This window comes from Nonomuraea purpurea, from assembly GCF_042650645.1.
In the GTDB taxonomy this organism is placed as follows: Bacteria; Actinomycetota; Actinomycetes; order Streptosporangiales; family Streptosporangiaceae; genus Nonomuraea; species Nonomuraea purpurea.
This window is the reverse complement of sequence record NZ_JBHSBI010000006.1, coordinates 224306-404608: the sequence shown is the minus strand read 5'-3', so window position 1 is coordinate 404608 and position 180303 is coordinate 224306. Positions and strand designations below refer to the sequence as shown.

176 protein-coding genes and 3 pseudogenes (1 of these 179 running past the window's edge) are annotated in these 180303 nt (G+C 68.5%); 94 read left to right on the top strand and 85 right to left on the bottom strand.

Going from position 1 to position 180303, the window contains the following annotated elements; genetic code table 11:
• Positions 1–193: 193 nt before the first annotated feature.
• The 3 genes from ACFOY2_RS15420 to ACFOY2_RS15410 all read right to left on the bottom strand — a co-directional run bounded on the left by ACFOY2_RS15420 (position 194) and on the right by ACFOY2_RS15410 (position 2573).
• Positions 194–754, bottom strand: a complete 561-nt coding sequence (locus ACFOY2_RS15420; protein WP_379528677.1) for a hypothetical protein — start codon at positions 752–754, stop codon at positions 194–196.
• Positions 754–1323, bottom strand: a complete 570-nt coding sequence (locus ACFOY2_RS15415) for an RNA polymerase sigma factor (RefSeq protein WP_379528676.1) — start codon at positions 1321–1323, stop codon at positions 754–756. The genes ACFOY2_RS15420 and ACFOY2_RS15415 overlap by 1 nt, the downstream gene beginning before the upstream one ends.
• 512 nt (positions 1324–1835) lie before the next feature.
• Positions 1836–2573: an SDR family NAD(P)-dependent oxidoreductase gene (locus ACFOY2_RS15410; RefSeq protein WP_379528675.1), complete on the bottom strand. Its 738-nt coding sequence runs from the start codon at positions 2571–2573 to the stop codon at positions 1836–1838.
• 139 nt (positions 2574–2712) lie between these two features.
• Here ACFOY2_RS15410 and ACFOY2_RS15405 point away from each other — a divergent pair, with 139 nt between their 5' ends.
• Positions 2713–3351 carry a TetR/AcrR family transcriptional regulator gene (locus ACFOY2_RS15405; protein ID WP_379528674.1) on the top strand — a complete coding sequence of 213 codons (639 nt, stop codon included), beginning with the start codon at positions 2713–2715 and terminating at the stop codon, positions 3349–3351.
• A 93-nt stretch (positions 3352–3444) separates the two neighbouring features.
• On the opposite strand, the pseudogene ACFOY2_RS15400 reads toward ACFOY2_RS15405, so the two are convergent.
• Positions 3445–3888 (bottom strand): annotated as a pseudogene (locus tag ACFOY2_RS15400) (recombinase family protein); the annotation flags it as partial.
• A gap of 15 nt (positions 3889–3903) precedes the next feature.
• Between ACFOY2_RS15400 and ACFOY2_RS15395 the strand changes: the two are divergent.
• Positions 3904–5211, top strand: coding sequence for an aspartyl protease family protein (locus ACFOY2_RS15395; RefSeq protein WP_379528673.1), 1308 nt, complete (start codon positions 3904–3906; stop codon positions 5209–5211).
• A gap of 81 nt (positions 5212–5292) precedes the next feature.
• Positions 5293–5832 carry an NUDIX hydrolase gene (locus ACFOY2_RS15390; protein ID WP_379528672.1) on the top strand — a complete coding sequence of 180 codons (540 nt, stop codon included), beginning with the start codon at positions 5293–5295 and terminating at the stop codon, positions 5830–5832.
• 52 nt (positions 5833–5884) lie between these two features.
• Here ACFOY2_RS15390 and ACFOY2_RS15385 read toward each other — a convergent pair whose 3' ends face one another.
• From ACFOY2_RS15385 to ACFOY2_RS15375, 3 genes are all read right to left on the bottom strand, one after another.
• Entirely contained in the window at positions 5885–6355 is a 471-nt protein-coding gene (locus tag ACFOY2_RS15385; protein ID WP_379528671.1) for an NUDIX hydrolase, read from the bottom strand.
• 224 nt (positions 6356–6579) lie between these two features.
• The gene (locus ACFOY2_RS15380; RefSeq protein WP_379528670.1) at positions 6580–7086 is read right to left on the bottom strand and encodes a hypothetical protein; all 507 of its coding nucleotides are present in this window, start codon (positions 7084–7086) and stop codon (positions 6580–6582) included.
• 301 nt (positions 7087–7387) lie between these two features.
• On the bottom strand, positions 7388–7750 hold the full coding sequence (locus ACFOY2_RS15375) for a hypothetical protein (RefSeq protein WP_379528669.1): 363 nt from the start codon (positions 7748–7750) through the stop codon (positions 7388–7390).
• Positions 7751–8221: 471 nt separating this feature from the next.
• Here ACFOY2_RS15375 and ACFOY2_RS15370 point away from each other — a divergent pair, with 471 nt between their 5' ends.
• Positions 8222–8542 (top strand): PadR family transcriptional regulator, encoded by a 321-nt coding sequence (locus ACFOY2_RS15370; protein WP_379528668.1) that lies wholly within the window; start codon positions 8222–8224, stop codon positions 8540–8542.
• Entirely contained in the window at positions 8539–9432 is an 894-nt protein-coding gene (locus ACFOY2_RS15365; protein WP_379528667.1) for a hypothetical protein, read from the top strand. Before ACFOY2_RS15370 ends, ACFOY2_RS15365 begins: the two co-directional genes overlap by 4 nt.
• Before the next feature lie 212 nt (positions 9433–9644).
• Here ACFOY2_RS15365 and ACFOY2_RS15360 read toward each other — a convergent pair whose 3' ends face one another.
• A complete protein-coding gene (locus tag ACFOY2_RS15360) occupies positions 9645–10676 on the bottom strand; it encodes a hypothetical protein (protein WP_379528666.1) in 1032 nt (343 codons plus the stop codon).
• On the bottom strand, positions 10664–11440 hold the full coding sequence (locus tag ACFOY2_RS15355; RefSeq protein WP_379528665.1) for a hypothetical protein: 777 nt from the start codon (positions 11438–11440) through the stop codon (positions 10664–10666). Before ACFOY2_RS15355 ends, ACFOY2_RS15360 begins: the two co-directional genes overlap by 13 nt.
• A 258-nt stretch (positions 11441–11698) precedes the next feature.
• On the opposite strand from ACFOY2_RS15355, the gene ACFOY2_RS15350 reads away from it, so the two are divergent.
• Complete coding sequence (locus ACFOY2_RS15350) at positions 11699–11941, top strand: hypothetical protein (RefSeq protein WP_379528664.1); 243 nt, start codon at positions 11699–11701, stop codon at positions 11939–11941.
• A gap of 276 nt (positions 11942–12217) precedes the next feature.
• On the opposite strand, the gene ACFOY2_RS15345 is transcribed toward ACFOY2_RS15350, so the two are convergent.
• On the bottom strand, positions 12218–12508 hold the full coding sequence (locus ACFOY2_RS15345; RefSeq protein WP_379528663.1) for a hypothetical protein: 291 nt from the start codon (positions 12506–12508) through the stop codon (positions 12218–12220).
• Positions 12505–12648: a hypothetical protein gene (locus ACFOY2_RS15340; protein ID WP_379528662.1), complete on the bottom strand. Its 144-nt coding sequence runs from the start codon at positions 12646–12648 to the stop codon at positions 12505–12507. Before ACFOY2_RS15340 ends, ACFOY2_RS15345 begins: the two co-directional genes overlap by 4 nt.
• Before the next feature lie 267 nt (positions 12649–12915).
• Here ACFOY2_RS15340 and ACFOY2_RS15335 point away from each other — a divergent pair, with 267 nt between their 5' ends.
• The gene (locus ACFOY2_RS15335; protein WP_379528661.1) at positions 12916–13170 is read left to right on the top strand and encodes a GntR family transcriptional regulator; all 255 of its coding nucleotides are present in this window, start codon (positions 12916–12918) and stop codon (positions 13168–13170) included.
• Between the two features lie 28 nt (positions 13171–13198).
• Here the strand turns inward: ACFOY2_RS15335 and ACFOY2_RS15330 are convergent, their stop codons facing one another.
• A complete protein-coding gene (locus ACFOY2_RS15330; RefSeq protein ID WP_379528660.1) occupies positions 13199–14482 on the bottom strand; it encodes a hypothetical protein in 1284 nt (427 codons plus the stop codon).
• Positions 14483–14966: 484 nt separating this feature from the next.
• Between ACFOY2_RS15330 and ACFOY2_RS15325 the strand changes: the two genes are divergently transcribed.
• Positions 14967–18047 (top strand): DEAD/DEAH box helicase, encoded by a 3081-nt coding sequence (locus ACFOY2_RS15325; RefSeq protein ID WP_379528659.1) that lies wholly within the window; start codon positions 14967–14969, stop codon positions 18045–18047.
• A 72-nt stretch (positions 18048–18119) separates the two neighbouring features.
• On the opposite strand, the gene ACFOY2_RS15320 is transcribed toward ACFOY2_RS15325, so the two are convergent.
• The 4 genes from ACFOY2_RS15320 to ACFOY2_RS15305 form a co-directional block, all read right to left on the bottom strand.
• On the bottom strand, positions 18120–18419 hold the full coding sequence (locus ACFOY2_RS15320; RefSeq protein WP_379528658.1) for a hypothetical protein: 300 nt from the start codon (positions 18417–18419) through the stop codon (positions 18120–18122).
• 80 nt (positions 18420–18499) lie between these two features.
• A complete protein-coding gene (locus ACFOY2_RS15315; protein WP_379528657.1) occupies positions 18500–20701 on the bottom strand; it encodes a hypothetical protein in 2202 nt (733 codons plus the stop codon).
• Positions 20702–20818: 117 nt separating this feature from the next.
• A complete protein-coding gene (locus tag ACFOY2_RS15310) occupies positions 20819–21511 on the bottom strand; it encodes a DUF3800 domain-containing protein (RefSeq protein WP_379528656.1) in 693 nt (230 codons plus the stop codon).
• A 461-nt stretch (positions 21512–21972) separates the two neighbouring features.
• Positions 21973–22470: a hypothetical protein gene (locus tag ACFOY2_RS15305; protein ID WP_379528655.1), complete on the bottom strand. Its 498-nt coding sequence runs from the start codon at positions 22468–22470 to the stop codon at positions 21973–21975.
• A gap of 144 nt (positions 22471–22614) precedes the next feature.
• Between ACFOY2_RS15305 and ACFOY2_RS15300 the strand changes: the two genes are divergently transcribed.
• From ACFOY2_RS15300 to ACFOY2_RS15280, 5 genes are all read left to right on the top strand, one after another.
• Complete coding sequence (locus ACFOY2_RS15300) at positions 22615–22797, top strand: hypothetical protein (RefSeq protein ID WP_379528654.1); 183 nt, start codon at positions 22615–22617, stop codon at positions 22795–22797.
• Between the two features lie 1157 nt (positions 22798–23954).
• Positions 23955–24707 carry a class I SAM-dependent methyltransferase gene (locus tag ACFOY2_RS15295; RefSeq protein ID WP_379528653.1) on the top strand — a complete coding sequence of 251 codons (753 nt, stop codon included), beginning with the start codon at positions 23955–23957 and terminating at the stop codon, positions 24705–24707.
• A complete protein-coding gene (locus ACFOY2_RS15290) occupies positions 24704–27334 on the top strand; it encodes an SUMF1/EgtB/PvdO family nonheme iron enzyme (protein ID WP_379528652.1) in 2631 nt (876 codons plus the stop codon). Before ACFOY2_RS15295 ends, ACFOY2_RS15290 begins: the two co-directional genes overlap by 4 nt.
• The gene (locus ACFOY2_RS15285; RefSeq protein ID WP_379528651.1) at positions 27334–27597 is read left to right on the top strand and encodes a hypothetical protein; all 264 of its coding nucleotides are present in this window, start codon (positions 27334–27336) and stop codon (positions 27595–27597) included. Before ACFOY2_RS15290 ends, ACFOY2_RS15285 begins: the two co-directional genes overlap by 1 nt.
• Complete coding sequence (locus ACFOY2_RS15280) at positions 27594–28811, top strand: hypothetical protein (RefSeq protein ID WP_379528650.1); 1218 nt, start codon at positions 27594–27596, stop codon at positions 28809–28811. Before ACFOY2_RS15285 ends, ACFOY2_RS15280 begins: the two co-directional genes overlap by 4 nt.
• 194 nt (positions 28812–29005) lie before the next feature.
• On the opposite strand, the gene ACFOY2_RS15275 is transcribed toward ACFOY2_RS15280, so the two are convergent.
• Entirely contained in the window at positions 29006–29347 is a 342-nt protein-coding gene (locus tag ACFOY2_RS15275; RefSeq protein ID WP_379528649.1) for a hypothetical protein, read from the bottom strand.
• A 234-nt stretch (positions 29348–29581) separates the two neighbouring features.
• On the opposite strand from ACFOY2_RS15275, the gene ACFOY2_RS15270 reads away from it, so the two are divergent.
• Positions 29582–30298 carry a hypothetical protein gene (locus tag ACFOY2_RS15270; protein ID WP_379528648.1) on the top strand — a complete coding sequence of 239 codons (717 nt, stop codon included), beginning with the start codon at positions 29582–29584 and terminating at the stop codon, positions 30296–30298.
• A 61-nt stretch (positions 30299–30359) separates the two neighbouring features.
• Here ACFOY2_RS15270 and ACFOY2_RS15265 read toward each other — a convergent pair whose 3' ends face one another.
• The 4 genes from ACFOY2_RS15265 to ACFOY2_RS15250 form a co-directional block, all read right to left on the bottom strand.
• A complete protein-coding gene (locus ACFOY2_RS15265) occupies positions 30360–30998 on the bottom strand; it encodes a hypothetical protein (protein WP_379528647.1) in 639 nt (212 codons plus the stop codon).
• 15 nt (positions 30999–31013) lie between these two features.
• Positions 31014–31376, bottom strand: coding sequence for a ketosteroid isomerase family protein (locus ACFOY2_RS15260; protein WP_379528646.1), 363 nt, complete (start codon positions 31374–31376; stop codon positions 31014–31016).
• Between the two features lie 446 nt (positions 31377–31822).
• A complete protein-coding gene (locus tag ACFOY2_RS15255; RefSeq protein WP_379528645.1) occupies positions 31823–32212 on the bottom strand; it encodes a hypothetical protein in 390 nt (129 codons plus the stop codon).
• A 206-nt stretch (positions 32213–32418) separates the two neighbouring features.
• Positions 32419–32946 carry a Clp protease N-terminal domain-containing protein gene (locus ACFOY2_RS15250; RefSeq protein WP_379528644.1) on the bottom strand — a complete coding sequence of 176 codons (528 nt, stop codon included), beginning with the start codon at positions 32944–32946 and terminating at the stop codon, positions 32419–32421.
• A gap of 218 nt (positions 32947–33164) precedes the next feature.
• Here ACFOY2_RS15250 and ACFOY2_RS15245 point away from each other — a divergent pair, with 218 nt between their 5' ends.
• Positions 33165–34220, top strand: a complete 1056-nt coding sequence (locus ACFOY2_RS15245; RefSeq protein ID WP_379528643.1) for a DUF6461 domain-containing protein — start codon at positions 33165–33167, stop codon at positions 34218–34220.
• Here ACFOY2_RS15245 and ACFOY2_RS15240 read toward each other — a convergent pair.
• The 3 genes from ACFOY2_RS15240 to ACFOY2_RS15230 all read right to left on the bottom strand — a co-directional run bounded on the left by ACFOY2_RS15240 (position 34180) and on the right by ACFOY2_RS15230 (position 35774).
• Positions 34180–34401 carry an nSTAND1 domain-containing NTPase gene (locus ACFOY2_RS15240; protein WP_379528642.1) on the bottom strand — a complete coding sequence of 74 codons (222 nt, stop codon included), beginning with the start codon at positions 34399–34401 and terminating at the stop codon, positions 34180–34182. The genes ACFOY2_RS15245 and ACFOY2_RS15240 overlap by 41 nt on opposite strands.
• Positions 34402–34524: 123 nt before the next feature.
• Positions 34525–34893 carry a hypothetical protein gene (locus ACFOY2_RS15235; protein ID WP_379528641.1) on the bottom strand — a complete coding sequence of 123 codons (369 nt, stop codon included), beginning with the start codon at positions 34891–34893 and terminating at the stop codon, positions 34525–34527.
• Positions 34890–35774 carry a DUF4190 domain-containing protein gene (locus ACFOY2_RS15230; RefSeq protein WP_379528640.1) on the bottom strand — a complete coding sequence of 295 codons (885 nt, stop codon included), beginning with the start codon at positions 35772–35774 and terminating at the stop codon, positions 34890–34892. Before ACFOY2_RS15230 ends, ACFOY2_RS15235 begins: the two co-directional genes overlap by 4 nt.
• Positions 35775–36353: 579 nt before the next feature.
• Between ACFOY2_RS15230 and ACFOY2_RS15225 the strand changes: the two genes are divergently transcribed.
• Together ACFOY2_RS15225 and ACFOY2_RS15220 are read left to right on the top strand one after the other, a co-directional pair.
• Entirely contained in the window at positions 36354–36995 is a 642-nt protein-coding gene (locus tag ACFOY2_RS15225) for a hypothetical protein (protein ID WP_379528639.1), read from the top strand.
• Positions 36996–37080: 85 nt separating this feature from the next.
• Positions 37081–38019 carry a hypothetical protein gene (locus ACFOY2_RS15220; protein WP_379528638.1) on the top strand — a complete coding sequence of 313 codons (939 nt, stop codon included), beginning with the start codon at positions 37081–37083 and terminating at the stop codon, positions 38017–38019.
• Positions 38020–38214: 195 nt separating this feature from the next.
• On the opposite strand, the gene ACFOY2_RS15215 is transcribed toward ACFOY2_RS15220, so the two are convergent.
• Positions 38215–38655: a hypothetical protein gene (locus ACFOY2_RS15215; RefSeq protein WP_379528637.1), complete on the bottom strand. Its 441-nt coding sequence runs from the start codon at positions 38653–38655 to the stop codon at positions 38215–38217.
• 185 nt (positions 38656–38840) lie between these two features.
• On the opposite strand from ACFOY2_RS15215, the gene ACFOY2_RS15210 reads away from it, so the two are divergent.
• The 6 genes from ACFOY2_RS15210 (at position 38841) to ACFOY2_RS15185 (ending at position 44725) form a co-directional block, all read left to right on the top strand.
• Positions 38841–39191, top strand: a complete 351-nt coding sequence (locus ACFOY2_RS15210) for a VOC family protein (protein WP_379528636.1) — start codon at positions 38841–38843, stop codon at positions 39189–39191.
• An 86-nt stretch (positions 39192–39277) separates the two neighbouring features.
• The gene (locus tag ACFOY2_RS15205; RefSeq protein ID WP_379528635.1) at positions 39278–39604 is read left to right on the top strand and encodes an ArsR/SmtB family transcription factor; all 327 of its coding nucleotides are present in this window, start codon (positions 39278–39280) and stop codon (positions 39602–39604) included.
• Positions 39597–40019: an SRPBCC domain-containing protein gene (locus ACFOY2_RS15200; protein ID WP_379528634.1), complete on the top strand. Its 423-nt coding sequence runs from the start codon at positions 39597–39599 to the stop codon at positions 40017–40019. Before ACFOY2_RS15205 ends, ACFOY2_RS15200 begins: the two co-directional genes overlap by 8 nt.
• A 179-nt stretch (positions 40020–40198) precedes the next feature.
• Complete coding sequence (locus tag ACFOY2_RS15195; protein ID WP_379528633.1) at positions 40199–42025, top strand: ABC transporter ATP-binding protein; 1827 nt, start codon at positions 40199–40201, stop codon at positions 42023–42025.
• A complete protein-coding gene (locus ACFOY2_RS15190) occupies positions 42025–43848 on the top strand; it encodes an ABC transporter ATP-binding protein (RefSeq protein WP_379528632.1) in 1824 nt (607 codons plus the stop codon). Before ACFOY2_RS15195 ends, ACFOY2_RS15190 begins: the two co-directional genes overlap by 1 nt.
• 58 nt (positions 43849–43906) lie before the next feature.
• Entirely contained in the window at positions 43907–44725 is an 819-nt protein-coding gene (locus ACFOY2_RS15185) for a class I SAM-dependent methyltransferase (RefSeq protein WP_379528631.1), read from the top strand.
• Here the strand turns inward: ACFOY2_RS15185 and ACFOY2_RS15180 are convergent.
• Both ACFOY2_RS15180 and ACFOY2_RS15175 read right to left on the bottom strand, forming a co-directional pair.
• On the bottom strand, positions 44687–45610 hold the full coding sequence (locus ACFOY2_RS15180; RefSeq protein ID WP_379528630.1) for an aminoglycoside phosphotransferase family protein: 924 nt from the start codon (positions 45608–45610) through the stop codon (positions 44687–44689). The two genes, ACFOY2_RS15185 and ACFOY2_RS15180, sit on opposite strands and share 39 nt — an antisense overlap.
• Positions 45611–45728: 118 nt before the next feature.
• The gene (locus tag ACFOY2_RS15175) at positions 45729–46907 is read right to left on the bottom strand and encodes a hypothetical protein (protein ID WP_379528629.1); all 1179 of its coding nucleotides are present in this window, start codon (positions 46905–46907) and stop codon (positions 45729–45731) included.
• A gap of 420 nt (positions 46908–47327) precedes the next feature.
• Here ACFOY2_RS15175 and ACFOY2_RS15170 point away from each other — a divergent pair, with 420 nt between their 5' ends.
• The gene (locus ACFOY2_RS15170) at positions 47328–48014 is read left to right on the top strand and encodes a hypothetical protein (RefSeq protein ID WP_379528628.1); all 687 of its coding nucleotides are present in this window, start codon (positions 47328–47330) and stop codon (positions 48012–48014) included.
• A 296-nt stretch (positions 48015–48310) separates the two neighbouring features.
• Here the strand turns inward: ACFOY2_RS15170 and ACFOY2_RS15165 are convergent, their stop codons facing one another.
• The 4 genes and pseudogenes from ACFOY2_RS15165 to ACFOY2_RS15150 form a co-directional block, all read right to left on the bottom strand.
• Positions 48311–49681, bottom strand: coding sequence for a serine/threonine-protein kinase (locus tag ACFOY2_RS15165; protein WP_379528627.1), 1371 nt, complete (start codon positions 49679–49681; stop codon positions 48311–48313).
• A 67-nt stretch (positions 49682–49748) separates the two neighbouring features.
• Complete coding sequence (locus tag ACFOY2_RS15160; protein ID WP_379528626.1) at positions 49749–50243, bottom strand: hypothetical protein; 495 nt, start codon at positions 50241–50243, stop codon at positions 49749–49751.
• 547 nt (positions 50244–50790) lie between these two features.
• Positions 50791–51246, bottom strand: coding sequence for a TetR/AcrR family transcriptional regulator (locus tag ACFOY2_RS15155; protein ID WP_379528691.1), 456 nt, complete (start codon positions 51244–51246; stop codon positions 50791–50793).
• Positions 51220–51291, bottom strand: a pseudogene (locus tag ACFOY2_RS15150) (TetR/AcrR family transcriptional regulator); the annotation flags it as partial. The gene ACFOY2_RS15155 and the pseudogene ACFOY2_RS15150, both read right to left, overlap by 27 nt.
• 70 nt (positions 51292–51361) lie before the next feature.
• Between ACFOY2_RS15150 and ACFOY2_RS15145 the strand changes: the two are divergent.
• The 5 genes from ACFOY2_RS15145 (at position 51362) to ACFOY2_RS15125 (ending at position 57059) form a co-directional block, all read left to right on the top strand.
• The gene (locus tag ACFOY2_RS15145; RefSeq protein ID WP_379528625.1) at positions 51362–51658 is read left to right on the top strand and encodes a hypothetical protein; all 297 of its coding nucleotides are present in this window, start codon (positions 51362–51364) and stop codon (positions 51656–51658) included.
• A gap of 153 nt (positions 51659–51811) precedes the next feature.
• Positions 51812–53143, top strand: coding sequence for an ABC transporter substrate-binding protein (locus tag ACFOY2_RS15140; protein WP_379528624.1), 1332 nt, complete (start codon positions 51812–51814; stop codon positions 53141–53143).
• Complete coding sequence (locus ACFOY2_RS15135) at positions 53143–54042, top strand: carbohydrate ABC transporter permease (RefSeq protein ID WP_379528623.1); 900 nt, start codon at positions 53143–53145, stop codon at positions 54040–54042. Before ACFOY2_RS15140 ends, ACFOY2_RS15135 begins: the two co-directional genes overlap by 1 nt.
• Positions 54039–54869: a carbohydrate ABC transporter permease gene (locus ACFOY2_RS15130; protein ID WP_379528622.1), complete on the top strand. Its 831-nt coding sequence runs from the start codon at positions 54039–54041 to the stop codon at positions 54867–54869. The genes ACFOY2_RS15135 and ACFOY2_RS15130 overlap by 4 nt, the downstream gene beginning before the upstream one ends.
• 33 nt (positions 54870–54902) lie before the next feature.
• On the top strand, positions 54903–57059 hold the full coding sequence (locus ACFOY2_RS15125) for a family 43 glycosylhydrolase (protein ID WP_379528621.1): 2157 nt from the start codon (positions 54903–54905) through the stop codon (positions 57057–57059).
• Between the two features lie 150 nt (positions 57060–57209).
• Here ACFOY2_RS15125 and ACFOY2_RS15120 read toward each other — a convergent pair whose 3' ends face one another.
• The 6 genes from ACFOY2_RS15120 to ACFOY2_RS15095 all read right to left on the bottom strand — a co-directional run bounded on the left by ACFOY2_RS15120 (position 57210) and on the right by ACFOY2_RS15095 (position 62410).
• A complete protein-coding gene (locus ACFOY2_RS15120) occupies positions 57210–57734 on the bottom strand; it encodes a restriction endonuclease (RefSeq protein WP_379528620.1) in 525 nt (174 codons plus the stop codon).
• A gap of 262 nt (positions 57735–57996) precedes the next feature.
• On the bottom strand, positions 57997–58557 hold the full coding sequence (locus ACFOY2_RS15115; protein ID WP_379528619.1) for a hypothetical protein: 561 nt from the start codon (positions 58555–58557) through the stop codon (positions 57997–57999).
• Positions 58558–58760: 203 nt separating this feature from the next.
• Positions 58761–60182 carry a hypothetical protein gene (locus ACFOY2_RS15110; protein ID WP_379528618.1) on the bottom strand — a complete coding sequence of 474 codons (1422 nt, stop codon included), beginning with the start codon at positions 60180–60182 and terminating at the stop codon, positions 58761–58763.
• Between the two features lie 31 nt (positions 60183–60213).
• Positions 60214–61053: an ABC transporter ATP-binding protein gene (locus ACFOY2_RS15105; RefSeq protein WP_379528617.1), complete on the bottom strand. Its 840-nt coding sequence runs from the start codon at positions 61051–61053 to the stop codon at positions 60214–60216.
• Complete coding sequence (locus tag ACFOY2_RS15100) at positions 61050–61838, bottom strand: zf-HC2 domain-containing protein (RefSeq protein ID WP_379528616.1); 789 nt, start codon at positions 61836–61838, stop codon at positions 61050–61052. The genes ACFOY2_RS15105 and ACFOY2_RS15100 overlap by 4 nt, the downstream gene beginning before the upstream one ends.
• Positions 61835–62410 carry an RNA polymerase sigma factor gene (locus tag ACFOY2_RS15095; protein ID WP_379528615.1) on the bottom strand — a complete coding sequence of 192 codons (576 nt, stop codon included), beginning with the start codon at positions 62408–62410 and terminating at the stop codon, positions 61835–61837. The genes ACFOY2_RS15100 and ACFOY2_RS15095 overlap by 4 nt, the downstream gene beginning before the upstream one ends.
• A gap of 108 nt (positions 62411–62518) precedes the next feature.
• Here ACFOY2_RS15095 and ACFOY2_RS15090 point away from each other — a divergent pair, with 108 nt between their 5' ends.
• Positions 62519–63841: an MFS transporter gene (locus ACFOY2_RS15090; protein ID WP_379528614.1), complete on the top strand. Its 1323-nt coding sequence runs from the start codon at positions 62519–62521 to the stop codon at positions 63839–63841.
• A 2-nt stretch (positions 63842–63843) separates the two neighbouring features.
• Here the strand turns inward: ACFOY2_RS15090 and ACFOY2_RS15085 are convergent, their stop codons facing one another.
• Positions 63844–65436, bottom strand: a complete 1593-nt coding sequence (locus ACFOY2_RS15085) for an SLC13 family permease (protein ID WP_379528613.1) — start codon at positions 65434–65436, stop codon at positions 63844–63846.
• A gap of 103 nt (positions 65437–65539) precedes the next feature.
• Between ACFOY2_RS15085 and ACFOY2_RS15080 the strand changes: the two genes are divergently transcribed.
• Both ACFOY2_RS15080 and ACFOY2_RS15075 read left to right on the top strand, forming a co-directional pair.
• Complete coding sequence (locus ACFOY2_RS15080; protein ID WP_379528612.1) at positions 65540–66418, top strand: LysR family transcriptional regulator; 879 nt, start codon at positions 65540–65542, stop codon at positions 66416–66418.
• Positions 66419–66487: 69 nt separating this feature from the next.
• Entirely contained in the window at positions 66488–67528 is a 1041-nt protein-coding gene (locus ACFOY2_RS15075; protein ID WP_379528611.1) for a tartrate dehydrogenase, read from the top strand.
• 1 nt (position 67529) lies between these two features.
• On the opposite strand, the gene ACFOY2_RS15070 is transcribed toward ACFOY2_RS15075, so the two are convergent.
• The 3 genes from ACFOY2_RS15070 to ACFOY2_RS15060 form a co-directional block, all read right to left on the bottom strand.
• Positions 67530–68840 (bottom strand): hemolysin family protein, encoded by a 1311-nt coding sequence (locus tag ACFOY2_RS15070; protein WP_379528610.1) that lies wholly within the window; start codon positions 68838–68840, stop codon positions 67530–67532.
• A 205-nt stretch (positions 68841–69045) separates the two neighbouring features.
• Entirely contained in the window at positions 69046–70227 is a 1182-nt protein-coding gene (locus ACFOY2_RS15065) for a glycosyltransferase family 4 protein (protein WP_379528609.1), read from the bottom strand.
• Positions 70224–71090 carry a sulfotransferase family protein gene (locus ACFOY2_RS15060; protein ID WP_379528608.1) on the bottom strand — a complete coding sequence of 289 codons (867 nt, stop codon included), beginning with the start codon at positions 71088–71090 and terminating at the stop codon, positions 70224–70226. The genes ACFOY2_RS15065 and ACFOY2_RS15060 overlap by 4 nt, the downstream gene beginning before the upstream one ends.
• A gap of 161 nt (positions 71091–71251) precedes the next feature.
• On the opposite strand from ACFOY2_RS15060, the gene ACFOY2_RS15055 reads away from it, so the two are divergent.
• Entirely contained in the window at positions 71252–73030 is a 1779-nt protein-coding gene (locus ACFOY2_RS15055) for a PA14 domain-containing protein (protein WP_379528607.1), read from the top strand.
• Positions 73031–73468: 438 nt separating this feature from the next.
• Here the strand turns inward: ACFOY2_RS15055 and ACFOY2_RS15050 are convergent, their stop codons facing one another.
• Positions 73469–74167: a hypothetical protein gene (locus tag ACFOY2_RS15050; RefSeq protein ID WP_379528606.1), complete on the bottom strand. Its 699-nt coding sequence runs from the start codon at positions 74165–74167 to the stop codon at positions 73469–73471.
• 23 nt (positions 74168–74190) lie between these two features.
• On the opposite strand from ACFOY2_RS15050, the gene ACFOY2_RS15045 reads away from it, so the two are divergent.
• From ACFOY2_RS15045 to ACFOY2_RS15020, 6 genes are all read left to right on the top strand, one after another.
• Entirely contained in the window at positions 74191–78522 is a 4332-nt protein-coding gene (locus ACFOY2_RS15045; protein ID WP_379528605.1) for a cation-translocating P-type ATPase, read from the top strand.
• 101 nt (positions 78523–78623) lie between these two features.
• Positions 78624–78749 (top strand): hypothetical protein, encoded by a 126-nt coding sequence (locus ACFOY2_RS15040; RefSeq protein ID WP_379528604.1) that lies wholly within the window; start codon positions 78624–78626, stop codon positions 78747–78749.
• A 69-nt stretch (positions 78750–78818) separates the two neighbouring features.
• The gene (locus ACFOY2_RS15035) at positions 78819–79517 is read left to right on the top strand and encodes a ThuA domain-containing protein (protein WP_379528603.1); all 699 of its coding nucleotides are present in this window, start codon (positions 78819–78821) and stop codon (positions 79515–79517) included.
• Positions 79502–80587 (top strand): Gfo/Idh/MocA family protein, encoded by a 1086-nt coding sequence (locus tag ACFOY2_RS15030; protein ID WP_379528602.1) that lies wholly within the window; start codon positions 79502–79504, stop codon positions 80585–80587. The genes ACFOY2_RS15035 and ACFOY2_RS15030 overlap by 16 nt, the downstream gene beginning before the upstream one ends.
• Before the next feature lie 88 nt (positions 80588–80675).
• Positions 80676–81128, top strand: coding sequence for a hypothetical protein (locus ACFOY2_RS15025; protein WP_379528601.1), 453 nt, complete (start codon positions 80676–80678; stop codon positions 81126–81128).
• Positions 81129–81302: 174 nt separating this feature from the next.
• Entirely contained in the window at positions 81303–81836 is a 534-nt protein-coding gene (locus ACFOY2_RS15020) for a phospholipase (RefSeq protein ID WP_379528600.1), read from the top strand.
• A gap of 82 nt (positions 81837–81918) precedes the next feature.
• On the opposite strand, the gene ACFOY2_RS15015 is transcribed toward ACFOY2_RS15020, so the two are convergent.
• Both ACFOY2_RS15015 and ACFOY2_RS15010 read right to left on the bottom strand, forming a co-directional pair.
• Entirely contained in the window at positions 81919–82575 is a 657-nt protein-coding gene (locus ACFOY2_RS15015; protein ID WP_379528599.1) for a dienelactone hydrolase family protein, read from the bottom strand.
• A complete protein-coding gene (locus ACFOY2_RS15010; RefSeq protein WP_379528598.1) occupies positions 82572–83441 on the bottom strand; it encodes an alpha/beta fold hydrolase in 870 nt (289 codons plus the stop codon). Before ACFOY2_RS15010 ends, ACFOY2_RS15015 begins: the two co-directional genes overlap by 4 nt.
• A 297-nt stretch (positions 83442–83738) precedes the next feature.
• Here ACFOY2_RS15010 and ACFOY2_RS15005 point away from each other — a divergent pair, with 297 nt between their 5' ends.
• From ACFOY2_RS15005 to ACFOY2_RS14980, 6 genes are all read left to right on the top strand, one after another.
• Positions 83739–83894 (top strand): hypothetical protein, encoded by a 156-nt coding sequence (locus ACFOY2_RS15005; protein WP_357817021.1) that lies wholly within the window; start codon positions 83739–83741, stop codon positions 83892–83894.
• A 13-nt stretch (positions 83895–83907) separates the two neighbouring features.
• Positions 83908–84738: a pyrroloquinoline quinone biosynthesis protein PqqB gene (pqqB, locus tag ACFOY2_RS15000; protein WP_379528597.1), complete on the top strand. Its 831-nt coding sequence runs from the start codon at positions 83908–83910 to the stop codon at positions 84736–84738.
• Complete coding sequence (pqqC, locus tag ACFOY2_RS14995; RefSeq protein WP_379528596.1) at positions 84735–85406, top strand: pyrroloquinoline-quinone synthase PqqC; 672 nt, start codon at positions 84735–84737, stop codon at positions 85404–85406. Before pqqB ends, pqqC begins: the two co-directional genes overlap by 4 nt.
• Positions 85403–85642: a pyrroloquinoline quinone biosynthesis peptide chaperone PqqD gene (gene pqqD, locus ACFOY2_RS14990; RefSeq protein ID WP_379528595.1), complete on the top strand. Its 240-nt coding sequence runs from the start codon at positions 85403–85405 to the stop codon at positions 85640–85642. The genes pqqC and pqqD overlap by 4 nt, the downstream gene beginning before the upstream one ends.
• A complete protein-coding gene (pqqE, locus tag ACFOY2_RS14985) occupies positions 85639–86712 on the top strand; it encodes a pyrroloquinoline quinone biosynthesis protein PqqE (RefSeq protein ID WP_379528594.1) in 1074 nt (357 codons plus the stop codon). The genes pqqD and pqqE overlap by 4 nt, the downstream gene beginning before the upstream one ends.
• A gap of 250 nt (positions 86713–86962) precedes the next feature.
• Entirely contained in the window at positions 86963–87535 is a 573-nt protein-coding gene (locus ACFOY2_RS14980) for a helix-turn-helix transcriptional regulator (RefSeq protein WP_379528593.1), read from the top strand.
• A 20-nt stretch (positions 87536–87555) separates the two neighbouring features.
• Here ACFOY2_RS14980 and ACFOY2_RS14975 read toward each other — a convergent pair whose 3' ends face one another.
• A complete protein-coding gene (locus ACFOY2_RS14975) occupies positions 87556–88548 on the bottom strand; it encodes a LuxR C-terminal-related transcriptional regulator (RefSeq protein ID WP_379528592.1) in 993 nt (330 codons plus the stop codon).
• A 153-nt stretch (positions 88549–88701) separates the two neighbouring features.
• On the opposite strand from ACFOY2_RS14975, the gene ACFOY2_RS14970 reads away from it, so the two are divergent.
• Positions 88702–88872 carry a hypothetical protein gene (locus ACFOY2_RS14970; protein ID WP_379528591.1) on the top strand — a complete coding sequence of 57 codons (171 nt, stop codon included), beginning with the start codon at positions 88702–88704 and terminating at the stop codon, positions 88870–88872.
• A gap of 119 nt (positions 88873–88991) precedes the next feature.
• On the top strand, positions 88992–91487 hold the full coding sequence (locus ACFOY2_RS14965) for a polysaccharide lyase family 8 super-sandwich domain-containing protein (RefSeq protein ID WP_379528590.1): 2496 nt from the start codon (positions 88992–88994) through the stop codon (positions 91485–91487).
• Between the two features lie 21 nt (positions 91488–91508).
• Here the strand turns inward: ACFOY2_RS14965 and ACFOY2_RS14960 are convergent, their stop codons facing one another.
• Together ACFOY2_RS14960 and ACFOY2_RS14955 are read right to left on the bottom strand one after the other, a co-directional pair.
• Positions 91509–92879 (bottom strand): MFS transporter, encoded by a 1371-nt coding sequence (locus ACFOY2_RS14960; RefSeq protein WP_379528589.1) that lies wholly within the window; start codon positions 92877–92879, stop codon positions 91509–91511.
• Between the two features lie 182 nt (positions 92880–93061).
• Complete coding sequence (locus tag ACFOY2_RS14955) at positions 93062–93973, bottom strand: LysR family transcriptional regulator (RefSeq protein WP_379528588.1); 912 nt, start codon at positions 93971–93973, stop codon at positions 93062–93064.
• A gap of 153 nt (positions 93974–94126) precedes the next feature.
• On the opposite strand from ACFOY2_RS14955, the gene ACFOY2_RS14950 reads away from it, so the two are divergent.
• The 6 genes from ACFOY2_RS14950 (at position 94127) to ACFOY2_RS14925 (ending at position 100542) form a co-directional block, all read left to right on the top strand.
• Positions 94127–96535 (top strand): CaiB/BaiF CoA transferase family protein, encoded by a 2409-nt coding sequence (locus tag ACFOY2_RS14950; protein ID WP_379528587.1) that lies wholly within the window; start codon positions 94127–94129, stop codon positions 96533–96535.
• Entirely contained in the window at positions 96528–97298 is a 771-nt protein-coding gene (locus ACFOY2_RS14945) for a crotonase/enoyl-CoA hydratase family protein (RefSeq protein WP_379528586.1), read from the top strand. The genes ACFOY2_RS14950 and ACFOY2_RS14945 overlap by 8 nt, the downstream gene beginning before the upstream one ends.
• Positions 97295–98458 (top strand): thiolase family protein, encoded by a 1164-nt coding sequence (locus ACFOY2_RS14940; protein ID WP_379528585.1) that lies wholly within the window; start codon positions 97295–97297, stop codon positions 98456–98458. Before ACFOY2_RS14945 ends, ACFOY2_RS14940 begins: the two co-directional genes overlap by 4 nt.
• 10 nt (positions 98459–98468) lie before the next feature.
• Positions 98469–98837 (top strand): Zn-ribbon domain-containing OB-fold protein, encoded by a 369-nt coding sequence (locus tag ACFOY2_RS14935; RefSeq protein WP_379528584.1) that lies wholly within the window; start codon positions 98469–98471, stop codon positions 98835–98837.
• Between the two features lie 42 nt (positions 98838–98879).
• Positions 98880–99791: a LysR family transcriptional regulator gene (locus tag ACFOY2_RS14930; RefSeq protein WP_379528583.1), complete on the top strand. Its 912-nt coding sequence runs from the start codon at positions 98880–98882 to the stop codon at positions 99789–99791.
• Between the two features lie 61 nt (positions 99792–99852).
• Positions 99853–100542 (top strand): GntR family transcriptional regulator, encoded by a 690-nt coding sequence (locus tag ACFOY2_RS14925; RefSeq protein ID WP_379528582.1) that lies wholly within the window; start codon positions 99853–99855, stop codon positions 100540–100542.
• On the opposite strand, the gene ACFOY2_RS14920 is transcribed toward ACFOY2_RS14925, so the two are convergent.
• The 3 genes from ACFOY2_RS14920 to ACFOY2_RS14910 all read right to left on the bottom strand — a co-directional run bounded on the left by ACFOY2_RS14920 (position 100515) and on the right by ACFOY2_RS14910 (position 105574).
• Positions 100515–102101: a flavin-containing monooxygenase gene (locus ACFOY2_RS14920; RefSeq protein ID WP_379528581.1), complete on the bottom strand. Its 1587-nt coding sequence runs from the start codon at positions 102099–102101 to the stop codon at positions 100515–100517. The genes ACFOY2_RS14925 and ACFOY2_RS14920 overlap by 28 nt on opposite strands.
• Positions 102098–103012 carry an alpha/beta hydrolase gene (locus ACFOY2_RS14915; RefSeq protein ID WP_379528580.1) on the bottom strand — a complete coding sequence of 305 codons (915 nt, stop codon included), beginning with the start codon at positions 103010–103012 and terminating at the stop codon, positions 102098–102100. Before ACFOY2_RS14915 ends, ACFOY2_RS14920 begins: the two co-directional genes overlap by 4 nt.
• Positions 103013–103129: 117 nt before the next feature.
• Positions 103130–105574, bottom strand: coding sequence for an ATP-binding protein (locus tag ACFOY2_RS14910; protein ID WP_379528579.1), 2445 nt, complete (start codon positions 105572–105574; stop codon positions 103130–103132).
• Positions 105575–105796: 222 nt separating this feature from the next.
• Here ACFOY2_RS14910 and ACFOY2_RS14905 point away from each other — a divergent pair, with 222 nt between their 5' ends.
• From ACFOY2_RS14905 to ACFOY2_RS14895, 3 genes are all read left to right on the top strand, one after another.
• The gene (locus ACFOY2_RS14905) at positions 105797–108040 is read left to right on the top strand and encodes an Orn/Lys/Arg family decarboxylase (RefSeq protein ID WP_379528578.1); all 2244 of its coding nucleotides are present in this window, start codon (positions 105797–105799) and stop codon (positions 108038–108040) included.
• Between the two features lie 38 nt (positions 108041–108078).
• On the top strand, positions 108079–108207 hold the full coding sequence (locus ACFOY2_RS14900) for a hypothetical protein (RefSeq protein WP_379528577.1): 129 nt from the start codon (positions 108079–108081) through the stop codon (positions 108205–108207).
• A gap of 87 nt (positions 108208–108294) precedes the next feature.
• Positions 108295–109467: an alpha/beta hydrolase family protein gene (locus ACFOY2_RS14895; RefSeq protein ID WP_379528576.1), complete on the top strand. Its 1173-nt coding sequence runs from the start codon at positions 108295–108297 to the stop codon at positions 109465–109467.
• Between the two features lie 2 nt (positions 109468–109469).
• Here the strand turns inward: ACFOY2_RS14895 and ACFOY2_RS14890 are convergent, their stop codons facing one another.
• From ACFOY2_RS14890 to ACFOY2_RS14875, 4 genes are read right to left on the bottom strand one after another with little or no spacing between them, the layout of a single operon-like run.
• Positions 109470–110156 carry an IclR family transcriptional regulator gene (locus ACFOY2_RS14890; RefSeq protein ID WP_379528575.1) on the bottom strand — a complete coding sequence of 229 codons (687 nt, stop codon included), beginning with the start codon at positions 110154–110156 and terminating at the stop codon, positions 109470–109472.
• Positions 110153–111418, bottom strand: coding sequence for a cytochrome P450 (locus tag ACFOY2_RS14885; protein WP_379528690.1), 1266 nt, complete (start codon positions 111416–111418; stop codon positions 110153–110155). The genes ACFOY2_RS14890 and ACFOY2_RS14885 overlap by 4 nt, the downstream gene beginning before the upstream one ends.
• A gap of 34 nt (positions 111419–111452) precedes the next feature.
• Positions 111453–112217, bottom strand: coding sequence for an alpha/beta fold hydrolase (locus ACFOY2_RS14880; RefSeq protein ID WP_379528574.1), 765 nt, complete (start codon positions 112215–112217; stop codon positions 111453–111455).
• The gene (locus ACFOY2_RS14875) at positions 112163–112723 is read right to left on the bottom strand and encodes an ATP-binding protein (RefSeq protein WP_379528573.1); all 561 of its coding nucleotides are present in this window, start codon (positions 112721–112723) and stop codon (positions 112163–112165) included. Before ACFOY2_RS14875 ends, ACFOY2_RS14880 begins: the two co-directional genes overlap by 55 nt.
• 452 nt (positions 112724–113175) lie before the next feature.
• On the opposite strand from ACFOY2_RS14875, the gene ACFOY2_RS14870 reads away from it, so the two are divergent.
• Positions 113176–114321, top strand: a complete 1146-nt coding sequence (locus tag ACFOY2_RS14870; protein WP_379528572.1) for a serine hydrolase domain-containing protein — start codon at positions 113176–113178, stop codon at positions 114319–114321.
• Positions 114322–114324: 3 nt separating this feature from the next.
• Here ACFOY2_RS14870 and ACFOY2_RS14865 read toward each other — a convergent pair whose 3' ends face one another.
• Complete coding sequence (locus ACFOY2_RS14865; protein ID WP_379528571.1) at positions 114325–115077, bottom strand: hypothetical protein; 753 nt, start codon at positions 115075–115077, stop codon at positions 114325–114327.
• Positions 115078–115248: 171 nt separating this feature from the next.
• Between ACFOY2_RS14865 and ACFOY2_RS14860 the strand changes: the two genes are divergently transcribed.
• The 3 genes from ACFOY2_RS14860 to ACFOY2_RS14850 are packed head-to-tail and all read left to right on the top strand — an operon-like array spanning position 115249 to position 118515.
• On the top strand, positions 115249–116265 hold the full coding sequence (locus ACFOY2_RS14860) for an amidohydrolase family protein (protein WP_379528570.1): 1017 nt from the start codon (positions 115249–115251) through the stop codon (positions 116263–116265).
• 46 nt (positions 116266–116311) lie between these two features.
• The gene (locus ACFOY2_RS14855; RefSeq protein ID WP_379528569.1) at positions 116312–117445 is read left to right on the top strand and encodes a Gfo/Idh/MocA family protein; all 1134 of its coding nucleotides are present in this window, start codon (positions 116312–116314) and stop codon (positions 117443–117445) included.
• Positions 117442–118515, top strand: a complete 1074-nt coding sequence (locus tag ACFOY2_RS14850) for a Gfo/Idh/MocA family protein (RefSeq protein WP_379528568.1) — start codon at positions 117442–117444, stop codon at positions 118513–118515. The genes ACFOY2_RS14855 and ACFOY2_RS14850 overlap by 4 nt, the downstream gene beginning before the upstream one ends.
• Before the next feature lie 12 nt (positions 118516–118527).
• Here the strand turns inward: ACFOY2_RS14850 and ACFOY2_RS14845 are convergent, their stop codons facing one another.
• Together ACFOY2_RS14845 and ACFOY2_RS14840 are read right to left on the bottom strand one after the other, a co-directional pair.
• Positions 118528–119595, bottom strand: coding sequence for an amidohydrolase family protein (locus ACFOY2_RS14845; protein ID WP_379528567.1), 1068 nt, complete (start codon positions 119593–119595; stop codon positions 118528–118530).
• A 25-nt stretch (positions 119596–119620) separates the two neighbouring features.
• Complete coding sequence (locus ACFOY2_RS14840) at positions 119621–119743, bottom strand: hypothetical protein (RefSeq protein WP_379528566.1); 123 nt, start codon at positions 119741–119743, stop codon at positions 119621–119623.
• Between the two features lie 32 nt (positions 119744–119775).
• Between ACFOY2_RS14840 and ACFOY2_RS14835 the strand changes: the two genes are divergently transcribed.
• Positions 119776–121359, top strand: a complete 1584-nt coding sequence (locus ACFOY2_RS14835; protein WP_379528689.1) for an Ldh family oxidoreductase — start codon at positions 119776–119778, stop codon at positions 121357–121359.
• Here ACFOY2_RS14835 and ACFOY2_RS14830 read toward each other — a convergent pair whose 3' ends face one another.
• The 4 genes from ACFOY2_RS14830 to ACFOY2_RS14815 are packed head-to-tail and all read right to left on the bottom strand — an operon-like array spanning position 121360 to position 124931.
• Positions 121360–122103: an ABC transporter ATP-binding protein gene (locus ACFOY2_RS14830; RefSeq protein WP_379528565.1), complete on the bottom strand. Its 744-nt coding sequence runs from the start codon at positions 122101–122103 to the stop codon at positions 121360–121362.
• Positions 122096–123004: an ABC transporter permease gene (locus ACFOY2_RS14825; RefSeq protein WP_379528564.1), complete on the bottom strand. Its 909-nt coding sequence runs from the start codon at positions 123002–123004 to the stop codon at positions 122096–122098. The genes ACFOY2_RS14830 and ACFOY2_RS14825 overlap by 8 nt, the downstream gene beginning before the upstream one ends.
• A gap of 15 nt (positions 123005–123019) precedes the next feature.
• The gene (locus ACFOY2_RS14820) at positions 123020–123859 is read right to left on the bottom strand and encodes an ABC transporter permease (protein ID WP_379528563.1); all 840 of its coding nucleotides are present in this window, start codon (positions 123857–123859) and stop codon (positions 123020–123022) included.
• A 25-nt stretch (positions 123860–123884) separates the two neighbouring features.
• Positions 123885–124931: a hypothetical protein gene (locus ACFOY2_RS14815; RefSeq protein WP_379528562.1), complete on the bottom strand. Its 1047-nt coding sequence runs from the start codon at positions 124929–124931 to the stop codon at positions 123885–123887.
• A 365-nt stretch (positions 124932–125296) separates the two neighbouring features.
• Here ACFOY2_RS14815 and ACFOY2_RS14810 point away from each other — a divergent pair, with 365 nt between their 5' ends.
• The 3 genes from ACFOY2_RS14810 to ACFOY2_RS14800 are packed head-to-tail and all read left to right on the top strand — an operon-like array spanning position 125297 to position 127238.
• Positions 125297–126394, top strand: a complete 1098-nt coding sequence (locus tag ACFOY2_RS14810) for an LLM class flavin-dependent oxidoreductase (protein WP_379528561.1) — start codon at positions 125297–125299, stop codon at positions 126392–126394.
• Positions 126394–126525: a hypothetical protein gene (locus ACFOY2_RS14805; protein WP_379528560.1), complete on the top strand. Its 132-nt coding sequence runs from the start codon at positions 126394–126396 to the stop codon at positions 126523–126525. The genes ACFOY2_RS14810 and ACFOY2_RS14805 overlap by 1 nt, the downstream gene beginning before the upstream one ends.
• Positions 126522–127238, top strand: a complete 717-nt coding sequence (locus ACFOY2_RS14800) for an alpha/beta fold hydrolase (protein ID WP_379528559.1) — start codon at positions 126522–126524, stop codon at positions 127236–127238. Before ACFOY2_RS14805 ends, ACFOY2_RS14800 begins: the two co-directional genes overlap by 4 nt.
• 35 nt (positions 127239–127273) lie before the next feature.
• Here ACFOY2_RS14800 and ACFOY2_RS14795 read toward each other — a convergent pair whose 3' ends face one another.
• Both ACFOY2_RS14795 and ACFOY2_RS14790 read right to left on the bottom strand, forming a co-directional pair.
• Positions 127274–128572, bottom strand: a complete 1299-nt coding sequence (locus tag ACFOY2_RS14795) for a PucR family transcriptional regulator (RefSeq protein WP_379528558.1) — start codon at positions 128570–128572, stop codon at positions 127274–127276.
• A 42-nt stretch (positions 128573–128614) separates the two neighbouring features.
• Positions 128615–129607: a Gfo/Idh/MocA family protein gene (locus ACFOY2_RS14790; RefSeq protein ID WP_379528557.1), complete on the bottom strand. Its 993-nt coding sequence runs from the start codon at positions 129605–129607 to the stop codon at positions 128615–128617.
• Between the two features lie 239 nt (positions 129608–129846).
• On the opposite strand from ACFOY2_RS14790, the gene ACFOY2_RS14785 reads away from it, so the two are divergent.
• From ACFOY2_RS14785 to ACFOY2_RS14770, 4 genes are all read left to right on the top strand, one after another.
• Entirely contained in the window at positions 129847–130998 is a 1152-nt protein-coding gene (locus ACFOY2_RS14785) for a flavin reductase (RefSeq protein ID WP_379528556.1), read from the top strand.
• A 140-nt stretch (positions 130999–131138) separates the two neighbouring features.
• Entirely contained in the window at positions 131139–132761 is a 1623-nt protein-coding gene (locus ACFOY2_RS14780; RefSeq protein ID WP_379528555.1) for an FAD-dependent oxidoreductase, read from the top strand.
• A 68-nt stretch (positions 132762–132829) separates the two neighbouring features.
• Complete coding sequence (locus ACFOY2_RS14775) at positions 132830–134089, top strand: sensor histidine kinase (RefSeq protein WP_379528554.1); 1260 nt, start codon at positions 132830–132832, stop codon at positions 134087–134089.
• The gene (locus ACFOY2_RS14770) at positions 134086–134745 is read left to right on the top strand and encodes a response regulator (protein WP_379528553.1); all 660 of its coding nucleotides are present in this window, start codon (positions 134086–134088) and stop codon (positions 134743–134745) included. Before ACFOY2_RS14775 ends, ACFOY2_RS14770 begins: the two co-directional genes overlap by 4 nt.
• A 3-nt stretch (positions 134746–134748) precedes the next feature.
• Here ACFOY2_RS14770 and ACFOY2_RS14765 read toward each other — a convergent pair whose 3' ends face one another.
• Both ACFOY2_RS14765 and ACFOY2_RS14760 read right to left on the bottom strand, forming a co-directional pair.
• Positions 134749–135540: a MerR family transcriptional regulator gene (locus tag ACFOY2_RS14765; protein WP_379528552.1), complete on the bottom strand. Its 792-nt coding sequence runs from the start codon at positions 135538–135540 to the stop codon at positions 134749–134751.
• Positions 135541–135587: 47 nt separating this feature from the next.
• Positions 135588–136367 carry an SDR family NAD(P)-dependent oxidoreductase gene (locus ACFOY2_RS14760; RefSeq protein WP_379528551.1) on the bottom strand — a complete coding sequence of 260 codons (780 nt, stop codon included), beginning with the start codon at positions 136365–136367 and terminating at the stop codon, positions 135588–135590.
• Positions 136368–136473: 106 nt separating this feature from the next.
• On the opposite strand from ACFOY2_RS14760, the gene ACFOY2_RS14755 reads away from it, so the two are divergent.
• The 3 genes and pseudogenes from ACFOY2_RS14755 to ACFOY2_RS54740 form a co-directional block, all read left to right on the top strand.
• Positions 136474–136770: an ArsR/SmtB family transcription factor gene (locus tag ACFOY2_RS14755; protein WP_379528550.1), complete on the top strand. Its 297-nt coding sequence runs from the start codon at positions 136474–136476 to the stop codon at positions 136768–136770.
• A gap of 21 nt (positions 136771–136791) precedes the next feature.
• Positions 136792–137214: a hypothetical protein gene (locus ACFOY2_RS14750; protein ID WP_379528549.1), complete on the top strand. Its 423-nt coding sequence runs from the start codon at positions 136792–136794 to the stop codon at positions 137212–137214.
• A gap of 3 nt (positions 137215–137217) precedes the next feature.
• Positions 137218–137583, top strand: a pseudogene (locus ACFOY2_RS54740) (WXG100 family type VII secretion target); the annotation flags it as partial.
• 77 nt (positions 137584–137660) lie between these two features.
• Here ACFOY2_RS54740 and ACFOY2_RS14740 read toward each other — a convergent pair.
• Positions 137661–138230 carry a hypothetical protein gene (locus ACFOY2_RS14740; protein ID WP_379528547.1) on the bottom strand — a complete coding sequence of 190 codons (570 nt, stop codon included), beginning with the start codon at positions 138228–138230 and terminating at the stop codon, positions 137661–137663.
• An 823-nt stretch (positions 138231–139053) separates the two neighbouring features.
• On the opposite strand from ACFOY2_RS14740, the gene ACFOY2_RS14735 reads away from it, so the two are divergent.
• The 3 genes from ACFOY2_RS14735 to ACFOY2_RS14725 all read left to right on the top strand — a co-directional run bounded on the left by ACFOY2_RS14735 (position 139054) and on the right by ACFOY2_RS14725 (position 141987).
• Positions 139054–141204 carry a toxin glutamine deamidase domain-containing protein gene (locus tag ACFOY2_RS14735; RefSeq protein WP_379528546.1) on the top strand — a complete coding sequence of 717 codons (2151 nt, stop codon included), beginning with the start codon at positions 139054–139056 and terminating at the stop codon, positions 141202–141204.
• A gap of 44 nt (positions 141205–141248) precedes the next feature.
• Positions 141249–141497: a hypothetical protein gene (locus ACFOY2_RS14730; RefSeq protein WP_379528545.1), complete on the top strand. Its 249-nt coding sequence runs from the start codon at positions 141249–141251 to the stop codon at positions 141495–141497.
• A 64-nt stretch (positions 141498–141561) separates the two neighbouring features.
• A complete protein-coding gene (locus ACFOY2_RS14725) occupies positions 141562–141987 on the top strand; it encodes a hypothetical protein (protein ID WP_379528544.1) in 426 nt (141 codons plus the stop codon).
• Positions 141988–142040: 53 nt separating this feature from the next.
• On the opposite strand, the gene ACFOY2_RS14720 is transcribed toward ACFOY2_RS14725, so the two are convergent.
• From ACFOY2_RS14720 to ACFOY2_RS14705, 4 genes are all read right to left on the bottom strand, one after another.
• Positions 142041–144125, bottom strand: coding sequence for a DUF4132 domain-containing protein (locus ACFOY2_RS14720; RefSeq protein ID WP_379528543.1), 2085 nt, complete (start codon positions 144123–144125; stop codon positions 142041–142043).
• Positions 144126–144139: 14 nt separating this feature from the next.
• A complete protein-coding gene (locus ACFOY2_RS14715) occupies positions 144140–146524 on the bottom strand; it encodes a DUF4132 domain-containing protein (protein WP_379528542.1) in 2385 nt (794 codons plus the stop codon).
• Between the two features lies 1 nt (position 146525).
• On the bottom strand, positions 146526–146678 hold the full coding sequence (locus ACFOY2_RS14710; protein ID WP_379528541.1) for a hypothetical protein: 153 nt from the start codon (positions 146676–146678) through the stop codon (positions 146526–146528).
• A gap of 113 nt (positions 146679–146791) precedes the next feature.
• Complete coding sequence (locus tag ACFOY2_RS14705) at positions 146792–147205, bottom strand: RNA-binding S4 domain-containing protein (RefSeq protein ID WP_379528540.1); 414 nt, start codon at positions 147203–147205, stop codon at positions 146792–146794.
• A 248-nt stretch (positions 147206–147453) separates the two neighbouring features.
• On the opposite strand from ACFOY2_RS14705, the gene ACFOY2_RS14700 reads away from it, so the two are divergent.
• Positions 147454–148728, top strand: a complete 1275-nt coding sequence (locus tag ACFOY2_RS14700) for an ABC transporter substrate-binding protein (protein WP_379528539.1) — start codon at positions 147454–147456, stop codon at positions 148726–148728.
• 130 nt (positions 148729–148858) lie between these two features.
• The gene (locus tag ACFOY2_RS14695) at positions 148859–150235 is read left to right on the top strand and encodes a serine/threonine-protein kinase (protein WP_379528538.1); all 1377 of its coding nucleotides are present in this window, start codon (positions 148859–148861) and stop codon (positions 150233–150235) included.
• On the opposite strand, the gene ACFOY2_RS14690 is transcribed toward ACFOY2_RS14695, so the two are convergent.
• Positions 150216–150737, bottom strand: a complete 522-nt coding sequence (locus tag ACFOY2_RS14690; protein ID WP_379528537.1) for a hypothetical protein — start codon at positions 150735–150737, stop codon at positions 150216–150218. The genes ACFOY2_RS14695 and ACFOY2_RS14690 overlap by 20 nt on opposite strands.
• Complete coding sequence (locus tag ACFOY2_RS14685; protein WP_379528536.1) at positions 150734–151888, bottom strand: RNA ligase RtcB family protein; 1155 nt, start codon at positions 151886–151888, stop codon at positions 150734–150736. Before ACFOY2_RS14685 ends, ACFOY2_RS14690 begins: the two co-directional genes overlap by 4 nt.
• A gap of 394 nt (positions 151889–152282) precedes the next feature.
• Here ACFOY2_RS14685 and ACFOY2_RS14680 point away from each other — a divergent pair, with 394 nt between their 5' ends.
• From ACFOY2_RS14680 to ACFOY2_RS14660, 5 genes are all read left to right on the top strand, one after another.
• Positions 152283–153245 carry an ankyrin repeat domain-containing protein gene (locus ACFOY2_RS14680; RefSeq protein ID WP_379528535.1) on the top strand — a complete coding sequence of 321 codons (963 nt, stop codon included), beginning with the start codon at positions 152283–152285 and terminating at the stop codon, positions 153243–153245.
• A 267-nt stretch (positions 153246–153512) separates the two neighbouring features.
• A complete protein-coding gene (locus tag ACFOY2_RS14675) occupies positions 153513–153698 on the top strand; it encodes a hypothetical protein (RefSeq protein WP_379528534.1) in 186 nt (61 codons plus the stop codon).
• Complete coding sequence (locus ACFOY2_RS14670; protein ID WP_379528533.1) at positions 153698–154552, top strand: NAD(P)-dependent oxidoreductase; 855 nt, start codon at positions 153698–153700, stop codon at positions 154550–154552. Before ACFOY2_RS14675 ends, ACFOY2_RS14670 begins: the two co-directional genes overlap by 1 nt.
• Positions 154553–154797: 245 nt before the next feature.
• A complete protein-coding gene (locus ACFOY2_RS14665; RefSeq protein WP_379528532.1) occupies positions 154798–155574 on the top strand; it encodes an SDR family oxidoreductase in 777 nt (258 codons plus the stop codon).
• 52 nt (positions 155575–155626) lie between these two features.
• Positions 155627–156223 carry a hypothetical protein gene (locus tag ACFOY2_RS14660; RefSeq protein ID WP_379528531.1) on the top strand — a complete coding sequence of 199 codons (597 nt, stop codon included), beginning with the start codon at positions 155627–155629 and terminating at the stop codon, positions 156221–156223.
• Here ACFOY2_RS14660 and ACFOY2_RS14655 read toward each other — a convergent pair.
• Positions 156213–156617 (bottom strand): RidA family protein, encoded by a 405-nt coding sequence (locus tag ACFOY2_RS14655; protein ID WP_379528530.1) that lies wholly within the window; start codon positions 156615–156617, stop codon positions 156213–156215. The two genes, ACFOY2_RS14660 and ACFOY2_RS14655, sit on opposite strands and share 11 nt — an antisense overlap.
• Positions 156618–156744: 127 nt before the next feature.
• Here ACFOY2_RS14655 and ACFOY2_RS14650 point away from each other — a divergent pair, with 127 nt between their 5' ends.
• Positions 156745–157125, top strand: a complete 381-nt coding sequence (locus ACFOY2_RS14650) for a winged helix-turn-helix transcriptional regulator (RefSeq protein WP_379528529.1) — start codon at positions 156745–156747, stop codon at positions 157123–157125.
• A gap of 95 nt (positions 157126–157220) precedes the next feature.
• Here the strand turns inward: ACFOY2_RS14650 and ACFOY2_RS14645 are convergent, their stop codons facing one another.
• Positions 157221–158105, bottom strand: coding sequence for a CPBP family intramembrane glutamic endopeptidase (locus tag ACFOY2_RS14645; protein WP_379528528.1), 885 nt, complete (start codon positions 158103–158105; stop codon positions 157221–157223).
• Positions 158106–158466: 361 nt separating this feature from the next.
• On the bottom strand, positions 158467–158721 hold the full coding sequence (locus ACFOY2_RS14640; RefSeq protein WP_379528527.1) for a DUF4190 domain-containing protein: 255 nt from the start codon (positions 158719–158721) through the stop codon (positions 158467–158469).
• A gap of 377 nt (positions 158722–159098) precedes the next feature.
• Here ACFOY2_RS14640 and ACFOY2_RS14635 point away from each other — a divergent pair, with 377 nt between their 5' ends.
• The 3 genes from ACFOY2_RS14635 to ACFOY2_RS14625 all read left to right on the top strand — a co-directional run bounded on the left by ACFOY2_RS14635 (position 159099) and on the right by ACFOY2_RS14625 (position 161321).
• Positions 159099–160055, top strand: a complete 957-nt coding sequence (locus ACFOY2_RS14635; protein WP_379528526.1) for an AraC-like ligand-binding domain-containing protein — start codon at positions 159099–159101, stop codon at positions 160053–160055.
• A gap of 88 nt (positions 160056–160143) precedes the next feature.
• Entirely contained in the window at positions 160144–160530 is a 387-nt protein-coding gene (locus ACFOY2_RS14630; protein WP_379528525.1) for a VOC family protein, read from the top strand.
• Positions 160506–161321 (top strand): alpha/beta fold hydrolase, encoded by an 816-nt coding sequence (locus tag ACFOY2_RS14625; protein WP_379528524.1) that lies wholly within the window; start codon positions 160506–160508, stop codon positions 161319–161321. Before ACFOY2_RS14630 ends, ACFOY2_RS14625 begins: the two co-directional genes overlap by 25 nt.
• 182 nt (positions 161322–161503) lie before the next feature.
• Here the strand turns inward: ACFOY2_RS14625 and ACFOY2_RS14620 are convergent, their stop codons facing one another.
• Positions 161504–161932 carry a hypothetical protein gene (locus ACFOY2_RS14620; protein ID WP_379528523.1) on the bottom strand — a complete coding sequence of 143 codons (429 nt, stop codon included), beginning with the start codon at positions 161930–161932 and terminating at the stop codon, positions 161504–161506.
• Between the two features lie 274 nt (positions 161933–162206).
• Positions 162207–163031 (bottom strand): sulfite exporter TauE/SafE family protein, encoded by an 825-nt coding sequence (locus ACFOY2_RS14615; RefSeq protein WP_379528522.1) that lies wholly within the window; start codon positions 163029–163031, stop codon positions 162207–162209.
• A gap of 86 nt (positions 163032–163117) precedes the next feature.
• On the opposite strand from ACFOY2_RS14615, the gene ACFOY2_RS14610 reads away from it, so the two are divergent.
• Positions 163118–163879 (top strand): AraC family transcriptional regulator, encoded by a 762-nt coding sequence (locus tag ACFOY2_RS14610; protein ID WP_379528521.1) that lies wholly within the window; start codon positions 163118–163120, stop codon positions 163877–163879.
• A gap of 242 nt (positions 163880–164121) precedes the next feature.
• On the opposite strand, the gene ACFOY2_RS14605 is transcribed toward ACFOY2_RS14610, so the two are convergent.
• Together ACFOY2_RS14605 and ACFOY2_RS14600 are read right to left on the bottom strand one after the other, a co-directional pair.
• Complete coding sequence (locus tag ACFOY2_RS14605) at positions 164122–164562, bottom strand: GntR family transcriptional regulator (RefSeq protein WP_379528520.1); 441 nt, start codon at positions 164560–164562, stop codon at positions 164122–164124.
• A gap of 714 nt (positions 164563–165276) precedes the next feature.
• Complete coding sequence (locus ACFOY2_RS14600) at positions 165277–165819, bottom strand: helix-turn-helix domain-containing protein (protein ID WP_379528519.1); 543 nt, start codon at positions 165817–165819, stop codon at positions 165277–165279.
• A 109-nt stretch (positions 165820–165928) separates the two neighbouring features.
• Here ACFOY2_RS14600 and ACFOY2_RS14595 point away from each other — a divergent pair, with 109 nt between their 5' ends.
• Together ACFOY2_RS14595 and ACFOY2_RS14590 are read left to right on the top strand one after the other, a co-directional pair.
• Positions 165929–167167 carry a benzoate/H(+) symporter BenE family transporter gene (locus ACFOY2_RS14595; protein WP_379528518.1) on the top strand — a complete coding sequence of 413 codons (1239 nt, stop codon included), beginning with the start codon at positions 165929–165931 and terminating at the stop codon, positions 167165–167167.
• 481 nt (positions 167168–167648) lie between these two features.
• Complete coding sequence (locus tag ACFOY2_RS14590; RefSeq protein WP_379528517.1) at positions 167649–168206, top strand: hypothetical protein; 558 nt, start codon at positions 167649–167651, stop codon at positions 168204–168206.
• Here the strand turns inward: ACFOY2_RS14590 and ACFOY2_RS14585 are convergent.
• Positions 168173–170092 (bottom strand): nSTAND1 domain-containing NTPase, encoded by a 1920-nt coding sequence (locus ACFOY2_RS14585; RefSeq protein WP_379528516.1) that lies wholly within the window; start codon positions 170090–170092, stop codon positions 168173–168175. The two genes, ACFOY2_RS14590 and ACFOY2_RS14585, sit on opposite strands and share 34 nt — an antisense overlap.
• Before the next feature lie 380 nt (positions 170093–170472).
• Positions 170473–170640 (bottom strand): hypothetical protein, encoded by a 168-nt coding sequence (locus ACFOY2_RS14580; RefSeq protein ID WP_344890301.1) that lies wholly within the window; start codon positions 170638–170640, stop codon positions 170473–170475.
• Between the two features lie 347 nt (positions 170641–170987).
• On the opposite strand from ACFOY2_RS14580, the gene fxsT reads away from it, so the two are divergent.
• Positions 170988–173510, top strand: a complete 2523-nt coding sequence (fxsT, locus tag ACFOY2_RS14575) for an FxSxx-COOH system tetratricopeptide repeat protein (RefSeq protein ID WP_379528515.1) — start codon at positions 170988–170990, stop codon at positions 173508–173510.
• A gap of 9 nt (positions 173511–173519) precedes the next feature.
• Here the strand turns inward: fxsT and ACFOY2_RS14570 are convergent, their stop codons facing one another.
• Together ACFOY2_RS14570 and ACFOY2_RS14565 are read right to left on the bottom strand one after the other, a co-directional pair.
• Positions 173520–174827 carry an HEXXH motif domain-containing protein gene (locus ACFOY2_RS14570; RefSeq protein ID WP_379528514.1) on the bottom strand — a complete coding sequence of 436 codons (1308 nt, stop codon included), beginning with the start codon at positions 174825–174827 and terminating at the stop codon, positions 173520–173522.
• Positions 174824–176038 carry an FxsB family cyclophane-forming radical SAM/SPASM peptide maturase gene (locus ACFOY2_RS14565; protein ID WP_379528688.1) on the bottom strand — a complete coding sequence of 405 codons (1215 nt, stop codon included), beginning with the start codon at positions 176036–176038 and terminating at the stop codon, positions 174824–174826. The genes ACFOY2_RS14570 and ACFOY2_RS14565 overlap by 4 nt, the downstream gene beginning before the upstream one ends.
• Before the next feature lie 377 nt (positions 176039–176415).
• Here ACFOY2_RS14565 and ACFOY2_RS14560 point away from each other — a divergent pair, with 377 nt between their 5' ends.
• From ACFOY2_RS14560 to ACFOY2_RS14545, 4 genes are all read left to right on the top strand, one after another.
• Positions 176416–176565, top strand: a complete 150-nt coding sequence (locus ACFOY2_RS14560; RefSeq protein ID WP_379528513.1) for a hypothetical protein — start codon at positions 176416–176418, stop codon at positions 176563–176565.
• A 131-nt stretch (positions 176566–176696) separates the two neighbouring features.
• Positions 176697–177959 carry a helix-turn-helix domain-containing protein gene (locus ACFOY2_RS14555; RefSeq protein ID WP_379528687.1) on the top strand — a complete coding sequence of 421 codons (1263 nt, stop codon included), beginning with the start codon at positions 176697–176699 and terminating at the stop codon, positions 177957–177959.
• Positions 177960–178020: 61 nt separating this feature from the next.
• Positions 178021–178254, top strand: coding sequence for a hypothetical protein (locus tag ACFOY2_RS14550; protein WP_379528512.1), 234 nt, complete (start codon positions 178021–178023; stop codon positions 178252–178254).
• A gap of 146 nt (positions 178255–178400) precedes the next feature.
• Complete coding sequence (locus ACFOY2_RS14545; RefSeq protein WP_379528511.1) at positions 178401–178547, top strand: hypothetical protein; 147 nt, start codon at positions 178401–178403, stop codon at positions 178545–178547.
• Here the strand turns inward: ACFOY2_RS14545 and ACFOY2_RS14540 are convergent, their stop codons facing one another.
• Together ACFOY2_RS14540 and ACFOY2_RS14535 are read right to left on the bottom strand one after the other, a co-directional pair.
• Positions 178548–179102 carry a guanylate kinase gene (locus ACFOY2_RS14540; protein ID WP_379528510.1) on the bottom strand — a complete coding sequence of 185 codons (555 nt, stop codon included), beginning with the start codon at positions 179100–179102 and terminating at the stop codon, positions 178548–178550.
• Complete coding sequence (locus ACFOY2_RS14535) at positions 179099–179617, bottom strand: AAA family ATPase (RefSeq protein ID WP_379528509.1); 519 nt, start codon at positions 179615–179617, stop codon at positions 179099–179101. The genes ACFOY2_RS14540 and ACFOY2_RS14535 overlap by 4 nt, the downstream gene beginning before the upstream one ends.
• 200 nt (positions 179618–179817) lie before the next feature.
• On the opposite strand from ACFOY2_RS14535, the gene ACFOY2_RS14530 reads away from it, so the two are divergent.
• Positions 179818–180303, top strand: the 5' portion of a protein-coding gene (locus ACFOY2_RS14530; protein ID WP_379528508.1) for a hypothetical protein. 459 nt of this gene lie beyond the right edge of the window; the window shows 486 of its 945 coding nt (coding positions 1–486); its start codon is at positions 179818–179820; the stop codon falls past the right edge of the window.

The following is a 180303-nucleotide window of genomic DNA, read 5'->3' as shown; positions in this document are numbered from 1 at the left end:
CGCACGCTGTCTCACCAGCCAGGTCATACCGCGATGACGATCACCACAGCAACCTGGCGATCTTCAAACAACCGCACGTGCGGAAAACGGGGCTAGCGCGAACGAGCCGGACAACATACAACTATGGTCATGGCGCTGACCGTCCTCCCATAGCGGTGCACTGACCCGTGTTCGGGCACGTACCTGGGCTTGGTCACTCGCGTTCTGCTCCGCCGAACTCGGCCGGGACGAGTTCGCAGGGTGCGACCGGTCCGCGGATGACCCCGAGGATACCTCCGTTGCTCTTGGCCGGGTCGCCGTTGGCTGAGTGCATCTGGACGACGAGCGTCTCGTCCGGCGCGAAGTCTTTCGGGTCGATCCAGAAGTCCATCGAGTCCTCGGCTTGTCTCAGCGGCATCCGGTCCGGCTGGGGCACGGTCTCGCCCCGAGGCCAGCGGCAGGTCTGGCCGTAGGGGACGTAGTCGATCACCGCTCGCACCCCCTCGTCTCTCAGCCTCTTCTCCAGTTCCTTGGGCCTGACGAACTCGTTGATCCGCACGGTGACCGTACCGTCGGGATTCTTGACGACGGCGAACGCCGGCGCGTCCGACATCAGCGGTACCGCGACCGCCACCGCTGCGACCACCGCTGCGACCAGCCCCGCCGCGGTAACCAGATGACGTGCGGGCCGGCGCGTCGGCACGGGTTCCCACGAGACCGTGGCGGCCTCCGCGCGCAGTTCTTCGAGCAGCTTGTCCCTGAACGACACCGTCATCACAGTCCTTCCATCACGAGAGCCGCAGATACGCCGGGTACATTCCGCAGTGTCCGGCGGGCGCGATGCAGCCGGACTCTGGCCGTCCCGACTCTGATGCCCAGGGCCTGGGCCGCCTCGGCCACGGTCAGCTGGTCGACGACCACGAGTTCGACCAGCGCCCTTTCCCCCTCAGCCAGGTCTGCCATGGCTGACAGCGCTCGCCGGGCGGGTTCTTCGGCGTCGATGCGGTCGGTCAGGTCGGCCATGTCGTCGCCGTCCAACAGCCGGCGCGCGACGATGCGTTCGACGGCGCGGGCCTCGCGCTCGCTGCGGCGTCGTTCGGCCGACAGCACATTGCGCGCCACCCCGTACAGCCAGCCGGTCTCGCTGCCCCGTCCTGGCCGGTAGGTGTGCCGGGAGTGCAGTGCCGCGAGGAATATCTCCGCCGTCAGGTCGGCCACCGCGTGCGGGTCAGCCACCCGCCGCGCGACGAACCGCGTTATCGCCTCGAAATGCCGCAGGTAGAAGCTTTCGAAAGCCTGCGTCGGAGCTAACGGGTCCGCCGGTTCCTCTTGTTTGAGCCGCACGGGCGGGGACTCCCTTCGTCCTACAAGTGCCTACACCTTGTACTTGACCGAACCCCGGAATGCATTACGACGCCGGTACGGGCACGCTGCACAACGTCCTGAGGTCCGGCCCGGGGGAGCGGTGTTGGAGGGCAAGGCCGGCACGCATCAACGCGCGCACGATGCTGGTGCTCGCCCAGCAGCCGCCCCCACACTCGCCGACCCGTTCAGTTCGCTGCTCGCCGGTGGCCGGGTCCCAGATCCGCATCGTCCGGTCGGCGCCGCTCGGCTGGACGGTCAGGGAGCGTTCAGAGGCAATCGCGGAGTAGGCCGTTCTGGCAGCGCCGGCCAGAAAAGATGTCGGCGGGGGTGTAGCGCGGCGGGCTCGATCAGCCCTCGGGGACGGTCACCGACTCCATGCGCCCATTCACGAACGATGGCAGCCTGGCGCAGATCCGGATGCCAGTGGCGGGGTCGGCGGCATCCAGGGCTGTGGCTACCGTGCGGCGCCCTATCACGCTGCGGCCAGGGTGTCAGAGCTGGGTTTGGCCGCCGTCGACGACGAGGTCGGCTCCGGTGGTGAAGCGGTTGTCGTCGGCGGCGAGGAACAGCACGGCCGCGGCGACCTCCTCGGGCAGGCCCATGCGGCCCACGGGGACCATGGCGGCCATGGCGGTGCGCAGGGCCTCCGGGTCGTCAGCGGCGTCGAATGCGGGGGTGTCAATGGCTCCCGGGCTGATCGTGTTGACGCGGATCCCGCGGTCCTTGAGCTCGCTTGCCCAGGTGCGGGAGAAGGACCGCACGGCAGCTTTGGCGGCGTAGTAGGCGGTGTAGTCCGGTGTGCTGTCCATGTGCCCGCCCGAGGAGATCAGGATGACCGAGCCGTTGTCGTTGAGCAGCGGCAGCGCCTTTTGCACAGTGAAGAACGTGCCCCGGGCAGTGACGGAGAAGACCCTGTCGAAGTGCTCGGGGGTGGCTTGGGCCAGGGTGGCCTGCTCGCCATGGGCGGCGTTGGCGACGATGACGTCGACGGAGCCCTTCTCCTCCTTGACCTGCTGCCACAGGCGGTCGAGGTCCTCCATGCTTGATATGTCGCCCTGCACGCTCATGACGTTGCGGCCGATCTCGGCCTGGGCCTTGTCGAGTTCCTCCGCGCGGCGGCCTGTGATGTACACATACGCGCCTTCGGCGACGAACGTCTTGGCGGTCGCCAGGCCGATTCCGCTGCTTGCTCCGGTGATGACCGCGGTCTTGCCGTTCAGCTTGCCCATGAGGGGCACCCCTAACTTTTCGTGTAGCGATCGCTACAGTGGCGGGTTCTGTCTGCGGATCGAGGGGAAGCTCCCGGGCACAAGTTAGCCGACATGTGTCGGTAAAACAACTTGTGTCGGCTAATGTAAAATGACGGCTATGGCCACGACGCAAAACAGCACTCCGGCCGTCGACCGCCGCGTGCGCCGCACTCACGCGGCCCTGCAGAACGCGCTGATCCGACTCGCCGAGGAACGGGACCTGGAGCAGATCAGCGTCGCGGACGTGACCGAACAGGCCGGGGTGAACCGCACGACCTTCTACGACCACTACCGGAACGTGCATGAACTGGCCGAGGCGGCCTGCACCTCGACGATCGACAACCTCATCGAGTCCCTCCCCGCCCTCGACCCTGCCGAGGCCGACCCTGACGCGGACCCCGCCTGCTCCCTCGTCGCCTTCTTCGAGATCCTCGGCGAGCACGCCGGCCTCTACCGCAGCCTGCTGGGAAACCAGGGCAGCCCCCGCGTCATCGGCCACATCCGCAGCCGCCTCACCACCACCGTCCACGTCGCCGTACGCCTGAATGCCGGCGCCGCGCCGGACAGCGTCTCCTCGGCCGACATCCCGCACGACGTGCCCGCCGCGTTCACCGCCGGCGCGCTCCTCGGCGTGGCCACCGACTGGCTCGAGCGCGGCTGCCCGTGCGCCCCGGCCGAGATGGCCGCCCTGACCTGGCCGCTCCTTGTCACCGAACACATCCCGCCACCGCGCGGGGTGATCGAGCGCGACATCTGACCCGCGCCACGCCATGGACAATGCCGACAACCAGTCCGCTGATCGCTTAACGGGAATTTCCTGCCGTAATGACAGGACCCCGGCCATGCCCTCGCGGGTGCGCAGGTGCCCAAGGTTGGCCTCGAACTCGGCGACCATGGCGGGGGTCTGCAGGAACAGCCGCTCGGACGGGTCGCTCCAGTCGTAGACGGATGCGCCGAGGCCGAACAAGACGCCGTGTCCGGACGAGTCGGTCAGGATCTCGTTGGCCTCTGCCATGTTGCGGGCGAACCGGTCGAACGTGGTCACTGTGAAGTCGCTGCCGTCCCACACGGCGGCGAGTGCCTGGTCGAGGCCGCCGCAGTTGCGGCGGGTGGTGCCGGAGAAGCCACGGTCGATGCCACCGTGGTCGCGGCCGTGACACGACCATGACGCGGCGCAGACGAGGCGGGGACACGGCTGGCCGACAGTGGATGGGGTCGGCGGGCGAACTGCGGGTGAGCTACCGAGCGTGCGGCGAAGCCGGCGTTGGATGAAGGTTCCGGCGAAGGTGATCACGAAAGGGAGAAGGCGTTGGCAAATGACGGAGAGTGGGACCGGCGTTCGGTGTTGCGGGGCGCCGCCGTGCTGGCCGGTGCGGCCGCGACGGCGCCGCTGTTGAGCGGGGCGGCCACGGCCGTGGCCGGCAGCGGTGACGCGGACGCGCTGTTCAAGGCCGGAAAGTTCGAGCAAGCCGGCCGCGCCTACGAGGAGATCCTGAAAACAGACCCCGCGAATCTGCACGCGGCCCGACGGCGCGGCCATGTAGCGCTACTGGCCAACCAGTTCCCCGACGCCGAAAAGTACCTCAAGATGGCCCTCAACCTGGCGCCCGACGACAAGGACGCCAACTACTTCCTGGCCGACTGCTACATCCGGCAGGACAAACTCTCCCTGTCCGCACCACACTGGCAAGCGTCCGGCGACGAAGCCTACGCCAAGTGGTTCGCGGCGGTCAGCGGCGAGGCGTATCAGATCCACGGCGACATCGCGCGTGTGCCATTCCAGCAGATGGATCCGATTCCGCTGGTGGAGGCCTCGGTCAACGGCGGGCCGCCGAAGCGTTTCATGTTCTACACCGGCGCCCCGAATCTGGGCATGCGCGCGTCGGTAGCCAAGGAGGCCGGGCTGAGCCCCGTCGCCAGTCAGAAGATCGAGTACGAGAACAGCGTCGTATGGGCGCACTACGGGGTGCTGGACTCCTTCAAGCTGGGCGGCATCGAACTGCGCAACGTCCCCGTGGGCTGGTCGTCGACGGAGTCGGGCGCGGATGTCGACACTGACAGCGACGGCCTGATCGGCACGTGGGTCTTCTACCACTTGCTGACCACCTTCGACTACGCGGGCCGGCAGCTGATCCTGCGCCGCAGAACCCCCGAAACGGCCAGGCAGGCACGCGCCGCCGCCACACGGGCGGGCGCAGAGGCCCTGCCGCTGTGGCTGGTCCGTGAGCAATATCTGCACAGCAGGGGCAGCATCACCGGCGTCGCCGGCTCCGGCACGGGGGTGGTGGGCGTGAACTTCGGCGGAAGGGGCGAGATGGCCGCGGTCGTGTTCGGGGACACGGCCAAGCGGTTGGGGATCCGTAGCGACTACGACCGCCCGATCGGGACTTTTGCCCACAGCCACCCAGCCGTCACCTACCCCTGCTACCCGAAGGAGATCCGCCTCGGCAAGGCCGCCGCCAAGGAGATCTACTGCGAGACGCACCCGGAGGCCAAGCTCGCCCCCTTCGGGTTCGACGTGTCAGCCGCCTTCTTCCACTGCTTCTACAAGCCCTACAACGTCACTCTCGACTTCACCGACATGAACCTCTACATCGCCCGCGGCAAGGCCACCTGATCACCGCGACCGCATGGCCAGTGATGGTGCAAGTGGTTCGGCGAACCGGGGACGAGGGAACAGCTCTGGCGTGGTGCGCGCATGAACCAGGACGTCAGCGACGAGGTGCCGTTCTCCCGAACCAAGATCAGAGTCGGGTGCTTGGTCTTCTGTGAGGACGAGGTGGTCCTGATTCGACGAACACGGCCGAGCGGCGACCATTACTCGATCCCTGGAGGCAATGTCAGCTTCGGGGAAGACCTGATTGACGCCCTTCGCAGAGAGCTTGGGGAGGAGCTGAAACTGGACCTTGATCGTGCGACCTGGCCCCAGTTGTGCTGGGTGCAGGACCAGATGGTCAGCCGACCTGGCCCGACCGCACCCCCGCGCAAGCTTCACTTCGTCTTCCGCGTCCATGTCGACTCAGGGGTGCGGTCCGGGCTGGCGACGGTAGAACATGACGAGTTGCCGAACGGCGATGTGGAGGAGGGTGAGTTCATCTGGGTGGATTATCGATCCGTCAGCAGCCTGCAGCTGTATCCCGCGCTCGGAAGCGCACTAGCGGCCCTGTCAAGCCCGAACGCGCCGCCCAATAGCGTCCTGCTGCCAGCCTTGACCGACCAGACGTATCGCTGGGTGTGAGGAGTTCTCCGGTCACCGTTCGTGTACTTTTTGAGTAACTGTGTGCACCAGCTCAGGCGTCCTCGTGCGGGTCGGCGGGCCAGCCGTCGAGGCTGAAGGTGTGGCCCCGGCGGCAGGCGTCGATGCTGGTGCGGATATAGGTGACGATGTCGCCGGGCAGGTCGTCGAGAGGAAACCAGTCGATCTTGTCGCATTTGCCGGGCTCGGCGTTGACGGGTTCTCCCCGCCAGCGGACGGTGGTGAAGAAGACGCCGATGCGGGCCTGGCCGTCGGGATCGGCGTGGTGACACAGGTGCGCGAACGCCAAGTCGGCGGGGTCGATGACGATGCCGAGTTCTTCGCGGGCCTCGCGGGCCGCACCCTCGGGCAGGGTCTCCCCGGCGTCCAGGCAACCGCCGGGCACCGACCAGGAGCCGTCGGCGAAGCCGGTGTTCGCCCGCAGCAACAACAGCACCTTGCCGTCCTGGATGAGGATCAGGTGCACCCCGACGTGAGGGCGGAAGGTCTCGGCTGGTGCCGCCATGGCTGTGCTCCCGCGGTGACGACTCGCTCGATGCTGTAGGTCAGGTCACGCTATCGCAGCGCGTGGGGAGCATGAGGGTGCGCCGCAAGGCCGCCGCAGACCACCAGGGGGCCGTCAGGCGCGGGCACCTACTCGCGCCGCTGTCGCGGGCGTGGACTTCGGCCGGGGCGGTCCTGGCGCGCGACGACCAAGCCGGCCGTAGGAGGCGGTCCTGCGGCTCCGGCCTACTCAGGTGCGACGCCGTTGTGGTTATAGTCGGCGGCCTTGGCCTCCTTTTCCGTGCAGAAGAACGTATCGTCGAACGGCGACACCGCGTAGTCCCCGTCCCCGGGGAGGCTGTAGCTCATGGCGGCCGCGAAGCCGGTGGCGACGACGGGCAAGCCGCCGCACCTGATCACGTGGTACGGGTAATGGGTCAGCGTGCCGATAAACGGCGTGACCGACGCGATCGCGTACACCGCCACGGCCGCCACCAGCGCGCTCAGCCAGTCCGGCCGGAAGCGCAGCAGGGCGACCAGGATCAGGCCTGCGAGGTAGACCAGTAAAAACAGCACCAGGTACGGCATCGAGAACAGCACCCACGACCGCCCCCGCAACGCAACGATCACCGCGACCAAGGCCAGCGCGGGCAGGCCGATGACGAACACGGTCAGCCACGCGCTCGCTCGTAGAAATGACCACATGCGTGGTGTGATGATCAGGTTTGCGGGTTGGTTCTCAGCCAGGACCAACCGATTCCCAGACTTGCCGGGGCGGACCGGCGAGGCCGCACCAAATCGGCCCGCGACAGGAAACGACTCGTGCAGCAACCGAGGAAGGCGTGTCCCCTACGCCGGCGACCTGCGCGACGCCCCGCCGGCACTAACCTGAGAGGCTGCCAGCCGACCCGGTCGGCTGGCAGCCCACTGCCTGCTCGATGCGCAGCGCCGACGACGGAGGGCAAGGACTGCGGCGCGGGTGGCGCGGCGCTCGAACGATATCGACCCTCTCCGGCGTGTTCCTCGTCCTCGCCGGACGTACCGGTTTTTGTCCTCAGCCGAAACAGGTGTTCGTCACCGTAACCTTGGAGATCCAGTCATACCGGTCTTTGAATGCCTTCCGCCCGCTGGATTTCGGTTTGGCGACCATGCATCGCCGATGGGTTTCGCCTGCGGTGTTCTTGAAGGAGAGCCAGATGGCCTTGGGTTCGGAGCAGTTGCTCACGTAGGAGAGCCAGGTCCAGTTACGGCCTTTCGCGCGCTCCCAGGTGACCTTGATCTTCTTGTCTTGGGGTTTCTGGCACTTCCAGGTCTTGGTCTGGGCCGTCTCTGACGCATTCACGGCCGCAGTAGCCGTCCCGGTGAGACCGAAGGCCAGCGTGGCCGCAGCTCCCAGTACACATATCGCAGTTTTCATCCGCGCTTTCCGTCCTTTCACTCGGCCGTTGACAGCGCGCCTCTCTCGGCTTTGCGCGCTGCCAAAGGTAGCTGCACCGCATCACCCTGCGAATCAGTCAACTGACTGGCCCCTGGCGAGAAGCTGTCACCCAAGCGACGAAGCACTACGGCGTGACGGGACATCAGGAAATGTGATCCGCGTCTCCCTGGCCACGCCTCGTGGACCCCAGAGCGCCCGTATGCGTGGGAGCCGTGCGCGACCACACCGGCGCCTTCGTCCCCTTGGATCCCCACGTTCGTGCCCAGCGCGTACAAGACCAGCAGCAGGCGTTTGCGGATCACCTCGCGCGGGGTCACCATGCGTCCCGCCCAACCGAGAGGCCGTTCTTGAGACGGCTGGGTTCGCGCAGTACGTCAAGGACACTGTGCGGCCTGGGCTGCGTACGCACACCCTGCCCAATACTTCGACGGTCGATATATAGTCGGTGCCATGGCCGGAATGACGGAGGCGACGTACTTCATCCTCGTCGCCTTGATGGAAGAACCGCTTCACGGATACGGGATCATCAAACAGGCCCGAACCCAGTCGCTCGGTGAGGTCGACCTCGCCGTCGGCACCCTGTACAGCGCGCTCGACCGGCTCTCGGAGACCGGCTGGGTGCGGCTGGACCGCGAGGAGACCGTCAACGGGCGTCCGCGGCGCTACTACCGGATCACCGACGACGGCGTGCGCGCCGTCCGTGCTCAGGCGGCCCGGTTGCAGCGCGCCGCCGCACTCGTCCTGCGGCCGAGCGGGGTGGCGAGCGTATGAACCACGTTCTCGAACTGCGGTACCGCCGCCTCCTGCGCGCTTACCCCAAGGACTACCGCACCGAGCACGGAGAGGAACTGATCGGCACGCTGATGGAGGCGTCCCGGCCCGGGGCCCACCGGCCGTCGGTCCGCGAGACGCTGCATCTCCTCGCCGGCGGGTTCACCGCCCGCGTCCGGGCCACCCGCGCGTCCGGCGTGCCGCCGTGGACCGACGGCCTGCACCTCGGCGCGCTGATCGTGACGGTGCTCACCTTCGCGCAGCTTCCCGTCCTGCCGTACTTCATCTACCCGGTGTGGACGGCGCTCGGGATCGTCCTGATGGTGGCGCTCGTGCGGGGATGGATGCGTGTCGCGGCTCCTCTTGCGACGGTCGCCGCGGTGTGGACAAGCTGGCCCATGGTCCAGGGGTTCCACATCCCGGTGCTCGACATCGGTCCGATGTACGGCGACCTCGCGCCGGTCGCGCCCTACTGGGTGGTCGCGGCCGCGTCGGCGGTGCTGGCCGTTCGGCGGGCGGGGGAGGGCCGCACGTCCGGGAAGGCCCGGTGGTGGGGCGCGACGATGCCCGCTCGGTCGCCGTGGTGGCTGCTCGTCCCGCTGGCAGGCTGGGCGCTGCAGCTCACGCAGGTGCCGATGTGGGAACCCGTCTGGGTCGTCTCACGGGCCGGCATCGAGGTGGTGGCCCTGTTGCTGGTTCTGGCCGCCACGCTGGCCGTCAGGGACGGCCGCTGGGCGCTGGCGGCCGCCGTCTACCTGCTTCCCGGCCTGGTCTACCTGGCCGAGAACCTCCTTGTGACCGGTGCCCGCGGCTTCCTGTACTGGAGCGTGCTCACCGCTCTCGTCGCGGCCTCCTTGCTCGCCGCCCGTCGGGTGCACGCCAAGGCGTGATCATCGACGACAACTACACCTGGATCGTGTGACACGAGGCCATCAGGGCGAGTTCTAACCGTGGGTCGAGGCGGTGGTGGCGATGGGGTCGTTGCTATGTCATGATCGCGCGCTTCTGCAGCTTCGGGTTCTGCCGCCTGTAAGACCCCTCCAATGACGGATGATGAAGCCGGATGTGAGGCTACCGACGTCCTCAACCGCGAGGAATACGCTCAAGGGGTGAGCTTGAACCTGCCGAAGCTACTCAGGCTGTCGAGTGCCCAGAACCGCACAGTGCTCTTGTTGGTGTAGGGGGGTCCTTCGGGCCCCGGCACGTAGGAGCTCTTGGCGATGAGCGCATGTTTCCCGTCCTGGTCCAGCGAGACCCGCCAATGCCAGGCGCTTTCCATGCCCTCTGGGATGATCTTCCAGCCGGTCATCGGTCTCAGCTCGCTCTTGTCCCACGTACGCAGGTCCCAGTAGGTGATGAGGTCTTCGTACGTCGTCCAGCGGTGGAAACCGATCAGCGCATGATTGCCGTCACCGCTGAGCGCGACGGAGTTGGCGGCGTAATAGTCGACGTTGCGTAGCAACACGTACGCCTCCGGGTGCGTGGGGTCGGACAGATTCCAGAGGGTCACTTCACCCTCGTTGTATTTCAGGATGGGGCTGACCAAGGCGCGCCTGGCATCGCCGCTCAGCGCCACCGCGTAGGTGCTGTCATCGTATGTGCCGCGAGCCAGAAGCTGGCGCTTCCGTGGTCTGTCAGGGTCGGTGAGATCCCAGAAGTGAACGCCCGCGTCGCCACTGGACATGGCGTAACGACCATCATGGTTGAGTGCGAAGTCCCGCAATCCTTTGTCGGTGAGTGTTCGCGAGGAGGGCTTCGCGAGGTCGGTGAGATCCCAGAGGGTCAACTGCCCCCGGATAGTGAAGGTGGCGGCGTGCTTGCCGTCCCCGCTCAGAGCCACCTCGACGTCCGTGCCTCCCCGGTCGGGGATCAGCGGGGAGGAACGCGGACTCATCGGGTCACTCAGATCCCAGACTGCCACGGAACCGCGCGGCGGCCTGGCCTCTAGGTTCACGGAACTGATGACGGCGCGTTCGGCGCCCGCACTCAGCGCCACACCGTGGTAGACCTCGTCGTGCAGAAGTGTCACCCGGAAGTCCCGAGGAGGCGCGGCCGTGGATTTGGCGGCAGGCTTGTCCGCCGCGCACGAGGCGATCGTCGTGACAGCGAGCACCGCGGCGATCAGTCGGCGCATGACGAGGTGTCCATGCTTTTCCATCCCGGATCTCCAGGCGAGTATCGCTGCCCGTAGGCGGAACAGTCGAGTGTGCGGTCTTTCTCGATCAGCGCCGACACGCGGAAATCCTTGCCATTGTTGTTGATGAGCAGGGAGTCGGGTTTCCCGTCCGCGATGTATTTCAGGTCGAAGTGGTACTCGCAGTACTGGCCGCGGGTCACCGCGGAGAGCCGGAACGTCGCCTGCTCGGCCAGCTTGAGGATGTATTTCTGGTCGGCGAAGTAGTTGCCCGTGAGTTGCGGATACGGATCGGTCTCGTCCTTTTTCGGATATTGCCCGATCAAGGGCCTTCTGTCGAGGTCGTAGCCGATCTGAACGGTCTCGGCCTCTCCTTGCGGCGGCAAGTAGAAGAGCGCGCCGCGTAATGGCGTCTGGCATCGCGGGACGACGGCGATGTCAGTGATTCGTACGTCCTTGGCGCGGTTTCCCTCCACCTCCACCTCCACCGTGGACACACCGGTCTCGACGGCTCCGCTTGAACGCAGGATCTCGTCGTGATCCTTGAACGCCGCGTACTCGCCATTGATCTTGTCGAGCGCCTGCTCGCTCAGCGGATCGGGAAAGACCCAGGTCTGGTCGGTGTCCCGCGGCACCAGGGTGACCTTGGTGATTTTGATCGGCGGGCCGATGGGGGCGGGCGGTTTGTTCTCACCCAGCCCGAGGAATTTCTGGCCGGCAGAGGTGCCCAGACCTGTGGCCACACCGACGATGACGGCGGTCACCGCCGTTATCACCGCAGCCCAGAATCCCTTTCCCCGCACGGTTGCCCGGCCTTTCTGCGGCCTGCGAGGGGGAGACTTCTTACGTCGTGAATACCTCACGTCACCTCTTCTTGAGAGGGATGGCACCGCAACGGCAGCCTGGCCAGGATATCCCAGCACGCGCGTCGCCGACGGGTGCATAAGGAGGCAGCCTCGGGTCGCCGCCGAGGTGGCCGGAGCGAGGCGGCCTCACCAAGGATCTCCTCAACCGTCTCGCGCGTGACCACCAAACGAGGCCACCGTTCCTCCTCGACCTCCAGCCGCTCGGTCAACTCGCTGATCTGCTGCCGTAGCCCCTCGATCCGACGCCGAGCCGCAGCCTCCCGCCACGCCAACTCCTCCAGCAACGAGCCCATCGTCACCACCGCCCTGCCTCAGACGGGCGGACATGCTGCCGCACACAACCAGGGCCGCACCACGAACCCCCAGCTCGGCCGCTCCCTCAGAAGGAGCTGCACCTAATGTCGTTCCAGTGGTATGCGCAGTTCTCGGGCGGCACGCCTTCGAACGTGTGCAGGAGATCGACTTCCAGGTCGCACAAGTGCTGGTCTTGGGAGAGCGCATGGTAGGCGAGGGCTTTGTTCACGGCGCTTCGCAGGTCGGCTGCCTCCACGACCCAGGTGTAGGGCGCCTCTCCATCGAATCGTTCCGTCCCGGCGATGGTCACCGTAAAGGGTCTCGTTTCGGACGGCGCCTGCGGACGCCTGGGGACACGCAGACGTCCGCGGGCGCCGCTTTTCACTGGGCCTCACCCAGGAGAATCCGGTTGAAGGTGTCTCTGGCGTCGGCGGTCAGCGCCCAGGCGGTCTCGTGGACCGTTCCCTTCTCGCGGTCTGTGCGGCGGATGAAGCTCTGGCCGGCTGTGGCGCACAGTTCGTAGACGGTGTGGCGGCATTCGCAGGTGTGGAGGACCACGCGGATGCGCTGTGTCCGGTGTGCGGGTTCGTACCAGGAGAGCTTGATGTGGTCGGGCTTGCGTGGCTGGGGGTGCAGTCCGTGGAAGTCGGGGATCTCTCCGCGCTCGCTCACCGAGTCCTCCCCTCGAACGTCTCGACAAGGTTCCTGAGGACGACGTCGACGCGAGCCAGGACCAGCGTGTGGACGTGTCCACCGCCGGACGGCAGCCGGTAGCCGTGCTTTTCCAGGACGGCCTGGATGTCGGCTGCCACTAGGGGTGTGAATCGTCTGTCTGTGGTTGAGTTGCCCATGGGTCGGACCTCCGGTATCCGATCAAGGGCCCGCTTGGCGGTGTCGACGCCGTAGTGGGCCCGCCTCATATAGAGCGGTTGCGTTGCAAGCGACCTTGCTCTGGCCGCCGCTGGACGTGTTTGCAGCCAGCCTAAGAACTATTCGAAGACATGTCTACCCTTGTTGACCCTTGCCCACGGACAGAGGGGGACGTCAGCGCCCAATAGGGGATCTCTATAGTTCTGGGCATGACGGACGAGTGGCAGTTTGATCCCACAAGCCCCAAGTCGGCACAAATAGCGACTGAGCTGGAACGGCGTATCCGGTCTGGGGAGTATCCGCATAAGCATCCCATTTATGAAGTGCGGCTCGTGCAGGAGTTCGGAGTCGCACGGGAGACGGCGCGGAAAGCAACCGTGATCCTCAGAGGGCGAGGTCTTATATTCACCGTCCGGGGCATGGGTAGCTTTGTGGCGGATTCTATGGAGTGGTCAGCGGAATGATCAGCGCGACTTTGTGCTGTCAGTCGCCTTATTTTGCGAGCTGAGGCGTCTCGCGCCCTAAGCCGGGAACGCCGATAAACGTGCCATCGGCGCTATAGACCAGAGCTATACCTAGATCGTTTAGGAGTGCTTTGATGTCGTCATGCGGTTCCTCTGGGAGGAGAATTGCTAGGGCAGGGGCGGGCGGATTTACGTAGCGCCGGTAGTCCATGAGCTGGCCAATCGCCATGCGTACTGCGTTGCGCCCTATGTTGCCCTTGAGCTCGTACAGGACGTGGGCTGTGGTGTCGTATAAGTCGGTCAGCATTGGCGCCGCGAGGCCCCTCACCTTAAGTTCGAACCGCATTAGCTCGTGACCGTGGGCCTGCATGAACTTGCGGAACTCTGCATCTAGTTCGGCTTCACGGCGCTGGAACTCGAGTTCAGGAACAGCAGAACGGGATCCCTGCTTCTTCGTGTTTTTCTCCGGGTTGATAATCGAGCTCGTAGTAACGTCCGCAGGGACGAGTATGGCCTGAGTTTTTTCAGTCGGCGGGATGCAGTCTACGTCCAGGCGCTCGAATGGGCCAGTCGGCCGAAGCCGGAATACAATGACCTTGCGCATAACCTTGGCCTTATTGGCTCTCCACCGCACGTCGATTGGACTCTGCTCATCGAGCTTAAACCGGCCCACATAGCGATGGAGAACCGTGGCTGAATTGGGCACTTTCCCAACAGCCTTGAATATACGTAAGGCTCGCCCCTGGGTCACGTGATCTCGGATGGCCTTGTTTCCTCCGCCCGCGAACGTCTGATCATTGAGTCCATGCCCGGTGTACTCGAACAACAAGCCGTTTTCGTCATCAGGAACCCATCCGTCGACGTAACCGAGTTCCTCTCCAATCTTTGGATCGGAGTAGATCAGCACCGTGGGTGTGCCTATTGATGGCATGATTCCACCTCGCAATCCTCCCCCGAAGATCTTTGCTAGTTCTGGTCGCGTCTTGATCTCGCCAGGCTGCAGACTCTCATCCAACAGAGAGTGCACAATCTCGCCACCTGTGGGATCACGCACATCGACCACATCGAAGCCCAACCTGCGAAGCTGTGACGCCGCAGCTTCGGTCCCCGAGAAACCACGCGCCTTCTCTGCAGCGCTTGGGCGGGCAGCTTTCAAGATCGCCTTGGAGCCGAAGCAGGCACCCTCGTGAATGAGGAAGAGGTGCTGCGCTTTCCTGAGCTTGTATTTAGCGGGGAACTTCTGATGCCCGATGTTCCTGTATAGCTCGATCGCCTGGAGGAAATCTTCGCGGGTGACTTTAGCCGACGTCATAGGTTGGAGCATAGGGGAGCAGCGGAAAATTTAAGGGCAAAACGGAATGATCTGAGCAGGCCATGGCAATCGTTACCAGATCGTTTGTTCGCCGGGGCGCTCCAACTGATATGTAGCGGTGGCCCTGTCCGGCGTCCCCTGTGGATAAGGCGACGGCAGACGGGCTGGTACATCAGGAGAGGAGGCGCTCACTGGCGCTCGGCAGCTTTGACCAAGCTTCCAACGATGGTGAGTACGACAGCGGCACTGGATCGCGCGAGAGTCAGTGCTACCAGATGGTCGTTGAAAGCTGGAGCAGGGGGCGAACCGCGGCCAACCGAATCGGCTAATTTGGTCGACAATGCCGGCACAGCTACGTATATGGAATCGGTCGGCGGCTTCCAGGTCATGCCCGCCATTGCGGACGAGGACGCCTGGTGCCCCCTTGCCATCCTGGACGGCATCAGCTAGATATGTGATCTTCCTATGTCTCTGAGGGCATGACATGACCGAAGCTCCGATCCCGGGTCTCTACGACTCCGTGCTCACCGGCACGCTCGACGCGAAGATCAACGCCTGGCAGCAAGCCGGCCACCTGGTCGAGGTATCGAAGATCGACGGCGAAGAGGTTGCCCATCTGCTGGGCCGTTTCGTCGGCGAAACGGCAGCGCGGGCCTTCGCTGAGCTGAAGGGCCACCCTGACCAGCAGGTAGAACTGGCCAACCAGCTGCTGGCGCAGCTCACCGAACCGGAGACGATCGCGGAGGGCCCGAACCAGCTCCTGTCGATCGTGAAGGACGTCCTGGGAGCGGCCACTCCGCGTCGGCCGCTGACTTCGTTGTCGGAAGCGGCTCTGCTGACCAACGCCCGCGAGGACCCGAACCTGGCGCACGAACTGGCGGCCGAGCTGGCGAGCGCCGACCGAGTGGATCTGCTGTGCGCGTTCGTGAAGTGGTCGGGACTACGCATTCTGGAGAAGCCGCTGGCCGAGCTGCGGCGCCGGGATGTGCCGCTGCGGGTGATCACGACGACCTACATGGGCGCGACCGAACGGCGGGCGCTGGACCGGCTGGTCAACGATTTCGGCGCCGAGGTGAAGATCAGTTACGAGCGCAACTCCACCCGACTGCACGCCAAGGCATGGCTGTTGCGCCGCCACACCGGCTTCGACACCGCCTATATCGGCAGCTCCAACCTTTCCCGCGCGGCGCTGCTGGACGGGCTGGAGTGGAACGTTCGATTGTCGTCGGTGACCACCGCGCGGCTGCTGGACAAGTTCGAGGCGACATTCGACTCCTACTGGAACCGGTCCCAGTTCGAGCCATACGACCCGGCGACCGATGCCGATCGCCTAGATGAGGCGCTGGCCCGCTCGCAGGCGGGCAAGCAGTTGTTCGACATCCCCGAGCTGGTACCGCATCCCTTCGACCACCAGCGAGAGATGCTGGCCGACCTCGACCGGGAGCGCACCATCCACGACCGGCACCGCAACCTGCTGGTTGCCGCGACCGGCACGGGCAAGACCGTGGTAGCCGCATTCGACTACCGCAACCTGCAGCAGCGGCTGGGCCGGCAGCCGTCGTTGCTATTCGTAGCGCATCGGCGGGAGATCCTGGCTCAGGCCATGCGCACGTATCGGCAGGTGCTGGCCGTACCGGACTTCGGTGAGCTGCATGTGGGGGAGGAGAAGTCGCGGCACTGGCGACATGTGTTCGCCAGCGTGCAGTCGCTCACCCGCCGGATTCTGGAATTCGGTCCCGAGCACTTCGATGTCGTGGTGATCGACGAGTTCCACCACGCCGCCGCGCCGACCTATCGGCAGATCATCAACCATCTCAAGCCGAAAGAGCTGCTCGGCCTGACCGCGACGCCGGAGCGGTCCGATGGCACATGGGTGCAGGATGAGTTCTTCGACCGGCGTATCGCCTCCGAGCTGCGGCTGTGGGATGCGCTGGATGCCGATCTGCTATGCCCGTTCCACTACTTCGGGATCAACGACGGGACCGACCTGTCCGGGGTGAAGTGGTCGCGCGGCTCCTACGACGTCTCCGATCTCGACAACGTCTTCACCGGCGACGACGCCCGTGCCCGGCTGGTGTTCAACGCGGTGCGCGACAAGGTGAGCAACTTGGAGGCTATGCGCGGGCTGGGCTTCTGTGTTTCGGTGCGGCATGCGCACTACATGGCCGAGTTCTTCACTCAGCACGGACTGCCTTCGCGGGCGGTGGATGGATCGACGGAGGACGGCACTCGGAAGGCTGCACTTCGAGCGCTCGCGGATGGGGAGATCAGGTTCCTGTTCGCGGTGGACCTGTTCAATGAGGGCCTGGACGTGCCCGACGTCGACACCCTGCTCATGCTGCGGCCCACCGAGAGCGCCACGATCTTTCTGCAGCAGCTTGGGCGCGGGCTTCGCCGTACGCCGGAGAAGGACGTGCTGACTGTGCTCGACTTTGTCGGGCAGCACCGTAAGGAGTACCGGTTTGCCAACCGGTTCCAGGCACTGACCGGGTTCTCCAGAGGGCGACTAGACAAGCAGGCTAAGGACGACTTCCCGCTGCTGCCATCGGGGAGCCAGATCGTGCTGGATCGAGTGACCAAGGAGCGGCTGCTGGCCGATCTCAAGGTTCAGCTCGGGGCGACGGTAAACACGCTGTCGAAGGAAATCCGCTCTCTCGCGGAGCTGTCGCTCATCAGATATCTGGAGGACAGCGGGCGCGACATCAGCGACCTGTACCGCAATCGTCGCTATTGGACCTCGCTGCTGCGCCGAACCGAATTGTTGCCCAGGGAAGGCTCGGAACTGGAGGAGGAACTGGGGCGACGCGTCCGCGCGTTGCTGCACGTGGACGACCGGACCCGCGGCGAAGCCTACACTCGGCTGCTGCAGCCAGATGGCCCCCGCTACGCGTCGCTGTCCCCGGCTGATCAGGCATTCGCTCGGATGCTGTTCTTCTCGTTTTGGCGTGATGGGGGCGGGTTCGCCTCTTATGACGAGGCGCTGGACCGACTGCGCGGCGAGGCGGCGCTGTCCGATGAGATCAGGCAGGTGCTCGCCTATGGCATCGACCGGCCGCGGTATGTGGCCAAGCCCGTGGAGCTCGATGGCGTGCCGCTGGCGGTTAACGCCCGCTACTCCACCGACGAGGTGCTCGCCGCGATCGGCTGGGCCTCGCTGGGTGGCCAGGTGCCCTCCACCATGCGCGAAGGGGTTGCCTGGAGCCCCACGGCCCAGTGCGACGCGCTATTCGTCACCTTGCAGAAGAACGAGAAGGAATTCTCACCGCAGACGATGTACCGCGACTACGCGCTGACCTCGAGCCTGTTCCACTGGGAGTCTCAGAACCGGACCAGCGCTGCCTCGGTCACTGGTCGCCGCTACCAGAACCACGTGGCGGAGGGCAGCCACGTGCTGCTGTTCACCCGCGAGCGTAAGGAGAACGAGCTCGGCCACCCCGAGGCCTTCGTCTTCCACGGCATGGTCCGCTACGTAGAACACCGCGGCGAGCGGCCGATGGGCATCACCTGGCAGCTCGATGAGGATATGCCCGCAGATTTGTTCCGCCGCGCGGCTATTGCCGGATAAATGGCATTTGCACACGTCAGAGCCAGGTAACGGCCACGAAGGCCTCCTACACTGTCCCCCAAGGATGTGCTCCTAGTTATGTAGCTGTCGGCGTTCCTCCATGCGGCGGGCTAGGCGGTCAACCCAGGCCGCGACCACCGTCGCCACGCTCCCTTCCACCTGGCCGAGCGACGCTTGATCGCCCGAAAGATCGGTAAAGCCGACATGCCATCGATCGGCGAGGGGCCGGTACTTGCCAGTGGCCGGATCTTGTTCCCAGTGGGCGCCCCGGCGGATCTCATCGATCCCGATCGCCGGGGTCGGCCGAGGCTTGGCGGGCACCACCGCGGCCGCAAAGGAGCGCATCTCGCACATCGCCACCGGCCAGGACATCTGATGGTCACGGGCGGCCTTATCACGGCTCGCACTCCATCACCGTTCACCTGTTCGCAGGCCCGCTGTGGTCAGTGAAGTTAATCCTGCCCTTCCTCGTCATCCTCCGGCTCGCCAAACCGATTGCGTTGGATGAACTCGAGCACCTCGAAGGCGCTCTGCTGGAGATCCAGCCACTCCTCCGGCGAGCCGAGCAGCGGAGGGAACGACACCCTACCGCCCAGCTCTTCAAGAGTCTCCAACGAACGCCTCGCACCGCTCAACCATTCGAGCAGGCGCTTGCGCTCCGCCACGATTAGCTGCCCCGCAGACATCTCCATCTGGAGAGAACCCGGTGCCGCAGCGGCGCCAGTCTCCGCCTCGTCACCGGTGCCGTCGTGGCCAGGGGAGAAAGTCTCTTGCGGCGGAGCGACTGGGCAGATCAACCTGCGAGCGCGTTCCGGGTCGGAGGCGAAAACGACGTCCCAGGTCGTGAGGGCGACCTCCCGTCCGTTCTCCCGGCGGATCCGGTCAGGCGCCGTAAGGTCGACAGCCACGTGGACGTAGGCGTCATCCTCAGCGGCCGTGCCGCGCAGCCCCAGCTGCCGCATGGAGCTTGAGTTGCGGGGAAGCAGATCGTGTCGGAAACGCTGTGCCGCATGAGCCAGTGTCCACAAGCCCAGTTCGTTGCCCTCACGCGCCAGCCCGCCGATGACGGTCGACACATCCGCACGGAACGGGACCTTCCCCGGAGCCGGCGTGACGGCGACGGCTGAACCGACGTTTCGGGTGAGTAGCTTGTCTGCGATCAACGCGACGCCCCCCGCCACCGCCAGGGTGCAGCGTGCATTCAGATCACCAGCAAGCGCCCGTTCGACCAGACGAAGGAAGTCCGTCGTCGGCACCGGAACCCAACCGTCGGACAGGACATCTTCGCAGAGCACCCCGCCGTTGCTCCACGCGTTGCGCGCGGGTTTCGTCGCTGAGCTCTTTGCGGCCCTCCATGGATAGTCAATGACAGGGCCGAGCAGGCTCGCGTATCCCTTGGTGGACATGCGGCGCTCATTTTTGATCTCCTTCGCTCTGGCCTTCAACTGCTCGTGGAACTCTGGACGGGTCAGGGTGTGCAACAGGCAGATCGCCCGCCAGATCGGGGTTCCCGGGATGCTCTCGTTCCCATAGACACGCGGTGTTGCGGCCTCCTTCGTACGGCCGATCGCGAGGGAGTACACATCCCGCAGTTGCTCCTGGTCCCCGAGAGCGGAATGACGGGTCTGCGCGAAGAGCTTGAGCGCACGAGTGACGACTTCGAGGTTCTGGGCTGAGTCATCCCACGGCTTGAACTCGACGTGGATCGAAGCGAGGATCGAACGCACTGCGTCGTCGAACACATCCTCGGGGGGGAGCGCCCCACTAACGTGGGCTTCGACTCCGACTGTTAGGTGGGCGGGCATCAGATACGTCTGGGCGATCTGGACCTTCCTAAGGGAGAGCCCCTCGCCTACTGACTCCTGGTGGTACTCCTCACGGAGTCGGTCACGGTAGGCAGCTCTACCACTGGTCATCTGGTCTGGAAGCGATGCGCCCGTCCGCAAGTTCGCTTTGGCGAAAAGGACCTCCACCGCGAGATCCGCTGCGTCACTCGGGCTTGCGGACGGCCCTGCGAGCACCTTCCAGGCGCTGGCGAGCCTGGTGATCCCATCCCGTGTGGCGATGACATTGAGAGAGTCTGTGCCATCCTCGAACTCGACCACCACAGGATGCGCAATTAGTGCCCGGGTGACCCGGCGCGAGACAATCGACTCCTCATAAGAGTTGAGGTGCAGCGTGGCGGAGATCGTCTGCCACATGTGCTGCTGGAAATGCGCGAGATCTCGGTAACGGTATCGGCTGATTGCCTGCGGCTTGCCATCCTTGGTGACCCCGAAGACCTGCGGGTCGGGGACATCAAGAGCCTCCTGGCCGGTCCGCGGTTGGATACCTGGGAAGAGCTCGGTCATCCAGACGCGCGAATGTACCGATCGCAGCGTCGCGCCGTCCACGTGTTCCTCCAACAGCAGGCCGGCGCCCTTGGCCTGCTCCAGCTGGAGCGCCACGAGATCCGGGCGTACGCAGGCCTGCGCCACCGCCTCCCATGACTGCTCTGGGAGCGAGGCAAGCCTGTGTCCGACGGCTGCTTTAAGCATCTGCACATGGTCGTCGAGGCTCGGTGCTGCGGGCAGGTCCTGCAGTAGGGAGGACACGATTAGTTTCTCGCGCCTCCATGTGATCTCGATCGGCTTGCCGACATCGGCCGTCGCCATAACTCTCTCCACGTTTCGTCAGGGATGTGAAAGACTGAGAGTGCGGTCCTGGATCGGTTTTGGTCGGCCCAGGTCCTGCCCGGTTGGGCCCGACCGTGAGGTCGGGCCCAACCCTTCTTAGAGGGCCAGAGGGCCGTGCATCTGTGGGAACGTTTGTTTGAGCCAGTCCCACATGAATGAGCGGTTCGGGGCTGCGGCGAGGCTTTGGAAAGCGGCGTAAGCGACTAGATCAGCGGCTTGCAGCAGGTCGCACCGCTTCGCCGGAAGAAATATGGGGTCTCCGTTGATGCTGCGGTTCGCCGCCGGAAGGCGCCGGTGTGCCCGCCGAAACGACGGGTCAGTCCCATTGCCATCGATGATGATCCTCGCCATCTCGCTACGCTCAGCAAGATCACGATTCATATCTGTGAGCATTGCCAGGTAGAGCTCAGGCCTGTCCCTTTTGCCCAATAAAGCGTTCCTATATGCGATACGGATTCTGATTCCGGGCATATCGGCAACGACTTGAAGCCCGCGCCGAACGACATCCCGCAAGTACTGTCGGTGCCGTGTCCGACTTAGGCCGTGTTCGCCATAGGAGTGGATATGTCTTCCGCGCCCTCCGATGAGATCGACGGCATGGAGCGGAACATGTGCAGCGAGGATACCTTCGCCAGCAAGCTCCTCTCGAAAGTGAACCCAGTATGCGCGCGCCTCAGGGAGGAATCGGTTGTCGAAATCCAAGCCGGAGAAGAGCATGAAATCCCGGCTGTTGCCGGAGTCATCGACATAGGTTGTCCGGCGACATAGTTTGCGATCTAGCTCGTTCATCGACACTCCAGTTCCGGACCCTCATCGATTACTGTCCGCCATAGATGCAGGTGATCGACCGAGGAGCGCCGATGCCCTTCCCGTTGATCGCATAAGCCCGCCAGAGGGCGAAGAGTCGCATTTACTGCAGGAGGGCCAACAGTACAGTGCCGCTAATGCCTTCGCACTACTTTTAGAAACGGGAGGAGGCTAGAATTAGTATTATGGTCGGCCCGATACGAGGACGCCCACCTCTTCGGCACCGCAGAGGGCCAGGGATGCTAATTCTTCAGGTCGACTTTTAGTTGCCCCAGTCGCCGACGCCTCTGCGCACGTAAAATCTATACAGTGTGACATGTCACATTTCATTTGCCGGAACTTTCGCAGTACTTCGAGCGCATCAATCTGATTGAAGACGAAATAGGGATCACATGAGGAGCGAGAAGTCAAGGTGCGGATTGTGGGGTCCTCGGGGTTGGGCATCAATCCTTCATGATCTTGAATGCGGGAATCCGATAGATAATTGATCTTGCTGGAGTTGGTGTGCCAGGGTCTGGGGGATTGTCGAAAGCCCGGCGAAGTGTGCCGAGTATGACCTTGGCGTCCCCAAGCGGGTCGACCGGCCGGGGTCTTTCGCGTCGTCGGAACGGCGAAGGTACTGGTCGGGGAGGGGAAGCGGCCGTGCTGAGTGCGCGGACTTTACTCCAGGCCAGAGTCAGGTCGGTGGCACCGGGGTAGCCAGTGAGGCGTTTGCGAGCGCGTCGCACCAGCTGGGCGGGGACCTTCAGCAGGCGTTGCCTCAGCGTGGCCGGGGCAGCTGTGCGGAACTGAGCGTGGCAGCCCAGCGCGAGGAGGCGAAGCCAGGCCAGCAGGTCGGCGAGGAGTGTCATTGCCAGGCACCAGGCTTGGCTGGCTCCGAAGGAATGGAAGAAGAAGGCGCGCAGACGACGGTTCTTGGCGTCCTTGATGACGTCTTCCACGACGGCGTGCTGGTGTACGAAGACCTTGGTCCCTGGGTATCTGATGATCAGATGATTCGGCGTCGCTTGGTGCACTGGCGAAAGTGCCCTTATCCATGACTGAGTAAAACGTGCCGTCCGTGATCGGCACGGGAGATCTGATTGATGGGCAACTCAACCACAGACCTACGATTCACGCCCCTGCTGGCGGCCGAGGTCCAGGCCGTACTGGAAAGGCACGGCTACCGGCTGCCGTCCGGCGGCGAACACGTTCACGGACTGGTCCTGGCTCGCGTCGGCTTCGTCCTCAGGAATCTCGTCGAGATCTTTCGAGGGGGGACCTGGTGACCGAGCGCGGCGAAATCCCCGACTACCACGGACTGCACACCCAGTCGCTCAACCCCGGCCACACCAAGCTGACCTGGTACGAACCGAACACAGCGCATCCGCATTGTCCTCCATACCTGCGAATGCCGTCACACCGTCTACGAGCTGTGCTCCGCCGCCGGTCAGGGGTTCATCCGGCGTACGGACCGTGAGAACGGGACCGTCCACGAAACTGCCTGGGTGTTGACCGCCGTCGCCAAAGACACCTTTACCCAGATCCTCCTGGGTGATGCCGGGTGAGAGCCGCGCCCGCAGGCGGCGTCGTGCCTTCCGAAACGAAACCCTTCACGGTGACCATCGCGGTACGGAACGATTCGACGGATAGATGCCCTACACCTGGGTCGTGGGAAGCGGCCGATGCGCTGAGCGCGCTGAACAAGGCTCTGGCCTACCACGCGCTATCCCAAGGCCAGCGGTTGTGTGACCTGGAAGTCGATCCCCTGCACACGTTCGAGGGTGTACCGCCCGAGAACTGCGCCTACCGCTGGAACGACTTACGGCCCGCCGCCCCCGAAGAGTCAGATCAGCCTGCTACGTAACGGCGGAACTGCTTCTCAGCCTGAATGACCCGGAGGAGTACGCACGGTACGTCGTCCTGGACCTGGACGTTCCCGACGAGCTCGTCGTGTTCAGCTCTTATGGCTGCTGGAACGATTTCTTGGAAGCGACCATGTTCGCCGAGGGCCCGCCGACCATGGATTGGTCCATCGATCCGGGGGAGTACGACATCTCGTACGCTGCTGGCGTCCAGGCATGTCTGCCGCACCTGCTACGGCCAGTGGGGCTGGGCTTCCGGCTGTTGGAGCCCTCATCGGACGAGCCCTTGGAGCCAGCGCGCGGCCCGATCCTGCCCTCCTCATGCCGTGCGGGCGATCCAGCTCAAGCGCCACGGCGCTAACTGTAAGTGGGCGTTCCCAGGCACGGTTAACCGGCCCGAACCGTCTGCACTGCCCAGCAAGATCACCAAGCGAAGCTACCAGCAAGGTCGTTATCTTAATGGCATTGAGGGTGGGACCTGTTGTATTGGTCGTGCTGGACGATCGTTTCCTCCTTGACGGGCATTACCGTGCGTCAGATGCTTGGGCATGCCCAGTGCCTCATCTTCGGGGGGATGGCTCGTGGAAGGCGATGCTGCTCGCACCCACTATGAACGCCTTGCGGTTAGATATGACGAGAACTGGAATTACAGTCCGGAATTCGTCTCATGGATGACCGAAAACCTCATCAAGCGCCTCAGTTTGACGCCTGGAAAGTCTCGCCTCCTGGATGTCGGGAGTGGCACAGGTCTCTACGCTCGCGGCCTGGTTGAACACGCAGCCGTTGCGGTCTGCGCTGACCCCTTAGCCACGATGCTGGAGCAACTGCCGGCAGACGATCGTTTGATCCCGCTGGTTGCCTCGGCTGAGGACCTCGCAGCAGGCCGGGTACGACTTCCAGACGATGGCTACGATGCCATCCTCATGAAGGAAGTGCTCCACCACGTGGGCGATCCGGCACAGGTGCTCGTGGGCTTGTCCCGCCTCTTACCGCGCGGCGGGCGGATCCTCGTGGCAATGCTGCCGAGCACCATCGACTATCCGCTGTTCCCCGCCGCCCTCGATCTCTTCCGGGAGCGGCAACCCTCCCCGGACAGCATCGCCGCCGCCATGAACCGCGCGGGCCTGCAGACAGAATTGACTTACGACGAATTCCCGCTCATATTCACCATCGAGCGCTACACGAAAATGGTTCGCAATCGGTATATGTCGCTGCTGGCGAGCTTCGACGACGCCGAACTCGAAGCGGGAATCTCCGAGATTCGCCGCCAGCATCCTGGTCCTGAAGTACGGTTTCCGGATCGGTTTGCCTTCGTACTCGGGGTGAAAGCGTGAGCATCGAGCTTGACGGTCGCCTGTTCCAGCTCAGGAACGAGCTTGATGACCACTCCCGGGTCGCCCGCTATCTCGGCCTGGACTTCGAGCGCCCGATCAAGTCCCTCGGCGACGGTTACCCGGAGAACGCAATCGCCCTGGTAGGCAAAATCACGGAGCGGATACTCAAGCAGCTGTGGCGGCACCACAACATCCCTGGCGACCCCGGCGGCAAGGCTCTGAACGATCTGATCAAAGGCGCGCAGCCGCACATCCGCAGCGCGAACGTCATCGATGCCCTTCGCGACATCCAGCGGCTGCGGAATCGTTCCGCTCACGACGGGTACGAGATCGCCGACGAGGACGGGCTTGCGGCGGTCCGCCGCCTGCTGGATGTGCTGGCGTGGTTCAGCAGTACCGGCAGCGGCATCCTGAGCGGAGACGTTCCCAAACTGGCCCCTGACGTGGCGGTCAAGGCGGAGTTCCTGGCCGGCCTGTACGTGACGCTCGGGTTCCAGCCGGTCAAGCGGTTCGAGCTGTCCCGAAACACGGTCTACCAGCTCTTCTTCCGCGAGCGAGGGCTACGCAGTGAGTACGTCGAACTGCTGCTGAGCAAGAGTGTCGACGATGTGATCCAGGTCCTGAACGCCACCAACGGCGAGCTCCTTCAGACCCAACTCCCCAAGCTCACCCGTTTCCTCATCTTGGAAGAGGACGGCGACACCCGTGCTTCGAGTCCTTTTGGGGACGACTACAGGGTGCTCACCTACGACCGTTTCATGGACGCGTTCGTCGACCTGGACCGGCACCTGAGCGACGTCGTCGGTTCGTACCCGGAGCTTCTTGACGCTGGGCGGCTGGCCATCTCCGGCGATCTGCTGACGACCGATGAGAGTACGGGCGAACAGCAGGTGACCCGGATCGGCGCGGCCGATCAACTTCTGGACGAGGTGGCGGCCTCGGGCGGCAACCTGTTGATCGTCGGCAGATCAGGCAGCGGGAAGACGACGTTGCTCAAACAGTTGGTCGCACGATCGGCTACGGCGAGCAGGCGCCGCTACCGGTTCTATTTCGACATGAGCCTTAAACGGCCGGAGGAGCCGTTCCGCGAGTTCGTCACGCGCTCGCTCACTCCGTACATGGCGGTGGAGAGCACGCACGTGTTCGACGTGTTCAACTACTTTGCCCGCGCCGGATCTGTGCTCTGCGCGCTGGACGGCGTCGACGAGGCCGTGCCGTCCACCACCCAGGCCGGCTTCCTTGAGCTGTTCACCGAGATAGCGCAAGTGTTGTCGGCCGAATCCGCGGTGGTCACCAGCTCCCGCGTTTCGTTCTTGGAAGACTCTCCGCAGGTCAGGCGCCTGCTGGACGGCACAGCCCTGGTGTCGGAGAAGCTGGTCCAGCAACTCCATGCCCAAGGCGTGAACCCCCTGCTCGTGCCGCGCTTCTCCGCATTGCGCCTGCATGATGTCGCCAGTGGGGCAACACCCCTGGAGAAACGCTTGGCGGAGGCTCTCGACCTGGGCCGGGAGTCGGGCCTTCCTCGCTTGTCCGAGTTGGCCTGGCAGCGCATCATCGAAGTCACGCCGTCCAAACTGCTCCCGTCGGTGATCTCGTACTTCGGGGCGGCGTTTCTCCGCGGCCGTACGGTGTTCAGCTTCGTCGATCTCGTCAATGAGCTGGGGATCGAGCTGTTCGAGGACGGTCGGCTTGCCTATGACTCCTTCCGGCTCCGGCCTCTATTCCGGGTTGCCGGACCGTCCGCGGTCACCTTCGCACATTGTGCCTACCAGGAGTTGCTGGCAGCCGAGCACCTACGCGAGCCGGATGCCCGCGACGCCCTTTTCGACGCGGGCCCGCGCCTGACCGAGCAGGTCCGTGAATTCCTCTACCGTCGAGCTGACGGACCGGCGTCCACCGACGACTGCGTCTTGCCCGCGGGTGTCTACTTGGTCGGGCCGAGCCACCATCTGATGCTCAAGCGCGTTGAGCGGCCGGTCCGTTTCGATCGCTTCCCCGTCACGGTCGCGCGCTACAACCGTTTCTTGGAGGCGGTCCGCGCGCAAGGGTCTCAGGAGTGGGATCATCCGGCGAAACCAGTTCAGTCCTCTCATGAGCCGTGGCAGGAACGGCTGCGGCTCCAGGACTACTTCACCAATCCGGCGTACGAGAACCATCCGGCGGTGTGCGTCAACTACTGGAGCGCCTATGCCTTCGCCCGTTTCGAGGGCAAGCGCCTGCCCACGTCCCTGGAATGGGAGGCGGCAGCCCGAGGAAGTGACGGGCGATTGTTCCCCTGGGGTGACGACCTCGACCTGAGCATCGTCAACAGCGCGGACTCTTGGAGCGGCCGGCCTTTGATCACGTATGAGGCGTGGCGCTCGGAACTGGATCGGGGAGGTTTGAGCCACGCCATGCCCGGCCCGGTGGACGCGCATCCAGGCAACGTCTCCCCGTTCGGCGTCCGAGAGATGGCTGGGAACGTCTGGGAAATCAGCGGCACCGTGCTGGACGAACTGAACGAGGTGGTTATCTGCGGAGGCTCCTATGACAACCCCTACCGGGCGCTTCAAACATCATCCAAGGGGTTGTTCCGCCGACGCGGTTGCAGTAACGCGGTGGGATTCCGATGCGTTGAGGAGCTGTGATGACCGGCGAGCAACGCTTCGGATACATCGTGGACCGTATGCCCCTCGGCAGTGGCCGTGGTGGACGTCAGGGGACCTACATCGTTCGCGACGCGGACACCAACGTCCACCACTCCTTCATGTACGCCGACATAGTGACGGAGGGATTCCGCACGATCAGGACCGGTGAACGGGTGCGGTTCCTCATCGATGCGGATGACCCAGAACGCGCCTGCTACGTCATCCGCCTGGACCTCCCGGACGTCGAGGACTATTACCGGTGACCCGGCTCGCTCGGCAGGCCCTCATCGTCGTCTACGAAGCTCGCTTCCCTGCCACTCCCACGTGGGAGAAGGGTCCTCTGGTGCTCGAACACGGCCAGGTCCGCTCCACGACCGAGGCCCGCAGCGAGTACTTCAGCGCCAAGGCGGCTCGGGTGCTGTACGGCGACCCAAGTCGTCCGACACGCTGGCACGACGCTTCGCCGCATGTCATCGGCGATATCGAGGTCACCGGCATGGAAGCCCTCCGGCCCGCTGACGAGCCGGACGCCTGCGGACTCGTGGCCATCCACCTACGACACAGACGAGGCATGCCGATCTCCTTGTTGCGCTCGCTGGCTGGTCGGATGAATGCCGGGACACTGAACTACAACCCGCTGGAACTCGTCGACGGCCAAGCCACGATCCAACCGGGCCGCCCCTTCACGGTCTCCTTCGTGACGTCGTCCAAGCAGGGTCTGCCTCGCCTGTACCGGCAACCCCGCTATTGGCGCTGGCCACCTTCACAGCAGTGGCTATGGGCCCTGGCCTCCCGCAGCGACATCACCGACTATCCACCGGATCCCAAGAACCTCGAACCGGCGGACAGCGACGTCATACGGCTGTCCAGCGACTGGCACGCCGTGGTTCTGCGCGACGGGATGGGAGTGGTAGGAACTCGTCCTGATAGAGGGCGAGACGACTCGTTCTTCGGTTACGCCGAGCTGTATTTGCGCTCGATTTACCTCGACGCAGTTCTTCTCGGCGTGCTCCAGAAGCAGGGCTTGACCCAACTGGAGGACCGCATGGCCAGCGCTCTCGACTCCTCAGCTTCGACGACGATGGCCGAACTCGAGCAGGAGGTCAGCTCCTTCCGACACCGGCTGTGGGCCCAGCACCTGACCCCCCATGGAACCCCGAACCGCCTCCTGATCGCCTACCAGCGTCAGCACGCCCTTCCCGAACGCTACGACCAGGTACTCACCGAGATCAGCGACTTCAACCGGCTCGCCCGCGATGACGAGAGCCGACACGTCAACAGCGCCGCGGTCGTGTTCACTCTCGTCACCGTTCCGGCCGGGATCGCCCTTGCGCTGCTCCAGGTGCTGGAAACCAAGAATCCCTGGTTGTTCGTGGCCGTGGCTGTGGCCTGCGTGGGACTCACGGTAGGCCTTCTGAGCACGCGGTCCGCCCGGGTCGCGTTCAGGGCGCTTCGTAACCGCTTCACCCTTCGGTAGGCCGCTCGAAGCGGGCGGGTGGTGCGCGCCTTGTTCACATGCGGAAAGTCCTGCGGCCGGTCGTCGATGCGCCGCTGGTGGATCTTGTGTGGTGCGATCCGTTTCCGGTATCGGCACCAAGGAGCGTGAGGCGGTCACCAGCGTCTTACAGCGAGATGAGGTGGAGCGGGAAGATACTCAGCGTGACGAGCGAGCTAGACGCAGTCGAAGGCGTACTCGGCCCGTCCTCCACCCTTCCAGGTGACGGTGTTGGTGCCATGTGCCGCTATCGGCACACACGCGGGACTGTTCCCGCTGCTCAAGCTGACCGAGCCCTCGATCGCGACTCCGCAGTCGTTGCGCAACGTCGCCCAGCCGGGCCCTTGCGTCGTCAGTTCCGCGCAGGCCCCCAGCACCTTGGGCTGTTGAGAACTGGCGCCGGCCGGTGTGGCGATAAGCGCGCCTGCGGTTGAGACTGCCGCAGCCGTGGCGAGAACGGCCGCGAAACGCTTGAACAACGACAATGCTTCCTCCTTGTGGGATTCCGGATCTTTCACTGGATCTCACACTACTGAGTTGCGTTGCTCAACTTCCATCCGTCATGACCGATACGTCGATCCGGCCCCCTCGGATCGCCGGCGCCAGCCATTGGGGGATGGCAGGGCGAGCCGCTGCCGGGTGCGGTCCTCGACGTGTGGCAGATCGACGCGGACCGGTATCGTCCCCTCCAACGGTGATCCAGGAGGCGTGAGCCAGCGCGCCCAGGACCCACATGGTGGAGGAGGCCAAGGATGTCCGACCTGTACGACAAGTTTCTACAGAACGTACGCAGGACGGGCAGCCCGGATAAGGCGATGAGGATCATGTGGCGGTCCGCAACCGAGATCCGCGACCTCTTGCGCGATCGGCCGGACTTGCGACAAAGAATCCACAAGGCCGTAGCCGAGTATCGCCGCCTGCTCGTCGAGGGGGTGATCCGCACTGGTACCACGATGCCCGGCAAGCTGGAATGGGTGAGCCGCAATCAGGGGGCCTCGCTGGAGGAGGTCCGTGCCTGGGCCAAGGACTTCCCCGACCTGGCTCCGTTGATGGAGGAGCTTGGAGCCCTCCACGATGAGAGGGCGGCTGCACGTAAGGAACAGGCGCGAGCCAAGGCGGACCGCGAGCAGGCCAGGCGGGATAAGGAGCGCACGCAGCAGGCGGCGTGCGGGATGAGCCTGCTGGATCTGGAGAAACGCCTGGCACAGGTGGCCGGTCGGTCCTACGAGAGAGGCGAATCGGCGGTGACGCTGGCTGAGGCGTGGAAGGTAGGCGCGACGGCCGCGGACCTGAGCGTGCACGCCGTTGGGTGCAGGTGGCTTGGCCAGCAGGGCATGGTCGGGGACCGCTTCCACATTCACCGGTTGATCCCGGAGTCGGGACTGGTGGAGATGGCGAAGCATGTCGACATCGATGAGCGGTGTTTGTGCCGCAGACCGTCGCAGGAGAGGTTGTTTCACTCAGCCTGAATCCACGACCTCGGCGACTTCACCGAGGTCGCGCGCACGCTGCCGTCGGCGTTCTGGCGGCCTACCTTCTGAAGTCCAGCTCAGGAACGAGCTTGATGACCACTCCCGGGTCGCCCGCTATCTCGGCCTGGACTTCGAGCGCCCGATCAAGTCCCTCGGCGACGGTTACCCGGAGAACGCGATCGCCCTGGTAGGCAAAATCACGGAGCGGATACTCAAGCAGCTGTGGCGGCACCACAACATCCCTGGCGACCCCGGCGGCAAGGCTCTGAACGATCTGATCAAAGGCGCGCAGCCGCACATCCGCAGCGCGAACGTCATCGATGCCCTTCGCGACATCCAGCGGCTGCGGAATCGTTCCGCTCACGACGGGTACGAGATCGCCGACGAGGACGGGCTTGCGGCGGTCCGCCGCCTGCTGGATGTGCTGGCGTGGTTCAGCAGTACCGGCAGCGGCATCCTGAGCGGAGACGTTCCCAAACTGGCCCCTGACGTGGCGGTCAAGGCGGAGTTCCTGGCCGGCCTGTACGTGACGCTCGGGTTCCAGCCGGGCGACCGGCGCGGCCGTGAACTGGGACGACATGTTCCCCGACCGTCGAGGCGCGTGATGCCGCAGCTCCGCAAGAAGCCCGTCCTCGTCGAGGCGCACCAGTGGTGGAAGAACGACGACCACCCGCTCGACGAGCCGGCTGGGCTCCATCGATCCCGGAGCGGTTCAATGAATCAGTTTGAAGATGTCGCGCACTACGTAGTAGTCGTCGTCGTAACCCCGCGCGAGTATGAGCGTCTGAGCGAAGCTCGTAGGCTGTCGCTGATCGTCTATCTTGACCGTCCCGGTCATCACAGCGACCACATGGTCGACGCCTGCGGGCAGCATGTCCGCGGTGTCGATCTTGCGGTCGCTTAAGGGAAGCCCGACCAGCTTCTCTACGATGTCCTCCGTGCCTTCGGCCTGGCTGGATTCAAAGATCAGAGTCGAGTCCAGCTTGTACAGGTCCTTGAGGCCTGGGCGATTTGTATCGAACGTCGAGTTGTACTCGTCGAGGACCCACCTGGCACGGTCGTTGACTTCGCTCACAGTCTTCCTTTCCATTACGCCTCAGTACGGATCCCTCACGCTTGGAGGGTTGGAGAGTTCTGACGGCACAGTCTTGGCTGGACGTCACTCCGCCCCTACCGATGGTAACGATCATCCTTCGTCACCCCCAACCCCCTTGGCGATGGAACGGAAGGTGCTCCGGCAAAGAGGGGCGGGCGCAGCGGGTCAGGTTGAGTGGCGGTTCGCTGCAGCTCCGACGGTTCCGGGCCGTGGTGCGGTGCTTTCGATACTCCGACGTGCCTGGCACCAAGCAGTGCATGTACTGCAGCCGCACGATGCACGACCACGGGTGGACCGACACCGTCCAGGGCGGACACACCGTCTGCCCCGGCGACTGAATCCTCCCTGAACCGGACGCGCTCGCTCAGGGCCTGGCCGACGGACCGCCGTCCGGGCCCTGAGCTGCGCAGCGCGCCGTGAGGCCGTCAGGTTGTCCTGGTGTCAGGTACAGTGCCGGGCTCGCCGTCAGACCAATCAGCTACGTCGTAGTTGTGGTGGCCGGTGTTGCCGTGGCCGGGAGCACCGTTGCACCGGGTCCAGTTCCCGAGATTCCTGCGGTCCGGGTCCTGCGTGGTGTCCCATGCCAGTTTCAGCGCGTGGCAGTACTCGTCGGGGAGATCCACAACCCCCGGCAGCGGGAACAGGCCTAAAGCGGCCAGAGAGGTGTAGACGAGCTGTTGGGCCACAAAATAATCCACGGAATACTCTTGGGCTTGTTCGACGCAGGCATTCCCTACGTGGATATCCTCGCGTTCAGTCAGTAAGCGCAGGGGCGGGGGAAGCGGGACCGGCGTGGTGGCCTGGTTCTCGGACATGCCGTCACAATGGCACAGAGGCGTTACCCCGTCACCACGGCCGCTTCGACGAACCCGCCGCCCGACGATGACACCCGCGACAGGCAAGATGCACACCAAGATCCCGCCTCTGGTACCTCGCGCTATCGGTCTCTGAACCGGGGGGTCGTCGACCAACGTGACGGCAGCCGCCTCACACCTGCGAACCTCTGATCACTTCCGAGCGCCTATTTGACCCTGTGCTGCTGAACGAGTTCGTCTGTGGCCCGCCCGACCTGCTCGAGGTCGACCCCGAGCTTGACCAGCACCTGGGCCGCCGTACTCGCACCATCCCGGACGAGCCCGAGCAGGAGGTGCTCGGTGCCGATGTAGTCGAGGCTACGCTGCAAGGATTCCTCGTCCGACGACTGGAGGGCTTCCCTGGCCGACGGGGTGAAAGGAAGGTATTCCGACACAACGGACTGGCCTCGGCCCTGGCTCTCCTCAACATGCCGGCGCACGTCTTCAAGGCTCAGGCCCAGGTTCTTGAGGACCGTAGCGCCCACGCCCTCATCTTCACGGATCAAACCGAGGAGAAGATGCTCGGTACCGATGTAGTCGTGGTCGAGCATCTTGGCCTCGTCCTGGGACAGGACGACAACACGCCGCGCCCGGTCGGTCAACTTCTGGAACATCCCGCCACTCCTCGCAAAGCAGTTGGTCAAGCCGGTGAACGTGGTTTCATCCTTCCGTACGCCAGGGAACGGCTGATACATGATCAACGTTCGCGGTTGAAGATGCGAGACGCGCCGGACTTTATCCGCCGGGACAGGACGGGGCTCGGGGCGTCGGTGCCGTCCTCGACCGTGAACAGTCCCGGGCCGGCGCGCACTGTCCATGCCGCGCCGTCAGTCCGTACCGCGTACGTCGGGCCGGGCGAGTCTGCCAGCGAGGGCTACGCAGTGAGTACGCCGAACTGGACGAGAGGAGAGTTTTGGACGCGGAGACGCTGGCGCATTACGGCCGGTTGGTGGAGGAAACGCTGACCGTGCCGTTATGCGTTACCTGGGTCGAGGATCTGTCCGCCGCGGACGTGCTCGCCGCGGCCGGGCAGCAGGAGGAGAGCACGGGCAGCCGGACGTATGAGCAGACGGTCCAGGCCGCGTACGATGCGATGCCCGCGCACGCGGGCGCGGCGCTGGCCGGAGTGCTGGGGAAGTGGACCGTGCTGGTCGAGCCGAACGGTTTCCAGGGGTCGCGGCCGGAGGTCCTGGCCCGGTTGTCCCGTGATGGGCGGGCGCTCAGCGTGTTCTGGAATGCCAATGCGGACGGGCAGCTGGTTTACGCCGAGTATGGCCGGGTGCTCGCCGTGATTGAGCTGTTCGACCCCGAAGAGCCCGAGGACCTGCCCGGGGCGCTGTCGGCCTGGGTGGAGCTGTGTGAAGAGGACGATCTCCGCGTGGCTGGGTTGGCGCTGGGGGAGGCCGTCACCGGCCGGCGGCTGGATGCCGAGTGGCTGGCGGGCGAGCATCTGAGTGCTGTCCTGCACGCTTCACCGGACACGGGAAGCGAGCAGGTGGCCGAGCAGGACCGGCTCGACCACCTGGCCTACCTCGCCTCCGACCCGCGCGTGGCCGACCTCGCGGCCAACCCCGATCCTGGCAGGACCCGCGAGATCGCCGCCTTGGTGGCGGAGACCGCATGTGAGCTGAGCGGCCTGGACGTGCCGCTGGTCGGCCGCGTCCTGACCGCTCTGGCGCAGGTGCCCGCCCCGGCGATACTCGCCGAGCTGCGTGCCGAGGTCCGCCGCTTTAGCGACGAGCTGCTGGCCCAGGCTCCGCCCGCCGACGCGCCACCCGACGTGATGGACGGCTGGCACCCGCGGTTCCTGGCAGTGGGCGTCCTGGAAGCGGCGCTGGAGGAGGACGCGGTGGACGCGGCACGGAACGCCATCTGGCGGATCGGCATGTTGCGGCTCGGCGATCGCGGAGGTCGGCGCGTGGGCACGCTCATGGGAGCGCTGGAGCAGATACGCATGTCGGCCGGCTAACCGGTGACCAGCACGCGCGCTTCCGGGGTCTCAGATCGCGGTAGACGTCCTCGGCAGCATCCTGCACGGCGGAGGCGACGCCGCCGGAGCGGTCATAGTCGTGCAGGGTCAGCCGCCCGTCGTGCCGGTTGTGCCAGGTGCGCACCCGCCCGAGCGGGAGCGCCAGTCCGCTCCACAGCATGCCGAAGGAGGCGAACAGGAAGAACGCGACCAGTCCCCGGCTGAGCTGAGCATGTGGTCCGCTCGGGTCGCGTTCAAGGCGATTCGTAATCGCTTCACCCTTCGATAAGTCCTTGGCGCTACCTCAGGTTTCAACGTGATGGTGGTTCGGCGGAACGGCCGCTTTCCGGAGCGCTGTGCGGATGGCCATCACAATGCCGGTGACGGTGATGACCAGAAAGATGATCAGGAGCGGGTTGACGTAGGCGGGCACCAGGTCGCTCGTCGTGCCGTCCTGCCAATGGCAGAGGTGTCGGAGCGGGAACCACGTCAATGAGACGCCGGGGTCGGCCAGTTTGCCGACGCAGTATTCGCTCAACGGCAGCAGGACGAGGAAATCGCCGGCCCACAGGCCGTACAGGTAGACGACGACGGCTGCCAGTCCGGCACCGAAGGCCATGGCGGTCCACTGGGAAGTTCGCATGCGCAATGGTGATCCGGTGCCGGCGGTCAAGATGCCAGTTCGCTGTCCTTCACCAAATACATCAACGACCCATCAGAGCCCTCGGCGCCGACCATCGCGATCACGACGGGTGCCGACTTCTTCGGCAGGTCGAACACCAGCACTCGGGTGACCTTCTGGCCGGGGTTGATTTCGTCGTACAGGCCCTGGTCCGTCTCCAGATTCTGGCTGATCGTCGCACCGGAGTCGATCTTGTACTGCTTGGCGTCGCTGTCCAGGATGCCCGCGTCGGTGCCGGGGAACGCGGCCGGGCTGTTGCCGGTGTTCTTCACGAGGACCTTAACGACCGCGTAGGAGCCCTGGGCCTTGTGACTGTCGATTGAGCTGCTCACCGTCTGCTCGCGGCTGACAGACAAGATCTTCAATGTGAATGGCGGCTCCTTCGCGACGGCACCCAGCGCGATAGGTTTGCGTGCCTGGCTCTTGGACGGGCTGGGGTCGGCCGCCTCCGGGGCCGCGCTGGCAGTGGCGATCATTTGATCGAGCTGCGTCGCCGCCTCGCCCACGGCGCTCACCGTGATGACGAGCCCCCATGTCGCGAGGCCCATGGAGATCAGGCCGAGGATGGCGCCCGACAGCGCCATTCCGCCGTTGGATGCGGTGCCACGGCTTGCCCGGGCGCGGCCGACGAAACCGAAGATCACCGCCAGTAGGCCGAGGGTGCCGGCGACGAAGAACAGCACCGGGATCAAGCCGAACAGCGGCCCAATGATGCCGATGACCAGTGCGGCGACGCCTAATCCGTTGCGCATCCGCTGCTGGTGGTAGTTGGGGCCCGGAGGCATCATCGGCCCGTAGCCGGGCGGCGGCGTGCCATACGCCTGGGGGTGGGCCGTGTTCGGGTCATACTGCTGCTCGTAAGGGTTGGACATCTCGAATTCCTCCGCGACGGTCCGGACATGGTCATGCCACCGCAGAGCGATTCCATCCCCGTACAGACCCTTTGCGATGCGCCTACGAGATCGTAATGGCACGGTCCAACGAGCAAAAGAGTTGTGCCAGGTTTTGTTTGAAGCCGGTCGCCGGGTATCCAGGAAAAACCGTTTTGGCACACGCGGGTTTGCCCTGTTCATAGGCCGTTGGCGGATCCTCCGGCGCATCACCGTCGTCCCAACGCAATCTGAGACGGCAGCCCTTGTCCTTACATTTCGAACACAACCGACTACCGAAAGAATGCGTTTAGATGTGGTCGTTACTGGTCAAACTGTTTGTCGTGTCTCGGCGGAGCGCCGTTTCGCTTGAACACGCGACAGTTGTTACGCGAGGTCGCCAGTTTTCACGACCCCAACGACATGCCGACCCGCGTAGTCCGCGGGGGCTGCGCTATTCGCTGCCGGCGCTGGGAGTGTGCGCGTTGAGCGCGGCCACGTCAACGGGGTTCCCGGCCCGACGAACACCCTCCGGCATTCGTTCTCGGGACCGGTCCCGTCTGACGCCCTGATGCTTGACCCATGTGGTGGCGACGACGAAAGCAGTCCACGAACCAACCCGGCACCCGCTCGTACGCCGACACCGTCGAGAGCAGCGCCAGCGTTGTGGACAGGAAGGACAACGGCCAGGTCTACGAGGTGTTCTGGGTCAAGACCGAGGCCGTCGCGCTGGAGTACCTGCGTCGCCGGGAGGTCCGCCAAGAGGGCTACTACGTGATTGTGGAGACGCCGTACCGCAACCTCGGCCGCGACATGGTCATGATCTTCGACGAGGCCGACGGCGCCCTGATCGAGATTCCCGAGCGCACGCCGCTCCCGGAGTTGAGGGCATCGCCGACCCACTGCGCCCGCTGTGGCTACCCGATCCTGCCCTGCTCCCACGTCGAGTTCTCCTGCGACGACCCGGACTGCGGCCACCCCTGGCACACCGCGGACTTCGGGCAGAGCGCCGACGAGGTGATCCTGGCCGGGTGGGGGTACCGCTGCACGAAGTGCCGGAGCGCCGCCTGCCGGGCCTGCTACGAGGCCACAGGCGGTGAGAACCTGACGACCACGCACGGCTTCCTGCTCGAGCCCGGCGACGAGCGGCCGCATCCGGCCGACGAGATCATGCTGCGTCTTTGCTGGCTATGCCGGAGCCCCGTCACGGTCTTCGACGAGTGACCGGACGCGTGCTCCGTGGTTACACCGCTACTTCGCCCTTGGGCGTAGCTCCTGAGTGTCACTTCCCGACAGATGAGGCGACGGTATGACGGCGGATGTCGGTTTGACGATTGACGATGCCATAAGCACGATGCGGAACTTCAGGCGCACCGAGTTGGACGTCGCCCCGGAGAGCGGCATCCCGGACGAGTCGGATTCCCCATACATAGGCGAGGGCTTTCTCCGGTGCGCGCGGTGCGAGGGCGCCGTCGTGGTGGACTCGCAGGACGTGGGCTGGTACACGACAAGCCGCTTCTATCGCTGCCCGGCCCCCGGCTGTGGCCGGAGGGCACCGGTTTCTGAGGTGGATGCGGAACTGGAGAGCCTGACCAGGCAATACCTCGCGGAGCCCACCGTCGGCGAGGCATGGCGCGCCGAGCGCCTGGCGAAGATGGACCACTGGATAGCGGTAGGCCGCACTGTGCTCCCGTGGTGCTGCGACCAGCGGCGGCGCCGGGAACTGAGCCGCAGGCTGGGGAAGCGGCAGCGGATGTATGTGAACGCGCCCAAGGAGCAGTTGTTCTGGTTCGGGACCACGCTTGCGGGGCTCATCATTGATCGAGTCCTGACGGCCGGGAATTCGATGAAGGGCCGTTCCTTGGCGGAGTTGCACAGCGCCGACAGGGAGTGGATCTCTTGCTACCGCTCCCTGGAACCCTGGAGGCGACGGGAGTTGCGTCGCGCCGTCGGCGGGCGCGGCCAGCTGAAGAAGATCGACGACGAGTGGGAGTGGCTCCAGAACCGGGTGCTGGGTCTCCTGCAGGAGACGGATTGGTTCTACTCGGGACCGCCCTCCCGGCTGCCCACAGAGCAAAGGACCATGAACGAGCCTTGGTCGCAGTCCCCTGGTGTCATGGGGCGAGAGCGGCGGGCCTTGATGATGTGGGCACTTGGGGCGCGGGGGAGCGCCGTCCGGCTCGTGGTCGCCCTGGACGCCGCCCCCCAAAAGCGAGTTCAGGTCGTTCCCGCAGGCGAGACCACGTGATTCACGAGTTGAAGGCCGGCCCCGGACGGTCGGTCGTCGCCGCGGTGGTGAAGGGCACCGTGTCGGGCCGGCAGGTGGCTCCCTTCGCGGGCGGCGTGCCGTCGAGCAGGTAGCGGGAGGTCGCCTCTCGCGACCTTTCCTGCCGAGGTGCCCTCCACGTCCCTCTGGAGGGCACCCGGTCTGGCCAGAAGAGGGTCAGCCGCAGTGCACGTTGTTGAGCTCGAGGCTCACCCCGGCCGGTACCTCTCCGACAACGTCAATACATTGGCCAGGCGCCGAGACATACACCGGACCGGCGTAGTACGTGAACTGCCCGCCATTTTTCTGTCCCCCGCTGCCGTCACCTTTTGAGATCCTGACAGCCTTCCAGCTTGTGGTGTTGGCGTAAGCGCCGTAGCCGTAGGTCAGGGCGCAGTTCCTTCCGGTGCTGGAGCTGTAGTACACCTCTAGCGTGCCCGTGCGGGTCCCGTCCTCGGGGATGCGGTAGGCGCCGATCCGGGAGTAGCTGCTGCCGCAGGGGCCGGCGGCACTGGCCGGAGCGGCGCCCACCACGAGCGTGGTGGAGGTAGCCAGGGCTGCGCCGGCCAGGAGAGTCGCCAGCTTACGTGTGCGCACGAATATCCTTTCGATTGCCATCGGGTGTGAGCATGATTACCACTGGCTCACGGCGGCCCGCCACCCGTAAGTCGCGCTCAGTGTGACGGTTGGCACGTGCACGCGGAGGTGCTGGCCGGGGTCAGGCGTGGATGCGCTCAGCGACTCTGGAGGACTCTCCGCAGGTGTGCCACGTCTGTGCCGGTCCTCTCTCCTATCATCGCAGCATGATCAATGGTGGGCACGTCATCCTCTACAGCCGTGATGCGGAAGCCGACCGGGCCTTCTTCCGGGATGTACTGGACTATCCGCACGTCGATGCGGGTGGCGGCTGGCTGATCTTCAAACTGCCGCCCTCGGAGCTTGCGGTGCATCCTGCGGAGGGCGCCGCGTCGCACGAGTTCTACCTGATGTGCGACGACGTCGAGGCGACCGTGGACGAGCTGTCCTCGAAAGGCGTCGAGTTCACGCAGCCGATCACGGAGGCGGGGTGGGGCCGCCTGACCAGGTTCCGCCTGCCGGGCGGCGGTGAGGTGGGCATGTACGAACCCCGCCACGAGCGAGCCACCGACATCTGAGCCGACATGGACGGGCTGCTACGTCCAGGCGCTTATATGCTGCTTGCGTTATATGAATGCTAAGGTATATTCCTCGTGTGGCAACAATGTTCGAGGTGCTCGCCGAGCCGCGGCGCAGGGAGATCTTGGACCTGCTTCGCGGCGGGGAGCGTTCGGTCGGTGAGCTGGCCGAGCGGCTGCCCTTGACTCAACCGGCAGTCTCAAAGCACCTGAAGGTGCTGCGGGAGGCGAGCCTGGTGGAGGTCCGCCAGGATGCTCAGCGCCGTTGTTATCGGCTGCGGCCTGAGCCGCTCATGGAGATCGACACATGGCTGCGGCCCTACCGGCGTTTCTGGGCGGATCGGCTGAACGCACTTGAACAGCACCTGGACGCGATGCCGGACATTTCCGATGGAAAGGACGACGATGGATAACCTCCTGCGGCCCGTGGGCGACAGGTGGGCACTGCGTTTCGAGCGGCGCATCCCGCACCCCCCGGAGAAGGTGTGGCGCGCCATCACTGAGCCGTCGCACCTCAGCCAGTGGTACCCGATGACCGCCGAGGAACTGGACCTGAACGTCGGCGGCGCCATCCTGTTCCGAGACGAGGAAGGTACCGCCGTCCGCGCCGAGATCACCGAGCTCGATCCGCCGAAGACCTTCGCGTTCCGGGAGTACGAGGAGACGACCGGCGTGCACGACCTGCGCCTCGAACTCGCCCCTGACGGCGAGGGCTGCCTGCTCACTTTCACGCACACCTTCGCCGACAAGACCTGGGCCGCGCAAACCGAAACAGGTTGGCTGCGCACTCTCGACGATCTGGACCGAGTCCTCGCCACGATCGCCTAGGGTCCCTCCCAAGGTTGCCTGGGCTGCGCGACCCGCACCAGGTTACGCGCGCCGGATGGCACGGTCTGGGGCACCGCCCGCTTGCGCTTCAAGGGCCGGGAAAACTGCTGGGAAACTGTCGGTGGGCGGTGGTAGAAAGCAGGTTCGAAGTTTCCTAGCCCGCATCGGGGGCGGTGCCCGTGACTACCAGCACGTCCGAGTTCTCCGTTTCCGGTCCACGGTTCAACCGGCGTGGCCCCGTGCGGTGGCTCTGGTCGCATCTGCGGCGTCATCCGCTCTACCTCGTCGGGTTCCTCGGCGGGTCGTTGGTGATGACGGTGCTCAACGCCTCGGTGCCGCAGTTCACCGGGGCCGCCTTCGACGCCGTGCTGGGGGAGCGCGGCGAGCCGATGGACGCCCTGTGGGCGCTCGCGCTGGGCCTGCTGGCCGTCGTGGCGGGTCGGGGGTTGTTCGATCTGGTGGCGCGGTTGTCCAGCGAGGTGATGGCCAAGCGGCTTGAGCGGGACGCGCGTGACGAGCTGTACGTGAGTTTGCTGGGCAAGAGCCAGACCTTCCACAACCGGCAGCGGGTGGGCGATCTGATGGCTCGGGCCGCCAACGACATCCGGCAGTTGTCGATCATGATCACGCCGGGCGTCGATCTGATCGTGGATTCCGGGCTCTCCGGGATCGTGCCGTTGTTCTTCATCGCGGCCATCGATCCGCGGTTGCTGCTGTCGCCCGGGATCTTCGCGGTCGTGTTCGCGATCGCGCTCTGGCACTACATGCGCCGGCTCAACCCGGTGGCGACCCTCATGCGCGAGCAGTTCGGGGAGCTGAACGCGGTGCTCAACCAGGCCGTGCGCGGCATCGAGGTGATCAAGGTGACCGCGCAGGAGGGGCAGGAGCGGCGGCGGTTCAGAAGTCACGCGCGCCGCTACCGCGACTCCTTCCTGCGCAACGGGCTCGTCCAGGCCCGCTACCTGCCGACCTTGCTGTTCTCCTTCGCGATGGCCGGGGCGCTCTGGCACGCCCTCTACCTCCAGAGCATCGGGGCGATCACGGTCGGCGACCTGGTGGCGTTCATGGGGTTGATGGGCATGCTGGGCTTTCCCGCGCAGATGTCGATCTTCACGTTCTCGCTGATCCAGATCGGCATCGTCTCCTCGCGCCGGATCCTGAGCATCGTCAACTCCGAGTCCGAGATCGAGCAGCGGGCCGACGGGCACGCGGCGTCCATCGGCGGGGAGATCGTCTTCGACGACGTGACGTTCGGTTACGAGGATGGCGAGCCGGCGCTGCGCGGCGTGAGCTTCACCGTAAGGCCGGGCGAGACGGTGGCGATCGTCGGCGAGACCGGGTCGGGCAAGAGCACGCTGACCAAGCTGGTGCCCCGCATCTACGACGTCACCTCGGGGCGGATCCTGGTCGACGGCGTCGACGTACGCGAATGGGACCTCGACTCCCTGCGTTCCCAGATCTCCACCATCGAGCAGGACATCGTGCTGTTCTCGCGGTCCGTGACCGAGAACATCGCCTTCAGCCTGGGCCAGCGCGCCGACCGCGAAGCGGTGGTGCGGGCCGCGGAGGACGCGCAGGCCGCCGAGTTCATCGCCGAACTGGAGGAGGGGTACGACACCGTCATCGGGGAACGCGGCGTCACGCTCTCCGGCGGGCAGCGGCAGCGGCTGGCCATCGCGCGGGCGTTGCTGACCGACCCGGCGATCCTCGTCCTGGACGATTCCACCAGCGCCATCGACTCGGCCACCGAGGACAAGATCCAGCAGGCCATCGGACGCATCCTCGAAGGGCGGACGACGCTGCTCATCACTCATCGGCTGTCGCAGATCCGGTGGGCCGACAAGGTGCTGCTGCTGAAACGCGGCGAGGTCGTCGATTTCGGTACGCACGACGAGCTCATCGCGCGCAGCCGCCTCTACCGGCGGGTGTTCGCCCACTACGACGAGATGGAGGTGGCCGGTCCCGAGGAGTCGGTGCTGGCCGGCGAGCAGGGAGGGCTGCGCTGATGGGCTTCATCATGGACGGCCTCGACGCCGAGGACTACGACCGCACCTACCGCGACCGCGACCTGCTCCGCCGGATCCTGCCGTACTTCCGGCCAAGGATGGGCGCGATGTTCCTGGTCGCGGGCATGATCGTGCTGCTGTCGATGACGCAGGCCGCCATCCCGCTGCTGGTCAGCTACGCCGTCGACGCGCTCCAGACGGGCACGATCGCGGAGGTGGGCTGGCAGCTCACGGCCGGGATCCTGCTGTCGGGGGTGCTGGCCTGGGTGTTCAACTTCATCCGGCAGTGGCAGAGCGCGCGCGTCACCGGCGACGTGGTGCTCCGGCTGCGCGAGGACGCCTTCGACGCCGTGCTGGAACGCGACCTGTCGTTCTACGACGAGACGCCGTCCGGCAAGATCGTCAGCCGGGTCACGTCCGACACCGATGACTTCGCCACCGTGTCGACTCTGACGATGGACCTCATCAGCCAGGTGCTGATGGTGGGGTTCGTCACGGTACTGCTGTTCCTGCGCAGCGTGGAGCTGGCCCTGCTGACGCTCCTGGTGGTGCCGGTCGTGATAGGGCTGGCCCTGCTGTTCCGGCGGCTGGCCCGCAGCAGCACGCGCAAGGCGCAACGCTCGCTGAGCCGCGTCAACGCCAACCTGCAGGAGACCATGGGCGGCATCGCCGTCGCCAAGAACTTCCGGCAGGAACGGCAGGTCTACGACGAGTTCCGGCCCATCAACCAGCAGAGCTACCAGGTGACGCTGCGGCAGGGGTTCGTTTTCTCAGGCATCTTCCCGGTGCTGTTCCTGGTGGCGGGGCTGGCGACGGTGGCGCTCGTCCAGCTCGGCGGTGGCGCGGTGCTTTCGGGCGGCCTGTCGGCGGGCGACTGGTACCTGTTCCTGCAGGGGGTTTCGCTCTTCTGGTTCCCGCTGACGTCCATCGCCGCGTTCTGGTCGCAGTTCCAGCAGGGGCTCTCGGCCTCCGAACGGGTCTTCGCCCTGATCGACGCCCCGCCCCGCGTGGTGCAGACCGACACCCGGCCGACCGGCAGGCTGGCGGGCGGCATCGAGTTCCAGGGCGTCACCTTCGGCTACGACCCGGCCCACCCCGTGCTGCGCGACTTCGACCTGCGCATCGAGGCGGGCGAGACCGTGGCGCTCGTGGGACACACCGGCGCGGGCAAGTCGACGCTCAGCAAGCTGATCACCCGCTTCTACGAGTTCCAGGAGGGGCGGCTGCTCATCGACGACCACGACATCCGGAGCCTGGAACTGGGCGGCTACCGTCGGCAGATCGGGGCGGTGCCGCAGGTCCCGTTCCTGTTCAGCGGCACGGTGGCCGACAACATCCGCTACCCTCGGCCGGACGCCGGCGACGACGAGGTGGCCGCGGCAGCGGCGGCGGTCGGCGGCGGCGACTGGATCGACGCCCTTCCCCACGGGCTGGAGACGGACGTGGGCGAGCACGGGCGGGCCCTGTCGATGGGGCAGCGGCAGCTCGTCGCGCTGGCCCGGCTGCTCATCCAGGACCCGGCGATCGTGGTGCTGGACGAGGCCACGGCGAGCGTCGACCCGCTGACCGAGGCGCAGATCCAGGAAGGGCTCGATCTGGTGCTGGCCGGGCGGACGTCCATCGTGATCGCGCACCGGTTGTCGACGATCGAGCACGTCGATCGCATCATCGTGCTGGATCACGGGCGGATCGTGGAGGAAGGCAGCCATACGGCGCTGCTGGCTCGTGGGGGGCGTTACTGCGAGGTCTACAACACCTACTTCCGGCACCAGTCGCCGAACTACCGCGCCGGGACGGGGTTCGTCGCCGTGGGCGGTGACTGAGCGGCCGGCCGTCTAATGGAAGGCGTCGCGGCCGCGTTCCTGCTTACGCTCCAGTGCCATGGACTACCTGACAACCAACCGGGCCAACTGGAACGCACGGGTCCCGATCCACGTCGACAGCGACTTCTACGACGTCAACGGTTTCAAGGCCAACGGCCGGAGCATCCTGAGACCATTCGAGGTCGCGGAGGTCGGTGACGTGTCCGGCCGCCGCCTGGCCCACCTGCAGTGCCACCTCGGCCTGGACACGCTCTCCTGGGCCAGGCTCGGCGCCGAGGTGACCGGGCTCGACTTCTCCGACGCCGCCATCGACCAGGCCAGGGCCATCGCCGCCGACTGCGGCATCCCGGCGAGGTTCGTCACCGCCGACGTCTACGACGCGGTCGAGGCGCTCGGCGAGACCTACGACATCGTCTACACCGGCCTCGGCGCCCTGGTGTGGCTGCCCGAGCTCACCCGCTGGGCGGAGGCGGTCGCCGCGCTGCTGAAACCGGGCGGATTCCTCTACCTTTCGGAATTCCACCCTTTTCCGCAAGTCCTTGATGAAGAGACCGGCACGACGGTCACCTACGACTACTTCGACCGGGGGCCGCACGTGTGGGAGGAGCCGCACACCTACACCGGTGGCCGACTGATCGAGTCCCACACGTCCGTGCAGTTCCAGCACAGCATCGGCGACGTCGTCAGCGCGGTGGCGGCGGCGGGCCTGCGGGTGGACTTCCTGCACGAGCACGACCACACGCTCTTCTGCCGCTTCGCCACGATGTCCGGCGACCACACGGGCTACCGCCTGCCGGAGGGCGCGCCCAGGATCCCGCTCATGTTCTCCTTGCGAGCTTCAGCCGGTCTCCCGCGGCTCAGCGATGAGGCGTCGTAGCGCGGCTTGGGCGGGTGGGCCCCAGGTGGCCTTGCCGCCTGGGCGGCCGCGGACGCCGGCTTCTCCGATCTGGATGCCGCCGAGGGCGCGGCGTACCGCCCATCCGCGGGCGCGGCGCAGGGTCGCGGCGTCCGGGGTCGGCTGGTAAGCCGCGAAGAAGCGGTCGGCGGCGCCGTCCGGCAGCAGGCTCCAGGCGGCGGCGAGGTCTCCGGCCGGATCGCCCGCGAAGAGGTCGCCGAAGTCGATCACGCCGCAGAGGGTGCCGTCCGCGGTCAGGACGTTGGCCGGATGCAGGTCGCCGTGGAGCCAGAGCGCCGGGCCTGTCCAGTCGGGCGCGGCGACGGCGTCGTCCCAGACGGCGCGGACGGCGTCCGGGTCGGGGATCAACCCCATCTCGGTGGCCGAGGCGAGCCCCTTGACGAACCCCTCGGAGCGGTCGGCCAGCCGCCCTCCGCGGTCCCGGCCGGTGGGAGCCTGTTCGGGGGCGGGTTGGTGCAGAGCCATCAGGAAGGTGGCTAGGGCGTCGGCCGCCTTCGCGGCGCGTGTGACGGGGGCGCGGTCGGCGGGCTCGCCCGGTACCCAGGTGGTGACGATCCAGGGTCGCGGATACAGCGCGGAGGGCTCGCCGAGGCGCTGGGGGACGGGAACCGGCAGCGGAAGTCGAGGGGCGAGGGTGGGCAGCCAGGCGTGCTCCTTGCGTAGCAGCTCGTCCGCGTCCTGCGTGGCCCAGGGCAACCGGACGGCGAGATCGTCGCCGAGCCGCCACAGCTGGTTGTCCCAGCCGCGCGCACCCAGGCTCGCCGGGCGATCGGCCAGGTCGGGGTGTTGGTCGCGCAGCAGATCCCGCACCAACTCCGCGGTGATCTCGATCTCGGTGTGGGTCATGCGAAGCAACAGTAGCCGGACGGCGGACCGCCCGTCCGGCTTGCGTCGGCTCGTGAAAGGCCGATTGCGGGGTGCCGATCGTGCTGGGCAGCGTGCGCCTGGTCGCCTTGGAGACGGCTCAGTAGCCCCATGCGGTCCCGCATCGCCCGAAACTCCGTGAACCGAAGGTGCCTTCGGTCGCTCTGCCGAAGGCGTCGATGCCGTTCAGGCAGGCGTATCGGGGTTCGTCGCCTGTGCTGAAGGTGTGCAACGTGAAGGTTCCCTCCGGGTCGGGTGGGATGCTCTTGGTCACGTGCATCGGCCTGCCCTCCGCGAACGAGAACATGATGGTGCTCGGCGGCCGACCCTTGCTCATCATGCCGTAGCCGGTCCGGCCGTCCGGATTCATGACCGCGCTGGTGACCGTGCCGGTACCGTCCGGTGGGCGGAACAGCACGCGGCCGGCGAGCAGATCGGTGCCGGGCGCGTCGGTGTCGAGGGCGCGCACCGTGACGTTGCCGATGGCGTCGCCGGGTGGTTCGGCGGTGCCGTCAGGCGAAGGCGGCGGTGTACGGGCGTTGACGTCACCGGTGGTGTAGCCGAGCGTCCGGCTGTCGCGGGCCCAGACGATCTCGCCGATGACCGACGTCCCGCCCGTGGTCCAGGTGCGGTGGTGTCCCGTGGCGGTGTCGAGCACGGTCAGCGTGGCGCTCGGTGGGCTCGCGGCCTGTGGCGGGGACGCCGCAGCCGGTGGCGTCGACGGATCGTCGGCGCACGGTGCCGTGGTGTAGGCGATCCGGCGGCCGTCCGGGCTGATCGCCAGGCCCGCCACCAGCGCCGGAGCGATGCCCCCTGGCACCGGCGTGACCGCGGTCGCGTGCCCTTCGCCGGTGAGGCGGAAGCGGTAGAGCCGGGACTCACACGGTTCGGCCCGGGAGGCGGCGACCACGAACGTTCCGCCCGGACCCGCGACGATCTCCTGGGCCTGGCCCGGGGACGGCGACGGCGACCGGACCGAGTCGGTCGGCCGCTGCCCGTAGTTCTTCTTCACCTCGTATACCTGAAGCCAAGGCTCCTGCGGAGGACTGTTGGCGCCCACCATGATCACGAAACGCGGCGTCCGGGTAGGTGCGGGCGGTTCGGTCTCGTACGTCGTGAGCGAACCGCGGCCCGGCTCGTCCGCCAGGAGCCGCACCCCGACGGCGACGGTCACCACTACGACGATGGCCAACCCGATCGGCGCCGTCCATCGCCACACCCGCCGCTTCCGTGCTTGCCCGTCCGCACCTCCGGAATCCTCGTCCGGTTCATCCGTCATGTATGGATCATCCCGCGCCTGCGCACCCGCCGCGGCGGACGACCACGCCGAGCACCCGGTTCGCCGGGAGGAAGCCGAAATGGCGAGCGTCGAAGGAGCCCGCGCGCCTGTCACCTCGGCTTCAAGACGCCAAGGGCCGCTCGGCGATTCTGTGCCCGAGGAACCCGCGAAACAGGGAAAATAGACTCCGCGAAACAGTGAAAACTCAGCCCGCGAAACAGGGAAAACCTGGTCTGCGAAACAGTGAAAAGTCGCGCTCCGGCGCAGTCAATCCCCAGGTGAGGGCAGTCAGGCATCAAGTTGGCGACAGCGGCGCATCGTGTCCTCGCGGGCTCCTGTCCCAGCGCCCGCAAGAGCCTTACCAGGACTCACTCAGTGCCCAGCCTGCTCATGCCGCGGGGCGGCCCCTACGCTCGCCCTATGATCAATTTGACCCCTTACGAGCAGACCTGGATCGACGTCCTGGACGAGCTGAAGAACTGTCCCGGGATCGAGGTCCTCAACGAGTACAGGGAGATCGACCCCGAGATCGAGGGTGCCGAGACCAGCCTCGATACCATCTCCGTCGCCACGGGTATGCCGTTGGGGGCCTCCTTCCGGGACTGTCACTTCCGGTTCGAGTATCTCGGCAGCGCCTGGCAGAGCGCCAAAGGCGAGGATCACTTCGTCGCCGGAGAGTTCTGCCTGGAGGCCCTGGAGACTGCCGTGCTGAATCGGCAGCCGCTCAAACTGTGGACGGATATGACACCCGAGCAAGAACGGCTTCAGTCTGAACTCCGGTGCATCGACGGAACGCCCGAGTGGGGCACCGGCCATCTTGCCGCGCTCCGGGTGCAGCCAGGCGTCGAGCAGCCCGAGATCTGGTTCGACAAGACCGGCGACCACTTTTACAAGCTGGACCTGGACTACCAGGGCTATCTCGACGCCCTGCGCGTCACGAAGGGCACCTTCGGCTGGCAGTACCTGTTCACCGAGTCCTCGCTCAGGGGCAACGACAGCACGGTCGCCAGGCTCCGCACGGTGCTCGAACTGTTTCCCGACTGGTTTCCCGACCACGACTACAAGCCGCTCCGGCAACGGCTGGACATGGCTCTCAAGCGTCGTTGAGGCAGTGGAAGGCCAGGTGCCGCACGCCCCGCCGGTGAACTGACCAGACCCAACCCCGCGTGCCGTGCCGCGCGACGCGGTACGGCGAGGCCGCGTCACGGGGAGCGGCTGCCGTCGCCGACAAGGATCCGACAAGGGCGCGGCAACCACGACCCAGCGGCGGGCAGCCCAAAGTAGCTATGCGTAGTCGTGGCGTGGATTACGGCGACTTTCGGTACCTGTGGTGGTCAGCCTCGGCGGTAGGGGTCGCGGCGGGCTTGCCAGTGGGTTGGCGACCGGGCAACGCGTGTCGGGTTTCACCTGTCGTCCGACACCGGAGCGTTCTTCCCACTGACCAGGCCGGCACGAGCCATGATTGCTGCGGTACCGACGCAGGCCAAGGTGACTACCATGCCGACCGCAGGTGGCATCTGGAACTTGGTGAACATCTCGAAAAACCCTGCGAAGGCGAAGCACGCACCGACACCGCCGACGAGGAAGCCACAGACAGCAGCGACGGAGGCGGCCGTTCCAAGGCCACCACGCGCCTCTTTGGCGGCGATGCGCGCCGCGGAAGCGCAGAGCAACGCCAGCCCCAGCGTTTCCAGCAAAGCGATCAGCCCCGCGACCGTGCCGAGAGCGGGCATGCTCTTGTCATCGAAAAGGGCGTTGAACGCCCAGAAATTCCCGAAGACCGCCCCGTAGACGCCGATAAGGCCGAGCCAGATGAGAATCCCGTAGGCACCCCTGCGGGACGATTCCCGCACCTTCGCCGACGGGAGCGGGGTCGTGCCTATCTTCGTGGGGGGTGGGGTGGGCTCGTCTGCCGATGCTGGGGGCTCGGGTGCGCGGTCGAGTTGCCGTAGTGCCTGGGCGAGGTCGGTGGCGTTCGGGTACCGCTGGGCGGGGTCCTTGTGCAGCAGCGTCAGCACGAGGTCGTCCCAGGCGGGTGGGATGCCGGGCGACACCGAGCTGGGGGTGGGAGGTTCCTGGGTGAGGTGAGCCGACAGGTAGCCCACGGTATCGGGGGCCTGGAACGGCAGTCGGCCTGTGATCAGTTCGAAGAGGAGGCAGCCGAGCGCGTACAGGTCGCTGCGCGGTTCCGGGAAACCACGTGCCTGTTCAGGGGCCATGTACGGGGGTGTGCCCACGATGAAGCCGGTCTGGGTGAGCCGCTCGGCGGTCGCGTAGGGGTCGGCCGCCCTCGCGACGCCGAAATCGAGGACCTTCACGGTGCCGGAAGGCGTGATGAGGATGTTGGACGGCTTGATGTCCCGGTGCATGATGCCGGCGTTGTGCGCGTCAGCAAGTGCGTCACATATCTGGGCGCCCCAGCGGGCAGCGTCCGGTGACGTGACGGCGCCTCGCCGCAGCATCGTGTCCAGGCCCTCGCCCCGGACCAGCTCCAACACCAGGAACGGGACCCGGTCGTTCCCCATGCCGGTCTCGCCGAGGTCATGGATGGTCACGATGTTGGGGTGCTGCAGCTGGGCGGTGATCCGTGCCTCGCGCAGGAACCTGGCGCGTGCCTCGTCGCCGCGGCTTCCGCCGCCGGCGAGCAGGGAGATCACCTTGACCGCGACGGGCCGGCCCAGCACCTCGTCCTGCGCTTCCCATACTTGCCCCATGCCGCCTTCGCCGAGCTGTCGTACCAGCCGGTAACGGCCCCCGAGGAGTTGGTCTCGCACTGCTACGCCTCCGCCGTTTCGAACATTCCTGTCCCTCCTGTTGGCGAGCCGCCTCCCCTCTCACCTGCTATTTCCGGTGGACGCGGCCCCTTTCAATCGCGGCGACCCGCTCGGCGGGGATGCCCCACGGTTCGGGCACGCCGACCTGCGCGTCCAGGTCCCACAGGACGCATCGCTCGCTGGGACGAGCCACCATCGACCAGGCGACGATGGTGCGGCCCAGCTGATCGCGCATCGAGCCTGCAACAGCCGTGCCCGGCAGGCCACCGCCCTCAGGATGGTGATGCAGGTAGCGGCCGTACGCGGCCGAGCAGAACGCCGTATACCGCGCGGTGCACAGAATGAACCCGTGCCACGCCTCGTCAACGGCGTGCGACGGCATGCCGATGATCCGGTTGTCGCGCATCGCCGCGCCGCAGCAGCGCAGCCACTGCCGCAGCCCGGTCTCGACAAGCTCGCGAGGTTGGTAGGGGCACGTCTTGAAGACGGCATCGGGCAGGTCCAAGCCATCGACGACCCGGGCCATGCGATCGATGCAGATTTTGCGGCGTATCGAAAACACCCCCACCTCCCTGCCGGAAGCAGGATTCACTATATCGATGGAGATGATAATTCTGATCGGGCTCGGCGCTCTTCTCGTCTGGTGGCTAGTTCGAAAGGCCGACAACGACGCGAGCCAGAAAGACAAGTGGGACAACACCGGCGGCGGGGGCGGGGATTCTGGCGGTGGGGACGGCGGTTGCGGCGGTGGTTGCGGCGGCGGGTAGGGTGCGCCGGTAACCAGCGGGGACGACGTGCTCGGCGTGGACAGGCGTACGCGTGTCGTCGACAAGCTTCACCGTCGTGCATAGGAGTACGGACGAACGACTACGGGCCGCGCAAATGTCAGTACTCCCCTGTTATAGGACGCTATTTCCCCGAGTCGCGCGTGCACGCGAATTCGGAGACTGACAACGAGTTTCGGGACGATCGTTCCTGCGGAAACGCGATCAGCGCACGATCGCCGACAGCCGTCCCATAAACGACCAATTCCAAGCTTCGCGTCGCGCTCCTGCCGATATGAGTGTCGAAGGCACCTGGGGTAGAGCGCGCGGTGGGTCGAGCGATTCTCAGGAGAGCGGCCAGTTGCGTAGGGCGGCGTCGGCCAACTCCTGGAGTTCATCGCGGGCGACACCGCTCGCGGCCTGCACGGCGATACCGAACGCCAGAGTGGTGACGTAGCGGGACAGGAGCCCCGGATCGGTTTCCGGAGGAAGGTCGCCGTCGGCGACGGCTCGCTGGAACCGCTCTCGGACGCAGGAGTAGGAATTGTTTCGCCAGGCGACGAGAAGGTCGCGGACTTCACGCCCGGAGTCGCTGGCGGCCGGGGCGCCCTGGACGCCCAGGCACCCGTGCGGATGGGCCGGGCGGGTAGTTGTTCGAACGGTGCCGGCCAGGATCGCGGTGGCGACGCCGAGGGCGGTCGGCTCCTCCAGGGCCTGTGTCAGGTATGCGCTCGGGCCTTCGGTGTAGCGCTCCAGGGCCTTGCGGAACAGTTCCTCCTTGTTGCCGAAGGCTGCGTACATGCTGGTGGTGGAGATGCCCATCGCGTCCGCCAGGTGGGCCGTGCTGGCCCCCTCGTAGTGCTCTTCGACGGTGACCGTCTGTCAGTCGGTCCAGGCTCCTGCGGCAGCGGTCGTCTTGACGTACTCCGCAAAGGATCGTGGCTGGCGGCCGAGCGCGCGCTGCATGGCCGTCCCGGGTGAGCGCGGCGGTTGCGACGTCGGCGATGTCGTCGGCGTCGACGAACGCCTCACGCCCCTCTCCGGTGGGCAGCGCCAGCTCACCGGCACGCAGGGGCTCCACGAACAGGTCCTCGCTGAAGTTCTGCGCGAACCAGGCCGGCCGCAGGATCGTCCACTCCAGGCCGGTCGCGCGCAGGGCCGGCTCGACCGGCTCCTGATGCGGCTCCGCCGCGCCGCCCGAGCCGCGTCCTAGGCGACTGTGGGACGTCCGTGCAGGCAACCCCGGAAACGACGGACTCGCCCCTGCTGATTTACAACGATGTAACGAATTGGTTCGGCGCTGTTTACAACGTTAGATACAACGATGTACAACGAGGCATCACCACATGGGCAGGAGTGATGAAAGATGTCCCTGGATGACCTCACCCGGCGGCGCGCGCTCGGACTCGGGCTCGGCGCCCTGGTTCTCACCGGATGCGGCGGGGGCGGCGGCCCGAGACAGGCGGCGCAGCAGACGGGGGCGCAGGCCACGGCCGCTCCCACGGCCTACACCGGCCCCAACGTCGCGCTGAGCTTCTGGAACGGCTTCACCGGCGGCGACGGCCCGTACATGAAGCGGCTGATCGAGCAGTTCAACGGCGCGCACCCGAACATCAAGGTGACGATGAACGTCTACCAGTGGTCGGACTACTACGCGAAGGTGCCGGGCGCGGTAGCCGCAGGTCAGGGGCCTGACCTTGGGATCATGCACGTGGACAGCGTGGCCACGAACGCCGCTCGCCAGGTGGTGCTGCCCCTTGACGACGTGGCCAAGGCGCTCAACCTCACCGAAGCGGACTTCTCTCCGCCGGTCTGGCAGGCCGGGGTCTACAAGGGGGCACGGTACGCGATTCCGCTCGACGTCCACCCGCTGGGGATGTTCTACAACAAGACCGTCCTGTCCAAGGCCGGGCTGGACCCTGAGGCCCCGCCCAAGACGGGCGAAGAGTATCTGGCGGCGCTGGAGACGCTGAAGAAGGCGGGCGTGCAGGGGCACTGGGCGACGCCGTTCCCGTTCACGGGCAGCATGCAGTTCGGCAGTCTGCTGTATCAGAACGGCGGCCGGTTGTTCGCCGACGACGCCAGTGTGTCGCGCTTCGCCGAGGATCCGGGCGTGCAGGCGCTGACCTGGCTGGTCGAGCTGATCAACAAGGGCTACAGCCCCAAGAACGTGGGTCAGGACGCCGACTTCATCGCGCTGCGCAACGGCAAGGCCGCCTTCAACTGGAACGGCATCTGGTCGATCAACACGCTGCGCGAGGACACGAAGCTGGAGTGGGGCGTGGCGCCGCTGCCCCAGGTCGGCACGCAGCCGGCGGCGTGGGCGGGTTCGCACCAGTTCGTGGTGTTCAAGCAGCGCACGCCCGACCAGAACAAGCTGGCCGCGGCCAAGGTGTTCATCAACTGGATCGGCGGCCACTCCATCGAGTGGGCCAAGGCGGGACAGGTTCCCGCGCGTAAGTCCATCCGGGACGGCGCCGAGTTCCAGGCGCTGAAGGAGCAGGCGGCGATCGGCTCGCAGATCGACCACCTGTACTTCCTGCCGTCCGTGGCCGGCATCGGCGAGGCCTCGGCCGTCGTGGACCAGGCCATCAACGCGGCGATCCTGCTGAAGAAGAGCCCCAAGGACGCGCTCACCGAGGCGGCCGGCAAGGCGGACAAGATTCTGGAGCAGAACCGCAAGAAATACGGCGCCTGATGGCAACGACCACCGCGTCCCGGTCCAGGCCGCTCACCTGGTCGGGGCGGGCCACGCCGTACCTGTTCCTGGCCCCGTACCTCCTGCTGTTCTCCGTGTTCGTGCTCGCGCCCGGGCTGATCGGGCTCTGGGTGAGCCTGCACGATTGGGACTATCTGCTGGAGAACCGGCCCTTCGTCGGGTTGGCCAACTACACGGCGCTGTTCGACTCCGGCTCGGCCGTCTACGCCGACTTCTGGATGGCGATGCGGGCCACCGGGATCTTCACGGTGCTCAGCGTGCCGTTCCTGGTGGTGCTGCCGCTCGGGATCGCGCTGCTGCTCAACCGGCCGTTCCGGGGCCGGACGTTCTTCCGCGGGTTGTTCTTCGCGCCGTACGTGCTGGGCGTGGCCGTCGTCTGCCTGATGTGGCGGCTGCTGCTCGACCCGAACCTCGGCCTGATCGACTGGGTGCTCGGCAGCGACATCGCCTGGACGACGTCGCTGCCGTGGGGCTGGGTCGCCCTGGTGGGCGTCACCGTGTGGTGGACGATCGGGTTCAACGGGGTGATCTACCTGGCGGGCATGCAGGACATCCCGCGTGAGCTGTACGACGCCGCCAAGGCGGACGGCGCCGGCAAATGGGCGGAGTTCTGGCACGTGACCCTGCCCGGGTTGCGGCCCGTCGCGCTGTTCGTGGTGACGACGACCATTCTGGCCTCGGCGAACATGTTCGGGCAGTCGTACCTGCTGACGCAGGGCGCGCCGGGCGGCGAGACCAGGACCGCGATCATGTACATCATGGAGCAGGGGCTCCGGCAGTACAAGATGGGCGGCGCGTCCGCGATGAGCTACGTGCTCACGCTGGTCCTGATCGTCCTGAGTGTGCTGAACTTCCGGCTGTTCAGGAGCCGGTCATGAGGCGGGGAACGGCCGTCGTGCGGCGTTACACCGTGCTCCTCGCGCTGGCTGTGCTGTTCATCGCGCCGCTGGTGTGGGCGTTCGCGACGTCGCTGAAGACCACGTCCGAGGCCACCCGGATGCCGCCGACGCTGCTGCCGGTCGAGCCGACGACGGCGGCGTACGGCACGCTTTTCGAGGGAACCACGCAGACGCCCGTGTTGCGGTGGTTCGCCAACAGTCTGATCGCCGCCACCCTGCACATGGTGCTCGTCCTGGTCGTGTCGTCGCTGGCCGCCTATGCGCTGGCGCGGCTGGAGTTCCGGGGCAAGGGGCTGATGTTCGGGATGATCGTCGGGACGCTGCTGGTGCCGGGGTTCGTGTTTCTCATCCCCTCGTTCCTGATCGTGGACTCGCTCGGGTGGCTCGACAGCCTGACCGCGCTGATCGTGCCAGGGGCGGCGGGCGCGTTCGGGGTGTTCTTCCTGCGGCAGTTCTTCCTCGGGCTGCCGCGCGAGCTGGACGAGGCGGCGCTGATGGAAGGGGCCAACCACTGGCAGATCTTCCTGCGGATCACGCTGCCGTTGTCGCGGCCGGCGCTGGCCACGTTGGCGGTGCTGAGCTTTCTGGGCAACTGGAACGACTTCCTCTGGCCGGTGTATGTGATCTTCAGCCCTGAGTACTTCACGTTGCCGCCTGGGCTGTCGATTCTGCAGGGCGCTTACACGATCGACTACCCGGTGATCATGGCGGGGGCGGCGCTGGCGAGCATTCCGGTGTTGATCCTGTTCGCGGTGACGCAGCGGTACGTGATCGAGGGCATTTCGCGTAGTGGGTTGAAAGGCTGATATATGCAGACAGCAGCAATTGTCGCGTTGGTCATGTCATTGGTCGCCGGGCCGGCCTCGGCCGGGGCGCCTGGCTCTTATGTGAATCCCGTGTCGGCCGGGTTCGCCGACACCTTCGCCGATCCGGCCGTGGTCCGGGGGCTCGACGGTTACTGGTACTCCTACGGGACCTCCGATCCGCTCCGTGAGGGCGAGGGCAAGCATCACCGGCTGCCGATCGCCCGCTCCAGCGACCTGGTGAAATGGACGTACGTGGGGGACGCGTTCGGCGAGAACGAACTGCCGCCGTACGCCGAACCGGGCAGCATGCTCTGGGCCCCCGACGTCCGCTACCTGGACGGCCGGTACGTCATGTACTTCTCGGTCACCAACACGACGGGCAACCCGCACCAATGGGACTACTCCATCGGCGCGGCCACCGCACCGACGCCGACCGGCCCGTGGACGCACCAGTCCGCGCCGGTGGTGGCGCCGCGTCCGTCCGGGAACTCGTTCTGGAACACGATCGACCCGGCGCAGTTCACGGACGTGGACGGGCGTCGTTATCTCTACTTCGGCGGATTTTTCGGCGGATTGTGGGTCACGGAGCTGTCCGCCGACGGGCTGCGGACCGTCGGCCAGCCGACGCAGGTGGCCATTGACAACAAGTTCGAGGGCTCGTACGTCGTCCGGCGCGACGGCTTCTACTACCTGCTCGCCTCCTCGGCGAACTGCTGCGCCGGTCCCACCACCGGTTACTCGGTGCTGGCGGGGCGGGCGACCAGCCCGCGCGGGCCGTTCGTGGACAAGGATGGGCAGCCGCTGCTCGCCTCCCGCGCGGGCGGAACTCCCGTCGTCAACCAGAACGGCAACCGCTGGATCGGGGTCGGCCACCATGCGCAGCTGACGGACCTGTCCGGTCAGGACTGGATGCTGTACCACGGCATCGACCGGGACGATCCTTTCCTGGACGGGCCCTACGGCATCAATGAGCGGCCGATGCTGCTCGATCGACTCGACTGGATCGATGGGTGGCCGGTGGTGCGCGCCGGGGCCGGGCCGTCCGATCGGGCCGGGGAGACGCCGCCTGTCACGCGCGGGGCGGTGGACGAACGGTTCGACGGTGATGGTTTGTCGGGTTGGCGTGGTACGTCTGGCTGGGCCGTTCACGAGGGCTATGTCCGGCGCACCGAGGGCCGAGCCACACTGACCGCCAAGCGCGGCGTCGGCGGCGACTTCCGCGCCGAAACCGACCTCCGCCTGCCCGGCGCCGGTACCGCAGGGCTGCGGATCGGTGGCGCGACGGTGGTGGTGTCCGGCGATGGGCTGACCGTCACGGCGGGGCGGGCCCAGCAGACGGTCGCGTTGCCGGGAGGGGCGGGCTCCTGGCGGAACCTGGCCGTCACGGTCAAGGGACGCACGATCACCGCGCAGGTGACCTCGGCCGACCGGCTCGGGGACCCGCAGGCCACAGTGCGTCTCGACTCGCCCGTCCCGCTGTCGGGCACGTTCGGGCTGGTCGCCGAGGGAGCGGCCGACTTCGACAACGTCAGCGTGGCCACGCTGGCCAAGCCGGTCACCCGCCCTGCGCCGATGCCCCAACCGGGCAGGCTGCTGGACTCGGACGAGTTCGACACAGACCAGGGCACCTGGGAGTGGGTGCGCCAGGATTCCAACGCCCGCGTCTCCGGCGGTGTGCTGCGCTGGCCGGTGCAGGGCGCCGACCTCGTGGGGACCGGCAACACGGCGAGCGTGATGCTCCGCACCCCGCCCGAGGGCGACTACATCGCGGAGACCAAGGTGACCCTCGACCTGGGGGAGAACGCGATACGCAACTACCAGCAGGCCGGTCTGGTCGCGTACGTGTCCGACGACGACTTCGCCCGGCTCAGCCAGGTGGCCATCTGGAACACCCGCCAGGTGGAGTACGGACGGGAACTGCCCTTCGCCGACCGCCTGTCCTACGGCGGCAACATCGTCGGCCCGCCGGCGAAGACGACCTGGCTGCGGTTGGCCCACCACGTCGATCCGGCCAACGGGGAGCACGAGTTCCGCGCCGCCTCCAGCCGGGACGGCAAGACGTGGACCTGGGGCGGCGTGTGGACGTTCCCGAAGGGCAAGACGCCGCGCATCGGATTGGTCGCCCATGGGGGTGCCCAGCCTGCGGTCGACGCCGAGTTCGACTACGTCCGCTTCTATCGGACGAAGTGATCGTCGAGGGGACCCGGAGCCTGAGCCGAGGGTCCTCTCGGTCACCTGTCGTGGACCATTCGCGCACGCCCCGGCAGCCGGCCGGGGCGCTGCCGGGTTCACTGCTGGAGGGCGCGGCGTACGCGGGAACGATCCAGGTGGTCGTGACGCTCAGCCGACCGGCTCCCCTCCTCCGACCAAGGGTCTTCGACCGGGGAGGAGGGTGATCTTGCCGGTCAGCCAGTCGGCCAGGCCGTCGCGTTCGACCAGGACGAGGCGTTGGCGGGCGTTGAGGGCCTCTTCGCGCGCCTGGCGGGTGAGGCGGCCCGAGGTGATGAGGACGCCCGTGTGCCCGTCGAAGGCGTTGGCCAGGGCGCCGAGGAAGTTGCGCACCTCCGGGGCGCCGACCGTGCGGGTGTAGCGCTTGCACTGGATGGCGTAGCGGCCTCCGCCTGGGGCGACGGCGACGATGTCAACACCGCCGTCGCCGCTGCGGCCTCTCTCCCTGACCCGGTGGAAGCCTTCGTGGATCATGCGCTCGGCGACCAGGTGCTCGAATTGGGAGCCGGTCATGACGTCGACCTTGGCCAATTCGGTGTTGGCGGCGAGGAACTGCGCGCGACGGGCCTCGATCATGCGGAAGCGCAGGAAGAGCCCGCCACCGAACATGACAATTGCGGCGGCGGCGATCGTCATCGCCCATCCTGGATATTTCGCGATGAAATTCGCTACAAGCCCCACAATGCAGATGGCTGCAATGAGGCTGAGCAGCCAGAACAGCTCGTTTCCGGATGATTTCCGCCGCTTTCGCCCGCGTCGAGAACGCCTCGCCATCGATTCCTCCTGAGGGGACGGTGTCGATAGCGAGTATGAAGTGTGGGTCCGACAAAATCTGCGGCGGATGGGGTGGCCGAAAATTGCCGTCCGTATGGCGGATAAGGGGATGCCGTTTTCGGCGTCAGCGGCGGAGGTCGCGGCAGGCGAAAGTCAGCCAGGCGTACGGCAGAGGAAGCGCCATGAGCCAGAAGCGGTGTGCCTCGTCCCAATGGCCGAAACCGCAGGTCGGGGGCCAGAGACGGACCTGGTCCGGGAGCAGGATCGTTCCCAGCACCAGCGCCAGCTGGACCACCACGGCGGCCATGGCGGCCTGGCGCCCTGGCGCGAAACGGACGGCGGTCGCGGCGGCCGCAAGCGCGATGCCGAGGCAGACGGCCATCTCGATGAGCAGGTCGCCGACCGGGAACAGGGCGCCTTCCGGGAGACGGGACAGCGTGAACGCGAACGCCGTCAGCCAGATGGCCGTTGCCGCGCCGCCGGTCAGGAGGCAGCGCAGCGCCTGGCGTACCCAGCGGGGGACGGGGGCCGCGCCGAGGTCGGCCGACATGGCGTCCACGAGGGCGAAGGCGGCGGCCGAGCCGAGCAGGGTGCCCGTGATGCGCATCAACAACAGGGCGGTGCCAGAGGGCAGGGGATCCCCTGCGTTCACGCCCGCGAGGAGGACGGCGGCGAATGCCGTCACCAAGGCGAGAGGGGTCCAAGCGATGGCTCGGATGAGCGGGCGCAAAAGGAGGGCCGCCGATCGGAAGCGGGTCATCGGCCGGACGGGGGCCGCCGAGCGGGCGCGACGGGAAAAAGGGCTTCCGGTGGAAGCGTTGGCGCCGGTCGAGGGGGAAGGCGTGGCGCGAGGGGAAAGGGCCGGTGAGGGGCGTCGGGTTGACGGGGTCACGGACATGGGCGGGCTCCTGTCGGTGCGGCGTGGGTTCGCGGCAGGCCGAGGAGTGGCAGGGCCTGATCGATGGTCGTGGTGGGTTTCATGAGCGTGTCCCAGTGGGCCTGCACCTTGGCGCGGGCGTCGGGCGTATGGAGCAGGAGCTTGGCGTATGCGACCTCGGCCGGCCCCCAGCGGAGAACTGTCGAGCGGCCGAAGTCAGAGCCGGCGCGGAGTAGGCGCGGTGGTTCGGGCGGTGCCACCTGGCCGATGATCCAGAGCATTACGACCGTGCGCGCCTGGCCGTAGGCGTCACAGCCCACCCTGGCGGTCCCCACGGGGATCTTGATGTCGGCCGCCCACGACGCCACATCCTGGGCCAGCAGGATGCGCTGATCCGGGTGGCCCCATGCCATGGTGGGGCGGATCTCGGGTGGGTCGGTGTAGAGCCAGGCCATCGACGTCTGCTGGACGCTCGGCAGGCGGGCGCGCAGGTCGGCGGGCAGGACGTCGGCGGCCGGTCGTACGACGGACTCCCACAGCGGGATCCACGGCTCGTAGCCCTTGTAGGCGCAGTAGGTGATGCCGTGACGGGTCGAGCAGCGGCGGGCGTCCGGGCCGAAGTAGCGCTCCCGGACGCGCGGGTCCACGTCCGACAGGCTCAGTGGCCTGCCCACGGGAAAGCGCACGATCGGCGGTTCTGCGGCGGCGGTGGCCCCCGACGGCACCGCCACTGCCAGGGCCGCCACCACGGCTGCCAACGGTACGATCCGCAGGCGGTGGCGCAGGAGCGCGAGTCCGCCGAACACGATCGTCAGCGCCACCACGTACACCAGGTGGACGGCGGACGGCCGGTCGGGCCAGTCCGGCCGGTCCTCCTGCATGACCGGCAGCAGCCAGCCCGCCGCGCCGTTCTGGAAATTCGTGAAGATCAGGAAACCGAGTACGGCCACGACGATCGGCCCGGCGATCAGCCACCGCGCCCACCTTCCGATGGCCGCCCCCAGTGTCGCGGCGAACATCGAGGCGGCCACCGCGGTCAGCGGCTCCCACACGTCGAGCTTGCCCCCGGCCGGGCCGCTCAGCAGCCGGATCGCCAGGTAGCCGCCGACGGCCACCGCGGCGGCCAGTCCGGCGACGAGCGGTGTCGCGAGCAGGATCGCCCGCGTCCGGTGCTCGGCCCGTCCCGGCAGGCCCGCCAGGCTCTCCGGCATCCCGTGCCGTCCGTCGCGCGAGACGGCCAGGGAGGCCACGATCAGCACCGCGCCGGCCAGACAGGTGGACAGCCCGGTCGCGTGCACCGGATCGACGCTCAGGTCGGGTTGCTGGTCCCAGCTCAGGTACGTCTGCAGCGCCAGCACCAGGGCGGTCGCGCCCCAGACCAGCGGATGCCGCGCCATCCTGAGCGCCTCGAACAGGAACAACGCCCGCGTCATGCGCCCACCTCCCCAAACAGCACAAGACACGTCATGCGGCCGCCTCCCCGAGCAGCACCAGATACCCGTCCTCCACCCCGGGTGCCGTCGCGTCGGCCGCCGGTGGTCGTTCGCCGAGCGTGCGGTAGCGCCTGTCCGCGGTACGCCAGAACATCCGGGACGCGACCGGCGCCGAGTCCGACAACCACACCTGACCGGCAGCGACGTCGGCCAGTTCGCTGGGGGTTCCGTCGAAGATGCCGCGGCCGTCCCGCATGACGATCACCCGCTCGCACAGCGCCGCGACGTCCTCCGTCTGGTGCGTGGACAGCACGACGGCGTGCCGTTCACCCAGCCGTGAGACCAGCGCGCGGAACGACATGCGCTGCTCGGGATCGAGGCCCACGGTCGGCTCGTCCAGGATCAGCAAGTCGGGCGAGCCGAGCAGGGCCTGGGCCAGCGCGAGCCGCTGTCGCATGCCGCCCGACAGCTTGCGGGCCTTCGTCTTCGCCTGCTCGGTCAGGTCCACCTCGGCCAGCACGCGGCGCACCTCTGCGTGCCGCCGGGTCCTGTCGGTCATCTCCTTGAGGATGGCCACGTAGTCGACCAGGTCGAAGGCGGTGAAGTGCGGGTAGTAGCCCGGGTCCTGCGGGAGGTAGCCGAGTCTGCGGCGCAGCGCGGTCCGCTGGACGGGGTCGGAGGGGGACAGCCCGAAGGCCTCCAGCGAGCCGCCGTCCGGGGCCAGCGTGGTGGCCAGGCAGCGCAGCAGCGTGGTCTTGCCGGCGCCGTTCGGTCCGAGCAGGCCGGTCACGCCGGTGCCGAGGGTCAGGTCGACGCCGTCGAGGGCGCGTCTGCGGCCGTAGGTCTTGGTCAGGTTTCTGATTTCGATCATCGATGGCTCACTCTGGAGAGTCGGAACGTCAGCAGCAGGGCGGCGCCGCCGTACAGGATCTGGGCGAACGGCCCGAAAGCGGTCAGCCAGTCTCCGGTGAAGCGGCCCGCGCCGACGATGGCCAGCCACGTCCCGCCCATGGCGAGCGCGGCGATCGGCACGGGCAGCCGGTTCGACAGGGCCAGGCACCCCGAGGCCGCGGCCAGCGAGGGCAGCAGCCAGGCGGCGCTCATGCCGGGGGGCGCGGGCAGCAGCGGCGAGGCGAGCGCGGCCAGGGCCGTCGCGACCGCCAGGACGGCGACCGAACGCGTCAGCAGCAGCCTCGGCCCGGCCAGCGGCGTGGCGGCCAGTAGTTCGTGGGCGGGATCGACGCGCGGCCCGTACGCCAGCGCGATTCCGGTCAACGGCAACACCGGCGCCATGATCAGGAACGCGGGAAGCAGCTTGGCGTCCTGGTGGGCCGCCGCCACCGCGAATCCCAGGGCCGCCACCACCGCGAGCAGCCATGCCCGGCTCATGGTCGGCGTTGCCGCCAGCAGCCTGGCCAGGTGGTCGGGCACGCCGCCGTGCCGCAGCAGGCGTTCGCGAAGGCTTGGGCGGGGCGTGACCACGGCGGCTTCCAGCCGTTGCCAGGACGCGTCCAGCCATTCCCGGTCGCACGGCACCGAGGCGCGGCACCGCGCGCACTTTTCGAGATGGGCGTCCACGGACATGGCCAGAGCGGCTCCGAGCGTGCCGGCGAGGTAGCGTTCGCGCAGATCGTCGGGGATGTGCCAGTCGTTCATGAGAGCTCCTCGCGCAACCGGGCCCTGGCCCGCATCGCGCGGGTCTTGACCGTTCCTTCGGGGATGCCGAGGAGGCTCGCGGCCTCCTTGGTGGTCAGGCCGTCCAGCACGGTGGCCTCGATGACCGCGCGCAGTTCGGGGGAGAGCCTGGTCAGGGCCTGGCCCAGGTCGCCGTGCTGGACGCCGAGCAGGACGACGTCCTCGGCGGAGGCCGAACTCGCCGCGGCGGAGGAGGGTTCGACGCCGCTGCCGATCCAGCGTGAGCCCCGGCCGCGCAGGGCGGAGATGAGCCGGCGGATGGCGATCGTCCACAACCAGCCCGCGGGGTTGTCGCCCGTGAACCGGTCCGCCGTCCGCCACACCGCGAGGAACGTCTCCTGGAGGGCGTCGTCGATGACGTCCGGGTCGGCGCAGCGCCGCGCCAGCCTGGCCCGCAGCCATGGGGCGTGGCGTTGGTGGAGGATGCGCAGCGCGGCGGTGCTCCGCACGGCGACGGCGGCGATGAGTTCGGCGTCGCCGCTGTCCGCGCCGACGTCCGGGGGTTCGTGCCGCCTGAAGGAGAACGGTCTCACGCTTGATCTATCGCAGCGATGGTACAGCCCGGTTCGCCCTAGTGACCGTCGATCATGTGTGATGTACCGTCACGATTGACGCGAGTGGGCCTCCCGGAGGAGCGGTAGATGGCCGAACAGCAACGACTCGACGCGACCGATCAACACAATCGACGGAACCTGGTCCGGGCGGTGATCGCCTCCGCCGTCGGGACATCGATCGAATGGTACGACTTCTTCCTCTACGGCTTCGCCGCCAGCACCATCTTCGCGGAGCTGTTCTTCCCCACCAGCGATCCGACCACCGGCCTCTTGCTAGCCCTCGGTACCTATTTCGGCGGTTTCGCCGCCCGCCCGATCGGGGCGGCGATCTTCGGTCACTACGGCGACCGCATCGGCCGCAAGGCCACCCTGATCATCACCCTGATGTCGATGGGCGTCGCGACCATGCTGGTCGGCCTGGTGCCCACCTACGAGCAGATCGGCATCTGGGGCGGCATCCTGCTGACCGTTCTGCGCCTGCTGCAGGGCATCAGCGTCGGCGGTGAGTGGGGCGGCTCCGTCCTGCTCGCCACGGAATGGGGGAAGTCGCGCGGCGGGCTGCGTGGCTTCCTCGGGAGCTGGCCGCAGTTCGGCGTGCCGGTCGGGCTCGTGCTCGGCTATCTGGCGCTGGAGGTGTTCCAGCCGCTCGACCCGTACTGGGGCTGGCGTATCCCGTTCCTGCTCAGCATCGTGATGGCCGGGATCGGGCTGTACATCAGGCTCGGCATCATGGAGACGCCGGTCTTCAGGAAGGTCCTGGAGGACAAGCGGGTCGAGCGGGTGCCGGTGCGCGAGGTCATCGTCAGGAACTGGCGGGAGATCGTGCTCAGCGCGCTGCTGCGCACGGGGCAGCAGGCGCCGTTCTACATCTTCACGGTCTTCATCCTCAGCTACGCCACCAAGAACCTGGGCTTCTCGGCGGGCCAGATCTATCCATACGTCATCGCCGCCGGCATCGTCTCGCTGTTCACCGTGCCCTTCTGGGGCTACGTCTCCGACCGGGTGGGCAGGAGACGCCTGTACATCGTGGGCGCGGCGCTCATGGTGGTCTGGTCGTTCGTCTACTGGCCGTTGCTCGACACGCGGGTGCCTGGGCTGGTGCTGCTGGCGATCGTGTTGTCGGCGCCCATCCACGACATCCAGTACGGGCCGCAGGCCACGTTCATCGCCGAGAGCTTCACCGGCCGGCTGCGCTACAGCGGCGCCTCGCTCGGCTACCAACTCGCCTCGGTGACGGCGGGCGGGCCCGCGCCGCTGATCGCGGTGTGGCTGCTGGCCACGTACGAGAGCTCGTTAGCCGTGGCCATTTACATGGCGGTCTGCGCGCTGATCAGCGTCGCGGCGGCGTTCGCGCTGAAGGACCGGTCGCAGCAGGACTACGCGGTGGAGTACGACGAGCCGCGGCGCTGAGTTCAGATGCCGGTCAGGCCGATCAGCAGGGGCAGGAACAGGATGATCAGGATGGCGCCGAGTATGTCGAAGCTGATGCCCGAGCGGATCATCGTGGTGATCGGGACCACGCCCGAGCCGTAGGCGATGGCGTTCTGCGGCGTCGAGACCGGCAGCATGAACCCGAACGACGCCGCGAACGTCGCCGCCAGCGCGGGCACGAACGGATTGACCCCGGCCGCCAACGCGATCGGGATGATGATCGGCACCACGACGGCGGCGGAGGCGGTGTTGCTGGTGGTCTCCGAGACCAGCACGGCCAGCACGACGGCGAAGGCGGTGATGGCGAACACGCTGCCCAGCCCGATCGCCGAGGCGGCCGAGGAGCCGATGGTCTTGGCCAGCCCCGTGTCCTCCAGCAGCGAGCCGAAGATGATGCCGGTCCCGAACAGCACGATCGTGCCCCAGTCGATGCGCGCGGCGTCGCTCCAGTTGAGGGTGAACTCGCGCCTGCGCCAGTCGGTGGGCAGGACGAACAGCAGGGAGGCGCCGAGCACGGCCACGATGCCCTCGTTGAGCCGGCCGCTGACCGTCTCGTAGAGGGCGGACTCCGTCCCCGCGAACAGCGCGACCACGCCGGGGAAGATCCACAGGAAGACGGTGGTGCCGAAGGCCACGAGGGTGTTCTTCTCGGCGCGCGACAGCCGGCCCATGGCGGCCCGTTCGGCGCGCACGTACTCCTCCACGCCCTCGATCCTGCGGATCTCCGGCCGGTTGAGCAGGAGCAGCACGGCCACGAGGACGACGAACATGAGCGCGCAGATCGGCAGCGCGGTGAGCATCCACTCGGCGAACGAGATGCGCCGCCCTGTGGCCTCCTCGATGAGGCCGCGGCCGATCAGGTTGGGCGGGCTGCCGACGGGGGTCAGCAGGCCGCCGACGCTGGCGCCGTAGGCGAGCATCAGCACGAGTGCCGCGCCGACCCGCAGCCGCAGCGGGTTGAAGTCGGGCGGCACCAGCCCTCGGTCCTGCAGCAGCTTGGCGATGACCGCGAGCATGCCGAGCGCCGTCGGCAGCAGCATCGCCACGGTGGCGGTGTTGGAGACGAACGCCGACAGCGCGCACGTGATCACGCCGAACGCCGTGATCAGCCGGAACGTCGAGCGGCCCACGCCGGGCAGCGACAGGATGCGGAAGGCGAAGCGGCGTGCCAGCCCCTGCTTGAGCATGGCCTGGGCCAGGATGAACGCCCCGATGAAGGTGAAGATCGTGGGGGAGCCGAACGGCGACAGCGCGTCCGCGGCGGGCACCACGTCGAGCAGCACGATCGCGCCGACGCCGATGAGGCCGCCGACGGGGATGGGCACGGGCTCGGTGACCCACAGGACGATCACGCCGAGCAGGATGGCGGCCAGCGTCTGCTGCTTGGCGTCCATGGTGATCGGCAGCAGCAGGAAGACGATCGTGACCAGCGGTGCCAGCCACATCCCCGTGGTGCGCCGGCCCTTCTCGAAACGTTCCTCGGCCGGCGACAGTTTCTGCTCGCCGAGGCTGCGGTAGGTGGCGTGGCCCAGCAGGGCCTGGTCGACGTCGGTTCTCGGGCGCCCGGAGTTCATCGCCTGCTCCTAACGTTTCCGCCGCCATTCAAGATCTGGGTGGCCCGCAGGTCCAAGACGCGTTAGCTATTTGAGGGATAGGTTTCGCCTATAGGAGCGTGCGGTGGACGTCCGACAGCTCGAGTACTTCCTGGCCGTCGTCGATCATGGAGGTTTCAACAAAGGAGCCAAGGCGCTGTTCATGGCGCAGCCGTCTTTGTCGCAGGCGATCAGGAGCCTGGAGAAGGATCTCGGCAGCCAGCTCTTCCACCGCATCGGCCGGCGCGTGGTGCTCACCGACGCCGGCCGGGCGCTCATCGAACCGGCCAGGCAGGCCGTGCGCAGCCTGGAGGTGGCCAGGGCCAGCGTGGCCTCCGTGCAGGGGGTGCGCTCCGGCCGCGTCGCCATCGCGTCGATGCCGTCACCGGCCGTGGAGCCGCTGAGCACGATGATCGGCCGCTTCCGCGACCGGTACCCCGGGGTGGAGGTCCTGATCAGGGACGCGCCGGTGCCCGCGTCGGTGATCGAGCTGGTCCGCACGGGCGTGACGGAGCTCGGCCTGCTGTCGGCCTGGGAGCTGCCCACGGTCGCCGACGTGCGGCTGCACCCCGTGGAGGAGCAGCGGTTCGTGCTCGTGGCTCCGCCTGACGGGCCCTTCGAGCCCGCGCGGTCGATGCCGCGCGAGCGGCTGGCCGGGCAGCGGCTGATCGTCGGGGAGCAGGGGACGGGGCTGCGCAGGCTGGTGGAGGAGATCAGGGCGTCCGGCGTGGAGGTGTCGATCGCGGTCGAGTCCGAGCACAGGGAGGCGTTCCTGCCGCTGGTGCTGAAGGGCGTGGGGATCGGCGTGCTGGCGGAGGCGTGGCGGCCGCTGGCCGAGCGGGCGGGGGCGCTGGTGTTCGAGCTGGACCCGCCGGCGTCGTTGCGGCTGGCGCTGGTCAGCAGGAAGGGCTGGCTGTCGCCGGCGGCGGGCGCGTTCCTCGACGTGGCTCTTACGGATCTATAGGCCCTGCCTATAGATCGTATCGGCCGCCGGTCTTGGACGCCCGGAGCAGCCGCCGATTGAATCGGGACCATGACGACTTACGACATCGCCGTGATCCCCGGGGACGGCATCGGCCTAGAGGTCACCCCGGCCGCCCTGGAGGTGGCGCAGGCGGCGGGCCGGCGTCATGGCTTCGGCTTCCACTTCACCGACTACGACTGGTCGTGCGAGCGCTACCTGCGCGAGGGCGCCATGATGCCCGACGACGCGCTGGAGCGGCTGCGCGGCCATGACGCCATCTTCCTCGGTGCGGTCGGCGCGCCCGGGGTGCCCGACCACGTCTCCCTCTGGGGGCTGCTCATCCCGATCCGCCGCGCCTTCCGCCAGTACGTGAACCTGCGCCCCGTCCGCCTCTTCGAGGGCGTCCAGAGCCCCGTACGCGCCGCGATCGACCTCGTGGTCGTCAGGGAGAACACCGAGGGCGAGTACAGCGAGATCGGCGGCCGGATGAACCGCGGGTTCCCCGAGGAGATGGCGGTCCAGGAGGCGGTGTTCACCCGTGCGGGCGTGACCCGCGTGCTCGACTACGCCTTCGAGCTCGCCGGCCGCCGCAGCGGCTACCTGACCTCCGCCACCAAGTCCAACGGCATCGTCCACACCCTGCCCTTCTGGGACGAACTGGTCAGGGAACGCGCGGCCGCGCATCCGGGCGTGCGCTGGGACCAGGAGCACATCGACGCCCTGTGCGCCAAGCTGGTCCTGGAGCCGTCGCGGTTCGACGTGATCGTCGGCTCCAACCTGTTCGGCGACATCCTCAGCGACCTGGCCGCCGCGGTCGCGGGCAGCATCGGCATCGCCCCGTCCGCCAACCTCAACCCGGAACGGGACTACCCATCGATGTTCGAGCCCGTGCACGGCTCCGCGCCCGACATCGCCGGCCAGGGCGTGGCCAACCCGATCGGTGCCATCTGGTCGGCCGCGATGATGCTGGAGCACCTGGGGCAGCAGCGGGCGGCCGACGAGATCGTGGCGGCCGTGGCCGCCGTCCTGGCCAAGGGCGACGTCAGGACGCGCGACCTGGGCGGCACGGCGAGCACCGCGGAGTTCACCGCCGCGGTGCTCGCGGCGTAGGTCAGGCCGGCTGCTCGGCGTTCTCCTCGTCGGTCGTGGCCTTGGGCACGGGCTGGACGCGGACCCGGGTGATGGCGTGCCGTTCGACGGCGATGATCTCCACCTCCCAGTCGCCGACGGCGACGCGGTCGCCCGGCGCGGTCGGCACCCGGCCCAGCAGGGCGAGGGTGAGGCCGGCGATGGTCGTGTAGTCGCCCTCGGGCCGGTCCTCCAGGTGCACGTCGAGGTCGGGCAGGTCGTGCACGGGGAAGCTGCCGGGCAGGAGCAGGCTGCCGTCGGCCTCGGGCCGGACGTTCATGGTGTCGCGGTCGGTCTCGTCGTAGATCTCGCCGACGACCTCCTCCAGGAGGTCTTCGAGGGTGACGATGCCGTCCACGGCGCCGCGTTCGTCGATGACCAGGGCGAACTGCTGGCGTTCTGACTTGAAGCGGCGCAGCGCCTCCGAGACGGCGAGGCTGTCGGGCAGCAGCAGCGGGGGGCGGGCCACGTCGGCGACGGTCACGGCGGCCTCGTCGGTGAGCAGGTCGCGCAGGTTGGCGACGCCCACGGTGTCGTCGAGGTTGTTGTTGCGCACGACGGGCGCGCGGGAGTGGCCGGAGCCTGCCAGGAGGCCGCGGGCCTGGTCGGTGGGGGTGTCGGCGTCCAGGATGAAGACCTCGCGACGGGAGACGAGCACCTCGCGCAGCACCCGGTCGGTGATCTCGACGGCGCCGGAGATGATCATCCGCTGCTCGGCGGTGAAGCCGCGGTGCGAGGCGACCAGGTCGCGGATCTCCTCGGGGCTCATCTCCTCACGGTGCAGGTTCGGGTCGCCGCCATACAGCCGCACGGCCACGTCGGTGGACTTGCCCAGGGCCCAGACCACCGGACGGGACAGCGTGGCGATCAGGCTGAGCGGCCTGGCCATGAGCAGCGCCCAGGTCTCGGCGCGCTGCATGGCCACCCGCTTGGGGGCCAGCTCGCCGAAGACCAGCGTCAGGAACGTCAGCACGATCGTCACCAGGATGATCGCCACCGGGCCCGCGGCATTCCCGAGGAAGCTGAGCATCGGGACGAGGGGCTCGGAGAGGGTGACCGCCGCCGTCGCGGAGGCCAGGAAGCCGGACAGGGTGATGACGAGCTGGATGGTGGCCAGGAACTGGTTCGGGTCGCGGGCCAGGCGGACCAGGATCCGGCCGCCGGCGCTCTGCCGTTCCAGCCGCTGGAGCTGGCCCTCCCGTAGGGAGATCAGCGCGAGCTCGCTACCGGCGAAGACGGCGTTGAGGATGACCAGGATCACGACGAGGGCGAGCTGAAACCAATAGCCGTCCACGGCAGAACTGCTCCTTGCTGGGGTGGGTGTCGACCCAAAGGGGGTGGCAGGCGGAAGACAGCCTGCTCCGGTCGGTCAGGTGGAGCTCCGCGTGAAGGGGGCCGGCCGGGACGTAGCCCGGCCCGGTACTGCACTCCTCCACAACACTCCGTTTCTCTTTCCTGACGGTTATCTCGGCAAACGGATGATGTGCGGACAATGTTCCCTAATGGCGCAGCGTTTTGTCGTCGGAGCCGATCGGCCCGCCGGCCGCGAGGTCGGCGAACAGCTTCTCCCACTGCGGCATCACGACTTCCGGCGTGTAGCGGCGGGCGGTCTCGACCGCGGCGGCGCCCAGACTCCGCCGCAACCCGGCGTCCCCCATCAGCCGTCGCAGCGCCTCCGACAGCGCGTTCACGTCGCGCGGGGGCACCAGCAGCCCGTCCTGGCCGGGCGTCAGCACGTCGGCGGGCCCCGTCGGGCAGTCGAACGCCGCCAGCGCCAGGCCGTGCCCCATCGCCTCGATCATCGCCATCGGCAGGCCCTCGATGCGCGAGCTGAGCCCGTAGACCGAGGCCTGCGCGAGCTCCTCGTGGATGCGGTCGCTGCGGCCCATCAGCCGCATCCGCCCGCCCAGGCGGTGCCCGTCCATGCGCTCCTGGAGACGGTCCTTCGACGGTCCGGTGCCGAAGATGCGCAGCTGCCAGTCGGGGAAGTCGGGCGACACCGCGGCGAAGGCCTCGATCAGCATGTCGAAGCCCTTCTGCGGCACCAGCCGGCCCGCCGCGATCACCACCGGGTTCGTGTGGTCGGACAGCCCCCGGTCCGTCATGGGCACGGCGTTGGGGATGCGCACGATCGGCGTGTCCTTCAGCAGGTTCCGGTATTCGGTCCTGCTGGTCTCGGTCAGCACCGCCACCACGTCGAAGCGGTCGTAGTGGCGGGCGATCTGATCGCGTACGGCCTGGTGGTAGGCGGCCAGGTTCATGTGCTCCTGCGCCACCCGGATGACCGAGCGCGGGGTGCGGCGCGCGGAGATCAGGTTGAGCGCCGGACGGGTCGTCACCAGGACGCCGTCCTTCAGCGACGACACGTACTCCATCACCGCGCCCTCGACCCGTTGGGTGAAGTACTCGGCGGCGAACTCGCCGTACGGCACGATCTTGCCCCGTGCCCGCCGCCACACCTTGCGGGCCAGCGAGTCGGCCGCGACGCCGTCGCGCTGGTCGACCAGGGCCGACAGGCCGATGCGGGGGTCGAGGTCGAACTGGGGCTTGGTGCGGCGGCGCACCACGCTGACGATCTCGACCTCGTGACCGGCCCGCGCCATCGCGTTGGCCTGGTGGACGACTGTGCGGATGGTGCCGCCCATGCCGTACGCGTGCAGCAGCATGTAGCGGATCTTCATGCCGGGTACTCCCAGGTCCGGCACATGGCCTTGAGCACCTCGGGGATCTCGTCAGAACGGGGCAGGTCGCGGCCCGGCTGCACGGCGCCCGACTGGATCTTGTCCTTCCAGTCGCCGAGCCCCTTGGTCACCACGTCGGGCCTGCCGTAGGAGAGCATCTCGGGCGCCCAGTCCAGACCGAGGAACTCGCAGATCCGGCGGCAGGTCTTCTCCGGCTCCGCGGTCAGCTCCTCATACCGGACAGTCAGGCCGGGAAGGGCCTTTCTGGCGCGTTCCACAGCTTTCATGTACCGCAGCGCGTCGGCCGCCGCCTCGTCCGGCGTGCGCTTGTCCGGGCTGGCTTCGTGCCAGGAGGACGCGATCGAGGCCGGGTGGCGCAGCAGGAACACGAACCGCGCGTCGGGCCAGCAGGCCGCGATGCGCTCGAAGGCGAAGGCGTTGGCCGGGGTCTTGTCCACGATGAACCGCTTGCCGCTGCGTACCAGCTCCCGATGGAGCACCCGGTCCCACAGCAGGTGTTCCAGGTCGGACTTGTTGTGCCCGAGCGCCGCCATGGCCTTGGTGGCCAGCCCTGTGCCGAACTCCACGCCCAGGCGCCGTACGTGCAGCTCGTGCGGGGCGTGCAGGTCGGGGTGGGCGTTGAGCATCGACCGCAGCAGCGTCGAGCCGGAGCGGACGGGCGACAGAACGAACACGGGGGCCGTGAGCAGGCGATCGACCTCGGGGTCCGCCGGCGGCCTGAACGGCGCCGCGGCGGTCTTCTGGGGCGGCTGCTGGACCGCTTGCCCCGTATTTCCTACCCGTTCGATCTGGAATCCTGCGTACCTGGCCAGCGCTCTGTTTATCTTGCGCTGCCACATCATGGCGACGGAGGTTACAGGCCATTTCTGGAGATTGGCTGGGAACGCCCGGTTATGTGGGGATTCGTTCTTCGCCGGGGTGCTCTTTGTCCTGGTACGCCCGCGTCACCGCCACCCCATCTGTCATGATCCACGAGTCCTACAGATCTTGTGACAGGAGAAGGATGAGTGGATTAGCGCGTCGCGGGCTGCGTGCCGCCCTCGCGGGCGGCCTGGCCGTCGCCGTGGCGGTCTGGCCCGCGGGGGCAACGGCGGAGGCGGCCGTGTCCGCCGCCGTCTCGGTCGATTTCACCAAGCCGGTCCGTACGCTCTCCGCGACCGACTACGGCATCGGCATCACCGGGTACGGCGAAGGCTCGTACATCACGAACGACGCCCGGCACCGCGAGCGCCTGCGCACGCTGAAGCCGGGACGGATGCGCATAGAGCTGCACTACGAGGAGCCGGGCAACCACGACAGCCCCATCGTCTGCGGCGGCTTCAAGTGCGACAAGACCGTCACGGGGGACGCCTGGATCGCGGCCATCCGCGATCTGGGCGCGGAGCCGGTCGTCATCCTCCAGGTGGACGCCCGCCAGAGCGCCGAGGTGAACCGCGACGACGCCGTGGCCCTCTACCGGCACTTCGCCGCGTCCGGCACGCCGGTTCGGCGCTTCATCCTGGGCAACGAGCTCAACTGCGCCTGCACCCCAGAAAAGCCAGAAATGTCGGCAACTGAGTACAGCCGGCGCTTCAACATGATCACCGACGCCCTCGACGCCGTGGACCCGAACGTCCGCGCCGGCGGCCCCGCCGCGGCCTGGAACGACCTCCCCTACATCAGGACGTTCCTGGAGGGCTCGAAGGACCGCGTCGACTTCCTCGATTACCACGACTACGGCAGCGGCTCGGAGGACGTCACTGACGAATACCTCCTGGGCGACGTCATCCGCGGCTACGAGACGGACCTGAAGCAGGTCGGCGCCCTGGCCGAGTCGGTGCTCGGCCGCAAGATCGACCTGCAGATCGGCGAGTTCAACTCCGACTTCGACGACCCCGGCGGCAAGCGCACGCTGACCCACTTCAACACCCTGTGGGGCGCGGCGGCGCTCGGCCAGATCCTGCACGCGGGGGCCGCCGCCTACCAGTACGGCGACAAGAACGGCCAGCTCGGCCTGACCAGCACGAACGGCGAGGGCGGCATCCCGCGCAGTGAGCCGCTGCCCATCTACCACGGCATCGGCATGTTCACCGGCGAGGGCCTGTTCAGGCCGTTCGGCACCACCATGGTGCAGGCTGCCGCCAACACGGACAAGCTCCACGTGTTCGCCTCCGACTCGGCCAAGAACATCGTCCTCGTCAACGTCGGGGACGAACCCCTGGACACGGCGTTCACGTTCACCGGCCTGACCGCCGGCACGGCCTCGGTCTGGCAGAGCACGGCCGAGAAGTGGACGCCGCACCGGGCAGGCACGGCCGCCGTCGCCGGCGGCAGGGCCACGCTCACCCTGCCCGCGGGCTCGGTCACGACGCTGGTCGTCGAGCAGCAGGGCCTGTCGGCGACCTACTTCGACAACGCCGACCTGACCGCGCCCAAACTCACCCGCGTCGACCCGGTCGTGAACTTCGACTGGGGCGCGAACGCCCCCGACCCGGCCGTGTCCGCCGACACCTTCAGCGTGCGCTGGACCGGCAAGGTGATCGCCGACCGCGCGGAGACGTACACGTTCATCACCACCAGCGACGACGGCGTCCGGCTCTGGGTGGACGGCACGCTCGTGGTGGACGCCTGGACGGACCACTCCAAGCGGGACGACAGCGGCCAGATCGCGCTGAGTGCCGGGGCGCACGACATCAAGATGGAGTTCTACGACAACGGCTATGACGCCATCGCGCAGCTCCACTGGTCGAGCCCGTCGATCACGCGGCAGGTCGTCCCGACGGAGAAGCTGCTCACGGGCTGAAACCGGCCCAGCCTGCGGTGCGAGCGGCCTTTCGCACCGCAGGTTGGACTGTCATACGTGTGTTATAGACGTACAAGAATGACCAAATCCTGGATGTCCACAATTAAGGGGAGCGGTGGTGGAAAGGGAGAGATAAGGATTTCCTCGTACAGGAGGAGGCATCATGGCCGCCACCCAACCGCGTGGGCGCACCGCCGCCGCATCTAACGGCAGGGGGCCCAAGCGGTTCAAGCTCGATCTGCCGATGGTCAGCATCGAGGTCCGCCGGCCCGAGGTCCGGCTGCCGAACGTCAAGCTGCCGAGCGTCCGGCTGCCGAACATCAAGATGCCGCACGTCGAGATGCCGCGGGTCGAGATGCCGCGCGTCAGCCGGCAGGAGTTCGGACATTACGTGGACGTCGCCCGCACGTTCCTGCCGCCGCCCGAGCGCGTCGCCTACTACGGGGCGTTGGGCGCGCTGGCGGCCTTCGGGGTCGTCGAATGGCCCGTCGCCGCCGCCATCGGAGCGGGCACGGTCATCGCACGGCGCCGCCCGGGAGCGCGCCCGTCCGCCGCCAGGCCGCGTGCCGCCGTCAAGGAAGCCAAGGAAGAGCCGGCGGCCACCACTCCCGCGCGGCGCAGGACGACGACGAGCAGGACGAGGACCGCCGCGGGCACGTCGAGAACCACGACGGGCCGGGCAGGGACCACGACGGGCCGGGCGAAAACGACGGCGTCCAAGGCCGGCGCCACCACGACCCGGTCCAGGACCGCCGCGGGCACCACCGGCAGGACGACCAGGGCCACGGCCACCTCCGGGACCACCAGGAAGAGCACGACCGGCACCACGAGCCGGTCGAGGGCTGCCGCGGGGACCACGAGCAGGACCAGGACCACCACGGGGACCACCGGCAGGACCAGAGCCGCCGCGGGCACCACCGGCAGGACCAGGACCGCCGCGGGCACCACCGGCAGGACCAGGACCACCACGGGGACCACCGGCAAGTCCAGGACCACCACGAGCCGGTCGAAGGCCGCAACGGGCACCACCGGCAGGACCAGGACCACCACGACCAGGAGCGGCACGGCCGGCACCCGCAGGGCGACGTCGACCTCCACCACCAGACGGAAGAGCTCCGCGTCGAGGGGGTGAGCCACGACGCCCTTAGACGGGAGACCACATGGCGTTGTTCGGCTTGCCCGCCGCAGACTCGCTGATCAACCTGCTCCCCGATCCTGTGCGGAGCATCCTCCCGCGCTCCCGCCGGGTACAGCCGTGCCCGGGCGGGATACGCATCGAGTTGCGCAACATCGGCGGGCCCCACACAGAGGGGCTCGCCGGCGCACTTGAGGAGCGGCTACGCGCCGCGGGCGTCCCGCGCGCCGAGGTGAACGGGGCCCTGCACTGCGTGTTCGTGGCCAGGGAACCCGCGCAGGACGGCGACGAGGACCAGGCCGACATGGACAAGCTCCTCGCCCTGGTCGAGGAGTTCGACGTGGCAGGCGAGGGCGGCGACGAGCCGATGAACGCCTCCCGCGCGCTCGACGGCGCCGACCAGCAGGCCCGCTCCGTCATCAGCCTGGGCCTGCATCTCGTCGGCACCGGCCTGGCCATGGCGGGCCAGTTCACCCGCCTGCCGAGACTGCCCGCGGCGGTGCCCCCTTTTCTGGCGCTGGCCGAGAACACCCCGCGGGTCCGCAGGGAGCTTGAGGAGCGCATCGGCAAGCCCACCGTGGACGCGGCCATGGCCACGGCCAGGATCGTGTCGAACACGCTGGCCATGCGGCCGGTGTCGCTGCTGCTCGACTCGGTCGCCGCGGCGGCCAGGTACGTCGACTCGCGTGCCCAGGGCCAGGCCTGGGGGCGGCGCGAGATCGAGTTCGCCGCCGAGGACGGGGCCTACCGCCATGTCAGGGCCGCCGCCACGGCGCGGCCCGAGCCGCTGCCGCGCGGCCCCGTGGAGCGGTACGCGGATGCGGCCAGTGCGGCGGCCGTGACGGCCGACGGCGTGGCCACGGTGTTCGGCCGCAGCCCCAACCGGGGCCTGTCCCTTCTGATCGCCGGCATCCCCAAGGCCGCGAACCTCAACAGGGACGCCTTCACCAGCGCCGTCGGCCGCTGCCTGGCGGGGCGCGGCACGATCGTGCTCAACCGCGACGCCCTGCTGCGCATGGACCGCATCGACACCGTCATCCTGGACGCGGCCATGCTCACCACGGAGTCGTGGACCATCGACAGTGTGCTCCCGCTGGCTTCCGACGTGGACCCGGACGACCTGCACGCCCGTCTGTACACGCTGCTCGACCTCGGCGACCCGGCGGCCAGGCGGGAAAGCGACGGGTGGAGTGCGCAGCCCCATCCCGAGGTGCCCGACGAGTGGCGCGAGCTGGGGGTGCGGCCGGTCGCGGTGGCGCGGGACGGAACCCCGATCGCCGTGGTCGGCCTGGCCCGCCAGCTTCATCCGCTGGCCGACTCCCTGGTCGCCGCGGCCCGGCCGACGTGCACGGTGTTCCTGGCGGGCGGTGAGGCCAGTCTGGTCAGGCGGCTGGGCGTGGAGCGGATCGAGGGCGGCGCGCGGCTGGTCGCCTCCGTCCGGGCGCTGCAGTCGGAGGGCCACGGCGTGGCCGTGGTGTCCCGGCACGGGCGGCGTGTGCTGCGCCAGGCCGATCTGGGCGTCGGCGTGCTGGACGGGGTCAGGCGGGTCCCGTGGGACGCCGACGTGCTCGGCGAGTTGGACGGCGTGCACCTGCTGCTGAGGTTCCTGGCCTCGGCCAGGAAGGCGAGCGTGCGCGGCGTGTGCGTGGCGGCGGCCGGTTCTGTGGCGGGGACGGGGCTGGCGCTGTTGGGCCCGGCGACGACCTCGGTCACGCGTGCCCTCTGGGCGCGCGACTGCACCATGGCGGCCGCCCTCGTGGCGGGGGAGTGGTCGGGCAGGAACGTGGGGCGTGAGGCGCCGCCGGTCGTCGCCGACCACACGCCCTGGCACGCGATGGCGGTCCGCGACGTGCTGGAGCGGCTGCACACCACGACAGAGGGCCTGACCGAGGAGGAGGCGGCACGCCGCAGGTCGGTCTCCGTCCGCCCGGCCCCCAGCGGTCCGCAGTCGCTGATCGGCGCCTCCGTGGCCGAGCTCGCCAACCCGCTGACCCCCGTGCTCGCCGCGGGGGTGGGCCTGTCGGCGGCGTTCGGCTCGGTGGTGGACGCCGTGCTGATCGGCGGCGTGATCTCGGTGGACGCCCTGCTCGGCGGCGCCCAGCGGCGGGGCGCGAGCCGGGCGCTGCGGCGGCTCACCGAGACGACCGCGGTCCGGGTACGGCTGCGCCGCCCCGCGGGCCAGTTGGCCGGCTTCGCCGACGACCTGGTGCGCGGGGACGTGATCGAGCTCAGGGCCGGCGACGCCGTACCGGCCGACGGGCGGCTGATCCTGGCGGCCGGGCTGGAGATCGACGAGTCGACCCTGACGGGGGAGTCGCAGCTCGTCTCCAAGACCGCCGTGCCGACCGCGGCGCCGGCCATCGCCGACCGCGCCTCGATGGTGTACGAGGGGACGACCGTCGCGGCGGGCCACGGCCTGGCCGTGGTGGTGGCGGTCGGGGAGGCGACCGAGGCGGGCAGGACCTCCAGGCTGGCCCAGCAGGAGCCGCCGCCGAGCGGGGTCGAGCTGCGGCTGCGGGCGCTGAGCCGCCGGATCCTGCCGCTGGCGCTCGGCTCGGGGGCGGTGTTGATGCTGGTCGAGCTGTTCCGCGGCTCGCCGATGGCCCAGGCGCTCTCCCCTGCGGTGAGCATGGTGGTGGCGGCGGTGCCCGAGGGGCTGCCGTTCGTCGCGACGGTGGCCGAGCTCGCCTCGGCCAAGCGGCTGTCGGCGCACAACACGCTGGTGCGCAACGCGTCCACGATCGAGGCGCTCGGCCGGGTGGACGTGCTCTGCTTCGACAAGACCGGCACCCTCACGGAGGGTCGCATCAGCTTGCGCAGGGTGTCGGACGGCCGTATCGACCAGGCTGTGGAGGAGGCTTCTCCCGAGTTGCGGGCGGTCGTCGGCGCGGCGCTGCGCGCGGGGCCCCGCTTCGAGGGCGGCCGCGCCATCCCGCATCCCACGGACCGCGCGATCGTGGAGGGCGCGGAGCGGCTCGGCGTGGCCCCGAAGGACGGGCTGCGGAGCTGGCGCCGCGTGGACGAACTGCCGTTCGAGCCGGCCCGCGGCTACCACGCCGTGCTCGGCCGGTCGGAGTCGGGCCAGCTCCTGAGCGTGAAGGGCGCGCCCGAGATCGTGCTCACCCGCTCCACCGAGGCCCTCGTGGACGGGCGTACGGTCCCGATGGACGACTCGCGCAGGAAGGAGCTGGAGCTGGAGATGGAGCGGCTGGCCATGCAGGGCTACCGCGTGCTGGCCGTCGCCGAGCGGCCCGCCTCCAGCCGTGCCGACCTCGATGAGTCCCGCATCGAGAAACTGTGCTTCCTGGGGTTCATCGGCCTGGCCGATCCGGTGCGGCCCACGGCCAAGCGCAGCGTGCAGCAGCTCATACGGGCGGGCGTGCGGGTGGCCATGGTCACGGGCGACCATCCCAGCACGGCGGAGGCGATCGCGGCGGAGATCGGCGCGCTGAACGGCCTGCGCGTGATGACCGGCCCGCAGCTCGACGAGCTCGGCGACGAGGCCCTGACCGAGATCCTGCCCGAGGTGGCGGTCTTCGCCCGGGTCACCCCCGAGCACAAGGCCAGGATCGTCACCACCCTGCGCAAGGCCGGCAAGGTCGTGGCCGTCACCGGCGACGGCGCCAACGACGTGCCCGCGATCAGGCTCGCCGACGTGGGCGTCGCGATCGGCTCGCACGCCGCGCCCGCCACCAGGGCCGCCGCCGACATCGTCGTGGCCGACGACCGCATCGAGACGATCATCGATGCGATCGTCGAGGGCCGGGGCATGTGGGCCTCGGTCCGCGACGCGCTCGGCATCCTGCTCGGCGGCAACGTCGGCGAGATCGTCTTCACGCTCGGCTCCAGCCTGCTCACCGGCCGTAGCGCTCTGAACGCCCGCCAGCTCCTGCTGGTGAACCTGCTCACCGACATGCTGCCCGCCATGGCCGTGGCCGTCAGGCCGCCCAGTGCCGGCAGCCCGGAGCGGCTGCTGTCCGAGGGGCCGGAAGCCTCTCTGGGGGCGGCTCTGACCAAGGACATCTACCTGCGGGCCATCACCACGGCCGGTGCCGCGGGCTCCGCCTGGGTGCTGGGCCGGATGACCGGCACCAGGGGCCGGGCTGATACCGTCGCGCTCATCGGCCTCGTGGGCGCCCAGTTGCTGCAGACCCTCGCGCTGGGCGGGCGGGATCGCACGATCGTGCTGGCCTCGGTGTCGTCCCTGGGCGCGCTGGCGGTGATCGTGTCGGTGCCGGGCCTCAGCCAGTTCTTCGGCTGCCGCCCGGTGGGCCCTGTCGGCTGGACGATCGGGCTGGGCTGCTCGGGGGTCGCGGCCCTGGTCGCGGCCATGATCGAACGGCCGGCTTCGGAATAGTCATCTGCCGTTCACCATCTCGATATACTCTTCACACCCATATAGACACCTTTGGGCTGAATCATGCCTATAACTGATGTTCCGTACCGTGAGGTGGAGAGTTGTCCGAGTTCCTGGCTGCGGTGCTTGCCAAGGCCGCCATGATGCTGCTGGAGGCGCTGATCATGCGCTTCGTGCAGAGCCTCGCCGCGTCGATCTTCACGCCCGCGGGGGTGCGGTTCGCCTGAACCTTCGTCGATCGTTCCTGATCGGGTACGACGATGAGAGTCGTTGACCCCTGAGCGATTGGCGAAAGCATGACCCAAGCGAGAAGGGCCCTCGTGGTGCGGGGCGGCTGGGAGGGGCATGTCCCCGTGGCGGCCACCGACCTGTTCGTTCCCTTCCTCGAAAAGCACGGGTTCGAGGTGCACCGTGCGGATTCCCCCGCACCGTACGCGGACTCCGCGTTCATGTCCGGTGTCGATCTCGTCGTGCAGTGCTACACGATGGGCACCATTGAGCAGGCGGAGCTGCGCGGGCTGGAGGCCGCCGTCCGCGCCGGCACCGGCATGGCCGGCTGGCACGGCGGCATCGCCGACTCCTTCCGCAACTCCTCCGACTACCTGCACTTGATCGGCGGGCAGTTCGCCTGCCATCCGGGCAGACACCCGGACGAGAGGCGGGGTTCCGAGACCGACAACTTCGTGCCCTACACCGTCACCATGCTGCCCGAGGCGAGCGCCCACCCCATCACCGAGGGCATCGCGGACTTCGACCTCGTCACCGAGCAGTACTGGGTGCTGACGGACGACTACGTCGACGTGCTGGCGACCACGACGCAGCAGGTCAGATCGTGGGACCCCTGGCACAGGGAGGTCACCTCGCCGGCGATCTGGACCCGCCGGTGGGGCGACGGGAAGATCTTCGTCACCACCCCTGGCCACAGCCTCGACGTTCTGCGGAACGACAGCGTGCGCACGATCATCGAGAGGGGAATGTTGTGGGCCAGCCGGTGAACGTGGGTGTCGTCGGGTGCGGAGCCATCTCGGCGCAGTATTTCCAGACCATCGAACGGCTGCCGCGCCTGCGGGTGGCGGCCGTGGCCGACCTGGACCTCGACCGGGCGCGGGAGGCGGTGCGCCCCTACGCGGGCGTCGACGTGCTCGGCGTGGCCGAGCTGATGGCTGATCCGAGGGTCGACGTCGTGCTCAACCTGACCATCCCCGCCGCCCATGCCGAGATCGCGCTGCGGGCCATTGACGCGGGCAAGGACGTCTACTGCGAAAAGCCCCTCGCGGCGGCCAAGACCGACGCCGAGCGGGTGCTCCTCGCGGCCGACGCCGCCGGGGTGCGGGTGGGGTGCGCGCCGGACACCGTGTTGGGGACGGGGACGCAGACCGCCCGCAAGGCCATCGACGACGGCCTCATCGGCAGGCCGGTCGCCGCGACCGCGACCATGATGACGCCCGGCCACGAGCGCTGGCACCCGAACCCCGACTTCTACTACGTCCCCGGCGGCGGCCCGCTGCTCGACATGGGCCCGTACTACATCACCAGCCTGGTGACGCTGCTCGGGCCGGTCGCGAGCGTCATCGGCGCGGCGAGCCGCCCCCGTGCCAAGCGCACGATCGGCTCGGGCCCCCGCCAGGGGGAGGAGATCCCCGTCACCGTGGACACCCACGTCACAGGGGTGCTCGTGCACACCTCCGGGGCGCTGTCCACGCTGGTGATGAGCTTCGACGGGGTCTCCACCAAGTCGCCGCACATCGAGGTGCACGGTGAGAGCGGCTCGCTCGTCGTCCCGAACCCGAACCACTTCGACGGCGACGTGCTGCTGTCGGCGGCCGGGGACGCCGACTGGCGCCCGCTCCCGGAGTCGGCCGGCTACCTGGGCGCGGGACGCGGCGTCGGCCTCGCGGACTTCGCCTCCACCCCCGCGGGCACGGAGCCCAGGGCGGGCGGGGCGCTGGCCTTCCACGTGCTCGACATCATGGAGTCCCTCCTGGCCTCCGCCCATTCGGGGGCGGGGGTGCGGATCGCGAGCACGTGCGAACGCCCCCTGCCCGTGCCGCTCCAGGACGCGTAAGAACGCCCGGGCCCGTCCCCGTCCTGGGGGCGGGCCACGTTTACCGCCCCGGTGATCGGGAAACGCGGGAGCCGTGAGACTGTTCCAGATGGGGAACACGGCGCGCGGCCTCCTGACGGCCGCCATCGCCTGTGTGGTGGCCACCCCTGCCGCCGTTTGGTGGCTCGTGGGCGATCTGAGCGCGCCCGTCCCGGCGGGCACCCCGCTCGACTACACGCTGCGCCCGCCGGCGCTCCCCGCGTGGGCGGAGTGGGTGATCGGCATCGTCGCGGTGCTGGTGACGGGCGTCACCCTGGTGCTGCTGGTACGCGCCTCCCGGCGGAGCCGCTTCGACCCCCGCTGGTGGGCGGCGCTCGTGCCGGCGTTGACCGCGGGCGCCCTGGCCGGGCTCGGCTGGCGGGTCGTGACCGCCGGGACGATCGGGCCCAACATCGGCGCCGGGCTGGCGCTCATGCTGGGCGTGCCCTTCGTCGCGCTGCTTCTGCTGTGGGTCATCGGCTGGTCGGCGCACCTTCTGCGGTCCCGCAGGGCGATCCGCTGACGAGCTCATTGACAGAATGGAGACCCCTTGTAAAGGGCCATCTTCGGCGAACACTCCAAAGGAAATTGAGCGAGATCTGCTTCCGCGTTACCCGGCATTTCGCTTCATCGTTGGATCGTCAGGCGAAGCTTGCCTCGACACCTTTCCGGCCCCGGGCAAGAGAAGCAGGTTCTCATGGTTGGACGTTCCCTCGCCGCGCTAGCCACCGTCACCATCTCCGTCACCACCGCAATGGCGATCGCCGCACCGGCCCATGCGGCGGTGACGGTGGAGCAGAAACTCGCCGCCCTTTCCCAATTCAGCCAGTCCACCTCGGCCAGTGCCTCCGCCTGGCGCAGCGCCTGGCAGAACCAGGGGGCCTGGGCCGACTACACCTTCGACTGGTCCACCGACCTCTGCTCAAGCAGCCCCGACCAGCCGCTCGGCTTCGATTTCCGCATGTCCTGCCGGCGGCACGATTTCGGGTACCGCAACTACAAGGCCGTGAGCCAATTCCCGGCCAACAAGGATCGCATCGACAACGCTTTCCACTTCGATATGCTGCAGGTTTGCAACGGATACTCCGGCGTGTCCAAGGCCACCTGTGAAGGGCTCGCCTGGACGTACTACCAGGCGGTCAAGCAGTTCGGGAACCTGCGCGTGACCAAGGAACAAATCGAAGAGGTCCAGCGCGAGGCGAAACTGAACGCGCAGACCGCTGACTCCTGAACGAACAAGGCAGCTCGATGAAAGGCGCCTGAACGAGGCGGGGTCGCCGACCGGCGGCCCCGCCCTCGTGGAAGGGCGGGCTTCACAGATGCGTGCCGAACCAGTCCGTGGCCAGCCGGGCCACCTGCTCCAGCGCCCCCGGCTCGGCGAACAGGTGTGACGCGCCCGGCACGATCTCCAGACGCACCTCCCCGGCCAGTTGCCGCATCGCCCACCGGTTGAGGTCGATGACCACCGAGTCGTCGCCGCCGACGATGAGCAGGGTGGGCTGGCGGACCTCGCCGAGGGCGTCGCCGGCCAGGTCGGGGCGGCCCCCTCGCGAGACGACGGAACGGACGGCGGCGGGCCGCCGCGCCGCCGCGACCAGCACGGCGGCGGCGCCGGTGCTGGCGCCGAAGAGGCCGACGGCCAGGTTGCCGGTCCTGGGGTCGGTCCCGGCCCAGTCGGTCAGCGCGGCCACGCGCCCGGCGAGCAGGCCGATGTCGAACCTGAGCTCGGCGGTCACCACGTCGTGCTCCTCTTCCTCCTCGGTCAGCAGATCGGCCAGCACGGTGACCAGGCCGGCGGCCTGGAGCTGGGCGGCGACGTAACGGTTGCGCGGGCTGTGCCGGCCGCTGCCGCTGCCGTGCGCGAACAGCACCACGCCGTGCGGCTCGCCCGGCGTGGCGACGTCGGCGTTCAGCACCACGTCGCCGACCGGGATCCGCACGCTCTCCTCTGCGATGTTCGTGATCGTCACCTCCCCATCGGGTCGAAGAACTCCCGCACGTGCGCCGCGACGCGTCCGGGGGCGCCGCGCCCGTTCACCGGCGCCTCGTGCGCGACGCCCCGCAGGACGACGCGCTCGGCATGCGGCACCGTCGCCTGGAGGGCGTCCATGGCCTCGTGGACCGGCGGCGGGGTTCTGTCGCCGTGCATCAGCAGCAGCTCCGCGCGCAAGTCGGCGAAGCCGTCGCTGGAGGCCATCTCGTGGAAGATCTGCACGTCGAAGCGTTGCAGGGGAATGAGGCCCGGGATCGACTCCTCGCCGGGGCCCGCCGCTCTGCGCTGCCGGCGGAAGTATCGGTTGAGCTCGAACACGAGAAGCCGGCGTGGCAACCTGTCCGTCCAGCGGTCGGCGCGCACGCCCTTGAGGAAGGTGACCATCGCCTCCGCCAGCTCGCCCCGGCCCATCTCGCGCTCGAACCTCGGGATCCACGACAGGTCGTAGGCGCCGTACATGGACAGGGCCGGCTCGTACACGGCGATCTTGTCGATGTTCGGCGAGGACAGGGCGGCCTGGAGCGCGATGAGCCCGCCGGAACTGTGCCCGAACACCAGCCGCGCGCCGGTCTCGGCCAGGACGGCGTCGAGGTCCTCGCACTCGGCGGACATGCGATAGCCCTCGCCGGGCGGCCCGCTGAGGCCGCGCCCGCGCCGGTCGTGCGCGTACACGGTGAACGACTCGGCCAGCGCCTGTGCCAGCTCCATGTAGTGCTCGGCGGTGAGGTAGCCCCCGGTCACCAGGAGCAGGCCAGGGCCCTCGCCCAGTCGCCGGTAGCCGATCGTCGTCCCGTCCGCCGAGGTGACCGTGCCGGTGGTGTACGGGGTCAATGTCCCTGCCAACGTCGACCTCCTTAGCGCCGCTAAATTGCTACGGCTCAAGGCTGGCTTAGCACCGCTAAGCTGTCAAGCGCCAACATCGTGTCCGGTTCAGGATGGAACGTCCATCACCCGCCCCAACTACCCGGGCCTCGGGAGATCGGACACCCCGAAGTGCAAAAGGTGCGCCACGCGCCCTTCTCGCCCCTCCAGTGGGCCTTGTCCAGAGCTGGGTAGGGGAGGCGTCGGGTGGACATTGACGCCCGCGCTCTTGGGTGGTCATGTCGTTTGTAACACCCTACGGAAGGCAGGTGCACGCGTATGTCCCAGCCGAAGGAACAGGGCAAGAAGCAGCCTCGCAGGATCCACGAGAAGAAGGTCAGGACCCGCGGCGAGGAGACGACCTGGCACAAGCCCGACTACCAGGTCGTCGAGGCGTCGATGGAGATGTCGGCGTACTTCCTGGCCACCAGGTAACCCGGGAGTCGCCGTGCGACTGCAGGTGCTCGGCACCGCGGCCGGTGGCGGCGTGCCCCAGTGGAACTGCGCGTGCCCCGGATGCTCCGGGGCGCGCGCTCACCCGGGCCGCCGCCGGCGCCACGCCAGCCTCGCCGTTCAGACGGACGACGGATGCCACGTCGTCAACGCCACCCCCGACATCGCCGACCAGATCGAGGCGTGCGCGTGGCTGCGTCCTGGCCCCGGCCCTCGGCAGTCACCGCTGAAGGGCGTGATCCTCACCGACGCCGAGCTCGACCACACGATCGGCCTGCTGCGACTGAGGGAGGCCGACACGCTGGAGGTACGCGCGACGCCGGCCGTCCGGCAGGCGCTGGGGCCCTTCGCCGACCTCCTGCGGCCCTACCTCCAGCTCTCCTGGGCCGACGCCGACACGATCCCGGTTTCCGGCAAACGGCCCCGCTACGCCGCCGACGCCCCCGAGTCCGCGAGCTCCGCAGGCTGGGTGTCGGCGCTGCGCCTCACCGACGGGGCCGCCACCGTGATCTACGCTCCCGCCATGGGCGTGTGGCCCGACGAACTGGACGCGGCCTGCGCCGCCGCCGACTGCGTGATCATCGAAGGCACGTTCTGGGACGACGACGAGCCCCGCCGTACCGGGATCTCCGCCAAGACCGCCACCCAGATGGGCCACCTGCCGATCACGGCCACCATGGAGCGCCTGTCCCGGCTGCCGGGCCGCTGCCTCTACACCCACCTCAACAACACCAACCCCCTCGTGGACCCGGCTGCCGAACAGCACAAGGTGCTGGCCGAGCTGGGCGTCGAGGTGGCCGCCGACGGGATGGTGATCGACCTGTGAACGCTTTCGAGGCGGAGCTGCGTGCCGTACCGGAGAAGCGCTACCACCACCTGCACCCGTTCAACCAGCGCATGCACGCGGGCGAGCTGAGCCGCGACGAGCTGAAGGGCTGGATACTCAACCGCTTCCACTACCAGCGGCACATCCCGATCAAGGACGCGTTCATCCTCGGCAAGCTGACCACGCCCGAGCTGCGCCGGATGTGGCTGCGCCGGATCCAGGACCACGACGGCGTCAAGCCGGGGGAGGGCGGCATCGAGCGCTGGCTGCGCCTCGGCGAGGCCGCCGGGCTCGACCGCGACCTGCTGCTGTCGGGCGAGGACGTGCTGCCCGGCGTGCGGCTGGCGGTCGACGGATACGTGAACCTGTGCCGCAACGGCACGGTGCTGGAGGCCGTGGCCGCCTCGCTGACCGAACTGTTCGCACCCGACCTGATGCGTACGCGGATCGCCGCCTTCGAGCGCCATTATCCGTGGATCGACCAGGAAGGTCTGCGCTACTTCCAGATCCGTGTCTCCCAGGGTCGCCAGGACGGCGGCGAGGCCCTGGGCCTGGTTCTCGACTGGGCGCAGAGCCGTTCCGACCAGGAGAAGGCCGTCGCGGCGCTGCGCTACAAGTGCGACGTGCTGTGGGCGCTGCTGGGCGCTGTGGACGGGGCTTACCGATGACCTGGCGACCGGTGCTGTCCCGTGCCGCGATGCTCCGCCACGATCCGGTACGTCAGGCGGACCTGCTCATCGTGCCCGAGCGGATCGTCGTGCTGAACAAGGAGGCGGCGGCGATCGTCGAGCTCTGCGACGGGCAGCGGACCGTGGCGGACATCGTGGCCGAACTCCCCGAGGGCGTGGAGGCCGACGTGGTGGAATTCCTCGATCGTGTGCGCGCGGAAGGGTGGGTGCGATGAACCCGCCGTGGGCCATGCTGGCCGAGCTGACGCACGCGTGCCCGTTGCGGTGCCCGTACTGCTCCAATCCCACCGAGCTTGCCGCCAGGTCGAGCGAGCTGGGCACCGGGGAGTGGCAGCGGATCATGGAGGAGGCGGCGGCGCTGGGCGTGGTGCACGCGCACCTGTCCGGCGGCGAGCCGCTGCTCAGGGGCGACCTGGCCGCGATCGTGGCGACGGCCGATCGGGCGGGCGTCTACACCCAGCTCGTCACCAGCGGCGTCGGGCTGACCGAGCGCCGGTTGGGCGAGCTGGCCGAGGCGGGGCTGCGTAGCGTGCAGCTCTCGGTCCAGTCGGCCACGGCGGAGGAGTCGGATCGGATCGCCGGGGTCAGCTCGTTCGCGCGCAAGGAACAGGCGGCGGCCGTCGTGCGGGCGGGCGGCCTGCCTCTGGGGCTCAACGTGGTCCTGCACCGGGCGAACCTGGACGCCGTGGGCGAGATCATCGAGCTCGGGCTGGCCTGGGGCGTGGAGCGCATCGAGCTGGCCAACACCCAGTTCTACGGTTGGGGCCTGCTCAACAGGGCCGCGCTGCTCCCCACGAGGGAGCAGCTCGCCCGCGCGGAGGCCGTCGTCCAGGAATATCGCGAAAAAGCAGGCATTGAGCTGATCTGGGTGATCCCCGACTACTTCGACGGCGTCCCCAAACCCTGCATGGGCGGATGGGGCGCGATCTCGATCACCGTCGCCCCCGACGGCCGGGTGCTGCCCTGCCCGGCCGCCTACACCCTGCCGCTCGACCTGCCCAACGCCCGCGACCGCTCGCTCGCCTGGATCTGGGAGCGCTCACCCGCCTTCACCGCCTACCGGGGCACCGCCTGGATGACCGGGCCCTGCGCCGGCTGCCCGCGTCGCGAACGCGACTTCGGCGGCTGCCGCTGCCAGGCCTACGCCATCACCGGCGACGCCGCCCGTACCGACCCGGCCTGCGCGCTCTCCCCGGACCACCACCTGATCACCGACCTCGTCGGGGGCGGCGCCTGGACGTACCGGCGACCCGCCCCGACGCATGTCGGGCGTTTCCCCGACTGAAGGGAAAGCCGGTAACGCGGTTGCATGGTAGCGATCGCCCGACATGGAGGCCCTTGATGACGGAAGAGCAGAGACGGCCGGACGACCCGGCCACGTGGTCCGAGACCTGCGGCAAGCTCGGGCAAGTGTGGGGCCGCTGGCCGGATGGTGCCACCGCAGGCTCATGCGTGCGGGCAGGCTTGTCCTCATCCCCGGTCATCGCGGAGATTCGTCCTCGTCACCGTGGAACGCGGTGCGTACGGAGGGACCCGTGGAGGACAACGTGCCGCAGACCACGATCGGCTACACGGTCGTCGTCAACCTCGAAGAGCAGTACGCCGACGTCCCAGGGGAGAGCGGCACGGGATACGCGATCCGCGTGCTCGTGGACGGCGCGCGCAGCATGGAGACCGGAGCCCCGCTGACCGCCGCCGCCTGGTACCGGGCGGCGCTCGGCCTGCTGGCGGACGCTCCGGAGCACCAGGGCCTCCGGCCCGGTCTGCTCCTGGCGCTGGCCCGGTCGCACGCACGAGCCGGCGAACTCCCCGAATGCCGGGCAACCCTGGCACAACTGCACGCCCCCGATACTCCTGGTCAGAATAGGCCGTATCAGGTGAGCCAGCGGGAGTTCGAGATCGCGACCCTGGTCACAGAGGGGCGGACGAATCATCAGATAGCTCGCCAGTTGATGGTGAGCCACAAGACGGTGGAGACGCACCTGGCCAGGATCTTCGCCAAGGTGGCCGTCTCGTCCCGTGCCGAACTCGCCGGCCTGGTCGGCAGAGCCCGCATCGTGGCCAGGCCCCGGCGGAAGACACGGGCCGAGACGGACGTCGCCCGATGAGGGGCGCCTGCCCGGCTCGGCTAGTCGGCGAGCCAGCCGGCCTGCGCGGCCAGGACGCCCGCCTGGAATCGGCTCCTGGCGTTGAGCCGGGACATCAGTTCGGCGGCCAGCCGGCGGGTGGTGCGCAGCGAGATGCCGAGCCTGCGGGCGCAGACCTCGTCGGTGTTGCCCTCGGCCATGAGCCTGAGCAGGGAGAGCTCCTGGCGGCTCGGCCGGTCGTGCGCGCGTTCCCTGGCGGCGCCGAGGGGCGCGGCCTCGTCCCAGAACTTCTCGAAGAGCGCGCACAGAGCGGTGATCACGCTGCCCTGACGCAGGATCATGGCGCCTCGGGCCGTCTCGCTGACGTTGACGGGAAGCAGCGCCTGCCGCTTGTCGAAGATGATCATCCGGAGCGGGACGACGGGGATGGTGCGGATCGCCGCCCCCTGTCCCGTCAGCCATTTCACGTAGGCGAGGGTGGAGGGGTCGTTGGCCAGGCTCTCCAGGTAGATCGACCGCATCTGCACGCCGCGGGACAGGACGGCCTGGTCCTGGGGCCTGCTGCTCTCCATGTTCTCCTTCGTCTGGGGGCCGCCGTCGACGAAGGCCATCACGTCCGACACGCATTCGCGTCCGAGGGCCTCGATGTGCGTTCTGATGTCGTCCAGGCCGGACAGGTACTTGATGTCGCCTCGGCCGTTGCCGCCGCCGTACTCCGCGATCAGGTCGCCGATGGCCGCGCGCCCGGCGGCGATCGCCTGCTGGCGCTGGAGCAGGTCCGCCTCATGGCGGGCGAGCAGTGAGGTGAGGCTGATCTCGGGGTCCACCACGTGCACCTGGCCCGGCCTTTCCCAGGACGGCTGGATCAGGCCGAGCCGGGTCAGTTCGCCGAGGGCGCCGTGCACGGTTGCGGGGAGCAGGTGTGTGCGCTCGGCGAGGTCGTCCACGACGACCCCCGGCTCGCGCAGGACGACGCGATAGACGGACTCGGCGTCGACGCTGAGGCCCAGCGCGGCGAAAAATCCCCGTGTCATAGGTCAACTATGTCCAACAACCTCGAGTTCGGGCATCAAGGTGCCAGGGCAACATGCTGACAGCCGCAAATGCTGACATATCCGGTACGGTTCCTCGAAACTCTTCGCGACTGGGTTTCTTGACGCGGATCACTACGAGGAGCCGGACATCTCATGAGGAGAGCCATTCTGCTGTTCGCGGCCGTCGCCCTCACCGGCGTGACGCACGCGGCCACGCCGGCGAGTGCGAGCCCGCTGGCCGGCAGTTGTCCGCCCAAAGTGGAGTGCGATCCCACCAGGGCGAACCTCGGTTGGCAGGACGATCCGACGAGCCCCAATCCCTAGCTGACCCCGATCTTGAGTTTGGTGTCCGGCTCAACGCGGAGTTCCTGGGCTGGGAAAAAGGGATCATGTATGGTGAGCGCGGCATATCCCCCCATGGCCTGGAGCCCGCTGTGCCGCACATGTCCCGTCGCCAGGTTCTCTCCCTGCTCCCCGCCGCCGGTCTGCTCACCGTAGCCTCTCCCGCGCGTGCCGCGGCGGGCACCGATCACGCGCGCCTGCTCGCCAACACCGTGGCGATCTTCGCGGGCACCCCGGACGTCAACGCCCGCCCGGAGGTCGCGGGCAAGCTGGCGGCGATCGTCAGGACGGCCAGGCAGCGGCTGACCGCGATGGACCAGGCAGGCGACGGCGAGTTGTTCACCGGTCTGCGGCTCGGCGCCGACGACGCCAACCTGCGGCTGGCCTACCAGTACCTGTACGAGATCGCGCTGGCGACCCGCACCCCGGGCGGCGAACTCGACGGTGACGCCCCCGCCCAGCGGCGGGTCGTGGACGGTTTGACGTGGTTGCACGAGCGCTACTTCGGCGACCAGTCGAAGGGCTACTACGGCAACTGGCACAGCTGGGAGATCGGCATCCCCACCCACGTGAGCAGGACGATGGCCCTGCTGGCCGAGCGGTTGAAGCAGGAGCGTCCTGAGCTGGCGGCGACCTACATCGCCTCGATGGACGCCTACCTGCGCAACGGCAAGGACGGCGACGTCGACCTCGACTCGCGCTTCCACACCGGGGCGAACCTGGCCGACATCGCCGGCAACCGCATCCTGCAGGGCGCGCTCACCGGCGACGACGCCCGTGTCGGCAAGGCCATCGCCGACCAGAGCACCGTCTTCGCCACGATCGATCCGTACAACCTCCAGCACGGGGTCACCGACGGCTACTACCGCGACGGCTCCTTCATCCAGCACCATTCGGTCGCCTACACCGGCTCGTACGGGCGGGCCCTGCTGACCCGTGTCGTGCAGACGCTCAAGACGCTCGAAGGCGCGACGGACGACGGCGGCTCCGACCTGGCCGGCGTGGTGTACCGCTGGGTCGCCGACGGCTTCGCCCCGCTGATCTTCGAGGGCTGGATGATGGAGATCGTCAAGGGGCGGGCGGTCTCGCGCACGGCCACCGGCTACGCCGACGTCGGGGTGATCGTGGAGGCCGTCGCCGATCTGGCCGATCACGTCGAGGACGCCGGCGCTCTCGCCCTGAAGAAGTACCTCAGGTTCCTGCCGGACGCCGACACGGCCGCGTTCGTCTCGCCGATCAGCATCGCCCGTTACGCGGCCATCCGCGCAGACTCCGCCGTCCCGGCCGCCGACCTGAACCCGCCCGCGCGCTGCGTCGCGTTCAACGCCATGGACAGGACCGTCCACCGGCGCCCCGGGTACGCCTTCGCTCTGGCGCGCAGCTCCGACCGGATCAGCAAATACGAGTACATGAACGGCGAGAACCTCATGCCCTGGTTCCAGGGCGACGGCGCGTACTACCTCTACCTCGCGGGCGAGGACCAGCGCGAGGTCTTCGGCGTCGACTACTTCACGGCCGTCTCGCCGTACCGGCTGGCCGGGGCGACCGCGCCGGTGGAGGAGCGGCGCACGGTGCCCGACCTGTACGGCCGGTTCTGGTACGAGAACCCGGGCCACCCGCTGAACTTCACCTCCTCCTCGGAGTCCCAGAACACCTACGTGTACTTCCCCGTCGGAGGGAACGTCTTCTCCGGCGGCGCGACGCTCGGCGCCTACGGCGCGGCCGGCATGGTCCAGTCGGACGACGCCGCCTACACCGCCAAGCAGGCGGGCACCCTGCCCGACGACTTCGTCGCCTACCGCAACGCCCGCGGGACCAAGTCCTGGTTCATGTTCGACGACGAGATCGTCGTGCTCGCCGCGGGCGTCTCAGGCCAGGGCGGACGCGACGCGGTGACCACCGTCGACAGCCGTATCGCCGCGCCCGGCGACGCGGTCGCGCTCACCGGCGAGGGCTGGAACGGCCGTGCCTGGCGGACGGGCGACACGACGCCGCCGCGCTGGCTGCGCTACGCCAACGACACGCGCGGTACCGCGATCGGCTACGCCTTCCTCAGCAGGCAGCGCGTCGCGGCCGGGCTGGAGACGGTGACGCGCAGCCAGAGAGTCGTGCGCACGTCCAACCCCGACACGAACGTGACCAAGAACGTCTTCACCGCCTCGGTCACCCACCCCGCCGCCGGTGACGTCCCCGCCCTCGCCTACGCCCTGGTCCCGAACGCGACCGAGGCCCGCCTGCGTCGTTACGCGCGTGGCCCGCTGTCCGTCCTGGCCAACAGCGAGCACGTGCAGGCGGTCGAGCACAAGAGCCTCGGGATCGTCGCCGCCAACGTCTTCGCCGCCGGCCCGCGCCTGGCAGGGCGGCTGCTCATCGACGGCCCGGCCTCGGTCATCGTCCAGTCAGGCGAGCGCACGGTCGTGGCCCTGTCCGACCCCACGATGAAACGCGAGCACGTCTCCGTCGTCCTGCCCGGCGCGCCCCTCAGGCTCGTCACGGCCGACGAGGGAGTGACGGTACGGCGCGTGCCGGGCGGCACCCTGGTCCAGGCGACGACCCGGCACGCCCACGGCCGCTCCTTCACCGCGTCCCTGAAGTGACCGGCGGATCAGCCCGCCCGCTCAGGCGGCGATGTCCGTCAGCGAACGGTCGCGGGTGCGGACGCCGAGGCGGATGACGCCGGCGGCGACCAGCAGGAGCCCCACCATCACGAACGACGCCGTCCGAGCCCCGAACTCGGTGAGCACCGGCAGCACCACGAGCGGGGCGACCGCGCCGCCCAGGTGGCCGACCCCGTCCGCGATGGCCGAGGCCGTGCCCCGCGCCCGGGTCGGGAACACCTCGGCGGTGTAGGTGTAGGCGGGCGTGGCCATGAAGGCGATGCCGAACGAACTGAGCAGCGCCCCGGCCGTGGCGACCGCTTCGCCCAGGTTGAGGGTGATGAGCAGCAGGGACGCCGCGAACACCAGGGTGCCGATGACGACCATGGTGCGCCGTTCCATCCGCTCGACCAGCGCCACGACCACGAGACCGGACAGCAGCGGCATGGCGCGGGTGAGCACGCTGACGAAGACGGCGTCGGAGGTCGAGATGCCGATGCCTTCGAGGATGAGCGGCAGGTAGCTGGCGTAACCGTACATGGAGATGTAGAAGGCGAACCAGAAGCCGAGCACGATGAGCATCCGGCTCCGGTACGGCGGCCGGAACAGGGCACGAGCCGGCAGCTTGTCGTCGGCGGCGGCGGTTTCGCCGGAGGCGTCGTGGACGGAGACGGCGCCGCCAGGAGGCAGGCCGACGCGGGTCTCCATCTGGCGGACGATGTGGTCGGCCTCCTCCCGCCGGCCCATCGCGACCAGCCAGCGCGGCGACTCCACCAGCGCCCTGTCGTTGATCAGCGGCAGTACCAGGAGCACCAGGCCGCCGAAGGCGAGCAGGTAGCGCCAGCCGCTGGACGAGGCGGCCAGCACGGGCAGCGACGCGAATCCGGTCACCAGGAGCAGCACCGTGCCGACCATGTAGAGGCGCGACAGGTAGCCGCCGCGCTGGTTCTTGGGCGCGAGCTCACCGATGTAGGCCGAGCAGAGCGCGAGCACCGCGCCCATGCCGCAACCGGTCAGGAACCGGAAGAACGTCAGCGACCACACGTCCCACGAGAACGCCGTGAGGAATCCGCCCAGGCCGAGCGCGGCGATGGTCAGCGCGAGGCCCTTCTGCCGGCCGTGCCGGTCGGCGATGTGCCCGAAGGCGTACGCGCCGACGCAGTAACCGACGAGGTTCCACGTGACCGGGTACCCCAGCTCGGCCCCTGTCAGCCCGAGTTCGTCACGCATGGAGGGCAGGGTGATGGTGAGGACGCCGATGTCGTAGTTGGCGAAGAAGAAGCAGAGCATGAGCGCGAACCACGCCGCGCGGCTGAGCCCGACCTTCGCCATGGCGTCGATCCGGGCGTCGACGTTCGCGGCCGACACGGCGGCTGGGGGTGTCTGAGACATCGTGGCCTCCTTGGGGGGTGGAGCGAACGCTCCGCTGCGGTTCCTGGACACGAGCGGTGAACGTTCACACCGTGGGATGAAGGCGGTGAAACGTGGTGGTGTGCGTGGAACCGTAAGCAGGCCGCGTGGCCGGTGACCATTGCCGTTTCGCGCATGGGCATGTACGCGAACCCGCAACGTGCTCAGAGCGTCAGGGGGTGTTTCGCCCACTCCTGGCGTACCGCGTGGACGAGCTCACGGACGACGTCGCCCTTGCGCGCCCTGGATCGGTTCCAGGCCACCCCGAGCAGAAACTCCAGGTCGTCGCGTAGGGGGACGATCGCGAAGGCCGGGTCGTCGAAGATGCGGGAACTGCCGCCGTTGCGCGGGTCGAGCGTCAGCGTGACCCCGTGGTCGCGGCGAATGTGGCTGGCCAGCATGACCGCGTCGTTGTCGGGCATCTGGTGGAAGGAGGTGATGCCGGCGTTCTTCAGCCGCTTGTGGAGCAGGTTCACCGCGACGGGTTGAGGCGTGGGCGGGCCGATGGTCAGCGTGCGGTGCGCGAGGTCCCGCAACCTCAGCTCGGACGCGGCGGCCAGCGGGTCGTCGGCCCGCATCGCCGCGGAGAACAGGTAGCGCGCGACCACCAGACTGTCGAGTCGCGGCCGGTCCAGGGGCAGGTGGACGAGGGCCGCGTCGAGCTCGCCCCGCTCCAGGGCCGGCAGCAGCTCGGCGGACGGCGCCATCGTCGCCTCGATCGTGTGGGGGGCGAGCGCCTGCTCGGTCAGCGCCATGAACCGGTCCATCACCGCGGGCGGGCACAGGTGCGTGCCGCCCACGCGCGCCACCCGGCTCTTGGCGGCCACCTTGACCACGTCCTTCAGGCCGTCGAGCTGCTCCAGGATGACGCGGACCCGCTCGGCCAGGACCGCGCCGTCACTGGTGAGCTCCACCTGGTGGTAGCGGCGGACGAACAGGTCGACGCCCAGTTCCCGTTCGAGGTCCTTGACGGAACGGCTGACCGGCGAGGGCGTCAGGTGCAGCCGCTCCGCGGCACGACCGAAATGGAGCTCGTCGGCGACCGCGAGGAAGCACCGAAGCTGCTGTACGTCCATGACCTGGAGTTTCGTGATGGTCGATGCCGCGCGTCAACCGTGCACGTTGCCTATTCGGACGCGTGCCACGTTGCCGATTCGGACGTTTTCAGACCGGAATCGTCATGGCAGTCTCCCCCTCAGCATCCGTCGCACACAGTGGGGTGATCGACCATGTCCGCAACCGGGGACCCTCCCCTCGCCGGTCTCCGTGTCATCGACCTGGCCGACGGCAAGGCCGAGATGTGCGGCCGGTTCCTGGCCGACCTCGGCGCCGACGTCATCCGCGTCGAGCCGCCCGGGGGCGCGGCAACCCGGCGGCGGGAGCCGCTGCACGATGGTGTGAGCCTCTACTTCGCCACGCACAACGCGGGCAAACGCGGCATCACCCTCGACCTGGGGGACCCGGCCGATCGCGACCGGCTCCTCGGGCTGGCCGCCGGGGCCGACTTCCTCATCGAGACGGAACGGCCAGGCACCCTCGACGGGCTCGGCCTCGGCGCGGACGCGCTGCTCGCGCGCAACCCCGCGCTCGTCGTCATCTCGATCACCGACTTCGGGCAGAGCGGGCCGTACCGGGACTGGGCCGGCACCGACTGGACGCACCTGGCGCTCGCGGGCGTGTTGTCACGTTCCGGGATCCCCGGTCGCGGGCCGGTCATGCCGCCGGGGCCGCTGGCGTACGAGTCGGCGGCCGTCCAGGCCGCGTGGGCGGGCCTGCTGGCGTACACGAACCGGCTCGACACCGGACGCGGCGACCACGTCGACTGCTCGGTGTACGAGATGACCGCCCAGGTCCTGGACCCCGGCTTCGGCATCGGCGGCTCGGCCACCGGCGGCGTGCCGGCCACGGAACTGCCGCGCGGCCGTCCCGACGCCGGCAAGCTCTACCCGATCTTCCCCTGCGCCGACGGGTACGTGCGGATCTGCGTGCTGGCCAGGCGGCAGTGGCGCGGCATGTTCGGCTGGCTTGGGGAGCCGGAGGAGTTCTCCGACCCGAAGTACGACACCCTCGCGGCCCGGCACGGCGCGTCCGAGCGGCTGCACACGCTGATCGCCGAGCTGTTCAGGGACAGGACCAGAGACGAGCTCGTGGCCCAGGGCCAGGAGCGCGGCGTGCCGATCGCGGCGCTGCTCGACCCGGGAGAGGTGCTCGCCGGCCCGCACTTCCTGGAGCGCGGCGCACTGCTCGACGCCGAGATCGCGCCGGGACTGACCGGCCGGCTGCCGTCCGGATACGTCGAGCTGGACGGCGTACGGGCCGGATTCCGGCACCGGGCCCCCGAGATCGGCGAGCACAACGACGAGGTCTTCGCCGAGTCGGCCGCGCCGGCTCCGCAGGACCCGATCGAGGGCGCCCCCCGTCGGCCGCTCGACGGGCTCCGAGTGCTGGACCTGGGCGTCATCGTGGTCGGCGCGGAGCTCGGACGGCTGCTCGCCGACCAGGGCGCGGAGGTCATCAAGATCGAGAGCCGCGCCTACCCGGACGGCGGCAGGCAGGTGCTCACGGGCGAGACCATCAGCGTCGGCTTCGCCTGGGGCCACCGCAACAAGCTCAGCGCCGGGATCGACCTGCGCTCACCCGAAGGACTGGAGCTCTTCAAACGGCTCGCCGCCGGCTCCGACGTGATCCTGTCCAACTTCAAGCCCGGCACGCTGGAGTCGCTGGGGCTCGGCTACGACGTCATCAGCGAGCTGAACCCGCGGATCGTCATGGCCGACAGCAGCGCCCTGGGCCCGACAGGGCCGTGGAGCAGGCGCATGGGCTACGGCCCCCTCGTCCGCGCCGCCACCGGGCTGACCGGGCTCTGGCGTGACACGGGCGTCGAGGCGGGGTTCTGCGACGCGATCACCATTTATCCGGATCACATCGCCGCGCGGGTCGGCGCCGTCGCCGTGCTGGCCGCGCTGATCAGGCGGCGGCGCACCGGGAAGGGCGGCACGGTCAGCGTCTCCCAGGCCGAGACCATCCTCACCCACCTGTCCACGAGCTTCCTGCGCGAGTCTCTGGAGCCCGGCACGTTCACCGCCCACGGCAACAGCGGCGAATGGGACGCGCCCCAGGGCGTCTACCCGTGCGCGGGAGACGACGAGTGGTGCGTGGTCAGCGTCGAGGACGACGCGCAGTGGCGCGGCCTGTGCGGCGTCATCGGCCGCGCCGACCTGCTCGCCGACCCTCGGCTGGCCACCGCCGCGGGCCGACGCGCGCACCGCGAGCTCGTGGACGCCGCCGTGACCGCCTGGACGACGGCCACCCCGCCCCGCCAGGCCATGGAAGGGCTGCAGGCGGCGGGCGTGCCGGCCGGGACGATGCAGCGGGTGATCGAGTACCTCGACGACCCCCAGCTCACCGCCCGCGCGTTCCTGCGAGAGATGCGCCACCCGCACATCGACCACGCCCTGCGGACCGAGAACGCCCCGGCGACCTTCCGCGGGGTGGCCGACCCAGAACTGCGCCCGGCTCCCCTGGCGGGGGAGCACACCCGGGCCGTGGCCACGAAGCTGCTCGGCCTGGCCGAGCCGGAGATCCAGGCGCTCATCGAGGCGGGCGCGCTGGAGGAACCAGGAGTTGACCATGGGTGAGCCCGCCGCGCTCGTCGAGCGCCGCGACCACATCATGTTGATCACATTGAACCGGCCCGAGGCGCGCAACGCCGTCAACAGGGCCATGACCCAAGCCGTCGGCCAGGCCCTGGACGAGGCCGCCGCGGACACCGCGATCCGGGCCGTGATCCTGACCGGGGCAGGGGACAAGGCGTTCTGCGCCGGCGCCGACCTGAAAGAGGTGGCCCGCGGCGAGTTCTCCACCGAAGGGTGCCAACCGCACTGGGGTTTCGCCGGCTGCGTGACGCACCCGATCGCCAAGCCGGTCATCGCCGCCGTGAACGGCTTCGCGCTCGGCGGCGGCACCGAGATCGCCCTCTGGGCCGACCTGGTGGTGGCCTCGGAGACCGCGCGGTTCGGGCTTCCCGAGGTCAAGCGGGGCATCATCGCCGGCGCGGGCGGCGCGTTCCGCCTGGCCGCGCAGCTGCCGACCAAGGTGGCCATGGAGATCCTGCTGACCGGCGAGCCCGTGACCGCCGCCGACGCCCTGCGCCTCGGCCTGGTCAACCGGGTCGTCCCGCAGGAGCAGGTGGTGCCGGCCGCGCTCGCCCTGGCCGAGACGGTCGGCGCCAACGCGCCGCTCGCCGTGCAGGCCATCAAGCGCATCGCGCGCGGCATCTCCGAACAGGACGCCTGGGAGCGGACCGCCGCGGAGTCGGCCGCGTTGATGCGCTCGGCGGACGCCAAAGAGGGGCCGCGCGCCTTCGCCGAGAAGCGCGCCCCCGTGTGGGAGGGCCGATGAAGCGCGCGCCCGTCATCGCCGGTCTCGGCCTCACCGAACTGGGCAAGGTCTACGGCAGGACCGCTCCCGAGTTCGCCGCGCAGGCCGTACGGCTGGCCGCCGCCGACGCGGGCCTCGACCTCCACGAGGTGGACGGCCTGCTGACCAACACCGGCATCACCGCCGACGTCGGCCTCGGCCTCCAGCGCGACCTCGGGCTGCGCCACCTGCGGCTGCTGTCGGAGGTGCAGGCGTACGGCTCGTCGGCCGGCGCCATGGTCCAGTACGCCGCCATGGCCGTCATGTCGGGCATGGCCGACGTGGTGGCCTGCGTGTTCGCCGACGCCCCGCTCAAGGACAGAGCGTCGGGCGGCGGCGCCGCCTACGCCGCCGCGGGCCGGCATCCGACCGGCTGGCAGGGCCTGACCGCCGCCTCGGGCATCTACAGCGCCAACACCATGTACGCGCTGGCCGCCCGCAGGCACATGCGCGCCTACGGCACCACGAGCGAGCAGCTCGGCCACATCGCCGTCGCCCAGCGCGCGTGGGCCGCGAAGAACCCCCTGGCCCAGCTGCGCGACCCCATCACCGTCGAGGACCACCAGAGCTCCAGATGGATCGCCGAGCCGTTCCACCTCCTCGACTGCTGCCTGGTCAGCAACGGCGGCGTCGCGGTCCTCGTCACCTCCGCCGACCGGGCCGCCGGCCTCGCCCAGCCCGCCGTGCACATCCGAGGCTGGGGCCAGGCGCACCCCGGGTACGTCATGGGCAAGGACAGCGAGTTCGGCCTGGTCAGCGGCGCGACCCTGTCAGGCCCCACGGCGCTGAAGATGGCCGGGATCACCATCGCCGACATCGACGTCGCCGAACTGTACGACTGCTACACCTACACCGCGCTCATCTCTCTGGAGGACTACGGCTTCTGCGCCAAGGGCGAAGGCGGGCCCTTCGTCGCCTCCGGCGTGCTCGGACCGGAGGGGAGCCTGGCCGTGAACACCGGCGGCGGCCAGCTCTCCTCCTACTACATGTGGGGCATGACCCCGCTGTCCGAAGCCGTCATCCAGGCCCGAGGCCAGGGCGGCGACCGCCAGGCGCCCCGCAACGACATGATCCTCGTCAGCGGGAACGGCGGCATACTCGACCACCACTCCACCCTCGTCCTCAGCCCGCACGCGCGATAGGAGCCTGCCGATGCCCGTGGGAATCGTCCACCGCGACGCGGCCACCGCCGAGTTCTTCGACGGCGCCGCCCGCGGCGAACTGCTGATCCGGCGCTGCGGCGCCTGCGGCGGCCACTCCGCGCCGCAGGCGCGCACCTGCCCGCACTGCGCCTCGCCCGAGCTGTCCTGGACGGCCTCGGCCGGAACGGGCGTGGTGGTGAGCTGGTCCGTGGTGCACGGCAAGAGCGGGCCGCCGTTCGCGGTCGCGATCGTCGAACTGGACGAGGAACCGTGGATCCAGGCCCAGATCACCGGGGAGGTGTACGGGGGAATGCGGGTCCGCGTCGCCTTCGAGCACCCCGAAGGGGGCGAGGCCGTCCCGGTGTTCCACCCGGCCTGAGCCTGCGGGGGCCCGTGAACTCCGGGCCGATACCCTGGCCAGGTGGACATCCAGCAGCTTCGCTACTTCGTGGTCGTGGCAGAAGAGCTCCACTTCGGCCGCGCCGCCGAGCGGCTGCACGTGACGTCCTCCCCGCTCAGCCGGCGCATCCGCGAACTGGAGAAGGAGCTCGGCCACGACCTGTTCGACCGCGGCTACCACCAGGTCGAGCTGACCCCGTTCGGGCGGACGTTCCTCGACCCGGTCCGCGACGTCCTGACCCGCTTCGACGCGCTGCCCGAGCTGGCCGCCGGAGCCGCGCCACCGCCCGCGGTCGTCCGCGTGGGGGCCACTCCGCTCGCCTCCACCCAGGTCCTCGACCTGGTCCTGGAGACGTTCGCCGAGGTCAGCCCCGGGATCGAGCTGCCGGTGACGCTGGAGCCCTCCGCGGGGCTGCTCAGCCTCCTGTCGGCGCGCAAGCTGGACATCGCCGTCGTCCACCTGCCTGTGGACGCGGGCGAGCTCGGCAGCCTCGCGCTCGCCGAGTACCGCATGGCCGTCGCCATGCGCGCCGACGACCCGCTCGCCGGCCTCGACCGGGTCACCCTGGCCGACCTCGCCGACCGGCAGATGCTGCTCACCTCCCACAAGGTGCATCCGCTGGTGATGAACGGGGTCCGCGACCACCTGCGCGCGGGCGGCGTCACCCGCATGCGTGAGCTGCCGCACAACGACGCGGTCCAGGTCGCCGCGCACGTCACACACTCCAGAGCCCTGGCGCTGACCACGTTCAGCACCATTTCGGGCCGCATATTCGGCGAGCTGGGCCTGGTTCTGGTGCCGTTGCACGACCCGGGTCTGCACTTCCGGCTCGGCGTCGTCTGGCCCGTGAGCGCGGAAGCCCGCGGCGGCCCGCTGAGGAAGGTGCTCGACGCGCTGCGCGAACGACGCGGCGACGCTCCCATCGTTCTGTGACGATCCTCGATAATGGGCCTGTCCGGAGCCCGTCTTGGGCTCCCCGATGCGAGGACGTTCGATGACCTTCACGGTTCCCCCCACCCGGGGCGAGGCCGCCGCGCGGCAGTTGCGGGCCGAGATCGTCAGCGGGGTGCTGCGTCCCGGCGAGGTCATCAAGGACGCCGAGATCGCCTCCAGGCTCAACCTCAGCATCACCCCCGTTCGCGAGGCGATCGCCCAGCTCGTCACGGAAGGGCTGATCGAAGCGGTGCCCAACCGGGTGCGCAGGGTCGCCCCCGTCACCCGCGAGAGCGCGATCGAGGTGATCGACGTGATGGGCGTGCTCGGCGGCGCCGCGCTGGAACGGGCGCTGCCCGCGCTGACGCCCGACCTGCTGGCCCGGATGCGGGCCGAACTCGAGGCCATGAACGCGGCGCTGGCCGGCCACGACTCCGCAGCCGCCACGGCGACGGGCACGCGGTTCACCCTGATCATGGTGCACGCGGCCGGCAACGGCGAGCTTGAGGCGCTGTGGAACCTGGTGATCGCCAGGGCACAGCGCCTCATGATGCTCACCGCGGCCAGCGGGTTCTGGCCGCTGTGGCAGTCCGGTTACGGCGAGACCCTGGCCCTGCTGGAGGCCGGCGACACCGCCGGCGCGCTCCTGCGTTTCGGGCAGATCTTCGTCACCGTGAAAGAGCACCTGGCCAAGGGCACAGCCGACGGGGTGATCCTCGGGGGTCAGGGCGACAGCACGAACCCCGGGTAGCCGTCCGCCGTGATCTGGTCGCATCTGCTCCGGTAGGCGCCGACGCCGCCGACGTACGGCATGAACACCCTGGGCTTGCCCGGGATGTTGGCGCCCAGGTACCAGGAGTTGGCCCGCATGTAGAGCGTGCGGCCGGCGACCTCGTTGACGTGCTCCACCCACGCGTCCTCTGCCGCCGGGTCGGCGTCGATGGTGGCGACGCCGTCGGCCCGCAGCCGTTCCAGGCAGCCGGCGATCCAGTCCACGTGCTGCTCGATGGAGACGATCATGTTGCTGAGCACGGACGGGCTGCCCGGTCCCGTGATCGTGAACATGTTGGGGAAGCCCGCCGTCATCAGCCCCAGGTACGTCCGGGGTCCGGCCTCCCACTTGCGCCGCAGCGACAGGCCGCCCTTGCCGGTGATGTCGATGCCGAGCAGCGGGCCGGTCATGGCGTCGTAGCCGGTGGCGTACACGATCATGTCGGCGGTGTACTCGGCGTCGGCGGTGCGCACGCCGCTCGCGGTGATCTCCTCGATCGGCGCGGCGCGCACGTCGACCAGGGTCACGTTGGGACGGTTGTAGGTGGCGTAGTAGTCGGTGTCGATGCAGATCCGTTTGGTGCCGATGGGGTGGTCCTTGGGCGCGAGCAGTTCGGCGACCCTCGGGTCCGTGACGGTCTCGCGGATCTTCGCGCGGACGAACTCCGCGGTGAGCTCGTTGGCGTCGGGGTTGATCGCGATGTCGCCGTAGGCGCCGAGGAAGGAGGCGCCGCCCTTGGCCCAGCGGGTCTCGAACTCCCGCCGGCGGTCTTCTTCCGTCACCTCCAGCGCCGATGTCTCATTAAACGTCGACATAACGCCATTGACGGAGGTTCGCATGGTTGTCCGGATTTCGGGATAGTTCGCCTTCACCCACTGCGCGTACTCCGGCTCCATGGGCCTGTTCCAGGCGGGCAGGCTGTAGTTCGCGGTGCGCTGGAACACCGTCACGTGCTCCGCCTGCGCGGCGATCACCGGGATGGCCTGGATGCCGGACGAACCGGTGCCGATGACGGCCACCCGCTGCCCCGCGAAGTCCACCCCCTCGTGCGGCCACCGCCCGGTGTGGTAGCTCGGCCCCCGGAAGGCGCCGACGCCGGGGAAGTCGGGTATCCGGGCCGCCGACAGGCAGCCCACCGCGGTGATGAGGTACCTCGCTTCGTGCTCGCCGCGGTCGGTCCGCACCCGCCACAGGTTCGCGGTCTCGTCGTAGCCGGCGCCGGTCACGCGGGTCTCGAACTGGATGTCCCGGCGCAGGTCGAAGCGGTCGGCGACGTGGTTGGCGTAGCGCAGGATCTCCGGCTGGGACGGGTAGCGCTGGGTCCACTCCCACTCCTGCTGGAGCTCCTCGTCGAAGGAGTAGGAGTACTCCATGCTCTCGACGTCGCAGCGGGCGCCCGGGTAGCGGTTCCAGTACCACGTGCCGCCGACGCCGTCGCCGGTCTCGAAGACACGCACGCTCAGGCCCAGCCCGCGCAGTTTGTGCAGCATGTACATGCCGGCGAACCCGGCGCCGACGACGACGGCGTCGTATCTCATCGCAGGCTCCCGTCGATCGCCTCGACGACCATGGACAGCCCCGCGGCGCTGCCGGGCAGCACGTTCACCATCGTGAAGAAGCCGTGCATCTGACCCTCGAACCGCTTGAACTCCACCGGCACACCGGCCTGCCGCAACCGTCGCGCGTAGGCCTCGCCCTCGTCCCGCAGCACGTCGTGCTCGGCGGTCAGCACGACGGCCGGAGGCAGCCCCGCCAGGTCGCCGGCCCGCAGCGGAGAGGCGTCCGGATTCGCCCGCGCGGCCCGGTCGGGCGCATAGTGGTCCCAGAACCAGACCATGCTGTCGCGGCTCAACATGAGCTGGTTGGCCGGGTCGGTATAGGAGGCGTTGTCCAGATCGCAGTCGGTCACCGGATAGACGAGAACCTGCAGCGCGATGGCAGGTCCTCCTTCGTCGCGGCTGCGCTGGGACACGATCGCCGACAGATTGCCGCCCGCGCTGTCCCCCGCCACGATGATCGGCAGTTCCCGCTGCCGCTCCGCCGCCCAGCACAGCGCGTCATAGGCGTCGCGCGCCGCCACGGGATACCGGTGCTCAGGGGCGAGCCGATAATCGACGAGGACGACCGTGCACCCCGTCCGCTGCGCCAGCGTCCTGCCCAACGTGTCGAACTCGTCGATCGCCCCGATGACCCAGCCGCCCCCGTGGTAGTACACGATCGTCGCCCGCGGTTCCTGGACCGGGACCAGCACCCGCGCCCCGAACGCCCCTCCGTCGGCCGCCCGGATCACGACGTCTTCCACACGGGCCATCTCCGGGCCCGCACCGTACAGTTCTCGCAGCGCGCCGCCCATGGCGCGCGCTTCGTCGGGTGTCATCTCGTGCAGGGCCTTGCCGCCTGCTTCGCTCATCTGCTTGAGAAACTGGGCCGTCGCGTCGTCAAGGGACATGAAAGGTCACCTCACCGGGGGCCAGGGAGTGATCTGCATCACCCGGAATGTAACCTCAATGTAAAATGCAGGATGCATCCAGTCAACGAACCGTTCTCCCCCGAACGGCGTCCCCGATCAGGGCGACCGTAAGAGGTGAGCGCGGATGGTTTCGACGTCGACTCCTCCCTCCTCCGTCTGATCGGTGCCGAGCGACACCAGCACGGCCAGCGCCTCCGACCAGTGGCGTCGGGCGTCGTCGTGGTGGCCGAGCGCGGCGTGGGCGTGGGCGAGGCCGTCGTGGGCGCGGGCCTGGTCGCTCGGCTGGCCGAGGTCGGTGGCGACGGCGAGCGCCTGGCGGTGGTCGTCGAGCGCCTCGCCGGCGTCCCCGAGGTCGAACCGCAGGCGGCCCATGCGGTGGAGGGCCTCGAACTGCCAGTTGCGGTTGCCGATCTCTCGTGCGAGGTCGAGGGCCTGCCGGTAGCAGTCGTGGGCCTGCTCGTAGCGTCGCTGGATGCGGTACAGGTGGCCGAGGCCGATGAGGCTGTCGAGTTCGCTGACGCGGTGGCCCGCGCCGTAGGCCAGGGCCAGGGCCTGGGTGAAGCAGCCGGCGGCCCGCTCGTACTCGCCGCGCTCGACGTGGACGTGGCCGAGCCCGAGCAGCGCGACCGACTCGCTGGTGCGATGGCCGATCGAGCGGGCCAGGTCGAGGGCCAGCGCCAGGTTGGCGGCGCCCTGCTCATGGTCACCCATGATCCTGTGCAGATTGCCCGAACCGATCAACGCGTCCAGTTCGCCGGTGCTGTGGCCGATCGTCCGGGCGATGGCCAGGGCCCGCGCCTGGTGGCCGAGGGCCTGCGCGTACTGGCCGCTGTGGCCGCCGAGCATGCCCAGGCAGTTGCGTGCCTGGAGCTCGCCGGGGCGGTGGCCTGTGGCACGGGCGATGTCCAGGGCGCGGGTGATGTACTCGGTGCCTGCTTCGTACCTGCCCTGCAGGCGACGGATCTCGCCGAGCCCGATGAGCGCTTCCATCTCGGCCGTGCGGTCCGCGGCGGCGGTGGCCGTGGCCAGCGCCCGCTTGTGCAGGGTCTCGGCGTCGGTGTAGCGCCCCCGGGTGCGCAGGCACCGGTGCAGGGTGGCCGACAGGTGCCGGACGTGGTGGGGAAAGCCGCCTTCCGCGGCGTGCCGGGCGAGGGCGAGCAGGTTCGCCAGCTCCGCGTCGAGCCACGCGTCGGGGTCGGCCACATCGGGCACGCTGGCTGACGGCAGGCGTGGCCGCATGTCGGCCTGGTACGGATAGAGGCGGTCCATCACCGCCGAGGCCGTCTGGCTGTAGTGGTCGAGGAGCCGGTTCAGCGCGGCGCGCCGGTCGGCGTCGGGCTCCACCGAGGCGGCGTGGGCCCGGATCAGGTCGTGGAAGCGGTAGCGACCGGGAACGGGCTCCTGCAGCAGGTGCACCTCAAGCAGCTGGTCGAGCAGCCGATCCGTCCGCGCGACCGAGCGGGCGAACAGGGCCGCGGCGGCGTCGGGCGCGATGTCCGTGCCGGGGTGCGAACCCAGCAGCCGGTAGGCGCGTCGTACCTCCTCCTCGAGCTCCCGGTAGGACAGGTCAAGCGCGGCGGTGATGCTGTGCTGCCCGGCATGCGCGTCGGTCAGGTGCTCAGGAAGCCGTTCGAGCAGGTGGGGCACGCTCCAGGCCGGATGAGTCCTCAGCCGGGCCGCGGCCAGCCGGATGGCCAGCGGCAGCAGCCCGCACCGCCGCACCACCTCGGCCAGCGTCTCTTCCGGGACGCCTTCGACGCGGTCCTCTCCCGCGGTGGCGGTGAACAGGGCGATCGCGTCGGGGAGCGGCAGGACGTCCACGGACACGGTACGGGCTTCGTCCAGGCCGACGAGCCGCCGACGGCTGGTGACCAGCGCCATGGAGCCGCCACCGCCGGGCAGCAGCGGGCGCACCTGCGCCTCGTCGGCGGCGTTGTCCAGCACGATCAGCATCTTCCTGCCGGCCAGCACGCTGCGATACAGCGCGGCCCGGTCGTCGGGATGCCGGGGGATGGACTCGCCGGGAACGCCCAGCACGTCCAGGACGCGGGCGAGCGTGTCGCCAGGCCCCGTGGGAGCCACGCCCTGGGTGTAGCCGTGCAGGTCGACGAAGAGAGCGCCGTCGGGGAAGCGGGGCGCGAGCTGGTGGGCGGCATGAACGGCCAGGGCGGTCTTGCCGACCCCGGCCATGCCGTCGATGGCGGCGATCACAACCGTGCCGGAGTCGTCGAGAACGGCCAGTTCCCGCGTGCGGCCGACGAAGGCCGCCACGTCGGCGGGCAGCTGCCGCGGTATCGTCCGCGACGGGCGAGCGCTCTGCGACGTGCCGCCCGCCGTCAGCAGCGCCTGTTCGTCGGGGCTCAACCCCAGGGCCTCGACCAGCAGTTTGAGCGAGGTGCTGCGTGGTCGTCGCAGCTCTCCTGCCTCCAACCGGCGGATCGTGCGCACGTTGAGCCCGGACCGCTCCGCGAGCTGCTCCTGGGTCAGCAACGCCCGCTCGCGCCAGGCCCGCACCAACGCGCCCAACGCGTGTTCTCTCACAGGAGGGCCGGTCTCCGCCGATGGCATGAACGCATCTCCCGCGATTCTGGAGAGGGGGCGCAGTAGCAGCAGACTAACGTTCGCCACTGACAATCAGCCAGGCTCGGACGAAGGGACCCCTCCGGGCGAGACCTCCACCGAATGATTACAGAAGGTTGCTCTTCGGCTGCCCAAAGTTACTATTGCGGAGGGCGACAGCCCCCTTCCCCCGAGGAGTGCCGCATGGAACGAACGGTTCTGGCCGCAGTCACCGAACGTCCCGACGCCGATTCGGCGCTCGCCGAGCAGATCCGCCGCGTGTGCGCGGCGATGGACGAGCTCGGGCTCCAGGTGCGCTGGACCCACCGGGCCGAGGACGCCCTGGCGGTGGTCGGGTCGGACGCCTCACTGGCGGCGGTGCTGGCGGCGTGGGACGCGCCGGGCGCGGAAGAGCTGCTGGGCGCGCTGGCCAGGCGGTTTCGCGGCCTGCCCGTCTTCCTGATGACACAGGACCAGGAACTCCCGCTCTGGGTGTACGAGGTGATCCAGGGCTACGTCTTCCCGCTGGAGGACACCCCGCAGTTCATCGCCGGGCGCATCGCCCACGCGGCCGACCAGTACGCCGAGAAGATCCTTCCGCCGTTCTTCGGGGCGCTGCGGCGCCTTGAAGACCACCATCGCTACTCCTGGCACACCCCGGCGCACGCCGGGGGCGTGGCGTTCCTGAAGTCGCCGGTGGGACGGGCGTTCTTCGACTTCTTCGGTGAGCGCCTGCTGCGTACAGATCTGTCCATCTCCGTCACCGAGCTGGGGTCGCCGCTCGACCACACAGGACCGATCGGAGAGGCCGAGCGCAACGCCGCCCGCGTCTTCGGCGCCGACCGCACGTTCTTCGTGGTCAACGGCAACTCCACCGCCAACCGCATCGTCGGCCACCATGCGATCGCCCGCGACGACACCGTCCTGGTCGACCGCAACTGCCACAAGTCGGTCCAGCACGCGCTGGCCATCAGCGGCGCCCGCCCGGTCTACCTCGTTCCCGAGAGGAACGGGCTCGGGCTCGCGGGCCCGATCCCGCCCGCCGCGCTGGAGCCGCACGCCGTCCGTGAACGCCTGGCCGATCACCCTCTCGCCGCGGAGAATCCGTCGTACGCGGTGATCACGAATTCCACCTACGACGGGGTGTGCTACGACGCGGTACGGGTCGGCGCGTTGCTGGGCGCCAGCGTGCCGAGGCTGCACTTCGACGAGGCATGGTTCGCCTACGCCCGGTTCAACCCGCTCTACGCCGGCCGGTACGGCATGGCGATCGACGAGCGCACGCTGCCCGGCCCCGGCCGCCCCACCGTGTTCGCCACCCAGTCGACGCACAAACTGCTGGCCGCGCTGTCGCAGGCCGCGATGCTGCACGTCCGCCCCGCGGAGCGGGCGCCTGTCGACTACGACGCGTTCAACGAGACCTACCTCATGCACGCCTCCACCTCGCCGCTCTACCCGATGATCGCCTCGCTGGACGTCGCGGCGGCGATGATGGACGGCCCGTCGGGGCCGTTCCTCACCGGGGAGGCGATCGTCGAGGCGGTCCGGTTCCGGCAGGCCATGGTGCGCCTGCACGCCCGCATCCGCGAGGACGGCACACGGCCCGACTGGTTCTTCGGCGTCTGGCAGCCCCCTGCGGTCACCGACCCGCGCACCGGCCGGAGCGTCTCCTTCGCCGACGCCGACCCGGCGCTGCTGTGCTCGCAGCCCCGGTGCTGGACTCTGGAGCCGGGGGCTGCCTGGCACGGCTTCGACGGGATGTCCACGGGGTACTGCCTGCTCGACCCGGTCAAGGTGACGATCACCTGCCCGGGCGCCGACGCGGCCACGGGCACGCTCGACCAGGGCATCCCGGCCCGCATCGTGGCCGCCTACCTGGAACGGCGCGGCATCGTGGTGGAGAAGACCGGCGACCACACGTTGCTGGTGCTCTTCTCCATGGGCATCACCAAGGGCAAGTGGGGGACGCTGATCGACGCGCTCACCGACTTCAAGAACGCCTACGACGCCGAACTGTCCCTGGCCGAGGTGCTGCCGGGCTTCGGGCCGCCCGAGGTCTCGCTGCGGACGTTCTGCACGCTGGTCCACGGGAAACTGCGTGACTCCGAGGTCGGCAAGCTCCTCGACCAGGTCTTCACCACCCTGCCCGAGCCGGTCACGACTCCCGCCGACTGCTACCAGGCCATGATCAGGGCCCGCACCGAGCGCGTCCCGCTGGCCGGCCTGCCGGGCCGCATCGCCGCGGCCACGGTCGTGGTCACCCCGCCCGGCATCCCCATGCTGATGCCCGGCGAGGCGACCGGCCCGGCCGACGGCCCACTGATGACCTACCTGCGGGCTCTGGAGGACTTCGACCGGACCTTCCCCGACCTGGCCACCGACATCCACGGCGCCCACCGCGACGGCGACGGCCGCTACCGGGTGGAAGTCGTCAAAGGCTGGAGCTGACGCCGTCGAGGTAGGGCTGGCTGTACCCGAACGCTCCAGTGCGCGGGACCCGCAACGGGGTGACCGAGGACGGCCGGGCCGCCACGGTCGCGGTCACGGCGCTCCCCGGCACCGGGGAGGCCATGCAGCATGTGATCGACGCGATGGACACCGCCCTGTGCCGGTGACCGCCTCAGGCACCTGACGAAAGTAAGGGGGCGAAGGGGGCTTTCGGAAGTATCGCCCCCCATCACCCCGTTCCTACGCTCCTGCCCATGACCAGAACCCGTCGTCGACTCGCGACCGCCTTCCTCACCCTGACACTGCCGCTCCTGTCCGCGACCGCCCTCACGACACCGTCCCCGGCCGCAGCGGCCTCGGACCAGGAAGGCCGGCCGCTGTCGATCCCGGCCCCCACCGGCCGCTACGCGGTCGGCCGCGACACCCTGCATCTTGTTGACAAGAAGCGCCCCGACCCGTGGGTCCCCACGGCGAACGGCCGGGAGTTGATGGTCTCGATGTACTACCCCGCGACACCTGGCGGCGGCAGCGCAGCCCAGTACATGACCACCGACGAGGCGACCCTGCTCCTCAAAGGGCTGAAACTCGACACCGCGGTCAAGCCCGGCCGGCTCACCGCCGTCCGCGTGAACGCCCGCGTCGGCGCCCGCCCCGTCGGCGGCAAGCACCCCCTGGTGGTGCTCTCGCCGGGCTTCACCCTCAACCGCGCCACACTCACGACGCTCGCCGAAGAGTTGGCGTCGAAGGGCTACGTCGTTGCGCTCGTCGATCACGCCTACGAGTCGTACGGCACCACCTTCCCCGGCGGCCGCACCCTGACCTGCACGGCCTGCGACACGATCGAGAGCGCCCCGTCCGACGCGGAGGAGAAGGCACTGCTGGCCAAGGCCGCCGACGGCCGGGGAGACGACCTCTCCTTCGTGATTGACGAACTGACCCGACGCTGGAAGATGATCGACCAGAAGCGTATCGGCGCCGCCGGCCACTCCCTGGGCGGCAACGCCGCCGCCGACGTCATGGCCGCCGACCGTCGCGTCCGCGCCGGCGTCAACATGGACGGCACGTTCTTCGCCCCGGTTCCGGAGTCCGGCCTGGGCGGGCGCCCCTTCCTCATGCTCGGCACCAAGGACGGCCACTCGCCCGGCTCCACCGACACGACCTGGGGCCTGGCCTGGCAGCGCCTGGACGGCTGGAAGCGCTGGCTGACCGTCGCAGGCTCGGGTCACTTCACCTTCATCGACATGCCGATCCTGGGCGGACAAGCCGGAATCACCGACCCCTCGGCCCCGCTGCCGGGCAAACGGTCGGGCGAGATCACCACGGCGTACGTGGGCGCCTTCTTCGACCGGCATCTTCGCGGCGAGAACCGGCCGCTCCTGGACGGCCCCACCCCCGCCAACCCCGAGGTCACCTTCAACCAGCCGTGAAGCTAGAGGAGGCGCGCGACCTCGGTGGCGGCGCTGAGGACGAGCGGCGCGATCGCGCTCTCGTCCCGCACCCCGATGGTCACCACGCCCACGCTGGCGCCGGCCGGACGCCCCGCCGTGATGATCGGGGCGGCGATGCCCCAGGCCCCCGGCTGCAGCTCACCCGAGGTGACCGAGTAGCCGATGGCGCGGGCCTGGGGGATCTCCGGCCGTTCTCCAGGGAGTGGCGGGCGGCCGGCCAGGATGGCGATCCCGGAGGCGCCGCGGTCCGCGGGATGCCGGGTGCCGGCGCGGTAGCTGACGTGGATCTGCGAGACGCGCGGCTCGGACACGGTGAGCACGACCGCCTGGCTCTCGTCGATGTCGAGCACCGTGATGAACGCGGTGGCGTTGCAGGCGTCGGCCAGGAGCTGGAGCGCCGCGGCGGCCGCGGTGCGGAGCCTGTGCTGGACGGCGGCGTTGAGCTCCACGATGCCGAGGCCGAGGGTGAAGCGGGTGCCGATCCGGGCGGCCAGCCGGTGCCTGCAGAGCGCGACCAGATGGCGGGAGACGGCGTTGCGATGGATTCCGGCCAACTGGGCGAGCTCGGTGATCGTCAACCCGTCCGGATGGTCCTTGAGGATCTCCAGGAGGCGCAGGCCGGTGTCGATCGTCTTCGAGCCCGCCGAGGAGGGCTGGTCGGGGGTCATTCGGTGCCCAGGCGGCGTACGGGGGTGTAGCGCAGGGGCAGGTGTTTGACGCCGCCGATGAAGTTCGACACCAGCCGGACGGGCGGCCCCGCGAGCCGGACGTCCGGCAGCCGCCAGAGCAGCTCCCGGTAGAACGCGTGGAGCTGCAGCCGGGCGAAACGGGAGCCGAGGCACACGTGCGGCCCGTCCCCGAACGAGACGTGGTCGTTGGGGCGGCGCGCGATGTCGAAACGCATCGGGTCGGGGAAGCGCCGCTCGTCGAAGTTGGCCGCACCGTGGAAGACGACGACCTTGTCGCCCGCGGCGATGCGCCGCTCGGCCAGGACGGTGTCGCGGACGGCGGTGCGGCGGAAGCTGAGGACGGGGGGATGCCAGCGCAACATCTCGTCGATGGCCGAGTCGAGCAGCTCGGGCCGGTCGAGCAGCCGGCGATGCTGGTCGGGGTGGTCGAGCAGGGCGACCATCCCGCCGGGCAGGGCCGAACGCACGGTGTCGTTGCCCGCGATGACCAGGAGGAAGAAGAACATCGACAGTTCGGGGTCGGTCAGGCGCTGCCCGTCGACCTCGGCCGTGGCGAGGGCGGTCATGAGGTCGTCCGCCGGGTTGCGGCGTTTGTCGGCGGCCAGCGAGTGGGCGTACTCGAACATGTCGGTGAGCATGGCCGGGGATCGCGGGTTGACCGGCTTGCCGTCCGGGCCGAGGACGAGGTTGGCGTGGTCGGGATCCTGGTAGCCGATCACGCGGTTGGTCCACTCCAGGATCTGGCCGCGGTCGGTGGACGGGATGCCGAGGAGATCCGCGAGGTTGTGGATCGGGTAGTCGTCGGTCACGTCCACCGGCAGGTCGCACTCTCCTCGTTCGGCGATCTCGTCGACGAGCAGCCGCGCCCGTGCCGCGATGCCGGCGCTGAAGCGTTCGATGCGCCTGGTGGTGAACACGCCGGAGACGATCCGCCGGAGCCTGCCGTGGTCCGGCGGATCGAGGTTGAGCATCATCCGCCGGATGAACGACAGGTCGGCGGGGTCGGGGTCGCGGATCTGGGTGGCGCCGAGCCATGAGCTGTACTCGGAGGGCGTGCGAAGGACGCGGACGACGTCCGCGTGGCGGGTCACCGCCCAGAACCCGGGCCCCGCGGGCCAGTCGCCGACCTTGTGCTCCTCCTGCCAGTGCACGGGGTCGCGGTCACGCAGCCTGCGGTACGTCTCGTGCGGGATGCCCTGTGCGTAGACACGCGGGTCGAACACGTTGGCCGTCGTACTCATGTCGGTCACCGGGCGCCCCCCTTCAAGAGATCGATCAGGCGGCCAGGAAACGTTCGACGGCGGAGACCAGGGCCAGTGGCGTCTCGTCCATCGCGTAGTGGCCGGCGTCGGCGAATGTCAGCAGTTCGGCGTTCTGGTACCACTGCAGCCACGTGGCCCGCATGACGTCGGCGGAGAGCGCGGGGTCGTGCGCGCCGGCGATGAGGAGCACCGGCGTGGTCGTGCCGGCGACCTCGGTGTGGAAGTCGGTGCGGGCCCAGGCGTCCAGGTAGGCGCGGAAGGCGGTCTCGGTGGACCTGAGCAGCGAGGCGTCCACCATCTCGTCGAGCCAGGCGCCGGGAAGCCGGTTGCCGGTGGTGAGATCGATGATCGCGCGCCGGTTGCCGGGTTCCTGGGCGGCGCCGGCGAACAGCGCCCAGCTGTCGTCGTCGAACGGCACGCCGGAAGCCGGGACCGGGGAGATCCCGACGAGCTTGCGGACCCGGCCGGGGGCGTCCAGCATCACCCGCTGCATCGCCGTTCCACCCATCGAGTGACCGACCAGGGAGAAGGTCTCCCAGCCGAGCTTGTCGGCGAGCGCGATCACGTCCGCGGAGATCTCGGCGAGGGTGTAGTCGCCGGTGAGGTCGAGGGCCTGGCCGTAGCCTCGGTAGTCGGGCAGGGCGTAGGTGAAGGCGCCGCCGTCCAGGTAGGGCTTGATCTTCCTGAAGGAGTCGCGGTCTCCGAACCAGCCGTGCAGCACGATCACGCCGTGCGGCCCGGAGCCGATGACGTCGTGGGGAAGGGCAACGGGGGACATGGCAGATTCTCCTTAGTGTTCGTGGCCCCGGACACGGACGCCGTGTGAGGCGGCGTCTCGCTCCCGTACCGGGTGCCGCTGCGGCATTCCAGGCTGAACCAGACGTACTTGCCGTTATCGTGCTTGACCGCGCCCCACCGGTCGGCCTGCGCCTCCACCAGGAACAGCCCGCGCCCGCTTTCGGCGAGGAAGTCGGGAGTTCGCGGCGCGGGGAGGGTCGGATCGTGGTCGCACACCGCCAGCCAGATCGTGGCGCCCCCCACACGTACGTTGATCCTAATGGCGGAGGACCCGCGAGAGGGTGGAGCCGCGTGCTGGACCGCGTTCGTGACCAGCTCGGACGTCAGCTCGGCGATCGTCGCGTCCTGGGCGGGAGAGAGGGGCAGGTCCCAGGAGGCGAGCATCGCCGACACCCAGCGGCGGGCGACGGATGACGCCAGCGGCGAACAGGGCAGATCGCACCAGCGGGAGAGCAGCCGGCTCGTGAGGTCGGTGACGACATTCACGGCGAGCTCGCTGGGATCGGCGGTAAATGGCAGGTCAGCGCGCCTGTGAGGCATTGCGTTATGTCCCTGTCGTCGAAGGCTTCCGGTCCTGCGCCGCCCTCCGAGGGGCGTTTTGAAACGGCTGGGTCGAGTCCGAGGTCGGGTTTCAGGCGATGAATCGCGAACACGGTGCGGACTTCTCCCCAGATGCCCAAATATTGGGCGCGATGGTCAAAAAATGGGCGTGCAGCGAGGAAAAGCATCAGCCGGAAATAAGGGTCTTGTCAACGCGTATGACAAAAAAGTGGATCAAGTTGTGGTGCCAGGCCGCATCTCCTGCCAGCCGTCGCCCCGGGGTAGGGCCAGCCGTACCCGGAATACGCCGGTGCGCGGGATCGATCAAGGACGCCGTCCGCAGGCACGCTTGGTGACCGTCCGAAACGGATCCCCCTCACCAACAGGAGTGTTTCCCTATGTCGCCTACCTTCTCCCGGCGCGTGCGAGCCCTGGCCGCCGCGGCCCTGACCGCCGGGTTGCTCGTCGCGGGGACGCCCGCCGTCGCGGCCGCGGGCGACGGCGCCCACAGGCCGGATGCCGTGCAGAAGGAACTGGACGGGCTGGTGGCCAAGGACGGGTTCCCGGCGGCGCTGGCCGCTGTGCGGGACGCCAAGGGCCGGACGCGGCACTACACCGCCGGGGTCGGCGACCTGAAGACGAAGGCGAAGGTCCCGGTCGACGGGCGGGTACGGGTCGCGAGCAACACCAAGATGTTCACCGCAGTGGTGGTGCTGCAGCTCGTCGGTGAGGGCAAGGTCGGGCTGGACGAGCCGATCGAGACGTACCTGCCGAGGGTGGTGCGGGGCAAGGGCATCGACGGCCGCGAGATCACGGTACGGCAGCTCCTCCAGCACACCAGCGGCCTGCCGAACTACGGCCGGTGGCTGCCGAGCATCTTCGAAACCCGCGACGTCCACCGCTCGCCCCAGGACCTGCTGGACATAGCCTTCGCGCACGAGGCGTCGTTCGCGCCGGGCACGAGCTGGGAGTACAGCAACACCAACTACGTGCTGGCCGGCCTGCTCGTCGAGAAGGTCACGGGCCGCCCGCTGAGCGACGAGCTCAACGACCGGATCATCAAGCCGATCGGGCTGCGCCACACCTACTCGCCGGCGAAGGGGGAGACGACGATCCGCGGCCGTCACCCGCGCGCGTACGGCTCGGTGAAGCCGGGCGGCCCGCTGGTGGACATCACCGACCAGGACCCGTCGCGGGCGTGGGGTGGCGGGCACCTCATCGCCACCCCGAGCGACCTCAACCGGTTCACCGGCGCGCTGATGGGCGGCAGACTGCTCAAGCCGGAGCAGTTGGCGCAGATGAAGCGGACGGTGCGGCCCGCCGGCGCGCCGGCCGGCTGGGAGTACGGGCTGGGCCTGATGAAGATGCCGCTGAGCTGCGGCGGCGTCGCCTGGGGGCACACCGGAGACATCGTCGGTCACGAGACCCGCAACGGGGTGACGGAGGACGGCAGGGCCGCCACCGTCGCGGTCACGGCGCAGTCGGCCACCGACGCCGCGACGCAGCACGTGAACGACGCGATGGACACCGCCCTGTGCCGGTGACCGTCACTCGGGGTGGGTCAGCCGGACGTATCCGTACGGGTTGAAGAACAGGTCGTCCTCGTCGTAGCCCTCGCACGCGCCGGTGCGCAGCAGCCGGCGAGGCGCGTCCTCGGTGATCCTGAAGCCGTCACCGTCCTCGACCTCCGGCCCGCGCGGGTCGGTCAGCAGGTAGATCGCCAGCACGTCCAGGTGCTCGACCAGCTCAAGCAGTTCGTCCCCCGCCGGGGGCTCCGCGCCGACCTCGATCTCCACCTCGGGCGCGCCGAGCAGGTGCATGCCGCAACTGGTGAGCACCTCGCCGTCGTAGATCGGCCGCGTCACCCAGGCGGAGGCGAGCGCGTCGGCCAGGTCCTCGCGCTTGGCGTCGGCGGCGCGGTCGGCCAGCGCGAGCCAGCGCTCCCGGCCGTGCGCGATCCCGCTGCTCTCGTTCTTCACCGCCGCGGCGCCCGAGCGCAACAGGGTGGCCGTCGCGGCCAGCAGCCGCCGCGAGGTGCTGGCCGCCAGCTCCCGCATCATCGGCGCGCCCAGCAGGTAGCCGACGGTGTCGTGGGACTCCACCGCGGCCCGGTCCGCCTCGTCGAACGAGGCCCGCGCCATGGTGGCCTCGAACGCCTCGGTCATCCTCGGGTCGGGCTCGGCCGAGGAGTTCTCGTGGTCGAGGGCGAAACCGAAGTCGGCAGCGATCCGCTCCATCTCGGAGAGATCCAGCCCGGAGCCGAGCACACACAGCACATGACGAGGGAACACTTCGCTCATCGCCGCACACTATCGATCAAGACCGACGTCCCGCGTCGATTCCGGGCCGGACCGCGTGGTCCGGCATCTTTGACCGGCCAGATTGCCGGAAACCCACATTGTCCTGACCCGCCCGGATCCATACCGTCGGCACCAGCACGGCTGGACGAGCGACGGAAGGACCCACCACCCATGACGAGGGCGCGCCGCGGCGACGGACCGGTCATCGACATCCACTGCCACCGGGAATGCGGCCCGGCCGCCGACCTGATGAAGGACGCCGCGACGGCCGCGGGCAAGGTGGCGCTCGGCCACGGCAACGCCACCACGCGGGCCGTGAACGAGCGCCAGCTCGCCGCCATCCGGCCGAAGATGGACCTGCTCGACGTCCGGATCGCCGACATGGACCGGATGGGCGTGGACGTCCAAGCCGTCGCGGTCGCGGTATACCAGTACTCCTACTGGGCCGAGGCGGAGCTCGGTGCGAAGGTCGCCAGGCTCGTCAACGAGGAGCTGGTCGAGGCCACGGCCAAGCACACGGGGCGGTTCCTGCCGCTGGGCACGGTCCCGCTGCAGGACACCGAGGCCGCCGTGGCGGAGCTGCGCTACCTGGCCACCGAGCTGGGCATGCGCGGCATCGAGATCGGCACGCACGTCGAGGGCGAGGAGATCTCGGCCGCCCGGCTGGAGCCGTTCTGGGCCGAGGCCGAGCGCCTGGGCAGCGTCGTGGTGATCCACACCCAGGGCAGCACGCACCCGCAGCGCCTGCAGGACCACAACTTCGTCAACATCATCGGGCACGCCTTCGAGGCGACCCTGGCCACCGCCCACCTGATCTTCGACGGCGTGATGGAGCGTCATCCCGGCCTGAAGATCGTGGTGGTGCACGGCGGCGGCTACCTGCCCGCCTACGCCGGGCGCATCGACCACGGCTGGCGGGCCCGCGCGGACGTCGCCGAGGGCGTCCCCGCCCTGCCCACCGACTACCTGCGCAGGTTCTATTTCGACACGATGGTGTTCGCGCCGGACCAGCTCGCGTACCTGGTCGAGCGTTACGGTGCCGAGCACGTCCTGCTCGGCACCGACTACCCCTACGACATGGGCGACGACGACCCGCTCACGCTGATCGGCGCGACGCCCGGCCTCGACCAGCGGCAGATCGACCTGATCGCCGGCGGCAACGCCGCCCGGCTTCTCGGGCTCGCCTGAGCACCCCGGGCGAGCCGCTCGACCAGACCAGAAAGAGAGAACCCGCATGCAGGAGAACGGGATCGGCCTGGCCGTCGTCGGATGCGGCACGGTCGGCCGGATTCGCGCCGTCCTGGCCCGCGAGTACCCGGGCGTCGCCTGGCTCGGCCTGTGCGACATCGACCCCACGACGCTGAAGGAGCTGGCCGAGGACACGCGCGCCGACTTCGTCACCGCCGACGCGGCCGAGTTGCTGCGCAGGCCCGAGGTCAGCGCGGTGATCGTGGCCACCGACGAGAGCCGGCACGTCGCCCCGATCATGGAGGCGGCCGGGCACGGGCACCCGCTGTTCATCGAGAAGCCGCTGGCCACCGACCCGGTCGAGTCGGCCATGGTGCTGGCCGAGATCGAGCGCAACGGCGTGGACGCGGTGGTCGGCTACACCCAGCGCTTCCGCCGCCGTTTCCTGGCCGTCAAGCAGCGGCTGCGGGACGGGCAGATCGGCCGGGTCACCTCGGTGGTCACCCGCGCCTTCATGAACCGCATGGTCCCCGACGCCACGCTGCGCAAGGTCTCCGACACCACCAACCTCACGCCGATGGTGGTCTCGGGCACGCACAGCCTCGACATGAGCATGTGGCTGCTGGAGGGCAGGACCCCGGTCGAGGTGTATGCCAGGTCCACCGACGTCGTGCTCGGGCCCTCGGGCACGAAGGACGGCACGTTCGGCATCTTCACGATGGACGACGGCACCCTGTTCAGCATGAACATCAACTGGGCCCTGCCGGCGATCTGGCCGGGCTCGGTGTACGGGCTGGAGATCGGGATCGTCGGCTCGACCGGCGTGATCGACATCGAGGACACCCATCGTGACGTGATCGTCGCCTCCGAGCAGGGCCAGCCCGCCGGCTACCGCAGCCGGGGCTTCGAGGCCCCGGCCACCCGGCACGTCGACTTCGTGGGCAGCTACCCGCCGGGCGACCTGTCGGACGGGCTGCTGTGGGGACCGATGCGGGAGGAGACCATGTCCTGGTTCGCCCGGCTGACGAAGGGGGTGGCCACGCCGCACGCGACCGCGCGGGAGGCCCACGCCAACCTGCTCAACACGATGGCCATGGACCTGTCGGCGAGCCGGGGCAAGCCCGTCCCGCTGCCGATCAGCCCCGAGGAACTGCGCGCCGGCCTGAGAGAGGAAGCATGATGAAGGGACTTGTCGTCGGTGTGATCGGCACCGGCTGGTGCGGCGGGATCAGGGCCGTGGCCGCGGCGCGCAGCGCGCTGGTGGACGAGCTGCACCTGGCCGAGATCGACACCGACCGGCTGGCCGAGGTGGCCGGGCTGACCGGCGCGGACGTGGCGACCACCGACTGGGAGGAACTGGTCGCCGACGACCGGGTCGGCGCGATCATGGTGTCGGCCACGCCGGAGACGCTGCACCACCCGATGGCCAAGGCGGCGCTGGAGGCGGGCAAGCACGTCCTGCTGGAGAAGCCGATGGCGCTGACGCTGGAGGAGGCCGACGAGCTGATCGCGCTGGCCGAGGCGCGGAACCTGAAGTTCACGATCGGCTACTCGCAGCGCTTCAACGCCAAGCAGTCCCTGATCAAGCGGGCGATCGACGACGGCACCCTCGGCACGGTCACCAGCATCCTGATCAGCCGGCACATCACCAGGTCGCTCGGCGCGAAGATCAGCTCGCGGACGAGGTTGTCACCGGCGGCCATGGAGGCCACCCACGACCTCGACTTCGCCTTCTGGTGCCTGAGCCCGCGGCGGCCGGTCCGCGTCTACTCGCAGAACGCGTGGGGCGTCCGCCGCCAGACGCACGGCTCGCCCGACACGCAGTACCTGCTGGTCACCATGGACGACGGGACGGTGGTCACCGTCGGCGCCGGCATGTCGCTGCCGCCGGGCTACCCGAACCAGTCGACCACCTGGATGGAGGTGCTGGGCACCGACGGCGCCGTCCTGGCGGACGCCAGCCACCGCGACATCGTGCTCAACACGGTGGCCGACGGGGTGCACTTCCCGCTGTCGACCATGCCGGGCGAGTACGTCGGCGCGACGTACGCGGGGCCGATGGAGCGGGAGACCACCCATTTCCTGGAGGCCGTCGCCCACGACCGTCCCGTCATGGTGGACCCTCGGCTGGCCCGCACGACGATGGAGGTCTACCTGGCCGCCGACCTGTCGGCGGAGCGGGGCGAGGCCGTCGGCCTGCCCCTGACTCCTGAGTCCTACGCGATGGCGCTCAAAGCCGGTCAATCCTGAGCCCTCGGCCGCTCATGGTCGGTCGAGCCTGAGCAGCCGGGCGGCGTTGCCACCGAGCACGAGCCGCCGTTCGGCGTCGTCGAGCCCGGCCCGTTCGACGAAGCCGAGCGGGTCGACGGTGCCCATGTCGAACGGGTAGTCGGTGCCGAGCAGCACGTGCTCGGCGCCGAACTCCGACACCAGGTGGCGCAGCATGCCCGGGTCGAAGACGTTGCTGTCGAAGTACAGCTCGCGCAGGTAGTCGCTGGGCCTGCGGTCGATGTGTTCGCGCAGCTCGGGACGGACCTCGTAGGCGTGGTCGGTACGCGCGTAGTAGAAGGGGAGGTAGCCGCCGCCGTGGACGACGATCATGCGCAGGCCGGGGTGCCGCCGCCACACGCCGCCGAGGATCATCCTGGTGGTGGCCAGCGTGGACGCCAGCGGCATGCACATGACGTTGACCAGGTAGTAGTCGCTCATCCGCTGGCCGTGGGTGAACCCCTGCGGATGCATGACGGCCACCATCTCCAGTTCGGCGGCGGCCTCCCACACCACGTCGAAGCGCCGGTCGTCGAGGTCGAGCCCGAGGACGTCGGCGCTCAGCTCGAACCCGTTGAACCCGAACTCCTCGTGCGCCTCCCGCAGCACCTCGACCGCCAGGGCCGGGTGGTTCATCGGCAGGTTGGCCAGCGCGGCGAAGCGTCCCGGGTGGCGGGCGACGACCTCGGCGAAGCGTTCGTGCTGGACCCGGCACGCCTTGAGCGCCTCGCGCTCGTCCAGCCAGTAGAAGTACTCGGTCGGCGGTACCGAGAGCACCTGCAGGTCGACGCCCTGGCGGTCCATGTCGGCCAGCCGCACCTCGGCGTCCTCGAACTGGCCGCTCTGCCGGGCGCTGGCGCGGTACTCCCGGTTGTAGCGCAGCGTCTCGGCGGAGGAGTAGCGGATGCGGGGTTCGTACTCGGGTTTGAAGAAGGGTTTCGCGATCGCCTCGCCGGCCGGGACGGAAAGATGCGTGTGGACGTCCACGACACGGTAGGCGGGTTTTTCGGAAGCGGTCGGCTCGATTCTGGGCGCCAATTCAGGCCACCATTCACCGGTCATACCGACAGGATATCCAATGCGCTATTCATTTGACGAGCTCATCGCATTTTCCGCGCAATTGTTCGGCGCTGCGGGAATCTCCGGCGAGCACGCGCTCGTGACCGCCCGCCGGCTGGCCGAGGCCGATCTGCGCGGCCGGTCGGGCCACGGCCTGATCCGCGTCGCGCCCTACCTGGCGCGCTGTACACCGAGATGGCCGCGCAGGCGGGCATGGCGGGCGTGTACCTGGCGGTCGCCAACGCGGGCGGGATGCCGCCGTGGGGCGGAACGTCCCCGGTGCTCGGCCCCAATCCGCTGTCGATCGCGATCCCGGCCGCGCCCGGCCGGTCGTTCGTGCTGGACATCGCCACGACGGCCGCCTCGCACGGCGCGATCAAGGTCGCCAGGCAGCGCGGCGAGCCGATGCCGGTCGGCTGGGTCGCCGACCGGCACGGGCGGCCGATCACCGACCCCGACCGCGCGGAGGAGGGATTCCTGCTGCCGATCGGCGGCCACAAGGGGTCGGGGCTGACCATCGCCATCGGGCTGCTGGCGGGCGTGCTCAACGGCGCCGCGTTCGGCGGCGACGTCGTGGACCACCGGGCGGACCTGGTCACGCCGACCAACACCGGGCAACTCCTCATCGCCCTGCGCGCCGACGTGTTCCGCCCCCTGGAGCCGGTGCTCGCCGACGTGGTCAGGCACCTGGACGACCTGCGCGAGCCCGCCTGCGGCGACCCGCTGCGGCTGCCCGGCGACGAGGCCGCCCGGCTGCGCGCGGAGAACACCAGGCTCGGCGTCCCGATAGCGCCCGCCGTCATTTCCGCACTGAATGCCGAGGCGGCCCGCCACGGCATTTCCCAACGCCTCCAAGAAAATTTCCCGACGCCTCCGAGAAAGAGGAGAACGATGAAACTCGTGACTTTTGAGACCGGCCCGCGAACGGGTATCGGCGCGCTGCTCGAAAACGGTGACGTGGTCGATTTCGCCGCCGATCCCGGGCTGCCCGCGACGATGGCGGAATTCGTCGCGATGGGCGCCGCCGGGCTCGGCAGGGCCGTCGCGCTCGTGGCCTCCTCCGCGGCGCTCCCGGCCTCCGGCGTCACCCTGCTGGCGCCGATCCGCCCGCCCAGCAACGTCATGTGCGTCGGGAAGAACTACCTCGACCATGCCAGCGAGTTCGCCGGCAGCGGGTTCGACGCCTCGCAGCGCCAGGTCGTGCCCGACCATCCGGTCGTGTTCACCAAGGCCCGCTCCTCGATCGTCGGCCCGGGTCAGGACGTCGAGGTCTCCGCCGACGCCACCGGGACCACCGACTACGAGGGCGAACTGGCGGTCGTCATCGGCGAGGGCGGCGTCCGGATCCCGGCGGAGCAGGCGTGGCGGCACGTGTACGGCTACACGATCGTCAATGACCTGACCGTTCGCGAGCTGCAGAAGCGGCACGTGCAGTTCTTCATCGGCAAGAGCGCCGCCACCTACTGCCCGATCGGCCCGTGCCTGGTCACCCGCGACGAGCTCGGCGACCTGGCGGGCGTTTCCGTGCGCACCCGCGTGAACGGCGAACTGCGCCAGCAGGCGCCGCTCACGGACCTGATCTTCCCCATCCCCGTGCTGATCGAGGCGATCTCGGCGGCGGTGGCCCTGGAGCCGGGTGACGTGATCGCGACCGGGACGCCGGCGGGCGTCGGCATCGGGTTCGACCCTCCGCGCTACCTCGCCCCCGGCGACCTGGTCGAGATCTCCGTCGACGGGATCGGCACCCTGGCCAACCGCGCCGTGTGATCAGCGCACGGCCAGGGCCCCGATGCGCTCGAAGGTCCTGAACACCTCGGCCTTGGTCAGCGCCACCTCGGAGTCGGCCGCCTCCCTGGGGAAGGGCAGGCCCACGGGCACGTCCTCGGCGAGGCGGCCTCCCTTGGCGAAGACCAGGATGCGGTTGGACAGCTCCACCGCCTCGGCGACGTCGTGCGTCACGAAGACGACGGTCTTGCCGGTCTCCTGCCACATGGTGTGCAGCTCCGCGCGCAGGGTCCTGGCCGTGATGGCGTCCAGGTGGCTGAACGGCTCGTCCATGAACAGCACGTCGGGCTCGGTGGAGAAGGCCCGCGCGATGCCGACCCGCTGCTGCATGCCGCCGGACAGCTCGCTGGGGAACTTGTGCGCCTTGTCGCCGAGCTGCACCATGTCCAGATATTTCTGGCAGCGCGCCCTGGTCTGCGCCGATCGGTCGTTCTGCACGAACAGCAGGTTGTCCATCACGGTCCGCCAGGGCAGCAGACGGGCGGCCTGGAACACGTAGCCGGCGCGGGCGGGCCGGCCGTCCTGGGTGATCGAGACCTGGCCGTTGGTGGGCGTCTCGATGCCGCTCAGGATGTTCAGCAGGGTCGACTTGCCGCAGCCTGAGGCGCCGACGACCGACACGAAGACGTGCCCGCCCAGTTCCAGGTTCACATCGTCGAGGGCGACCACCTTGTCCGCGCCCGCGCCGAACTCCTTGTGCAGGTTCACGATCTTGATGTCAGCCATGCCGGGTACTCCTCTGCTCCTTGGCGCTCTGCTTGGGGTCGAGCGGTTCCTCGGCGACGTCGCCGCCGTTCGCGTCGGGACGCCACCTGAAGAAGCGCCGCGACAGCCGGTCGAACAGGAACTTCTCGAAGACGAGGGCGAAGACGACGAACAGCAGCGCGTACCCGATGACGCCGTAGGCGCGGTGGGCGTCGTACCAGAACTTGATCGTCCAGCCGGCGCCGTCCTGGCCGCCGAAGACCTCGGCGACCACCAGGCCCTTCCAGCCCAGCGCGAAGGCGTAACGGCCGGCCGCGAACAGGAAGGGCATCAGGGACGGGATCAGCACGTGCCGGATCGTCCGCTCGCGCGGGACGCCGAACGCGCGGGCCATGTCGTACAGGTCGGTCGGCGCGTTGCGGACGCCCTCACGCACGTTGATGATCACGTAGGGGACGCCGGTCAGCACCACGGTCACGATCGGGCCGATGTCGCCGAACCCGAAGGCCAGGCTGCAGAACAGCGCCCAGGCCAGGTTCGGCATCGCCAGGACGGCCACCACCCAGTCGTTGAAGAAGGCGTTGACCGACTTCGACAACCCCATCGCCAGGCCGATCGCAGCGCCGATCAGCATCGCGAACACCATGCCGATGCCGAGGCGCTGCAGCGAGATCAGGAAGGTCGCGTACACGTTGTTCGGGGCGAGCGTCTGGCCGGTGATCTCGTCCCACATGAAGCCCGCGACCTGCCAGGGCGTGGGCAGGACGTCCACCGCGAACGGCCAGATGGAGGCGACGAGTTCGATGCTCAGCAGCCACACGGCCAGGCACACCAGCGGGAAGGCCGCCCGGCCCGACAGCGGTCCTTTGAGCGCCCTGCCCAGCTTGCTCTTCGTCGGGGGCGCGACGGTCGTGGAGGTCATGGATCGGTCTCCCTTTCAGGCCTTGAGGGTCGCGCGCCAGGCGAAGAAGCGCCGCTCGATGACTTCGAGCACGACCTTCTCCAGGAAGAGGGCGAGGATGTAGAAGGCGAGGATCCAGGTCAGGAACACGGGAAGCTGGAAGAGCTGGGTCGCGGTGCGCATCTCGAAGCCGATCCCGCTGGAGGAGGAGAACACCTCGGTCAGCACCGTCACCTTCCAGGCCATCGAGAAGCCGTAGCGGACGCCGGTGAAGATGAACGGCGCCAGGTGGGGGATCACGATGTGGCGGTTGCGTTTGATCGCGCCGACGCCGAACGACCTGGCCATGTCCGTCAGGTCCTTGGGCAGCGACTTGATGCCCTCCGAGACGTTGACCGTGATGATGGCGAAGGTGGTCAGCACGATGGCGATCAGCGGCCCCGCCTCGCGGTTGCCGAAGACGATGGCGGTGATCAGCGCCCAGATCAGGCCGGGGGTGGTGACCCCGATGGTGACGGCGTCCTTGAAGAAGCCGCTCAGCCAGCGGTTCTGCATCAGCATGCCGACCAGGACGCCGACCACGAAGGCCAGCAGGAAGCCGATCGCGATGCGGGTCAGCGTGGTGGCGAACGCGGCCGGCACCTTGCCGCTCTGCCACAGCTCGCCGAAGGTGGCGAAGACCGCGCTCGGGCCGGGCAGCAGGGTCTCGTCCATGAAGCGTCCTGACGAGAACTCCCACAACCCGAGGAAGAACACGTAGCTGGCGAGCCGCCAGCCCCACGTCTTGATGAGGTCGTTGCGCCGTGACCTCCTGGCCAGCTCCTCCTGGCTGGCCCGTGGTTTGCTGGCGGACGGCGCGGCGGCGGCGGTCGACACGGGGGGTCTCCTCTGTGTCAGGGGGTCACTTGCTCGGTGTGAGGGCGACGAATCGCGGTTTCGGCGCGTCGGCCTCCAGCCGGTTGTGGTTGCCCGGCTGGAGGTCCTTCATCAGGTCCCAGATCTCGGTCTCCACCTTGATCCAGTCGTCGGTGAGGAAGACGTTGTCGACGACCCAGTCGTGCTCGCCTTCGACGAACTTGGTGATGTAGGCGATGTCCTGTTCCGACTCGACCGAGAAGTGTTGCGGGAACTTCCTGACCGTCTCCGCCTTCTGCTGCTTCCACATCTCGATGCCGCTCTGCCACAACTCCAGGAACTTCGCCGCCAGGTCGCGGTTGGCGTCGAACCACTTCTCGGTGGCGACGAAGTTGTTGCCGGAGACGTGCAGTTGACCGTCGTCCTCGGGGGCGAAGTCCTTGTAGAGCTGGAACGGCAGTTTGCCGTCGTACATGATCTCCAGTTCGCCCTTGCGGAGCTGGGGCACCGCGGCCTCGGGGATGATCGCGGCGGCCTCGCAGTCCTTGCGCATCAGGTTGGTCGGGTTGACGAAGTGGTCGTTGACGACGAGGTTGAAGTCCCCGCCTCCGACCCGGTAGTCGAGGTTGTGCATGCGCTTGGCGACGAGCGTCCAGAACGCGGTGTTCGAGGTGGGGCCCGACACGCAGATCTTCGACCCCTTGGGGATGTCGGCGAGCGTCCTGTACGGGTCGCCGGCCCGGCGGAACAGCGGGACCCGCTGGTAGTTGTACTTGCCGAACGTCACCGTTTTGATCTTGGTCTCGGCTTCCAGCACCGGGGTCTCCTGGGTGGACATCGAGACGATGTCGCCGTGCCCGCCCGCGAAGTAGGTGAACTCATCCCAGGTGGTGCTGGTCTGGATGCGGACGTTGTTGGCCGCCTCCCACTTCTGGATGGTGCCCGCCTGTTTCATCAGGTCCCAGACGGGGTCGGGGGCGAAGGCGAAGCGGATGACCTTGGCCCCTGGGCCGGCGGCCGTCCCGCTCCCGCAGCCGGCCGCGACCAGCACGGCCGACACGACGGCTGCGATGATCTTGATTCGGTTCGTCACTCTCACGGGATGCCTACCCTTCTCGCGGGCGTGGGGGCCGCTCGTCGCCGCCGGGGGAATGGGGCGCCGCGGCTCGAATGCGGCGTCGTCCCAGGCTGTGACGCGTGTCACCCATTGAAGGGACGTGCCATCCTGGACGCACTGTCAGGTCGCGTGATTTTTGCTCACCGTCGTTGTCGCAGACTGTAACGCGGGTGTTAACTGGCTCTATGGGGCGATTGTCGGCTGTTGTGCGATTGTTGTCCCTGACATCTCGCGTCATTGCGGGACCGCCGATTTCACAGCCCTCGCCACTGCGGGCGCGGTCATCGCCGCGTTGACTCTCCGCAGGCGCGGTCCGCGCCGCCGTGAACGAGGGAGACGCGATGAGACTCGGCTATTTCTCCATGCCGCTGCACCCGCTCGGCCGGACCTGGCAAGAGACCCTGGCCGAGGACCGTGAAGCGGTGATCCTCGCCGACCGGCTCGGATTCCACGACGCCTTCATCGGCGAGCACCTCACCGACCTGCACGAGAACATCACCAGCAGCATGCTCTTCCTGGCCACCCTGATCAGCGACACCGAGCAGATCCTGCTGGCCACCGGCACCACCAACCTGTCTCACCAGCATCCCGTCCTGGTGGCCGCGCACGCGGCCATGTTCGACCACCTGTCGGACGGCCGGTTCATCCTCGGCGTCAGCCCCGGCGCCCTCCCGTCGGACGCCGAGGTGCTCGGCATCCTGGACGAGGACCGCAACCGGCTCTTCGCCGAGGCCATCGACGTCATCTGCGCCGTGTGGGAGTCCGAGCCGCCCTACCGGCTCAACCTGCCGGACAACCGGTTCACCGTGACCACGGAACAGACCATCGACCTGGACCTGGGGGTCGGCGTCCTACCCAAACCCCTGCAGACGCCCCGCCCAGAAATCGTCGGCACGGTCGTCGCGCCCTACTCCAAAGGCGTCGTCGCGATGGGACGACGCGACTTCCACCCGTTGTCGGCCAACTTCCTGCTGCCGCAGTGGGTGGCCACGCACTGGCCCAACTACGCCGAGGGCAAGCAGGCCGCCGGCGCGAGCGCGGACCCGGCCGACTGGCGCATCGCCCGGACGATCTTCGTCGCCGACGATCCCGCGGTCGCCGAGGGCTACGGCCGCGCCGACGCGTCCAGCCCGTACCGGTTCTACTACTCGCAGATGCTCACCAAGATGCGCAAGATCGGCCGGCTGGGGCTGTTCAAGACCCACCGCGACCAGCCCGACGACGAGATCACCCTCGACCACGTGCTGGACCGGCTGGTCATCACCGGCACACCCGAGTCGGTCGCCGAGCAGATCGTCGACTTCCGCGCCGAGACCGGCGACTTCGGCGAACTCGTCTACGCCGGACTCGACTGGGTCGACCCGCGCCTGGCGCGGCGTTCCATGGAGCTGATGACCCAGAAGGTCATGCCCTCGGTCAACGCCGCGATCGGGGCCTGATGGGCGCGCAGGAGGACCGGCTGCCGCGCCTTCCTGACGACGAGCTGACCCCGGCGCAGCGGGCCGCCGCCGCCCGCACCCCGCCACCGCCCGGCGCGGCCCCTCTGCCCGCCAGGGAGGTGGAGCGGTGAGGCTGCTTCTGCTGCATCCGCTCGGCAGCGACGGCCGCTGCTGGGACGAGGTGGCCGCCCGCCTGGACGGCGTCGAGACACTGGCGATGGACCTGCCGGGCCACGGGACGGCTGCGTGCCTGCCCCGGGGAGCCGGGATCGGCGTGTTCGCCGACACGGTGGCCGAAGCGCTGGCGGGGGAGCGGGTGCACGTGGCGGGCCTGTCGCTGGGCGGCCTCGTCGCGCAGGAGCTCGCGGCCCGCCACCCGGCCCTGGTCGAGCGCGTCGTCCTGGCCGACACCGTGGACGTCTACCCGGAGCCGATGCGGCAGATGTGGCGCGAGCGGGCGAGCGTCGCCCGCGATCGCGGGCTGGCCGAGCTGGCCGAGCCGATGGCGGCCATGTGGTTCACCGACGCGTTCCGCGCCGGCGGCAGCCGCACGCCCGAGCGGATCCGCGAGCTGTTCCTGGCGATGGACCCCGAAGGGTACGCGCGCGCGTGCGAGGCACTGGAAGCGGCCGACACCACCGCCCTGGTCCCCGCCATCAAGGCGCCGGCGCTGGTCGTCTGCGGTTCTGCCGACCTGCCGCCGTTCACCGAGGCCGCCCGTCGGCTGCACGGAGAACTGCGGCGCTCGGAGCTGGTCTGGATGGCGGGAGCCAAGCACGCGGCCGCCCTGGAACGGCCGGCCGAGTTCGCCGCCGCCGTCCGCGCCTTCCTGACGGCAGCCTAGGCCGGTCGAGTTCGCCGCCGCTTCCTGACGGTCGCCTAGCCCTCGAACGACTCGCGGCCGTGCAGCAGGCGTACCAGCCGGATCGCCACCTGCAGCTCGGTGCGCCGCTCCTGCAGCGAGCGGCCGAGCAGCTGCTCGGCCTTCTGCAGCCGGTTGCGCACCGTGTGCTCGTGCAACTGCAGGTGCTCGGCCGCGGCCACGTGACTGCCGAAACGGAAGGACGCCTCCAGCGTCTCGCGCAGCCGCACGGCCTCGGTCGTGGCGGCCGCCAGCGGCCCCAGCTCGGTGTCGACGAAGGCCCGCGCCAGGGCGTCGTTCTGCAGCAGGAGCACCTCCAGGCCGGCGTCGGCGTACCGGATCACGGGCGGGGCGTTGAGCGCGCCCCAGGCCGCCCGCACCCGCTCCACCTCCTGGCACTGCCGCAGCGCGACGCGGAAGCCGCCCATGCCGGACTGCGGGTCGCTGACCGAGGCCGTCACGGCGATGTCGGTGAGCACACGGCTCAGCGCTTCGAGGTTGGGCGGCTGCCACGGGTCGAGCCGGCACAACCACACGACGTTGCTGCTCAGCGCGAGCGGATAGGACAGCGTCTGGTACGCCTTGGCGGCCACCCGCAGGCCGTCGGCGAGCTGCGTCGCCGCCCCCTCGGTCATCGCGGGCAGCAGCACGGCGACGTGGTGCCCGTCGATCTGGTACGCCAGGATCGCCAGGTCGGACGCCGTCAGCCGGGCGTCCTGGCCGCGCAGGAGCTCGCGCACCAGGTTCTGGCGCACGTGGGCGCGCGAGCGGCTCAGCGCCTCGTAGTCGCGGGTGTAGGTCTCGGCGACCTGCGAGGCGACATGGTCCTGGTAGGTGAGGATGACGCGCGTCAGGTGCGCCAGCGCGTCGCAGGCCGCCTCGCGGTCGAGGCCCGCCCGCTCGATCCTGCGCCGCAGATGGGCGGTCCACATCTCCCACTGGGTCAGGAAACTCACCCGGTAGGAACGCTGCATCGACTTCTGCGGGATGCGCAGTTGCGCCTGGACGGTGGCGAAGGACAACACCTTGTCCAGCCGGACGTCCTCCAGTTCGACGCGGCCGGCCAGGACGTCGCGCAGGGCGTACCCGTTCTGGGTGACGCTGGCCCGCAGCCGTTCGACGAACGCCTCGTCGCGGCGGTGGCTGGTGAACACGGTCCTGCTGCAGCGCTCGACCACGACGTCGACCATGGTCGGCACATCGAAGTCGGCCGCGGCCTCACGCACCGACGGCGGCAGCGGCCGGCTGTCGAACGGGTCGTCCTCAGGCTGGACACTGTGCACATCCACCAGTACGTCGTCCCTGGTAGCGAACATGAGCTCCTCCCACTTTAGGATGGCCGCCGCCGTCCGCGCACCTCAGCGCACCGGCTCGACCCTGCCGGACCGCGCCGAGCGCGTGATGGCCTCGAAGGCGCGCACGTTCGTCAGCATCTCCTCCAGCGTGACCGGGTAGGCGTCCTCGCCCGCCGCGGCACGGGCGAAGCGCTCGATGTTGTCGCGCACCGACGGGTGCGGCGGGTAGAAGGCCGAGACCGGCTCCTCGCCCCGGTGGACGGTGGTCACGTCCCAGCCGCGCGGCAGCTCGGGATGGTTGCGGTCGCGGATCTCCACCCAGCCCTGCGAGCCGAGCACGGTGACCCGCCCGGCGAACGGCGTGGTGAGGATCGCGGTGATCAGCGCCGTCTGGCCGTGCTCGAACCCCATCGTGATCGTCAGGGTGTCGCCGTTGGCGAAGTGCGTGGCCAGCGTCGAGAGCCGCGCCCACACCTCCACCGGCCTGCCGAACAGGGAGATCGCCAGGTCCACCAGGTGGATGCCGGTCGCCGACAGCGGCCCGACGGGCGCCGCCTCGGCCGACAGACGCCAGTTGTCCGGCGGCAGGGCCAGGAACTTGTCCTGGCTGAAGTTGCCCTCGAACACCAGCGGCGTCCCGAGCTCCCCTGCCAGGCACTGCTGTTTGAGTTTGACGACAGCGGGCTCGAAGCGCCGTTCGTGACCGACGCCGAGCTGCACGCCCGCCGCCTCGACGGCCTCGATGGCGCTGGCGGCCTCGGCGCCGGTGGTCGTGAGCGGCTTCTCGCAGAACACGTGCTTGCCCGCCTGCGCGGCGGCCACGATCTGCTCGGCGTGGAAGCGGTGCGGGGTGCACAGCACCACGGCGTCCACCGATGGGTCGCGCAGCGCCTCCTCGAAGGAGGCGGAGGTGCGCACGCCCGTCTCCGCGGCCCGCTCCCGTCCGCCGGGGTCGGGGTCGATGCCGTGGCTGACTTCGACGTACGCGCTGTCTTGGAGGTCCCGGACGATCTTCTGGCCCCACCATCCGAGGCCGACGACTGCTGTCCTGATCACGTGCGCAGTCAATCCCGGACGGCGGCCCGTCCGCGCTGGTCAGTGTCGTGATTTTTCCGCTTCTCATTGTCGGATCCCGTCATTTCCCTCGTCGGCGGGAAATCTGACCAGCGGGCGTAACGTTCTCCGCCACCGGGCTCCGGCCGATTTCACGGCGAGCGCCACTGCGAGCGCGCACCGGCGCTCTGTTCAATGAGCCCATGACTCGGCGCACCAGCGAGCTCCGCGGAGGTGGCGGTATGGACCAGGCGTCAGCCGGCCCGGTCTCGGAAACGGTCGACTCCATGCTGTTCCGCCACGTCGTCGGCCACCTGGCCACCGGCGTGACCGTGCTGACCACCGCCTGCGACGACCAGCGCTTCGGCATGACGGCCAGCTCCGTGACCTCGCTGTCGGTGGACCCGCCGACCATGCTGGCCTGCATCAACAACGCCGTCCCCACGGCGGGCGCGGTCGCCCGTGCCGGAAGGTACGTGGTCAACGTCCTGGGCGAGGCGCAGGGGCAGCTCGCGATGCAGTTCGCGGTGCCGGGCCCCGACAAGTTCAAGGACGTGCGCGTGCACACGGGCGCGCTGGGCCTGCCCGTGCTCAGCGACGCGCTGGCCCACCTCGAATGCGACGTCGTGGAGCAGGTGGACGGCGGCACGCACTCGGTCTTCATCGGACGGGTCCGCTCCGCCGTCGCCGGCCAGGGGCAGCCGCTGACGTACTTCCGCGGCGACTTCGGCCGCTTCGAGTTCGCCCGCGACGACCGGGTCTACAAGAAGGCCCGGCACCGCGTGCTCAGCCGCGTCTACCCGGCCAACGAGGTCATCCTCCTCGACGACCTGGTCAACGAGCTGAAAGTGGACCACTCCGCCGCCTTCTACGCGCTCACCCGGCTGGCCGCCGACGGCCTCGTGCGCCGCGACCCCGACCGGGGGTACGTCGTCACCCAGTTCGACGTCACCGTCTCCGACGAGACCTTCGACGCCCGGCTCGCCATCGAACTCGGCGTGATCGACCTCAGCATCGGGCACACCGCCGACGCCGAGCTGGCCGAGCTGCGGGCCAGGTTCGAGCGGATGGCGTCCCTGCTGGTCGGCGACCGGTTCGTGGACTTCGACGACTACCTCGACGCCAACTACGCCTTCCACGAATGGCTGGTGAGCCTGGCGCACAACCCGCTGCTGACGGCCACGTTCGGCGGGCTGAGCATCAGGAGCGTGATGACCCGCAGCTTCGGCTCCACCCCGACGACCTCGCAGAAGTTCATCGACGTGCAGCGCGACCTGACCGAGGCGTTCGAGCGCGCCGACAGGGCCGCGGCCCGCACGGCCGCCCGCGCCTACTGCACCCTGGCCAAGCAGCGCGTCCGCGAGATCCTCGCCCACACCGGCGGCCGCCTGTGACTCGTCGAGCGCTGACCGTTCGGTGGGGCGGATCAGCCGTTCGGTGGGGTGTAGGGCTCAGCCGCCGATTCATGAGATGGGTTGATGTGCACCTTGCTCCCGGATTGAGAGGCTGACGCCTCCATCCGAGAGGAGCAGAAGTGAACGACGAGAGTACGAACGCGGCGCTGAGCCGTCGTGGGCTGCTCGCCGGCGCGGGCGTCGCGGCGGCCGGCACATGGGGTGCCGTCCCCGCCTTCGCGGAATCGGCCCCTGCGGAGTTCGGACCGGTGACCATACGTCCGGGCGACTCCCGCTACGACAACCTGTTGCGCGGCAACAACTTCAGGTTCGCCGGCCGCCCGGACGAGATCCGCGTGGTCGCGTCGACCGATCAGGTGGTGCGCGCGGTGTCGGAGGCGGTGCGGTCCGGCCGTCGGGTCGCGGTGCGCAGCGGCGGGCACGGCTTCGAGAACCTCACCGCCGATCCGGAGGTGAAGATGCTGCTGGACCTCTCGTCGATGAACGCGGTCGGCTACGACGCCGACCGGCGCGCGTTCGCCGTGCAACCCGGCGCCACCCTCGGTGAGGTGTACCAGGCGCTGTTCAAGGGCTGGGGAGTGACGATCCCCGGGGGCGGGTGCCCGGGGGTGGGTGCCGGTGGGCACTTCGCGGGCGGCGGGTACGGGCCGCTGTCCCGGCGGTACGGCTCGGTGGTGGATCACCTGTACGGCGTGGAGGTCGTGGTGGTCGACCGCGACGGCACCGCCCGCGCGGTGGTCGCCACCCGCGAGCAGGACGACCCGAACCGCGACCTGTGGTGGGCGCACACCGGAGGCGGCGGCGGCAACTTCGGCGTGGTCACCCGGTACTGGCTGCGCTCGCCCGGCGCAACCGGAACCAACCCGTCCCGGCTGCTGCCGGCGTCGCCGCAGCGGATGTTGCTGCACACGATCTTCTGGTCCTGGGAGCACATGACGCAACAGACGTTCACCAGGCTTCTGCGCAACTACGGCACCTGGCATGAGCGCAACAGCGCGCCCGGTTCCCCGTACGCCGGGGTGTACGGGATTCTCCGGGCGTCGCACCGCGCGGGCGGAACGGTCATGCTGGTCGCGCAGATCGACGCGGATCTCCCCAACGCCGACCGTATGGTGACCGACTTCGTGTCCGCGGTGTCCGCCGGCACCGGCCTCAAGCCGGTGCTCGACCTCCGGCGGACGACACCGTGGTTGCACAAGATGACCTGGCCGGGCACCGGCGAGGCGGGTGACGCGCTGCTCCGGCGGTACAAGATCAAGGCCGGCTACCTGCGACGCTCGTTCACCGAGGCCCAGCTCGCGGCCATCTACCGCAACCTGACGAACTCCACCGGCAAACCGGAAGGCAACCTGCTGCTCGTCGGCTACGGCGGCCAGGCCAACGCGGTGGCACCTGCGGCCACCGCGATCGCCCAGCGAGACGTGATCATGAAGGCGGTGTACCAGTCGGTCTGGATGGATGAGAAGGAGGACGCGGCCAACCTCGCCTGGGTCCGCGGCTTCTACCGCGACGTGTACGCCGACACCGGCGGCGTGCCCGTGCCCGGCGAGGTCAACGACGGCTCCTACATCAACTACGCGGACGCCGACCTGGCCGACCCGGCGTGGAACACCTCGGGCGTGTCCGCGCAGACGCTCTACCACCAGGGCAACTACCCGCGCCTCCAGCGGGTGAAGGCCAAATGGGATCCGCGCAACGTCTTCCGGCACGCCCTGGCCGTCAAGCCTCCCCAGGACGGCTGAGCGGCATCAGGGCGAGCCGACGTGGCGGCTAGATTGTGCACCGAGACAGGCAGCGGAGGAGGACGCGGATGAGCGATCCAGCGGCACGATGGCGCGTGCCGTTGACCGTCGGGCCGTACGCGTTGCTGGTGCTTCTGGCCGGTATCACTGTGGTCCTCAAGCGCTCGGCGGGCGTGTCCCTGCTCATCGACCTGCTCCTGTGCGTGCTGGTGGCGGCGTGGATGCTGGGGGTCTTCACGCTCCGTCCCGCCTGGCGCGGGCGGGTGCCGGTGATGGCCGTGTTCTTCACCGTACTTGTCCTGCTCACGGCGATCCTGGTGATCAGGAACCCGTGGTTCGGGATCTTCAGCCCTGTCGGGTACGTCTTCGCCTTCGAGGTCTTGCGCTGGCCGTGGAAGTTGGTCGGTGTCGGCGCCATGGGGGTGGTGGCGGGCACGGCGCAGGCGTCCGGGGTGGACAAGACCACGGTCGTCGGCCTGATCACCTACCTCGTCGTCGTGGCTGCCAATGTCGGCCCCATGTGTGCCTTCGCCTGGTTCGTCCGGCGCAGCGACCGCTACAACGAGGAGCGGGAACGCGCGCTCCGCGAGGCCCGCGAGGCCAACCGCAGGCTGGCGGCGTCGCTGGCGGAGAACGCGGCCCTGCACGAGCAGTTGCTGGCCCAGGCCAGGAACGCCGGCGTGCAGGACGAGCGGCAGCGGATGGCGCGGGAGATCCACGACACCCTGGCGCAGGGGCTCACCGGCATCATCACCCAACTGCGCGCGGCCGAGCACGCCGGCGACGATTCCGCGGAATGGCGCAGGCACCTCGCCGCCGCGACCAAGCTGGCAGGGGAGAGCCTGTCGGAGGCGCGCAGGTCGGTGCACGCGCTGCGTCCGGAACCGCTGCGATCGGCGCGGCTGAGCGAGGCGCTGGCGGGCGTCGCCGAGCGCTGGTCGGCGCTGCACGAGATCCCCGTCCAGGTCACGACGACCGGTACGGCGCGGCCGATCCCGCCGCAGGCGGAGGCCGCGCTGCTCAGAATCGCGCAGGAAGCACTGGCCAACGTGGCCAAGCACGCGCGGGCGACCAGGGTAGGGGTGACGTTGTCGTACCTGGAGCACGAGACGGCCCTGGACGTCCGCGACGACGGCGGCGGCTTCGACCCGGCCCGCCTCGACACCGCAGCCGACCGGCCGGCTGCCGATCGTGGCGGATTCGGCCTGATCGCGATGCGACAACGGATCGAGAGCCTGTCCGGCACCCTGCAGGTCGAGTCGGAGCCGGGTTCTGGCACGGGCGTCTCGGCCCGCGTCCCCGCCGAGCGGGCGGAGTCCTGCGCATGAGCAGCCCCACCGGCCCGATCCGGCTGCTGATCGTGGACGACCACCCGGTCGTCAGGGACGGACTGAGCAGCATGTTCGCCCGCGACCCCGAATTCGAGGTGCTCGGCGAGGCCGCCGACGGAGCCGAGGCGGTCCGGCTGGCCCAGACCCTGCGCCCGGACGTGATCCTCATGGACCTGCGGATGCCCGGCATGGACGGGGTGAGCGCGATCAGAAAGCTCGCCGAACAGGCGAGCGAGGCCCGCGTGCTGGTGCTGACCACCTACGACACCGACAGCCACGTGCTCCCCGCGATCGAGGCCGGCGCCACCGGCTACCTCCTCAAGGACGCTCCCCGCGACGAGCTGCTGCGCGCCGTCCGGGCGGCGTCCCGGGGCGAGGCGGTGCTCGCGCCGTCGGTGGCGGCCCTGCTGATGAGCCGGGTACGCCGGCCCGCCCCTGGCCCGCTCAGCCCGCGCGAGATCGAAGTGCTCCAGTTGGTGGCGGCCGGAGCCACGAACCGGGACGCGGCGGCCAAGCTGTTCCTCACCGAGGCCACCGTCAAGTCCCACCTGCTCAACATCTACGCCAAGCTCGGGGTGAACGACCGCGCCGCCGCCGTCACGGAGGCGTTCAACCGAGGGCTGCTCGTCCCGCGAACACCTGAACAGCCCTGACCCTCAGCTCGCGAGCCCTGGTTCTTGGGGGAGCGAAGCACGAAGAACCGCCGCGATCCACGCGAAAGGCACCTGCGGAGAGTCCGCCGGCAGCCCGGAACGATACGCGGCGATGATCTCCTTCATGATCTCCGACCCCTCCTCGTGGATGAAGTCCTGCACCGGTGTGGCGGTCATCACCCGTCCCACGGGAGTGGAGAAGGTGTCCTGCAGATAGGAGCGGACCGCGCCGCGGAACTCCTCGTCCCGTACCAGGTCGGCCAGCTCGATCCAGGCTTCGAGCTGGGTGGCGGTGGGGTCCTCCGGCAGGTGCGGACGCATCGTCCGCAACCGCTCGACGAAGCTGGGGGCCACGTCGAGTCCTTCGCCGACCTCGTTCCAGAAATCGTCGATGAGCCGCTCGCGCTCCTCGTCGGACATCGAGACGAGCTTGTGCATCAGGGCCGCCTGCGCGACCGTGCCGCCCTGCTTGACCAGCGTTCTCAGCACGGCCCGTCTGGCCCGAAGGCCACGCTCCTGACGCTCGACGAGCTCCAGGTGCATCACGACGAGATCGTGCAGCGTCGTCTCACCATCGAGCAGCCGGCGGATGTCGTCCAGGCCGGCGCCCAGGTCGCGGAGGGTACGGACGAGTTCCAGCCGGGCGATGGCACCGACGTCGTACAGCCGGCCCCCCGCCTCGGTCAGCCGCGTGGGCGGGACGACGCCGGCGTCGGAGTAGAACCGGATGGCGCTGACGCTCAGCCCGGTCCGGCGCGCCGCGTCCCCGATCGGGTACAGCTCGTTGTCGTGCATACCGCCACTATGGGACCTCAAGCGACTTGAGACGCAACCATGAACGCTCAGAGTTCTTTGCGCATGCCGCCGTCGATGACCAGTTCGGAGCCGTTGATGTTGGGCGCCTTCCCCGAGGCCAGGAACACCACCAAGGCGGCGATCTCACTCGGCTCGGTGATGTGCCCGGTTGACATTCCCAGGGCGTCGGGCAGCGATTCGAGGAACTCCTCGCGTGACATTCCGGCCTGGGCCGCGAGGGCGTCACCGGTGCTGCCCGGCTCGGTCCACACCGCGGTACGCACCGGGCCGGGGGAGATGGTGTTGACCCTGACGCCCCGGCGGCCGAACTCCTCGGCGAGGGCTTTGCCGAGGTTGGCCAGCGCGGCTTTGGCCGCCGAGATGTCCACCAGATGGGGTGCCGGGCGGCGTGAGTTGATCGAGCCGATGTTGATGATGTGGCCGCGGCGGTCGAGGAGACTGGGCAGTGCGGCCCTGCTGGCTCGAACGGCGGCGAGCAGCGTCAGATCGAGAGCGTGCCGCCAGTCGTCATCGGTGACGGACAGGAACCCGCGAGGGTGCGGGCCGGTCGTGCCCGCGACGTTGTTGACCAGCAGGTCGATGCCGCCGAGTTCGGCCAGGGTGGCGTCGATGAGGTGGCCGGGCCCGTCGGGGGTGCTGAGGTCCACGGGGACCGCGAGCGTGGCGACCTCTTCGAGTTCGGCGCTGATCGTCCGGGCGCCGGCCGCGACGCGGTATCCCTCATCGCGCAGCGCGGTCGCCACGGCCAGCCCGATGCCTTTGCCCGCACCGGTGACCACCGCGTTCCTTGCCTTGTCATCAGCCATGACGTTCCTTTCAGAGCTGCGTCACGGTCAGTTCTCCGCAGGTTGAGCGCCAACGAAACACATCATGGATTACTGATATGTCGGGGTAAAGTATCATTCGTGGCTGATGGATAGCAATGACGATGACCGCCTCTTCGCGCTCGGGCGGGCGCTGAGCTGCCGCGTCCGCCTTGCCGTGCTGCAAACGCTCATCGACGAGGCGGACGCGTCCGTGGGCGAGCTGGTCAGCCACACGGGCGTCACTCAGTCGAACATGTCGAACCACCTGGCGGTGCTGCGTTCCGCCGGACTGGTCACCTACCGCCGCCACGGGCGCGTCGTCCGCTACCAGCTCGCCTCACCCGAGGTCGCCAGCCTCGTGCGCGACCTGACCACGCTCGCACGCAGGCCACTTCCCGGCTGATGTCGGACGCAACCGATCGAGGTGCTCGTGCTTCGGTCGTGGCGCACCTTTCGACGTTTGTTGATGAATGCCGTTCGGGAACGGGGCGGCGGTAGCGTGGCAAATCACCTTTATAAATGGCGGGCGGGAAAGGCGGAAATGAACGTCAGGCGCATGGAGGTGCAGCCTGAAGGGCTGTCGGGTGACGCGGCGCGGCTGCACACCCTGGCCGGAGAGCTCGGCCGCATCAAGTCGGCCCTGGAAAGGGAGATCGCCGCCAGTCAGGGCTGGGAAAGAAACGACGACGTGGGCCGGCAGCTCGCACAATCGCTCAAGCCCAACAGTGACGTCACGATCGAACTGTTCAACAAGGTGCTCACGCAGGTGTCCGGTACCGCGGGCGAGGTCGAGCAGACGGGGCGCCTCGTGGCGGAAATCGACGGAGGCACCGGGCCGAGCGCCTGACCCATGGAGTTTCCTGCCTGGGCCGAGTGGGCGGCCGGCTGGCTCGGTGGCTGCGAGTGGCCGGACGTCGACCTGGAGGCCATGCGCCGGCTCGGCGACGCATGGCTGCGCGCGGCTGACGACGTAAAGGCACTGCGTCCCGCCCTGGACGACGCCCTCGATCAGGTGATGTCGCACAACAGGGGCGACTCGTCCGAGGCGTTCTCAGCCCACGCGAACGAGCTACGCGAGTCGCTGGACCGGCTCGAACAGCTCTGCCGGGCCATGGGCACGCAGCTCAAGGACGCCGCCACCGAGATCGAGTACAGCCAGATGATGATCCTGGCCACACTGGCCATGGTCGTCCTGTCGATCGCGAAGCTCTTGGCCGCGCTCTGGGCCGGCGGGATCACCGCGGCGGCGGTCGCGGCCCGGCTCGCAGGGCAGCGAATGGCGATCAAGCAGATCTACCAGAAGTTGCTGCAGAACATGCTGCGGTACGCCGCCGTCGACTTCGCGACAGGGGGCGGCCTGTCCATCGCGGTCCAGGGAATACAGGTGGTCCAGGGCAACCGCGACAGGATCGACCTCGGCAAGGCCGCGATCGAGGGTTTCAACGAGGCCATGGAGTCGATGGTCCAGAGCCTCACCCAGGTCGCACTGAACCGCAGGGGCGCGGGGCCGGACGACAACACCGCCCGGATGATGCTGCTGCAGGCCGCCGGTCGTAGCGCGTTCAGCGGCGCCACCGGCGGCGCCGTCGCCGCCGCCGTAATGGGCATCATCACGGGACAGCCGGTCTCGCTCGAGGACATGGCCCGCGCGGGCGTCTCCCAGGCCGTCATCGGCACCGCCACCGACATCCGTGAAATGATCACCCCGCTGGACGACAGCGCGGGATCCGCCACGCCCCTGTCCGGTTCTTCCGGAAGCACCGACCCTGCTTCCGCGCCCCGCGTGGCGGAGGTGTCTCTCCCGTCTTCAGGACCGACGGCCGCGAACGCCGACTCGACGCCGGCTTCGTCGACCGGCTCCACACCGGCCCCGGCCCACCCCTACGCCGCCCCGCCACCAGCCACTTCCGCCTCCCCGGAGTACGCCCCTCCGGCACCCGCCTCTCCGGCACCCGCCTCTCCGGCACCCGCCTCCCCGGGACACGGCGACGGTGGGCCGATGCCTGCCGTACCTGCCCGTGAAACGCCGGATTCCGGCGCGCCGAACACCCCCGCGAGCCCGGCTCCCCAACCTGGACCTCCCACGGCGGACAACCCGCCCACTGGATCAGTACGCGAGGATGCAGCGCCGCTCCCGTCCGCCACGCCCCTCGCGGCAGCGCCTTCCATCGAAGCTCCGCCATCCCCCTCGCCGTCTCCTGAGGCGCCGCTGTCCTCCGCACCGGTCCCTGCCACCGGGGCATGGTCTCCCGCATCGTCGCCCGACGCGGCCACGCCGCCCCCTTCCCCCGGCGCGACCACGGTTTCGGCCATGCACTCACCGGCGGCCCCCACGGATCACGCTCATGGTGCGGCGGGAACGACGCCACCCACCACCCAAGCTGCCGCCGTATCGACGAATGCGCCCGCCGTGGCGGCGTCCAGCGCGACCAGGGCGAGTACGCCCTCGCCCCCTGGCGCATCTCCGGCGGGCCAGCGAAGCCAGAACCACGGCGCGAGTACGGCATCGATGGCCGGCGAGCGCGCCCCCATTGACGAGATACCGACCCAGGAGTGGCTCGCCAGAGGGCTGAGTGGCTCCTTGACCGACACCGCGGCGGTGACCGGCCCCGTTTCGCCCGAGCCACCGGGCCCCCGGGTGGGTTCACGTCCGGGGGAAGCGGCACCTCAGCCCGGTCCGACAGCCGTGGACGTCGAGCTGGTCGGCAGCGTGATCGTGGATCTCACTGGCTTCGACGCCGTGCCCGCCAAGGGGGTACGGGACGCCGTCCGCGACCTGGCGCGGGACTATCCCGCACAGTTCAGGATGCTGGAGCTCATCGGCACAAGGGACCCTGCGGGTCACTTCCCCCGTGATCCGAACCTGTTCGCGTACCAGGATCGGACGGGCGGACGTTCCGGTTTGTACTTCAACGCCCCTGTCATCAACGAACACGTAAGGACGTCCAGATCGTCCGTGGAGGAGGCGACGGGGTGGACGGTGCCGGGCGGTGGGTCGCCGCGGGGAATCGCTCATCACGAGTTCGGCGAGCACCTGGCGGAACGGATCCTGGATGACGCGGTTCTCCATGGGGAGTTGAACCGGGCCGTCTCCCAGGTCATCGGCCGCCCGTACGACATCGCGGGAACACACGATGAGGCGCTGATCGCGGCGATCGAGCGCGAGCTGTCCACGTACGGCGCGTCCACCCCGCGCGACATGATCGCCGAGGCCTTCACCGAATACCGCTCTGTGGACAGACCTGGGCCACTCGCCCATGCCGTCGGCCTGTTCATCGACCGGCACCTCTCCGGCGAGCGCGGTTCAGGGCCGGCTGTGTGGCGGCGCGCGGAAGTCCCGGCCGTCTCGGCGTCTGCCGCCGTACACGCCCGTCGTGGCAGCGGGCAGGGCAATGAGTTCGGCTGGAACACCCATGACCGTGACATCGAGGGACTGCGACGGTTGGACGACCGGATCTACAAGGCCGAGCTGAACCGGAATCGGAAGGACGGGGTCGAGCAGCGCGCGGCGCGGCTGATCCATAACAAGCTGCGGGGACGTGGCCCAGAGGCCGTCGAATGGCTGACCGGCGCTGTGAACCCACGATCGCGGTGGGTACGGTTCCTGTTCGAGAACGCCGCCAAGCCGGCGCGGCCATCGGGCACCGGGGGCCGCGACTCCGCGTCGCCCGTGAAGCCTTCGGTGGAAAGGCGGCCAGAACGTGTCGTCGTGCCGGACGAGCCGTCCGTCCTGGACTGGGGTGAGACCTACGATTCACCGGCCGAGCGGAACCGCTGGCATGCCCTGATGGAAGAGGCGAACCGGCTCTCGGAGGACCATGACCGGGCAGGCGACACCGAAAGTCTCGAGGAGACCGTCGCAGCCGGGGTGCGATTCGTCCAAGCGCATGACCTGGCCGGCGCTGACAGGACGAACTGGTACAAGTTCAAAGGGGCCGCCGAACTGCGCGATTGGGAGGCCTTCAGGGAGCACTACGACCTCACCACGGGGATCGGCTTCATCGGCGATGTGCTGTTTGTCGAGTTTGACCTCGAGCCGGACGATCTCCGCGGTGTGGGCGGGCCGCGGGGCGGCGGAGGGAAGCAGGGCGAGCCCTGGGCCGACGAGACACCCACGCCTCCGCATGGCATGCGGCCCGTGTCCGTCGATGACACGCCGACTCCTCCGCGAGGCTTTCCCGCGGTGGGCCAGGGTCCCGCCCGCCAGCCAGTGCGGCCTGGCGAGAACGTGCCGAGAGATGCCTTCGGCCCTATCGACCTGCAGGCGAGGGGCCGGGTTCCGCTCGTGAACCTGCGGCCGTTGCGGACAGAGCACCTCCACCATTACACGTCACTCAGGGACGACCTCGCCCAAGCCATGCGCACAGGCCACCAAACCGTGCAAGGCATCCTCAAGAACATGGGGGACAGGCCATTCACCATGGGCGTCCTGCAGGAGATCCTTCCGTATGTCAATCCCACCAACTGGCAGACCAACTGTCCCGAGACCAGCCTGGCGGTCGATGACATCCTGAGCGGGAAAGCGGCGGTCGCCGGACCGTGTATCGGATCCAGGCACGCGGACACCGAGCGGACCATGTCTGCCCGGGCCAAGAAACGACACATGGCCCTGCGTAGCTTCTGGGATATCGACGCGATCATCCGGTTGGCCGGTCCGGGAGCGCGTGGAATCATCATCGCCCGTCCCACGGCAGATGCTGAGGTCACCGGGCACGTGTACAACGTCGTGAACGTCGGCGGGGAGGTCATCTACATCGACGCGCAGCGACGTTCCATCGGCCCGAACCACGAGGAAAACCATCGTTGCGAGCTGTTCCACTTCTTCCGTATGGGGTGACGGGCAAGAAGGGTGCGGTCCGTTGAGAGGAAGGACGAAAAGATATGCGGCGTCGGCCCAGCATCTGTGACGCGTGTGCCAGGTTGCGGCAGCAGGCGAACCCCAAGCCCGTCAGCCCCGCCGAGCGGTACGTCCCCTTCTGCACGGCCTTCCCGGACGGCGTCCCGGACCAGATCTATTTCGGCGGCTTCGACCATCGGCGGAGTTACCCCGGAGACCGGAACGTTCTCTTCGACCTCCGCGAAGGCGGCGAGCGGGCACTGACCGCCTACGAGCGGTATTCCGGGATTTGACCTCCCCTGTGGGTTTGTCCATGCGATCATGGTCAACCGATGACCGTGCGGAGAAGGGCGGATCGTGACAGAACAGTCGGCATTTTCTGAGGATGAGCTGGACCAGCTGGTGCAGGCACCGAGGCAGGTGGCGTGGGCGGCGATGCAGGCCGAGAGCGATGGCGTCATCGGGATGGCCAAAGAGCTCTACGCGACCGGCAAGGTGATGGCGGACTCCGAGCAGCACAGCAACGCGCTGATCAGGAAGCTCGCGGCCACCGCCCCGAAGGGTGAGGCGGCCGGCTCGACGCCCGACGAGGCCATCGCCGACGCACTCGGCAAGGTTCCCGCGGCCATCGCCCTGCTCCGCGCCAAGGTGACCGAGGACGACGTGCACGCCTACCAGCAGTGGCTGATCGAGATCGCCACCCGGGTCTCCGACGGCGCCAAGGCGGTCTCAGAAGCCGAGCAGCGGTTCATCGACCAGCTCACCGAGGCGATCAAGGGCTGAGGATCAACCGCCGATCGTTTCTCCTGCGGCGCGCAACGCGTACGAGTTGCCGATCACGCCCGGAGCTGGCGGGTGATGGAGGGGTCGGTGATGGCGGTGTCGTTCGCCAGCAGGAAAGCCTTGCTGAGGATGAGCGCCAAGCGGCCGTCCTCCTCGAAGGGAAGGAACAGCCCGGCGTGAGGGTCGCGGGCGGAGACGATGCACAGGTAGGCGTCGTTGGGCTCCATGAGGATGTTCGCCGACCCCAGGTGGATCTTGTAGGTGCGTAGATCACCCCGTACCACCAGGAAGCGGTCGGTGAGGGTGCATCGGTCGGCGATCGCCGTACGTCCGATCAAGCCGGACAGCGCGTCCCTGCGCACCTCGGCGGAGGGCGGCAGCTCTGAGAACGAGCCGGTCCGCCAGTAGTCCCGCATCTGGTCCGGCCCCTGGTCGGCCCACCGGGGGTCGGCCGTGATCGAGGCGACGGCCACGAACAGGTCGACGTCCCGCATGGCCTCGCTGAACACCAGCGCGGGGACCTCCGCCAACGGCGCCTGCCGCCACCTGCCCTCGGCCGGCCGCTGGAAGTGGACCTGGCCGGTGGCCGCGTAGCCCTCGTCGTACAGACTGTGGTCCAAGGTGACCCGCCACCGTCCGCCCGCCAGGACCCGGTGGGCTTCCCCGTCGTAGCCGCCGTCCCACTGTCCGAGGAAGGGGGACTGCCAGCCGCGCTGTTTGAACAGCGCGCGGAGCTTGCGGTAATCCACTACGTGCCCGGCGAAGCGATGGGAACAGGTCGCGGTCGCCTCCTCGGCCGGGGTGATCAGGTAGATCTCCCGGAAGGCCTGCTTGAACGGCTGGCGCAGCTCCTTGCCCTGCACCACCTCTCGCCAGACGCGGACCTCCTCCACCGTCGCGCGGGCCGGATGCCACAGCCGCACGGGCACGTCCGGCACGTTCATGCCCAGCTCGCCGCGCCACACGCCGGGCGAGATCTCGAACTCCCAGATCAGCCGATCGGCGACCGGGCGACCCTCCAACTGCCGGTACGGCGCGGTCGTCTCGCCGGCGTATCCGGCTTCCAGCGCCCTGATCAGGGTCGCCTGCTGCTGCATGGTCTGCTTGGCCAGCTCGCGCAGCCGTTTGACCTCGTCGGGGTGCTCCCGCCTGACCGCCGCCGGGACCGCTTTCAGCTTCTTGTCTCCGTGCCACCACGACAGTTCGACCTCGCCGTCGGTCGAGATCACCGCCGTGTGCTCGCCGAACGCCTGCCGTACCCGCCCGTCGGGCAGCCTGAACGCCACCTCCAGCCGGTTGGCCAGGGCGGGCTCGATGCGCTTGAACATGCGATCCAACTGTTTGGGCACCCCGGCGTGCCGGGTGACCTGGCGGGCGGCACGCAGCGCGGAGATCGCCTCGGGTGTCGGATGGTCCTCCACCGCGCGGGCGATCTCGAACAGCAGCGCCTGGGAGGGCAGGGTTTTGGCCTGGGTGGGCGCCACCGCGATCCCGCGCACCAGGGTGTCCAGCAGTTCGGGCAGCCAGGGTTCGTCCCGCATGAGCGCCAGCCCTACGGCCCGGCCGAGGGCCGTCTTCTCCCCGTCGTCGAACGCTTTCTCCGCCTCGTACGGAATGTCGCCGGCATGGATCGCCGCGACGCGGGCCTCGGCCGTCTCCAGAGCGGTCCGGGTGAAGTCCAGATAACCGGGCAGGCCGCCGAGCCATTCGACCACGCCGGGCCGTTCCCGCACCGCCTCGGCGAACAACGCCCGGCGCTCCACGTCCCAGCCGAGCAGCACGTCCATCTCGGCGACCGCGATCGGCCCGTACTCCTCGGCGAGCCGTTCCCGCACGTCTGCGTCCATGCCCGCCAGCCCTGCCGCCACCAGCACGGGGAAGCGTCCGTACGGTTGACTCTCATCCTCCGGCAGCAGGAATCCGACCAGCTCGCGGGCCGGCGCGACCAGCCGCTGCCTGGCCTGCTCGCCGATCGTGTACCGCTCCGACGTCGAGATGCCGTCGCCGGCCTGGACCGGCGTGCCGTCCAGGCCGACCAGTCCGACGCTCAACTGGGAGGCGTCGGGCCAGTAGGTGGGATCGTTCGCGGTCCCGATGATCAGATGGAGCAGGCGCTGCGCGAGGGGGGAGAGGTGCATGCCGATGGTTCCTGTCAGAGGTGGATCTGGCGGGTGATGGACGGGTCGGTGATGGCGGCGTCGGCGGCCAGGAGGAACGCCTTGGACAAAATGATCGACAACATGCCGCCGTCCTCCTCGAAGGGCAGGAAGACCTGGTCGCCGGAGCCGCGGGGGACGATGCACAGGTAGGCGTCGTTGGGCTCCATCAGGATGTTGCCCGAGCCGAGATGGATCTTGTAGGTGCGCAGGTCGCCGCGGACCCGCAGGAACCGGTCCGCCAGGACGCACCGGTCCGCGATGGCCAGCCGGGGAAGCAGCCGAGACAGGGCGTCATGCCGGACCCGGGCGCTCTCGGTCAGGTCGCCGAAGCTGCAGGACTGCCAGTAGTCCCCGTGGCCCTCGGGGTCCAGGCCAGTGGAGGTGACGCCGACGGCCAGGTCGGCGTCGCGCAGCGCCTCCGACAGGACGAGCGGAGGAACCTCGGCCAGCGGGACCGAGGAGATGCCGGCGCGGAAACGGAGGTCGCCGCTGACGCAGATGGAGGCGGTGGTGCCGTAGCCGTCACGCTCGTAGGAGTGCTCGTCCAGATGGAAGTCCCAGGCAGCGGTCAGGCCACCGGGCAGTTCCCTGGCGGCATCGCAGCAGTCGGATCCGCCGGCGGCGTCCCAGTGGCCCAGCGACATGCCGGTCCAGCCGCGCTCGGTGAGCAGCGCCTTGGCCTGGCCGTACCGGAGCAGGTGGCCGGAGAACCGCCGCGAGTGGTCGTGCGTCTCCTCCTCGGCAGGAGTGAGCAGGTAGACCTCGCGGAAAGCCTGCTTGAACGGCTGACGCAGGCCGATCGCCAGCAGGTGGTCCCGCCAGGCGCGGACCTCCTCTGGCGTGTGGGAGAGGGGATGCCACAGACGTACTTCGGAGCTCGGCCGGATGCGGCGCCCGGCCGGATCGGTCAGCTCCCACGCCCCATCGACGTGGACGGGGAGCCCGGCAGGGCCCTGGATGGTCTCCCAGATCAGGGAACGGGCGAAGGCGCCGGTGACCGGGTGGTCGAGGGAGAATTCGCACACCTCCTCCCAGAGCCAGACCCGCCCAGTCGCCAGCGCGCGCTCGACGCGGAAACGTTCGGCGGGGACCGCCTTCTTCAACTCCTTGGCCGTGGCCTTGAACTCGGCCACCAACTCCCGGTCGACGCTCTTGGGGATGGTCTTGCGGCCGTTGTAGGTGATCGCGCCGGTCACTGTCAGGGTCAGCCCCTGTTCGGTGCGCGTGCCGTCGTGGTCCAGGCCGAAGGTGGGAACCGTGCGTTCGACCAACTGCTCCGGAGACAGCCCGGTCTGTACGGCTATCGCGTCGAGGATCTGCTTGATCTTGGTCAGAATGCTCTTCCTGCGCACCTTCGCCTGGACGCGGGCAAGCTGGGCGACAACCTCCATCCCCCCGCGCCGGGCCAGCACACCGAGGGCCGCGTTGGCCACTCGCTCGCTGCGTGAGTTCGGGCCTGATCCGCCGATCCCGGTGCCGGTGGCCAGGGCCACGTCGCCCAGGAGCCCCGTCACCCAGGGCTCGTCGATGCGTTCGCAGGTCCAGATCATTCCGCGCAGGAGCTCGGCGGTGCGCTCGTGAAGATAGATGACGACCGCGCGATAGCCGCTGTGCCAGGGCGCTTCACGATAAGCCGGGACGCGGCCCAAGATCTCCTGGATCAACTCGACGGCATGGGGTGTGAGCAACTCGCCCGCGCGTGCCGTCCACTGTCGTGCCGGGGTGGCAGAGGTCGTGGTGGCCCAGTGTCTCAGGAGCGGGAGGGCATCGGCTTCGCCCAGGCGCTTGCCGTACTCCTCGCGCAGCAGGACGGCGAAGCCGTCGCATTCGGGTACCACGGAACGCGTGGCCGCGGCAGGGTCGCCGGCGAGATGCTCGGCGATGAGATCATCCAGCAGTCGCTTGGCCGTCCAGCCGGCCGAGGACCGGACCGTCTCCATCTCCCGCTGTGCCACCAAGAGGTGCGGCAGGAGCGGTTCGCGCTCGCTCGCCGGCAGCTCCTTGATCGAGGAGATCGGAATGCGGTAGACGTGGTCCGTCTGGTGCCGTTCCGATCGGGTGAGCGTGGTCCGCCACAGCAGCTCCCGCTCCTTCGGGGTCCAGCGCAGTTTGCGCTGTGCCAGCCTGGTGAGGAATCCCTGGCCGGCGATGCTGCCGTCGGTGGTCAGCGTCAGCAACTGCGCCCACAACGCCGTCGACCGCCATTCGGCCTCGCCCCATCCGGCGGAAAGCTCCTTCAGGAGCAGGTCATTGACGAAATGGTAGGCGTCCTGAGGGCGCAGGGTGGTGTCGAGGCGGCGGAACATCGCCAGGGTCGGCTGGTCCAGTTCGTCGAGCCAGCCCCGAACCTCGGACGGAAGGCCGTCGAGAACACCCATGTCAGCTCTCGACCATGGGGTAGATCCCAACGTCCCCGGCCTGCCGGTCACCCTTGGGTGCGGTTGGCATCCGGCAGCCGTTCAGCTCGGGCAGATTGAGCGGGGAGGACTCCTCCAACGCCCGGCCGGCCGCGCTCTCATCGCGCAACGTCACTGATGCCATCGAACCCCGTTTCCATGAAGATCAGGCAGCGGGGCAATCAAAGCAGCAGCGAACGACAGAAACGGTGGTGGCGGCGGGCGTACTGCCGCGGTTGGCCGGCTCGGTCACTCCGGGCGTGTTCGGCGACTCCGCCCCTCGACCGCCGGGCGTCCGAGCAACTTGTCGATGGTGCGGCGTTCGCGTTTGGTGGGACGACCCGCGCCGCGATCCCGGACGGCCACCGTGACGCTCTCCTCGCGCGGAGGAGGCGGAGGGCTCTTGTCGACGTAGCACTCGGCGGCCACGGCGGCGCCGACGCGCTTGGTGATGACGCGGGAGACGACCACGATGCGTTCGCGCCCCTCGTGCCGCAGCCGGACCTCGTCACCGACCCGGACGACGTGTGCGGGCTTGACCCGTACCCCGTTGACCCGGACGTGACCGCCCCGGCAGGCGTCGGACGCGATCGAACGAGTCCTGGTGAGCCGCACCGACCAGATCCAGCTGTCCACCCGCGCACTCACCTGCTCACCTGCCATCCCGACACTTTACTGAGCGATGTCATGCCCGTCGATCGCGCACGAGCAGACTCGTCTCTACGACTTCCCCTACCTCGACAACTTCCGGGAACGTCGCTGCCCCGGTAACCTTGCGGAATTCTTTGACTCCGGAGGAGAGCCGTCGTGAGGCCCCGATGGTCGCGCTTCGGCTTCTTTCTGGCCGGACGGAAGTAGCGCGACCACCCGGGGCAGAAGCACCCCCCCAACCCCCCCCAGGAGGTAGAGCCGTGGGCTCTGGCAAGAAGACGTGGACGGCAGTGTTGCTGGCCACTGCTGTACTGGCGGTCACTGCGGCCTGTGGCGGTGAAGGCGCCGACGGCGAGATCAAGTTACGGTTTTCCTACTGGGGCAGTGCCGCGCGACAGAAGATGACCAAAGAGGCCATCAAGAAGTTCGAAGCGAAGAACCCGAACATTCACATCGAGGAAGAGTTCTCCGACTTCGGCGACTACTACGAGATGCTGGCCACGAAGGTCGCCGGCGACGAAGCGCCTGACGTCATCACGATCGAGATCCGTGGCCTGCGGGAATACGCCGACCGTGGCACGCTCGCCGACCTGTCCAGCGAGGTCGACACCGCCGACATCGACAGCAAGGTGCTGGCCACCGGTGCCATCGACGGGAAGCAGTTCGCCATCCCCACCGGCGTCAACGCCTGGTCCCTGGTCATGGACCCGAAGGCGATCAAGGACGCGGGGCAGAACCTGCCCGACGACACCATGTGGACCTGGGAACAGTACATCGCCTTGGCGGCGAAGATCACCGCAAGGTCCGGCGGCAAGGTCTACGGCACCCAGCAGGCTTTCAACCCGGCTTTCCTGCAGATCTTCGCCGCTCAGCGAGGCGAGTCCCTCTACGACGGGAACAAGGTCGGCATCTCGCGCGAGACGCTCAAGGCGTGGTGGGCCGTCCATCGGAAACTGATCAGGACCAAGGGTTCTCCCGACGCCGCCAAGAGCGCTGAGCTCGCTTCCCTGAGCGAGGACCGGTCGCTGTTCGCCACCGGCAACGGCGCGATGGGGATGTGGTGGAGCAACCAGCTCGGCTCGATCAACAAGGCGTCGGGCGGCAGGGAAGTGGACCTGTTGCGGATGCCGAAGGTACCGGACGCCACCACTGGTGGCATGTTCCTGCAGCCGGCCATGTTCTTCACCGCCTCGGCAAAGTCCGAGCGCCAGGCCGAGGCGGCCAAGTTCATCGATTTCATGATCAACGACCCGGAGGCGGGCGGGATCATCCTCAGCGACCGCGGCCTGCCGTCCAATTCCAAGGTGCTGGCAGCGGTCAGGGACAAGCTTCCGGAGACCGACAAGAAGACGCTGGCCTTCCTCGACAAGATCAAGGGCGAACTCACGGACTCGCCCGCCGCCCCGCCGAAGCACGCCAGCGCCATTGAGGCCATTCTCACGCGGTATACGAACGAGGTTTTGCTCAGCCGGATGGCCCCTGATGATGCCGCACAGAAGCTCATCACGGAGGCCAACGCCCTTATCGCAGGCTAGTCGGGTTGGCCCGGTATGACCGGTCTAACCGACACGATGAATATTCGTATTCAATGCCCTACTCCACGTGACGAAGGCGTGCAAAGTCTGCAATGCTCGCCCGGTACAAGCCATGAGGGAGGCGGACGAAATGGGGCTGGACGGAGATGCGGGCAAGCGGGACGGCCTTGACGGTTCGGAGGGCGGAGAGCCCGAGCAAGGACTTGGCGGGCGGTTCCGGATAGAGGATGGGGAGATCGTCCCTGAGGGCAGGGGCGAGGTGCTGTTCTCCTACGATGAGGAGTTGGGCCGCCCTGTTGTGCTCAAGCGCACCCATTCGGCCGAAGCCCGTGCATTAGCCAAGATCGTCCACCGGCATATCATCACCGTCTATGACGTCCTGACTGTTGATGATGGTCCTCGGGCCGGCACATGGCTGGTCATGGAGCGTGCGCCGCACGGCAGCCTGTCGGGCAGGACATTCTCGCACCGGGAGGCGGCCGGAATCGGTGCGCAGATCGCCGACGCGCTGACAGCACTGCACCGCAAGGGCCTGGTCCACTGCGACGTGAAGCCCGCCAACATCGTCATGGACGCCGAAGGGACGGCGAAACTGACCGACTTCGACGCCGCCCGGCGCCTTGGCGGTACGGAGACGATTTCGCCCGACAGCCCGATCTCCTACACGCCCGACTACGCCGCACCCGAGGTCGTCGGCGGCAACCCGGGTACGGCCTCCGACGTGTTCTCCCTCGGCGCCACCATCTATGCCCTGATCGCCGGAAACTCGCCGCGCCCCTGGGCGCACGGCGACGAGACGGCCGACGAAGCGGACGAGCACGACCCGGACGGCAACCGGCGAATCGTTGGCTGGGAGGTACACCACGGTGTCATCGAGATGGCCGCGGATATCGGGCCGCTGCGCCCGGTACTGACGGCCATGCTCCACGCCGAACCGGGCAAACGACCGACCGCCGCCGAAGCCCACGCTGCGCTGCGCGACATCGTCGACCCACCCGGGCTGTGGCGGAAGGCACGCGATACCGCCAGGCGCCGGTGGAAGGTGGTCACCGCGGTCGCGGCCACCTTGGCACTGGCCGCAAGCGGGACCGCCTGGCTCGCCGATCGCGATGATCGTCCCGCCACTCTCACTGCGTCCACTGCTCCCACTTCGGTCGCGTCGCCTGCGGCATCCGGCTCGCCCGACGGCAGGGGGGCGACGGAGGCGAAGATCGTTGCGTCCAAAGGCCCGTCGACGACCTTTGGCAGAAGTTGCCGGAAGAACTGCGCCTTCGTCGAGTTCCGGGCCACCGGTCTCAAACCGGGCAAGAAATATGTTTTCAAGCCGTACACCAGCAATTGGGGGGAGTTCAACTCTGGAGCGTCGTTCACCCCCGATGAAAACGGCGAGCAGCACACAGACAACCGATTCCCCTGCAACGCGGTTGGTCAGCAGGTGTGGATCGTCGCTGAAGGGCCGGACGGGGAACGAATCGTTTCGAACAAATTCACCTGGACGGCCGGGTGAACCCACGGTGTGCGATGGAGAGGCGATGAACGTGTGCCCAGGGGGACCAAGTCCCAAGGACTCCATCCAGGTCCCGCGCTGAAATAGGCATGCCGCGACCGGCAACAATTGGCTCGCTAAGCGGACCAATTATCGGGTATTGGCTCTGTCGTCGAGCCACCATGAGGGCAAGGATCGTGACATGACCACTCAACACGGTGACTTGCATGATCTTGCGACGATCTCGATTCCTGACGCCATCGCCCAACTCCCCGGCCCCTTCCAACAGCACAATCTGGCGATGGTGAATGACACCACCGTCGTTCGCCTGGCTCGATTGGAAGGCGAGTTCCCCTGGCACCAATCGGTAGGTGCCGGGCCGGTCACCGGGAACGGTCTGGTCCCGATGGGTCTCCAGGTTCTGCCGGACGGCGTCGGCTTCCAAGCGGTGCAGCAGCTGGGCCAATGCCCAGGTGCATTCCTGCGGACCGCGCCCGGCCGACAGGAGCAGGTGGACGCTCACGAACGCCCCCGCTTGCGGCGGCGCTCCCGGTGGTCGGGCGTTTTGTAGGTGACCAGAGGAATCGTGGTGGCCACGGGCGTGGCCAGGTCATGGCCGACGAGGTCGTCGATCACTTGCTCGATGCGCTTGTAGGCCGTAGGCGCCTCCTCGAAGAGCAACTGGCGGTCGCCGCACACCACCAGCGACCCCACCGGCGTGCGACGCAGCTCTTCGACCGTGTGCTTGGCCCGGCCCCGGCGCAGGGCGTCCGCACGCGACATCTTGCGGCCCGCGCCGTGCGCCACGGAATGGCCGGCGTCCGGCCCGGCGTGGGCGGCCACGAGGTAGGAAGGGGTGCCTCGCGTACCGGCGATGAGCACGTCGCGGCCGTCACCCGGCGCCGCCCCCTTGCGATGCAGGTAGATCCCGTCGCGGACCTCGACCAGATTGTGGCACTGGTCGACGATCGGCTCGGTGGGCTCGAACCCCAGGGCATGGGCGACCCGGGCGGCCAGCAGCCGCCGGTTGAGTGACCCCCAGCGTACGGCCTCGTCATGCATCGCCAGGTAGGCGCCGGGATCAGGGGCGGGGCCCGCGCCGTGGACCTCAGTGTGCGCCCGCAGGATCCGCTCGCCCAGCCCTCGGGAACCGCTGTGGACGACGAGAACCAGGTCGCCGGCGGCGAGCCCGAGACGGCTCGCGTGGTCCGGTTCGAAGACGGTCCCGATTCGTGCCAGCTCGACGAAGTGGTTGCCCCGGCCGACCGTCCCAAGCCCTTCGACGTGACCTGCGGGAATATCACCCTTGACCACGTCCCAGGCGGGATCGTCGGCAGGGTCCAGCGCGCGATCGAGATCGGGGAACCGGGCGGCAAGCTTCTCGGGTACGGCCCGCTTCAGCTTGACGGGGAACACGGCGATGCCGCAACCGATGTCGGAGCCCACCAGAAACGGGTACAGCACGGTCGACGTCATGGCGGCCCCGATGGGGGCGCCCTTGCCGGGGTGCAGGTCCGGCATGGCGGCGACGTGCATCATGCCGTCGAGGGCGGCCACCTGATGGCACTGCGCGACGGCATCGGACTCGATCCAGCTGGTGGGGGAGGCGAACACGGTGACGGTGGCCGAACTGGACGGCAGCGGGGACTCCTGCCGGGAGGGTTCCTGAGACAAAGACGCTCTCTTCGCAGAACTGGGTAGGGGCGGACGCCATTACGGCATTTCGAAATAGCGGGGTGCTGTCCGTCAGAGCATCATGGACACAACGTTCCCCGAGGCCACCACGCGAGGCAAATGATTTTCGGCCATACGGGCTGGTATGCCTGCACGCTCCCATGCTGGGTCTTGGGTGATGCCGCATGCAGGCACCGTCGGCTTCCAGTTCGACCGGACGGCCAAGCTCGACGTCGGCCGCGTCCGCGCGGTCCAGTCACGCCCAGCCGCCTCCGAACGGTGACCTAATACTCCGGCGAGTCAGGGTCACACCGGCTGACACTCCGGAATTGTCCTTGCCCTCCGCCATGATGGCTCCGCTCGTATCCGCTCACGTGATCTCGAAGGAGCCGTCATGACCGCGAAAGAAACCTCAGAATGGTCCGATTTCGGGTGGAATTCCTGGCAGGACCTCGCTCTCGTCCGTGCCAGGCTCGACGCGGGCGCCGACCCGAACAATGGACCGTACTTCTTCGAGCGGCCGCTGCACGCCGCGGCGGACCTCGGTTCGCCGGAGGTGGTCACCGAACTGTCCGGCCGGGTCGATGACGTCGACGCGGAGTGCGAGGGCCGCACCGCGCTCTGGGAGGCGGTCTTCAACGACCGGCCCGAGAACGCCCGTGCCCTGGTCGCCGCTGGAGCGGACCCGTGGCGGCCGATGATGGGTGGCTGGTCGCCCGGCCGGCTGAGCCTGGCGGGCCCCACGCCTGGGCTGTTCTTCCCGTTCCCGAAGGGTCATGCCGGCCTGACCGAGGCCGAGGCCGCCGCCGTGGCGGAAGCCGGACGCCTGACCGGCGCGCTGGGCGGCATCGAGTGGGACGGTTTCAGCCTGGCCTGCGTACGCGGCATCAGCGCCGCCGAGGCGGCACGGCGCCTGGCCGCCGAACCCGCCGACGAGGAAGAGCTGGAAGAGATCATGGAAGACCCCTTCGACGATGAGGCCATGCGGTTCATCGGCTTAACCGACGTACCAGGCGGCTGCGTCGTCAGCCAGCAGTGGGGGTACATGGCCTCCACTCCCGTCGTCATGAAGACACTGTCGGCGGGCACGGTCGCCTACGGCATGTACGCCAACCCCAAAAGCGGCAACCAGGGTCGCGTCTACCGCGACGGCGAGGTCGTGGGCTGGGATACCCACCCGGGCGGCGACGACGCGTCCTCCGGCGATCCGGCCGAGGAGATCCTGCTCAAATACCTGTACCACGGCCACGCCGAGGCCTATTGCTTCGCCGGCGCCGGACTCCGCCCGGCCGACGCCCGCGCGATCTCCAATCCGGACAAGCACCTGCGACTGCCCGAACGGGACTACTGGCGCTGACCAGGCAGTCGCCGCGATCCTGCTCCCCTGACTGGTGGCGTGACGAGCAAGGTTGTGTTGATTACCTCCTAAGCGGCCTTGAGCGCGGCGAACTCGGTGGGGCGTTTGCGGGGCGAGGCTCGCCACTCCCGTTGGTCCTGCGACAGGTCGAACAGGAACGGACGGCGCAGTTGGCGCAGATCGGGAGTGGCGCAATTCCGGCTGTGCCTAGCGCTCTTTGCCCGTCCCATGACCCGCGCATGGACCGCTCCCGGGAAGGGAGAGGCCATGGACACAGCACGGTTGGGGCGCACGAAGCTTCAGGTCAGCCCGATCTGCTACGGCCCGGCCGGCCGGGTCGCCATCGTCGGCGCGCGCAGCCCCGAACACCTCGACGAGAGCCTGCGGGCCGCGGAACGGACGCTGGGGCCGGACGACCTGGCGGAGATCGACGCCGCACCAGTGGGTATGTGATGACGTCCGTCACCGTGCTCGGCACCGGGCTGATGGGCTCGGCGATGGCCCGGCACATGGCCGGACAAGACCTGGACGTGCGCGCCTGGAACCGGACCGCGGACAAGGCGCGGGCGCTGCGTCCTGACGGGGTGCGTCCGGCGTCGAACGTCGAGGAGGCCGTGCGCGGCGCGGATGCGGTCATCACCATGGTGCCCACCGGAGACGTGGTCGCCTCGCTGGCGGCCCGTTTCCTGCCCGCGATGCCCGTCGAGGCAGTGTGGCTGCAGATGAGCACAGTGGGCGGCGTCTGGACCGACCGGCTCCTCCGGTTGGCGGCGGACGCCGGGCGGCGGATGCTCGACGCGCCGGTCTCGGGCAGCAGCCAACCGGCTGAGCAGGGCAAGCTGGTCCTGATCGTCTCGGGGGCGTCGGAGGCGCTGGAGCGGGCCAGACCCGTTCTGGAGGTGCTCGGCTCCCACATCGCACACGTCGGGACGGCCGGGGAGGCATCCCGGGTCAAGATGATCGTCAACAGCTGGATGACGGCCTCGGTCGTGGCCATGGCCGACACGATGCTGGCTTGTGAGCAACTGGGCCTGGATCCCGCCCACGTCCTGCGGGTGCTGGAGGACGGGCCGCTGGGCATGCCGTACGCGTTGCAGAAGGCCGCCGAGATCCGTGCCCGCACCTACCCGGCGGGTTTCCCGCTCAGCCTCGCGCTCAAGGACCTCGGCCTGCTCGCCGATGAGCGCGACCGGTCGTCCCGCCTGAGCGACACCGTACGGGAGACGATGCGGCGAGCCGTCGAGGCCGGTCACGGCCGCGAGGACGTGGCCGCCGTGGCCGAGATCCTGCGCCGGGATTTGCTCTGAAGCCTGCGTCCGCGCCCGGTCCACGGAAACGCGCCGGACAGCACAGCGGCAGGTCGATGGTCTGACACTCCAAGATTCACCTCTGCGGGGGTGACTGCCGCGCGCCGGGAGACGAGGTAGGCGCCGAGCTGTGAACGTGCCATACGTGCAGGGTAGGCCGGGAGGCGGGCATGTGCCTGGGTGCAGCGCACCCAGGAGGACTCCACCTCTGCCGCACCCGTGCCGGGAACGCCAGTCTCGATGCCATGAGCACACAGCACATCGACATCGACAGCACCCACCCGTCCGGCCGCAAGGTCGTCCTGGTGACCGGCGCCAGCAGCGGCATCGGCGCGGCGGTCGCCGCGCGCCTCACGGCACAAGGACACCAGGTCGTGGCAGGCGCCCGCCGTACCGAGCGGCTCAAAGCGCTGGAAGAGACCGTGGCCGAAGATGCCGCCCGCTCCGGCGGCGCCCTGCGCACGTCGCGTCTGGACGTGACCGACCTCGCAAGCGTCCGGGCTTTCGTCCAAGGGGCCCGCGACCGATACGGCCGCGTCGACGTCCTCGTCAACAACGCGGGCGTCATGCCCCTGTCCCGCCTGGACGCGCTGCTCGTCGACGAGTGGGACCGGATGATCGAGGTGAACGTCCGCGGACTGCTGCACTGCATCGCCGCGGTCCTGCCGGTCTTCACAGCGCAGGGCAACGGCCATGTCGTCACGGTTGCGAGCGTGGGAGCCCACGAGGTCGTGCCCACCAGCGCGGTCTACAGCGGCACCAAGCACGCGGCCTGGGCGATCACCGAGGGCCTGCGCCAGGAGTCCGGCCCGGGCATCAGGACCACGACCATCTGCCCCGGCGTCGTCACCTCCGAACTGGCGGACACCATCACCGATCCCGGCGCCGCCGAGGCGATGCGCACCTACCGTGCGCACGCCATCGAGCCGGAGGCCATCGCCGCCGCCGTCTCCTACGCCCTCGCACAACCCTCCGACGTCGACGTCAACGAAATCATCGTCCGGCCCACCCGCCAGCGCTGACAGACGCGAAACGGGCAGTCTCCCCAGCCACCCGACAACTTACGGAGACATCATGACCAACGCGACCAACTCCTCGAGCGACATCCCCATGCCAGGGAACGGCGGCATCACCGTCGCCGAGCACCTGGTTGCCCGGGCCCGCCGATGGGTTTCCGGATGGGACAAGAAATCCTCGGACGGCCCGTTCTCGATCGCCCGTAACTTTTCCGAGGACTACGACTTCGACTCCGCAGATGTGATGATCTCCGATGACATGGACCCTGAACACCGGGTTATGGCAGGGCCCCACGAGTACGGCATCGCGTTCGACCCGATGTTCAACTCGCTGCGCGGTGCCCGGCATATGGTGTTCGAAAGCCCTACCGTGCTACTTGGTCCCGACGCCGAGAACGACCGAGTCGGCGCCGTAGCAGCGTCGCGTCTGATGTTCGTGGCGATCCTGGAGGCAGACGACGGGACGATTACCGCCATCCGGACCACGTCGTCGCAGGTATGGCGGCGGGCGCAGGACCGCTGGCGGATCATCCGGGAACACAATTCATCGGTTTCCATCGACGTGGCCGAGGCAGAGAAGCTCCTGGACTTCGAGGCGCGGACAAAGGAAGCAGAGGGCTGGCGAGCTTTGGTCTCGACCGCCCTCAATCGATGATCGCGGTCACCTCGGCCTCAATGAGGATGCCGGGTTCGAAGAGGATGTCGACCCCGATCAGCGCGGCCGGCGGCGTGGAGATGTCGAACTCGCGGGCCGCCTGTTCGATGCCCGCGTTGAAGGCGTCGTACATTTCTCTCTTCCAGCCTGCGGCGTACCACGTGAAGCGGACGACGTCGTGGAACGTCGCTCCTGCCGCATCGAGCGCTTTGGCGACGTTGCGGTAGACCTGGGCGACCTGTCCGGCGAGGTCTCCCGGTGCCACGAGCGCGCCGTTCTCGTCCCAGGCGACTTGTCCCGCGATGTGGACCTGCCTGCTACCGGTCGCCACCGCGACGTGGTGGTAGATCGGGACTTGGACGTGCTTGTCAGGGTTGATGAGCTCAACAGCCATGAGGTCTGCCCTTCTTCCGGTCGGGTGAGCACACAGGGTCATAGGTGCTCTCTTGCGGTTACTCAGAAACCATAGGAGAGTGTGGGCTGACGTGGAAGAACGCACTTTTCAGTGACTGGGGAACCAGATGGTGACCAAGCAGTTCAAAGGCTCGGCCGACGAAGCGGATCTGAGGCGCGCGGACTCCCTGGCACGGGAGATCTTCTCGGATGTCGCCAACAAGTGGGCGTTGCTGATCATCGAGGCGCTCGGTGAGCGCACCCTGCGCTTCAGCGAGCTGCGGGACGAGGTCGAGGGCATAAGCCACAAGATGCTCACCCAGAACCTGCGCATGCTGGAGCGCAACGGCCTGGCCGAGCGAAAGGTGCACCCGACGGTGCCGCCACGGGTCGAGTACACCCTCACCGAGCCGGGCCAGGCCCTGCGAGCAACGGTTGATCTGATCTGCGGCTGGACCCACGAGTACTTCGGCCACATCGAGGCCGCCCGCCGCAGTTTCCACGCCTGACGCTGGGCGTACGTAGGCTGGGACCGTCCCAGCGCGTCCAAGTCGAACTCCGCTGCCTCCCGCTCGCCCAGCGCCCCCTTCAGCTTCGCTGAGGCTCAGCTGATCAGTGCGGGCCGCCGCACTGCAAGGAGCTTGAGCAGGGCGGCGGCCAGCAAGCCCAGGACGGTCCAGCCGACGACGCCGCTGGGGCCGGCAATCGCCAAGTTCGGCGGTGTGGTGGCGTCGCCGAGCATAAGGAACGTCGGGACGGTCGCGTTGAACGCGGCGTGCGCTACGACGGCGGGCCAGACGCTGCCCGTGCGCAACCGCAGCCAGCCCAGGACCAGGCCGAATGTCACGCAGAAGCCGATGAAGACCAGCGCGGCCCAGGCGCCCAGGTTCGGATAGTTGTAGCCGAGCAGGGTCAGGGGCGCATGCCACAGCCCCCAGATCACGCCGGAGATCAGCAGCCCGCGGCTCACCCCCGCCTCGGCGCTCAGCCAGGGCACCAGCCATCCTCGCCAGCCCCACTCCTCGCCGAAGGCGGGGATCAGGGTGACTACGGTGCCGAGGGTGAGACCGGTGACGACCTGGCTGACCCAAGCGGTCTGCAGGTTGGCTCCCTGCACCCCCATCATCTCGCGATAGAGGCTGAGGCCGGACAGGTCCAGCGTGACCAGACCGAGTGCGGTGCTGAGGGCCAGGGTGAGGGCGGCGAACGCGGGCACGCAGATCCAGGCGACTGCGGCAAGGCCGAACGTGCGGGCCTTGCTCGGGCCGAGTCCGAGACCGGTCTGTGCGGCCAGTTCGGCGGGAGCCGAGCGCTTGCGGAGCCATACGGCCAGGACGCCGAGCGTGGGAGTGAACATCAGCGCTACGCCCAGCGGCTGCAGCAGCGGGGAGGCGATGCCGTCACCGAGCCAGAGCGGGAGGGCGAACAGCCAAGACAAGCCGAAGGCGGCCAGGAGGAACACCATGAGGTCGCCGTGTCGAGGGTTCATTGCGTTTCCGATCAAAAGTAGGTCGAACCGATGGGTGGGGGAGGGGTTGATCAACGGGCCGCCCGCTCGCGAGCAGGATCAGCGTCCCGGTCATCGGAGACAACAACTGGACGGGTTCGCCGGACAGTTGCCGGGCCATGGCGCGGCCCAGTGCTCTATCGAAGTACTCACGATCGAAACATTATCATTATCGATAATGAGAAAGCTATGAGATGCGAGATGGATGCCGAGCCGCATGGCCCAGGTGACGGTGCGTAACCGGGGCAGATCAGGCGCACGCCCCGCACTGCCGGGTCATCCTGACCGTCTATGTGATGAAGCGGCTGGGCCGCGACGCCGCCGAACTCACCGCACTCGCCGTCTAGTTGGCCATGTAGACGAGAAAGCCGATCCCCCACAGCACCAGAGCGATGTAGCCGAGCGCCAGCCCCGCCGTCGCGAGCCCTCGTCCTTCCAGTCCTTCCCGGTCGATCTCGGACATCGCGCTGTGCCCGACGATCACGGCGACGATGCTCAGGATCCCGCACGCAACCAGGCTCAAGATGCCCAGCACCAGAGCCGCCGTCGCCTTGCCACTGGTCCCGCCCCTGCGGTACTCACCAGACGAATAACTCAATGTCTACCCCACACCTGTCATATCTCTGCGGATCTTGTCCCCCCTGATCCAGTAAGCCCGCAGATAAATACAAACAGTCCGATACCGCATTGATCCGCCTGGAGGAGTCGGGCGGCACCCGGGTTGCGTCCACGGGAGTGGTCTACGAGTTCGGCCTGGTCACAGGCGTGGCGTCGGGAAATGAAGACGGCCATCGCGTGATCCTTCGAGTAGCACCATCAAGATTTGAAAGAGAGCCGGACGACGACCGCAGACAATAGTGTGACGCCCGCCCAGGGGGTAGCCGTCGAGGTTCTTGGCACCCACACGCGCCCGAACAGGTTTTCGTGGGCCGGTGAGCGTCGCTAGCATGTCAGGCAGCCGAGGAGGGCGACTGGATGGCCGTTCTGATCCGCACGCGTGACCTGCCCGCCGAACGGCGCCACGATGCCTGGCGAACCGTCGTGTGCGACACGCTCGGCCCGCTCGACCTCAAGATCGACCCCGACGCCCCGCTGCGGGGCGAGATCGAGTCCGGGCAGCTCGGGTCCGTGGGCGTCGGCAGGGTGCGCACGTCCACGCCCCACAGCGTGCACAGGACCCCGGGCCTGATCCGCAGAGACAGCCCCGAGCTCTACCGCGTCGTGCTTGCCATGACGGGCAGCCCGCGGCTGGCCCAGGACGGGCGGTACGCCCAGCTGAGCAGAGGCGAGTTCGCCATCTACGACTTCACCAGGCCTTACGAGCTGGCCTACGACTCGGCGGTGCAACTCGCGGTGTTCAGCCTTCCCCGCGACCTGCTGGCCCTGCCCAGCGGCTCCGTGGACGCGCTCACCGCCGTCCCCATCACGGCCGAGTCCGGCACCGCCGCGCTGGCCGTACCACTGCTGCACCGGGTAGCCGTGGACCTCGAGACGTACCGGCCGGACAGCGCGGCCAGACTGTCCACGGTCGTGACCGACCTGATCACCACCGCACTCGCCGAACGCGCCGAGCAGACGCGGTCCTTACCGCAGGACTCCCGGCAGCGCATGCTGCTGCTGAAGGTCCATGCCTTCATCGAGCAGCGGCTGGGCGAGGTCGACCTCGACCCGGCCACCGTCGCGCAGGCGCACCACGTCTCGGTGCGCTATCTGCACCGGCTGTTCGAGTCGGAGAGCACCACCGTGGCCGCCTGGATCCGGCAGCGGCGGCTGGAGCGGTGCCGTGCGGAGCTCGCCGCAGGCGGCACGCTGTCGGTGAGCGAAATCGGGGCCCGGTGGGGACTGCCCGATTCGGCTCACTTCAGCAGGCTGTTCAAGCGGGCGTACGGGATGCCGCCCGCCGAGTACCGCTGCGCGAACGCGGTGCGCTGATCGTCAATCCGTCTGGCACCCAGGTGCAAGACCGATGTCTCCGTTGATCGGCAGAATGACGGCATAGCAACGGAAAGGGATCAGGAAAATGCAGCTCTTCGTCAACATGCCGGTCAAGGATCTGGACCGGTCGAAGCAGTTCTTCACCGACCTCGGCTTCACCATCTTCGGCATGGCCGAGGGCATGGCGTCGGTGGTCATCAACCAGGAGACGCAGGTCATGTTGCTGACCGAGCCGGTGTTCGCCTCGTACATCTCCCAGGAGATCGCCGATGCGCACCGGAGCACGGAGGCGATCCTGGTGCTGGGCATGGAGAATCCGGCTCAGGTGGATGAGCTGGTGGACAAGGCGCTGGCGGCCGGCGCCGGCCCGGCGGGTGTCAAACAGGAGGACGGCGTCAGGTACCAGCGCGGCTTCGCCGACCTCGACGGCCACCACTGGGAGGCGCTGTGCTTGGTGCAGCCCGCCGGATGAGCGGCACGGCGATGTCGGCGGACGGCACCGCCATCGCCTTCGACCGGTACGGTGCCGGACCGGCGGTCATCCTGGTCCACGGCGCGTTCACGGCCAGAGGGCACGCGACCATGGCGGGTGTGGCATCGGCTCTGGCGCCGTGGTTCACGGTGTACGACTATGACCGGAGGGGACGCGGCGACAGCGGGGACACCCCGCCGTACGCCGTCGAGCGGGAGATCGAGGACCTGGCCGCCGTCATCGAGGTGGCGGGTGGGTCGGCCATGGTGTTCGGTGGCTCGTCGGGGGCGGCGCTGGCGTTGGAGGCGGCGGCACGGGGCTCGGCGATCTCCAAGCTTGCCCTGTGGGAGCCTCCCTACCATGTCGACGATGGCGCGCCTTCGCTGCCGGACGACTTCGCGGGGCAGCTCGACGCGCTGGTGCGGGCGGGGCGACGAGGGGAGGTGGTGGAGCGGTTCATGGTGGAGGCGGCCGAGGCGCCCCCGGAGGCGGTGGCCGCGATGCGCGCGCAGCCGTCTTGGCGGGAGATCGAGGCGGTGGCCCACACCCTCGTTTACGAGGCCGCCGTGATGGGCCCGGGTAACGCGTTGCCGGTGGGGCGGCTGACAGCCGTCACGCAGCCGACGCTTGTCCTCAACGGCGAGGACAGCCCACCGTGGATGTCGAAGGCGGGGCTGGCGGTCGTGGCGGCGGTGCCCTGCGCGCAGCGACGGCTCCTGGAAAATCAGGCGCACAACGTGGCCCCAGAGGCGCTGGTGCCCGAACTGCTGGAGTTCTTCGTCGCCGGGTGAGGCACGAAGCTCTGAGGCGGGTGTGCACGAGCGTGCCTTTCCTGCCCCAAAACCGCCGCACCTCCTGGACATGGGGCCAGGAGGTGCGGGGCTTGTCGTGTTACTCGGGGGTCAGGTTCGCCGCCACCGCCAGTACGGGTGGCTGCGGCCCAGGGAGGCGATCTTGGCTGCAGACGGGCCGGTCAGGGGCACTTGGCCCGCATGGTGGGGCTGTACCCGTTGCCGCCACCCATGAGGTGCCCCATCAGGCGGTAGGTGAACGTGGTGCCGCGCTTGCACCCCTTGTACAGGGTCTTCGGCCCTGGGGCGTTGTAGGTCGTGCTCGCGATCTTCTGCCAGCCATACCAGCGCTTGCGCTGGAGTTGGATGGAGACCCGCGCGGTCCGCCGGCACCCCGGGGCCCACGAGGTCGCCGCCACATGTCCCTTGCGCATCTCCGGCTTGTAGACGCGGATCTGGCACGAGGCCGCAGTGGTCGCCGCGGTGACGGCTGCGGGGGCCGCGGCAGTCGTGCTGGACTTCGCCGTGGGGGCCGCCTGGGCAGGGGCTCCGGCCGTGAGTGCGGCGGCCACGACTGCGGCACCGAGGATGGTGGTCTGAATCGTTCGCATTGCCTCTCCTTGGTTGTATCGGATGCGGAGAACGTAGGCCCGCGCGTGTTGAGAGGCTGTTGAGAACCTGTTGAGTCCCGACTCGTGCACAAGGACGAGGACCGAACTGTATGCCGCCGCGGCCGCCGCTCGTCGTGGCCGGATCCGCGGCCTGCTCGAGACGCTCCACCACCGCCATGGTGAGGAACCTCCACGTCGAGCGGACCCACCGCACGTCCCCGTGCACCGGAGGCATACCCTGAGCCCCAGGCCCGCCCGAAGCCCTCGGGCTGCGTCAGGCGCCGTCGAGGGAGAGGACGGCCATCGTGGCGGTGACGAGGACGAGAAGCGCCAGGTAGCTCCATGCGTGGAGCCTGTCGGAGATTCGCGGCGGACGGCGGCGCATGATGACGATCACCGGCAGGGCACCGGTGAGGAGCGCCACAGCGGCGCCGAGGTCGACCGGACCATAGAAGAAGACACCCGCGGACGCGGGGCTACCCGTGTGCTCCGCGCCGAAGAGGACGAGCGCCGGCGTCGCGACGGCGAGCGTCAGCGGGTTGGCCAGCGTGGTGGCCGTGCGCATGTCGTGGCCCAGCCTGCGAAGCAGGGGAACGGTCATGATGCTGCCCCCGACACCGAGAAACGACGCCGTCGCGCCGATGGGAATGCCGAGCGCGGCACGGATGCGACCGGTCTCTCCTCCGCGGCCGGAGCCCGTGACGGCGCTTTCCGCTCGGCGGTGAAGGAAGCCGGGCCGCACGAGGACGTCGACGATCGTGGCGACGAGGTAGGCGATGAAGGCCCACTGCGTCACGAACCCGGGGGTCCATCGGGTCGCGAGGGCGCCGATCGCGCCGCCGACGGCGAGGAGGGCCAGCAGGGGCGTGCTTCGGCGCAGCAGGCTCAGGACGGCGCGGTCGGTCGCGACGGTCGCGACGCACGAGTTAACGATCATGACCACGGCGGATGTCGCGACCGCGACATGGGCCGCATCGGCACCGAGACGCGCGTCGGCCCACACGATGACCGGAACGGTGACGAACCCCCCGCCGAATCCGAACAGCACGGTGGTCAGGCCGGTGAGGATGCCGATCCCGGCCAGCACGAGAACACTCACAAGTCACGAGTCAAGCAATCCCTGCTTCTGGCGGACAATCGAAGCACGGTCCATATATTTCGATTGTCAGCCACTACACTGAGCGTGTGCGGAATGTTCAACTCGCCGACGTCGATCAGGTCGCGAGAGACGTGCTGCCGATCGGGACGGACTACCCGCCAGGACAGGTCCTCGACTGGCATCGGCATCGGCGCGCGCAGTTCCTGTACGGCGCAACGGGCGTGATGATCGTCGAGACCGACGACGGGACGTGGACGGTGCCGACCGACCGCGCCGTCCTCATCCCGGGGGACATGCGCCACCGCGTCAGGATGCTCAACGTCAGCACCCGCAGCCTCTACATCGAGCCGGACGCGGTGCCCTGGTGGCCCCACGTGTGCACCGTCGTCGACGTCACCCCTCTTCTCCGTGAGCTGTTGCTCGTCGCTGTCGACTTCGAGACCGAGTACGACCTCGCCGGCCGCGAGGGGGCGATCGCGGCACTGCTGCTGCACGAGATCACCCGTCTGAGCCCGGTGCCGCTCCACGTCGGGCTGCCCTCGTCGCCGGACCTGAGGGACCTCTGCCGCGAGTACCTCGCCGACCCTGACGTCCAGATCACCAACGAGGACTGGGCGCGCCGCCTGGTCACGAGCGAGCGCGCCTTCACCCGCCGCTTCCGTCGTGAGACAGGCATCAGCCCGGCCGCCTGGCGGACGCGCGCTCGGCTTGTCGCCTCGGTGCCACTGCTGCGCACGTCCACGATCACTCAGGTCGCGAGCCGTCTGGGCTACTCCTCACCGGCGTCGTTCACCGCGGCCTTCTCGCGCACCTTCGGATTCCCTCCTTCCGCGCTGGCCGCGAAATAGATCGATTGCCTTTCCTGGCTCCATGCGGGTCACGTCCACGTGTGATCCTGTTTCCGCGTGTTAAGAGGCGATCGCTACTTGGTTGGATGAGGTCTGGTCGGAGGGAAAGCGCCGCAGCGCACCTGGACGCCTGGTTGTGCCCGCCGTGTCGGGTTGAGAGGTGAGAGGGCTTCGTGGCGGTACCACCATGACTGCGACGCCGCGCCTTGCAAAACAGTGCTTGCTGCGGCCGGACGTGCGGCTCAAGCTCGCTCGTTGATGGAGCTCCCGTCCTCTTCGTTTCCCCATATCAGGACTGTTCGATCGGCGGACAGGAGGCGGGCTGCCTTCCGAGGCTTCTTGAGCACAAAGACAGGAACACCTTCCGGGATGTCCAAGTCCTTCCGTTCCGCAGGCGATGGCATGCGAGCAGTGATTTCCGTCTGTCTCTCGACGGTGACCCGCTCAATGGGTATCTGAGGGCGAACGTAGGAGCCTTCACGCTTCACGGTGACGACCAGTCCCTCGCCGCGCAGCACCCCGAGTGCCTGCCGCACGGCGACCCGGCCGAGCTCGTACTGCTGCATCAGCCGAGTTTCTGAGGGGAGTGCCTGACCAGGCTTCAGCCGGCCCGCTGCGATGTCCGCGCGGATGATGTCGGCGAGCTGACGGTGCACCGGTCGATCGGAACCGAAGTCGATCACAGCAGATCATCATCACAACCCCACTTCCTCATATGGTCTAGTAGGCATATGCTCATAAGCGTTTACGTGCAGAAACGTTGCCACATCGCGAGGCTGGAGGTCAGGTCAATGGCTGAACCGACAGACCCGGAGAGGGAGGAGTGGCCATGTCCGGGATTCAGAGAGCACCCCTCAGACCAGGCCGAAGCCCCGAAGGTCACTCTCGACTGGCGTGAGGTTCACGCGCCTCACCATCGCTCAGACCGCCAGCGGGTCATCGACTACACCTGTGCCTGCGCTGAGATCTCCTATGAGTTCCTGGCCGCAGGCGGTCAGTATCAGTTCCGCCGTACCCACCGGAGCGAACCCAAGGTCGTCGCCTACGCCGGTCCCTGGCTGCGATCCAGGGCCGATGAGCTATGGCGTCTGCTGCTCCAGGGTGAGGCTGGCTGATGTTCTCGCCTCACGGGCCAGTCGTGCGGCTTCGGCGACGGCCGGAGCGGTGGTTTGACTCCCGCCAGGCCCAGGTGCCCCGGCAGGATTCGAACCTGCGGCACCCCTTTGGGAGGGCGAGGGCAACGTGGCGTAGAGGGTCAGGGCCTGGCGGCAATGAACGAGAGCCTGCTGAGCCTCGCCCAGGTGGGTGCGGTGCCAGCCGATGGCGTTGGGCCCGGCGGCCTCAAGCAGATCAGCAGGGCGCTTTCCTTGGTGGCCGCCGTATGACGATTCGGTGGCTCAGGGCTGTCGGGGGGAGCGGATCAGTAGGGTGGCCAGTACTTCGTCCGGGCCGACAGTGCTGTAGATGTGTGGGACGTCGGCCTGCCAGGAGATGTGCTCGCCCGGTGCGGCCAGCAGGGCGGCGTCGGCCGGGCCGGCGCGCAGCACGCCCGCGTAGACCGTGACGTGTTCGGTCACGCCGGGGGCGTGAGATGGCGAGTGTTGCACGATGCCGGGGCGGACGCGCATGCGCAGCAACTCGAACGTTGCGGTCGGCTCCTCGAAGACCTCCAGCAGTGTGGCCGTTACGGCGGAGCCGGGCACGCGGACGGCCTCTGTGGGCGGTGCGCCGGGCTCCAGAACCAGGGCCGTCAACGGCACGCCCAAAGCCCCTGCCACCGCGTAGAGCGTCTCCAACGTCGGGTTGCGGGTGCCCAGTTCCAGGCCGGACAGGGTGGCCTTGCCGATGCCGGCGCTGCGGGCCAGCGCCGACAGGGAGATGCCACGGGCCTGCCGCAATCGCCGCAGCCGGCTCCCGATATCCGTCTCACGGCCGTCCACCCGGCAATCCTTGCATTCCGCCGCCGGGCTTGTCCCGCGGTGGCCACCTGGCTATGGTTCGTTCCGTAAACGGAACGATAGGGAGTCTGGCGACGCCGAGGAGTGGGGCATGCGGGTGCAGGCCGTCATGGCGGGGCTGGTCAGCGCGGTGGTCGGCTACGCCAGTTCGTTCACCGTCGTGCTCGCCGGGCTGCGTGCCGTCGGGGCGACGCCGGCGCAGGCCGCATCCGGGCTGCTCGCCCTCTGCTGCGGCATCGGGGCGGCGGCGATCTTCCTTGGGCTGCGATACCGCATGCCGATCAGCATCGCCTGGTCCACCCCCGGTGCGGCGCTGCTGGTGGCGACCGGTCCCGTGCCCGGCGGTTTCCCGGCCGCGGTCGGCGCGTTCATCATCTGCGCCGGGCTCATCGTCCTGGCCGGCCTGTCGCCCTGGCCGGCCAGGGCGATCGCCGCCATCCCGCGTCCGATCGCCGGTGCCATGCTGGCGGGCGTCATCCTCAGCCTGTGCACCGCACCGGTCCGTGCCGTCGTCGACATCCCGCTGTTGGCCGTGCCCGTCGTCCTGACCTGGGCGGTGTTGCAGCGGTACCTGCGGCAGTGGGCCGTTCCTGGCGCGCTCGTCGTGGCGGTCATCGCCATCGCGGTGCACGGGCCCGGCAACGGCCTGTCCGGCGCGGCGCTGCGGCCCGCGGTCGAGCTGACCACTCCGACGCTGAACCCGTCCGTAGTGGTGAGCATCGCCATCCCGCTGTTTCTCGTCACCATGGCCGCGCAGAACGTCCCCGGTATGGCGGTCATGTCGACATACGGGTACATGCCGCCCCTGCGCCCGGTCCTCGTCGCGACCGGCCTGGCGAGCGCGGCGGCGGCGCCGTTCGGCGGTCACGCCGTCAACCTGGCCGCGATCACCGCAGCGCTGACCGCCGGCCCGGACACCCACCCTGACCCCGGCCGCCGATGGATCGCGACGGTTGCCCTCGGCGCCGGACAGCTGACGCTCGGCCTCGGCGCCGGCCTGGCCATGGCTCTGGTGCTGCTGTCCCCACCCGTGCTGGTCACCGCGGTGGCCGGCCTCGCGTTGCTGTCGGCGCTCGGCTCGTCGCTGGCCGGCGCGGTGACCGAACCGGAGGGGCGGGAGGCCGCGGTGGTCACTTTCGTGGTCACCGCGTCAGGGATGACGATCCTGAGCATAGGCGCGGCGTTCTGGGGCCTGGTCGCGGGCGGCCTGACCGCACTCCTGCTACACAGGCGACCACCGTCGGAACGACAATCGTCGTCCACTGCGGAATCCGGGGCGGAACGTCCCGAGGACCGGGTGGCTGGCATACCGGCCGACCAGCCGTCGTAGTGGAAGCGGTGGTGCCCAACGGACGGCCGAGCATCGAAACGACGTCTTGTGCGGCATCGTGGCCACCCGCGCCCCAGGCGGTGGAGGCCCTCCGGCGAAACATCCCCGCCTGGTAGCCGACATGCGACGGCGCGTCTTGAGTTTGCGATCGAGGTTCCTGGTTGCCGCGGGAAGGCATTGGGAAAGACCGGCCGCAAATGATCGATGGATGCCGTAGCTCACCGGACACATCAAGAAGCGGCGCCGACGCGCTTGGTGATGACCCGGGAGACGACCACAATGCGTTCGCACCCCTCGTGCCGCAGCCGGACCTCGTCTCCGACTCGGACGACGTGCGCGGGGGGAACTGCCAAACCGGCATTGGGAGGGGAAGGGGTCCCGAGCCGTCTGCCTGACATCACGACCACCCAGAGGCGTCGATATGCAGATTTTGGCGGAAGAACGCCTTACAGAACTCAGGATCCCATGTCAGACTCCTGCCATGGCAGATGCCTCTGTCGTGACGGCCATCATCTCGGCGGTCGGTGGAACGGTCGGCGCGCTCAGTGCCCTCGGGGGCGTTGCCCTGACCAACCGGGCCGCCGCCAGGAAGGAAGAGCGGGAGGCACGGCGGCGGAGGGAAGAGCAGCAGACACAGGCGCGCGAGCAGGCGTATGGGGATCTACTGGGCGGAGTTCTCAAGCTGCGGCTGCAGGTGGAGGTCGCGGCTCACCATCCCTGGGAGGACATGAACGCGCGGCTCGCCGCCATCGAGGCGCAGGCGGCGTCCGTCGGCGACCTGGCCTCCCGGGTGGCCGTATTGTCGCCCAGTGAGGTGGCCGGAACAGCGCGGGCGCTGGCGACAGCCGCGTACGGTCTGGCGAGCCAGGCAACCCGGCACACCCGGATGACCTTTGACGATGGCGGTCAGTTCGTGAGCGGGCAGATGCTTGAGCCGCCGTCGTTCCAGCGGCTGGATCGATGCGTCGATGACTTCTGCCGGGTAGCCGTCGAGCCGGAAGGCGCTCAGGAGCCGCTCGGGGTGTCCCCCAAGAGCTGAGCGGCCTCGGCGTACTGATGGCGGGTGAGGGCGGGATCGGTGGCGGCCAGCGAGAGGCGGGCCAGGTCCGCGGCTGCGGTGCGGTCGCCGCCCAGCGCCCGCACCCGGGCCGCGTAGAGGAGCGCGGGTCCGTTGCCGGAACCGCCTTCGAGCGCGGCCGCCATCTCCTCTTCAGCGCCGCGGGAATCCCCTGTGCTGATGAGGGCAAGGGCACGGGCGGCGCGGCCTTCGGGGCGTAGGTGCAGCCGGACCTGGTCGAGGTCGCGCAGGGCACTTTCTGCCCGGCCCAGATCAGCCAGCATCTCCCCACGGGTTCGCAGCGCCTCGGGCGTGTGGGAATCGGCGTTGAGTACCTCGGTGAGTACGGTCACCCCGGCGCGGCCGTGTCCCACCTGCCACAGCGTCCGGCCCAACTCGGTCTGCAGGGTGAGGTCGGCAGGCAGCCGGTCGACAGCGGAGCGCAGGGTCTCGACCGCTTCGACGTCCAGGCCCTGCGCCAGGAGCGAGTGGCCGGCAGCGGCCAGCAAGTAGGCCACGGCCACGTTGTCCTGGAGGGCTTCGAACAGGGCTGCGGCGGTGCGGTAGCAGGTCACGGCCCGCTCAGGGTCGCGGCGCAGATGGGCGATGTCTCCCATGCGCGACTGGGCGTGCGCCAGCAGCGTCAGGTCCGCCTCACCCGCGGCGGCGAGGGCGGCGCCGGCGTTGTGCTCCGCGGCCGCCAGATCCCCTCTGAAAAGCGCGGATGCGGCCGCCGACAGATGCTGCCCCGGACCAGCGTCGCCCAGGTGCAGATCGGCGATGTCCAGGTTGATGAGCGGGCCGGTCAGGAGCTCGTGGCGCAGCCGGTAAGGCGGGCTGGCCGCAAGCACGTACCTGTCCTGGAATGCCGCGAGCACGGCGGCGGGCAGACCCTCGCGGGCGGCGGCCTCCGCCGCGTCGGCGCCAGGCCCGGTGGCGAACGTCCGTTGCAGCCACGACGCGAGGCGCAGCGTCGAGACGTTGTGCTCGGCGGCCACGTCCACGATCGCCTGCCCGCAGAACTCCCGAAGCGATCGCTCGATGCCGGGATGCGCGTGCACGTCCTGGACGGTGATGGCCGTGATGTCGGTGGGCAGCGACGCCCACAACCGGGAGCAGACCACCTGAAGGAGAACCGGATCGACCGCGTCGCGCCCTGTGGCGACCGCGGAGACGATGTCCTCGGCCGCACCGTCGGCGTACCATCTCCCGCTGCCCTGGACCGGTCGCTCCACGGCCTCCACGGCGTCGGCCGTCGTCAGCGGGGCCAGCACGTACGGCTCCAGGGGCCCCAGGGCAGCTTCGAGGTCGGCGAGATGCTCCTCCCTGACCGACAGCAGGAGGTGCAGATCCGGCAGTTCGCCGATGGCCTCGCGCAGCTGGGCCAGGAAGTCGGCCCGGTGGGGATCGAGCCGGGCGTGTCGTTCGAAGACCTTCTCGACCTGGTCGATTGCCACGAAGAAAGGACTTGGACGGCCGTCGCGGCGGAGGAACTCGTACAAGGACAACCCGGCGAGATGGTTCGGCGGCGTCGCGGGCATCCAGGAGCAGAGCAGTGCCAGCGTGTACGGGTTGTGCTCGGGCAGTGCGGCGAGCGCCGGCGGTGGCGGTCCGAAGGGCCGGCCGACGGGCAGGACACCGGCGGTGCGGAAGGCGGTGTCAGAGACGAGCCGCGCGTGGAGCAGCGAGGTCTTGCCTGAGCCGGGCGGCCCAGTGAGCACGATCAGCCGATGCCGCCGCCAGCGGTCGGCGAGCTCAGCCGCCGCCTCGGAGCGCCCGAAGAATTGCCCGGCTTCTTGCGCACGAAAAGGGCGTACGCCAACATATGGCTGCCGATCGACATAGTGGGCCATCACGCTGACAGTCATCGCAGCGATCCCATTCGAAATGGGGGTCCTGCAAGCAGGAGCAGGATCGGCTTCGGATACGAGAGTCCCGCCGCGCTCATTCGCCGACCGCCGGGCTGAGGGAACAGCCATGCGGTGATGGCGAGAAGAAGGCGCGTCGGCCGGGTGCGCGATTGCCATGGAGAAGACGGCGACTGCTCAGAAATGCTGTCGGCTCCTCTCACGGAAAGCGTCGTCGACCGGCGGAGCCCGGTCCGACGTATGACGTGAGTTTATGCCGGTGGGCGGCGCACTCACGCCGCGACCCACCGCGGAGCTCGCGTGCGCGTCGTGCGCCCGCACTCCGGTCTCCTCTCTTACCTCGCGGGGAGCTGGCTGCGATCCGTGTCGAGAAGTGGACGTCATATGCTCTGATTGAACCCGAGGAGCGATCCGTTCTGGGCCAGTGCTCTCTTCACCGCCTGGCCGAACACAGAGGGGTCTTCCGCGGAGAGGGCCGCTATGTCGCGGAGCGAGGCTCCAGAGAGATCAAGCAGGCCACCGTCGTCTTCATCGACACGCTCGTGCAAACCATCCTCCTGCCTCTCCACTGCCACTCCAGACTTCCAGGGCGGTCGCTCGCACAGCTGGGCCACGCGAGCCCGCTTCGTGAAGGCACGCCTGCCACAGCATCGCCCATATGGCGGACCTTGCCTAGGGGGAGGGCGTGGACGCCGCAAACTTTGTGACCAGGTGGAACTTTCGAGCAGAAGATCATCGGATCGGCTGTCTGTCCCTTTATGCCCTGATTGGTGTAGTAGATGATGATGTGATGATATTGGTGGAATATTAGGGTGTAATGCGAATTGTTTGTCATGCTGACCACGCCTGAGGTGTCAAGCTAGGAGCCCTGCTCCAGTGTTGCTACGATCGGTCCGTGACGGCTTCTCGGACGGTGGGGCGCGGCGGATTGCCGGAGGTATGGGGCGAAAAGATACCTCCGCGCAATAAGAATTTCACCGGTCGGGAAGGGCTTCTCGAACGGCTGCGCAGTGGAATCACATCTGATGTGACGGCGGTGGTGCCGCATGCCCTTCACGGTATGGGGGGCGTCGGCAAGACCCAGGTCGCCGTGGAGTATGCCTGGCGTTACCAGTCCGAATATGACGTCGTCTGGTGGATATCCGCAGACCAGGCGCTGCTGGTGCCCGCGGCGCTGGCCGCGCTGGCTCCCCGGCTCGGGCTCCCGCCCGCCAAAGCGGTCGGCATCGACGACACCGCAGCTGCCGTTCTGCATGCGCTGCGTCGGGGCGAGCCGTACGAGCGGTGGCTGCTCATTTTCGACAACGCCGACCGCCCCGAGGACATCAACCAGCTCATTCCGCGCGGTCCCGGCCATGTTCTCATCACCTCGCGCAACCAGGAGTGGCGTAGCGTCGTCGAGACCGTCCCGGTGGACGTGTTCACGCAAGGCGAGAGCATTCAGTTCCTGCACAAGCGCGTGTCCAACAACCTGCGTGAGGCGGACGCCCAGCGGCTCGCCGACGAGCTGGGGCACTTGCCGCTCGCGCTGGAGCAGGCGGGCGCGCTGCAGGCCGAAGCGGGTATGTCGGTGGACGAATACCTCCAGCAGCTCGCCAAGCACATGCCTGACACGTTGCAGATGCCCAAACCGCTGGACTACCCACGGTCGATGACGGCGGCCTGGCGGCTGTCGGTGAGCCAGCTGGAGCAACAGCTGGCCGAAGCCGTCGAGCTTCTCCGGTGCTGCGCGTTCTTCGGTCCCGAGCCCATTCCGGTCGACGTCTTCCGCTGGGGCGTGTCCGATGCGGTGGGACCTGGCCTTCAGCAGCTCCTCGATCGGCCGCTGCTGCGCAGCAAGGCCATCCGCGTGATCGGTCGCTACGCCCTGGCCAAGCTCGATCCCGAGACGCGCACCCTGCAGGTGCACCGACTCATCCAGGCGCTGCTGCGTGCCGACCTCAGCGAAGAAGAGCATCACCGTTACCGGAAGGTGGTCCACCTCCTGCTGGCCAGCGCCGTGCTGGGCGATCCGGACGACGAGGCCAACTGGCTACGCTACGCCGAGCTGGTCCAGCACATCGTGCCGGCCGAGGTGGCGGCCACCCGCGATCCGAAGGTACGCGAGTTCGCGCTCAAGATGGTGCGCTACCTCTACATGTCCGGTCAGCACCAGACGAGCCGTGCCTTCGTGGAGAGCTTCCTTGAGCAGTGGATCAAGGACTCCGGTCCGCACGATGAGCACGTGATCGTGGCGCAGTCGCAGCTCGGTCTCGTTCTGCGTGAGCTGGGCGACTACTCGAAGGCCTACGAGACCGACAGGTCGGCGCTGGAGCGTTCGCGCCAGGTTTTCGGGCCGGAGCACGAAAGGTCATTGTTCATCTCGCAGGGGTTCGGGGCGGACCTGCGCGCCCTCGGCGACTTCGACCGGGCACGAGAGCATGATGAGGACGTCCTGCGCGGACACGAGGCCGCGTTCCCGGTCGACCACCTCGAGCTGTTGTCCGCCAAGAACAACCTGGCCCTCGACTATGCCCTGATCAGCCGCTACGAGCGCGCGCGAACCGTGCACGAAGAGGTCTTCACCGTCTCGAGCCGGAAACTCGACGTCAGCAAGGTGGCCCACCTCTCGTTCTGGGGCAATCTCGCCCGGGTGGTGCGGTTGTGCGGCGACTATGAGGAGGCCAGCGATCTCGGCGAGGACGCCCACGCCTTCGGCGTTCAGGAGCTCGACGTCGAGCACTGGGTGACCTTGCGCACCGCCAAAGACCGTTCGATCGCACTCCGCCGGACGGGCCGTGTCGATGATGCGCTCGAGCTGGCACAGGACGTCTACGAGCGATACAAACGGCTGTACGGTGCGAGCCACCCCGACACGCTGGCCGCCGCCATGAACCTCACCAACAACATGCGGAGCACGGGCCGGATCAACTCCGCGTTCGAGCTGGCCCTGGACACGATGAACCGCTATCCGCAAGCCTACGGCCAGGACCATCCGTACAACCACGGATGCGCGGGCAACCTCGCGTTGCTGCACCGGGTGCGGGGAGACGTCGAGAGCGCGCGCAAGCTCAACGAGCAGTGCCTGCGTGCCCTGGACTCCAGGCTCAGCCGTGACCACCACTACTCCCTCACCGTGGCGATCAATCTCGCCAGCGACCTGACGGCGCTCGGCGAGCTGGACACCGCGCTGAGCCTCAGCGAGGACACGCTCGAGCGGTCCCGGCGGCTGCTCGGTGAGACTCACCCGTTGGCGCTCGGGTGCGCCGCCAACCTGTCTGTGGTGCTTCGGCGCCGGGGCGCCGACGAGCAGGCCGAAGAGCTGCAGTCACGGACCATCGCCCAGTACGAACGCGTTCGCGGCCACGACCACCCCGACACAGTGGTCGCGACGGAGGGCAGGCAGCTCGACTTCGACTTCGACCCACCGCCCATCTGACGGCCGTCCTCACGCCTGCAGGCCCGCGTTCGCCCGTCGCCAGCGGACCAGGTGGCGCTCGCTGGCCGCGCGGGCCCGCGCGGCGGCGGCACTTGGCACCTGCTCGCTCTGCCAGTCGGCCAAAACCCGGCACATGTGCGCGGCGAAGTGCTTTCCCGCAGGCGTCAGCAGGCCGGAGGCCATGAGGGTGTCCACGGCTCTGTGGGCGCCTGTACGCCAGCGCGCGAACTCACTGTGCGCTAGCAAGGCCCTGTCACCGTGCTCATGGATGCGCTGGCGCCGCCAGAACCCGCTGACGCCCAGGTAGGCGTACGCCCCTTGCAACAAGCCGCCGGCCGGTCGCGGATCCTCCCGCCAGGGCGCGTAGAACCGGCAACTGTCATCGGGCTCAATCAAGCGCACAATGTCGAGCAGGGCTCCCAGCTTGGCGTGCTGTACCTCGTGCGCGAGCATCGCGGCGAGCGTGAGGCCGTCCGAGGGCGCCGACAGACCGACCGTGCCGAAGGTCTCCGAGGCCGTTCCGCTCACCTGCCCGTCGGCGGGCGGGCGAAGCGGGGTGAGAACACGATGCGCCACCGCGATTTCAGCGGCCGTGGCCGGGTGATGGGTGGTGAGTATGTCCCACGCCTCCTCGAGGGCGGAACGCCAGCTCCGCAGCTCTCCTTCGGGCAGCCGGTTGGCCACGTCCGCCGGCATGCGGTGCGGGTCGACGTCGTCGAGGACGAGATCGAGGGTGCGCCCATTGGCGGAGGTGGTCAGTTGCCGCACACCGCGCCAGCCCGGGGCGTCGCGGGTGTGGTCTGCGGGGATCGGCACGCGGACGTCTTGGACAAAAACCTCCGCGCCCGAGGGCGAGGACCGCACCGTGGCCGTGCCCTCCGGTATGAGCGCCTCCCCCAACGACGGCAGGGGCAGCGATCCCCCAAAGGTGCGCACGTCGATGGAGAGCGGGGCCCGCGCCCTGATGGCGGCGGCCGCCGTGATCGCGGCAAGGTGGTCGGGCCGAGCCCGCATCGGATCGTGGTCGAGGGCGAGCAGGGTCGTCCGCAACCAGGCCCCCACAGCCGGATAGCACAGCACGTCCTCGACCGCCTTGGGTGCCTCGTCCTGCAGCGCGGCGAGCCGATCGTAGGCGTCCGCGGCCCAGTCCGCGTCCGGATGCCTCGTCGTCCTGGCGTTCTGCACGACTCCGCGCAGCAGCAGCAGATGTTTGCTGCGTTCGACGGTGGCGAGCTGGCGCACGGCTTCGGCGCCACCTCCTCCGGCCGCCAGAGTGGCGAACACCTCGTCAGATATGCGGTGCCTGCGGAAGTTCATCGAAGCCTTTCGAGCTGGGCGGCGAGATCGGCCGCCACGACCCTTCTCATGTGCCGGATGAGCTGCAGCAGGTCGGGGCAGTACACCGACGGATTGGCGAAGCCGCTCCCCGAGCGGTAACGGTGGGCGAACTGGCCGCCACCGCAGACGCTCCGCATGTCGCACACCCGGCATTCCGGGGCGAGCGCGGGCACGCCAAGCTGGCGGGCTGCGGCCTCAGGCAGGAGCAGGGCGTCGTCGAACGTGTTCACGTCCACGCGCAGCCCAGTGGAGGCGGCACCAGGGGAGGAGGATCGCACTGTGTCGGACAGTTCTATCGTGCCGTCAGTGTCGATCACGAGGACCGTCACCGGGGACAGCCCGACGGCTTCGCTGTTGGACCGGCCGCCGAGCAGCAGCTGGATGATCTCGCTGAAGAGGCGGACGTCGGTCTCCATGTGGGGCGCGGCGTACCAGCGGTCGAAGACGGCGATCAACCAGTCGGCATACGGCGTCGTTGTGGAGCGGGGTAGGCGCCCCGGTGGCGGAAACGACCAGTTGCCCAGCGGGAGCAGGAAGTCGATTCTTGGCGGCCGGTGCTCGAGTAACGCCTCATAACTGGCCAATGGGTCGTTGCGCAGATCTATCGTGCACAGCAAACCACTGAACAGATGCGGAAACGAGTTGCGGAGCAGGCGCAGCGACTGTGTGACCGCATCGTAACTGCCCTTGCCGTTCGCGAATTTCCGGTGCTGGTCATGGGCGTTCCTGTCGCCGTCAAGACTTACCGCCACGGCGATATCGAGTTCCGCGAACAGGCGAAGGTGGCCGACGTCGAGCCGGATGCCGTTCGTTTGCACGCGGGCGCCCACCCGGGCGGACCCGCCGACCGCCTCGCGGGTTGCGGTGACGATGTGGGCGATGAGGTCGGGACCAGCGAGAAGGGGCTCGCCGCCGTGGAGTATCAACTCGACGGAGGGCAAGTCGTGGGCTTGGACATGTTCGGCGATGCGGGCGGCGGTGCGCGTGGCGGTGGCGGCGGACATGCGGATTGGCTGGTCCCGCCAGCTCTGGTCCGCCATTTCATAGACGTAGCAGTACGCGCACGAAAGGTCGCACCTGCTATTGACCTTCAATACGAATTCGCGAAATGGAGTGGGCACCCACCCCTGAGCTCTGAGGATGGCAGGGTCCAAGGTTCTCGGCCACTCGGTATGGTCCGGACGCCCCATCGGTCCGACGTTCACCGCCACGCCTTGATCAACTCCCGAGGTTTGAGCATTCGGCGCGTCGTTGCGCAATCGGTTGATGGACCACAACCACTATGATCGGGTAAAAGGATCTCGTCAAACCACCGAGCAGGGAGAAGGCCGTTCCAAATGGCGAAAGAACGGCCTTGCCGACCGCCGTGTAAAGGTAGGTAAGACCTGCGCCGCCGTTTCATACGGAGGGTTTGCTGGTGGCGAGCCGTTCGACGGAGCCGATCTTGAAGCGGTCGTGGCGTTCGGAGGTCAGCTCTCGGCAGCCCGAATGAGCAAGCACAACCTCAAGGCGAGCCCGGCCGATCTACCATCACAAATGCGAATCCATCGAGGCACACCTTGCCATCGTGTTCGCCGCCCTGGCGGTCAGCCGATTGACAATCGTCACCTCCCCGGCGAGCGCGGACAGCACGATCCTGATCTTCTTCTCCCGCGCGATCTGTGGCGGTCTCGGCACGATGACTACCTCCCTGGCTGTGGCGATCACGCCTTCCTAACCGGCATGCCAGAAACTCATCCATCGGACCGTCGTGGAGTGTCCTGTCTGTTCTGCCTCGCTTGTCCTGCTCCGGGACATGCAGGTCAGCCCTTCGCTGGCAGGTTGAAGGTGTGCGTCGTAGCCTTGGAGATGTCACCTTCCGAGAGGCGGGCTGTGGACGACCAGACAAGCGCTCCCGGTGCACCAGTACGCACCATCGGCCAGCGCATCCAGTACCTGCGTGAGCGTCGCGGCATGACTCGTGAGGTCCTCGCCGGCCTGGTCGGCAAGTCCGAGAGTTGGCTGAAGGCCGTCGAGCATGGTCGCCGTCAGCAGAACCCCCGTCTGCCGATCCTGCTGCAACTCGCCGAGGCCCTACGTGTTCGTGACCTGAGCGAGCTCACCGGTGATCAGTCCCTACCGGTGCGGATGTTCACCGGTTCCGGTCATCCGGCGCTGAGCGCTGTCCGAGAGGCTGTCAACGCTGTACCGATCCAGCCGAGCGGCACCGTGCAACCGCTCACCACGCTTCGGGCGCGGCTTGATGCGGCGTGGCGGATCAGGCATGCCTCTCCCGATCATCGCACTGCCCTCGGTGACCTGCTGCCTGACCTGATTCGCGATGCCCAACTGGCCGCCTGGATGTACCGAGGCGAGCACCGGCGCACCGCCCAGGCGCTGCTCGCGGAGACTTACGGTCTGACTCAGATGTTCGTCGCCTACCAGCCTGCGCCGGACCTGCTGTGGCGGGTGGCCGACCGGGCGCTGATCGCGGCGCAGGAGTCGGAGGATCCGCTGGCGTTGTCGTGTGCGGTGTGGTTCCTCGCTCAGGCGCATCGGGACGCCGCCGACTTCGACGCGGCCCATGAGATCAACAGGCAGGGGATGGCGGCCATCGAGTCGCACATGGACGACCCGGGCACGGACCTGCTCGCCATGTGGGGGGCGTTGTTGTTCGAGCTGGCGTTCACCGCGGCACGTACCGGCGACATCGGCGAGGCGTGGCGGCATTGGGATGAGGCGGCGCGGGTCGCGGATCGGCTCCCTGACGGCTATTACCAGCCGTGGACCTCGTTCTCGCGGGTGATCATGCGTCCGCACGCCGTCACCATCGCGGTCGAGCTCCATCAGGGTGGGGAGTCGGCGAGGCAGAGCGACCACGCCGAGTCCGTACCCATCCCGTCCCGTCCGCGACGCGGCCGGCATCTGATCGAGGTGGCCCGTGCCCTCTCGCTGCAGCGAGACCACGCGGCGGTCCTCGGTACGCTGCAGCTCGCGTACCAAGCCGCACCGGAAACCATCCGCTACAACGGCTACGCGCGTCGGATGACCCTCGATCTGTGCGAGGCGGGCCCGGCCACTCTGCGGCCCCAGGCGCGGGAGCTCGCGGACCATATCGGCCTGATGATCTGACAGGAGCGAAGGGATACAGAGTGTGCCCCTTCGCTTACGCTACGGCTTCTATGGTCGTCGCATGTCACCTGAACAGGTTTCACGCGAGCGCTACGACCTTGACGTCCTTCGCGCGGCGTTCCCGGCCTGGTCGCTGTTCTGTAGCGACGCGGGCGTGTTCTACGCGACCCGGCGCGGTGTCCACCTCCGGGATGCCGACATCGACAAGGGTCTGCGGCAGACCGTGAGTGCGGACGACGCGGAGGTCTTCGTGTCGTTGCTCCGAGACCAGACTCGGATGGCGGTGAGGTCGTGAGTGATTGTCCGCCCCCGAACTTCGACTATCACGGTCCGCATGTGGCGCCTCTCCAGCCGGGGGTTGTACGCGTGGAGTGGACGCCGAGCCTGCGTCGAGTTGACCGGCTCCGGGTCCGCGATCATACGTGCGCGTGCACATACCCCATGTTCGAATTCTGCACGGCCGGCGGGCTGTGGTTCGTCCGGTGCCACCCGGTCGAGGATCCCGCGGGCATCCTGGACAGTGTGTGGACGTCCACTCGGGCTGCGCGGGAGTTGTGGTTGCAGATCCTCAGCGGTCAGGCGCAGTGATTATGGGGCGCCCGCGCGCTGGTTGAAGAAGGCGCGGGCGGTCTGCTCGGCGATTCCCTGTGAGGTGGCCTGATCGGTGCGGAAGCGGCGGACGAACAGGCCGTCGTCGTTGGCGGACAGGTCGGCCAGTGCCTCGTCCCATGCCTGGAGTCGATGGTTGGTGTCGCGGTCCCCGTGCTCCCGGGAGCGCTGCTCGCATACTTCGCGCGGGATCCAGAGTAGGACGGCGAGCCACGGGGCGGCCTGCACCAGCCGGCGAATACTGGAGATGTCGCCCAGGTGGACGACCGGCACTCGACCGGTGGCGGTGAGCTGGTCGACCTGGTCGCGGTCGATGGCGTACGTGTTGCTGTAACGCTGGGACTCGACCATCAGCCGCCCTTCGACCCGCAGGTTGGCCAGGTCTTCCGCGCTGACGAAGTCGTATTCGGTGCCGCGCCGGTTCCCCGTCTTGAGCTTGCGTACCAGCGTGAACCGCGGGTCGAGCTCGGCGAGGGCGATGGTGGTGGTGCTCTTACCGCTGGCAGGCGGCCCGTACAGCACGACGCCCATCATGTGAGGATCCGTTTCAGTGTTTCGCGGGTCTGGTCGGCCAGGCTGATCGCGGCGCCGAGCCGGTTGTCCACCGTGATGTGCGCCGTGGATGGGCTGCTCGCGGTGTTGAGTCCGCTGACGTACGACTCCCAGTTGTCGAGCTTCCAGGCGTCGCGGGCGGCTCCGCGGAACTCGATGTACTCGCGCATGGATTCGGCGTCGCAGCGCACCCACACCACCGCAACGTCTATTCCCCTGGCCGCGCACCGATTGGTGAGGCGGGACACCCAGTCAGGGTCGGCCAGTTCGGCGATGAACGGGGCCGACAGGATGGCCGAGGTTCCGACTTTGAGGTTGTCGAACGCGGTTTCCATCAGGCACCGGTACTCCAGGGGCCGGACCTCGCTCAGGTAGAGCTCGGTGTGCCGGTCGTGGGGGTCCCCGCCGAGGGAGATGAGCAGGCGTTCGACCATGGCGCGGGTCAGGGAGTCCTTGTCCAGGAAGGCCCAGCCGATCACGATCTCGCCAAGCAACAAGGGTTCAACGCCATACCAAAGTGGTACAGGAGCCTCTCGTCGCTCACGTGGTGTGAGACGCCTTGCCGACACAAATCCCTGGTTAATGCCTCAACGAAGCGTATCGCCGGCCCCCGATGCGCAGCCTGACAGCTCCCGTTCGCATATCTCGGATCCATGAAGCGATGCGTTGTGCAGGTCGCGGCTCTACGCTCATTGTGATGAGTCTTGTCGGGATGAAACCGGATCAGGCCCGCAACCTGGCAGCGGCTGCTGAGGTTGTGGGTGGGTCCCTTGCCATCCAAGGCGCGAAGATCCGTCAACTCCTGGAGCGTTGGAACGGCGACACCAGCCGCCTCGCCACCTTTCCCGCGAGAGCTTCTTGGACCGAAGATCAAGCTAAGGACGTTCGACGCCGCGCTGGACTTCTGGAACAAGATCCGGAAGGAGTCGCGCTGTTCGCCTGGATGACCGCCGCGAGCGACTTATGGGAGGACCACAAGGAGCAGGTCAAGTACGCAACCAAGCCACTCAAGCTAACTTCGATCCTGGCCGGGGTGGAGGCCGCGAGTCAACTTCAGAAACGCTGGGAGCAGAGCAGGAATGTCGCTGCGGCACGCGGTGTCTATGACATTCGCCGCTATATGGGTGCTCTCCCAGGCAACCGAAAGCTCTCCGACCTGATCGGCGAGGTACTCAAGGCCCAG

Bases quoted from the DNA above. Each gene is read 5' to 3' on its own strand.
- ACFOY2_RS14880 (WP_379528574.1), bottom strand. From the start codon at position 112,217: ATGTCCCCCGTTGCCCTTCCCCACGACGTCATCGGCTCCGGGCCGCAC.
- ACFOY2_RS14650 (WP_379528529.1), top strand. From the start codon at position 156,745: ATGGTGACCAAGCAGTTCAAAGGCTCGGCCGACGAAGCGGATCTGAGG.
- ACFOY2_RS15170 (WP_379528628.1), top strand. From the start codon at position 47,328: ATGATCAATTTGACCCCTTACGAGCAGACCTGGATCGACGTCCTGGAC.
- ACFOY2_RS15075 (WP_379528611.1), top strand. From the start codon at position 66,488: ATGACGACTTACGACATCGCCGTGATCCCCGGGGACGGCATCGGCCTA.
- ACFOY2_RS14955 (WP_379528588.1), bottom strand. From the start codon at position 93,973: ATGGACGTACAGCAGCTTCGGTGCTTCCTCGCGGTCGCCGACGAGCTC.
- pqqD (WP_379528595.1), top strand. From the start codon at position 85,403: ATGACCTGGCGACCGGTGCTGTCCCGTGCCGCGATGCTCCGCCACGAT.
- ACFOY2_RS15035 (WP_379528603.1), top strand. From the start codon at position 78,819: ATGACCCAAGCGAGAAGGGCCCTCGTGGTGCGGGGCGGCTGGGAGGGG.
- ACFOY2_RS15155 (WP_379528691.1), bottom strand. From the start codon at position 51,246: ATGTACGCAGCCTTCGGCAACAAGGAGGAACTGTTCCGCAAGGCCCTG.
- ACFOY2_RS14730 (WP_379528545.1), top strand. From the start codon at position 141,249: ATGCGGCGTCGGCCCAGCATCTGTGACGCGTGTGCCAGGTTGCGGCAG.
- ACFOY2_RS15240 (WP_379528642.1), bottom strand. From the start codon at position 34,401: ATGCTGTGGAGCGGACTGGCGCTCCCGCTCGGGCGGGTGCGCACCTGG.
- ACFOY2_RS15185 (WP_379528631.1), top strand. From the start codon at position 43,907: ATGGACTACCTGACAACCAACCGGGCCAACTGGAACGCACGGGTCCCG.
- ACFOY2_RS14975 (WP_379528592.1), bottom strand. From the start codon at position 88,548: ATGACACGGGGATTTTTCGCCGCGCTGGGCCTCAGCGTCGACGCCGAG.
- ACFOY2_RS15390 (WP_379528672.1), top strand. From the start codon at position 5,293: ATGAACCAGGACGTCAGCGACGAGGTGCCGTTCTCCCGAACCAAGATC.
- ACFOY2_RS15315 (WP_379528657.1), bottom strand. From the start codon at position 20,701: ATGGCGACGGCCGATGTCGGCAAGCCGATCGAGATCACATGGAGGCGC.
- ACFOY2_RS14770 (WP_379528553.1), top strand. From the start codon at position 134,086: ATGAGCAGCCCCACCGGCCCGATCCGGCTGCTGATCGTGGACGACCAC.
- ACFOY2_RS15205 (WP_379528635.1), top strand. From the start codon at position 39,278: ATGTTCGAGGTGCTCGCCGAGCCGCGGCGCAGGGAGATCTTGGACCTG.
- ACFOY2_RS15335 (WP_379528661.1), top strand. From the start codon at position 12,916: ATGACGGACGAGTGGCAGTTTGATCCCACAAGCCCCAAGTCGGCACAA.
- ACFOY2_RS15310 (WP_379528656.1), bottom strand. From the start codon at position 21,511: ATGAACGAGCTAGATCGCAAACTATGTCGCCGGACAACCTATGTCGAT.
- ACFOY2_RS14670 (WP_379528533.1), top strand. From the start codon at position 153,698: ATGACGTCCGTCACCGTGCTCGGCACCGGGCTGATGGGCTCGGCGATG.
- ACFOY2_RS15225 (WP_379528639.1), top strand. From the start codon at position 36,354: ATGTGGTGGCGACGACGAAAGCAGTCCACGAACCAACCCGGCACCCGC.
- ACFOY2_RS14655 (WP_379528530.1), bottom strand. From the start codon at position 156,617: ATGGCTGTTGAGCTCATCAACCCTGACAAGCACGTCCAAGTCCCGATC.
- ACFOY2_RS15065 (WP_379528609.1), bottom strand. From the start codon at position 70,227: ATGAAGATCCGCTACATGCTGCTGCACGCGTACGGCATGGGCGGCACC.
- ACFOY2_RS15175 (WP_379528629.1), bottom strand. From the start codon at position 46,907: ATGACGGATGAACCGGACGAGGATTCCGGAGGTGCGGACGGGCAAGCA.
- ACFOY2_RS15085 (WP_379528613.1), bottom strand. From the start codon at position 65,436: ATGAACTCCGGGCGCCCGAGAACCGACGTCGACCAGGCCCTGCTGGGC.
- ACFOY2_RS14920 (WP_379528581.1), bottom strand. From the start codon at position 102,101: ATGAGATACGACGCCGTCGTCGTCGGCGCCGGGTTCGCCGGCATGTAC.
- ACFOY2_RS14870 (WP_379528572.1), top strand. From the start codon at position 113,176: ATGTCGCCTACCTTCTCCCGGCGCGTGCGAGCCCTGGCCGCCGCGGCC.
- ACFOY2_RS15200 (WP_379528634.1), top strand. From the start codon at position 39,597: ATGGATAACCTCCTGCGGCCCGTGGGCGACAGGTGGGCACTGCGTTTC.
- ACFOY2_RS15060 (WP_379528608.1), bottom strand. From the start codon at position 71,090: ATGATGTGGCAGCGCAAGATAAACAGAGCGCTGGCCAGGTACGCAGGA.
- ACFOY2_RS15325 (WP_379528659.1), top strand. From the start codon at position 14,967: ATGACCGAAGCTCCGATCCCGGGTCTCTACGACTCCGTGCTCACCGGC.
- ACFOY2_RS14585 (WP_379528516.1), bottom strand. From the start codon at position 170,092: ATGACTGTCAGCGTGATGGCCCACTATGTCGATCGGCAGCCATATGTT.
- ACFOY2_RS15385 (WP_379528671.1), bottom strand. From the start codon at position 6,355: ATGGCGGCACCAGCCGAGACCTTCCGCCCTCACGTCGGGGTGCACCTG.
- ACFOY2_RS14545 (WP_379528511.1), top strand. From the start codon at position 178,401: ATGTTCGAATTCTGCACGGCCGGCGGGCTGTGGTTCGTCCGGTGCCAC.
- ACFOY2_RS15255 (WP_379528645.1), bottom strand. From the start codon at position 32,212: ATGTCCGAGAACCAGGCCACCACGCCGGTCCCGCTTCCCCCGCCCCTG.
- ACFOY2_RS14895 (WP_379528576.1), top strand. From the start codon at position 108,295: ATGACCAGAACCCGTCGTCGACTCGCGACCGCCTTCCTCACCCTGACA.
- ACFOY2_RS14805 (WP_379528560.1), top strand. From the start codon at position 126,394: ATGGGCGCGCAGGAGGACCGGCTGCCGCGCCTTCCTGACGACGAGCTG.
- ACFOY2_RS15330 (WP_379528660.1), bottom strand. From the start codon at position 14,482: ATGACGTCGGCTAAAGTCACCCGCGAAGATTTCCTCCAGGCGATCGAG.
- ACFOY2_RS15250 (WP_379528644.1), bottom strand. From the start codon at position 32,946: ATGTATCAGCCGTTCCCTGGCGTACGGAAGGATGAAACCACGTTCACC.
- ACFOY2_RS14845 (WP_379528567.1), bottom strand. From the start codon at position 119,595: ATGACCGGTGAATGGTGGCCTGAATTGGCGCCCAGAATCGAGCCGACC.
- ACFOY2_RS14785 (WP_379528556.1), top strand. From the start codon at position 129,847: ATGGACCAGGCGTCAGCCGGCCCGGTCTCGGAAACGGTCGACTCCATG.
- ACFOY2_RS14925 (WP_379528582.1), top strand. From the start codon at position 99,853: ATGACCTTCACGGTTCCCCCCACCCGGGGCGAGGCCGCCGCGCGGCAG.
- ACFOY2_RS14830 (WP_379528565.1), bottom strand. From the start codon at position 122,103: ATGGCTGACATCAAGATCGTGAACCTGCACAAGGAGTTCGGCGCGGGC.
- ACFOY2_RS15180 (WP_379528630.1), bottom strand. From the start codon at position 45,610: ATGACCCACACCGAGATCGAGATCACCGCGGAGTTGGTGCGGGATCTG.
- ACFOY2_RS15140 (WP_379528624.1), top strand. From the start codon at position 51,812: ATGTCCCTGGATGACCTCACCCGGCGGCGCGCGCTCGGACTCGGGCTC.
- ACFOY2_RS14595 (WP_379528518.1), top strand. From the start codon at position 165,929: ATGCGGGTGCAGGCCGTCATGGCGGGGCTGGTCAGCGCGGTGGTCGGC.
- ACFOY2_RS14905 (WP_379528578.1), top strand. From the start codon at position 105,797: ATGGAACGAACGGTTCTGGCCGCAGTCACCGAACGTCCCGACGCCGAT.
- ACFOY2_RS15375 (WP_379528669.1), bottom strand. From the start codon at position 7,750: ATGAAAACTGCGATATGTGTACTGGGAGCTGCGGCCACGCTGGCCTTC.
- ACFOY2_RS15210 (WP_379528636.1), top strand. From the start codon at position 38,841: ATGATCAATGGTGGGCACGTCATCCTCTACAGCCGTGATGCGGAAGCC.
- ACFOY2_RS15020 (WP_379528600.1), top strand. From the start codon at position 81,303: ATGGTTGGACGTTCCCTCGCCGCGCTAGCCACCGTCACCATCTCCGTC.
- ACFOY2_RS15125 (WP_379528621.1), top strand. From the start codon at position 54,903: ATGTCATTGGTCGCCGGGCCGGCCTCGGCCGGGGCGCCTGGCTCTTAT.
- ACFOY2_RS14890 (WP_379528575.1), bottom strand. From the start codon at position 110,156: ATGACCCCCGACCAGCCCTCCTCGGCGGGCTCGAAGACGATCGACACC.
- ACFOY2_RS15320 (WP_379528658.1), bottom strand. From the start codon at position 18,419: ATGTCCTGGCCGGTGGCGATGTGCGAGATGCGCTCCTTTGCGGCCGCG.
- ACFOY2_RS15285 (WP_379528651.1), top strand. From the start codon at position 27,334: ATGACCGGCGAGCAACGCTTCGGATACATCGTGGACCGTATGCCCCTC.
- ACFOY2_RS14760 (WP_379528551.1), bottom strand. From the start codon at position 136,367: ATGGCTGATGACAAGGCAAGGAACGCGGTGGTCACCGGTGCGGGCAAA.
- ACFOY2_RS14540 (WP_379528510.1), bottom strand. From the start codon at position 179,102: ATGATGGGCGTCGTGCTGTACGGGCCGCCTGCCAGCGGTAAGAGCACC.
- ACFOY2_RS14570 (WP_379528514.1), bottom strand. From the start codon at position 174,827: ATGAACTTCCGCAGGCACCGCATATCTGACGAGGTGTTCGCCACTCTG.
- ACFOY2_RS14965 (WP_379528590.1), top strand. From the start codon at position 88,992: ATGTCCCGTCGCCAGGTTCTCTCCCTGCTCCCCGCCGCCGGTCTGCTC.
- ACFOY2_RS15045 (WP_379528605.1), top strand. From the start codon at position 74,191: ATGGCGTTGTTCGGCTTGCCCGCCGCAGACTCGCTGATCAACCTGCTC.
- ACFOY2_RS15110 (WP_379528618.1), bottom strand. From the start codon at position 60,182: ATGACGCGGGCGTTGTTCCTGTTCGAGGCGCTCAGGATGGCGCGGCAT.
- ACFOY2_RS15055 (WP_379528607.1), top strand. From the start codon at position 71,252: ATGAGTGGATTAGCGCGTCGCGGGCTGCGTGCCGCCCTCGCGGGCGGC.
- ACFOY2_RS15100 (WP_379528616.1), bottom strand. From the start codon at position 61,838: ATGAACGACTGGCACATCCCCGACGATCTGCGCGAACGCTACCTCGCC.
- ACFOY2_RS15105 (WP_379528617.1), bottom strand. From the start codon at position 61,053: ATGATCGAAATCAGAAACCTGACCAAGACCTACGGCCGCAGACGCGCC.
- ACFOY2_RS14555 (WP_379528687.1), top strand. From the start codon at position 176,697: ATGTCACCTTCCGAGAGGCGGGCTGTGGACGACCAGACAAGCGCTCCC.
- ACFOY2_RS14860 (WP_379528570.1), top strand. From the start codon at position 115,249: ATGACGAGGGCGCGCCGCGGCGACGGACCGGTCATCGACATCCACTGC.
- ACFOY2_RS15230 (WP_379528640.1), bottom strand. From the start codon at position 35,774: ATGTCCAACCCTTACGAGCAGCAGTATGACCCGAACACGGCCCACCCC.
- ACFOY2_RS14940 (WP_379528585.1), top strand. From the start codon at position 97,295: ATGAAGCGCGCGCCCGTCATCGCCGGTCTCGGCCTCACCGAACTGGGC.
- ACFOY2_RS14960 (WP_379528589.1), bottom strand. From the start codon at position 92,879: ATGTCTCAGACACCCCCAGCCGCCGTGTCGGCCGCGAACGTCGACGCC.
- ACFOY2_RS14675 (WP_379528534.1), top strand. From the start codon at position 153,513: ATGGACACAGCACGGTTGGGGCGCACGAAGCTTCAGGTCAGCCCGATC.
- ACFOY2_RS15005 (WP_357817021.1), top strand. From the start codon at position 83,739: ATGTCCCAGCCGAAGGAACAGGGCAAGAAGCAGCCTCGCAGGATCCAC.
- ACFOY2_RS14695 (WP_379528538.1), top strand. From the start codon at position 148,859: ATGGGGCTGGACGGAGATGCGGGCAAGCGGGACGGCCTTGACGGTTCG.
- ACFOY2_RS14855 (WP_379528569.1), top strand. From the start codon at position 116,312: ATGCAGGAGAACGGGATCGGCCTGGCCGTCGTCGGATGCGGCACGGTC.
- ACFOY2_RS14795 (WP_379528558.1), bottom strand. From the start codon at position 128,572: ATGTTCGCTACCAGGGACGACGTACTGGTGGATGTGCACAGTGTCCAG.
- ACFOY2_RS15410 (WP_379528675.1), bottom strand. From the start codon at position 2,573: ATGGGCAAGCTGAACGGCAAGACCGCGGTCATCACCGGAGCAAGCAGC.
- ACFOY2_RS14645 (WP_379528528.1), bottom strand. From the start codon at position 158,105: ATGAACCCTCGACACGGCGACCTCATGGTGTTCCTCCTGGCCGCCTTC.
- ACFOY2_RS14915 (WP_379528580.1), bottom strand. From the start codon at position 103,012: ATGTCCCTTGACGACGCGACGGCCCAGTTTCTCAAGCAGATGAGCGAA.
- ACFOY2_RS14720 (WP_379528543.1), bottom strand. From the start codon at position 144,125: ATGCACCTCTCCCCCCTCGCGCAGCGCCTGCTCCATCTGATCATCGGG.
- ACFOY2_RS14565 (WP_379528688.1), bottom strand. From the start codon at position 176,038: ATGGGGCGTCCGGACCATACCGAGTGGCCGAGAACCTTGGACCCTGCC.
- ACFOY2_RS14935 (WP_379528584.1), top strand. From the start codon at position 98,469: ATGCCCGTGGGAATCGTCCACCGCGACGCGGCCACCGCCGAGTTCTTC.
- ACFOY2_RS14755 (WP_379528550.1), top strand. From the start codon at position 136,474: ATGGATAGCAATGACGATGACCGCCTCTTCGCGCTCGGGCGGGCGCTG.
- ACFOY2_RS15300 (WP_379528654.1), top strand. From the start codon at position 22,615: ATGGGCAACTCAACCACAGACCTACGATTCACGCCCCTGCTGGCGGCC.
- ACFOY2_RS14590 (WP_379528517.1), top strand. From the start codon at position 167,649: ATGGCAGATGCCTCTGTCGTGACGGCCATCATCTCGGCGGTCGGTGGA.
- ACFOY2_RS14620 (WP_379528523.1), bottom strand. From the start codon at position 161,932: ATGCGAACGATTCAGACCACCATCCTCGGTGCCGCAGTCGTGGCCGCC.
- ACFOY2_RS15270 (WP_379528648.1), top strand. From the start codon at position 29,582: ATGTCCGACCTGTACGACAAGTTTCTACAGAACGTACGCAGGACGGGC.
- pqqE (WP_379528594.1), top strand. From the start codon at position 85,639: ATGAACCCGCCGTGGGCCATGCTGGCCGAGCTGACGCACGCGTGCCCG.
- ACFOY2_RS15190 (WP_379528632.1), top strand. From the start codon at position 42,025: ATGGGCTTCATCATGGACGGCCTCGACGCCGAGGACTACGACCGCACC.
- ACFOY2_RS14680 (WP_379528535.1), top strand. From the start codon at position 152,283: ATGACCGCGAAAGAAACCTCAGAATGGTCCGATTTCGGGTGGAATTCC.
- ACFOY2_RS14885 (WP_379528690.1), bottom strand. From the start codon at position 111,418: ATGAGTACGACGGCCAACGTGTTCGACCCGCGTGTCTACGCACAGGGC.
- ACFOY2_RS14660 (WP_379528531.1), top strand. From the start codon at position 155,627: ATGACCAACGCGACCAACTCCTCGAGCGACATCCCCATGCCAGGGAAC.
- ACFOY2_RS14550 (WP_379528512.1), top strand. From the start codon at position 178,021: ATGTCACCTGAACAGGTTTCACGCGAGCGCTACGACCTTGACGTCCTT.
- ACFOY2_RS15135 (WP_379528623.1), top strand. From the start codon at position 53,143: ATGGCAACGACCACCGCGTCCCGGTCCAGGCCGCTCACCTGGTCGGGG.
- ACFOY2_RS14865 (WP_379528571.1), bottom strand. From the start codon at position 115,077: ATGAGCGAAGTGTTCCCTCGTCATGTGCTGTGTGTGCTCGGCTCCGGG.
- ACFOY2_RS15265 (WP_379528647.1), bottom strand. From the start codon at position 30,998: ATGGAGCCCAGCCGGCTCGTCGAGCGGGTGGTCGTCGTTCTTCCACCA.
- ACFOY2_RS14850 (WP_379528568.1), top strand. From the start codon at position 117,442: ATGATGAAGGGACTTGTCGTCGGTGTGATCGGCACCGGCTGGTGCGGC.
- ACFOY2_RS14970 (WP_379528591.1), top strand. From the start codon at position 88,702: ATGAGGAGAGCCATTCTGCTGTTCGCGGCCGTCGCCCTCACCGGCGTG.
- ACFOY2_RS15215 (WP_379528637.1), bottom strand. From the start codon at position 38,655: ATGGCAATCGAAAGGATATTCGTGCGCACACGTAAGCTGGCGACTCTC.
- ACFOY2_RS14775 (WP_379528554.1), top strand. From the start codon at position 132,830: ATGAGCGATCCAGCGGCACGATGGCGCGTGCCGTTGACCGTCGGGCCG.
- ACFOY2_RS14945 (WP_379528586.1), top strand. From the start codon at position 96,528: ATGGGTGAGCCCGCCGCGCTCGTCGAGCGCCGCGACCACATCATGTTG.
- ACFOY2_RS15025 (WP_379528601.1), top strand. From the start codon at position 80,676: ATGGGGAACACGGCGCGCGGCCTCCTGACGGCCGCCATCGCCTGTGTG.
- ACFOY2_RS15360 (WP_379528666.1), bottom strand. From the start codon at position 10,676: ATGCGCCGACTGATCGCCGCGGTGCTCGCTGTCACGACGATCGCCTCG.
- ACFOY2_RS14715 (WP_379528542.1), bottom strand. From the start codon at position 146,524: ATGGGTGTTCTCGACGGCCTTCCGTCCGAGGTTCGGGGCTGGCTCGAC.
- ACFOY2_RS14705 (WP_379528540.1), bottom strand. From the start codon at position 147,205: ATGGCAGGTGAGCAGGTGAGTGCGCGGGTGGACAGCTGGATCTGGTCG.
- ACFOY2_RS14825 (WP_379528564.1), bottom strand. From the start codon at position 123,004: ATGACCTCCACGACCGTCGCGCCCCCGACGAAGAGCAAGCTGGGCAGG.
- ACFOY2_RS15130 (WP_379528622.1), top strand. From the start codon at position 54,039: ATGAGGCGGGGAACGGCCGTCGTGCGGCGTTACACCGTGCTCCTCGCG.
- ACFOY2_RS14950 (WP_379528587.1), top strand. From the start codon at position 94,127: ATGTCCGCAACCGGGGACCCTCCCCTCGCCGGTCTCCGTGTCATCGAC.
- ACFOY2_RS14635 (WP_379528526.1), top strand. From the start codon at position 159,099: ATGGCCGTTCTGATCCGCACGCGTGACCTGCCCGCCGAACGGCGCCAC.
- ACFOY2_RS14765 (WP_379528552.1), bottom strand. From the start codon at position 135,540: ATGCACGACAACGAGCTGTACCCGATCGGGGACGCGGCGCGCCGGACC.
- ACFOY2_RS15370 (WP_379528668.1), top strand. From the start codon at position 8,222: ATGGCCGGAATGACGGAGGCGACGTACTTCATCCTCGTCGCCTTGATG.
- ACFOY2_RS15090 (WP_379528614.1), top strand. From the start codon at position 62,519: ATGGCCGAACAGCAACGACTCGACGCGACCGATCAACACAATCGACGG.
- ACFOY2_RS15220 (WP_379528638.1), top strand. From the start codon at position 37,081: ATGACGGCGGATGTCGGTTTGACGATTGACGATGCCATAAGCACGATG.
- ACFOY2_RS14810 (WP_379528561.1), top strand. From the start codon at position 125,297: ATGAGACTCGGCTATTTCTCCATGCCGCTGCACCCGCTCGGCCGGACC.
- ACFOY2_RS14630 (WP_379528525.1), top strand. From the start codon at position 160,144: ATGCAGCTCTTCGTCAACATGCCGGTCAAGGATCTGGACCGGTCGAAG.
- ACFOY2_RS15365 (WP_379528667.1), top strand. From the start codon at position 8,539: ATGAACCACGTTCTCGAACTGCGGTACCGCCGCCTCCTGCGCGCTTAC.
- ACFOY2_RS15120 (WP_379528620.1), bottom strand. From the start codon at position 57,734: ATGACGATCGCCGCCGCCGCAATTGTCATGTTCGGTGGCGGGCTCTTC.
- ACFOY2_RS15420 (WP_379528677.1), bottom strand. From the start codon at position 754: ATGACGGTGTCGTTCAGGGACAAGCTGCTCGAAGAACTGCGCGCGGAG.
- ACFOY2_RS14665 (WP_379528532.1), top strand. From the start codon at position 154,798: ATGAGCACACAGCACATCGACATCGACAGCACCCACCCGTCCGGCCGC.
- ACFOY2_RS15405 (WP_379528674.1), top strand. From the start codon at position 2,713: ATGGCCACGACGCAAAACAGCACTCCGGCCGTCGACCGCCGCGTGCGC.